At 65.9% G+C, this 195,840-nt stretch carries 177 protein-coding genes, 1 tRNA gene and 4 pseudogenes; 108 read left to right on the top strand and 74 right to left on the bottom strand.

Features of this window, described 5'->3' with window-relative positions; all coding sequences use genetic code 11:
• Positions 1-135 precede the first annotated feature (135 nt).
• From FVQ98_RS19845 to FVQ98_RS20385, 3 genes and pseudogenes are all read left to right on the top strand, one after another.
• Positions 136-864 (top strand): hypothetical protein, encoded by a 729-nt coding sequence (locus tag FVQ98_RS19845; RefSeq protein WP_222707538.1) that lies wholly within the window; start codon positions 136-138, stop codon positions 862-864.
• A gap of 4 nt (positions 865-868) precedes the next feature.
• Positions 869-1,681, top strand: a complete 813-nt coding sequence (locus FVQ98_RS02160; RefSeq protein WP_147911756.1) for a hypothetical protein — start codon at positions 869-871, stop codon at positions 1,679-1,681.
• Positions 1,682-1,952: 271 nt separating this feature from the next.
• Positions 1,953-2,393: pseudogene (locus tag FVQ98_RS20385) on the top strand (transposase); the annotation flags it as partial.
• 122 nt (positions 2,394-2,515) lie between these two features.
• Here the strand turns inward: FVQ98_RS20385 and FVQ98_RS02150 are convergent.
• Positions 2,516-3,318: pseudogene (locus FVQ98_RS02150) on the bottom strand (IS5 family transposase).
• A 77-nt stretch (positions 3,319-3,395) separates the two neighbouring features.
• On the opposite strand from FVQ98_RS02150, the gene FVQ98_RS02145 reads away from it, so the two are divergent.
• Positions 3,396-3,893: an ankyrin repeat domain-containing protein gene (locus FVQ98_RS02145; RefSeq protein ID WP_147911755.1), complete on the top strand. Its 498-nt coding sequence runs from the start codon at positions 3,396-3,398 to the stop codon at positions 3,891-3,893.
• Between the two features lie 348 nt (positions 3,894-4,241).
• Complete coding sequence (locus FVQ98_RS02140) at positions 4,242-4,685, top strand: ankyrin repeat domain-containing protein (RefSeq protein ID WP_147911754.1); 444 nt, start codon at positions 4,242-4,244, stop codon at positions 4,683-4,685.
• A 137-nt stretch (positions 4,686-4,822) separates the two neighbouring features.
• Here FVQ98_RS02140 and FVQ98_RS02135 read toward each other — a convergent pair whose 3' ends face one another.
• The 7 genes from FVQ98_RS02135 to FVQ98_RS02105 are packed head-to-tail and all read right to left on the bottom strand — an operon-like array spanning position 4,823 to position 12,680.
• Complete coding sequence (locus FVQ98_RS02135; RefSeq protein ID WP_147911753.1) at positions 4,823-5,803, bottom strand: Bug family tripartite tricarboxylate transporter substrate binding protein; 981 nt, start codon at positions 5,801-5,803, stop codon at positions 4,823-4,825.
• A 21-nt stretch (positions 5,804-5,824) separates the two neighbouring features.
• Positions 5,825-7,621 (bottom strand): acyclic terpene utilization AtuA family protein, encoded by a 1,797-nt coding sequence (locus FVQ98_RS02130; protein WP_255507577.1) that lies wholly within the window; start codon positions 7,619-7,621, stop codon positions 5,825-5,827.
• On the bottom strand, positions 7,618-8,406 hold the full coding sequence (locus tag FVQ98_RS02125; protein ID WP_147911751.1) for an enoyl-CoA hydratase/isomerase family protein: 789 nt from the start codon (positions 8,404-8,406) through the stop codon (positions 7,618-7,620). Before FVQ98_RS02125 ends, FVQ98_RS02130 begins: the two co-directional genes overlap by 4 nt.
• Positions 8,403-9,659 (bottom strand): CaiB/BaiF CoA transferase family protein, encoded by a 1,257-nt coding sequence (locus FVQ98_RS02120; RefSeq protein ID WP_255507576.1) that lies wholly within the window; start codon positions 9,657-9,659, stop codon positions 8,403-8,405. Before FVQ98_RS02120 ends, FVQ98_RS02125 begins: the two co-directional genes overlap by 4 nt.
• The gene (locus tag FVQ98_RS02115) at positions 9,656-10,516 is read right to left on the bottom strand and encodes an enoyl-CoA hydratase/isomerase family protein (RefSeq protein WP_255507575.1); all 861 of its coding nucleotides are present in this window, start codon (positions 10,514-10,516) and stop codon (positions 9,656-9,658) included. Before FVQ98_RS02115 ends, FVQ98_RS02120 begins: the two co-directional genes overlap by 4 nt.
• A gap of 14 nt (positions 10,517-10,530) precedes the next feature.
• Positions 10,531-11,502: a Bug family tripartite tricarboxylate transporter substrate binding protein gene (locus FVQ98_RS02110; RefSeq protein ID WP_147911748.1), complete on the bottom strand. Its 972-nt coding sequence runs from the start codon at positions 11,500-11,502 to the stop codon at positions 10,531-10,533.
• Positions 11,499-12,680, bottom strand: a complete 1,182-nt coding sequence (locus tag FVQ98_RS02105; RefSeq protein ID WP_255507574.1) for a CaiB/BaiF CoA transferase family protein — start codon at positions 12,678-12,680, stop codon at positions 11,499-11,501. Before FVQ98_RS02105 ends, FVQ98_RS02110 begins: the two co-directional genes overlap by 4 nt.
• 106 nt (positions 12,681-12,786) lie before the next feature.
• Between FVQ98_RS02105 and FVQ98_RS02100 the strand changes: the two genes are divergently transcribed.
• The 10 genes from FVQ98_RS02100 (at position 12,787) to FVQ98_RS02055 (ending at position 25,265) form a co-directional block, all read left to right on the top strand.
• Positions 12,787-13,698 carry a LysR family transcriptional regulator gene (locus FVQ98_RS02100; RefSeq protein WP_147911746.1) on the top strand — a complete coding sequence of 304 codons (912 nt, stop codon included), beginning with the start codon at positions 12,787-12,789 and terminating at the stop codon, positions 13,696-13,698.
• A 291-nt stretch (positions 13,699-13,989) separates the two neighbouring features.
• The gene (locus tag FVQ98_RS02095) at positions 13,990-14,592 is read left to right on the top strand and encodes an isochorismatase family protein (RefSeq protein ID WP_147911745.1); all 603 of its coding nucleotides are present in this window, start codon (positions 13,990-13,992) and stop codon (positions 14,590-14,592) included.
• A gap of 145 nt (positions 14,593-14,737) precedes the next feature.
• Positions 14,738-15,154: a polyhydroxyalkanoate granule-associated phasin gene (locus tag FVQ98_RS02090; RefSeq protein ID WP_222707537.1), complete on the top strand. Its 417-nt coding sequence runs from the start codon at positions 14,738-14,740 to the stop codon at positions 15,152-15,154.
• Positions 15,155-15,337: 183 nt separating this feature from the next.
• On the top strand, positions 15,338-17,242 hold the full coding sequence (locus FVQ98_RS02085) for a propionate--CoA ligase (RefSeq protein WP_147911744.1): 1,905 nt from the start codon (positions 15,338-15,340) through the stop codon (positions 17,240-17,242).
• A 207-nt stretch (positions 17,243-17,449) separates the two neighbouring features.
• A complete protein-coding gene (locus tag FVQ98_RS02080; protein ID WP_147911743.1) occupies positions 17,450-20,323 on the top strand; it encodes a 2-oxoglutarate dehydrogenase E1 component in 2,874 nt (957 codons plus the stop codon).
• Between the two features lie 89 nt (positions 20,324-20,412).
• Positions 20,413-21,699, top strand: a complete 1,287-nt coding sequence (gene odhB / locus FVQ98_RS02075) for a 2-oxoglutarate dehydrogenase complex dihydrolipoyllysine-residue succinyltransferase (RefSeq protein ID WP_147911742.1) — start codon at positions 20,413-20,415, stop codon at positions 21,697-21,699.
• A 15-nt stretch (positions 21,700-21,714) separates the two neighbouring features.
• Entirely contained in the window at positions 21,715-22,209 is a 495-nt protein-coding gene (locus tag FVQ98_RS02070; protein WP_147911741.1) for a DUF2867 domain-containing protein, read from the top strand.
• 14 nt (positions 22,210-22,223) lie between these two features.
• Complete coding sequence (gene lpdA / locus FVQ98_RS02065) at positions 22,224-23,651, top strand: dihydrolipoyl dehydrogenase (RefSeq protein WP_147911740.1); 1,428 nt, start codon at positions 22,224-22,226, stop codon at positions 23,649-23,651.
• Positions 23,652-23,748: 97 nt separating this feature from the next.
• Positions 23,749-24,849: a cell division protein ZapE gene (gene zapE, locus FVQ98_RS02060; RefSeq protein ID WP_147911739.1), complete on the top strand. Its 1,101-nt coding sequence runs from the start codon at positions 23,749-23,751 to the stop codon at positions 24,847-24,849.
• Positions 24,846-25,265, top strand: a complete 420-nt coding sequence (locus tag FVQ98_RS02055) for a hypothetical protein (RefSeq protein WP_147911738.1) — start codon at positions 24,846-24,848, stop codon at positions 25,263-25,265. The genes zapE and FVQ98_RS02055 overlap by 4 nt, the downstream gene beginning before the upstream one ends.
• Positions 25,266-25,324: 59 nt before the next feature.
• Here the strand turns inward: FVQ98_RS02055 and FVQ98_RS02050 are convergent, their stop codons facing one another.
• On the bottom strand, positions 25,325-26,125 hold the full coding sequence (locus FVQ98_RS02050; RefSeq protein ID WP_147911737.1) for a PP2C family protein-serine/threonine phosphatase: 801 nt from the start codon (positions 26,123-26,125) through the stop codon (positions 25,325-25,327).
• 246 nt (positions 26,126-26,371) lie between these two features.
• Here FVQ98_RS02050 and FVQ98_RS02045 point away from each other — a divergent pair, with 246 nt between their 5' ends.
• Positions 26,372-28,393 carry an ATP-dependent DNA helicase gene (locus FVQ98_RS02045; RefSeq protein WP_147911736.1) on the top strand — a complete coding sequence of 674 codons (2,022 nt, stop codon included), beginning with the start codon at positions 26,372-26,374 and terminating at the stop codon, positions 28,391-28,393.
• Positions 28,394-28,709: 316 nt separating this feature from the next.
• Here the strand turns inward: FVQ98_RS02045 and FVQ98_RS02040 are convergent, their stop codons facing one another.
• Complete coding sequence (locus FVQ98_RS02040) at positions 28,710-29,513, bottom strand: outer membrane protein assembly factor BamD (RefSeq protein WP_147911735.1); 804 nt, start codon at positions 29,511-29,513, stop codon at positions 28,710-28,712.
• 14 nt (positions 29,514-29,527) lie between these two features.
• On the opposite strand from FVQ98_RS02040, the gene FVQ98_RS02035 reads away from it, so the two are divergent.
• The 20 genes from FVQ98_RS02035 to FVQ98_RS01940 all read left to right on the top strand — a co-directional run bounded on the left by FVQ98_RS02035 (position 29,528) and on the right by FVQ98_RS01940 (position 50,143).
• The gene (locus tag FVQ98_RS02035) at positions 29,528-30,607 is read left to right on the top strand and encodes an RluA family pseudouridine synthase (protein WP_255507573.1); all 1,080 of its coding nucleotides are present in this window, start codon (positions 29,528-29,530) and stop codon (positions 30,605-30,607) included.
• A 153-nt stretch (positions 30,608-30,760) separates the two neighbouring features.
• Positions 30,761-31,756, top strand: a complete 996-nt coding sequence (gene scpB, locus FVQ98_RS02030) for an SMC-Scp complex subunit ScpB (protein WP_147911787.1) — start codon at positions 30,761-30,763, stop codon at positions 31,754-31,756.
• Entirely contained in the window at positions 31,753-33,261 is a 1,509-nt protein-coding gene (locus tag FVQ98_RS02025; protein ID WP_147911734.1) for a pseudouridine synthase, read from the top strand. Before scpB ends, FVQ98_RS02025 begins: the two co-directional genes overlap by 4 nt.
• A gap of 174 nt (positions 33,262-33,435) precedes the next feature.
• Positions 33,436-33,861, top strand: coding sequence for a nucleoside-diphosphate kinase (ndk, locus tag FVQ98_RS02020; RefSeq protein WP_147911733.1), 426 nt, complete (start codon positions 33,436-33,438; stop codon positions 33,859-33,861).
• Between the two features lie 25 nt (positions 33,862-33,886).
• Complete coding sequence (gene rlmN / locus FVQ98_RS02015; RefSeq protein ID WP_147911732.1) at positions 33,887-35,047, top strand: 23S rRNA (adenine(2503)-C(2))-methyltransferase RlmN; 1,161 nt, start codon at positions 33,887-33,889, stop codon at positions 35,045-35,047.
• Position 35,048: 1 nt separating this feature from the next.
• Positions 35,049-35,876: a type IV pilus biogenesis/stability protein PilW gene (pilW, locus tag FVQ98_RS02010; RefSeq protein ID WP_147911731.1), complete on the top strand. Its 828-nt coding sequence runs from the start codon at positions 35,049-35,051 to the stop codon at positions 35,874-35,876.
• On the top strand, positions 35,869-36,777 hold the full coding sequence (locus FVQ98_RS02005; protein WP_187265591.1) for a helix-turn-helix domain-containing protein: 909 nt from the start codon (positions 35,869-35,871) through the stop codon (positions 36,775-36,777). Before pilW ends, FVQ98_RS02005 begins: the two co-directional genes overlap by 8 nt.
• Complete coding sequence (ispG, locus tag FVQ98_RS02000) at positions 36,777-38,051, top strand: flavodoxin-dependent (E)-4-hydroxy-3-methylbut-2-enyl-diphosphate synthase (protein WP_147911729.1); 1,275 nt, start codon at positions 36,777-36,779, stop codon at positions 38,049-38,051. The genes FVQ98_RS02005 and ispG overlap by 1 nt, the downstream gene beginning before the upstream one ends.
• A gap of 74 nt (positions 38,052-38,125) precedes the next feature.
• On the top strand, positions 38,126-39,430 hold the full coding sequence (gene hisS / locus FVQ98_RS01995; RefSeq protein WP_147911728.1) for a histidine--tRNA ligase: 1,305 nt from the start codon (positions 38,126-38,128) through the stop codon (positions 39,428-39,430).
• An 18-nt stretch (positions 39,431-39,448) separates the two neighbouring features.
• Positions 39,449-40,123, top strand: a complete 675-nt coding sequence (locus tag FVQ98_RS01990) for a YfgM family protein (RefSeq protein WP_147911727.1) — start codon at positions 39,449-39,451, stop codon at positions 40,121-40,123.
• A complete protein-coding gene (gene bamB / locus FVQ98_RS01985) occupies positions 40,123-41,274 on the top strand; it encodes an outer membrane protein assembly factor BamB (protein ID WP_147911726.1) in 1,152 nt (383 codons plus the stop codon). The genes FVQ98_RS01990 and bamB overlap by 1 nt, the downstream gene beginning before the upstream one ends.
• 26 nt (positions 41,275-41,300) lie before the next feature.
• Positions 41,301-42,644 carry a ribosome biogenesis GTPase Der gene (gene der / locus FVQ98_RS01980; RefSeq protein WP_147911725.1) on the top strand — a complete coding sequence of 448 codons (1,344 nt, stop codon included), beginning with the start codon at positions 41,301-41,303 and terminating at the stop codon, positions 42,642-42,644.
• A 174-nt stretch (positions 42,645-42,818) separates the two neighbouring features.
• Complete coding sequence (gene hfq / locus FVQ98_RS01975) at positions 42,819-43,070, top strand: RNA chaperone Hfq (RefSeq protein WP_147911724.1); 252 nt, start codon at positions 42,819-42,821, stop codon at positions 43,068-43,070.
• Between the two features lie 85 nt (positions 43,071-43,155).
• Entirely contained in the window at positions 43,156-44,370 is a 1,215-nt protein-coding gene (hflX, locus tag FVQ98_RS01970; protein WP_147911723.1) for a GTPase HflX, read from the top strand.
• Positions 44,367-45,785 carry an FtsH protease activity modulator HflK gene (hflK, locus tag FVQ98_RS01965; protein ID WP_147911722.1) on the top strand — a complete coding sequence of 473 codons (1,419 nt, stop codon included), beginning with the start codon at positions 44,367-44,369 and terminating at the stop codon, positions 45,783-45,785. Before hflX ends, hflK begins: the two co-directional genes overlap by 4 nt.
• A 15-nt stretch (positions 45,786-45,800) precedes the next feature.
• Positions 45,801-46,691, top strand: coding sequence for a protease modulator HflC (hflC, locus tag FVQ98_RS01960; protein WP_147911721.1), 891 nt, complete (start codon positions 45,801-45,803; stop codon positions 46,689-46,691).
• A 23-nt stretch (positions 46,692-46,714) separates the two neighbouring features.
• Complete coding sequence (locus FVQ98_RS01955) at positions 46,715-46,906, top strand: DUF2065 domain-containing protein (protein WP_147911720.1); 192 nt, start codon at positions 46,715-46,717, stop codon at positions 46,904-46,906.
• Positions 46,907-47,001: 95 nt separating this feature from the next.
• The gene (locus FVQ98_RS01950; protein WP_147911719.1) at positions 47,002-48,171 is read left to right on the top strand and encodes an ATP phosphoribosyltransferase regulatory subunit; all 1,170 of its coding nucleotides are present in this window, start codon (positions 47,002-47,004) and stop codon (positions 48,169-48,171) included.
• 5 nt (positions 48,172-48,176) lie between these two features.
• A complete protein-coding gene (locus tag FVQ98_RS01945) occupies positions 48,177-49,550 on the top strand; it encodes an adenylosuccinate synthase (RefSeq protein WP_147911718.1) in 1,374 nt (457 codons plus the stop codon).
• Between the two features lie 68 nt (positions 49,551-49,618).
• Positions 49,619-50,143, top strand: a complete 525-nt coding sequence (locus FVQ98_RS01940) for a phosphoribosyltransferase (RefSeq protein ID WP_147911717.1) — start codon at positions 49,619-49,621, stop codon at positions 50,141-50,143.
• Between the two features lie 229 nt (positions 50,144-50,372).
• Here the strand turns inward: FVQ98_RS01940 and FVQ98_RS01935 are convergent, their stop codons facing one another.
• Together FVQ98_RS01935 and FVQ98_RS01930 are read right to left on the bottom strand one after the other, a co-directional pair.
• Complete coding sequence (locus FVQ98_RS01935) at positions 50,373-51,167, bottom strand: SAM-dependent methyltransferase (protein ID WP_147911716.1); 795 nt, start codon at positions 51,165-51,167, stop codon at positions 50,373-50,375.
• The gene (locus tag FVQ98_RS01930) at positions 51,164-51,766 is read right to left on the bottom strand and encodes a Maf family protein (RefSeq protein WP_147911715.1); all 603 of its coding nucleotides are present in this window, start codon (positions 51,764-51,766) and stop codon (positions 51,164-51,166) included. The genes FVQ98_RS01935 and FVQ98_RS01930 overlap by 4 nt, the downstream gene beginning before the upstream one ends.
• Positions 51,767-51,793: 27 nt before the next feature.
• Between FVQ98_RS01930 and FVQ98_RS01925 the strand changes: the two genes are divergently transcribed.
• The 13 genes from FVQ98_RS01925 to FVQ98_RS01865 all read left to right on the top strand — a co-directional run bounded on the left by FVQ98_RS01925 (position 51,794) and on the right by FVQ98_RS01865 (position 63,044).
• A complete protein-coding gene (locus FVQ98_RS01925) occupies positions 51,794-52,339 on the top strand; it encodes a YceD family protein (protein ID WP_147911714.1) in 546 nt (181 codons plus the stop codon).
• A gap of 245 nt (positions 52,340-52,584) precedes the next feature.
• On the top strand, positions 52,585-52,767 hold the full coding sequence (rpmF, locus tag FVQ98_RS01920; protein WP_147911713.1) for a 50S ribosomal protein L32: 183 nt from the start codon (positions 52,585-52,587) through the stop codon (positions 52,765-52,767).
• Positions 52,768-52,965: 198 nt separating this feature from the next.
• Positions 52,966-54,012: a phosphate acyltransferase PlsX gene (gene plsX, locus FVQ98_RS01915; protein WP_147911712.1), complete on the top strand. Its 1,047-nt coding sequence runs from the start codon at positions 52,966-52,968 to the stop codon at positions 54,010-54,012.
• Positions 54,013-54,063: 51 nt separating this feature from the next.
• The gene (locus FVQ98_RS01910) at positions 54,064-55,044 is read left to right on the top strand and encodes a beta-ketoacyl-ACP synthase III (protein ID WP_147911711.1); all 981 of its coding nucleotides are present in this window, start codon (positions 54,064-54,066) and stop codon (positions 55,042-55,044) included.
• 68 nt (positions 55,045-55,112) lie between these two features.
• Positions 55,113-56,072 (top strand): ACP S-malonyltransferase, encoded by a 960-nt coding sequence (fabD, locus tag FVQ98_RS01905; RefSeq protein WP_147911710.1) that lies wholly within the window; start codon positions 55,113-55,115, stop codon positions 56,070-56,072.
• Between the two features lie 38 nt (positions 56,073-56,110).
• A complete protein-coding gene (gene fabG / locus FVQ98_RS01900) occupies positions 56,111-56,860 on the top strand; it encodes a 3-oxoacyl-ACP reductase FabG (protein ID WP_147911709.1) in 750 nt (249 codons plus the stop codon).
• Between the two features lie 90 nt (positions 56,861-56,950).
• Positions 56,951-57,187, top strand: coding sequence for an acyl carrier protein (gene acpP / locus FVQ98_RS01895; RefSeq protein ID WP_106703654.1), 237 nt, complete (start codon positions 56,951-56,953; stop codon positions 57,185-57,187).
• Positions 57,188-57,193: 6 nt separating this feature from the next.
• Positions 57,194-58,438, top strand: coding sequence for a beta-ketoacyl-ACP synthase II (gene fabF, locus FVQ98_RS01890; protein WP_147911708.1), 1,245 nt, complete (start codon positions 57,194-57,196; stop codon positions 58,436-58,438).
• Positions 58,439-58,685: 247 nt separating this feature from the next.
• On the top strand, positions 58,686-59,024 hold the full coding sequence (locus FVQ98_RS01885) for a hypothetical protein (RefSeq protein ID WP_187265590.1): 339 nt from the start codon (positions 58,686-58,688) through the stop codon (positions 59,022-59,024).
• A 35-nt stretch (positions 59,025-59,059) separates the two neighbouring features.
• Positions 59,060-59,692 (top strand): RNA polymerase sigma factor RpoE, encoded by a 633-nt coding sequence (gene rpoE / locus FVQ98_RS01880; RefSeq protein WP_147911706.1) that lies wholly within the window; start codon positions 59,060-59,062, stop codon positions 59,690-59,692.
• A gap of 2 nt (positions 59,693-59,694) precedes the next feature.
• Positions 59,695-60,381, top strand: a complete 687-nt coding sequence (locus FVQ98_RS01875) for a sigma-E factor negative regulatory protein (protein WP_255507572.1) — start codon at positions 59,695-59,697, stop codon at positions 60,379-60,381.
• Positions 60,382-60,506: 125 nt separating this feature from the next.
• Positions 60,507-61,481, top strand: coding sequence for a MucB/RseB C-terminal domain-containing protein (locus FVQ98_RS01870; RefSeq protein ID WP_147911705.1), 975 nt, complete (start codon positions 60,507-60,509; stop codon positions 61,479-61,481).
• A gap of 78 nt (positions 61,482-61,559) precedes the next feature.
• Positions 61,560-63,044 (top strand): DegQ family serine endoprotease, encoded by a 1,485-nt coding sequence (locus FVQ98_RS01865; RefSeq protein ID WP_147911785.1) that lies wholly within the window; start codon positions 61,560-61,562, stop codon positions 63,042-63,044.
• 182 nt (positions 63,045-63,226) lie between these two features.
• On the opposite strand, the gene FVQ98_RS01860 is transcribed toward FVQ98_RS01865, so the two are convergent.
• Complete coding sequence (locus tag FVQ98_RS01860) at positions 63,227-63,475, bottom strand: hypothetical protein (protein WP_187265589.1); 249 nt, start codon at positions 63,473-63,475, stop codon at positions 63,227-63,229.
• 35 nt (positions 63,476-63,510) lie between these two features.
• Here FVQ98_RS01860 and lepA point away from each other — a divergent pair, with 35 nt between their 5' ends.
• The 11 genes from lepA (at position 63,511) to FVQ98_RS01805 (ending at position 74,495) form a co-directional block, all read left to right on the top strand.
• Positions 63,511-65,319, top strand: a complete 1,809-nt coding sequence (lepA, locus tag FVQ98_RS01855) for a translation elongation factor 4 (protein ID WP_147911703.1) — start codon at positions 63,511-63,513, stop codon at positions 65,317-65,319.
• Entirely contained in the window at positions 65,319-66,287 is a 969-nt protein-coding gene (gene lepB / locus FVQ98_RS01850; protein WP_147911702.1) for a signal peptidase I, read from the top strand. Before lepA ends, lepB begins: the two co-directional genes overlap by 1 nt.
• A gap of 26 nt (positions 66,288-66,313) precedes the next feature.
• A complete protein-coding gene (locus tag FVQ98_RS01845; protein WP_147911701.1) occupies positions 66,314-66,682 on the top strand; it encodes a DUF4845 domain-containing protein in 369 nt (122 codons plus the stop codon).
• A 45-nt stretch (positions 66,683-66,727) separates the two neighbouring features.
• The gene (rnc, locus tag FVQ98_RS01840) at positions 66,728-67,402 is read left to right on the top strand and encodes a ribonuclease III (RefSeq protein WP_370512904.1); all 675 of its coding nucleotides are present in this window, start codon (positions 66,728-66,730) and stop codon (positions 67,400-67,402) included.
• The gene (gene era / locus FVQ98_RS01835) at positions 67,399-68,427 is read left to right on the top strand and encodes a GTPase Era (RefSeq protein WP_147911699.1); all 1,029 of its coding nucleotides are present in this window, start codon (positions 67,399-67,401) and stop codon (positions 68,425-68,427) included. The genes rnc and era overlap by 4 nt, the downstream gene beginning before the upstream one ends.
• Positions 68,428-68,733: 306 nt before the next feature.
• On the top strand, positions 68,734-69,501 hold the full coding sequence (gene recO, locus FVQ98_RS19965; protein ID WP_255507585.1) for a DNA repair protein RecO: 768 nt from the start codon (positions 68,734-68,736) through the stop codon (positions 69,499-69,501).
• Positions 69,498-70,286, top strand: coding sequence for a pyridoxine 5'-phosphate synthase (locus FVQ98_RS19960; RefSeq protein WP_255507571.1), 789 nt, complete (start codon positions 69,498-69,500; stop codon positions 70,284-70,286). The genes recO and FVQ98_RS19960 overlap by 4 nt, the downstream gene beginning before the upstream one ends.
• Positions 70,287-70,341: 55 nt before the next feature.
• The gene (gene acpS, locus FVQ98_RS01820; RefSeq protein ID WP_147911697.1) at positions 70,342-70,770 is read left to right on the top strand and encodes a holo-ACP synthase; all 429 of its coding nucleotides are present in this window, start codon (positions 70,342-70,344) and stop codon (positions 70,768-70,770) included.
• 111 nt (positions 70,771-70,881) lie between these two features.
• Positions 70,882-72,018: a beta-N-acetylhexosaminidase gene (gene nagZ / locus FVQ98_RS01815; RefSeq protein ID WP_147911696.1), complete on the top strand. Its 1,137-nt coding sequence runs from the start codon at positions 70,882-70,884 to the stop codon at positions 72,016-72,018.
• A gap of 66 nt (positions 72,019-72,084) precedes the next feature.
• Positions 72,085-72,510, top strand: a complete 426-nt coding sequence (locus FVQ98_RS01810) for a hypothetical protein (protein ID WP_147911695.1) — start codon at positions 72,085-72,087, stop codon at positions 72,508-72,510.
• Between the two features lie 275 nt (positions 72,511-72,785).
• Positions 72,786-74,495: an AMP-binding protein gene (locus FVQ98_RS01805; RefSeq protein ID WP_147911694.1), complete on the top strand. Its 1,710-nt coding sequence runs from the start codon at positions 72,786-72,788 to the stop codon at positions 74,493-74,495.
• Between the two features lie 249 nt (positions 74,496-74,744).
• Here FVQ98_RS01805 and FVQ98_RS01800 read toward each other — a convergent pair whose 3' ends face one another.
• Complete coding sequence (locus FVQ98_RS01800) at positions 74,745-75,344, bottom strand: mechanosensitive ion channel family protein (RefSeq protein ID WP_222707536.1); 600 nt, start codon at positions 75,342-75,344, stop codon at positions 74,745-74,747.
• 178 nt (positions 75,345-75,522) lie between these two features.
• Positions 75,523-77,088, bottom strand: coding sequence for a lysine--tRNA ligase (gene lysS / locus FVQ98_RS01795; RefSeq protein ID WP_147911693.1), 1,566 nt, complete (start codon positions 77,086-77,088; stop codon positions 75,523-75,525).
• A gap of 190 nt (positions 77,089-77,278) precedes the next feature.
• Here lysS and FVQ98_RS01790 point away from each other — a divergent pair, with 190 nt between their 5' ends.
• The 8 genes from FVQ98_RS01790 (at position 77,279) to FVQ98_RS01755 (ending at position 85,490) form a co-directional block, all read left to right on the top strand.
• Positions 77,279-78,568 (top strand): lipopolysaccharide biosynthesis protein, encoded by a 1,290-nt coding sequence (locus FVQ98_RS01790; protein WP_147911692.1) that lies wholly within the window; start codon positions 77,279-77,281, stop codon positions 78,566-78,568.
• Entirely contained in the window at positions 78,565-79,173 is a 609-nt protein-coding gene (locus FVQ98_RS01785; protein WP_147911691.1) for an acyltransferase, read from the top strand. The genes FVQ98_RS01790 and FVQ98_RS01785 overlap by 4 nt, the downstream gene beginning before the upstream one ends.
• A 17-nt stretch (positions 79,174-79,190) precedes the next feature.
• Positions 79,191-80,231, top strand: coding sequence for a glycosyltransferase (locus FVQ98_RS01780; protein ID WP_255507570.1), 1,041 nt, complete (start codon positions 79,191-79,193; stop codon positions 80,229-80,231).
• Positions 80,232-80,278: 47 nt separating this feature from the next.
• Positions 80,279-81,352, top strand: coding sequence for a glycosyltransferase family 2 protein (locus FVQ98_RS01775; protein ID WP_147911783.1), 1,074 nt, complete (start codon positions 80,279-80,281; stop codon positions 81,350-81,352).
• Positions 81,353-81,368: 16 nt separating this feature from the next.
• Entirely contained in the window at positions 81,369-82,529 is a 1,161-nt protein-coding gene (locus FVQ98_RS01770; protein ID WP_147911690.1) for a DegT/DnrJ/EryC1/StrS family aminotransferase, read from the top strand.
• Between the two features lie 22 nt (positions 82,530-82,551).
• Complete coding sequence (locus FVQ98_RS01765) at positions 82,552-82,794, top strand: hypothetical protein (protein WP_147911689.1); 243 nt, start codon at positions 82,552-82,554, stop codon at positions 82,792-82,794.
• Positions 82,795-82,927: 133 nt separating this feature from the next.
• On the top strand, positions 82,928-83,518 hold the full coding sequence (locus tag FVQ98_RS01760; RefSeq protein ID WP_370512907.1) for a sugar transferase: 591 nt from the start codon (positions 82,928-82,930) through the stop codon (positions 83,516-83,518).
• A gap of 142 nt (positions 83,519-83,660) precedes the next feature.
• Positions 83,661-85,490, top strand: coding sequence for a UDP-N-acetylglucosamine 4,6-dehydratase family protein (locus tag FVQ98_RS01755; protein ID WP_147911687.1), 1,830 nt, complete (start codon positions 83,661-83,663; stop codon positions 85,488-85,490).
• A gap of 81 nt (positions 85,491-85,571) precedes the next feature.
• Here the strand turns inward: FVQ98_RS01755 and FVQ98_RS01750 are convergent, their stop codons facing one another.
• Positions 85,572-86,246, bottom strand: a complete 675-nt coding sequence (locus FVQ98_RS01750; protein WP_370512903.1) for an LON peptidase substrate-binding domain-containing protein — start codon at positions 86,244-86,246, stop codon at positions 85,572-85,574.
• Positions 86,247-86,341: 95 nt separating this feature from the next.
• On the opposite strand from FVQ98_RS01750, the gene FVQ98_RS01745 reads away from it, so the two are divergent.
• A complete protein-coding gene (locus FVQ98_RS01745) occupies positions 86,342-86,911 on the top strand; it encodes a YggT family protein (protein WP_147911686.1) in 570 nt (189 codons plus the stop codon).
• A 13-nt stretch (positions 86,912-86,924) separates the two neighbouring features.
• On the opposite strand, the gene accD is transcribed toward FVQ98_RS01745, so the two are convergent.
• The 9 genes from accD to dnaG form a co-directional block, all read right to left on the bottom strand.
• Positions 86,925-87,797 carry an acetyl-CoA carboxylase, carboxyltransferase subunit beta gene (accD, locus tag FVQ98_RS01740; protein ID WP_147911685.1) on the bottom strand — a complete coding sequence of 291 codons (873 nt, stop codon included), beginning with the start codon at positions 87,795-87,797 and terminating at the stop codon, positions 86,925-86,927.
• A gap of 27 nt (positions 87,798-87,824) precedes the next feature.
• Positions 87,825-88,646 (bottom strand): tryptophan synthase subunit alpha, encoded by an 822-nt coding sequence (gene trpA, locus FVQ98_RS01735; RefSeq protein WP_147911684.1) that lies wholly within the window; start codon positions 88,644-88,646, stop codon positions 87,825-87,827.
• Entirely contained in the window at positions 88,643-89,923 is a 1,281-nt protein-coding gene (trpB, locus tag FVQ98_RS01730; RefSeq protein ID WP_147911683.1) for a tryptophan synthase subunit beta, read from the bottom strand. Before trpB ends, trpA begins: the two co-directional genes overlap by 4 nt.
• The gene (locus FVQ98_RS01725) at positions 89,920-90,657 is read right to left on the bottom strand and encodes a phosphoribosylanthranilate isomerase (protein WP_147911682.1); all 738 of its coding nucleotides are present in this window, start codon (positions 90,655-90,657) and stop codon (positions 89,920-89,922) included. The genes trpB and FVQ98_RS01725 overlap by 4 nt, the downstream gene beginning before the upstream one ends.
• Positions 90,654-91,436, bottom strand: a complete 783-nt coding sequence (gene truA / locus FVQ98_RS01720) for a tRNA pseudouridine(38-40) synthase TruA (RefSeq protein WP_147911781.1) — start codon at positions 91,434-91,436, stop codon at positions 90,654-90,656. The genes FVQ98_RS01725 and truA overlap by 4 nt, the downstream gene beginning before the upstream one ends.
• A 130-nt stretch (positions 91,437-91,566) precedes the next feature.
• Positions 91,567-94,269, bottom strand: a complete 2,703-nt coding sequence (locus FVQ98_RS01715) for a FimV/HubP family polar landmark protein (protein ID WP_255507569.1) — start codon at positions 94,267-94,269, stop codon at positions 91,567-91,569.
• A gap of 230 nt (positions 94,270-94,499) precedes the next feature.
• Complete coding sequence (gene asd / locus FVQ98_RS01710; protein ID WP_147911680.1) at positions 94,500-95,636, bottom strand: aspartate-semialdehyde dehydrogenase; 1,137 nt, start codon at positions 95,634-95,636, stop codon at positions 94,500-94,502.
• Between the two features lie 326 nt (positions 95,637-95,962).
• A complete protein-coding gene (rpoD, locus tag FVQ98_RS01705) occupies positions 95,963-98,236 on the bottom strand; it encodes an RNA polymerase sigma factor RpoD (RefSeq protein WP_147911679.1) in 2,274 nt (757 codons plus the stop codon).
• A 299-nt stretch (positions 98,237-98,535) separates the two neighbouring features.
• Positions 98,536-100,392 carry a DNA primase gene (gene dnaG / locus FVQ98_RS01700; RefSeq protein ID WP_147911678.1) on the bottom strand — a complete coding sequence of 619 codons (1,857 nt, stop codon included), beginning with the start codon at positions 100,390-100,392 and terminating at the stop codon, positions 98,536-98,538.
• 104 nt (positions 100,393-100,496) lie between these two features.
• Here dnaG and FVQ98_RS01695 point away from each other — a divergent pair, with 104 nt between their 5' ends.
• The 8 genes from FVQ98_RS01695 to FVQ98_RS01660 all read left to right on the top strand — a co-directional run bounded on the left by FVQ98_RS01695 (position 100,497) and on the right by FVQ98_RS01660 (position 110,633).
• Positions 100,497-101,282: a cyclase family protein gene (locus FVQ98_RS01695; RefSeq protein WP_147911677.1), complete on the top strand. Its 786-nt coding sequence runs from the start codon at positions 100,497-100,499 to the stop codon at positions 101,280-101,282.
• Between the two features lie 25 nt (positions 101,283-101,307).
• Positions 101,308-103,527, top strand: coding sequence for a thiamine pyrophosphate-dependent enzyme (locus FVQ98_RS01690; RefSeq protein WP_147911676.1), 2,220 nt, complete (start codon positions 101,308-101,310; stop codon positions 103,525-103,527).
• Positions 103,524-105,071, top strand: coding sequence for an indolepyruvate oxidoreductase subunit beta family protein (locus FVQ98_RS01685; RefSeq protein ID WP_147911675.1), 1,548 nt, complete (start codon positions 103,524-103,526; stop codon positions 105,069-105,071). The genes FVQ98_RS01690 and FVQ98_RS01685 overlap by 4 nt, the downstream gene beginning before the upstream one ends.
• Before the next feature lie 45 nt (positions 105,072-105,116).
• On the top strand, positions 105,117-106,106 hold the full coding sequence (locus FVQ98_RS01680) for a Bug family tripartite tricarboxylate transporter substrate binding protein (protein ID WP_147911674.1): 990 nt from the start codon (positions 105,117-105,119) through the stop codon (positions 106,104-106,106).
• A 13-nt stretch (positions 106,107-106,119) separates the two neighbouring features.
• On the top strand, positions 106,120-106,575 hold the full coding sequence (locus FVQ98_RS01675) for an acyl-CoA thioesterase (protein ID WP_147911673.1): 456 nt from the start codon (positions 106,120-106,122) through the stop codon (positions 106,573-106,575).
• Positions 106,576-107,006: 431 nt separating this feature from the next.
• Positions 107,007-108,650 (top strand): acyl-CoA synthetase, encoded by a 1,644-nt coding sequence (locus FVQ98_RS01670; protein ID WP_147911672.1) that lies wholly within the window; start codon positions 107,007-107,009, stop codon positions 108,648-108,650.
• Between the two features lie 46 nt (positions 108,651-108,696).
• Positions 108,697-109,035 (top strand): hypothetical protein, encoded by a 339-nt coding sequence (locus tag FVQ98_RS01665; RefSeq protein WP_147911671.1) that lies wholly within the window; start codon positions 108,697-108,699, stop codon positions 109,033-109,035.
• A 308-nt stretch (positions 109,036-109,343) separates the two neighbouring features.
• Entirely contained in the window at positions 109,344-110,633 is a 1,290-nt protein-coding gene (locus FVQ98_RS01660) for a mechanosensitive ion channel family protein (protein ID WP_255507568.1), read from the top strand.
• Between the two features lie 62 nt (positions 110,634-110,695).
• Here the strand turns inward: FVQ98_RS01660 and FVQ98_RS01655 are convergent, their stop codons facing one another.
• From FVQ98_RS01655 to FVQ98_RS01635, 5 genes are all read right to left on the bottom strand, one after another.
• Positions 110,696-110,983 carry an STAS-like domain-containing protein gene (locus tag FVQ98_RS01655; RefSeq protein ID WP_147911669.1) on the bottom strand — a complete coding sequence of 96 codons (288 nt, stop codon included), beginning with the start codon at positions 110,981-110,983 and terminating at the stop codon, positions 110,696-110,698.
• The gene (locus tag FVQ98_RS01650; protein WP_147911668.1) at positions 110,977-111,891 is read right to left on the bottom strand and encodes a histidine kinase; all 915 of its coding nucleotides are present in this window, start codon (positions 111,889-111,891) and stop codon (positions 110,977-110,979) included. Before FVQ98_RS01650 ends, FVQ98_RS01655 begins: the two co-directional genes overlap by 7 nt.
• Before the next feature lie 318 nt (positions 111,892-112,209).
• Positions 112,210-112,803, bottom strand: coding sequence for a GNAT family N-acetyltransferase (locus FVQ98_RS01645; protein ID WP_147911667.1), 594 nt, complete (start codon positions 112,801-112,803; stop codon positions 112,210-112,212).
• Between the two features lie 2 nt (positions 112,804-112,805).
• Positions 112,806-113,201, bottom strand: a complete 396-nt coding sequence (locus FVQ98_RS01640; RefSeq protein WP_147911666.1) for a DsrE family protein — start codon at positions 113,199-113,201, stop codon at positions 112,806-112,808.
• The gene (locus tag FVQ98_RS01635) at positions 113,198-113,686 is read right to left on the bottom strand and encodes a glycine cleavage system protein H (RefSeq protein ID WP_147911665.1); all 489 of its coding nucleotides are present in this window, start codon (positions 113,684-113,686) and stop codon (positions 113,198-113,200) included. Before FVQ98_RS01635 ends, FVQ98_RS01640 begins: the two co-directional genes overlap by 4 nt.
• 106 nt (positions 113,687-113,792) lie before the next feature.
• Between FVQ98_RS01635 and FVQ98_RS01630 the strand changes: the two genes are divergently transcribed.
• Positions 113,793-114,272: a CreA family protein gene (locus FVQ98_RS01630; protein WP_147911664.1), complete on the top strand. Its 480-nt coding sequence runs from the start codon at positions 113,793-113,795 to the stop codon at positions 114,270-114,272.
• A 90-nt stretch (positions 114,273-114,362) separates the two neighbouring features.
• On the opposite strand, the gene FVQ98_RS01625 is transcribed toward FVQ98_RS01630, so the two are convergent.
• The 11 genes and pseudogenes from FVQ98_RS01625 to FVQ98_RS01575 form a co-directional block, all read right to left on the bottom strand.
• Positions 114,363-114,455, bottom strand: a tRNA-Sec gene (locus FVQ98_RS01625).
• Between the two features lie 159 nt (positions 114,456-114,614).
• Positions 114,615-116,605: pseudogene (selB, locus tag FVQ98_RS01620) on the bottom strand (selenocysteine-specific translation elongation factor).
• 18 nt (positions 116,606-116,623) lie between these two features.
• On the bottom strand, positions 116,624-118,018 hold the full coding sequence (locus FVQ98_RS01615; RefSeq protein ID WP_147911663.1) for an FAD-dependent oxidoreductase: 1,395 nt from the start codon (positions 118,016-118,018) through the stop codon (positions 116,624-116,626).
• Positions 118,019-118,054: 36 nt separating this feature from the next.
• Positions 118,055-119,524, bottom strand: a complete 1,470-nt coding sequence (selA, locus tag FVQ98_RS01610; protein ID WP_147911662.1) for an L-seryl-tRNA(Sec) selenium transferase — start codon at positions 119,522-119,524, stop codon at positions 118,055-118,057.
• Positions 119,524-120,531 carry a formate dehydrogenase accessory protein FdhE gene (gene fdhE / locus FVQ98_RS01605; RefSeq protein WP_187265588.1) on the bottom strand — a complete coding sequence of 336 codons (1,008 nt, stop codon included), beginning with the start codon at positions 120,529-120,531 and terminating at the stop codon, positions 119,524-119,526. The genes selA and fdhE overlap by 1 nt, the downstream gene beginning before the upstream one ends.
• Before the next feature lie 94 nt (positions 120,532-120,625).
• Entirely contained in the window at positions 120,626-121,276 is a 651-nt protein-coding gene (locus tag FVQ98_RS01600) for a formate dehydrogenase subunit gamma (protein ID WP_147911660.1), read from the bottom strand.
• An 82-nt stretch (positions 121,277-121,358) separates the two neighbouring features.
• Positions 121,359-122,321: a formate dehydrogenase subunit beta gene (gene fdxH, locus FVQ98_RS01595; RefSeq protein WP_147911659.1), complete on the bottom strand. Its 963-nt coding sequence runs from the start codon at positions 122,319-122,321 to the stop codon at positions 121,359-121,361.
• Between the two features lie 12 nt (positions 122,322-122,333).
• On the bottom strand, positions 122,334-125,405 hold the full coding sequence (gene fdnG / locus FVQ98_RS01590; protein WP_147911658.1) for a formate dehydrogenase-N subunit alpha: 3,072 nt from the start codon (positions 125,403-125,405) through the stop codon (positions 122,334-122,336).
• 440 nt (positions 125,406-125,845) lie between these two features.
• Positions 125,846-127,708 carry a gamma-glutamyltransferase family protein gene (locus FVQ98_RS01585; RefSeq protein WP_147911657.1) on the bottom strand — a complete coding sequence of 621 codons (1,863 nt, stop codon included), beginning with the start codon at positions 127,706-127,708 and terminating at the stop codon, positions 125,846-125,848.
• 203 nt (positions 127,709-127,911) lie between these two features.
• The gene (locus FVQ98_RS01580) at positions 127,912-128,364 is read right to left on the bottom strand and encodes a TfoX/Sxy family protein (protein ID WP_147911656.1); all 453 of its coding nucleotides are present in this window, start codon (positions 128,362-128,364) and stop codon (positions 127,912-127,914) included.
• A 224-nt stretch (positions 128,365-128,588) separates the two neighbouring features.
• The gene (locus FVQ98_RS01575; protein WP_147911655.1) at positions 128,589-129,347 is read right to left on the bottom strand and encodes a 3-hydroxyacyl-CoA dehydrogenase; all 759 of its coding nucleotides are present in this window, start codon (positions 129,345-129,347) and stop codon (positions 128,589-128,591) included.
• A gap of 812 nt (positions 129,348-130,159) precedes the next feature.
• On the opposite strand from FVQ98_RS01575, the gene FVQ98_RS01570 reads away from it, so the two are divergent.
• The 5 genes from FVQ98_RS01570 to FVQ98_RS01550 all read left to right on the top strand — a co-directional run bounded on the left by FVQ98_RS01570 (position 130,160) and on the right by FVQ98_RS01550 (position 132,096).
• Positions 130,160-130,459 (top strand): hypothetical protein, encoded by a 300-nt coding sequence (locus FVQ98_RS01570; protein ID WP_147911654.1) that lies wholly within the window; start codon positions 130,160-130,162, stop codon positions 130,457-130,459.
• Entirely contained in the window at positions 130,459-130,950 is a 492-nt protein-coding gene (locus tag FVQ98_RS01565; RefSeq protein WP_187265587.1) for a hypothetical protein, read from the top strand. Before FVQ98_RS01570 ends, FVQ98_RS01565 begins: the two co-directional genes overlap by 1 nt.
• 69 nt (positions 130,951-131,019) lie before the next feature.
• Positions 131,020-131,145 (top strand): AraC family transcriptional regulator, encoded by a 126-nt coding sequence (locus FVQ98_RS01560; RefSeq protein WP_147911652.1) that lies wholly within the window; start codon positions 131,020-131,022, stop codon positions 131,143-131,145.
• A gap of 158 nt (positions 131,146-131,303) precedes the next feature.
• The gene (locus FVQ98_RS01555; RefSeq protein WP_147911651.1) at positions 131,304-131,603 is read left to right on the top strand and encodes a hypothetical protein; all 300 of its coding nucleotides are present in this window, start codon (positions 131,304-131,306) and stop codon (positions 131,601-131,603) included.
• 1 nt (position 131,604) lies between these two features.
• Positions 131,605-132,096: a hypothetical protein gene (locus FVQ98_RS01550; RefSeq protein ID WP_147911650.1), complete on the top strand. Its 492-nt coding sequence runs from the start codon at positions 131,605-131,607 to the stop codon at positions 132,094-132,096.
• Between the two features lie 107 nt (positions 132,097-132,203).
• On the opposite strand, the gene FVQ98_RS01545 is transcribed toward FVQ98_RS01550, so the two are convergent.
• Together FVQ98_RS01545 and dinG are read right to left on the bottom strand one after the other, a co-directional pair.
• Positions 132,204-132,872 (bottom strand): 3'-5' exonuclease, encoded by a 669-nt coding sequence (locus FVQ98_RS01545; protein ID WP_147911649.1) that lies wholly within the window; start codon positions 132,870-132,872, stop codon positions 132,204-132,206.
• Between the two features lie 57 nt (positions 132,873-132,929).
• Complete coding sequence (gene dinG, locus FVQ98_RS01540; protein ID WP_147911648.1) at positions 132,930-135,158, bottom strand: ATP-dependent DNA helicase DinG; 2,229 nt, start codon at positions 135,156-135,158, stop codon at positions 132,930-132,932.
• A gap of 355 nt (positions 135,159-135,513) precedes the next feature.
• Here dinG and FVQ98_RS01535 point away from each other — a divergent pair, with 355 nt between their 5' ends.
• Entirely contained in the window at positions 135,514-135,891 is a 378-nt protein-coding gene (locus FVQ98_RS01535; RefSeq protein WP_147911647.1) for an antitoxin Xre-like helix-turn-helix domain-containing protein, read from the top strand.
• Complete coding sequence (locus FVQ98_RS01530) at positions 135,888-136,613, top strand: RES family NAD+ phosphorylase (RefSeq protein ID WP_147911646.1); 726 nt, start codon at positions 135,888-135,890, stop codon at positions 136,611-136,613. Before FVQ98_RS01535 ends, FVQ98_RS01530 begins: the two co-directional genes overlap by 4 nt.
• Before the next feature lie 167 nt (positions 136,614-136,780).
• Here FVQ98_RS01530 and FVQ98_RS01525 read toward each other — a convergent pair whose 3' ends face one another.
• The 8 genes from FVQ98_RS01525 to FVQ98_RS01490 form a co-directional block, all read right to left on the bottom strand.
• Positions 136,781-137,857, bottom strand: coding sequence for an NAD(P)/FAD-dependent oxidoreductase (locus tag FVQ98_RS01525; RefSeq protein WP_147911645.1), 1,077 nt, complete (start codon positions 137,855-137,857; stop codon positions 136,781-136,783).
• 112 nt (positions 137,858-137,969) lie between these two features.
• Entirely contained in the window at positions 137,970-138,299 is a 330-nt protein-coding gene (fdxA, locus tag FVQ98_RS01520; protein WP_147911644.1) for a ferredoxin FdxA, read from the bottom strand.
• Positions 138,300-138,572: 273 nt separating this feature from the next.
• Positions 138,573-139,976, bottom strand: coding sequence for a sulfate adenylyltransferase subunit 1 (locus FVQ98_RS01515; protein WP_147911643.1), 1,404 nt, complete (start codon positions 139,974-139,976; stop codon positions 138,573-138,575).
• A 164-nt stretch (positions 139,977-140,140) separates the two neighbouring features.
• Positions 140,141-141,100 (bottom strand): sulfate adenylyltransferase subunit CysD, encoded by a 960-nt coding sequence (cysD, locus tag FVQ98_RS01510; RefSeq protein ID WP_147911642.1) that lies wholly within the window; start codon positions 141,098-141,100, stop codon positions 140,141-140,143.
• Positions 141,097-141,927 (bottom strand): phosphoadenylyl-sulfate reductase, encoded by an 831-nt coding sequence (locus FVQ98_RS01505; RefSeq protein ID WP_147911641.1) that lies wholly within the window; start codon positions 141,925-141,927, stop codon positions 141,097-141,099. The genes cysD and FVQ98_RS01505 overlap by 4 nt, the downstream gene beginning before the upstream one ends.
• Positions 141,924-142,340, bottom strand: coding sequence for a DUF934 domain-containing protein (locus tag FVQ98_RS01500; RefSeq protein WP_147911640.1), 417 nt, complete (start codon positions 142,338-142,340; stop codon positions 141,924-141,926). The genes FVQ98_RS01505 and FVQ98_RS01500 overlap by 4 nt, the downstream gene beginning before the upstream one ends.
• Before the next feature lie 169 nt (positions 142,341-142,509).
• Positions 142,510-145,365, bottom strand: coding sequence for a phosphoenolpyruvate carboxylase (ppc, locus tag FVQ98_RS01495; protein ID WP_147911639.1), 2,856 nt, complete (start codon positions 145,363-145,365; stop codon positions 142,510-142,512).
• Positions 145,366-145,552: 187 nt separating this feature from the next.
• Entirely contained in the window at positions 145,553-147,358 is a 1,806-nt protein-coding gene (locus FVQ98_RS01490) for a nitrite/sulfite reductase (RefSeq protein WP_147911638.1), read from the bottom strand.
• 258 nt (positions 147,359-147,616) lie between these two features.
• On the opposite strand from FVQ98_RS01490, the gene FVQ98_RS01485 reads away from it, so the two are divergent.
• Positions 147,617-147,829, top strand: coding sequence for a dodecin family protein (locus tag FVQ98_RS01485; protein WP_147911637.1), 213 nt, complete (start codon positions 147,617-147,619; stop codon positions 147,827-147,829).
• A gap of 82 nt (positions 147,830-147,911) precedes the next feature.
• Here the strand turns inward: FVQ98_RS01485 and FVQ98_RS01480 are convergent, their stop codons facing one another.
• The 5 genes from FVQ98_RS01480 to FVQ98_RS01460 all read right to left on the bottom strand — a co-directional run bounded on the left by FVQ98_RS01480 (position 147,912) and on the right by FVQ98_RS01460 (position 154,304).
• A complete protein-coding gene (locus tag FVQ98_RS01480; RefSeq protein ID WP_147911636.1) occupies positions 147,912-149,396 on the bottom strand; it encodes a nucleobase:cation symporter-2 family protein in 1,485 nt (494 codons plus the stop codon).
• Between the two features lie 64 nt (positions 149,397-149,460).
• Positions 149,461-150,717: a M20/M25/M40 family metallo-hydrolase gene (locus FVQ98_RS01475; RefSeq protein WP_147911635.1), complete on the bottom strand. Its 1,257-nt coding sequence runs from the start codon at positions 150,715-150,717 to the stop codon at positions 149,461-149,463.
• A gap of 75 nt (positions 150,718-150,792) precedes the next feature.
• Positions 150,793-152,580: a 2-oxo-4-hydroxy-4-carboxy-5-ureidoimidazoline decarboxylase gene (gene uraD / locus FVQ98_RS01470; protein WP_147911634.1), complete on the bottom strand. Its 1,788-nt coding sequence runs from the start codon at positions 152,578-152,580 to the stop codon at positions 150,793-150,795.
• Positions 152,581-152,646: 66 nt separating this feature from the next.
• A complete protein-coding gene (puuE, locus tag FVQ98_RS01465) occupies positions 152,647-153,603 on the bottom strand; it encodes an allantoinase PuuE (protein WP_147911633.1) in 957 nt (318 codons plus the stop codon).
• Positions 153,604-153,611: 8 nt separating this feature from the next.
• Positions 153,612-154,304 carry a GntR family transcriptional regulator gene (locus tag FVQ98_RS01460; protein WP_147911632.1) on the bottom strand — a complete coding sequence of 231 codons (693 nt, stop codon included), beginning with the start codon at positions 154,302-154,304 and terminating at the stop codon, positions 153,612-153,614.
• A gap of 71 nt (positions 154,305-154,375) precedes the next feature.
• On the opposite strand from FVQ98_RS01460, the gene uraH reads away from it, so the two are divergent.
• Together uraH and xdhC are read left to right on the top strand one after the other, a co-directional pair.
• Complete coding sequence (gene uraH, locus FVQ98_RS01455) at positions 154,376-154,729, top strand: hydroxyisourate hydrolase (protein ID WP_147911631.1); 354 nt, start codon at positions 154,376-154,378, stop codon at positions 154,727-154,729.
• 71 nt (positions 154,730-154,800) lie between these two features.
• A complete protein-coding gene (gene xdhC, locus FVQ98_RS01450; protein ID WP_147911630.1) occupies positions 154,801-155,610 on the top strand; it encodes a xanthine dehydrogenase accessory protein XdhC in 810 nt (269 codons plus the stop codon).
• Between the two features lie 76 nt (positions 155,611-155,686).
• Here the strand turns inward: xdhC and FVQ98_RS19550 are convergent, their stop codons facing one another.
• A complete protein-coding gene (locus FVQ98_RS19550; RefSeq protein WP_187265586.1) occupies positions 155,687-155,845 on the bottom strand; it encodes a hypothetical protein in 159 nt (52 codons plus the stop codon).
• A 281-nt stretch (positions 155,846-156,126) separates the two neighbouring features.
• Between FVQ98_RS19550 and FVQ98_RS01445 the strand changes: the two genes are divergently transcribed.
• Positions 156,127-157,356, top strand: coding sequence for a urate hydroxylase PuuD (locus FVQ98_RS01445; RefSeq protein ID WP_147911629.1), 1,230 nt, complete (start codon positions 156,127-156,129; stop codon positions 157,354-157,356).
• Between the two features lie 329 nt (positions 157,357-157,685).
• Here FVQ98_RS01445 and FVQ98_RS01440 read toward each other — a convergent pair whose 3' ends face one another.
• The 9 genes from FVQ98_RS01440 to dapC form a co-directional block, all read right to left on the bottom strand.
• Positions 157,686-158,300 (bottom strand): hypothetical protein, encoded by a 615-nt coding sequence (locus FVQ98_RS01440; RefSeq protein ID WP_370512901.1) that lies wholly within the window; start codon positions 158,298-158,300, stop codon positions 157,686-157,688.
• A 59-nt stretch (positions 158,301-158,359) separates the two neighbouring features.
• Positions 158,360-158,605, bottom strand: a complete 246-nt coding sequence (locus tag FVQ98_RS01435) for a GlsB/YeaQ/YmgE family stress response membrane protein (RefSeq protein ID WP_147911628.1) — start codon at positions 158,603-158,605, stop codon at positions 158,360-158,362.
• Positions 158,606-158,772: 167 nt separating this feature from the next.
• The gene (locus FVQ98_RS01430) at positions 158,773-160,833 is read right to left on the bottom strand and encodes an ABC-F family ATP-binding cassette domain-containing protein (RefSeq protein ID WP_147911627.1); all 2,061 of its coding nucleotides are present in this window, start codon (positions 160,831-160,833) and stop codon (positions 158,773-158,775) included.
• 4 nt (positions 160,834-160,837) lie between these two features.
• Positions 160,838-163,360: a DUF7657 domain-containing protein gene (locus tag FVQ98_RS01425; protein ID WP_147911626.1), complete on the bottom strand. Its 2,523-nt coding sequence runs from the start codon at positions 163,358-163,360 to the stop codon at positions 160,838-160,840.
• Between the two features lie 44 nt (positions 163,361-163,404).
• On the bottom strand, positions 163,405-164,268 hold the full coding sequence (gene prmB, locus FVQ98_RS01420) for a 50S ribosomal protein L3 N(5)-glutamine methyltransferase (RefSeq protein ID WP_147911625.1): 864 nt from the start codon (positions 164,266-164,268) through the stop codon (positions 163,405-163,407).
• Positions 164,265-165,458 carry a succinyl-diaminopimelate desuccinylase gene (dapE, locus tag FVQ98_RS01415; protein WP_147911624.1) on the bottom strand — a complete coding sequence of 398 codons (1,194 nt, stop codon included), beginning with the start codon at positions 165,456-165,458 and terminating at the stop codon, positions 164,265-164,267. Before dapE ends, prmB begins: the two co-directional genes overlap by 4 nt.
• 16 nt (positions 165,459-165,474) lie before the next feature.
• On the bottom strand, positions 165,475-166,746 hold the full coding sequence (locus FVQ98_RS01410; protein ID WP_255507567.1) for a PilT/PilU family type 4a pilus ATPase: 1,272 nt from the start codon (positions 166,744-166,746) through the stop codon (positions 165,475-165,477).
• 57 nt (positions 166,747-166,803) lie between these two features.
• Positions 166,804-167,637 (bottom strand): 2,3,4,5-tetrahydropyridine-2,6-dicarboxylate N-succinyltransferase, encoded by an 834-nt coding sequence (gene dapD, locus FVQ98_RS01405; protein WP_147911623.1) that lies wholly within the window; start codon positions 167,635-167,637, stop codon positions 166,804-166,806.
• A gap of 13 nt (positions 167,638-167,650) precedes the next feature.
• Positions 167,651-168,856 carry a succinyldiaminopimelate transaminase gene (dapC, locus tag FVQ98_RS01400; RefSeq protein WP_147911622.1) on the bottom strand — a complete coding sequence of 402 codons (1,206 nt, stop codon included), beginning with the start codon at positions 168,854-168,856 and terminating at the stop codon, positions 167,651-167,653.
• 217 nt (positions 168,857-169,073) lie between these two features.
• Between dapC and FVQ98_RS01395 the strand changes: the two genes are divergently transcribed.
• The 9 genes and pseudogenes from FVQ98_RS01395 to def all read left to right on the top strand — a co-directional run bounded on the left by FVQ98_RS01395 (position 169,074) and on the right by def (position 180,264).
• Positions 169,074-169,322, top strand: a complete 249-nt coding sequence (locus tag FVQ98_RS01395) for a hypothetical protein (protein WP_147911621.1) — start codon at positions 169,074-169,076, stop codon at positions 169,320-169,322.
• A 125-nt stretch (positions 169,323-169,447) separates the two neighbouring features.
• Complete coding sequence (locus FVQ98_RS01390; protein WP_255507566.1) at positions 169,448-170,350, top strand: ferritin-like domain-containing protein; 903 nt, start codon at positions 169,448-169,450, stop codon at positions 170,348-170,350.
• A 56-nt stretch (positions 170,351-170,406) separates the two neighbouring features.
• Positions 170,407-170,571: pseudogene (locus tag FVQ98_RS01385) on the top strand (DUF3761 domain-containing protein); the annotation flags it as partial.
• Positions 170,572-170,863: 292 nt separating this feature from the next.
• The gene (smc, locus tag FVQ98_RS01380) at positions 170,864-174,379 is read left to right on the top strand and encodes a chromosome segregation protein SMC (protein ID WP_147911619.1); all 3,516 of its coding nucleotides are present in this window, start codon (positions 170,864-170,866) and stop codon (positions 174,377-174,379) included.
• 259 nt (positions 174,380-174,638) lie between these two features.
• Positions 174,639-175,784: a cell division protein ZipA C-terminal FtsZ-binding domain-containing protein gene (locus FVQ98_RS01375; protein ID WP_147911618.1), complete on the top strand. Its 1,146-nt coding sequence runs from the start codon at positions 174,639-174,641 to the stop codon at positions 175,782-175,784.
• A gap of 55 nt (positions 175,785-175,839) precedes the next feature.
• Positions 175,840-177,999, top strand: a complete 2,160-nt coding sequence (ligA, locus tag FVQ98_RS01370; protein WP_147911617.1) for an NAD-dependent DNA ligase LigA — start codon at positions 175,840-175,842, stop codon at positions 177,997-177,999.
• A 19-nt stretch (positions 178,000-178,018) separates the two neighbouring features.
• A complete protein-coding gene (locus FVQ98_RS01365) occupies positions 178,019-178,957 on the top strand; it encodes an ROK family protein (RefSeq protein ID WP_147911616.1) in 939 nt (312 codons plus the stop codon).
• A gap of 224 nt (positions 178,958-179,181) precedes the next feature.
• Positions 179,182-179,721, top strand: a complete 540-nt coding sequence (locus FVQ98_RS01360) for a hypothetical protein (RefSeq protein ID WP_147911615.1) — start codon at positions 179,182-179,184, stop codon at positions 179,719-179,721.
• A gap of 3 nt (positions 179,722-179,724) precedes the next feature.
• A complete protein-coding gene (gene def / locus FVQ98_RS01355) occupies positions 179,725-180,264 on the top strand; it encodes a peptide deformylase (protein ID WP_147911614.1) in 540 nt (179 codons plus the stop codon).
• Positions 180,265-180,337: 73 nt separating this feature from the next.
• Here the strand turns inward: def and FVQ98_RS01350 are convergent, their stop codons facing one another.
• A complete protein-coding gene (locus FVQ98_RS01350) occupies positions 180,338-181,057 on the bottom strand; it encodes a C40 family peptidase (RefSeq protein WP_147911613.1) in 720 nt (239 codons plus the stop codon).
• 176 nt (positions 181,058-181,233) lie between these two features.
• Positions 181,234-181,389: a hypothetical protein gene (locus tag FVQ98_RS19840; protein WP_222707535.1), complete on the bottom strand. Its 156-nt coding sequence runs from the start codon at positions 181,387-181,389 to the stop codon at positions 181,234-181,236.
• 156 nt (positions 181,390-181,545) lie between these two features.
• Between FVQ98_RS19840 and FVQ98_RS01345 the strand changes: the two genes are divergently transcribed.
• Positions 181,546-182,649 carry a PQQ-dependent sugar dehydrogenase gene (locus FVQ98_RS01345; RefSeq protein WP_255507565.1) on the top strand — a complete coding sequence of 368 codons (1,104 nt, stop codon included), beginning with the start codon at positions 181,546-181,548 and terminating at the stop codon, positions 182,647-182,649.
• A gap of 118 nt (positions 182,650-182,767) precedes the next feature.
• Here FVQ98_RS01345 and FVQ98_RS01340 read toward each other — a convergent pair whose 3' ends face one another.
• The 3 genes from FVQ98_RS01340 to FVQ98_RS01330 form a co-directional block, all read right to left on the bottom strand.
• Entirely contained in the window at positions 182,768-183,817 is a 1,050-nt protein-coding gene (locus FVQ98_RS01340) for an extracellular solute-binding protein (RefSeq protein WP_147911612.1), read from the bottom strand.
• A gap of 369 nt (positions 183,818-184,186) precedes the next feature.
• Positions 184,187-184,672, bottom strand: a complete 486-nt coding sequence (locus FVQ98_RS01335) for a hypothetical protein (protein ID WP_147911611.1) — start codon at positions 184,670-184,672, stop codon at positions 184,187-184,189.
• A gap of 26 nt (positions 184,673-184,698) precedes the next feature.
• Entirely contained in the window at positions 184,699-185,877 is a 1,179-nt protein-coding gene (locus tag FVQ98_RS01330) for an MFS transporter (RefSeq protein WP_187265585.1), read from the bottom strand.
• A 127-nt stretch (positions 185,878-186,004) separates the two neighbouring features.
• On the opposite strand from FVQ98_RS01330, the gene FVQ98_RS01325 reads away from it, so the two are divergent.
• Complete coding sequence (locus FVQ98_RS01325; RefSeq protein WP_187265584.1) at positions 186,005-186,676, top strand: TetR/AcrR family transcriptional regulator; 672 nt, start codon at positions 186,005-186,007, stop codon at positions 186,674-186,676.
• Positions 186,677-186,974: 298 nt separating this feature from the next.
• On the opposite strand, the gene FVQ98_RS01320 is transcribed toward FVQ98_RS01325, so the two are convergent.
• The gene (locus tag FVQ98_RS01320) at positions 186,975-187,145 is read right to left on the bottom strand and encodes a Rossmann-fold NAD(P)-binding domain-containing protein (protein ID WP_255507564.1); all 171 of its coding nucleotides are present in this window, start codon (positions 187,143-187,145) and stop codon (positions 186,975-186,977) included.
• Between FVQ98_RS01320 and FVQ98_RS19545 the strand changes: the two genes are divergently transcribed.
• The 5 genes from FVQ98_RS19545 to arsC all read left to right on the top strand — a co-directional run bounded on the left by FVQ98_RS19545 (position 187,129) and on the right by arsC (position 190,311).
• Positions 187,129-187,362, top strand: a complete 234-nt coding sequence (locus FVQ98_RS19545; RefSeq protein WP_255507563.1) for a LysR substrate-binding domain-containing protein — start codon at positions 187,129-187,131, stop codon at positions 187,360-187,362. The genes FVQ98_RS01320 and FVQ98_RS19545 overlap by 17 nt on opposite strands.
• Positions 187,363-187,731: 369 nt before the next feature.
• Positions 187,732-188,055, top strand: a complete 324-nt coding sequence (locus FVQ98_RS01310; protein ID WP_147911607.1) for an ArsR/SmtB family transcription factor — start codon at positions 187,732-187,734, stop codon at positions 188,053-188,055.
• A 26-nt stretch (positions 188,056-188,081) separates the two neighbouring features.
• Positions 188,082-188,603, top strand: a complete 522-nt coding sequence (locus FVQ98_RS01305) for an ArsI/CadI family heavy metal resistance metalloenzyme (protein ID WP_147911606.1) — start codon at positions 188,082-188,084, stop codon at positions 188,601-188,603.
• 3 nt (positions 188,604-188,606) lie between these two features.
• Positions 188,607-189,887 (top strand): arsenic transporter, encoded by a 1,281-nt coding sequence (locus FVQ98_RS01300; protein ID WP_147911605.1) that lies wholly within the window; start codon positions 188,607-188,609, stop codon positions 189,885-189,887.
• 19 nt (positions 189,888-189,906) lie between these two features.
• Complete coding sequence (gene arsC / locus FVQ98_RS01295) at positions 189,907-190,311, top strand: arsenate reductase (glutaredoxin) (protein ID WP_147911604.1); 405 nt, start codon at positions 189,907-189,909, stop codon at positions 190,309-190,311.
• A 446-nt stretch (positions 190,312-190,757) separates the two neighbouring features.
• Here arsC and FVQ98_RS01290 read toward each other — a convergent pair whose 3' ends face one another.
• A complete protein-coding gene (locus tag FVQ98_RS01290; protein WP_147911603.1) occupies positions 190,758-191,309 on the bottom strand; it encodes a phasin family protein in 552 nt (183 codons plus the stop codon).
• 223 nt (positions 191,310-191,532) lie between these two features.
• Here FVQ98_RS01290 and FVQ98_RS01285 point away from each other — a divergent pair, with 223 nt between their 5' ends.
• From FVQ98_RS01285 to FVQ98_RS01275, 3 genes are read left to right on the top strand one after another with little or no spacing between them, the layout of a single operon-like run.
• Positions 191,533-192,468: a histone deacetylase family protein gene (locus FVQ98_RS01285; RefSeq protein WP_147911602.1), complete on the top strand. Its 936-nt coding sequence runs from the start codon at positions 191,533-191,535 to the stop codon at positions 192,466-192,468.
• Positions 192,465-192,914, top strand: coding sequence for an acyl-CoA thioesterase (locus FVQ98_RS01280; protein ID WP_147911601.1), 450 nt, complete (start codon positions 192,465-192,467; stop codon positions 192,912-192,914). Before FVQ98_RS01285 ends, FVQ98_RS01280 begins: the two co-directional genes overlap by 4 nt.
• Entirely contained in the window at positions 192,902-193,621 is a 720-nt protein-coding gene (locus FVQ98_RS01275) for a nitroreductase (RefSeq protein ID WP_147911600.1), read from the top strand. Before FVQ98_RS01280 ends, FVQ98_RS01275 begins: the two co-directional genes overlap by 13 nt.
• A 139-nt stretch (positions 193,622-193,760) precedes the next feature.
• On the opposite strand, the gene FVQ98_RS01270 is transcribed toward FVQ98_RS01275, so the two are convergent.
• Positions 193,761-195,602 (bottom strand): clostripain-related cysteine peptidase, encoded by a 1,842-nt coding sequence (locus FVQ98_RS01270; RefSeq protein ID WP_147911599.1) that lies wholly within the window; start codon positions 195,600-195,602, stop codon positions 193,761-193,763.
• Between the last annotated feature and the right edge of the window lie 238 nt (positions 195,603-195,840).

Raw genomic sequence — 195,840 nt, 5'->3', positions numbered from 1 at the left:
ACTCAGCCACCGAACACCTGCCTCCCATCACGCGACTCGCATTCGACGGGAACAACGTGTTGAGAAACTACACTTAGCCCACGCGAAACGGTCACAAACGCGATCGAAAGCGTAGTGACCCGCTACAGTGCCGCCATGGCGCTGACTGACCCTTACAAGCAGAGTCGGGCGTTAGGGGAATTGTTCAATGAGGTTGGGCAATCAGCGGTAGGACTAGGCTACTCCGCAGCGAGCTTGGTCAAGCCAGCGGCTGGGGCGGTGAGGTTTGTCGGGGAGAATGCTTTCACAGGGCCGGTGCAGGGAGGTCGCCGAGCTCAGCTAGGCGCAGTTGGCGACCTGTCGCGCGTCAGTAACGGAATCCGCCTGGATCCGAGGTTGCCCGAGCCAGGTGCCGGCCTAGACTACACGCCGCAGCTAATAGACTCCTCAAATCCGCGTATTGCCAATTCGCATCGCGTTGGGTACGCGGAGGAGTTGCGATTGGCAAACGAGTTGGCTGGGCTTCCGGAAACAGCAGTGGTCATGTACGGGAATCGAGTTACATTGAACGGCGCAGACGTAATATCACTCAATACGCGTACTGGTGAGGTGACGCTGTGGGATAATAAATTTAGGAGTGCATTGACATCGATCAAGCCGTCGAATACGTTTAAACCGTCACTTGAAGGCTACTCGGATAGCTTGAGGGGGGCCTCGGAGCAGGCTCAGGAGCATATTCGAAATTCTACAACTGTTTCCGAAAGTGTGCGGCTTAACGCACTTGAGGCGCTTGAGAATGGTAATTTCAGTACAAATACAGTTGGCTCTGGTGGTTCGAGGAACTCCAATGTAATTCGATTTGTGAATGGTCTGCCGGTACAATAAAACTATGAAATTCAATCCTATTAATTTGCGTGCGCAAGGCTTTACGCCGGGAATGTTGAGTTATTATTTGGGAAAGAAATTTGATGCGACCAAACCCATGGGAAACATAGGTATGTCGCAGATTGCAACTGTAATTGCTGGTTGGCTGGTGGGGATGGAGTCAAATGTGGCGCCTATTCTTCCTGAGGCAGTGGATTGGGTTGACTATGCAATAGTCAATGGTGAAGTCTTCGGGATGGACGTTAATACCCATCTAAGGTATTTGTGCCAAGCGAGAGCGCTGGGTCGATGGATGCTAGACGGTAGGCCTCACCGAACCGATTGGCATGAAGCTTTGGAGGCAAATGAAGCGAGCTGGAAGTCGGATGGGGGTGCATGGTCAGTGACAACAGTCCTTAAGCAGGGGCTCGACGATGCAATGGCATTTGCATTGCAATCAGGTTCTGAATTTAACGGTCCTGAGCGCGCCATCGAATTATACGAACATTATGTCGGCAAAGGGGATCCTATTGCTCCAAAGAGAATTGAAAAGCCGAGGGAGTTTGCGTACGCGCTTGCATTGCATGAGGTTGGCAAGTCTCTTTATAGCAGGGAAGATCTCGTAGGTGCTGGGCGGCGTATGATTTCGGCTCGTTTGGCGGAGGATTGGTTTGGCAATGGTCAGTATATTCGAGGGGCCACTTGGCTTAAGATAGTTTATCATCTGCATGATCCCGGGTTAAGTCCGTTGGAGATTATTTTTCAGGCCTACGCCAATATGCCTGGGGTGCCTCGGCCGGAATTTTTGATTGGCTATCCAAAAGTGGGTGTTTCCTGAAGAGGTTGTTTAATTTAGCGTTTGCTGCTTATCAAGAGGATTTGATTGAATGATCCGGTGCTTTTGTTTCTGAAAATCCTGGGTGTGTGGCGTTGAATTGAATCGATGCGTAGTGAGTGCCTCATTGATTGAGGGGTGATTTTTAAAAATCATGATAATGACGATCGATTGATTAATTTGCGTCACTTTATAAGACCGCTGCATAACTGGTAGCACCCCCGATGCGCATCAGGTGAGGTTGCGCTGCAATCGGAGCAGGAGGTGATGACGGATGGACAGCTTCTTTCTGATGGGCGCCCGCCCGCTGGTCGAATCAAGCCCCAGCATAAAGCTGCACGAGTTGCTCGACTGGAGGGCGATTTCTGGTCAGCTCAAAGGGCTGTACCAGCGCGAAATCTCTGGCGCTGGCGGCCCCGAGCCATACACACCACTGGGCATGTTCAAGCTCATGCTGCTGGGCCAGTGGCATGGTCTGTCGGATGCACAGCTGGAGCAAGCCCTGCGAGTGCGCCTGGACTTCATGGTCTTCACCAGCTTTGAGCCCTCGGCGGGCGAGCTGCCTGATGCCAGCACCATCTGCCGCTTCCGCAACCGCTTGGTCAAGGCCGAACTCGATCAAAAGCTGCTGGCACTCATCAACAGCCAATTGGAGCAGCGCGGGCTGAAGGTCCAAGGCGCACGCGGGGCCATCATCGATGCCACCATAAGACCGCTGCATAACCTTGTCAACAGTGCTCGTTTCGATGTTGACCAAGCGCCGAAGCGCGTTTTGGCGAGGTTAGCTGCCAGCTGTTTTGCCGTGTGGCGCCCGCTTTCGCGCTCCGCTTTGCCCTTTCAGGGCGCACCCATGCCCGCAAGCTCCATCGCCTTGAGCTTGCGATGGGCTTTGAGCAGATTCATCCCCAGCGCTGCCCAGCACATCTGCGCCTGTACCTTGGCAGTGCCGAAGTAGCGCGCTCTGGCCAGGTGGAACCTGCGCTTCATCGTGCCGAAGGCCTGCTCTACCTTGAAGCGAATCGAGCCGATTTGCTTGTTGAACTGCTTGAGCAGCGGATGCACGGGCTTGCCCGCGCTGCCCTTGTGCTGGATCAGATCGCCAATGCCTCGATCCTTGAGCCACTGCCGGTTGGCTTTGCTGGCGTAGCCTTTGTCGGCGAGCACGGCTTCGACGCCCGGCGAGAGCTGCTCGACGATCTCACTCAGTTTGTTGATTTCCGCTTCGTTGGCCGGGTGCACCTGCACGTGTTCGACATAACCGTCTTCGCTGTCGACCGCCGTGTGGCCACGGTAGCCGAAGAAGGCCTGTTTGCCTTTTTTGACCCAGCGGGCATCTGAATCAGCGCTGTCGATGACTTGGGCTTGCTCACCTTCGCCTTCGATGTGCTGCCTCGGCCGTGCAGCGCTGGGGATGATGGTGGCGTCGATGAAGGCCCCGCGTGCGCCTTGCACTTTCAGCCCGCGCTGCTCCAATTGGCTGTTGATGAGCATCAGCAGCTTCTGATCCAACTGCGCCTTGACCAAGCGGTTGCGGAAGCGGCAGATGGTGCTGTGGCACCCCAGTCGAGCAGCTCGTGCAGTTTCATGCTGGGGCTGGATTCAACCAGCGGGCGCGCACCCATCAGAGAGAAGCAGTCCATCGCCATCACCTCCTGATTGCATTGGAGCACATGCTCTCAACGCGCGCATCGGGATCGCTACCAGTTATGCAGCGGTCTTGGATTTGCTTAATAAAATAGTAGATAAGAGATCGGATTATGAGGTTGCAATTGATTCGGGTGATTTTGATCTGAATCAGATGGGTGCGCATGGGAGGACTCCTCTAATGGCGGCTGCGGCGTTCGGCAATCTGTCGGCCGTAAAGCGATTGATTGGAAAAGGAGCTTTGTTGGAGGTGGCCGGTCGTTTGGGATTTAATCCATTGCATGAAGCGGCGGTGATGAATCAGGTTGAGGTGATTGAATTTTTGTTATCCGTTGGCGCGCACGTAAACGCACTGACTGACGATGGGTCGACCCCATTGATAATGGCGGCATCGTGGGGGAGTCTGGATGCCTTGGCAGCGCTCCTAGACAATGGCGCCGAACCTAATCTGAAGACTGTTGACGGTCTAACCGCCATCGATTGCGCTTTGGAAAAGGGTGAGGATGTCGCTGCTCAGCTGATTGCAGCAAGACTCAAGGAAAAACAGAATTATAGAAATAAAATTCAATAAAATTTGGATTAATGAATCAAAGAATAATTGGTTTCAGGAATCAGTTTTTATTGTGCGTTCGCTGCCTGCGCCAATCTCAGGAGCGTCCTGATTTCTAGCATGGTTGGATTCCTCGACAGCCCTGGTCCGAGCGCAATCGGGGTTTTTTAGAGGCTGGATCAGGAATAACTGGGGTCAGAGCACAATTATTCCAAGCACTTCAGGATAGACATTCAGGACATTTTGTAATAGCGCCCGCATATCCTATGCCGCGCGACGTTTTTCAGAATCTCTTGAGAATAATTGAACTTGGAAATTTTAATAAAATCCCATGAAAAATAATGACGCAATAGAAAATTTAATAAAAAAATTGCAAATAAAAATTCGGATTTTGTGAAGGATATTGAGCTATTTGATGCGAACCTGGATGAGGTTGGAGCGCAAGAGCGAACGCCACTTATGGCGGCAGCGGCGGTCGGAAATCTTCTTGCGGCAAAGATGTTGCTGCAAAAGGGGGCTTCGTTACACGCGTCTGGATATTTTTGTTTGACTGCGCTACACGAGGCTGCAGCCGAAAATCAGATTGCCGTGATTGAATATCTGTTGTCTGTCGGTGCAGACATAAATTCGTTGACCGATAGTGGTTCAACGCCGCTAATATTGGCTGCTGCTTGGGGAAGCTTGGATGCCGTGACAATGTTATTGAACAATGGCGCCGATCCGAGTTTGAAAACGGTTGATGGTCTAACCGCCATCGATGCGGCTCAAAAAAAGGGCGAGGAAGTTGCTGCTAATCTGATGCATCAAATTTAGCGGCTAGGTGTCGCATCCCGGATGATTGCATTGAACCAAAGCGCTATCCCCTCTTCATGGCCAAAGCGGTCTTGCACGGGTTGATAGAGTCGGCGGTCTCAATCCCGATGCGCGACTGGATAGCATGCGCTCCAAACTCAGCCGATATCTAGCTTGAGGCTGCGAATGAACGGCACCCAGCGAGCGCGTTCCTTTTGTCCGAAGGCATCCGTCTGTTCGGGCGTGGAGGGCGCAAGGCTCTCCGAGCCCAATTGGGCCAGGCGGTCGCGCATGGCGGGCAACTGCAACGCCTGGTTGAGGGCACCGTTGAGCCGTGCGATGGCATCGGATGGCGTGCGCGCTGGCGCCATGAGGCAGTTCCAGGTGTAGGCCTCATAGCGGCGCAGGCCTTGCTCGCTGAAGGTCGCCAACTGGGGCGCCGCGGGGTTGCGGCGTTCCCCCGAAATTCCCAGCAGTCGGATGCGGCCCTGCTGGGCCATCGGCGCAGAGGTGGAGAGGCCATCGAAGACCAGGTCGACGTGCCCGCCGGCCAGATCGGCCATGGCAGGACCGTTGCCTTTGTAGGGGACATGGTTGAGCTGGATGTCCGCTGCTCTGGCGAAGGCCTCGCCCACGATATGGCTGATCGAGCCGGTGCCGGCTGAGCCGTAGGTGAGCTTGCCCGGACTGGCCTTGGCTGCCGCGATCAGGGCTTGCAGCGTCTTCGGACCATCGTGTTTGCCTGCCAGCACCATGTTGGTGCGGCTGACCAGACCGATCGAGCGCAGATCGCGTTCGACGTCAAACGGCAGCGAGCGGTAGAGCCCGACGTTCATCACCATCTGCGAACTGGTGCCGAAGCCGATGGTCAGCCCGTCGGGCGCTGCGCGAGCCACGTATTCGGTGCCAATCGATCCACCAGCGCCCGGCTTGTTCTCGACGATCACCGGCTGGTTCAGCAACTCCCCCATGTAGCGCGCCAGGTCGCGCGCCGTGATGTCGTTGCCGCTGCCGGGCGCAAACGCCACAACGATGCGCAGCGGCTTGGCATGGCCTTGGGCGCGCACGCCCGAAGCCAGAACAGCCGTGGCCGCCAGGGCTGAACGGCGCGTCCACAGAAGAGGGGTTTTCGAAGACATGCTTGCTCCTTGTCGAAACGATCAGAACCAATGCGCCGGCACTCGCACCGGCATCGACAGCAGAAGCTGACCCATGCCCTTGCCCAGCGGGTCGTTGCGCAGAGACGCCATGCCGCCGCCTCCGAGCGCCTGTTCGCAGACAAAGTTGAGGGCGTGGATTCCGGGCAGGTCATACCGGCTGACCGGACCTTCGACGAGATGCGCGAGATAGCCGGCGACGCGTTCGCTGGTGACCTGGGTGCGCAGCCACGGCAGCCATTCGGGGCGGCGCGCGATCAGGCCGATGTTGGACGTGTTGCCTTTGTCACCCGAGCGGGCCCATGCAAGCTGGACCAGGAGCACTTCAGTCCAGTCAGTGCTCTCGATGGAGGCTTCGGGTGCTTGGATCGTCGGCGCCGGCACCCCGTCGGACGAGGCTGGCGCGGCCACGGCGACCGTCAGAGTTTGTCCCTCATATTCGACCATGGGCGTCAAACGCGTTTTGTCCAGCAGGAACGCGTATTGCCGGATGGAGGGCGAGACGCCCGAACGGCCGCCTGAGCCGGTGGTGCCTGGCGCCCAGGACGTTCCGGCGGGTGCGACTTCGCGCGCCAGCAACTGGAGTGCCGCTTTGTCCGGGTGACAGGCGGTGATGCGCAGCACGGCCTCACGCAGTTGATGCAGCAAAGGCAGTGCGTGCGGGCCATAGCTGCTTTCGGCGCCCAACACCTCCATCTGCGTGGCCGTCAGCGGCGGTAGGCCGCGCTGCGCCAGCAACTCGCCAACGCGCTCGAAGATGGCCTCGCCGGTGCGGCGAGCCTTGGCCACGGCGTCAAAGCCGACGATCGTTAACTGCGCCGAGGTTTTGAAGCCGTCCACATACGTCGCGCTGACTTTGTAGGTCGAGGTCGGCGCGTAGCCGCGCGCGCCTGTCACCTGCACGCGTTCCGGGTCGGTCTGTTCGATGCGCACGTCGCGCCAGTCGCAGCGCACGTCGGGCAGCAGGTACGCAGAAGGATCGTGGATCTCGTAGAGCAATTGCTCGGCCACACACTGTGGCGCGATGAGGCCGCCGGTGCCGCGCGGCTTGGTCACGTTGAAGCTGCCGTCTGCCGTGCATTCAACGATGGGGTAGCCCATGTGTGCCCAGTCGGGCACGTCCTGCCAGTCGGTATGCAGACCACCTGTGGCCTGGCAACCGCACTCGAGAATATGGCCGGCCAGGCTGCCGCCGGAGAGCCTGTCGTAGTCGGTCGCGTTCCAGTCGAAGGCATGCATGAGCGCGCCCAGCGTTACGGCCGAATCCACGCAGCGCCCGGTGATGACGATCTGCGCGCCAGCGTCCAGCGCGGCCTTGACGGGCAACGCGCCCAGGTACGCATTGGCCGTCAGCACCTTCTTGGGCAGTGGCTTGCCGCTTTGCAGCTCTTTGACGGGTGGTTCGGCGGTACGCAGTTCGGCCAGTTGCGGCATGACGTCGTCCCCGGTCACCACGGCAATCCGTACCTCCACACCCAGTTCGACGGCCAATGCACGCAGTGCGTCGGCGCAGCCTTGTGGATTGACGCCGCCTGCGTTGCTGATCACACGGATGCCCTGTGCCAGCACATCCTGAAGCACACTGCGCATGGCGACATCCACGAAATCGGTGGCGTAACCCATGGCAGGGTTCTTGAGGCGCGCACCGGCCAGGATCGACATCGTGAGTTCGGCCAGGTAGTCGAACACCAGAAAATCGATCTGGCCGCTCTTGACGAGCTGCGGCGCTCCCACGCTGGAGTCGCCCCAGAATCCCGATGCGCCGCCGATGCGCACGACCTTGTTGTTCGCTTCGCTCAATTTCCACTCCATTTCGGTTGACGTTTCTCACGGAACGCGGCTTGGCCCTCGGCGGCGTCCTCGGTCAGTGCAATCAGCCCGATCTGACTTTCGCTGAACGCCATAGATTCCTCGAACGACATGGCGCCGATGCGCTTCATGAGGTACAGCCCGCGCCGGATCGCGGCCGGGGACTTGTCGAGGAAGCGGTCGAGCAAGCTCTGCACGCCCGCATCGAGGTCGTCGCAGACCCGATTGATCAGGCCAAGGCGCAAGGCTTCCTCGGCGGAGATGGGCTCGCCGGTGATGCAGAGTTCGGTCAGCGCGCGAGGGCCGATAAGGCCATTGAGCACTGTCAGCACCTGGGCCGGAAACACGCCTACCTTCACCTCCGGCAGGCCGAACTGGGCGTGCGGTGCTGCCACAACCAGGTCGCACATGGCCATCAAGCCCATCCCGCCAGCCATGCAGGCACCATTCACGCGCGCCACCAGCGGCACCGTGAGCTGGCGTGACAGGCGCAGCAGGTTGGCGAAACTCTGCGTGGGTTCCGCGTAGTCGAAACGAAAGGATTGGCCGCTCTGCAGGTCAGCGCCAGCGCAGAACGCCTTGTTGCCTGCGCCGGTGATCACGATGGCGCGCAAGCCGCGGTTCTGGTTGGCCCGCGAGAGCGCCTCGGTCAGTCCGGCCATGACGGCAGGGCTGATGGCGTTGCGCCGGGCTTCGCGCTGGATCGTGAGGCGAAGAATGCCGTCTTGCTCCAGCACTTCCAGCTCGTCGTTCGGGGTGGGTTGGGGATTGTTCATGCTTGTTTCTGCGCAGTGGTGGCGGCGCGCACTGCGCCGTGGGCGATGAGCCTGTCGATCTCATCGGCGGAAAACCCGCTTTCGGCCAGTACCTGAGCGGTGTGCTGGCCCAGCGTGGGGACCGGGTGACGCCGCACGGGTGGCGTGCCGGACCATTCGCTGGGCACGGCGGTTTCCAGCACCTTGCCAACCACTGGGTGATCGGTGCGCTGGAAGAAGTCGATGCTCTCCAGATGTTCGTCCCCCAGCAGGCTTTCGAAGGTATGCATCGGAAAGATCGGAATCTCCGATTCGGGCAGCAGTGCGCGCCACTCGGCGGTGGTTCGTTGACTCAGCTCTGCTTCCACCAGTTGGTAGAGCGCGTCGATTGCTTGGGTGCGCGAGCGGATGTCCTTGAAACGTGGGTCGCTCTGCAACAGATCGGCCTTGCCCACCGCACGCAGGAAGATCTCCCAGTGCCGGTCGGTGTAAATCAGGCAGCAAACGTAGCCATCCTTGGTGCGGTAGGGTTTGCGGTTGGGTGACATCAGGCGCGGGTAGCCAAAGTCACCTTGTTCGGGCTCGAACGTGTGGCCATAGAGGTGGTCCCCCAGCACATACGGCACCATGGTTTCGAACATCGGGATGTCGATCGATTGACCTGCGCCGGTCCGCTCACGGGCGTACAAGGCGGCGCTGATCACGCCAAACGCGTACAGGCCTACGGACCGGTCGGCGATCGTGATGGGCAGGTAGCGTGGCTCGCCGCCAGAGCCCCGACCGACCGCGGCGGCCAAGCCGGTGGCTGCCTGGATCATGTCGTCGAAAGCGGCCTTGCCAGCGTACGGTCCGCGCTGCGAGAAACCCACCATGCTGGCGTAGATCAGGCGCCGGTTGCGTGCCGACAACTGCTCGTAGCCGACGCCCAGGCGTCGCATGGCCGCAGGGCGCACATTGGTGGCAAACACGTCGGCCGATTCCGCCAACCGAAGCAAGGTCTGTACGCCTTCAGGCTGTTTCAGGTCGATGACGATGCTGCGCTTGTTGCGGTTCAGGCCCAGGAACAGGGGTCCGAGCCCCAGTTCCCCCGATGGGCCGATGGCGCGTGTGGAGTCGCCTCCGGGCGCTTCGATCTTGATCACGTCCGCACCCAGATCGCCGAGCAACTGCGTGCACGACGGGCCCATGAACACCGTGGTCAGGTCCAACACGCGCACGCCGGCCAGCGGACCGCCGGGCGGCGGGGTGACGGATGTCGAGGTCGGGTGGGTCAACCGGGTCTCCTTGGGTTGAATTCGGCGGACGGCATGCTCGTCGGCCATTGGAACGCGGGGGGCTGCTTGGCGAGAAAGCGTTCGATCGCCGCGCGGTGGTAGGGCGTGGCGAAGGCCACGCCCTGGGCACTGGCCTCCAGCTCCGCCATGGTGCGAAAGTCGGAATGCAGGCTGCTGTTGAGTGCGGCCTTGCTGAGTGCGAGGACTGCGGGGGACGCGGTCGCCAACGCCCGCGCGATCTGCAGCGTGCGTTCGAGTGCAAGGCCTTTGAGGACGACCTCCATGGCGATGCCCCACTGCAACGCGTGCTGAGCGTCCAACTCCTGCGCGCTCCACATCAGGTACTTGGCACGCTGCACGCCCACGAGGCGTGGCAACGCGTAGAAAGCACCACTGTCAGGCACCAGGCCGACGCGGGCGAAGGACATGCAAAACCGCGCGCCGTCGGCCGCGATCACCATGTCGGCCATCAGTGCCAGCCCAAAGCCACCGCCGTAGGCGCAGCCTTCGACCGCTGCCAGCACGGGTTTGTCGCACTGGTGAAGCAGGGTGATCGCATCAAGCACCTGCCGCATGCGAGCGCGGCCCACGTCGGCACCCATGGGCACAGCGGTGTTCATCGCGCCGATGTCGCCACCCGCGCAGAAATGGCTGCCGCGTCCCGTCAGCACGATGGCTTGCACTTGATCGTCTTCCGTCGCCAGCGTCACGGCGCGTGCAAAGGCGGCGCGCATGGGCATGTCCATGGCGTTGCGCCGGTCCGGACGGTCCAGGGTGATGGTGGCAATGCCGCCATCCAGTGTGCAGGCGATGCCGTCGTCCTGGCGCGTGGTAAAGCCTGCCCCGACGTCACGCAAGGGTGCTGGCGCCGTCACTCGGCTTGCAACCCGGCTTCGCGGATGACCTTGCCCCATTTTCTCGACTCGGCCGCTTGATGCTTGGCCAGGCCGTCCGGCGACGAGAGGAACAGCTCGACGCTGGCCTTGTCCATGAACGCCTTCGAGGCTGGCAGCGCCATGACCTTGTTGATCGTCTGGTTCAGCTGCTGAACGATGGGCGCCGGCGTGCCTGCCGGTAGGTAGGCGGCGGTCCAGTAAGTCATGTCGTAGCCCTTGACGCCCGCTTCGGCCACGGTCGGCACGTCCGGCGCTGCCTTCAGGCGTGTCGATCCGCTCGCGGCCAGCGCGCGCAGCTTGCCCGGCAGCACCTGGGGCAGCGCGGTGGATGAGTCCGCGAACATGAAGTCGAGCTGGCCGCCGAGCAAGTCGGTGATCGCGAGGGGGTTGCTCTTGTACGGCACGTTCACCATGTTGATCTCGGCCATCTGCTTGAGCAGCTCGCTGGCGACCTGACTCGACGACGAGCCGCTCCCGAAGTTGAGCTTGCCCGGACTCTTTTTCGCCGCAGCGATCAGATCGGCCAGCGTCCGGTAGGGCGAATCGGGTCGCACCAGCAGCAGCATCTGCCCGCGCGAGAGCAGGCCGACAGGCGCGAAGTCCTTGACCGGGTCGTAGGGAATCTTCTTGAACAGGTGCTCGTTGGCCGCATGCGTGGTGTTGGTGGTGATCAGCACCGTGTAGCCGTCGGGCGGTGCTTTGGCGACGAACTGGGCCGCGATGAAGCCGCTGGCGCCGGCTTTGTTGTCGACGACCACAGGCACTTTCAGTTCATCCCCCAGCAACTGGGCCAGGATGCGCGCCTGCTGGTCGGTGCCGCTGCCCGGGCCGAACGGCACGATCAGGGTGATCGGCTTGGTGGGGTACGACTGCGCCATGGCTGGCGCGGACAGGCAGCTCGCAGCCGCCAGAGCCACGCTGCTCAACAGGATTGATCGGCGGTTCATGGTGTCTCCTTGGTGTTGGGGGTATCGGAAGGGGGCGCAGGCGGCAGCCCGTGGCGGGCGTTGTCAGCACCCAGCGACGGCGCCGCTCCGCCGGGTGTCGGGCGAACGCCGTCGATGGTCAGTGGCAGCGCCGTCAAGCTGAAGCCTCCGTTCGGCACGGACGCCAACATGCCCAGCGCCTGCAATTGGGGGTGGTTGAGCGCTTCGGGCAGGCTGTGCACAGGTGCGCAGGGCACCCCCGCAGCCTCGAAGCGCTTCAGCCATTCGCTGCGCGGGCGGGCCATCAACAGGGGTTCCAGTTGCGTCACCAGCGCGTCCTTGTGCAGCAGGCGCGCTCGGTTGGTCGCAAAGCGCTCGTCGCCGACCCAGTCAGGCCGGCGCAGTTCGGTGGCGAGTTTTGCGAACAGTCGATCGTTGCCGCAGCAGATCAGCAGAGGACCGTCGGCGGTGTCGAAGGCCTCGTAAGGCACAAAACCAGGGTGACCAGAGCGGTGGCGCTGAGGCAGCGCGCCCACGTTGGCGAAGGCATCGGCTTTCTGGCCGTTCCAGACCATGGCGGTTTCCAGCAAAGAGGTTTGCAGCAAGCCGCCGCGCCCGGTGCGGGCACGTTGTTGCAGCATGGCCAGCGCGCCGATCACCACCCACATGCCCGTCCCCTGGTCGCAGACCGAGGCGCCCGAACGCATGGGCGGATCGTCAGGACCGCCGTTGGTGCTGGACAGGCCGCTGAACGCCTGGATCAACGGTTCATAGCCCGGCTGCATCGCCATGGGTCCGAGATGCCCGAAGGCCGAGATCTCGCAGTAAATCAAGCGCGGGTGCCGCGCGCAGAGGCTCGCACCATCGATCCCGAGCGCCTGCGGTACGCCCGGGCGCAGATTGTGGATGAAGATGTCGGATTCGGCCGCGAGCCGCTCGAAATGTGCGCGGCCAGCTACAGATTTCATATCAACCGCGACCGACTGCTTGCCGCGGTTGAAGATCTGGAAGTTGAGCGCATCGCCATGGCGGAAGGCCGGCCCCATGCGCCGCGCGTCGTCGCCGCCTTCAACGCGTTCCAGCTTGACCACCTCTGCACCCAGGTCGGCCAGGATGGCTCCGGCGAACGGGCCGGCCAGCACCTGACCCATTTCCAGAACGCGCACGCCGTCCAGTGCGCCGCTACCGCGATGTTGCACCGCTGTTGTCTCCTTTTGTTGTATTCCAGGCCAGTCTAGGCCGCCTGCCATTGATCTGTGAATACCCGTTTGGCTATATGTGTGATAACTTTAGCGGATCAATCCCATGAAGCCCGCTCGCATCGATCTGAACCTTGCCCAACTGCAGGCCTTCGTGCACATCGTGGCGGCGGGCAGCTTTCGCGGTGCCGCGCTCCAGATGGGCGTGTCGCAGCCGGCGCTGAGCCGCGCCATTCGCCAGGCGGAAGAGGTGATTGGCAGCCGCCTCTTTGACCGCGATACGCGCAACCTGCAGATCACCGCCGTGGGCCAGGAATTGCTGCCCATCGCCCAGCGCGTGCTGCGAGAGTTCGACGCCTCGTTTGGCGAGTTGGGACAGTTTCTGCAGGGGCGCACGGGCAAGGTGGCCATTGCCACACTGCCATCCACGGGGGCAAGCCTGTTGGCCACGGCGGTGGCTTCGTTTCGGGCGCTGCATCCGCAGGTCGAGTTCACGTTGGTCGAGGCGGCGGCAGACAGCCTGCTGAACGCCGTTGACGAAGGGCGGGCCGACTTTGGCCTGAGCGTCAAGCCAGCGCCCGACCGCCGGCTGCGCTACCACCACCTGCTGGACGATCCGTTCATGCTGTTGTGCCGCCGGGACGACCCGCTGGCCGCCCGCCTGTCCGTGCCGTGGTCGATCTTCGCTGCGCGGGCTTTCATTGCCGCGCAACCGCGCAGCAGCATCCGCCAGTTGACCGACGCGGTGTTCCTGCAGCGGCGCATGAACGTGCGCGCCAGCCTGGAATGCCCCAGCGTGTCGGCCTGCAGTGCCCTGGTCATGGCGAACGTCGGCATCGCCGCCGTGCCGCGCCTGGCGTTGTCGCTGGTGGATATGCAGGGCCTGTGCGCGGTGCCGCTGGTGCGCCCGCAGATGCTGCGTTCGATCGGCATCATCACGCGCATTGGGCGCTCGCTGTCACCGGCCTCCATGGCTTTCATGGCGCACTTGACGGCGCAGATCGAGACCGGCCCGTGAAAGCCCGATGCCCCGTCGCCGCGAACGCGAGAAATGTCCGTTCTGGCCGGTAGATAACGGGTTTTACTGACACGTAGTGTCAAGGGCGTGTGATACCCTCATTTGAGCGCACCGGAGACCTGCGAACTGCTGTTCTGCACGGCGCCATCTTGTTGTGCGGCCCCGGTGCCGCGCCCACCCACGTGTTACTGCCCATCAACCCCTGCCCAGCCGCTGCACAGCGGCTTTTGTGCTTCGACGCTTCGCAATGGCCGGCGGCGCGCAGGGCCCACCGAATGCAGGAGTCTGACCATGCTGCTCGATGCCGATGACAGCCAGCTGGTGCTGATCGATTACCAGGGCCGCCTGATGCCGGCCATCCATGATCACGCCTTCGTGCTGGCCAATGCGCGCTGTCTGGCCGAGATGGCTAAGCTGGTCGGCGTGCCGGTGTGGGCGACCGAACAGAACCCTGACAAGCTGGGACCGACCGACCCTTCGCTTGCGCCACTGTGCGATGAAATCGTGTCCAAGATGGATTTCAGTGGCGCGCAAGAGCTTCAGCCCTTGCTCGCACCGCCCGCGCCCGCGCAGCGCGGCGGCAACGCGCGCAGCCTGCCGCGCCACCTGCAGAAGCCGGCCGCGCCGGCGTCTGAGCGGAGCACGGTGGTGATTGCTGGTTGCGAGGCACATGTGTGCCTGATGCAGACCGCATTGATGCTGCTGGAGGCGGAGTGGGACGTCTGCGTGGTGACCGATGCCTGTGGCTCGCGCACCGAGCGCAACCGGGACGCAGCTTACGACCGCTTGGCGGGGGCCGGCTGCGAGCTCGTGACGACCGAGATGGTGGGGTTTGAATGGCTGCGTGGCTGCGAGCACCCGGAGTTTCGGGCGCTGCAGGCGCTGGTGAAGTGAGTGCGCCGCTTGGATCCTGCTGCCTGCCTGTATTTGAAGAAATACGGCTGTAGCGCTTGCTGGAGTTGCGCGAGCAGCTATTAAGTTTGTAGTAAATGGTTTGTGGCCTGGCTGCGATCCCAACCGTCCCGAAAGGGTGAGAAAAATGGTGTCTTCCAAACAACTGCGCCTCACGCGCGACGCTGCCCAAATGGCCAACGCGGTGCCGCAGGTGGTGTTGCACCGCGTTAGCCGCATGATGACCGCGGGCGTCGTACCCAACCGACGCGACCAGGAGGAGTTCTACCGGATGGGCGCCGAAAAAGTGGCGGCTTTCGGCGAATCCTGGACAGCCATGTCGATGCAGGCCATGGCCGCGCAGCAGCAGTTCGTCGGTTGGTGGATGCAGACCTGGTGGCAAGTCGCGCTGGGTGGCTGGACCAATCCGCCGACGTTCCAGCACCTGTCCAACAGCGCGCAACGCCGCTGGATGAATTCCATGCTGGACGTGGCCGCGCGCGGCATGGCCCCGGTGCACCGACGCGCCGTTGCCAACGCGCAGCGCCTGAACGGCAAGCGCTGAGCCGGCTGTCCCCAAGGTTTGCGGGGACGCGCTGACCGGGGGCCGGGCACTTGACGCGGGTCAAGGTGGTTTTCGCGTCAGTTTTTCGCAAGCGCTGGCTCGACATAATGGTCGATTCATGTGTCGGTCGGCGGCATGCGCCCAGCGTCGAGCGACGGATTTCCCAGCGCCCAGGAGACAACCGTGGCCAGCTACGCCGACTTTTACCGCCGTTCCATTGACGACCGCGACGCCTTCTGGGCCGAGCAGGCCCAACTGATCGACTGGCAGACCCCGCCCCAGACGGTGTGTGACTACAGCAACCCTCCGTTTGCGCGCTGGTTTGCAGGCGGCACCACCAACCTGTGCCACAACGCGGTGGACCGTCACCTGGCCGAACGGGGCGACCAGCCGGCGCTGATCTTCGTCTCGACCGAGACCGACCAGGAAACCATCTACACCTTCCGCCAGCTGCACGCCGAGGTGCAGCGCATGGCCGCCGTGCTGCAGGGTCTGGGCGTGAAGAAGGGCGACCGCGTCCTGATCTACATGCCGATGATCGCGGAGGCCTGTTTTGCCATGCTGGCGTGCGCGCGCATCGGCGCCATCCACTCGGTGGTGTTCGGCGGCTTTGCGTCGGGCTCGCTCGCCACCCGCATCGACGACGCCGAACCCACCGTCATCGTCAGCGCCGACGCCGGTTCGCGCGCGGGCAAGCCGGTGCCCTACAAGCATCTGCTGGACGAAGCCATTCAGCTCGCCAAACACAAGCCGAAGGCGGTGCTGCTGGTCGACCGCGGCCTGGCGCCGATGAAGCTGGTGGAGGGGCGCGATCAACTGTGGGGCGCGCTGCGCGAGGCCAACCTGAACGCGCAAGTGCCCTGCGAGTGGGTCGACGCCACGCACCCGAGCTACACGCTCTACACCAGCGGCACCACCGGCAAGCCCAAGGGCGTGCAGCGCGACACGGGCGGCTACGCGGTGGCGTTGGCCGCGTCGATGCGTTACATCTATTGCGGCAACCCGGGCGAGACTTTCTTCAGCACCAGCGACATCGGCTGGGTGGTGGGGCACAGCTACATCATCTATGGCCCGCTGATCGGCGGCATGGCCACGATCATGTACGAGGGCACGCCGGTGCGGCCCGATGGCGGCATCTGGTGGCAACTGGTCGAGAAGTACAAGGTCACCGTGATGTTCAGCGCGCCGACGGCGGTCCGCGTGCTCAAGAAGCAGGATCCGGCGTACCTGACCAAGTACGACCTGTCTTCGCTGCGCACGCTGTTTCTCGCCGGTGAACCGCTGGACGAGCCCACCGCGAAATGGATCAGTGAAGGCCTCAAGGGCAAACCGATCGTCGACAACTATTGGCAGACAGAGACCGGCTGGCCGATTCTGGCGGTGTGCAATGGCGTCGAGCCCACGCCCACCAAGTTCGGCTCGCCGGGCAAGGCCGTCTACGGCTACAACGTCAAGCTGCTGGACGACCAGACAGGTGCCGAGCTGACCGGAGCCAACCAGAAAGGCGTGATCGCCATCGAAGGCCCGCTGCCGCCCGGATGCATGCAGACCGTGTGGCGCGACGACGCACGGTTCGTCAACACTTACTGGTCATCGGTTCCGAACAAGCTGGTCTACAGTACCTTCGACTGGGGTATTCGCGACGAGGACGGCTATTACTTCATCCTCGGGCGCACCGACGACGTGATCAACGTTGCCGGCCACCGTCTGGGCACCCGCGAGATCGAGGAGGCCATCTCCAGTCACCCGAACGTGGCCGAGGTGGCCGTGGTCGGCGTAGCCGATCAGCTCAAGGGCCAGGTGGCGATGGCGTTTGCCGTGCTCAAGGACGCCGGCCAGCTTGATGACCCCGCAGCGATGCTCAAGCTGGAAGGCGAGGTGATGAAGGTGGTCGATGGATCGCTCGGCGCTGTGGCCCGCCCCGAGCGCGTGCGCTTCGTCACGGTGCTGCCCAAGACTCGCTCGGGCAAGCTGCTGCGCCGCGCGGTACAGGCGGTGTGCGAGGGGCGCGATCCCGGCGATCTGACGACCATGGAAGACCCGGCTGCGTTGCAGCAGATCAAGGATCTGGTCGCGCCAGTGGTCTGAACCCGGTGCCCACGCGGGGCGCAGGGTCTTGTCAGGGTGCATCCACGTGCGCCGGAAAGACCCTGCGGTTCGGTGGCACAATTGATCCTGCGAAGTTTCTACGGCCCTTCCCAGCCAGTCGCGTCCGCCAACCGGTTCAGCCGTGACGCGGAAGGTTTCTCCACCAGCTCGATCCTCCTGAAGGGAGGTGAAAGGTCAGCGTACGCCATGAACGAGACGAAAACCGTCTACACCACCTATCAGGGCAACAGCTATCTCTTCGGCGGCAACGCGCCGTATGTGGAAGAGATGTATGAAAACTACCTCGCCAATCCGGGCAGCGTGCCGGATTCGTGGCGCGAGTATTTCGATGCCCTCCAGCATGTCCCCGCCGTCGACGGCAGCAGCGCGCGCGATGTGCCGCACTTGCCGGTCATTAACGCCTTTGCCGAGCGGGCCAAGCAGGGCGGCACGCAGGTGGTCGTGGCGTCTGGCGCCGACTCCGAGCTGGGCCGCAAGCGCACCGCCGTCCAGCAGCTGATTGCCGCCTACCGCAACGTGGGTGCGCGCTGGGCCGATCTGGATCCGCTCAAGCGCACTGAGCGCCAGGACATCCCCGAACTGGACCCGGCGTTCTACGGCTTCACCGACGCCGACATGGAAACGGTGTTCAACACCAGCAACACGTTCTTCGGCAAGGACACCATGTCTCTGCGCGACCTGCTGAACGCGCTGCGCGAGACTTACTGCGGCACCATCGGCGCCGAGTACATGTACATCACCGACCAGGGCCAGAAGCGCTGGTGGCAGGAAAAGCTGGAGAGCGCGCGCACCAATCCGCACCTCGACGCGGAGCAGAAAAAGCACGTGCTGGAGCGCCTGACGGCCGCCGAAGGGCTGGAGCGTTTCCTGCACACCAAGTACGTGGGCCAGAAGCGTTTCTCGCTCGAGGGTGGCGAAAGCTTCATCGTCGCCATGGACGAGCTGATCCAGAAGGCGGGCACCGAAGGCGTGCAGGAAATTGTGATCGGCATGGCCCACCGCGGCCGCCTGAACGTGCTGGTCAACACGCTGGGCAAGATGCCGTCGATGCTGTTTGCCGAGTTCGACCACACCGCACCTGAGGAACTGCCCGCCGGTGACGTGAAGTACCACCAGGGCTTTTCCAGCGACGTCAGCACGGCCGGCGGCCCGGTGCACCTGTCGCTGGCTTTCAACCCATCGCACCTCGAGATCGTGAACCCGGTGGTGGAAGGCAGCGTGCGTGCGCGTCTGGACCGCCGTGGCGACCACGAAGGCGACACCGTCCTGCCCGTGCTGGTGCACGGCGATGCGGCCTTCGCCGGCCAGGGCGTGGTCATGGAAACGCTGGCGCTGGCGCAGACCCGTGGCTACTACACCGGCGGCACGGTCCACATCGTCATCAACAACCAGATCGGCTTCACCACCAGCGACCCGCGCGACACGCGCTCCACGCTGTACTGCACCGACGTGGTCAAGATGATCGAGGCGCCGGTTCTGCACGTGAACGGCGACGACCCCGAGGCCGTGGTGCTGTGCATGCAGTTGGCGCTGCAGTACCGGCAGGAATTCAATCAGGACGTGGTGGTGGACATCGTCTGCTACCGCAAGCTGGGCCACAACGAGCAGGACACCCCCATGCTCACCCAGCCGCTGATGTACACCAAGATCGGCAAGCACCCCGGCACGCGCCGCCTCTATGGCGACAAGCTGATCGCCCAGGGCGTGTTGACCGAAGGTGGTCCCGACGAGATGGTGGCCGCCTACCGCGCCGCCATGGACGCGGGCAAGCACACGTTTGACCCGGTGCTGACCAACTTCAAGAGCAAGTACGCCGTCGACTGGCAGCCCCACCTGAACCAGAAGTGGACCGACGTGGCCGACACGTCGATTCCGCTGGCCGAGTGGAAGCGCCTGGCCGAGCGCATCACCACCGTGCCGGAAGGCTTCACGGTGCACACGCTGGTCAAGAAGGTGCTGGAAGACCGCGCTGCCATGGGCCGCGGTGAGATCAACGTCGACTGGGGCATGGGCGAAAGCATGGCTTTTGCTTCGCTGGTGGCCAGCGGCTACCCGATCCGCCTGTCGGGCGAAGACAGTGGCCGCGGCACCTTCGTGCACCGCCACGCTGTGCTGCACGATCAGAAGCGCGAGAAGTGGGACGTCGGCACCTACGTCCCGCTGCAACACGTTTCCGACGGCCAGGCGCCGTTCGTCGTGATCGACTCGATCCTGTCGGAAGAAGCCGTGCTCGGCTTCGAGTACGGTTACGCCTCGACCGACCCGCAAACCCTGGTGATCTGGGAAGCGCAGTTTGGCGACTTCGTCAACGGCGCGCAGGTGCTGATCGACCAGTTCATCGCCTCGGGTGAAGTGAAATGGGGCCGCGTCAACGGCCTGACCATGATGCTGCCGCACGGCTACGAAGGGCAGGGCCCAGAGCACTCCTCGGCGCGCCTGGAACGCTTCATGCAGTTGGCCGCCGAGACCAACATGCAGATCGTGCAGCCGACCACGGCCAGCCAGATCTTCCATGTGCTGCGCCGCCAGATGATCCGCCCGCTGCGCAAGCCGCTGATCATCATGACGCCCAAGTCGCTGCTGCGCAACAAGGACGCCACTTCGCCGGTGTCCGAGTTCACCAAGGGCGGTTTTCAGACCGTGATCGCCGACAAGGCCGATCTGAAGGCCGACAGTGTCAAGCGCGTGATCGCCTGCTCGGGCAAGGTTTACTACGACCTGGCCAAGAAGCGCGAAGAGAACGGCGTGAAAGACGTTGCCATCCTGCGTGTCGAGCAGTTGTACCCGTTCCCGCACAAGGCGTTCGCGACCGAAATCAAGAAGTACCCCAACGCGACCGAGATCGTATGGTGTCAGGACGAGCCGCAGAACCAGGGCGCCTGGTTCTTCGTGCAGCACTACATCCACGAAAACATGCTGGCCGGCCAGAAGCTGGGCTACGCGGGCCGCGCCGCCTCCGCCTCGCCGGCGGTGGGCTACGCGCACCTGCACCAGGACCAGCAGAAAGCCCTGATCGACGCCGCCTTCGGTCGTCTCAAAGGCTTTGTGCTGCAAAAGTAAGCGGGTGGGGCTGCAGCCTTGCGCCACACCGGCCGGCTGCCGCTCCCTGCATCCTGAAGAACACGCTCTGAACAAACTGGATTACGAACATGGCAATCGTTGAAGTCAAGGTACCGCAGCTGTCCGAATCCGTGGCCGAAGCCACGCTGCTGCAATGGAAGAAAAAGGCAGGTGAGGCCGTCAAGGCCGACGAGATCCTCGTCGAAGTCGAAACCGACAAGGTCGTGCTGGAAGTGCCCGCGCCGTCCGCTGGCGTGCTGGCCGAAATCGTTCAGCCGGATGGCGCCACCGTCGTGGCCGACCAGCTGATTGCTCGCATCGACACCGCTGCCGTGGCCGGTGCTGCGGCGCCGGCACCGGCTGCCGCGCCCGCAGCAGCGCCTGCTGCAACTCCGGCCCCCGCGGCGCCCGCGACGGCAGGTGGCTCCAAGTCCGACATCGCCATGCCCGCCGCCGCCAAGCTGATGGCCGACAACAACCTGGCCGCCGGCTCGGTCGCCGGCACCGGCAAGGACGGCCGCGTGACCAAGGGTGATGTGCTGGGTGCTATGCAATCGGGAGCTGCCAGCGCAGGTGGCTCTAGCGCTGCAGCCCAAAAACCTGCCAATATCCCGACCGGTGCGCCGACCAGCGCGCTGCCGCAAGTCGCTTCGCCCGCCGCCCCCAATCTGGGCGACCGCCCTGAGCAGCGCGTGCCGATGACACGCCTGCGCGCCCGCATTGCGGAGCGCCTGCTGCAGTCGCAGTCGACCAACGCCATCCTGACGACGTTCAACGAAGTGAACATGCAGCCGGTGATGGACCTGCGCAAGACCTTCCAGGACCAGTTCGTCAAGGAACACGGCGTCAAGCTCGGCTTCATGAGCTTCTTTGTCAAGGCGGCCGTCCACGCGCTGAAGAAGTTCCCGGCCGTCAACGCCTCGATCGACGGCAACGACATCATTTACCACGGCTACTTCGACATCGGCATCGCCGTCAGCTCGCCGCGCGGCCTGGTCGTGCCGATCCTGCGCAACGCCGACCAGATGAGCTTTGCCGACATCGAGAAGAAGATCGCCGAATACGGCCAGAAGGCCAAGGACGGCAAGCTGAGCATCGAAGAGATGACCGGCGGCACCTTCTCGATCTCCAACGGCGGCACCTTCGGCTCGATGATGTCCACGCCGATCATCAACCCGCCGCAGTCGGCCATCCTGGGCGTGCACGCCACCAAGGACCGCGCCGTGGTGGAAAACGGCCAGATCGTGGTGCGCCCGATGAACTACCTGGCCATGTCGTACGACCACCGCATCATTGACGGCCGCGAAGCCGTTCTGAGCCTGGTCACCATGAAGGAAGCGCTGGAAGAGCCGGCGCGCCTGCTGTTCGACATCTGAGCGGGCCACTGGTCGATGCCCCGCGCGCGCAAGGTGTCCGTGCCGCCGCACAGCCAGGTGCACGCACGCCTGCGCGGCGCCAACTTTCATGACGCCTACGAGGCCGACGACGCTCTACCGCAAGCCAGTGCGATGGACAGCTGGTTGGCGGTGGTCGGCCGCACGCCGGGGTGGGTCGATCGCGCGATGGATCTGCGCAACGCCGTCGTGGCGCGGATCGGCTTGAAGGACCTGGGACGCTTGAAGCCCGCGCAGGGCGGTAACCGAGCCTACGCCGTGGGCGACCGGGTTGGTATTTTTTCGCTGCAGCACCTGAGCGAGGACGAGGTGGTGATGACCGATGCGGATCGCCACCTTGACGTCTGGGTTTCGCTGCTCAAACTGCGCGCCGAGCGCAAGATCGTGGTCTCCACCGTGGTGCAGGTGCACAACGCGTTGGGCCGTCTGTACATGTTGCCGGTGGCGCCCGTCCATCGGCTGATCGTGCCAGCCATGCTGGCCACCTCCTAGACAGGAACTTTCCCATGAGCAAGTCATTCGACGTCGTCGTCATCGGCGCTGGCCCCGGCGGCTACATCGCCGCCATCCGCGCCGCCCAGCTGGGTATGAACGTGGCCTGCGTGGACGAGTGGAAGAACGACAAGGGCGGCCCCGCGCTCGGTGGCACCTGCACCAACGTCGGCTGCATCCCGTCCAAGGCGCTGCTGCAGAGTTCGGAGCATTACGAGCACGCCAGCAAGCACTTTGCCGAGCACGGCATCGCCGTCAGCGGCTTGAAGATGGATGTGGCCAAGATGATTGGCCGCAAGGACGCCGTGGTCAAGCAGAACAACGACGGCATCCTGTACCTGTTCAAGAAGAACAAGGTGGCGTTCTTCCACGGCCGTGGTTCGTTCGTGAAGGCGGTCGATGGCGGATATGAAATTGCCGTCACCGGCGCGCAGAGCGAAACGCTGCAGGCCAAGCAGGTCATCATCGCCACGGGCTCCAGCGCCCGCGGCCTGCCCGGCACGCCGTTCGACGAAGAGCTGGTGCTGAGCAACGACGGTGCGCTGCGCGTGGGCGCCGTGCCCAAGAAGCTGGGCTTGGTCGGTTCGGGCGTGATCGGGCTGGAAATGGGCAGCGTGTGGCGCCGCCTGGGCGCCGAAGTCACGGTGCTGGAAGCGCTGCCGACCTTTCTGGGCGCCGTGGACGAGCAGATCGCCAAGGAAGCCAAGAAGGCCTTTGACAAGCAGGGCCTGAAGATCGAGCTGGGTGTGAAGGTCGGCGAGATCAAGGCCGCCAAGAAGGGCGTCAGCGTCGCCTACACCGACGCCAAGGGCGACGCCCAGAAGCTCGACGTGGACAAGCTGATCGTCTCAATCGGCCGCGTGCCCAATACGCAAGGCCTGAACGCCGAAGCCGTGGGCCTGAAGCTGGGCGAGCGCGGTGACGTCGTGGTGGACGACGAATGCCGCACCAACCTGCCGGGCGTGTGGGCGGTGGGCGACGTCGTGCGCGGCCCCATGCTGGCGCACAAGGCCGAGGAAGAGGGCGTGGCGGTGGCAGAGCGTATCGCTGGCCAGCACGGGCACGTTGACTTCAACCTGGTGCCCTGGGTGATCTACACCAGCCCCGAAATCGCCTGGGTCGGCAAGACCGAGCAGCAACTGAAGGCCGAAGGCGTGAAGTACAAGGCCGGCACCTTCCCGTTCCTGGCCAACGGCCGCGCGCGCGCGCTGGGCGACACCACGGGCATGGTCAAGTTCTTGGCCGACGCGGCCACGGACGAGATCCTGGGCGTGCACATCGTCGGCCCGCAGGCCAGCGAGCTGATCGCCGAGGCCTGCGTGGCCATGGCCTTCCGCGCCAGCAGCGAAGACATCGCCCGCATCTGCCACGCGCACCCGTCGCTCAGCGAATCGACGAAGGAAGCCGCGCTGGCGGTGGACAAGCGCACGCTCAACTTCTGACGGCCGGTCTTTCCGGTTTGTGAGTCAAAACGGCTGCCCGCCCTACAGCGATATGCGCGGGCAGCTACCAAATTGATAGTTGAGGAGAGGGCTGCCCATGAGCAGCGTGCGTGAGATCTACGAGGCCGAGCTGAAGGCCCGGGGCTTTCAGAGCGACCCGGCCCAGTTGCGCGCTGTGGCGGCGCTGCAGCGTTGTGCCGACGACTGGGCGGCGTACAAGGGCAAGCGCGGCAACGCGTTCAAGAAGCTTTTCAACCGCCCGGACGTTCCCAAGGGCGTGTACATGTACGGCGGCGTGGGGCGCGGCAAGAGCTTCCTCATGGAGTGCTTCTACAACGCTGTGCCAATCAAGCGCAAGACGCGCCTGCACTTTCACGAATTCATGCGCGAGGTGCACCGTGAACTGGCGGGCCTCAAGGGCATCGCCGACCCGCTGGACGAGTTGGGGCGCCGCATGGCGGTCAAGTTCAAGCTGATCTGCTTTGACGAATTTCACGTGGCCGACGTCACCGACGCCATGATCCTGCACCGCCTTTTGGTGGCGTTGTTCGACAACGGCGTGGGCTTTGTCACCACCAGCAATTTCAAGCCGGATGACCTGTACCCGGGCGGTCTGCACCGCGACCGCATCCTGCCGGCCATCAAGTTGCTGAACGAGCGCATGGAAGTGGTGAACGTGGACAACGGCACCGACTACCGCCACCGCACGCTGCAGCAGGTGCAGCTGTACCACACGCCACTGGGCGCCGCGGCCGACGCGGCGATGACCGAGACCTTCAACCGCCTGGCCACGGGCCCGGACGAAGACCCGGTGCTGCACATCGAGGCGCGCGAGATTCAGGCCCGGCGCCGAGCGGGCGGCGTGGTGTGGTTCGACTTCCGCACACTGTGCGGTGGTCCGCGTTCGCAGAACGATTACCTGGAAATCGCCTCGCAGTTCAACACCGTGATGCTGTCCGACGTGCCGCACATGCCGGTGCGCATGGCGTCGGAGGCGCGCCGCTTCACCTGGCTGGTGGACGTCCTGTACGACCGCCACGTCAAGTTCATCGTGTCGGCCGCCGTGCCTCCGGAAGAGCTGTACACCGAAGGGCCGCTGGCGCATGAATTCCCGCGCACGGTGAGCCGCCTCAACGAGATGCAGTCGGCCGAGTACCTTGCGCTGGAACACCGCACCGTCGATACTCATTTGACATGAAGCGCGCCCAGATTCTGTTCATCTTCCCGGTGCTGGCCCTGGTCACGGGCTGCACGTCCACTCCGCCGGCGCCCCCGGTGCCACCAGCTGAGGTGGTGCGAAAGATTCCGCCCCAGGTGCAGGCGCCGACCGGGCTCAACGACCAAGATTTCGACGCCTGGCTGACTGCTCAACGCGCACGTGTCAGCGATGCGCGCTCCGCCGCCCATCGCCAGTACAGCGAGGCCGAGTTCGCATGCTGGCGGCGCTTTGCGGTGAACGATTGCCTGCTGGACGCCCGTAAGCAGCGTCGGGGAGCGCTCGACGGTTTGCGTGAAGAAGAACTGGCGCTCAACCTGCAGGAGCGCCAGCGCACGACGACCGCGCGCCTCAAGACACTGGAAGGCAAGCAGCGCGCTGCCGAACCCAAGCAGTAGAGTGTTGCCGAGCGCCACGGCCGCCTGTCCGGCGCGTGGCGGCCGTTGCGGCGCCGGGCTCAGCGCAGCGGCGCGAAGGCCGAGCCGATCGGCGGCTTGTTGCTTGCCAGGGGTTCGACCTTGACGATGGCCAGCGAGAGGTTGTCGCCGCCGCCCATGGCGCGTGAACGCGCTTTCTCGACCAGGAACTCGCTGGCTTCACGCGGTGGCAGTGAATTCAGTACAGAGCCAAGTTCATCGTCGGTGAAGTAGTGCCACAGGCCGTCGGAGCAGGCCAGCAGCGAATCGCCAATCTGCAACTGCGGGATGTAGTGCGATTCGATCTCAGGTTCGCCCTCGGTACCCAGGCAGCCCAGCAGCACGTTCGACTTGGGGTGCACCATGGCTTCTTCGTCGGTCAACTCGCCCTGGTCCACCAGCGCCTGCACGTAAGACTGGTCTTTGGTGCGCCGCACCAGCGTGGCGCCGCGAAAGTGGTACAGACGCGAGTCGCCGGTATGCGCCCAATGGCATTCGCCACCCGGGTTGATCAGGAAGGCCGCCATGGTGCTGTGCGGTTCCTGTTCTGCCGCGATGGCGGTCAGCTTGATGACCAAGTGAGACTCTTGACCGATCTGGCGCAGCGCGGATGCGCCGTCTTCGCTGTCGGGCGCGTAGCGCTCGAACAGCTGGCGGGAGGTCAGCAGCACTTGATCGGACGCCTTGCGGCCACCCGTGCGCCCGCCCATGCCGTCTGCGACCACACCCATCACACAGCCGGCCACGCGCGGATGAGCAAGCAGGCTGACTTGATCCTGCTGGTATTCGCGGTCCCCCTTGTGAATGCCGGTGGCTGCGCTGAGTCGATATCCCTTGTCCATATTCTTGTGCTGCCTGAGGCGGTATACGGCAAAGCCCTATTATTCATGCAATGGTCGTCAGGCCGTTAGGTGTTCGCGATGGTCGGCTCGCGCGATGACGTTTATTGGCCTCAGCGTGACTTCGGCACGCTCGCCTGCGTTGCCATCTGACTGTGCTGGTCGGTCATTTCTGCGCGGCTGCGGGCGCTTTTGCCTGGCGCCTGCGCCGTGTGCTCCCATCGATCTCCTCTTGTCGCTTCGTAATCCATGACGTCTCTGGAACAAGCCGTGGCGGCGGCATTCGCGCCGGACGGTGCGCTCGCCTGCGCTGCCGACGGCTTTCGTGAGCGTGAAGGCCAGACCCGGCTTGCACTGGCGATTGCCCGCACGGTGGAGCAGGGGGGTGAACTGGTTGCCGAAGCCGCTACTGGCGTGGGCAAGACCTTTGCCTATCTGGTGCCAGCGCTGCTGTCGGGCGAACGCGTGCTGCTCTCGACGGCCACCAAGGCGCTGCAAGACCAGTTGTTCGCGCGCGATTTGCCGCAACTGGCGGCCGCGCTGGGCGTGCCGGTGCGCATGGCGCTGCTGAAGGGACGGGCCAGCTACCTGTGCCGGCACCGGATGAACTTTGCCGAAGCTGCACTGGGCAGCCATGAACTGGGGTTGCGCGTGGCGCTTGGCAAGGTGGCTCGCTGGGCACAGGCGACGCGCACCGGCGACTTGGGCGAGATGCCGGGGCTGGACGAGCGCTCGCCGGTGATCCCCCTGGTCACCTCGACGCGTGAGAACTGCCTCGGTGCCGAGTGCCCGCAGTTTCGCCAGTGCCACGTCAACCAGGCGCGGCGCGATGCGATGGCGGCCGACGTGGTCGTCATCAACCACCATCTGTTCTTTGCCGACATGGCGGTGCGCGAATCCGGCATGGCCGAGTTGCTGCCGACGGTGCGCGTGGTGGTCTTCGACGAGGCCCACCAGCTCAACGAGACCGGCGTGCAGTTCCTTGGCCGGCACCTGGCCACGGGGCAACTCCTCGACTTCGCACGGGACCTGCTGGCGGCGGGCCTTCAGCATGCGCGCGGCCTGGCCGATTGGCTGGTGTTGGCGGGCGATGTGGAACGCGCTGCGCGCGACCTGCGCATGGCCGCCGGCCCAGCCAAGAGCACGCAGCGCCTGCGCTGGACGCTGCGCGAGCCGGATGGCGTTGATCGCGACGCCTGGGCCTTGGCCATCGCTGGTCTTGGGCGCGCGCTGGCGCTAGCGGAGCGGGCGCTTGCCGGGGTTGCCGAGACCGCGCCCGATCTGGCGCGCCTGCAGGAGCGCGCCGGCGAGCTGGGCGAGCGGACCGCCCGCTTCAGCGCGCCGGGCGCCGCCGGTTTCGTGCGCTGGCTGGACGTGGCCGCCGGACTGCGCTTGATCGAATCCCCACTTGACATCGCCGAGGCCGTGCAGACCAAGCTGCTCACCCAACCCGCGGAAGCGGTGGGACGGCGCGCATGGGTGTTCGTATCGGCCACGCTGGGCGCGGACGAGCGCCTGACCTGGTTCACCGGGCCGTGCGGGCTGGAGAACGCTGAAGTGCTGCAGATCGGCAGCCCCTTCGACTACGCACGCCAGGCCGCGCTGTATGTGCCCGAAGACATCGCCCGACCGGCCGACGCGCAGCACAGCGGCGATGTCGCCCGACTGGCCGGCGACATCGCCGAGCGCCTGGGTGGTCGCACGCTGGTGCTGACGACGACGCTGCGCGCGCTGCGCGCAATCGGCGAGGTGCTGGCACTGCGCTTTGGCGAACGGGCGGGGCCGGAGGTCCTGCTGCAGGGCACGCTGCCCAAGCGCGTGCTGATGGACCGTTTTCGGGCCGCTGCGGGCGATGCCTTGGGTCGCGGCTGCGTGCTGGTCGGCTCCGCCTCGTTCTGGGAAGGCGTGGATATGCCGGGCGACGCGCTGCAGTGCGTCGTGATCGACAAACTGCCCTTTCCGCCGCCGGGCGACCCCTTGGTTGAGGCGCGCTGCCAGCGGTTGGAAGACCAGGGGCGCAGCGCGTTTGCTGCCTATTCCGTGCCCGCGGCGGCGGTGGCGCTCAAGCAGGGCGCGGGCCGCCTGATCCGCCGCGAGACGGACGCCGGGCTGCTGGTGATTTGCGACACGCGACTGCTGAACATGGGTTACGGTCGCCGTCTGCTGGCCGCGCTGCCGCCCATGCCGCAACTGGCTGGCCCGGCCGATCTGGCAAAAATGCTAGACCGCTTGGTGGCGCAATGCCAGGGCGCGCCTGCGGTAGAGAATTGATGGCCATATCGCCCTGTAGCCCTACAACCACCTGCGCGGACAGCTGCAAAATCAGGAGCAAATGCGTGGCGCAGTCCAATCCATCTGCGGCATGAATGGCTGGCCCCGGTGGAATCGGATAGCTGCCAATCACGTAGAAGGTTGGGCCCGCGGATTGCTGAAAGCGCCAAGCACCCTCCAACGGGTTTAGTGAAAGAAATCGCCGGTGCGCCCTACAGGGACCTGCGCGACCAGCTATCAAAAACGAAGTGTCTGGTTGATCCAGTAGCGGTGCGTTAGGCGCCCCGACAGGCCGACGAGGCGCCGACCGGCGCGCTCACCAAAGCTGCCACCACGGCTTGGAATTGGCGCGGAAGCCCTTGGCCACAAACTCGCTGTTGGGGTAGTTCTTGTCCAGCACGCGTTTGGCGTCGTCGCGCAACTCGGTCATGCCCAGCTTGTCGTAGGACTGCACCAGGATGTACAGCGCCTCTTCCAGCGCTGGGGCGTCGCGGTAGTCGGTCAGCGCTTGCTGGGCGCGGTTGACGGCGGCCACGTACGCGCCACGCGTGTAGTAGTAGCGCGCAACGTGGACTTCGTACTGCGCGAGCGCGTTCACGGTGTAGCGCATGCGCGCACGCGAATCGGGTGCATAGCGCGAATCCGGGAAGCGCGTGACCACCTCGTTGAACGACTCGAACGCTTCCTTGGCAGCGCGCTGGTCGCGCTCGGACAGATCCTGACGCGACAGGAAGGACAGCAGCCCCAACTCGTCGTTGAAGTTGATGACGCCCTTCAGGTAAAGCGCGTAATCCACCGCCGGGCTGGAGGGGTGCAGGCGCATGAAGCGGTCAAGCGTGGCGATGGCCTCGGCCTTCTGGCCATCCTTGAACTGGGCGTAGGCCTTGTCCAGCTGGGCCTGCTGCGCCAGGGTGGTGCCGGCGGCACGGCCTTCCAGCGATTCGTACAGCGGAATCGCCTTGTCGTAGCTGCCGGAGCTGAGTTCGTCCTTGGCCTCGGCGTGGATGCGGTTGGGGCTCCAGCCGGCGGTCTTGTCGACGGGCTTCGACGAGCAGGCCGACAGCAGTGCGGCCAGCACCAGAACACCCGTGCCCGCGGCCGATAATCTGTGTCGACGCATCAGCGGTAATCCTCTTGAATCAAGCTTCTGCCATTATATCGGGCACCCCCCCGCCGGGCCCCGGCGCCGACCACGGCCCGGACAGCGACGACGAGCTCGCCACGGGCGAGGTCGAACGCCGCAGCTTCACCCTGGCGGCCGAACAGCACGGCGAGCGCCTGGACCGCGCCCTGGTCGCGCTGGTGCCGGAGTTTTCGCGCAGCTACCTCAGCCAGCTGATCGAGGACGGCGCCCTCACGATCGGCGGCGCGCCCGTCACCAAACCGGCGCGCAAAGTCAGGGCCGGGGAGGTGCTGGCGCTGGAGCTGCGCCCCACGCCGATGAGCCAGGCGTTCGTGCCGCAAGACATCACGCTCGACGTGGTCTATGAAGACGAGCACCTGGCCGTCATCCACAAACCGGCCGGCATGGTGGTGCATCCGGCAGCGGGCAACTGGAGCGGCACCTTGCTCAACGCCTTGCTGGGGCGCGACCCGCGCGCGGCGCAGCTGCCGCGCGCCGGGATCGTGCACCGGCTGGACAAGGACACCAGCGGCCTGCTGGTGGTGGCGCGCTCGCGCCAAGCCATGGACGCGCTGGTCGCCGCCATCGCCGCACGCGACGTCCACCGCGAATACCTGGCGCTGGCGCACCACGCCTGGGGCACGGCCGAGCGGCGCGAGGTCGACGCCGCCATCGGCCGCGATGCCCGCAACCGCCTGCGCATGGCCGTGGTCGACCCCCTGCGCCAGCCGGGGAAACCGGCCCAGACCGCCTTCGAGCTGCTGCAGAACGCCGAGGGCGGTTGCCTGCTGCGCTGCCTGCTGCGCACCGGGCGCACCCACCAGATCCGTGTGCACGCCGCCCACATCCACCACCCGCTGGTGGGCGACACGCTGTACGGCGGTGCACCGGCCGCCGGCATGCAGCGCCAGGCCTTGCACGCGCGGCGCCTGGCGTTCGGCCACCCGATCACCGGTCAGGCGCTGGATTTCCAGGCGCCGCTGCCGGCCGACTTCCGCGCGGCGCTGGGCGAGTGGGGCCTTACAATCCCCGCAGACGACAGCGCGGCCCCCGGCACGGTGGATTCGCCGCCCGGCGCCCCGGCCCGCTGACCCTTTCCTAGCCCTGTCGCCGCAGCCCCATGTCCGTGCTGCCCTTGTTTGTTGTGCGCCTTGTGGCACCCGTCGGGCTCTGCAGCTCGATTTTTGGCCGTACCGCTGGTGCGCCAGCAAGGCCTCACCCGTAGCCCTGTCGAGTACGCCACCGTGAATTCAACGGACGCCAAGCGCATTCTTGAAACCGCGCTGATCTGCGCCACCCAGCCGATGCCGGTACGCGACATGCGTGTGCTGTTCGCCGAGGAGGTGGGCGCCGACACGCTGAAATCGCTGCTGCAGGAGCTGCAGGACGATTGGACGCCGCGCGGGGTCGAACTGATCCAGGTCGCCAGCGGCTGGCGATTTCAAAGCCGGCCCGAAATGCGCGAGTACCTTGACCGCCTGCACCCCGAAAAACCGCCCAAATACACCCGCGCGACGCTGGAGACGCTGGCCATCATTGCCTACCGCCAGCCGGTCACGCGCGGCGACATGGAAGACATCCGCGGCGTGACCATCAATTCGCTGCTGCTCAAACAGCTGGAAGACCGCGGCTGGGTCGAAGTCATCGGCCACCGCGAAACCGTCGGCCGCCCGGGCCTGTACGCCACCACGCGCCAGTTTCTGGACGACCTGGGCCTGGAGTCGCTCGACCAGCTGCCGATGCTGGAAGCTCCGACCGAGGAAGTCGCCAGCATGTTCGAGGCGCTGGCTGGCAGCGAGCTGGGCGAAGGCGCACCGGCCGACCCTGCCGCACCCGCCGAGGAGCAGGGCGCAGGCGCCGCGCCCGACGCGGACAGCGAGGCGCCCGCGCCCCAGCAGGACAGCATCGATGGCTTGGCGCCAGCGCCGGTCGCGGTGGTTGAGAGGGCGTCGCCCGAAGCAGACGCTCAGGCCGTCGATGCAGCGGAGCCTGATGAGCAGCCTGATGGCACCGTTGAGTCGCCCGTGCCTGAGGACCAAGCCGCAGCCGACACACCTGCGGATTCGTCGCTGGCCGAGCCGCACGGCGCGGTGCCGGTCGAACCCGACGGCGCCGATCCCCTCACCGAGCCAGCGCTTGACACCCCCGCCGGCACCGCGGCGCACGCGGACGCCACCGCCGCACCTGCCGATCCGGACGCGCCCGTCGCGCCCCCCACGAACGATTCGACCCCATCATGAACACCGATCAGCCCGCCGATTCCACCCCCAGCGCGCCCGAGGGCGCGGCTTCCGCCGCGGCCGAAAAATCCAAGAAAAATAGGGCTGTGGCCATAGAGCCATCTGCGCGGTCAGCTACCAAAAAAGTAGCAGCCAAGACCGCTGCAAAGAAGACCGCTGCACGCCAACCCAAGGCGCCGCCGGCCGATGCGGACCTTGGCGAGGCACTGGAGGTGCCCACGCCCGTCGCTGCAGATGGCGAGGGCGCCGCGCCGGGAGAAGCCGACCAGGTCGCGCTGGAAGAAGCGCCCGTCGCGTTCGACGACGTGGTCTCAGGCCGCTTTGACGATGAGGCGGACGAGGGCGCGGCCGATGCCCCGAGCCAGCCCGCCAAACGCGTGCTGCTGCCGGACGCCGAGCAGCCCAAGCTGCACAAGGTGCTGGCGCAGGCCGGTTTGGGCTCGCGCCTGGAGATGGAGCAACTGATCCAGCAAGGCCGCATCTCGGTCAACAACCAGCCCGCCCACGTCGGTCAGCGCATCCAGTTTGGTGACAAGGTCAAGATCAACGGCCGTCCGGTCACGGTGCGCATTGCGCCGCCACCGGCGCGCGTGCTGGCCTACCACAAGCCGGTGGGCGAAGTCGTCACCCACGACGATCCGCAAAACCGCCCAACCGTGTTCCGTAAGCTGCCCTTTCTGCAGCAGGGCAAGTGGCAGTCGGTCGGCCGGCTGGACCTGAACACCGAAGGCTTGTTGCTGTTCACCAACTCGGGTGAGCTGGCCAACCGGCTGATGCACCCGCGCTTCGGGCTGGAGCGCGAATACGCCGTGCGCGTGCTCGGCGCCTTGAGCGACGAGGAAAAGCAGCGCCTGCTGGACGGCGTGCAGCTGGAAGACGGCATCGCGCAATTCGGCTCCATCAAGGAGGAGGGGCTGGGCGAGGGCGCCAACCAGTGGTACCGCGTCACCATTTCCGAAGGCCGCAACCGCGAGGTGCGGCGCATGATCGAATCGGTCGGCCACGCCGTCAGCCGCCTCATCCGCATCCGCTACGGCGCCATGATGCTGCCGCGCGGCCTGAAGCGCGGCGCCTGGATGGAGCTGCACGAGCGGGACATCCAGGCGCTGGGCGCGGCCTCGGGCACGCCCAGCCACGTGATCCAGGGCGGACGCGACCCGGTTGATGACGCCAAGGTCGCCAAGCGGCCCGGCCGGGGCGACCGCGGGCGTGGCAGCGGCCCGCGCCCCAACATGTCCAACCCTGGCGGTTCGCGCAATGTGGAAGCGCCGCGCGCCGCCTACGGCGCCAACCCCAACGCGCGGCGTCGCGCCCCCAGCGCCAACCCGGGCGAAGGCCCGCGCGGGCAGGGTGGGCAGGGCGGTCAGCCCGATCCGCTGCGCACCTCGCAGGGTTACATTGGTGCCGACAGCCTGTCGCGCCAGCGGCGCTATGAAGGCGCGGGTGGCGGGCGCAAAGGTGGCAAGCCTGCGCGCGGCGGCGGTGGTGGCGGGCGCCGCGGTTGAAGTGGATGCGTGGAGCCCAAGTAACGCGACCCGTGCAGGCCCACGAAGCGGCCTTCAAACGCCACTCGCGCGCCGTCCGCCCCTGCGCACAGCATTGACATGCACGCCGGTTAAAATCTAAGGCTTTGCCCAATTCGGCATTGAATTTTCTTTCCCTTTCAGGAACCTACCCTCATGGCCACCGAACGCACCCTGTCCATCATCAAGCCCGACGCCGTCGCCAAGAACGTCATCGGCCAGATCTACGCGCGCTTTGAAGCCGCTGGCCTGAAAGTCGTTGCCGCCCGCATGCAGCACCTGTCGCGCCTGGAGGCCGAGCAGTTCTACGCCGTGCACAAGGAGCGCCCCTTCTTCAAGGACCTGGTGGACTTCATGATCTCCGGCCCGGTGATGATCCAGGCGCTGGAAGGTGAAGGCGCCATCGCCAAGAACCGCGAACTGATGGGCGCCACCGACCCCAAGAAGGCCGACAAGGGCACCATCCGCGCCGACTTCGCCGACAGCATCGACGCCAACGCCGTGCACGGCTCGGACGCCCCTGAAACCGCTGCCGTGGAAGTGGCCTTCTTCTTCCCGGGCCTGGCGATCTACTCGCGTTGATCGACCGCGGCCTGGCCCCGCTCGCATGACCACACCCGTCAATCTGCTCGATTTCGACCTCGACGGGCTCACGTCGTTTTGCGAGGGGCTGGGCGAAAAGCGCTTTCGCGCCACGCAACTGTTCCGCTGGATCCACCAGCGCGGCGTGGCCGATTTCGGCCAGATGACCGATCTGGCCAAAGCCTTCCGCGACAAGCTCGCGGGCGTGGCCGAAGTCCGGGCGCTGCCCATCATCAGCCAGCACGACTCGCGCGACGGTACCATCAAGTGGCTGTTCGATGTGGGTGGTGGCAACGCCGTTGAGGCCGTGTTCATTCCCGAAGACGATCGGGGCACGCTGTGCGTTTCTTCCCAAGCCGGTTGCGCCGTGGGCTGCCGCTTCTGCTCGACCGGGCACCAGGGCTTTTCGCGGAATTTGACGACGGCCGAGATCACGGCGCAGCTGTGGTTTGCCGAACATTACCTGCGCCAGCACCTCAAGACCACCGAGCGCGTCATCTCCAACGTGGTGATGATGGGCATGGGCGAGCCGCTGCAGAACTACGACCGCTTGATCCCGTCGCTGCGCACCATGCTGGACGATCACGGCTACGGCCTGTCGCGCCGTCGCGTGACGGTGTCCACTTCCGGCGTGGTGCCGATGATGGAGCGCCTGGCGCGCGACTGCTCGGTGGCGCTGGCCGTGTCGCTGCACGCGCCGACCGACGAGCTGCGCGACCACCTGGTGCCGCTCAACAAGAAATACCCCATCGATGAACTGCTGCGCACCTGCACCGCCTACCTGGCCAGTGCTCCGCGCGACTTCATCACCTTTGAATACTGCATGCTCGACGGCGTCAACGACGCGCCCGAGCATGCCCAGGCGCTGATCGAGCTGATGCGCACGCACGGTCAACGGGGCCTGCGCGGCAAGTTCAACCTGATTCCGTTCAACCCCTTCCCCGCGTCGGGGCTGAAACGCTCGCCCATGCCGCGCGTGCTGGCGTTTGGCAAACTGCTGAACGACGCCGGCATCGTGACCACGGTGCGCAAGACGCGGGGCGACGATATCGACGCCGCCTGCGGCCAGCTGGCCGGGGATGTCCAGGATCGCACCCGTGTGCAGGATCGCGTGGCGCGCCAGCGCACTGTGGTGCTGCAACAGATGCCCAAGCCGAAGGTGGCGGCTCCCAGAGAAAGGCTGTGACATGAACTCTGCGCTATCGCGATCTTCTGCGGCGCATCGGCTGCTGCTGCTCGCCGGTGCGGTCTTGCTGATGGGCGGCTGGGCCGGTTGTGCGACGGCGCCGGGCGGTTCGGTGGGCGCTCCCACCGAACTCCATACGGCGTCGGACGACAGCCCGACCCGTGCCCGTGCCCGCACGCGGCTGGCGCTGGCGACGGGTTATTTCGAAAACAACCAGACCACGATCGCGCTCGATGAGCTGAAGAAGGTGCTGGCGGTCGACCCCAGCTTCGGCGATGCGTACAACCTGGGCGGGCTGATCTACATGAAGCTGGGCGAGATGGCCATGGCCGAATCGCATTTCGCGCGCGCCATCAGCGCCAATCCGCGCGATGCCAACGCCATGCACAACCTGGGCTGGCTACAGTGCCAGCAAGGGCGCTACCCTGAAGCGACGGCGTCGTTTCAGCGCGCGATTGCCGTGCCCAGCTACCAGGGCCGTGCCAGGACGTTAATGACCCAGGGCATCTGCGAAAGCCGCGCTGGCGACAACGCCCGTGCCGAAGCGACGCTGATGCATTCGTACGAACTGGATGCCGGCAACCCGGTGACCGCCTACAACCTGTCGGCGCTGCTGTACAAGCGCGGCGACTATCAGCGCGCGCAGTTCTACATTCGCCGCCTCAACAACAGCGAATTGGCCAACGCCGAATCGCTGTGGCTGGGCATCCGGGTGGAGCGCCGCATGAACAATCGACAGGCCATGGAACAACTCGCATCGCAACTACGCCGCCGTTTCCCGCAGTCGCGCGAATTGCTGGCCTATGAACGGGGGGCGTTCGATGACTGAGCGCGATTCCACCTTCACCCATAGCCAGACGGCGCCGGATACCGCGCCGACACCTGACGCGACAGGCAGCGCTGCGCCTGCTCTGCAGGGCTCTTCGCCCGGTGCCATGCTGCGCCAGCTGCGCGAGGCTGCGGGCGTCGATGCCGCTTTGGTGGCCAGCGCGATGAAGGTGTCGCTGCAGAAGCTGGATGCCCTGGAAAACGATCGCTTCGACGAACTGCCCGACTTGACGTTTGCGCGCGGCTTGGCGTCTGCGATCTGCCGCGCTTTTGGGGCCGATCCCGCGCCCGTGCTGGAACGCATGCCCCTGTCGGCACCAGGGCTGCGTGCGCAGGGCCATGTGGCCAATCCGCCGTTCCGTCGGGTGGGCGACACGCCGGCGCCGATGCTCAAGAACAGCTTTTCGAAGCCTTTGCTGATCGTGGTCGCCGCCTTGCTGCTGGGTGCGCTAGCGTTGTGGCTGTTGCCTACGCTGCCGATCCAGCTGACCTCGCCCACCAGCGAGCCGCCAGTCACTGCCGACGCCAACCAGGAGCCTGCCGCCCCCGTGGCAGAGCCCGCACCCCCCGCCGAAATGCCAGCCGGCGCGGCCTCGGCTGAACAGTCTGTGGCGTCGGCGCCAGCGCCGGCGGGATCGGGCGCGGAGGCAGCCGCTTCTTCGGGCTCCGATTTGCTGACCTTCGTGGCCAACGCCGAGACCTGGCTGACGGTGCGCGATGCCAACGGCAAGCAACTCATCAACCGGGCTTTGGCCAGTGGCGAGACCGTGAAGCTAAACGGCGAGGTGCCGCTGGCTGTGACCGTGGGCCGCAAGGATGCGGTCACCGTCACCGTGCGTGGTGAACCGTTCGATCACAAGTCGCTCAGCAAGACGACTGTCTCGCGCTTCCAGGTGAAATGATGGATCAGTCTGTCGAGCCACAGCCGATTGCCGTTGCGGCGCCTGCCGCGCGCCGCACGCGCCAGGCGCGCGTGGTGTGGGGCGATCGCGTGGTCACGCTGGGTGGCGACGCGCCGGTGCGCGTGCAGTCGATGACCAACACCGACACCGTGGACGCGATCGCCACCGCCATCCAGGTCAAGGAACTGGCGATCGCTGGCAGCGAGCTGGTGCGCATCACCGTCAACACGCCCGAAGCCGCGGCGCAGGTGCCCTACATCCGCGAACAGCTGGACCGGATGGGCATCGACGTGCCCCTGATTGGCGACTTCCACTACAACGGCCACCGGCTGCTGACCGACTTCCCGGACTGCGCCCAGGCGCTGTCCAAGTACCGCATCAACCCCGGCAACGTGGGCAAGGGCGCCAAGCGCGACGCGCAGTTCGGCTTGATGATCGACGCCGCGCTGAAGTGGGACAAGCCGGTGCGCATTGGCGTCAACTGGGGCAGCCTCGACCAGGACCTGCTGGCTGGCCTGATGGACGAGAACGCTCGCCGCGCCCGCCCGTGGGAAGCGCGCCAGGTCATGTACGAGGCGCTGATCCAGTCGGCCATCGGCTCAGCCGAACAGGCGGTCGAGCTGGGCATGGCGCCCGAGCAGGTCATTCTGAGCTGCAAGGTCAGCGGGGTGCAGGATTTGATTGCCGTGTACCGCGAGCTCGCCCGCCGCTGCGACTTCCCGCTGCACCTGGGCCTCACCGAAGCCGGCATGGGCACAAAGGGCACGGTGGCGTCGGCCGCGGCGCTGTCGATTCTGCTGCAGGAAGGCGTGGGCGACACGATCCGCGTCAGCCTCACGCCGCAGCCGGGCGAATCGCGCACGCAGGAGGTGGTGATCGCGTCCGAAATCCTGCAATCGCTCGGCCTGCGCATCTTCGTGCCCAGCGTGACCGCCTGCCCGGGTTGCGGCCGCACCACCAGCACCACGTTCCAGGAACTGGCCAAGCAGATCGACGACCACCTGCGCGCGCAGATGCCGGTGTGGCGCAGCAAGTACCCGGGCGTCGAGGCGCTGAAGGTGGCGGTGATGGGCTGTATCGTCAACGGCCCGGGCGAGAGCAAGCACGCCGACATCGGCATCAGCCTGCCGGGCACGGGCGAAGCGCCGGCGGCGCCGGTGTTCATCGATGGCCAGAAGGCCATGACGCTGCGCGGTGAGCGCATCGCCGACGAATTCCACCAGATCGTGGCCGACTACATCGAGCGGCGGTTCGGTGCTGCCGCACAGGGCTAGTTTTAGATAAAAACAGGCCGCAGCCCCTACAACCACCTGCGCGGCCAGCTATTAAAATAAGAGTAATTCGATCGATGTCAGGCAATTCCATCACGGCCGTGAAAGGCATGAACGACATCCTGCCGCCAGATTCGGCGCGCTGGGAATGGCTGGAAGACGTGGTGCGCCGCGTCATGGCCACACACGCCTACCGCAACATCCGCACGCCGATCATGGAGCACACCCAGCTCTTCACGCGCGGCTTGGGCGAGGTGACGGACGTGGTCGAGAAGGAGATGTATTCCTTCCAGGACCGTCAGGACCAGCAAGGCAACGCCGAGCACCTGAGCCTGCGCCCCGAAGCCACCGCCGGTGTGGTGCGCGCCGTGGCCGAGCACAACCTGCTGTACGACGGCGGCAAGCGCCTGTACTACATGGGCCCGATGTTCCGGCGCGAGCGGCCGCAACGCGGGCGCTACCGCCAGTTCCACCAGATCGGTGCCGAGGCGTTGGGCTTCGGCGGCCCCGAGGTCGATGCCGAGTTGATCCTGCTGGCCGTGTCGCTGTGGCGCGAACTGGGCATCACGCAGTGGCGGCTCGAACTCAACAGCCTGGGCCAGCCCGACGAGCGGCGCGAGCACCGTGCGGCGCTTATCGCCTACCTCGAAGCGCACGCCGACCAGTTGGACGAAGACGCCAAGCGCCGCTTGCACAGCAACCCGCTGCGCATCCTGGACACCAAGAACCCCGCCATGCAGGCGCTGGTCGAAGGCGCGCCCAAGCTGATGGACTACCTGGGCGAAGCGTCGAAGGCGCACTTCGCCGCCGTGCAGGCCATCCTGGACGCCAACGGGATCGCCTGGCGCGTCAACCCGCGCCTGGTGCGGGGGCTGGACTACTACAACCTGACGGTATTCGAATTCATCACCGACAGCCTGGGCGCGCAGGGAACGATCTGCGGCGGCGGGCGCTACGACTATCTGATCGAGCAGATCGGCGGCAAGGCCGCGCCGGCCGTGGGCTGGGCGCTGGGCGTCGAACGCGTGCTTGAGTTGCTCAAGGAAGAGGGCGTTCAGACCCCCGTAGCCACGCCCGACGCTTACGCCATCCTGCCCGACGCCACCGCGCTGCCGCAGGCCTTGCGTGCGCTGCACGCCTTGCGCGCCGCCGGCGTCGCCGTGCAGATGCACGCGGGCACCGGCGAAGGCATGGGCAGCATGAAGAGCCAGTTCAAGCGCGCCGACGGCTCGGGGGCGCGCTACGCCCTGATCTTTGGCGCCGACGAGCTGGCGGCGGGCGAAGTGACCGTTAAGGCGCTGCGCGATGGCGCCGGCGCCCAGACGCGCCAACCCCTTGCCGATGTGACCGCCTGGGCGGGCACCCTAAAATCCACCGCTTGACCGAACAATCTTCCGCACATGGCCAAACATCTCGACCTTGAAGAACAGGAACAGCTTGACGCGATCAAGCACTTCTGGGAGCGCTGGGGCAACCTGATCACTTGGGTGCTGATTGCAGTCCTGGGCGCCTATGCGGCCTGGACCGGCTGGCAGTACTGGGAGCGGCGTCAGGGCGCGCTGGCTTCCGTTCTGTACGAAGAAATCAGCCGCAATGTGGATGCCGGTGATGTCGCACGCGTTGAACGCACGCTGGCCGACATGAAGGACAAGTACGGCGGCACGACCTACGCTGCGCAGGGTGCGCTGCTGGCAGCCAAACTGCTGCACGAAAAATCCAAGTCGGCCGAAGCCAAGGCGGCGCTGGCCTGGGTGGCGGACAAGGCTTCCGATGAGGGTTTACAGGCCTCCGCACGACTGCGCCTCGCGGGCCTGCTGATGGCCGACAAGGCGTACGACGAAGCGCTCAAGCAACTGGCCGGCTCATTCCCGGCCAGCTTCGTGCCACTGGCGGCCGACCGCCGCGGCGATGTGCTGGTGCTGCAGGGCAAGCGCGTCGAAGCCGCTGCCGAATACGGCAAGGCGTACCAGGGCCTCACCGCCGACAGCGGTGACTACCGCAGGCTGGTCGGCATGAAATTGAACGCGCTGGGCATTGACCCTGATGCCGGCACCAAGTCAGGAGCGGTTTCGTGATGGCGCGCACCTCCTCATCAACGACGGCTCTGAGCCGCTCGCTCGCGTTGGGCGCGAGTCTGCTTGCCGCGGTCGTACTGGCCGGATGCGCCAGCGGTTCTGCCAGGCCCAAACCGGCCGAGTTGCCGCCCAACGTCGCCCTGATGGGCGTTCGCGCGGCTTGGACGGCACGCATTCCCGCCGTCAACTTCCCGCTGCAGGTGCGCGTGCTCGGCTCGCAGGTCCTGCTGGCTGGCAGCGATGGCAGTCTGGTGACGCTGGACGCCAACACGGGTGGCGAAGTCGCCCGCGCCAACGCAGGCGCCGCGCTGTCGGCCGGCGTCGGTGGCGATGGCAAGACCACCGCCGTGGTGACACGCGACAACGTGGTGATCGCGCTGCAGGGCGGCCGTGAGGTGTGGCGCTACCGCCTGCCGACACAGAGTTACACCGCTCCCCTGGTGGCGGGTGGCCGTGTCTTCGTGCTGGGGGCCGATCGCTCACTGACTGCGCTGGACGGCAGTGCCGGCACTTTGCTGTGGAACCTTCAGCGCACCGCAGAGCCGCTGGTGCTGCGTCAGGCGGGCGTGCTCACGGCTGTCGGCAACACGCTGGTCGCGGGCCTCGCCGGACGTCTCGTGGGCGTCGACCCCGATACCGGCAACGTGCGCTGGGAGGCTCCGGTGGCCTCGGCCCGTGGCACCAACGATGTCGAGCGACTGGTCGATCTGGTCGGCGGTGTGCGTCGACAGGGCAACGTGGTGTGCGCGCGCGCCTTTCAGGCCGCTGTCGGTTGTGTGGATACCTACAACGGCAACGTCGCCTGGACTCGCCCCGCCAATGGGGCTACCGGTGTCGATGGCGACGACCAGCGTGTATTCGGCGCCGAGTCCGATGGCCGCGTGTTCGCGTGGCGTGCCGACACCGGCGATCGCGCCTGGGCCAGCGACCGCCTGCAATGGCGCTACCTGACCGCGCCGCTGGTGCTGGGCCGCTCGGTCGTGGTGGGCGACGAAACTGGCCTGGTGCACTTTTTGTCGCGCGAAGACGGCTCGCCGCTGACGCGCGTGAGCACGGACAGCTCCGGCATCGCCGTGGCGCCCGTGCTGGCGGGCAACACGCTGGTGGTCGTCACGCGCAATGGCGGCGTGTACGGCTTCCGTCCGGATTGAGTTTTCGCTGAAGAGATCGCGCCCCCGTGAAACCCGTATTGGCCCTGATCGGGCGCCCCAACGTCGGCAAATCCACGCTGTTCAACCGGCTCACCAAGAGCCGGGACGCGATCGTGGCCGACTTCGCCGGGCTGACGCGTGACCGCCATTACGGCCAAGGGCGCCTGGGCAACCGCGAGTACATCGTCATCGACACCGGCGGCTTCGAGCCCGAGGCGGGCGAGGGCAGCATCTTTCGCGAGATGGCCAAGCAGTCGCGCCAGGCCATCGCCGAGGCCGACGTCGTCATCTTCGTGGTCGACGCGCGCGACGGCCTGTCGGGCCAGGACCACGACATCGCCAAGGAACTGCGCCGCCAAGGCAAGAACTGCATCCTGGTGGCCAACAAGGCCGAGGGCATGCGCGCCGGCACGCAATTGGCCGAGTTTTACGAACTGGGCCTGGGCGAAGTCATCCCGGTGTCGGCGGCGCATGGCGAGGGCGTGCGCAGCATGCTGGACGCCGCGCTGGACGCTCTGGGCATCCCGGAAGAGCCGGAAGAGGACGTGCGGGTGGACGACGGCGTTATCCGCTTGGCCGTCGCCGGCCGCCCGAACGTCGGCAAGTCCACCCTGATCAACGCCTGGCTGGGCGAAGAGCGCCTGGTTGCCTACGACCTGCCGGGTACTACGCGCGACGCCATCACCGTGCCGTTCGAGCGCGACGGCAAGCAGTTTGAGTTGATCGACACCGCTGGCCTGCGCCGCAAAGGCAAGGTGTTTGAGGCGATCGAGAAGTTCTCGGTCGTCAAGACACTGCAGGCGATCGAATCGGCCAACGTGGTCTTGCTCTTGCTCGACGCCACCCAGGGCGTGACCGACCAGGACGCGCACATCGCCGGCTTCATCCTGGAGGCCGGTCGCGCCGTGGTGCTGGCGGTCAACAAATGGGACGCGGTTGACGCCTACCAGCGCGAACTGGTGCAGCGCTCGATCGAAACGCGCCTGCCCTTTCTGAAATTTGCCGAGATCCACTTCATCTCGGCCAAAAAGCGCCAGGGCCTGGGCCCGCTGTGGAAATCCATCGCCAAGGCCTATGCCGCTGCGATGCGCAAGATGCCGACCCCGCAACTTACACGCCTGTTGCAGGAAGCGGTGCAGTTCCAGCAGCCCAAGCGCAGTGGCATGTACCGCCCCAAACTGCGCTACGCGCACCAGGGCGGCATGAACCCCCCTGTGATCGTGGTGCATGGCAATTCGCTGGAAGGCGTCACCGACACCTACAAACGTTACCTGGAAGGGCGCTTTCGCAAGGCGTTTGACCTCGTTGGCACGCCTTTGCGGGTGGAAATGAAATCGGCGCGGAACCCCTACGCCGATAAAGAATCGTAATCAGCACGGCGACGTGCGCTGAACGAGTCAATCGACCATTGGGTCGGGCAATTTCCACTGCGCCGAACCGATACGGCGGGCCTGTTGTGCGCGCCGCCTCTTGTCGCCGGCCTTGCCATCCCCATATGGTAAGTTCCAAACCCCTCAACACGTTCGTAGAACACGGAGAATATCGTGAGCAATAAAGGGCAACTTCTACAAGACCCGTTCCTCAACACCCTGCGCCGAGAGCACATTCCAGTGTCGATTTACCTCGTCAATGGCATCAAGCTGCAAGGCCAGATCGAATCGTTCGACCAGTACGTGGTGCTGCTGCGCAACACCGTGACGCAGATGGTCTACAAGCACGCCATCTCCACCATCGTGCCCGGTCGCGCCGTCAATTTCCAGACCCCTGCTGAGGGCGGCGAATCCGAAGCCAATTGAGGCTCTAACCCCCGCCCATCCTGCGCAAGCAGCTCCTGAATTGTGAGCGAAGTGCGGATGGGCTTTTTACTTTTTACAGACTCTCTTGCCCGACACCCACGCACCCGATCGCGTTGCCGCCGTGCTGGTCGGCGTTGACCTGGGCTTGCCCCATTTCGACGGCGATCTGGAAGAGCTCGGCCTGCTGGCCGAAACCGCCGGCCTGCAACCCGTGGCGCGCCTGGCCTGCAAGCGCAAGGCGCCTGATGCGGCGACCTTTGTGGGCAGCGGCAAGGTGGACGAGATCCGCGCCCTGGCCGAGGCCGAAGGCGCAGCCGAAGTTGTGTTCGATCAGGCACTGAGCCCGGTGCAGCAGCGCAACCTGGAGCGCGCGATTGGTCTGCCGGTCAACGACCGCACTCTCCTCATCCTGGAAATCTTCGCCCAGCGCGCCCGCAGCCACGAGGGCAAATTGCAGGTCGAATTGGCCCGTTTGCAATACCTCAGCACCCGTCTGGTGCGGCGCTGGAGCCACTTGGAGCGCCAGCAGGGCGGCATCGGCGGTCGCGGCGGCCCGGGTGAGACGCAGATTGAACTGGACCGCCGAATGATCGGTGAGTCCATCAAACGCACCAAAGAACGCTTGACCAAGGTCAAGCGCCAGCGCCAGACACAGCGCCGCCAGCGCGAGCGGCGCGAAACGTACACCATTTCGCTGGTCGGCTACACCAACGCTGGCAAGTCAACGCTGTTCAACGCCTTGGTCAAGGCGCGGGCTTACGCTGCCGACCAGCTGTTCGCCACGCTGGACACCACCACGCGTCAGCTTTACCTGGGCGACCAGGAAGGCGGCGGCCGTTCGGTGTCGCTGTCCGACACGGTCGGCTTTATCCGCGATCTGCCCCACGGGCTGGTGGACGCTTTCGAAGCCACCTTGCAGGAAGCGGCGGACGCCGACCTGCTGCTGCACGTGGTCGACGCCGCCAACCCGGCCTGGCACGAGCAGATGGTCGAGGTGCAGCGCGTGCTGCACGAGATCGGCGCGCAGACGGTCCCGCAGCTGGTGGTCTTCAACAAACTCGACGCGGTGGACGTGGTGAAGCGCCCGCTGGCACTGCAGGACCGGATGGAGCTGGACGGCCAGCTTTTTGACCGCGTGTTTGTGAGCGCGCGCAGCGGTGAGGGTCTGCCCCTGCTGCGCAACGAGCTGGCGCGCCGCGCCCAGGAAGCCGCACAAGCGCGTCAGGACGCGCAAAACGACGAATTGCCCTCGGCCTTTGGGCACAATGGCGGGTTGCACAGCCCGATGACCGACGAATGAAAGACCGCGACTTCACCCTGCGCCCGGCCGGCTGGCCGGGGCGCCTTCGGGGCATGTTCAACCTGAACGACCCGCAATGGGGCCGCGGCGATGGTGCCAGTGGCCAGGACGAGCCCCGCGCCGACGACCAGCGACCGGCCGATCCGCCGCGCCCCGTCGAACCGCCGCGCGCCTCGCCGCCACCCAGCGGTGGCAACGGCGGTGGCCGCGGGCCTAACCAGGGCCCGCCCGATCTGGACGAGCTGTGGCGCGACTTCAACCGCAAGCTGGGTGGCCTGTTCGGCGGCAAGGGCGGCGGTGGTGGCGGTCAGCGCCGCCCGGGCTTCAACGGTGGCAATGGCGGCAACGGCGGTTTTCAGCCCGACATGAAGAACGCCGGCATGGGCATGGGTGTGATCGCGGTCGTGGCCCTGCTGATCTGGCTGGGCACCGGCTTCTTCATCGTGCAGGAAGGCCAGCAAGCGGTCATCACGCAGTTTGGCAAATACCAGTCCACGGTCAACGCCGGCTTCAACTGGCGCCTGCCGTACCCGATTCAGCGCCATGAAATGGTGAACATGAAGCTGCAGTCGGTCGATGTGGGACGCGACAACGTCGTCAAATCTACCGGCCTGCGCGAATCGGCCATGCTGACGCAGGACGAAAACATCGTCGAGATCAAGTTCGCCGTGCAGTACCGCCTGAGCGACGCGCGCGCCTACCTGTTCGAAAGCAAGAACCCGGCGGATGCCGTGGTGCAGGCGGCCGATAGCGCGGTGCGCGAGGTCGTGGGCAAGATGACCATGGACAACGCCATGGCCGACGAGCGCGACCAGATCGCCCCGCGTGTGCGCGATCTGATGCAGAAGATCCTGGACCGCTACAAGGTCGGCATTGAAGTGGTGGCCGTCAACATGCAGCAAGGCGGCGTGCGTCCGCCCGAGCAGGTGCAGGCGGCTTTCGATGATGTGCTGAAGGCCGGCCAGGAGCGCGAACGCGTCAAGAACCAGGCCCAGGCCTACGCCAACGACGTGGTGCCGCGCGCCGTGGGTACCGCTGCCCGCCTGAAGCAAGAGGCCGAAGGCTACAAGGCGCGCATCGTGGCGCAGGCCGAGGGCGATACGCAGCGCTTCAATTCGGTGCTGGGTGAATACCAGAAGGCCCCACAGGTCACGCGCGACCGCATGTACGTCGACACCATGCAGCAAATCTACAGCGGCGTGAACAAGGTCATCATCGACAGCAAATCGGGCGGCAACCTCATGTACTTGCCGCTGGACAAGGTGATGCAGGCTTCGGGTGCCGCTGCCGGGTCCGCAGCGCCCGCAGCACCTGCCCAGGCGACGCCGGCGCCTTCACCCGCGCCGTCGACGCAGGTGCCCGCCGATGCGCGCGCACGTGAAAACGCCCGCAGCCGCGAGCGTGAAACCCGCTGATTCCCAGAGCGTGACATGAACAAAGTCGGATTCATCGGAACCACTCTTCTTATCCTGCTGGCCCTGGTCGCCTCCACGATGTTCGTGGTCGACCAACGCCAGTTCGGGGTCGTCTACCAGCTGGGCCAGATCCAGCGGGTCATCACCGAGCCGGGTCTCAGCTTCAAGCTGCCCCCGCCGGTGCAGAACGTGCGCTACATCGACAAGCGTCTGCTGACGCTGGACAGCATGGACACCGAGCCCGTGCTCACGGCCGAGAAGCAACGCGTCGTCATCGACTGGTACGTGCGCTGGCGCATCACCGACCCGCAGGCCTACATCCGCAACGTGGGCGTGGACGAGAGCGCAGGCGCGACGCAGCTGAACCGCGTGGTGCGCAACGCCTTTCAGGAGGAGATCAACCGCCGCACCGTGCGCGAGCTGATCTCCACCCGCCGTGAAACGCTGATGGCCGACGTCAAGCGCGAAGTGACCGAAGCCGTGAAGGGCGCCAAGCCCTGGGGCATCGACATCGTGGACGTGCGCCTGACCCGCGCCGACTACGTCGAGTCGATCACCGAATCGGTCTACACCCGCATGCAGACCGAGCGCCAGCGCGTCGCCAACGAGCTGCGTTCGACCGGCGCCGCCGAAGGCGAGCAGATCCGCGCCGACGCCGACCGCCAGCGCGAGGTGACGGTGGCCAACGCCTACCGCGACGCCGAGAAGGTGCGCGGTGAAGGCGATGCCGAAGCCACGCGCATCTACGGCGAATCGTTTGGCAAGGACCCGCAGTTCGCGCAGTTCTACCGCAGCCTGGACGCTTACAAGACCAGCGTCGGCAAGAAGGGCGACGTGCTGGTGATCGACCCGGCCGCGACCGAGTTCTTCAGCAACATGCGCGCGCCGCAGCCGTCGCGCCGCTGAGTCCGGGGTACAGGCGGTCAACGGTGGACGGCGCCACCCTGGTGGCCGCGATCGGCGTGGCCTTGCTGCTGGAAGGGCTGCTGCCGCTGATCGCGCCGCAGCGCTGGCGCCAGGTGGTGTCGCAGCTGATGCAGCTCAAGGACGGCCAACTGCGCTTTTACGGCGCGTTCAGTGTGGTGCTGGGCCTGATCGCGCTGCTGTTCAGCCTCGCCTGAGCGTCAGCGCGGCGCCGGCCGCGCAGCCAGCGCTGCAAAGCCTTGTCACAAGGCCGGTAGAATCACGTTTTTAACAGCCCCGCGAACTTCAGCCCATGTCCGCCTGGCTCCTGCCGGACCACATCGCCGATGTACTGCCCTCCGAGGCCCGGCACATCGAAGAACTCCGCCGTGAATTGCTCGACACCGCCCGTGCCTATGGCTACGAGCTGGTGATTCCACCCCTCATCGAGCACCTTGAATCCCTGCTCACCGGTGCCGGTGAAGCGCTCAACCTGCAGACGTTCAAGCTGGTCGACCAGTTATCTGGCCGCTCGTTGGGCGTGCGTGCCGACACCACGCCGCAGGTGGCGCGCATCGACGCCCACCTGCTCGGGCGCCAGGCCATCACCCGCCTGTGCTACTGCGGCCCCGTGCTGCACACGCGGCCCGAGCGCCCGCACGCTACGCGCGAGCCCATGCAGTTCGGCGCCGAAATCTACGGCCACGCGGGGCGCGAGGCCGATCTGGAAATCCTGTCGCTGGCGCTCGACTGCCTGGACTCAGCCCAGGTGGCCGACCTGTCCGTCGACCTGGCCGACGCCCGCCTGGTGCGCGCGCTGCTGGCCGGCGTGATCGCCGACCCGCAGGTGCTGGCCGCCGTGCACGACGCCCTGGCCGCCAAGGACGCGAGCGAGATCGCCAGCCTGAGCGCCGGCTTTCCCGCCGCGTCGCGCGAAGGCCTGCTGGCGCTGGTCACGCTCTACGGCGGCGTGGAAGTGCTGGATGAGGCTGAAAATGCCCTCCAGGCCTTTCCTGGTGTGCGCGACGTGCTATCGAATTTGCGGTGGCTGGCCTCGCGCCTGGACGATGTCAAGGTCAGCTTTGACCTGTCGGACGCGCGCGGCTATGGCTATTACACCGGCGTGCGCTTTGCCGTGTATGCGCGCCGTGCCGGCGACGCCTTGCTGCGTGGCGGCCGTTACGACGGCGTGGGCGCGGTGTTCGGCCACAAGCTCGACCGTGAGCGGCCCGCCGTCGGCTTCAGCCTGGACGTCAAGCAGCTGGTGCGCGCCGCGTCGGAGCGCCCACTGCGCGCGGCCATCCGCGCGCCCTGGAGCGACGCGCCCGATCTGCACGCCGTGGTGCGCTCGCTGCGCCAGCGCGGTGAAACTGTCGTCTGCGTGCTGCCCGGCCACGACAACGAAATCGACGAGTTCAACTGCGACCGCGAACTGATCCAGACCGCGGGCCAATGGCTCATCCAACCCATCGGAGATTCTTGACTGATATGACACGCACAGACGGACGCAACGTGGTGGTCGTCGGCACCCAGTGGGGCGACGAGGGCAAGGGCAAGCTGGTCGACTGGCTGACCGAAAGCGCCCAGGGCGTGGTGCGCTTCCAGGGCGGGCACAACGCCGGCCACACGCTGGTGATCAACGGCGTGAAGACCGCGCTGCACCTGATTCCCAGCGGCATCATGCGCCCCGGCGTCAAGTGCTACATCGGCAACGGCGTGGTGTTGTCCTGCGCCAAGCTGCTCGAAGAGATCGAAGGGCTGGAGAAGGCCGGTGTGAAGGTGCGCGACCGCTTGCGCGTCAGCGAAGCCTGTCCGCTGATCCTGCCGATGCACGCCGTGCTCGACGTGGCCCGCGAAGCCGCGCGCGAGCAGCACGGCACCGAAAAGATCGGCACCACGGGCCGTGGCATCGGCCCCGCGTACGAGGACAAGATCGCCCGCCGCGCACTGCGCGCGCAGGACCTGAAGTACTCCGAGCGCTTTGCCACCAAGCTGCGCGAACTGCTGGCCCTGTACAACCATGTGCTGACCGGTTACCTGGGTTCGGCCAAGCTGCAGTTCAGCGATGCGCTGGCGCCCTACCTGAAGAATGGCGAGCTCCAGTTCGAGCCGATCTACGAAGAAGCCATGCAGCACGCCAAGGCGGTCGGGCCCATGCTGGCCGACGTGTCGCGCGAATTGAACGAAGCCCACAAGAACGGCGCCAACCTGCTGTTTGAAGGCGCGCAGGGCACGCTGCTGGACGTGGACCACGGCACCTACCCGTACGTCACGTCCAGCAACTGCGTGGCGGGCAACGCGGCGGCAGGCGCGGGCGTGGGCCCCAGTCTGCTGCACTACGTGCTGGGCATCACCAAGGCTTACTGCACCCGCGTGGGCGGCGGCCCGTTCCCCACCGAGCTCGACTGGGAAACTCCCGGCACGCCCGGTTACCACATGAGCACCATCGGCGCCGAAAAAGGCGTGACCACCGGTCGCAGCCGCCGTTGCGGCTGGTTCGACGCGGCGTTGCTCAAGCGCAGCGCGCAGGTCAACGGCCTGTCCGGTCTGTGCATCACCAAGCTGGACGTGCTCGACGGGCTGGAAGAGCTGCAGCTGTGCGTGGGCTACGAGCTGGACGGCGAGCGCATCGACATCCTGCCGCTGGGCGCCGACGAGATCGCGCGCTGCAAGCCAATCTACGAAACGCTGGAAGGCTGGACCGAAAGCACCGTGGGCGTGACCGACTACGCCAAGCTGCCGATCAACGCGCGCCTGTACCTGCAGCGCATCGAGCACGCCACCGGCGTGCCGATCCACCTCATCTCGACCAGCCCGGACCGCGACCACACCATCATGATGCGCCATCCGTTTTTGGCTTGATTCAAGCCAAATCGCATTGCAGCCTTAGATGAATCTGCGCAGCCAGCTATAAATTCAGGAGTAGATAGATGCTGACCGAAGACGGCAAACACCTGTACGTGAGCTACGACGAGTACCACAACCTGGTCGAGAAGCTGGCCATCAAGGTGCACCAGTCCAGCTGGCAGTTCGACACCATCCTGTGTCTGGCGCGCGGTGGCATGCGCCCGGGCGACATCCTGAGCCGCATTTTCAACGTGCCGCTGGCCATCATGTCCACCAGCTCCTACCGCGCCGAAGCCGGCACGGTGCAGGGCCACCTGGACATCGCCCACTACATCACCACGCCCAAAGGCCAGATCGCCGGCAAGGTGCTGCTGGTGGACGACCTGGCCGATTCGGGCGTCACGCTGCAGCGCGTGGTCGACCGCCTGCGCACCAACTACGAGCCGATCACCGAGTTGCGCACCGCCGTGATCTGGACCAAGGGCACGTCCAGCTTCAAGGCCGACTATTCGGTCGAAGACCTGCCGACCAACCCGTGGATCCACCAGCCGTTTGAGGCGTACGACAGCCTCACGCCCGAAAAGTTATTGGCTAAGTGGAAGGTCTGAGGCGCGGCGGCCCTGTTCCGGGGCGCGTCGGCCAATGTCGAACGGGTTTTTAAGAGAAATTGGCCGCCAGCCCTGGTGGAATGTGCGCAGGCAGCTACCATTAGAATAGCAATTACATCAAAAAAGCCTCGCCGAATTGCGGGGCTTTTTTGTGGGCAACGGCCGGCCAGCGCCATGGCTGCCGTGCCCGCCGTCCGGGCGCCGCCGGGCGCCGCCGGGCGCTCGACGCTCAGGGTCCGAAGGCGAACACGGCCGGCTGGTCCCACGGGCCTGCAGCTTGGCCCGCGTCCGCCAACAGCGCGCGCCACTGCCGCACCGCCTGGCTGCGCACTTGCGGCGTGGGCAAAGTCAGCCCACTGGCCACCGCCAGCCGGGTGCCTGGTTGCAGCCCTTGGGCCAGCGCCTGGAGCAGGGCGGCGTTGCGGTACGGCGTTTCGATGAACAGCTGGGTCTGGCCGGTGCGCAGGGCCAGCTTTTCCAGCTCCTGAATGCGCTGCAGCCGCGCCGGGCCTTCGCGCGGCAGGTAGCCGACGAAGGCGAAGTGCTGGCCGTTCAGGCCGCTGGCGGCCAAAGCCAGCATCAGCGAGATCGGCCCGACCAGCGGCACCACCTGTAAGCCGAGGTCGTGCGCGGCCCGCACGACCGAGCTGCCCGGGTCGGCGATGGCCGGCATGCCGGCTTCGCTGATCAGGCCGACGTCGTGGCCTTGCAGCGCGGGCGCCAGCAGCGCGCGCGCGTCCACCCGCGCGGCGCCGGGGCCGTGGTCGCCTTTCTTGTGCGCTTCGCGCGGCAGCTCGGTGATCTGCTGGGCTTGCACCGGCGTGGCCAGCGGCGCGACGTCGCCCACGCGCTTGAGGAAGGCGCGGGTGGACTTGGCGTTCTCGCTGATCCAGTGGCCGATGTGCGCCGCGGCCTGCACGGTGGCCAGCGGCAGCACCGCCTCCAGCGGCGACTGGCCATCGCAGCCGTGGTCCAGCGGCGTCGGTACCAGCAGCAGGCGGCCGTGGGGCGGGGTGGCGTTCATGGCAGGGTCAGCCCGGCCGCGCGCAGCAGCCTTGCGGTGCGGATCAAGGGCAGCCCGATCAGCGCCGTGGGGTCGTCGCTGACGATGGCGTCCAGCAGGGCGATGCCCAGGCCCTCGCTCTTGGCCGAGCCGGCGCAGTCGTAGGGCTGCTCGGCGCGCAGGTAACGCTCGATCTCGGCGTCGCTGAGTTGACGGAAGCGCACTTCCACCGCGGTCAGGTCCGTTTGCTCGAAACCGTCCGCCTGGCACACGACGGCCAATGCGGTCTGAAAGATGACGGTCTGCCCGCGCATGCGCTGCAGCTGGGCCACGGCGCGTTCGTGCGTGCCGGGCTTGCCCAGCGGCTCGCCGTGCAGATCGGCGACCTGGTCGGAGCCGATGACGACCGCGTCCGGGTGGCGCTCCGCCACGTCGCGGGCCTTGGCCAGCGCCAGGCGCTGGGCCAGCGCGCGCGGCGCTTCGCCGGGCAGCGGCGTCTCGTCCACATGGGGGGCCACGGCGTCGAAGGGCAGACCCAGACGGGTCAGCAGCTCGCGGCGGTAACGGGAGGTAGAGCCCAGGATCAGCGGGCGGGCAGGGGGCGCGTCGGCAACGGTCATGGTGGGCGATTCTCTTACACTGGTGGCATGAGCAAGACCTTCAACCCGCGTCACCTCGACGTTGCGGCCTTCGCCCACGCCAAGGCCGAATTGTCAGGCGAAGAGTTGCTTCAAAAACATGAGCGCCTTGCGCAGGAGTTGCATGGGCCAGCGGGCGATTTGACTGTCAAATGGCAGGCGCAGGGCGAATCGCGCAGTGCGGTGGACGGCAGCGTGCGCCCGGCGATCCATCTGCGCGTTCAGGCCGAGCTGCCGCTGACCTGCCAGCGCTGCATGGACGCGGTGCTCACGCCGATCATGGTGGACCGCCATTTCGTCTTCGTGCCCGATGAGGACACGGCGGCGACGCTGGACGACGAATCAGAAGACGATGTGCTGGAGTTGTCGGCCGACTTCAACCTGCTGGGCCTGGTCGAGGACGAGGTGCTGATGGCTTTGCCCCTGGTGCCCAGCCACGACGAATGCCCGACCGGGGTCGTGCACAGCGCACAAACCGACGATTTCGACGAAGCGGCCGAAGAAAAACCGCACCCTTTTGCCGCGCTGGCCGCGCTGAAGAACAAAAAACCATAGCAAAACGGTGCCACCGGCTCGCACGGCTGGCGCAAATCGGTCGCCTCGCGCTATAATCGCAGGCTTCGCTTGGCGCGCTGTCCGTCTCATTTTGACGGGCAGATCGGTTCAAGCCCCCGGTCAGCGGCCCAAGGGCGCTGGCGCAGGAGGGCAGGGTACGGCCGGGCAAAACCCCTAAATCCCTGCAGGGCGGCGCGGTGCCACACCGCTCGTGCGCTGCCTGTGACAACCTTTAAGGAGCCACCATGGCTGTTCAACAAAACAAGAAGTCGCCTTCCAAGCGCGGCATGCACCGTTCGCACAACGCCCTGAACGCCCCCGGCATCGCCGTGGAGCCGACGACCGGCGAAACCCACCTGCGTCACCACATCAGCCCGAACGGTTTCTACCGTGGTCGCCAGGTCATCAAGCCCAAGACCGAAGCCTAAGACGGCGGTCTGATTGGCCGATCGGCCGGGCCTTGGGGCGCGGCTCGGCCAGTTGGGATGGCCGGTCGCTCACCGGTACACTCATTGGCCCGTTGCTACATCGGTGTAGCTCGGGCTTTTGTTGTTTCTGGCGCCGTTTTGACAAGATGATGGACGCCGGGTGGTGCACAGGCCGCCCGGGCATTGAATGAGGCTTGCATGATTGTTCTGGCAGTCGACTGCATGGGCGGTGACCATGGCCCCAAGGTCACCTTGCAGGCCTGTCGCCAGTTTCTGGACCGGCACCCTGACACCCGTCTGCTGCTGGTGGGCCAGCCGGACGCCCTGAGCGGTTTCTCCCACGAGCGCGCGACCATTGTCCCGGCGACCGAAGTGGTCACCATGGAAGACTCGGTCGAGGTGGCGCTGCGCCGCAAAAAGGATTCGTCGACGCGTGTTGCCGTGCAGCAGGTCAAGGATGGCGCAGCCCAGGTGGCCATCTCGGCCGGCAACACCGGCGCGCTGATGGCGATCGCGCGCTACCTGCTCAAGACGCTGGACGGGATTGAGCGCCCAGCCATCGCCACACAATTGCCCAACGTCAAGGGCGGCGCCACGACCGTGCTGGACCTGGGCGCCAACGTCGATTGCACGGCCGAGCACCTGCTGCAGTTCGCGGTGATGGGATCGGCCCTGGTGTCGGTGCTGAACGACGACCCGACGCCCACCGTGGGGTTGCTCAACATCGGCGAAGAGGTCATCAAGGGCAGTGACGAGATCAAGCGCGCCGGCGAGCTGTTGCGCGCCGCGGCCAAGGCGGGCGATCTCAACTTCGTCGGCAACGTCGAAGGCAACGACATCTTCAAGGGCACCGCGGACATCGTGGTGTGCGACGGCTTCGTCGGCAACGTCGCGCTGAAGACCACCGAAGGCCTGGCGACGATGATCATGCAGTTCCTGCGTGAAGAGTTCACCCGCAACATCGGCACCAAACTGGCTGCCATGATCGCGTATCCGGTGCTTTCTGCCCTTAAAAAGCGGCTGGATCACCGCCGTTACAACGGCGCGGCTTTGCTGGGCCTGCGCGGGCTGGTGTTCAAGAGCCACGGCTCGGCCGACGCGCTGGCTTTCGAGGCGGCGATGGTGCGCGCGTATGATGCGGCACGCCATCAGCTGCTCGAGCGGGTGCAGGCGCGCATTGCCCATGCTGCGCCCTTGCTGGCCGAAAGCGCCTCGCAGGGCGACGCGGCCGCGATCGACGGCTAGGCGCCCGGCGCGCCTGGCACGATCGTTTTTTTCATTTCACTATCGGTTTAGATGAGCAGACGCTACTCTCGCATTGCCGGCACCGGCAGCTACCTGCCGCCGCGCCGCGTCAGCAACGACGACCTGGTGCAGGAGCTGGCCGCACGGGGCATCGAGACTTCTGACCAGTGGATCGTCGAGCGCACCGGCATCCGCGCCCGCCACTTTGCCGCCCCCGACGTGCCCGCCAGCGAATTGGCTGTGCCCGCCGCCCGCGCCGCACTCGAATCGGCCGGCCTGCAGCCGGGCGATATCGACATGATCATCGTCGCCACGTCCACGCCGGACATGGTGTTTCCGTCCACCGCCGCCATCGTCCAGCACAAGTTGGGTATCGCCGGCTGCCCGGTGTTCGACGTGCAGGCTGTGTGCAGCGGCTTTGTCTACGCCCTCACGGTGGCCGACGCGATGATCGCCAACGGCACGGCCAGCAAGGTGCTGGTGATCGGTGCCGAGGTCTTCAGCCGCCTGCTCAACTGGGACGACCGCGGCACCTGCGTGCTGTTTGGCGACGGCGCCGGCGCCGTGGTGCTGGAAGCGTCCGACCAGCCGGGCATCCTGGCCACCGACCTGCACGCCGACGGCAAGTACGTCGACATCCTGTGCGTGCCCGGGCACGTGTCGGGCGGCGATGTGCTGGGCGACCCGCTGCTCAAGATGGACGGCCAGGCCGTGTTCAAGCTGGCCGTGGGCGTGCTGGACAAGGCGGCGCGCGCCGTGCTGGCCAAGGCCGGCAAGCAGGAATCGGACATCGACTGGCTGATTCCGCACCAGGCCAACATCCGCATCATGCAGGGCACGGCCAAGAAGCTGCACCTGCCGCTGGAAAAAGTCATCGTCACCGTGCACGAGCACGGCAACACCTCGGCCGCCTCGATCCCGCTGGCGCTGGACCACGGTGTGCGCAGTGGCCAGATCCAGAAAGGCCAGACCCTGCTGCTGGAAGGCGTGGGCGGCGGCTTCACCTGGGGCGCGGTGCTGCTCAATTTTTGATTTTTTCGCGCTGTGGTGGGCTTCACCGCCCGCCGGCAGCGCTGTTTGGCTTTTTTCCATTGATTGACATGAAACCCGTTGCATTCGTCTTTCCTGGCCAGGGCTCTCAAGCGGTCGGCATGCTGGACGCCTGGGGTGACCACCCGGCCGTGCGCGCCACGCTGCAGGAAGCGTCGGACGCGCTGGGCGAAGACGTGGGTGCGCTGATCCAGGCCGGCCCCAAGGAAGCGCTGGCGCTGACCACCAACACCCAGCCGGTGATGCTGGTGGCGGGCGTGGCCTGCTGGCGCGCCTGGCTGGCCGAGGGCGGTGCCCTGCCAGCGGCCGTCGCCGGCCATTCGCTGGGCGAGTATTCCGCCCTGGTCGCAGCCGAGGCGCTGAGCCTGGCCGATGCCGTGCCTCTGGTGCGCCTGCGCGCTGCTGCCATGCAGGAAGCTGTGCCCGTGGGCACCGGCGCCATGGCAGCGATCCTCGGCCTGGATGCTGCAAAAGTGATAGCTGGTTGCGCAGATGTATGTAAGGCTATGGGCGAAAACGGCACTGAGATCGTGGAAGCGGTCAATTTCAACGATCCGGTGCAAACCGTGATTGCCGGCACCAAGGCCGCGGTCGACAAGGCCTGCGAAGTGCTCAAAGGCATGGGTGCCAAGCGCGCGCTGCCACTACCGGTGTCGGCGCCCTTCCATTCCAGCCTGATGAAGCCCGCGGCCGAGAAGCTGAAGGTCGCGCTGGACGGTGTGGCGCTGGCCGAACCCAAAATCCCCGTGGTCAACAACATCGACGTGGCGATCGAATCCGACCCGCAGCGCATCCGCGACGCGCTGTATCGCCAGGCGTTTGGCCCGGTGCGCTGGGTCGAATGCATCCAGAAAATCAAGGCCATGGGCTTGCGCACGGTGGTCGAATGCGGCCCCGGCAAGGTGCTGGCGGGCATGACCAAGCGCATCGACGCGGAGCTGATGGGCGTAGCCATGTACGATCCGGCCACGTTGGCCGAGGCCAAGACGGTGGTCGAGCAGACTGCGTGAGCGGCCCAGCGCCAGCCAGATCAGGAGAGAACCAAGGTATGTCAGACAAGGGCATGGCAGGGCAAGTGGCTCTGGTGACCGGCGCGTCGCGCGGCATTGGTGCAGCGATCGCGCAAGAGCTGGCCGCGCGCGGCATGACGGTGATCGGCACCGCCACATCCGACGCCGGAGCTGAAAAGATCAGCGCTGCGCTGGCCGGCCAGGGCGCTAGCCGTGGCGCCCGGCTGGACGTGAACGACGCCGCCGCCGCCGAAGCGCTGATCGATGACATCGTCAAGACCCACGGCGCGCTGCACGTGCTGGTCAACAACGCCGGCATCACCCGCGACATGCTGGCCATGCGCCTGAAGGACGAAGACTGGGACGCGGTGCTGGACACCAACCTCAAGGCCGTCTTCCGCATGTGCCGCGCCGTGATGCGCCCGATGATGAAGCAGCGCCAAGGCCGCATCGTCAACATCACCAGCGTGGTCGGCGCCTCCGGCAACCCCGGACAGGCCAATTACGCCGCCGCCAAGGCCGGCGTGGCCGGCATGACGCGCGCGCTGGCGCGCGAGCTGGGCAGCCGCAACATCACCGTCAATTGCGTCGCACCGGGCTTCATCGCCACCGACATGACGGCGGTGCTGTCGGACGACCAACAGAAATCCCTGACGGCCCAGATTCCTCTGGGCCGGCTGGGTGAGCCAGCGGACATCGCGCATGCGGTGGCCTACCTGGCGAGCCCCCAGGCCGCCTATGTGACAGGGCAGGAACTGCACGTCAACGGTGGCATGTTCATGGCCTGAGGCCACTTAGCGCCCGTGTATGCCTTGCGGCCGAAAGCCGCTGTAAGCACGGGTAAAATCCCCGTTTTTCATCACCCTTAGAGGGAACCCATGAGCGATATCGAAGCACGTGTCAAGAAGATCATTGCCGAACAACTCGGCGTTGAAGAGTCCCAAGTGACCAACGAGAAGGCCTTCGTGGCCGACCTGGGCGCAGACTCGCTCGACACAGTGGAACTGGTGATGGCCCTGGAAGACGAGTTCGGCATTGAGATCCCGGACGAGGACGCCGAGAAGATCACCACGGTGCAGGCCGCCATCGACTACGCCAACAGCAAAAAGGCCTGATCGCGAATGACCCGACGCCGTGTTGTTGTTACTGGTTTAGGTTGCGTCAGCCCCGTGGGCAACACGGTGGCAGAGAACTGGGCCAACATCCTGGCCGGACGTTCGGGCATTGATGCCATCACGCGCTTTGACGCCAGCGCCTTCGCGTGCCGCATTGCGGGCGAAGTGCGTGGGCTAGATCTTTCGCCGTACATCTCGACGAAGGAATTGCGCACCATGGATACCTTCATCCATTACGGGATCGTGGCCGCCGCGCAGGCGGTGCAGGATGCCGGGCTGCCTTCGGGCGAGTCGCTGGATGAAGCCCTGGCCGAGAGAATCGGCTGTGTCATCGGTTCGGGCATCGGCGGCTTGCCGATGATCGAGGAGACGCACGGTGAATGGATGTCGCGCGGGCCGCGCCGCATCTCCCCCTTTTTCGTCCCTGCTTCCATCGTCAACATGGTCGCCGGGCACGTGTCGATGAAGTTTGGCTTCAAGGGGCCGAACCTGTCCATCGCCACCGCTTGCACGACCGGGCTGCACTGCATTGGTGAAGCCGGTCGCCTGATTGAATACGGCGACGCCGACGTGATGGTCGCCGGCGGCGCCGAAGCCACCGTATGCCCGCTGGGCATCGGCGGTTTTGCCGCCATGCGTGCGCTGTCCACCCGCAACGACGACCCTCAGGCCGCTTCGCGCCCCTGGGACGCCGAGCGCGACGGCTTCGTGCTGGGCGAGGGCGCTGGCGTGGTGGTGCTCGAGGAATACGAGCACGCCAAGCGGCGCGGCGCCACCATTTACGCCGAACTGGTGGGTTTCGGCATGAGTGCCGACGCTGGCCACATGACCGCGCCCAACCTGGACGGCCCGCGCCGCGCCATGCAGGGCGCGCTGCGCAACGCCGGGCTGAACCCGGACGCCATCGGCTACGTCAACGCGCACGGCACGTCCACGCCGCTGGGCGACGTGAACGAGACCAACGCCATCAAGGCCGCGCTGGGCGACCACGCCAAGTCGGTCGTTGTGAGCTCCACCAAGTCGATGACCGGCCACCTGCTGGGTGGCGCTGGCGGGGTGGAAAGCGTCTACACCATTTTGGCGCTGCGCGACCAGAAGGTGCCGCCGACCATCAACCTCGGCACGCCGGGCGAGGGCTGCGACCTGGACTACTGCGCCAATACCGCGCGCGACCTGAGCTTTGACTACGCGCTGAAGAACAACTACGGCTTCGGCGGCACCAACGGCGCCCTGGTGTTCAAGCGCGTTTGAGTCTCGCTGTCACCCGCCAGGTCTCCGTCCACGGCCGCTTTGCGGCCGTTCGTTTTAAGGCTTGCAGGGGCTTCCGGGCATGCACCACGCTCCCACAGTGACCTACCCGCTGGGCCGACGCGCTTCGCTGTCGCTGGTTCTGTGGGGGCTATGGGCTTTGAGCGCGATCCCTGTGGTTTGGATGCTTTTTTGGGCTCTGGCGCTAGATGGGCCTGCGCAGGCAGCTATTGTTTCAATAGTAATCTGCGTGTTCGCCTGGCTCGGTGCAGGTGGCGCCCTCCGACAGTTCTGGCGCATGCAGCAGGCTGCTTCCAGCCTCCGCTGGGACGGCGCCGATTGGTGGCTGGAAGAGGGCCCAGCGGCTGCTGGCACCTTCGGCACGGGGCCTGGGCGCATGGATGTCCGTCTGGACCTTCAGCGCAGCCTGCTGCTGCGATGGCGAGCCCAGGGCGCCCGCCGGGCGCAGTGGCTCTGGGTCGAACGTGCAGCCGACCCCACGCGCTGGCACCTGCTGCGCTGTGCGCTATATTCAAAACCCTCTCGCCCGGCCCCCGATCCGCTGGCCATGGTGAGTCCGCGCGCCTGAGCATCAGGCGCGTCGTCGTTTCAACGTCCTTGTTTGTGTCCGCAACATCCGCTGCCCCTCCCCAAGCTTCCGACAGTGACGCCCAGCTGGTCGAGCGTGCGGCGGCGGGCGACCACCGCGCCTACGAGTTGCTGGTGATCAAGTACCAGCGCCGGATCGAACGGCTTATCGGCCGCATGGTGCGCGACGTGGACCTGGTGCCGGACATCGCGCAGGAGACTTTCATCCGCGCCTGGAAGGCGCTGCACCAGTTCCGCGGCGACGCCCAGTTCTACACTTGGCTGTACCGGATCGCGGTGAACACGGCCAAGAAATCGCTGCTGGAATTGAAGCGCGACCCGGTGGTGGTCGAAGCGGCACTGAAGTCGAGCGATGACGACGATGAAACTTCCCGGCGCGAGAACGAACTAACCTCGGAATCCACGCCGGAATCGGAGTTGGCGGCCCGTGAAATTGCCGCCGCTGTGAACGCCGCCATGGAAGCGTTGCCCGAAGATCTGCGCCAGGCCGTCACGCTGCGCGAGATTGAAGGCATGAGCTATGAAGAGATTGCAGAAGCCATGAATTGCCCTATCGGCACCGTGCGGTCACGCATTTTCCGGGCGCGCGAAGCGATTTCCGCCCGGGTCAGGCCTCTGCTGAGCCACCAGACCGGCAAACGCTGGTGAGCATGGAACAGGATCGACAAGTCGAAGCGGTGATCGTGATGCAAACGCAGGTCAAAGTTCAATGGAGCGCAGAGCGGGTGTCCGCCCTGATGGACGGGCAGCTTCCCGGGAATGAGTTGGAGGCGGTGATCGGCTCCAGCAGCCACGATGGTGATGGAGCCGTCGGCTGCTGGCAGCTCTACCACCTGATTGGGGACGTGCTCCGATCCCCTGATTTGGCTCAGCACGGACGCGACCATCTGCTTCCAGGGCGGGTGCTCGCCGCCATCGCCAGCGAATCCATGACGCCGGTGATTGAACAGCCGGTGGAGCACAGTTCCTACGTTGAGAGACCCGCCGCGAACGATGGCGTGTTTCGCTGGAAGATGGTGGCTGGCCTGGCGTCGTTTGCCGCTGTCGCAGCAGTGGGCTGGAGCATGGTGTCTGGGGCGGGTCCTCAAAGCGGTGCCGGCCCGCATCTGGCGCAGAACGTTGCGCCCCAGCAAGGCTCGGCGCAAGTGCTGGCCGTGGCCTCGCCGGTGGCACCCGCATCGGCAGCGCACGATCCCGAGGTCGGGCAACCCGTGATGCTGCGCGACGCCCGCTTGGATGAGTTGCTGGCGGCCCACCGCCAAGCCACTGGCATCGCTACCTTGGGCGGCGCTTCGGGCTTCCTGCGCAACGCCACCTTCGAAGGGCACGGGCGTTGAATCGCGGGAGCGTGAGCGTTCGCCGCGGACCTGCGCATCTGCCGGCGGCTGCTTGGCGCGGTTGGAAAAGGCGCCTTCGCGGTGCCGCGCTCGCGTGCTGGGCTGGCGGGGTCGTCGGTATCGCCATGGCGCAAGGCGTGCCGGCGGCATCCGAACCTGAATCAACGGCTGTCCGCATGGGGCCGCCCGAGCGCAGTGTTGCGGAATGGCTGGTCCGGCTGGAACAGGCATCCCGGATTCCTTCATTCATTGGCACCTTCGTCGTGACCTCGGCCACGGGCGCCATGTCGAGCGCTCGGATCTGGCACGTCTGCGAGGGCGATGTGCAGATCGAACGGGTGGAAGCGCTTTCGGGTGTGCCGCGGACGATATTCCGCCGCAACCAATCGGTGGTGACCTTCTTTCCGCAGGCGCGCGTGGCGGTTTCCGATCGGCGGGATGCAGGTGGCGCCTTTCCGAACCTGCTGACCTCAAGCAGTTCGGCGTCGATGGCGGATCATTACGCCGCCAAGGAACTTGGCCAGAGCAGGGTGGCGGGCTTCGACGCCGATGTGGTCTACCTCAGGCCGCACGACGAATTGCGCTATGGCTACCGAATCTGGAGCGAGCGCAATACCGGCCTGGTCATCAAGACGCAAACACTGGACGGCAAGGGCCGGGTGCTGGAGCAGTCGGCGTTCTCGGAGCTCCAACTCAACGCGCCGGTGCAGGCCGTCAAGCTCACGCGCATGATGGAGCGCACCGAGGGTTACAAGGTAGAAAAACCGCATCGCACGCCGACCAGCGCCGCTGCAGAGGGTTGGACGCTGTCGGGCGAGGTGCCAGGCTTCAGTTCACAAAGCTGCTACCGGCATGGAACGGACGCCGGCGGCGGTGTCGTGCAGTGGATCTTCTCGGATGGCCTGGCGACTGTATCGCTGTTCATGGAGGCCTTCGATGCGAGGCGTCACCCCTCTGAAGGCGTGGTTGCCATGGGCGCAACCCATACCTTGACCCAGCGGCTGCCGGACGCGAGCGGCCCGTGGTGGGTGACAGCCGTGGGCGAAGTGCCGCCTGCTACGCTGAAAGCCCTGGTTTCCCGACTCCAGCGCAAGCCCTGAGCGGACGCCGCTTGGCGGCCAAATGGCATGCGTGCGGATCGATTTGATCCATCCCTTTTGTTTTCCGGATTGACCAACATGCTTATCCAGATCAAGAAAGCGGGCGTTTCCGCATTGGCCGTTCCCTTGTTTGCGGTGGGCGCTGCGCTCTTGCCTCCGGCAGCGCTGGCGCAGTCGGGCAATGCCCCGTCCGTGCGAGGCCTGCCCGACTTCACGGATCTTGTGGATCACGTGGGGCCTGCGGTGGTCAATATCCGTACCATGGAACGGGTGCGCGGCGGCAACCCGGGCGGGGCCAGCGACGAGGAAATGCAGGAATTCTTCCGACGTTTCTTCGGTATCCCTATGCCGAATGTCCCTCGCCAGGGGCCGCGCCAGAATCGGCCGGCACCTCAGCCGGACCAGGAGGTGCCGCGCGGCGTTGGCTCGGGCTTCATCATTTCCCCCGACGGCTTCGTCATGACCAACGCGCATGTGGTGGACGGGGCCGACGAGGTTCTGGTGACGCTGCCCGACAAGCGCGAATTCAAGGCCAAGATCGTTGGCGCCGACAAGCGCACCGATGTGGCGGTGGTGAAGATCGACGCCACCGGCCTGCCGTCCGTCAAGGTGGGTGACGTGAACAAGCTGCGCGTGGGTGAATGGGTGATGGCCATTGGATCTCCCTTTGGATTGGAGAACAGCGTGACGGCCGGCATCGTCAGCGCCAAGCAGCGCGACACGGGTGACTACCTGCCCTTCATTCAGACCGATGTGGCCGTGAATCCCGGCAACTCAGGCGGGCCGCTTATCAATATGCGCGGCGAAGTGGTGGGCATCAACAGCCAGATCTATTCGCGCTCCGGTGGCTTCATGGGCATATCCTTCGCGATCCCGATCGACGAGGCCATGCGCGTCAGCGAGCAACTGCGTGCCTCGGGCAGAGTGACGCGCGGACGCGTCGGTGTGCAGATCGATCAGGTCACAAAGGAAGTGGCCGAGTCCATTGGCCTGGGCAAACCGCAGGGTGCACTGGTGCGCAACGTGGAAAGCGGCTCACCGGCAGAAAAGGCAGGTGTCGAAGCGGGTGACATCATCACGCGCTTCGAAGGCAAGACCATCGACAAGGCGTCAGACCTGCCGCGGATGGTGGGCAACACCAAGCCAGGGACCAAGAGCACGATCACGGTGTTCCGTCGAGGCCAAAGCCGCGATCTGAGCATCACCATTGCTGAACTCGAGGCTGAGCAGGCGTCGGCTCGCCGACCCAGCCCGCGTGGCAGCGAGGCACCGAAGGCGCAAGGTGCCGTCCAAGCATTGGGCGTTACCGTGACCGATCTGAGCGATGCGCAAAAGCGTGAACTGAAGGTCAAGCGGGGCGTGCGTGTGGAGTCGGCGGCCGACGCGGCTGCTCGGGCGGGTCTGCGCGAAGGAGATGTCATCCTGTCCGTCGCGAACGTCGAGATTCATAACGTGCGGGAATTCGAGGCGGCCGTCGCCAAGGCCGATCGCGGCAAGCCGGTCAACATGCTGATCCAGCGAGGTGAACTGGTGCAGTTCGTGCTGGTACGTCCGGCAAGATAAGCGCTGACCCGCTAATCCCTCCCGTCTGGGAACGCTGCGGGAGGGCATTTCGGGCTCTCGTGCAGGTAACGTACTGCCGGGCCCGAGCGTTGCTCAGCTGAGGGGCACATACTTGTTTTGATAGAATTGGGCCCGAAATTGGGTGCAAATCAGTATATGAATGGCTTGCTTTCTGGCCCCATTCACGCCTTTTCCGCTGCAGAAAAAGAGTCTTGCTGCTCGATTCGTCGAAAAGAACAGGTGTCAGGAATGACCTGTTGATAACCTGTGAAGAATTTTTCGTTGTCGAGGTGCAACGCAGGTATTTGGCGACGATTCGGCCCCAAGTCGCTCCCCTTTTTGCCTACAATGGAGTTCCAACTATCGCAGTTGCCATAGATTGTTGGTTCGGGGCGCGTCACACTACTGGCGCGCCCCTTTTTCATGTGCATCGCTCAGTAACTCAATCACTTGCCGGCTCTCGTTGATGGATCACATCAGAAATTTTTCAATCATTGCGCATATCGATCACGGCAAGTCCACGTTGGCGGACCGACTGATCTCGCGTTGCGGCGGCTTGAGCGATCGAGAGATGAGCGAGCAGGTGCTCGATTCGATGGACATCGAAAAAGAGCGGGGGATAACCATCAAGGCGCAGACCGCCGCGCTGCAGTACAAGGCGCGCGACGGCAAGGTCTACAACCTCAACCTGATCGACACGCCGGGTCACGTCGACTTCAGCTACGAGGTGAGTCGTTCGCTTTCGGCATGCGAGGGTGCATTGCTGGTGGTTGATGCGTCACAAGGTGTCGAAGCGCAGACGGTGGCGAACTGCTACACCGCACTGGAGTTGGGTGTAGAGGTGCTGCCCGTCCTGAACAAGATGGATCTGCCGCAAGCCGACCCGGAGACCGCCAAGTCCGAGATCGAGGATGTGATCGGCATCGATGCCAGTGAGGCGATTGCGATCTCGGCCAAGACCGGCATGGGCATCGACGACGTGCTGGAGCAGATCGTGGCGAAGGTGCCGCCACCGCGAGGTCAACTCAACGCGCCGCTGCGCGCGATGATCATCGACAGCTGGTTCGACGCCTACGTTGGCGTCGTTATGCTGGTGCGCGTGGTCGATGGGCGCCTGCTCAAGGGCGAGCGCTTCAAGATGATGGCCACAGGCGCCGCCTACGAAGCCAACAATCTGGGCGTGTTCACGCCTGGCCAGCAGCCGCGCGACAGCCTGGAGGCGGGAGAGGTCGGCTACATCATCGCCGGCATCAAGGAGTTGAAGGCGGCGAAGGTCGGCGACACCATCACGCTCGAAAAGAAGCTGCCCAACAACCTGGGGCCAGCCGAAAAGGCGCTGCCAGGTTTCAAGGAGATCCAGCCACAGGTGTTTGCGGGCCTGTACCCCACCGAGGCCAACCAGTACGACGCGCTGCGCGATTCGCTGGAAAAGTTGCAGTTGAACGATGCCAGCCTGCACTTCGAGCCAGAGGTTTCTCAGGCCCTGGGGTTTGGCTTTCGCTGCGGCTTCCTCGGTCTGCTGCACATGGAGATCGTGCAGGAGCGCCTGGAGCGCGAGTTCGATCAGGACCTCATCACGACCGCGCCGAGCGTGGTCTACGAGGTCGAGAGGGCGGATGGCGAGGTGATCCAGGTCGAGAACCCGTCCAAGATGCCCGAACAGGGTCGAATCCAGGAAATCCGCGAGCCCATCGTCACGGTGCACCTCTACATGCCGCAGGACTACGTCGGCCCCGTGATGACGCTGGCCAACCAGAAACGTGGCGTGCAGTTGAACATGGCCTACCACGGGCGCCAGGTCATGCTGACCTACGAACTGCCGCTGGGTGAGATCGTGTTGGACTTCTTCGACAAGTTGAAATCCGTCAGCCGCGGCTACGCGTCGATGGACTATGAGTTCAAGGAATACCGCCCGTCCGACGTGGTCAAGGTCGACATCCTGCTGAACGGCGAGAAGGTGGATGCGCTGTCCATCATCGTGCACCGCACGCAAGCGCAGTACCGTGGCCGTGCGGTCGCCGCGAAGATGCGTGAAATCATCAGTCGTCAGCAGTTCGACGTGGCGATCCAGGCTGCCATCGGTGCCAACGTCATCGCGCGCGAGAACATCAAGGCCCTGCGCAAGAACGTGCTGGCAAAATGCTACGGTGGCGACATCACACGCAAGCGCAAGTTGCTGGAAAAACAGAAGGCGGGTAAGAAGCGAATGAAACAGATCGGCTCGGTCGAGGTGCCCCAGGAAGCCTTCCTGGCGATTTTGCAGGTGGAAGATTGATGCCGATACTGACCGCCATGGTGCTGGCGGGCTTCGTTGGATACGGCGCAGCCTGGTATTTCGATGCGATCGAGGGCAACTTCGCGCTGTTGCTATTTCTGGCGACGGTGGTGACCGGTGTCTACTGGCTGGCCGAGCGGTTTGTTTTCCTGCCACGCCGCCGCCGCGCTGCGCAGCAAGCGGTCGACGCTGTTCGCGTGCGCCGTGAAGAGCTGGCGCGCCAGGGCATTGATCAGGTCGACACCAGTTTTGAAGATGCGGTGCGTGAAAAGCAACTCGCGCAGCCTTGGTGGCTGGACTGGACGGCTGGCCTGTTTCCGGTCATCGCCATCGTGTTTCTTTTGCGCTCCTTCGTTTTCGAGCCGTTCAAGATCCCGTCAGGTTCGATGATTCCGACCCTGCTGGTAGGCGACCTGATCCTGGTGAATAAATTCACCTACGGCCTGAAGCTGCCTGTGATCAACACGCGCATCACCGACGGCAATCCACTGCAGCGAGGCGATGTGGTGGTGTTCCGCTATCCACCCAAACCCAGCATTGACTACATCAAGCGCGTCGTGGGCTTGCCCGGCGATGAAGTGTCCTACCTCAACAAGCGCCTGACGATCAACGGGCAGCCGGTGGCAACCACGCAGGAGTCCGACTTCTTCGACGAGTCCGTCATGGAGTATTTCCGACAGTTCAGCGAACAACTGGGTGAAAAAAATCACCGGATCATCGTGGACGAGCGTCGCCCGGCGTTTGTGGCAGGTGCCGACGAATTCAAGTACCGCGAGAATTGCCGCTACAGCGTGGAAGGCGTGACGTGCAAGGTGCCCCAGGGGCACTACTTCATGATGGGCGATAACAGGGACAACTCGCTGGACTCACGCTATTGGGGCTTCGTACCCGATGCCAATGTTGTCGGCAGGGCGTTTTTCGTCTGGATGAATTTTGGCGACCTGAAGCGCATTGGCAGCTTCAACTGAACCTATTTATATCGGGAGTGAGGGAAATGAAACTGGCACCACGTTCCAAACAGCGCGGCATCTCGTTCTTCGGCCTGTTGATTCTGGGCATCGTGCTGGCCTTGCTGGCCATTGTTGGCGCCAAGGTGGTGCCGACCGCCACGGAATACATGTCGATCGTCAAGGCGGTCAAGAAAGCCGCTGCCGATGGAGACACCGTGCCGGCGGTCCGTGCTTCATTTGACCGCACGGCGTCGGTGGACTACATCACCTCCATCGAAGGCAAGGACCTTGAAGTGACCAAGAACGGCGACAAGATCGTTGTCAGCTTCGCTTACGACAAGGAAATTGCGCTCGCCGGTCCGGCCTATCTGCTGATCAAGTACCGTGGTTCTTCGGACGGTGGCTACAACTGATCCCCGCGTCGTGGGCCTGGCCGCGGCGTGACAGCGCCCGCTGACTTGCCCCAGCTGCAGGCGCGCCTGCAGCATCGATTTGCGGACGCCGCCCTGCTGCAGCGTGCGCTGACGCACCGCAGCTTCTCCGCCGACCACAACGAGCGGCTGGAATTTTTGGGCGACTCTGTCCTCAACCTCGCGGTCGCGCACATGCTGTACGAGGCACTGGGCCAGTTGCCCGAGGGCGATCTTTCCCGCGTGCGCGCCCAATTGGTGCGGCAGGACAGCCTGCATCGGCTGGCGGTGGACCTGGGTTTGTCACCCTTGCTGCGCCTGGGCGAGGGCGAACTGCGCTCCGGTGGGCAACGCCGTCCCTCGATTCTGGCCGATGCGCTGGAAGCCGTGATCGGCGCGGTCTACCTGGATGGCGGTCACGCCGCGGCCGACGCCTTGGTGCGGCGCCTGTTTGACCGCATCCAGATCACGCCCGCGCTTTCCGCAGCCTCCAAAGATGCCAAGACGGCCTTGCAGGAGTGGCTTCAGGGGCGCAAGATGCATCTGCCGCGCTACGAAGTCGTGCGCGTGCTGGGCGAGGCGCACCGGCAAACCTTTGAAGTGGCCTGCCAAGTCGGCGAACGCGGCATGACGCAGCTGGGCCAGGGGGCCTCGCGCCGCGCCGCCGAGCAGGCCGCAGCTGCAGCGATGCTGCAGGCGCTTGATTCTTCCATGCAGACATGAATGCTACTGACTCGATAGCTGGCCGCGCAGACCCAGAGGGCGCTGGCGGCCAAAATGACCAAGAATTTCCGGATGTGCCCCAAACCGTGGATGTGGGCGTCGCAGCGGGTGACGGCGCGCAGCGCTGCGGCCTGATCGCCATTGTCGGCAAACCCAACGTCGGCAAATCGACGCTGCTGAACGCGCTGGTCGGCCAGAAGATCAGCATCACCAGCCGCAAGGCGCAGACCACGCGTCACCGCATCACCGGCATTCGCACGCTGACCGATGGGCAGGGCGGCGGCACGCAGTTTGTGTTTGTCGACACGCCCGGTTTTCAAACCAAGCACAGCGCCGCGCTGAACAAGTCGCTGAACAAGACCGTGATGGGCGCCATCGACGGGGTCGATCTGGTCCTGTTTGTGGTCGAGGCGGGCAGCTTCACGCTGGCGGACGCCAAGGTGCTGTCGCTGCTGAAACCCGGCACGCCCACGCTGTTGATCGCCAACAAGCTGGATACGGTGCACCGCCGCGCCGAAATCGCGCCCTGGCTGCGCGACATGCAGGAGCGCCACCCGTTTGCCGAGTTCGTGCCCATGTCGGCCAAGAACCCCAAGGACGTGCAACGTCTGCTGCAGATTTGCGAGCAATATCTGCCTGTGCAACCTTGGTGGTACAGCGAAGACGAGTTGACCGACCGCAGCGAGAAGTTCCTCGCCAGTGAAGTCGTGCGCGAGAAGCTGTTCCGGCTGACAGGGGACGAGCTTCCCTACACCTCGACCGTCATCATCGAAAAGTTCGAGGAAGAAAAGAGCAAGCAGCACAACCGCATGGTGCGCATCGCCGCCACCATCGTGGTCGAGCGCGACGGCCACAAGGCCATGGTGATCGGCGACAAGGGCGAACGCCTCAAGCGCATCGGCACCGAGGCGCGGCAGGAGCTGGAAAAGCTGATGGACGCCAAGGTGTTCCTGGAGCTGTGGGTCAAGGTGCGTTCCGGCTGGGCCGACGACGAAGCGCGCGTGCGCAGCTTCGGGTATGAATGAGGCCCCCCTGAGCTGCTCACGCAGCTTCCCCCCACTGGGGGGACAACGCTGGCGGCCTGGCCAAGCCAGATCCGCGGCGTCCGCTGGGATGGCCTGCTCCGCGGCCCGTTTTGGGCCTTGCTGCGCAGGCCCGTTGCATCGGCGAGTGCTGGTCGAGCGCAATCTGGGTATGCCGGGGGCGATCGATGCGTGGCAAGGCAGGCCGTTAAGACTGCCTTCACGTAGAAGTAGATTGCTGCGCGCAGCGGCGCTGCAAATCCGCTCCTGCCCCCCGCTGCAACACCTCCAATCTCCGCGGAGCCTGACCTGAAGCGCGTCTCGCACGAGCCGGCCTATGTGCTGCACCACTACGACTGGAGCGAGTCCAGCGTCATTGTGGAAGCCTTCACGCGCTCGCACGGGCGCATTGCGCTCGTGGCCAAAGGGGCCAAACGACCGTCGTCCAATTTTCGCCCGGTGCTATTGCCTTTGCAGCAGCTGGCGCTGAGCTGGGGCGGCGATGCGGAGATTCGCACGCTGAAGAGTGCGGAATGGGGCGGTGGTCAGGTGATGCCCACCGGCGACCCGCTGCTGTCGGGCTATTACGCCAACGAGCTGCTGATGCGCCTGCTGGCGCGCGACGACGCTCACCCGCGCTTATTCGACGCCTACGCCACCTTGGTCCACGTGCTGGCGGCGGACGAGGGCGAATCGCTGGTCGGTGCGGCGCTGCGCGCATTCGAGCTGTTGGTGCTGCGGGAAACCGGCCACCTGCCCGCGCTGGACGTGCAAACGTTGACGCTGGGCCGCCTGGCGCCGGACGAGCCGTACCGCTTGGTGTCCGAAGGCGGTTTGCGCGCGGCCCACGCCGACGACGCCAGCTGGCTGCCCGGTGCACAGTGGCTGGCGCTCAGCGACGCGCTGGCCGACGAGGCGCCGCTGACGGCCGCGCTGAACGTGGCCGCGCGCCTGCCTGGCGATCAGCGCGTACACCTGCGCCAGCAACTGCGCGAGCTGCTCCACTACCATTGCGGCGTTGGCACGCTGCGCACGCGCCAGCTGATGATGGACCTGCAATCGTTCCAAGTACCGTGACCACCGCCACCCAGCTTTCCGTCAACATCAACAAGGTCGCCCTGGTGCGCAACACGCGCCACCTGGGCATTCCCAGCGTCACGCGCGCGGCCGAGCTGTGCCTGCAGGCAGGCGCCAACGGCATCACCGTGCACCCGCGCCCGGACGAGCGGCACATCCGTTCGGACGACGTGTTTGCGCTGGCCGAGCTGCTGCAGCGCTGGCCGGGCCGCGAATACAACATCGAAGGCAACCCCACGCAGAACGTGCTGGGCTTTGTGCGCGAGCTGGCTGCGCGCGGCCAGGCGCCCGACCAGTGCACCTTTGTGCCCGACAGCGAAAACCAGTTCACCAGCGATCACGGCTGGCCGCTGGCCGACGCCGCCGTGCGCGCGCGCTTGCAGCCGCTGATCGCCGAAGTCACGGCACTCGGTGTGCGCGTCAGCCTGTTCATGGACCCCGACCCGGCGCTGATGCCGCTGGCACGAGACGTGGGCGCCCAGCGCGTCGAGCTGTACACCGAGCCGTACGCCGCTGCGTGGTCCGATCCGGCTGCGCGGCGCGCCCAATTGGCGCGCTATGCCGCCGCCGCGCAGGCCGCGCTGGACGCTGGCCTGCAGGTCAACGCCGGGCACGATTTGAACCGCGACAACCTGCCCAGCTTCGTGCGCGAAGTGCCTGGCGTGGCCGAGGTGTCGATCGGCCATGCGCTGATCGCCGACGCGCTGGAGCTGGGCTACGCCGCCACGGTGCGCGCCTACCTGGCTTGCTGCCGGGGTCAAGACGCAGCACCGTATGCTATCTAAAGAGTAGCTGCATGCGCAGATCCATGTAGGGCTGCAGGGCAAAAAGACTAAAAAAATGATCCAAGGTATCGGCACTGACATTTGCGACATCCGCCGCATCCGCGCGAGCTTTGACCGCCACGGCGACCGCTTCGCCGAGAAGATCTTGAGCGAGGGCGAACTCGCCGTCTGGCGGCGCCGCCGCGCGCGCTGGCCGGAGCGCGGCCTGCGGTACCTCGCCACGCGCTTTTCCGCCAAAGAGGCCTTCAGCAAGGCGATTGGCCTGGGCATGCGCCTGCCGATGCACTGGCGCCTGTGCGAGATCGCCAACCGCCCGAGCGGCGAGCCCATGATCGTGCTGCACGGCGGCCTGAAGACATGGTTCGAGGCCCAGCAACTGACCGCGCACATCACCGTGACCGACGAAAGCGAATACGCCGCCAGTTTCTGCGTGGTGGAGCGGCCGGACGCGCGACCTGCGCCCACGCCCCAGGCTGCCCCTTAGTCCACGCCTCAAGCCAAATCGGCCTGCGGCGCGCGCCGGTTGTGCGCAGCCAGCTATCAAATCGGTAGAGCTACACTGCACGCTTTGCCAACCCAGCTGCGCGCCACCGCCATGGACACCACATCCCCGCTCCTCATCGACATCGCCGGCACGGCACTCAGCATGGACGACCGCCGCCGGCTGTCGCACCCGTTGGTCGGCGGCATGATTCTGTTCACGCGCAACTGGGAGAGCAGGGCGCAGCTCACCGCGCTCACCGCGGATATCCACCGTCTGCGGCCCGACCTGCTGATCTGCGTCGACCACGAAGGCGGGCGCGTGCAGCGCTTTCGCAGCGATGGTTTCACCCACCTGCCGCCGATGCGCGCCCTGGGCGATCTGTGGATGCAGGACGCCATGCGCGCGCAGGACGCCGCCAGCGCCTGCGGCTACGTGCTGGCGGCCGAGTTGCGCGCGTGTGGCGTCGATTTCTCGTTTGCGCCGGTCCTGGACCTCGATTGGCAAGACATTGCCCCCACGCTCGCGGCTACGCGGGCTGCCCCCCAAGGGGGCTCGGCAAGCTTGGGGCGGCCCCGCGCTTCCCGCAGCGGTGTCATCGGCGACCGCGCCTTGCACGCCGACCCGCGCGTCGTTACCGTGTTGGCCAAGAGCCTCGCGCACGGCATGCTGCGTGCTGGCATGGCGCACTGCGGCAAGCACTTTCCGGGGCATGGGTTTGTCGCCGCCGACTCCCACACCGACGTGCCGATCGACCGCCGCACGCTCAGCGCCATCGTGGCCGCCGACGCCGCGCCCTACGGCTGGCAGCGCAGCACCTTGACGGCCGTCATGGCCGCGCACGTGGTCTACCCCAAGGTCGACCCGCGTCCGGCGGGCTATTCGGCGCGCTGGCTGCAGGCCGTGCTGCGCGGTCGCCTGGGCTTTGGCGGCGCGGTGTTCACCGACGACCTGTCGATGGAAGGCGCTCGCCACATCGGCGGCCAGACGCTCAGCCCGACCGAAGCGGTGTTGGCTGCCCTTCAAGCCGGCTGCGACCTGGCATTGATGTGCAACCAATCGCTACAGGGCGGCGCCGTGCTGGACGAGGTCATCGACGGCTTGGCCGAAGCGCAGATCACCGGCCGCTGGCGCCCCAGCGCGGCGGCCGAGGCGCGCCGCCAGTCCCTCCTGCCGGCCAGCCCGGCACCGGACTGGGACAGCCTGATGCGCTCCCCCGAGTATGTGCAGGCGCTTGCGCTGGTCCCATGATGTCGGCATGCGCGGTTTTCGTGACATAGCGCCGAACTTTGCGGGGCAAATCGCGTCAGAATGCGTATGAACGACATGCCGTACCGCTATCTCAACCCTCCCGCCGCCGCACCGGGCAACGTTGCGGAACGATTCTTTGGCCGCCTGATGAGCCTGATGGTCTGGGCGCTGCTCGCGACCATGGGCGTGGTGTTTGCCCTCAGCCTGCTGGTCTGGCTGGTGGTCATGGTCGTGATCAGCCTGATGGCGAGCGTCTTCACCGGCCGCCCAGCCGCCGTCACCGTGCTGTGGCGCCGCTACCGCGACCTGACCAGCAGCCTGGCGCGCCAGCGTTGGCCGCAGGGCGATCGCCGCGCCAGCACCACGCCGCGCGCAGACGCCACCAGCGCAACCGGCGCCGCCACCCCAGCCTCTGCCGTGCAGGACGTGGGTTGGCGCGAGGTGGGGCCGCGAGCCAGCGACGCGCCCAGCGCGTCGCCCTCGCATTCCTGAGCCTTGCTGCAACGCACCGGGTGATGGGGCTGCGGCCCCATTTCGTTGGAGCACACCGGGCGCGATGCCGCGCCGACCGATGGTGTGACGTGATTGTTGCTCCGTAATCTGTAGCTGCTTGCGCAGGTGCAGATTGGCTTGCAGCGCTTTTTCTTCGTATTTCCCGAGTGGACCCTGGGGGCTCCAAGCGGGTCTGCGCGCTTGCGCTACGATGCGCTGCAGGTCGCCAGCGCCACACGGGCACTGGCAGTCACAGGCGAAGTACGGAGACAAGCATGGCCGCCAATGCACTCGCAGCCTTCACGGAGGCGCGCGATTTTCTGCTCAGGCACCGGACCGATTACGATACCGCGTACCGCGACTTCCGGTGGCCGCAGCTCACTGAATTCAACTGGGCGCTCGACCATTTCGACACCCTGGCGCGCGGCAACGACCGCACCGCGCTGCACATCGTGGGCGAAGACGGCAGCGAGGTGCGCCGCAGCTTCGCCGAGCTGAGCCAGCGCTCCAGCCAGGTTGCCAACTGGCTGCGCGCCCAAGGCGTGCAGCGCGGCGACCGCGTGCTGCTGATGATGGGCAACGAGCTGCCGCTGTGGGAGTTGATGCTGGCCTGCATCAAACTGGGCGCGGTGATGATCCCTGCCACGCCGCTGCTGACGGCCGACGACCTGCAGGACCGCCTGGGCCGCGGCAACGTGCGCCACGTCGTCATCGCCAGCGAACACGCTCCCAAGTTCGCCGATCTGCCGGGGCGCTACACGCGCATCACCGTGGGCCCGGCGGTCGCAGGTTGGACCGATTTTGCCGACAGCGCCAGCGCGCCGACCGACTTCACGCCCGATGGCCAGACGCAGGCCACCGACCCGCTGCTGCTGTACTTCACCAGCGGCACCACGTCCAAGCCCAAGCTGGTGTTGCACACCCACCAGAGCTACCCGGTCGGGCACCTCAGCACCATGTACTGGATCGGCCTGGCGCCGGGCGACGTGCACCTGAACATCAGCTCGCCGGGCTGGGCGAAGCACGCCTGGAGCTGCTTTTTCGCGCCCTGGAACGCGGGCGCGACGATCTTCATCTTCAACTACACGCGGTTCTCGGCGCCCGGGCTGCTGAACGTGCTGAAAAATCACCAGGTCACCAGCCTGTGCGCCCCGCCCACGGTATGGCGGCTGCTGATCCAGGAAGACCTGAAGGCGTGGTCGGGCCAACTGGCGCTGCGCGAGATCATCGGCGCCGGTGAGCCACTCAACCCTGAAATCATCGACCAGGTGCAGGTCGCCTGGGGCATGACGCTGCGCGACGGTTTCGGCCAGACCGAAACCACGGCGCAGATTGGCAACACGCCCGGCCAGCCAGTCAAACCCGGCAGCATGGGGCGTCCGCTGCCGGGGTACGAAGTCGTGCTGCTCGACGTGGACGACAACCCGGCCGACGAGGGCGAAGTCAGCCTGAACCTGGCCGTGCGCCCGCTTGGCCTGATGGTCGGCTACGAAGACAGCGCCCAGGCCACGGCCAACGTCATGCGCCAGGGCTGCTACCACACGGGCGACACCGCCACGCGCGACGCCGACGGCTACATCACGTTTGTCGGGCGGGCGGACGACGTGTTCAAGGCCAGCGACTATCGCATCAGCCCGTTCGAGCTGGAAAGCGTGCTGATCGAGCACCCGGCCGTGACCGAAGTCGCCATCGTGCCCAGCCCCGACCCGGTGCGTCTGGCCGTGCCCAAGGCTTTTGTCACGCTGGCGGCGGGCCAGCAGCCCGACGCGCAGCTGGCCGAAGACATCCTCAGTTTTGCCCGCACGCGCCTGGCGCCCTACAAGCGCGTGCGGCGCCTGCAGTTCGTGAACGAGCTGCCCAAGACCATCAGCGGCAAGATTCGCCGCGTGCAGATGCGCCGCACCGAATCCGAGCGCGGTGCGCCAGATGCCGCGCGCGCCGAGATGGAGTACTTCGAGGAAGACTTTCCTGCGCTGAAGGGCTGAAGGGGTGTGCGGCTGAGGCCGGCGCGACGCTTAAGAACGAATGAAGAATACGGCTCTCGCGCAGGCCGGATCTGCGCGAGCAGCTCACTTTTCTGTAGTTGTCAGGAGCTGATGAACCGATGGGCACGTCGCCTGCGGTGCGCCTTTCGCGCGCTGGAGCCGGTCGTCTGCACAGCGCCACGCCTCATTGGCTCATCAAAAAACATAGCTGCCTGCGCAGGTTGCACTAAGGCTGGTGGGCGATTTCTCTTAAATTTCCCAGGTGGGCGCGCTCTGGCTGGGTGGGGGCTCCACGCCAACTCGCCAGCGCCGCAGGGACTTCTGGAAAAACAGCGTGTTGGGCACCTGCAGCAGCGCGCCGGGGTGCGCCGGGTCGCGGTCTTCCAGCACGGTGTAGATCAGCCGGATGTCAACCACGCGCCCTTGGATGCCCGGTTTGTCGCCGCTGTCGATCAGTTCGATGGTGTCGCCCTCCCGGAAGGGGCGCGTGGTGAAGATGAGCACCGCGCAGAACAGGTTGGACAGCACGCTCCACGCCGCGAAGAACGCCACCGCGCCCACCGCCACAAAGCTGGTGATGCCCGCCCACAACACTTCGGACGACACGCCCAGCCGCTCCAGCACCCACAGCCCGGCGATGCCGTAGATCAGCCAGCGCAGCAGGTTGCGCGCCGGCGTGATGGCGGCCGACGGCAGTTGGTAGCGACGGCTGAGGCGCGTCAGCACGCGGCGCACCAGCCGCTGCAGCACCCAGGCCAGCAGGACGATGCCCGCGACCTGCGCCAGCGGCAGGACCACGTCCAGCCAGTCGATCAGCCAGGGCGGGAGCAGGGCGCGCAGGTGGTTCAAGCCCGGACCTTCAGGGGCGTGGCGCTGCAGCGGCTATCAAGGCCAGGGCCTCGCCAAATCGCGGGTACAAGCCAGGCCGAGTCGGTGTGCGTTGGACACACCGCCGCATCGCGTACAGGCGCGAGCACCTGCAGCCATGGCACAACGGGGCAGGTCGCCGTCTGCGGGGCGCTGTGCCTCACGCCTCGTGCCGCAGGGCCGGGAACAGGATCACGTCGCGGATGCTGGGGCTGTCGGTCAGCAGCATCATGAAGCGGTCGATGCCCACGCCGCAGCCGCCGGTGGGCGGCATGCCGTACTCCAGCGCGCGCACGAAATCGGCGTCGTAGAACATCGCTTCGTCGTCGCCCGAATCCTTGGCGCTGGCCTGCGCCTGAAAGCGCGCGGCCTGGTCTTCGGCGTCGTTCAATTCGCTGAAGCCGTTGGCCATCTCGCGACCGGTGATGTAGAGCTCGAAACGCTCGGTCACCTCGGGGCGCGCGTCGTTGGCGCGGGCCAGCGGGCTGATCTCGGTCGGGTGCTCCATGATGAAGGTCGGCGCCCACAGCTGGGATTCGACCGCCTCCTCGAAGTACATCACCTGCAGCGACGGCAGGCTGCGCTGCGAGAGCTTATCCTTGTCTTCGCTCATGCCCAGCTTCTTCAGGCGCTGGATCAATTCGGCCTTGTCGTCCACCTGCGTGCCAATATCGGTGTGCGCGTCGATGGCTTCGCGGATCGTGAGGCGCTGGAAGGGATGGCTCAAGTCCACCTCGCGGCCCTGGTACGTGAGCTGCAGCGTGCCCGCGGCCTGCATGGCGGTGGCGCGCAGCAGGTCCTCGGTGTAGGTCATCAGGTCCTGGTAGTTCCAGTACGCAGCGTAGAACTCCATCATCGTGAACTCGGGGTTGTGCCGCACGCTGATGCCTTCGTTGCGGAAACTCCGGTTGATCTCGAACACGCGTTCAAACCCGCCCACGATCAGGCGCTTGAGGTACAGCTCGGGCGCGATGCGCAGAAACATCTGCTGGTCGAGCGCGTTGTGGTGGGTGACGAACGGCTTGGCGTTGGCGCCGCCCGGGATGGGGTGGAGCATCGGCGTTTCGACTTCCATGAACGCGTTGTCGGTCATGAAGTGGCGCATGGCCGCCAGCGTGCGGCTGCGGGCGGCGAAGCGATCGCGTGCCGCCTCGTCCATGATCAGGTCGACGTAGCGCTGACGGTACTTCAGTTCCTGATCCTGCATGCCGTGGAACTTGTCGGGTAGCGGACGCAGGCTCTTGGTCAGCAGGCGCAGCGTGGTGGCATGGACCGACAGCTCGCCCTTGCCCGTGCGAAACAGGTAGCCCTCCACGCCGACGATGTCGCCCAGGTCCCAGTGCTTGAAAGCGTCGTAGACGGCTTCGCCCACGTCTTCCTTGGTGATGTAGGCCTGGATCCGGCCTGTGGCGTCCTGCAGCGTGGCAAAGCTCGCCTTGCCCATCACGCGCTTGAGCATCATGCGGCCGGCGATGCTGACTTCCACCTTCTTGCCAGCGGCCAGATCGGCCTCGAAAGCTGCTTTTTCCGTAGCGCCGTGCGCTTGATGGATCTGCGCTGCGCGGTCTTTTGGCTTGAAATCGTTGGGAAAGGCCACGCCTTCGCCCGCCGCCTGCGCCGCACGCAGGCCTTTCAGCTTCTCGCGGCGTTCGGCGATCAGCTTGTTTTCGTCTTGTTCGGGGGCAGCGGTGGCCTGTGCGGGAGCGGGCGCGGCAGCAGAGTTCATGGGAGGCGTGGAATGGCCGCGAGGCAGGCGGCGGATAATCGCGCCACACCAGCAGCATAGAGAAGGGTAAAACGCGCCATTTTAGGCTCGCGTGACCATGGCCGATGGGCAGCTTCGAGCGACGTTTCCCGCCACCGCACCGCGACCAGTTTTCGCGGCGCCGGGCCGTCGGCGCCGCGAGGAACTTGGAATGAGCGGCGCACGGTCGGCTTCTTCGTTCACGCGCTCGGCACTGACGCTGCTGGCGGGCGGCGCGCTGGCCCAGCTTATTCCGCTGCTCCTGGGCCCGGTGGTCGCGCGTCTGTTTACGCCCGCCGCCATGGGGGTGTTCACCCAGTTCAGTACGGTTGCCGCCACCCTGGCAGTGGCGGCGAGCCTGCGCTATGAGCAGGCCTTGCCCCTGGAGCGCGACGAGGCAGACGCCCAGGCGCTGCTCGCGTTGGCGCTGCGCCTGGTGTCGCTGGCCGTGCTGATCAGCGTGCCGGTGGCCTGGGGGCTCCACGCTTTGGGGTGGCTGCCGCTGCCGGTCTTGCTGCCGCTGGCCATGCTCTGCGCTGGGCTGTTGCAAGTGCTGATGCTGTGGGCGAACCGCGCGCACCGATTTCGGGCGCTCGCCGTGTCCCGCATCGTTCAGTACGGCGGTGCGGCTGTTGCGCAAGTGGCCCTGGGGTGGTGGCTTTGGCAGGGAACGGCTTCCGGCCGCGAAGGTGCATGGGCATTGGTATTGGCGCCGATGCTGGCCCAACTGGCCGCGTTGGTGTGGTTGCTGCGTCCGTCCCCCGCCGCGGGTTGGCGGTCGGTACTGGCGCGGGCGCAACCCGATGCGCGGCAACGCATGCGCGCGCTGGCGCACCGCCACCGGGACTTTGCGCTGGTCAATACCCCCCATGCATTCCTCGGCACGCTGCAGGATGCCCTGGCCGTGGCGCTGCTGATCGCGTGGTCGGGTGATGCGGCTGCCGGCCTCTGGGGCTTGGCCCTGCGTTATCTGAAGGCGCCGGCGACCTTGGTCGGAAGCGCCGTGTCGCAGGTGCTTTATCCGCGGCTCGCCGCAGCCAGCCCGGGCGAAGGACAGCGGATGGTGCGTCAGGTGATGGTTTTGCTGGGTGGTTTGGCCGTCGTCTTCATGTCGATCCTGCTGCTTTGGGGGCCGGCGCTGTTTGCGCTGGCGTTTGGCGATGCCTGGCGCGACGCGGGGAGGCTCGCGCGTGCGCTGTCGCCTTACATCGCGGCCCATTTCGTGGCCGCGCCGCTCGCCGTGGTGACGATGGCATGGCACGCGCAGCGCTGGGCATTCCGCTACGCGCTGATCGGGCAGGTCGCGTTCGTGCTGGCGCTGGGCCTGGGGCTGTGGCAAGGCGGCTTGACGGCCGGTGCCTGGGCCGTATCGCTGGTCATGGTGCCTTACTTCGGCTGGTACTTCTGGCGCTTGGCGCGGTGGCCGCTTGCAGTACCGGGATCGGAAAAGGGTCTGGCATGACCGGGCTTCGCGCGTGGGTGAACCGGGTGCGTCGCCGCTGGTGGCGAGCCGTATTTTTCAGGGTGCTGTTCGGGGAACGCAGTGCGGGCCGCTTGCTGCCCGGCACGCGGATCTCGCCCAGCACCTGCATCGAACACGAAGACGCTCTGGTGCTGGGTGATCACGTGTTCATCGGCCACTTCAACTTCATCGAGGCCAGCGCAGGCGTGCGCATCGGCGCAGGTACCCAGGTGACCAACTTCGTGAGCATCGTCAGCCACAGCACGCACCGCGCGGTGCGGGTGGCTGCGCAGCTGTCGGGTGCGACGGAGCCGGGCGATGCTGCGTTGATCCGGGCGCCCATCGACATGGGTGAGCGGTGCTTCATCGGCCCGCACAGCACCATCGAAGCGGGCACCGTGCTCGGCCACGGCACTCTGGTGGCGTCGCACAGCCGGGTGCGTGGCCGGTATCCGGACTTTGCGGTATTGGCAGGCCAGCCGGCACAGATCGTTGGGGATGTGAGGGACGGTGACGAACGCTGGCTGGCTGCGCACCCCGAACTGCGCTTGCCCTACCGGCAATGGCAGGAACGTGTTGAAACACACGCAGGGGCGGTGCGTTGAGCCAACCGCACCTGACCTTGCTGGGCGACGCCACCAGCGTCCATGTACAGCGCTGGGCCCGCGAAATGCTGGCACGCAACTGGCGCGTGTCGCTGGTGACGGCGCGCCCGGCGCCCGTGGATGGCGTGGAGCAACATGTGCTGAAGCCGGTGGCCCGCAGCCGCGACTGGTTGGCGCGCGTGGGGGAGGCCAAGGCGCGCGTGGCGGCGCTGCGGCCCGACATCGTCCACGCGCACTACGTGACGTCGTACGGCTATTTGGCGGCGCACGTGCCGGGCGTTCCGCGCGTGATGACGGCTTGGGGCAGCGACCTGCTGGTCACGCCGCAGCGCAATTTGGCTCTGCGGTGGCTCACTGGCTGGATTTTGCGCCGCGCGACGCTGATCACGGGCGATTCGGCGGACTTGCTGGCACTCGCGCATCGCTGGGCGCCGGCGGTGCCCACCGAGCTGATTCACTGGGGCGTTGATCTGGCGCGTTTCCGGCCGACGCCTTGGGCTACGAAACCTGGCGCAGAAGCCGTCAGCCTGCGCAGCTGGGAGCCCAACTACCAGATTGATACGGTGCTTCGCGCGCTGGCCCTGGTGCGCAAGGAACGGCCCGACGTGCGTCTGCACCTGCTCGGCGGCGGATCGCAGGAAACCGAGTTGCGTGCACTCGCCGCATCGCTCGGCTTGGGGGAATCGGTGGATTTTCACGGCCGCGTGGACGACGCGGGCATGGCCGCCGCGCTGGCGCGCAGCAAGCTGTCGATCAGCGTGCCGGTCAGTGACGCGACCTCTGTTTCCGTGCTGGAAAGCATGGCAAGCGGCGTGGCGGTGCTCGCAACCGATCTGCCGGCCAACCGCGCTTGGCTTCCGGCAGAAGCGCTCGTCCCCGCCGGTGACGCGCAGGTTCTTGCAACGCGCTGGCTGGCCCTGCTGGTGGACGATGCGTTAACCCGTCGATTGGCAGCTGCGAACGCCGAGCGGATGGCCCGAGATGGCGATCGACGCGCACAGATGGATGAGATGGATCGCTTGTACCGAATGCTGCTCAGTTCGTGGCCGCCACAATGAAGGAGCCGTTACGACCTCCCGCGCGAGCGAACCCCAGCATTGTGGAGTTGACTCGAGCTGGCGAACCGCAGTTCGTCAGCGTCATCGTGCCGTGTCGCAACGAGCTCACGCACGTGGATGCATTTCTGGACGGCGCGTTGTCTCAAGTGCTTCCCGTCGGCTGGCGGATCGAATTGTTGGTGGCAGATGGCCAAAGCGACGACGGCACGGCAGACCGGCTGCGCGTGCGCGCCGATCAGGACGAGCGCATCAGGGTCTTCTCCAATCCGGGGCGGATCGTGTCGACTGGTTTGAACGTGTGTCTCGCCCGAGCGCGTGGCGAGATCATTGTGCGCATGGACGTGCACACAAAGTTTTCCAGCGCCTATGTGGCGGAGTGCATTGCCGCGCTGGAGCGCACCGGCGCGGACAATGTGGGAGGGCCGTGGGTAGCACGAGGCGTGGGTGCGTTCGGGGTGGCCATTGCGGTCGCATTTCAGAACCGCTGGGTTGTCGGCGGTGCACGCTCGCGCGACAGAACCTACGAGGGCGAGGTCGACACGGTCTACCTGGGATGCTGGCCTCGCCGCACGTTGGCGCGCGCAGGCGGTTTCGATGAGACCCTTGTACGCAATCAAGATGATGAGCACAACCTTCGGCTGCGGCTCTCCGGAGGTCGTGTCTGGCAAAGCTCACGCATCCGTTCGTCATACCAAGCACGTGGCACGCTGACGCAACTGTTTCGTCAGCAATACCAATACGGCTACTGGCGGCCATTCGTCATGCACAAACATGGAAAACCCGGCTCCTTCAGACAGCTTGTGCCTGCGGTCTTTGTTGCGTCGCTGCTCGTGACAGCCTTGCTGACTGTGCGCTGGCCAGTGCTGTTGTGGGCTTTGCTGGCCGCGTACGGCGGATACATTGTTCTGGTCTGCTTGGTCGTCGCATTGGGCGAAGCGAAGTTTTGCAAAACGCCGTCTTCATGGGTTGGACGAATCCTTTTGATAGGATCGTTGGCTGGGCGCCTTGGGCTCGTCGTGCCCACTTACCATCTGGGCTACGGCTTGGGCACTTGGCGCGGTCTGCTGGACTTGGCCTTGGGTCGTCGTGTGTCAGGTGATAAAGCGAAAATGACCCGTTAACTGATTTCGCCATACCATGCAGACTTCTCAAGCCTTCATTCCCTTTGCTCGTCCTGACACTGGCGAGGACGAGATCGAGGCGGTGGCGCGCGTGCTGCGCTCGGGATGGCTGTCAACTGGGCCGGAAACGCGTGCATTCGAGACTGAGTTCGCGGAGTTTCTGGGTGGCGACCTGCACGCCATAGCGGTTAATTCGGCGACAGCAGCGCTCCATTTGGCGCTCGAGGCCATTGGGATCGGCCCTGGGGACGAGGTCATTGCACCCACCTTGACGTTTACTGCGACGGTCGAAGTGGCCCGATATCTCGGCGCGGACGCCGTGCTGGTGGACGTTGATCCCGTCACTCTCAATATGGATCCCGCCAGGATTGAAGCAGCCATCACGCCGCGAACCAAGGCGATCCTGCCGGTGCATTACAGCGGACTGGCATGCGATATGGACGCCATCTTCGCCATCGCGAAGCGCCACGACATTCAAGTTATCGAAGATGCTGCCCATGCGTTGCCATCGACGTACAAGGGGCGGACCATCGGTCAACTCGGCAGCGCAGCTTCGGCTTTCAGTTTTTACGCCAACAAGACGATGACGACGGCCGAGGGCGGCATGATCGTCACGCGTGACGCCGACTTGGCCGCGCGCATGCGGGTGATGCGACTGCACGGGATCAGTCGCGACGTTTTTGACCGTTTCCACAGCACGACACCGGGCTGGTACTACGAAATTATTGCTCCGGGCTTCAAGTACAACATGCCCGACATCTCGGGTGCGCTCGGCCGGGTGCAATTGCGGCGATTGCCGGGTTTTCTTGCGAGACGTCAGCAGATGGCGGCGCGCTACCTGAAAGAGTTGAGCGGTCTGCCCCTGATATTGCCGGCCGATGCGCCAGCTGGTGAAAAGCATGCTTGGCACATGTTTGTGCTGCGCCTCAGCGATGCCGCGAAACGGTCGCGCGACGAGGTCATTCAGGCCTTGAGCGATGCGGGGATTGGGACCAGCGTCCACTACCTGCCGCTGCATCGCCAGCCGTACTGGCGTGATCGTTACGGGTTGCGCCCGGAACAATTCCCCGTGGCCGATCTGGCGTATCAGCGGATGCTGAGCATCCCGTTGTACACAGCGATGAGCGACGACGATCAGGCGCGCGTCATTGCGGCGTTGCACCAGATCCTGGGATGAAGCGCTGCGGGCGGACGCAGCGGTGCCGAACGAACTGAACGAGCTTGCCTTTTTGGGTTGGAGCTGGCGCGCCTGGGTGCGGCCTTGGTCGGCCTGGCGCGAAACGCAAGCCGTTCAGCGCGTGCCAAAGGCCGAGGAGGTTGGCGCAGGTGCCCAGTCACGGCTCACGCTACTGATCCTGCGTAGCGCGGACGAGGTCGATTTCGCCCCTATTTCGATCCTGCGCAGTGGGTTTCCGTCCAAGCTCGGCATCAACGCATGCTAAGTGCCAAAGACTTGACTTGTGTCGTCTACCGACTTTGCACGTTGAACTGTGTGCTGACACTTTGGGTTCGCCACCGCGCCGTGCTGTTGCGTGCGTATCAGCGCCCCGCTGCATGAGCAAGAGCGGGTCAGAGTTGGCCAAGCGCGCACTAGACTTGGGTCTCACACTGCTGGTGTTGCCCTTGGTGCTGCCCGTGCTGGCTGTGGTGGCCACGTGGGTTCGGCTGGATTCGCCTGGGCCCGTATTGTTTCGACAGGAACGCGTCGGGCGTGGCGGCAGGCCTTTTCGCATTCACAAGTTCAGGACCATGCGGATGGATGGCGGCCGAGGGCTGCAGGTGACCGCTGCGGGCGATGCGCGCGTGACGCGGGCAGGGCGTTGGCTCAGGCGCACCAAGCTCGACGAGCTACCGCAACTCATTGATGTGTTGAAGGGTGACATGAGCCTCGTCGGCCCACGGCCCGAGGTGCCCCGGTTCATGGCGCTTTATCCGGCCGACGTACGGCGGCAGATTCTTTCGGTGCGGCCAGGCATTACCGACCGCGCGGCGATCGAGTTCAGGGATGAGGAGCAGGTGCTGGCCCAGACGGCCGACCCGGAGGCCACCTATGTCTCCCATATCATGCCGGTCAAGCAGCGCTATTACCTGGATTACGTGGCGAAGCACAGCGTCGCAGGCGATCTGCGCATCCTGCTGGACACTATTGCAGCGCTGATGCGTTGACTATGTATTTCATGCAAAACAGTCGTTCAGCCATTGATAGGATTGCGCGAGCAGCTATCAGTTTAATAGTGTTTGATGGCCAGATGTCGGCCGAACCCGCGCAGGTTGCCGCCGCGGTCAAGGTGACTCGATGCTGACTGGCATGCGCCAACTGCTGGTCAGCCGCAGCTGGCTGGTCGACTTGCCGCTCATCGTGCTGGCCTGGTGGTCGGCGTTCTGGCTGCGCTTCAATCTCGGCATTCCGCATCCTTATGTGGACCACGCGGTGGTGACGACGCTGCCCGCGGTGCTTTGCATGGCCGTGGGCTTGCTGCTGGCGCGGGTGCCGCGCCAGTCGTGGCGCTACGTCAGCCTGGCTGACCTGCGGCATCTGGCCTGGGGCGTGGCGCTTGGCGCGCTCCTGACCATGGCGGTGGTGATGGGGTTGCGCGTGCAGGGTTTTCCGCGCTCGGTGTTCTTCATCAGTGCGGTGCTGACACTGGTTTTGCTGGCCGGCGCGCGTGCCACATGGCGCACCACGGTCGAGCGGACCCTGAGCCAGGCTCAGGCGATCACAGGTGCGCAGCCGCTGCTGATCGCGGGCCAGTTGCAGGATGTTGACCAGGCACTGCGCACGCTCAAGGGCGTGGCGGGGTGGCAGGTGGTGGGCGTGGTCTCGTCGTCGCCATCCGATACGGGGCGTACGCTTCAGGGCGTGGCCGTGGTCGGCAGCGTCGCGCAGATGGCGGAGATCGCCAGCCAACGCACAGTCTCGACCGTGCTGCTGGCCGGGGCACCCGGCGCAGAGTTGCGGCGTGAACTCCTGCTGCGCTGGTCAGGCTCCGGCCTGAACCTGCTCACGCTGCCCAGCGCGGACGAGATGCTCGGCTCGGACGCGGCCCTGAGGCCACGTCAGGTGCAACTCGAGGACCTGCTGGGCCGTGCTCCAGTTCAACTGGATGCTCAGGGGTTGTCGCTGCTGCTCACGGGTCAAACGGTGATGGTCACTGGAGCAGGAGGATCGATCGGCTCGGAACTGTGCCGGCAGGTCGCGCGCTTTGGGGTAGCGCGACTGGTGTGCGTGGATGTGTCGGAATTTGCGGTCTATCAACTGGAGCAGCAGTTGCGCCAGTCGCACCCGGCCATGCCCGCGAGCTATTACACCGCGAACGTGCGCGAGATCGACCGCTTGCGGTCCATCGCTGAGCGGCATCGGCCGAACGTGGTGCTGCATGCGGCCGCCTACAAGCACGTGCCCTTGATGGAGACCGACAACGAAATCGAGGCATTGCGCACCAACGTCCTGGGCACGCTTCATGCGGCCCGCATCGCGGGAGAGATCGGGGCCGCGCGATTCGTGCTGATCTCGACGGACAAGGCGGTCAATCCCACCAATGTCATGGGGGCCAGCAAGCGGGTAGCCGAGCAGGTTGTGCAGGCGGTGGCCACCGACTATCCGGCAACACGATTTGTCGCCGTGCGCTTCGGCAATGTGCTGGGCTCCAGTGGCTCGGTCGTGCCCTTGTTCGAGGAGCAACTGGCCCGTGGTGGCCCACTTACCGTCACGCACCCGGACATCGTGCGTTACTTCATGACGATTCCGGAGGCAGCGCAACTGGTGCTGCAAGCAGGGCTGATGGGCCAGTCTGGCCAGATCTTCGTGCTCGACATGGGCGAACCCGTGAAAATCGTCGAACTTGCCCGGATGATGATACGTCTGTCAGGCAAAACCGAGGCCGAGGTGCCAATCGCGTTCACGGGCTTGCGTCCGGGTGAGAAGCTCTATGAGGAGCTTCTGGCCGACGACGAAACCACCGCAGCTACGCCCCACCCGAAGCTGCGGGTGGCGCAGGTGGCCGCGGCGGCACCGGATACATTGCGGGCGATCGAGGCGTGGCTGGCCAGCGCGGGTCCTTCTCCAGCGCCCGAACAACTGCGCGCCTGGCTGCAGGCCAGGGTGCCCGAATACCGTGCGCAATCCGTGCTTTTTTGAAACAAATCGAGCTGAAGCGCTTGCCAGAAAAGCGCTGGCAGCTAGCAAAAGCGGAGCAAATGAGGGGCCGCGTGGTCTGTTTCAGGCGCCGGCTCGCCCAATCCCGGCCTTGGCCAGCAGATCGGCAACCAGTTCCAGGCGCAACAGAGGATTCTCCAGGCTCATCAGGCGCTGGCGCGTTCCCGTCGGCAAGGGCAGCAATTCGCACCACCGGTTGGAGACCCAGGCGCAGTCGTCGTAGCGTGCGTCCTCGTCGCTGAAGGTAGCATCGCCGTCGACCCGGGCGTGGAGGTTGGCACGCACCTGACGCAGGGCGTCGGCCACTGGCGCCAGATCACCTGGGAGGGCGACGCTGGCATCGTCGGCAAGCAAAGTGACATCGGCAATCCACAGGCCGTGCTTCAGGCGGCTGTGGCGATCGACGCGAAAGCGCTGGGCGCCGTGGCATTCGATCGACAACAGTCCTGGCTGGTCTTGATGAAATGACGTGATATGTGCCAGCGTACCTACTGCTTCAAGCTGTTCTTCGGGTGCGCCAGCCACCTGCACTTCACTGCCCTGGCGCAGCGCCACCACCCCGAAGGGCGCGCCAGCCTCATGGCAGCGGCGAACCATGTCAAGGTAGCGCACTTCAAACACGCGCAACGGCAGTCTCCCTTCGGGGAACAGCACGGTGCCGAGCGGAAAAAGCGGAAGCTGGGTGAGGGTCAGAAGAATTTCAGTCATCGCGCGCAGCCGAGTTGGCGCGCCGGCCATCGAAAGGAGCCTAGCGCGAATGGGAACGCTATCATCGCACGCACTCCGATGGCGCACCATGCGCACCGATTCCCTGTTTGCCTTTGTCGTAGCCCATGCTCTTTCAAGTGATCAAGTTCCTGCTGGAGGTCGCCAGCACACTGGTCGGTGGCGCTTGCCTGCTGCGCATGTTCATGCGCTGGCGCGCGATGTCGATGGCCAACCCGGTCGGGCGCTTCCTGCATGCGCTGACCGACTGGCTGGTGCTGCCGCTGCAGCGCATTCTGCCGCCGTCCAATCGCATGGACGCCGCCGGGCTGCTGGGTGCATGGCTGCTCAAGATGGTGGAGTACGCGGTGGTGATGGCCATGCTGGGCCTCGCGCGCTGGGCACTTCTGCCCGTGTTGGCTCTGCTGGGCGTGGTCAAGCTGGCAGCGTCGGTGGCCACGGCCGTCATCGTGGTCGCGGCCATCCTGTCGTGGATGCAGCACCGCACGCCCGTGTCCGACGTGTTTGATCGACTGAGCGCCCCGCTGCTCGCGCCCGTGAGGCGGGTGCTGCCCCTGGTTGGCGGCGTCGACCTCAGTCCGGTGATCGTGGTCGTGCTGCTGCAGGTTGTCTCGATCATGCTGGGAGCGGCGCAAGCCCAGTTGCTCGGCTCCGCAGCCCTGGTGGCCGCAGGCTGATCGACGGCGCCAGTTACTGCACGGCGTCGGCGGGCTGGCGCAGGAGCATCGCCAGCACGTTGGCAATCCGGTCGCGCAATTCGCGGCGGTCGCAGATGAAATCGATCGCCCCCTTGGCTTCAAGGAACTCGGCGCGCTGGAAGCCTTCAGGCAGGGTGACGCGCACGGTGTTCTCGATCACGCGCGGGCCGGCAAACCCGATCAGCGCCTTGGGCTCGGCAATGACCACATCGCCCACAAAGGCAAAGCCGGCCGACACACCGCCCATTGTTGGGTCCGTCAGCACGCTGATGTAGGGCAAACCTTTCTTGGCCAGGCGGGTGAGGGCGGCGTTGGTCTTGGCCATCTGCATCAGCGACAGCAGCCCTTCCTGCATGCGCGCGCCGCCAGTGGCCGTGAAGCAGATGAAAGGCACCTTTTGCTCAATGGCCGTTTCGACGCCACGCACGAAGCGCTCACCCACCACGCTGCCCATGGAGCCGCCCATGAAGCCGAACTCGAACGCAGCCGCCACGATGTTGATGGAGCGCACGGAACCGCCCATGACCACCAGTGCATCGGTTTCACCCGTGGCTTCCATAGCCTCCTTGAGGCGCTCGGGGTACTTGCGGCTGTCCTTGAACTTGAGGGCATCCACTGGCACGACTTCCTGGCCAATTTCGTAGCGACCTTCGTTGTCAAGGAACACATTCAAGCGGTCGCGCGCACCAATGCGGTGGTGGTGGTCGCAGTTCGGGCATACGTTCTGGTTCTGTTCCAGATCCGTCTTGTACAGCACCGTCTCGCAGGCGGGACACTTGATCCAGAGGCCTTCGGGCATCTGGCGCCGCTCTGCGGCGTCGGATTTCTGGATCTTCGGAGGAAGCAACTTTTCGAGCCAGCTCATGGCGGAACTCCTTGTTTGATAGCGCGATTATGCGTCCAGCGCAGCGCGAACCGGTCGCAGGAAGTCGATCGCTGAGGCGACGACGCGCTCATGCGGCTGGTTTTCGATCAGCTGGATGAGGCGGCTGCCGATCACCACCGCATCGGCCACGCGGCCGATGGCGGCGGCAGTGGCGGCGTCACGGATACCGAACCCTACGCCTACGGGCACGCTGACGTGCTCGCGAATGCGCGGAAGCATCGCCTCTACTTCGCTGGTATTGAGTGCCCCGGAGCCGGTCACGCCCTTGAGCGAGACGTAGTAGACGTAGCCGCTGGCAACCCTCGCCACTTCCTGCATGCGTTCGGATGTCGAGGTCGGGGCCAGCAGGAAGATCAAGTCCATGCCGTTCGCGCGCAGTTGCGCCGCGAATTCCGCACACTCCTCGGGCGGATAGTCGACGATCAGCAGACCGTCCACGCCGGCAGCCGCCGCATCTCGGATGAAGGCGGATTCGCTGCCGCTCTTGCCGTGCAACTGGTCGTAGCGCTCCACAGGATTGGCGTAGCCCATCAAAACGACGGGTGTGGTGTCGTCTTTCTCACGAAAGGTTTTGACCATCGCCAGGACTTGGACAAGGCCGATGCCGAGCGCCAGGGCACGGTCACCGGCCTTCTGGATGACGGCGCCATCGGCACTGGGGTCAGAGAAGGGCACGCCCAGCTCGATCACGTCGGCGCCGGCGGTCACCATGCCGTGCATCAGAGCGGGCGTGATGTCGGCATAGGGGAATCCGGCCGTGACGTACGGAATGAGGGCTTTGCGCCCGTTCTTGCGCAAGGCATCGAAGGTGGCTGCAATGCGGCTCATGCACGTTCTCCCTTGGCCGACGCGCCCTTGACCACGTGACCGCGCATCGAGGGGCGGTCATAGAAGTCCGCGCCGTCGAGGTCCGCGACCGTGCCGATATCCTTGTCGCCGCGCCCGGAGAGGCACACGAGGATCGACTGGTCGGGCCGCATGGTGGGTGCGAGCTTGAGCGCGTGTGCGAAGGCATGGCTGGACTCCAGCGCCGGGATGATGCCTTCTGTCCGGCAGAGGTGATGAAAGGCGGCCAGAGCTTCTGCGTCGGTGGCGCCGACGTACTCGGCTCGACCGATGTCCTTGAGCCAGGCGTGCTCGGGCCCGACGCCCGGGTAGTCCAGGCCCGCCGAGATACTGTGGGTTTCGGTGATCTGGCCGTTGTCGTCCTGCAGCACGTAGGTGCGGTTGCCGTGCAGCACGCCCGCGCTGCCGCGCTGAAGGCTGGCCGAGTGCTTGCCCGTGTTCAGACCCTCGCCAGCGGCTTCCACGCCGATCAGGCGCGTCCTCTCGTGCGGGATGTAGGGATAGAAGATACCCATGGCGTTGCTGCCACCGCCCACGCAGGCGAGGACGGCGTCAGGTTGGCTGGCGGCGATGCCCTGCGCCTGGAGCATCTCGGGCATCTGCTTGAGGCATTCTTCGCCGATGACGCTCTGGAAGTCGCGCACCATCATGGGATAGGGGTGGGGCCCCGCCACCGTGCCGATGATGTAGAAGGTGTTGTCCACGTTGGCCACCCAGTCGCGCATGGCTTCGTTCAGCGCGTCCTTCAGGGTACGGCTGCCCGATTCAACGGGCACCACAGTGGCACCGAGCAGCTTCATGCGGTAGACATTGGGCGACTGACGCTTGACGTCCTCGCTGCCCATGTAGACCACGCATTCCAGCCCGTAGCGTGCGCAGATGGTGGCGGTGGCCACGCCGTGCTGGCCTGCACCGGTCTCAGCAATGATGCGTGGCTTGCCCATGCGCTTGGCCAGCATGGCCTGGCCGATCACGTTGTTGATCTTGTGCGCGCCGGTGTGGTTGAGGTCTTCGCGCTTCAGGTAGATCTGCGCGCCGCCGAGTTCGCGGCTGGTGCGCGCAGCGTGGTAGACGGGCGAGGGGCGGCCTACGTAGTGCGCCAGTTCGTAGCGAAACTCGGCCAGGAAGGCCGGGTCGTTCTGATACTGCGCATAGGCTTCACGCAATTCATTGATGGCGTAGGTGAGCGTCTCGCTGACGAAGCTGCCGCCATAGTGGCCAAAGTGCCCGCTCGCGTCGGGCTGGTGATAGTCGATCATGGATGGAATTCAATGGCTGCGTCAGCCGCACGCACGGCGGCCACGAAGCGGTGGATCTTGTCGGCGTCCTTGATGCCCTTCAGTGGTTTGCCGTCAGGGCCATGGGCTTCGACGCCGGAGGAAACGTCAACCGCGAGCGAGCGTCCTCGCCCGCGCAGCGCGGCGATTCCATCGCTCACGTTTGCAGGTGTCAACCCACCAGACAAGACGAGGTGAGCGGGTACGTTTGGTGGTAGGCGTGACCAATCGAAGCACTTTCCGCTGCCGCCATAGCCCTCGACCAGGGTGTCGAGCAGGATGCCTTGGGCGCCAGCGTGATCGTGGGCAAATTTTACCAAGTCAAAGTCTCTCTCAGAATCGACTGGAATGCGCGCGGCGCGCATCCACGGACGCTGCGCCGCGCGTGCAGCGTCTGCGCATTGAATGGCTGATTCATCACCATGAAATTGAATCGTAGCGCCCGGCAGCATTGCGCAGTCAGCTATGATTTCTGTAGTATCTGCATTGACGTACAGCAGCACCGGGGTCACGAACGGCGGCACGCGCGCCAACAGCTGTGCTGCCCGTGCAGCGCTCACATGGCGTGGGCTGTGCGGATACCGCACAAAACCCACGGCATCCGCGCCTGCGGCTACGGCCGCGTCGACGTCTGCCTCACGCGTCAGGCCACAGATTTTGATGCGAGTGCGGTGGGCAAAGGTTGGTGGCGAACGGTGGGGGTCGGGCGCAGTCATGGCAGCCAATCATAGGCGGCCGTTCGATTGGGCAAGCCCCAGGCGGGGTCGTAGACCGGCCCGAGGAAATAGAGGCCATCCGGGGAGAACGTGGGCGCAGCAGCATCGCGGTCGCGGGCAGCAAGCACGTCGCGCACCCATTCCGGTGACTGCAGCCCCTGGCCGACCTGGACAAGGCAGCCCATCAGGTTGCGAATCATGTGGTGCAAAAATGCGTTCGCCTGAAAATCGAAACGCCAGTACGCCCCGCGGCGGGCAATGTCCAGTACCGTGAGGTGCTTGATGGGTGACAGCGCCTGGCAGGCTGAGGCGCGAAACGAGGTGAAATCGTGCTCGCCCAACAGGAGTTGCGCTGCCTGCTCCATGGCGCGACCGTCCAGTGGGCGAAAAGTCCAACCAACCCTTCCGGCATCCACGCTGGGGCGCACGGCCGACTCGCGCAGCACATAGACATAGCGGCGTGCGACGGCACTGGCGCGGGCGTGAAAACCGTCTGACACCGGCTGCGCCCATTCGACCGCAATATCGTGAGGGAGGTAGCGGTTCGTGCCACGCACCCAGGAGAAAGGTTCCCGATCCAGCGCCGTGTCGAAATGCACGACCTGCATGAGGCCATGCACGCCTGAGTCGGTGCGGCCTGCGCACAGCGTGGCGATGGGTTGAGTGGCAAATTCACCCAGCGCCCGCTCCAGATGATCTTGTACTGTTTGCCCCGACGGCTGGCTTTGCCAGCCTTGGTAGGCGTTGCCGAGATAGCTGAGTCCGAGAGCGATGCGCACGGTCAGATTGTCGCCGATGGGTGATGGCCTTTCGGCTGCGCGCTCGCCACGGAACTCGTCCACCAATGAAAACGGCGCCCGCTGGGCGCCGTTTTCCAGGCTCAGATGCGGTCGAAGCCAGCCCTTGCGATCAGCTCAGTTCGGCGAGGAAGCGTTCTGCGCGCGCACGCAGTGAGCCGGAGGACTCGGCAATCACTTCCTTGACCAGGGCGCGGGCACCTTCCGTGTCGCCAATGGCGTGAAATTCCTGAGCCAAAGCCAGCTTGGTGCCCAGTGGATCCTCATCAGCGTCGTCTGGCTGTTCGGTCCGCAACTCGCCGCCTGAACGGGAATCCGGGTTGATCGACAGTGCGTCCATGTCGAAGTCGATCATGCCAGCGTCGCGTACCGTGGAAGAAGCGACCGGGGGCTGGGTCGGGGTGCTTGCGGAAGCGCTGTGCGGATTCAGCTCGCTGGGGGGTGCGAAGTCCAGATCCAGATCGAAATCGACTGGCGCATTGGCTGCCGGCGGGGGAGCAGATGCAGGCTCACGAGCAGCAAGCGAAGCGGCTGCGGCGGTGCCCGCGGCCGCAGCAGCGGAAGCGGAAGCGACTGTCGCCGTTCCGGCCGACACGGTCGGGGCACGCACCGGCGCGTCGTCCAGATCCAGGTCGAGATCCAATGGCATCCCCGAACTGGTTGGCCCCTTTTTTTCGATCAGTTGCGCGGTCTGTGGCTCGGTGTCTGCGCCGAACGAGGGACGGGTAGGCACTGGGGAAGTGCGCACTGCCGGCGCGCCGCCTGGTTTGTAAAGCGGATTGTTGGGATCGAGTTCTGCCCCGAGGTTGGTGATGGCCAGCCAATCCGGGCCCTCACCACCCGTCAATGCGTAGGCTTCGGTAGCGATGGCTTCCAGCGCACGCGCATCGCGGCGCTTGGCGTAAATGCCTGCCAGATTCTTGTGGATCGCCACACGGCCAGGCTGGGTGCGCAAAGCTTCCTTGAGAATTTCCTCAGCCTGCATGTCCCGGCCGTAGGCGAGGTACACGTCGGCTTCGGCGACAGGATCGACGTCACCAGCGGCATCCAACTGGCTGGGCGAATAGGCCATTGACGAGGCGCCGCCGCTGACCGGACCTGCATCCTTGGTATTGACGCGCTGGCCGCCGCTGGCGCCAAAGAAGGAGTCAGGCTGCAGGCGACTTTCGATGAAGGCGCTGTCCAAGGGCGCAGCGTTCTTCTTCGACTTGCGTGAGCGGTAAAGCCCATAGCCCAGCAGACCCAGCACGCCCAAGCCTGCAATGGGCAGCAGCGGGTTCTCCATCAGCGAGTCGAGGAACGAGGGTTCTGCTACCGGGGTAGGGGCGGGCGCGGGAGCCGGCCGGACTGGCTTCGCGGCCGCTGACGCCTCGGCCGAAGCGGCACTGGCGGCTTCGACTGCGGACGCAGCAGCCATGGTGGCAGATGCTGCCTCGGATGCGGCGGCATCTATTGCTGGCATGGGTTCGGACGCCGAGGTGACCGCGGCACTGGCCGAAGCTTGGGCGGTACTCGCAGCCCCAAGAGCGGCCGAGGCAGCCAGCGCGGCAGAGTCTGCCGCCGTCGATGTCACTGGAGCAGAAGCTGCCGAAAGCGGCGGGGAGACCGGGACGGTGACGCCGGGGGGCGCAGCACTTGCGGGGGTGGTGCTTGGTGCAGCGCCCGAAGCGGCCTGCAGGCGCGCCAGGTCGCTGATGTTCTTGTTCAACTCGGCAACGCGGTCGGCTTGCTCCTGCGCCTGCCGGGACTGTGCAACCTGGCTTTCCTTGCCGGTCGGCGTGCCACCCTTGGACAGGGTCAGCCGGTCCTGGCTGGGCGCTGGTGCGCGGTTGTCTTGCACTTGGGCCTGCACACCACCTGACGCGCTGCGAGATGCGGTCGATGTAGGGGTCGATTGCACTCTCGATGCCAAGCCCCGGCGGAAATTGTTGAAATCGCGTGTCTGTGCGACGACTGCACGGCGTGCATCACGTCGGGAAACGGATGCAGCCTGTTCAGCGGTCGGCATATTCAGCACCGCGCCGGCACGCATGCGGTTGACGTTGCCGCCAATGAAGGCGTTCGGGTTCGCGCGCAGCATCGCAACCAGCATCTGATCCAGCGACACACCCTGCGCCCCGGCCGCCGAAGCAATCCCGTAGGCGGTATCGCCTCGCTGGACGGTGACCTGACCACCGCCGCCCGAGGCTTCGACTGCGCTGGGAGCCGGCGCTGGCGCGGCGCGGCGCGGCGCGGGTGTGGCGCGTTGGCGTTCTGGCCGTTCCTGGGGTGCGGTATTGGACGGCGTTGTTTGCTGGGCAACGGGGGGAGCAACAGCCACGGGCGGTGCAGGCGGTGCCACAGGCGGCGCTGTTCGCGATTCGGTCACCGTCACCGGCGGCGGCGCTGCCCGGCCCGGAGGATCGACCAGCATGGTGTAGTCGCGCACCACTCGGCCGTTGGCCCAATTGGCTTCGATCACGATGCCAAGGAAGGGCTCGTTGATCGGCTTGTCCCCGACAACGCGCAGGTATGCCTGACCATTGGGCCGACGATGCAACGTGACCCGTGCGCCGCTCAGTGACGGGCTGTATTCGACCCCGGCAGCACGAAAAGCCTGTGGCGTGGCCATCGTCGCTTGCAGCGTGGAAGCCTCTTCCGAAGAGATCTGCGGAACCTCGATCTCGGCCCGGAGCGGCTCGCCCAAGGAGGAGCGCACGGTAACCGCACCCAGGGCGAATGCTTGGGCGTCGACACTGACACCTACCAAGGCAAGGCTGGCGGCTGTAGCCAGCAGGCCCTTTTTCCAGAACGGAGCGGAGGATCCCTGGTGCAACGGCGATCCCTTCTGGATCGGGGCAAACTTATTCTGCATAGCGGATGAGGGCAGGCTCAGCCTGGCCGGGACGAAGTGAAAATCGACATTAACATCAACAAATTAGGCTGACAAGCTGAGACACTGGTTAAGTCTTCTCACATGTTCAGCCCGCGTCGAAACCGTTGCCCGTATGTTGTGGGCAGGCAACGCGGCGGGCGGTTATGTTCGCCCGTCGCCTCTCCCTCACATCAGGCTTCAAGCAGGATGCGCAGCATGCGGCGCAAGGGCTCGGCAGCGCCCCAAAGCAACTGGTCGCCGACCGTGAAGGCCCCCAAGTACTCTGGGCCCATGGCCAGTTTGCGCAGGCGACCTACGGGAATGTTCATGGTGCCGGTGACCGACACGGGGGTCAGGTCGGCCAAGGTGGCCTCCTTGGTGTTCGGGACAACCTTAACCCAGGCGTTGTCTGCCGCGATCATCGATTCGACGTCCGCGAGCGGAACATCCTTGCGGAGCTTGAAAGTCAGAGCCTGACTATGGCATCGCATGGCGCCCACGCGCACGCAGAAGCCGTCCACCGGGATCGCGGGAGTCTCGAAACCTTCACCCAAACCCAGAATCTTGTTGGTTTCGACCATGCCTTTCCATTCTTCACGGCTTGTGCCGTTGCCAAGATCCTTGTCGATCCAGGGAATGAGTGACCCGCCCAGCGGAACGCCGAAGTTAGCCACCTCTTCGCCGCCCAGGGCGCGCTGCTTGGCGATCACCTTGCGGTCGATTTCCAGGATCGCACTCCTCGGATCCTGCAACAGATCCTTGACTTCGGCGTTCAGCGTGCCGAACTGCGTCAGCAGTTCGCGCATATGCTGCGCGCCGCCTCCGCTGGCCGCCTGATAGGTCTGCGTGCTCATCCATTCGACGAGACCTGCCTTATACAGCGCGCCGACCCCCATCAGCATGCAGCTGACCGTGCAGTTGCCGCCGATCCAGTTGTTGCCACCCTTGGCCAGTGCCGATTGAATCACTGGCAGGTTGACCGGGTCCAGGACGATGACGGCGTCATCATTCATGCGCAGCGTGCTGGCTGCGTCGATCCAATGGCCTTTCCAACCCGCAGCCCGCAACTTGGGGAACACCTCAGAGGTGTAGTCGCCTCCTTGACAGGTCAGGATGACATCACACTTCCTGAGCGCCTCGATGTCGTGCGCGTCCTTCAGTTGCTTTTCGTTCTTGGCCATGGCCGGCGCGGTGCCGCCGGCGTTGCTGGTAGAAAAGAAGACCGGCTCGATCAGGTCGAAGTCCTTCTCGGCCTGCATGCGGTCCATGAGCACCGAACCCACCATGCCGCGCCAGCCCACGAGGCCTACGAGGTTGCCAACTTTCATTTTCTTTCGCGCCTTTCAAACAAAGTGAATCTGTCTGATCCTGCCCGGCTCGTCTGAAGCTCCGGGAGGCGGGCGCACGACGAACCAGACTGGGATCAGCCTTTTTTGGTGGTCGTGGTAATGGGAAAAAGCACGGCGCGCGTCACCCCCGACTGACAAGTCAGGGGCATGCTGTCGACGCGGGCGGCTGAATTCATAGCCCGCCATTGTAGCGGCGATGCGCCGCCTTTTGCGGGACGCGCCGAAGTTGGGCCTGGAGAAGCGCATCGCCCCCCACGAGCCGGGAAAGGCCGCAGGGGCGATGCAGGATAGGCCAGCGGGTTTTCTTACTGGGGGTCGATAAAGCTGCGCAGTTTGTCCGAGCGGCTCGGGTGCTTCAGCTTGCGCAGTGCTTTGGCCTCAATCTGGCGAATGCGCTCACGCGTCACGTCAAACTGCTTGCCCACTTCCTCCAGCGTGTGGTCGGTGGACATCTCGATACCGAAACGCATGCGCAGCACCTTGGCTTCGCGCGGGGTCAGGCTGTCCAGAATGTCCTTGACCACGTCGCGCAGACCGGCCTGCATGGCCGCGTCCACAGGCGCGGTGTTGTTCTGGTCCTCGATGAAGTCGCCCAGGTGCGAATCGTCGTCGTCGCCGATGGGCGTCTCCATGGAGATCGGCTCCTTGGCGATCTTCATGATCTTGCGGATCTTGTCCTCGGGCATCTCCATTTTCTCGGCCAGGATGCCAGCGTCGGGCTCGAAACCGAATTCCTGCAGGTGCTGGCGCGAGATGCGATTCATCTTGTTGATGGTCTCGATCATGTGCACCGGGATGCGGATCGTGCGCGCCTGGTCGGCGATCGAGCGGGTAATCGCCTGGCGGATCCACCAGGTGGCGTAGGTCGAGAACTTGTAGCCGCGGCGGTATTCGAACTTGTCCACCGCCTTCATCAAGCCGATGTTGCCTTCCTGGATCAGGTCGAGGAACTGCAAGCCGCGGTTGGTGTATTTCTTGGCGATCGAGATCACGAGGCGCAGGTTGGCCTCGATCATTTCTTTCTTGGCATCGCGCGAGGCGGCTTCACCTTCGTTCATCCGCTTATTGATGCCTTTGAGTTCGTCCAGCGGCACCACTACCTGCGCTTGCAGGTCGAGCAGCTTTTGCTGCAGGTCCTGAACCGGTGGAATATTCCGTTCCATGATCGCGCTCCAGGGCTTGCCTGCGGCAGCCTGGCCCTCGACCCATTTCAGGTCGAGCAGGTGTGAGCGCACTTTGTTGCCCGCCTTGTCGCGCCCCGAAAAATCGGCGATGAATTGCTCCTGAGGGAAGCCGCACTTGTCCACCACGATGCGGCGCAGTTCGCGCTCGTACTTGCGCACGTCGTCCACGCGGCTGCGCAGCAGATCGCACAGCTTTTCGATGGTCTTGGCGGTGAATCGGATGGTCATCAGGCGGCCCGACAGTGCGGCCTGCGCCTTGACGTAGTTGGGCGAGCCCCAGCCTTCCTTGTCGTAGGCCCTATGCACCTTTTCGAACAGGCCCGCGATTTCGTCGAAGCGGTCGAGCGCCTGATTCTTCAGCGCCTCGAGCAGCTTGGTCATGGCCTTGGAGCCGCCCTTGCCGTCGTCGTCGTCCTCTTCGTCGTACTCGTCGAAGTCTTCCTCGGCCACGTAGTCGTCGTTCTCATCGGCGTCGGCAAAGCCGTCAACGATGGTGTTGATGACGACCTTGCCTTCGCGGATTTCCTCGGCCATGCGCAGGATTTCGGCGATCGTGGACGGGCTCGCGCTGATGGCTTCCATCATGGCCATCAGGCCGCCTTCGATGCGCTTGGCGATCTCGATCTCGCCCTCGCGCGTCAGCAGCTCGACGGTGCCCATCTCGCGCATGTACATGCGCACCGGGTCGGTCGTGCGGCCGAATTCGGAATCGACGGTGGACAGCGCGGCTTCGGCCTCTTCCTCGGCCTCTTCCTCGGTGGCGGTGTTGGAGCCGGTGTTGGTCAGCAGCAGAGTCTCAGCGTCAGGCGTCTGTTCATAGACGGCCACACCCAGATCGTTCAGCATGGAGACCACGGCCTCCAGCGTTTCCGCGTCGACCAGCTTGTCGGGCAGGTGGTCGTTGATTTCGCCATGCGTGAGGTAGCCGCGTGTCTTGCCCAGCTTGAGCAGCGCCTTCAGGTTGGCGCGGCGGGTGGTCATCTCTTCTTCAGAGAGAACACCTTCGTCTAGGCCGAATTCCTTCATCAAGGCGCGCTCCTTCGCCTTGCTGATCTTCATGCGCAGGGGTTTGGGCTTTTCGGCGCCGACCTCGGGGACGGCAGGCGCTTCCGGCTCACCCTGCAGATCGTCCTCAATGTCCGACATGTCGGCATCATCTTCAGCCCCAGCCTTGCCTGAACGGCCGCGCTTGGCGGGTGTCGACTTTTCGGCAGCAGCTGCGCCTTTGGCAGGGCGGCCGGCTTTCTTGGCAGGCACGCTCGCCCCGGCGGTGGTCTTCTTGGCGGCAGCTTTTGCAGCCGGCTTTTTCTTCACCTCTTCGGTGTCGCTGACAGCGGCAGGTGACTTGGCCGCGGTTTTGGCGGCTGGCTTGACGGTTTTCTGACTGATGGGCATGAATCAACCTTGCAATGGGTGTGCCAAAGCACAACGACGCTCGATGGGGAGTCGGCGGTGGGCGGCGGCAACCAACAACGGAACTACGTTATGCGGGCAGACGGGTCATGAACAGGCCTGCTGCCGGCAATCCGTCAGGGCAAGGTGAGGGCGAACATTTGGGGTGCAGTCCTTGCGGTATGTTGGCCATCCCTGGGGTAAGGTGGGGCGCGCTTGACGTAGGCGCGCTGGCCGGGCCGGAGGTGCTGCTGTCGCTCTTGCCGGTGACAAGCCTTTAATTATAACTTTCCTGCCGATTTTCAAGGGCCGCCATGCACCGTCTGGCGCGATTCGCGGTCGATTTCTGTCAATTCAAGCATCAGACGCTGGTAGGTCTCAACGTCGTGGTCGGTTGCGGCTCGGGCCATGCGCCGCTGCAAACCTTCTCGCCGCTCGGTGCGCAGAATGTCCTTCAATTCGGCCGGCTCCGAGAGGATGTCCGGAGGCAGACGATCCACAAGCTCGACCGTGAAAGCCTCCTGAGGGTGTTCGCGCAGTGCTTCGCGCAACGCGCTCCAAGGCTGAGGGCCGTGGTCAAGCCATTGTCCGGCCAGCCAAGTGAAGACTGGCCCGTGCGGCGCGGGCAGTTCACACAGCAGCAGGTGTTCATTCTGGCTCAGCGTGTCCCAGGCGCTGGGCTCGGTGAGCAGGATTTGCAGGGCCCGGCTGGCGCGCGAGCCGGGCTGAGCGCGCACCGGGCGGGGCAGAACGCGTGAGCCCGAGATTTCACGCGTTTTCGGCCTCTGGCCCTTGTCAGCATTGCGCGGCCAGCTCCTGTTTTGAGAGTATTCTGTGCGCAGTGGGGACGCGCCGGCATGGCGTACACCCCACAGTTGCTCCAGCTCATGCGTGCCCAGTTGCACCTGGGTGGCGATCTCACCCAGCAGTTGCTGGGCCAGCGCGCCCTTGGGCATCAGCTGCCACAGCGGCTGCGCGTTGGCGGCAAACAGCGACCGGCCCTCGGCCGTGCCCATGTCGCAGTCCTGCGCCGCTGCCTCAAGCAGAAAGCGCGACAACGGTGTGGCCTGGCGCACGGCGTCACCAAAGGCCTCGCTCCCTTCGGCACGGATGAAGCTGTCCGGGTCGTGTTCGGCCGGCAGGAACAGGAACTTGACGCTGCGCGTATCGGTCGCAAGGGGCAGGGCGGCTTCCAGCGCCTTGCGGGCGGCGCGACGGCCCGCCGCGTCGCCGTCAAAACTGAACACCACGCTGTCGGTAAAGCGAAACAGCTTGTGCACATGCTCGGGGGTGCAGGCCGTGCCGAGGGTGGCCACCGCATTGGCAAAGCCCAACTGGGCCAGCGCGACCACGTCCATGTAGCCTTCGGTGACCAAAGCGAAGCCGTGTTCGCGCAGCGCGGACCGGGCTTCAAACAGGCCGTACAGCTCGCGCCCCTTGTGGAACACGGGCGTTTCGGGCGAGTTGAGGTACTTGGGCTTTTCGTCCCCCAGCACGCGACCGCCAAAGCCGATCACCTCGCCCTTCACGCTGCGGATCGGAAACATCACCCGGTCGCGAAAGCGGTCGTAGCGCTTGCCGTCATCGCCTTCCCCGGCGATGACCAGGCCGCTCTCGTCCAGCAGCGGGTCGGCGTAGTCGGGGAACACGCTGGCCAGCGCGCGCCAGCCTTCGGGCGCGTAGCCCAGCCCGAACTGCTTGGCTATTTGGCCGGAAAGGCCACGTTGCTTGAAATACGCGATCGCCTTGGGCGAATGGCGCAGGTGCTCACGGTACGCATCGGCCGCGCGCTCGAGCACGCCGCTCAAGGTGGCGCGCTGCGCCGACTCCTGAGCAGCCCGTTCGCGCTCGGCCGGGCTGCGCTCATCTTCCGGCACCTGCAAGCCGTACTGCTGTGCGAGATCGTGAACCACTTCGACAAAGCCGGCGCCGGTATGGTCCATCAGAAAACCGATGGCGTTGCCGTTCTTGCCGCAGCCAAAGCAGTGGTAGAACTGCTTGGACGGGCTCACCGTGAACGAGGGCGACTTCTCCGAATGGAACGGACACAGGCCCGACAGGTTGGCGCCGGTTTTCTTTAGCTGGACATAGCGCCCGACGATCTCCACGACGTCGGCGCGCGCCAAAAGCTCCTGGATGAAATGCTGGGGAATCGCCACGCCGCCCATTGTCGCAGGCGTTTCTCAGGGTTTCCCGCCATCAGGATTTCTTTGACGGGCCATGGCAGATTGTTTAAGCTTAAACAAAATACCAGGAGACAAGCATGACCGTTTCGCTCGCTGACTTCGCCGGCGACATCGCCAGTGGCGCCCTGCGCATCGTGGACCTGACCCAGACGCTTTCGCCCGACTTCCCTCCGTTGGTGCTGCCGCCCGAGTTCGGTCAGGTCTGGGCGTTCAAGCAGGAAACCATCTCCCGCTACGACGAGAAAGGCCCGGGCTGGTACTGGAACAACTTCTCCTGCGGTGAGCACACGGGTACTCACTTTGACGCGCCGGCCCACTGGATTACCGGGAAGGGCCACGCCAACAACACGGTTGATACCATTGACCCGAAGGTTTTCATTGGCCCAGCCTGCGTTGTGGACGCGAGCGCCGAGGTCGCCGCCAACGACGACTGGTTGCTGGATGTGCCGTTTCTCGAGGCCTGGGAAGCCCAGCACGGCCGCATACCGGCGGGCGCCTGGGTCGTCTTTCGCACCGACTGGAGCCGTCGCATCCAGGACCCGGCAAGCTTCGTCAACCTGAAGGACGACGGCGCTCACACGCCAGGCCCGACGCAGGCCGCGGTCGAATGGATGATCGGCCGCGACGTGCGCGGCTTTGCCGTCGAGACCATCAACACCGACGCCGGCCAGAGCTACGCGTGGCCCATCGGCTACCCGTGCCACACGCTGATGCACGGGGCCAACAAATACGGCCTGCAGTGCTTGACCAACGTCGACCAGCTGCCGCCCACGGGCGCGGTGATCCTCGCGGCGCCGCTGAAGATCCAGGGTGGCTCGGGCTCGCCCCTGCGCGTGCTGGCGCTGGTGCCGCAAGCCGCCTGAATTCCCTTTCCCGGAGAGTGACCGTATGGCTGAGCGTTCCTTCGCGAAGGAAGTAGAGCAGTTGCGCGTGCCTGCAGGCACCGAGTTTCGCGGCGAAGGCATTCTGGCCGTGACCAAGGCACTGCTGGAGTGCGGCGTCGGCTACGTGACCGGCTACCAGGGCTCGCCGATCTCGCACCTGATGGATGTGCTCTCCGATGCGCAGCCGATCCTGCGCGAGCTGGGGGTGTATTTCGAGCCGGCCGCGAGCGAGGCGGCAGCCGCGGCCGCGCTGTCGGCCTCGGTCAACTACCCGGTGCGCGGCGCCGTCACCTGGAAATCCACGGTCGGCACCAATGTGGCGTCCGACGCACTGGCCAACCTGGCGTCGGGCGGGGTGACCGGCGGCGCGCTCATCATCGTGGGCGAGGACTACGGCGAAGGCTCCTCGATCATGCAGGAGCGAACCCACGCGTTTGCCATGAAGTCACAGATGTGGCTGCTCGATCCCAAGCCGCATCTGCCGTCCATCGTGAAGGCCGTGCACGATGGCTTTGCGCTGTCCGAGGCCAGCCAAACCCCGGTGATGCTGGAGTTGCGCATCCGCTCCTGCCACCTGCACGGAAAGTTCATCACGCAGGAAAACCGCCGGCCCGAGTTCAGCCTGAAGCAGGCGCTGGAGCAGCCCCGGCGCGACGTCAACCGCATCGTGTTGCCGCCAGCCTCGTTCCTGCACGAGCGCGAAAAAATCGAGCAGCGCTGGCCGGCCGCGGTGCGCTACATCGCAGAACATCAACTCAACGAGTTCGTGCCGGGTGACCTTGATCACATCGGCATCGTGCTGCTGGGTGGCATGAGCAACAACGTGCAGCGTGCGCTGCACCTGCTCGATATGGCTGATCTGTTTGGCACCAGCCGTGTTCCGCAGTACATCCTGAACGTGGCCTACCCGCTGGTTGAAGAAGAGGTGCTGCGCTTTTGCGGCGGCAAAAGCGCTGTGCTGGTGGTCGAAGAAGGCCAGCCCGATTACCACGAGCAACATCTCAACACCATCTTGCGTCGCCATGGTGTCAACACCGTCGTGCATGGCAAGGACATGCTGCCGATGGGGGGCGACTACACGGTCAACGTCCTGCGCCAGGGGCTCAAGGCCTTTTTTCAGCAACACCATCCGGCAGCCCTGGCGGCGCCCGTGGCCATCAGTTTGCCGACGCCCACCGCGCCCGCTGCAGTGGCTGCGCCTGCGGCAGCGGCAGCGGCCGTGTCAGGCCTGCTGCCACCCCGCCCGCCCGGGCTGTGCGTGGGATGCCCGGAGCGACCGATCTTCTCGTCGCTGAAACTGGTCGAGCAGGAGTTGGGGCAGCACCACGTCTCGGCCGACATCGGCTGCCACCTGTTTTCGATCATGCCGCCGTTCAACATCGGCGCCACCACGATGGGCTACGGCCTGGGCGCCAGCAGCGCATCGGCCTTCAATGCGGGCGGGCAACTGGGCGCGGGCAAGAAGGCGATTGCCTTCATGGGCGATGGCGGCTTCTGGCACAACGGGCTGACCTCGGGCATCGGCAATGCGGTGTTCAACCAGCACGACAACGTGTTCGTGATCGTTGACAACAACTACTCAGCTGCCACGGGCGGCCAGGACATACCCTCGTCGCGCAACACCAACCCCAACCGCAGCACGATGCACCCGATCGAGCGCGCCGTGCGCGGCGTGGGCGTGCAATGGGCGCGTACGCTGCCGCGCACCTACGACGTGACAGCCATGCGCGACATGATGCGCGAGGCGCTGACCAGCACCGCGCCCGGGCCGAAGGTCATCATCGCGCAGAGCGAATGCATGCTCAATCGGCAGCGACGCGAGAAACCACGCGCGGCGGCAGCTATCAAAAAAGGAGATCGCGTCGTCAAGGAGCGCTTCGGCGTCGACGCTGCGGTGTGTTCCGGCGACCATGCGTGCATGCGGGTTTCCGGCTGCCCCAGCCTCACGCTCGCCCCCAGCGGCGACGCGCTCAAGCCAGACCCCGTCGCGCACGTGGACGAGCATTGCGTGGCGTGCGGCCATTGCGGCGAAGTGGCCGACGCGGCCGTGCTGTGCCCGTCGTTCTACAAGGCCCAGAAGGTGCACAACCCGACCGCGCGCGATCGGTGGGTGGCTTCGTGGCGCCGCTCCGTCATCGGGTGGTTGCGGCGCGGCAGCGAACGCGAGCAGGCCACGCGGCAGCTTCACCCCACTGGGCAGTCCACGGCCGAGGCTGCGCGATGAAGCCGCGCCTGATCACCATCGCCGTGCTGGCGCTCGGCGGGCAGGGCGGCGGCGTGCTGGTGGACTGGATCGTCGACCTGGCCGAGCACGCAGGCTGGACGGCGCAGGCCACCTCCGTCGCGGGCGTCGCTCAGCGCACGGGCGCCACCATCTACTACATCGAGCTGGCTGAGCCCACGCCGGGCCGCGAACCCGTGCTGGCGCTGATGCCCGTGCCAGGCGAGGTGGACATCCTGATCGCGGCCGAGCTGATGGAGGCGGGCCGCTCGGTCGAGCGCGGCTTTGTCACGCCCAACCGCACCACGGTCATCACCAGCAGCCACCGGACCTATGCGGTTCAGGAGAAGATGGCGCCCGGCAACGGTACGGCCGACAGCAGTGCCGTGCTTTCTGTCGTGCAGACCGCGGCGCAGCGGGTGGTGGCCGACGACATGCAGGCGCTGGCCGTGCGCCACGGCAGCGTGATCTCGGCCTGCCTGTTTGGCGCGCTGGCTGGCAGCGGCGTGCTGCCCTTCGACGCGGCCGATTTCGAGGCGGTGGTCGAGCGCGGCGGGGTGGGTGTGAAGCCGAGCCTGGCGGCCATGCGGGCCGCCGCGCTGCTCGCGCGCGAACAGCAGGCCCTGCCGACGCTCGACAACCCCGCCGACGCCATGCAGACCGCGCCGCGCGCGCTGCCGGAACGCGTTGCCCATGCCCCCCTGGAAGCTCTGGTGGAGCAGGTTCGCCGAGAGTTTCCTGCGGCCGCATGGAACTGGCTTGGCGAAGGCCTGGCTCGCGTGACCGAATGGCAGGACGTGGACTACGGCCACGAATATCTGAGCCGCGTGCGGCCCTTTGCCGATTCGGATGCGGCTGCGGGCGACGCGAGCGCAATGCTCACCATCGCTGCTGCGCGCTGGATCGCGGTGGCCATGGCCTACGACGACGTGATCCGGGTGGCCGACCTCAAGACCCGCGCCACGCGCGATGAACGGGTGCGCGGCGAAGTGGGCGCGGGCGCCGATGACGTGCTCGGCCTGGAAGAGTTCTTCCACCCGCGCCTGGAAGAAGTGCTGGGCCTGCTGCCCGAGCGCTGGGCCAAGCGCATTGAATCGAGCCCATGGCTCAGCGAATCCTTGCAGCGCCGATTGGCGCACGGGCGGCGGATTCAGACGCACACCATCGGCGGATTCCTGCAACTGCGCATGGCGGCGGGTTTGCGCCGGTGGCGCCGTGGCAGCCGAAGGCATGCGGCCGAGGTTTTGCACCTGGAGCAGTGGCTGGCCGAGGCGCGGCGCGCCGTGAACACGGGTGACCGTGCGCTGGCCGCCGAGATATTGCATTGCCGTCGGCTCGTCAAAGGCTACAGCGACACCCATGCGCGTGGCCAGAGCCGCTTCGACCGGCTGATGCACGCTGCGCGCCGCCTGGAGGGCCGTCCGGAAGCGGCCGCACGTTTGCGCGAGCTGCGCGAGGCTGCGCTGAAGGACGCCGAGGGCCGTGCGCTCGATGTGGCCGAGCGCGCCCTGTTCGCGGCCGATGCGCTGGCTGTGCCGCCGCGCTGACCTGAGCCGTCCTGTTCTTTTTTTGAGCCGAAGTCTGGAGCCTGCATGAGTCTGCCCAACCGCCGTCGCGCCACCGCACACCTGTCTGCCCTGGCGGCCCTGATCGCCGCGCCCAGTCTGGCCGCGCGCGCGCAGGCCCGCACCTGGCCGACGCGCCCGGTCCGCTTCGTTGTCGCCTTTCCGCCGGGCGGCCTGGCCGATGTGATGATGCGGGCGATCCAGCCCGCCCTGACGCAGGCGTTGGGCCAACCGGTGGTGATCGACAACCGGGGCGGCGCCGGTGGCAACGTGGCCGGCGTCGAAATGCTGCGCGCCAAGGACGACCACACCTTTCTGGTGACCGTGAGCACCACCGAGTCGGTCAACCCGTCGATGTTCAGCGCCATGCCGTTCGATCCGGCCAAGCAGTTGCAGCACATCGCCTTGCTGGCCAATAGCCAGCTATTCCTGGTCACCCGCCCCACGTTGCCGCCGAACGACCTGAAGGCCTTCGTGGCCTACGCCAAGGCGCACCCGGGCAAGATGAGCTACGGCTCGGCCGGCACGGGCACCACGCCGCACATCGGCGGCGAGCTGTTCAAGCAGGGCGCGGGCATCTTCGCCACGCACATCCCTTACCGCGGCGCGGCGCCGGCGATCCAGGACGTGATGGCCGGGCAGATCGACTTTGCGTTTGCACCGGGGACGGTGTTCCCGATGGTCAAGACCGGCAAGCTCAAGCTGCTGGCGGTGGCCAGCAAAGCGCGCACGCCCAACTACCCGAGCGCACCGACGTTCACCGAAAACGGCATTCCGGACGTGTTCGCCGACACCTTGTTCGGTGTGTACGGGCCCGCGGGTATGCCGGCCGAGGTGGTGACGCTGCTCAACCGCGAGATCAATCGCCAGCTGGCCGAACCGGCCATTCGCGCCAAGTTCGCCGAGATGGGGGCCGACGCCATGCCGATCTCGCCGGACCAATTCAAATCCCAGGTTCGCGCCGAGACCGAGCTGTTCAGCCGCATCGTCAAGGCGCGGTCGATCAAGGCCGAATGAGGGCCGTGCGCTGATGGCTGGCGACTGGACCCCCGATTTCGAGCTCGCCCGGCGGATCCGCTTTTCGGACTGCGATCCGGCCGGCATCGTCTTCTATCCGCAGTATTTCGTGATGTTCAACGGCCTGGTCGAAGACTGGTTCACGCAGGGCCTGTGCATCCCGTTCGAGCAGCTGATCACTACGCGCCGCATCGGCGTGCCCACAGCGCACCTCAGCGTCGATTTCCGCGCACCCAGCAGCTTTGGCGAGACCGTGACGCTCAGCCTGGGCGTCATGCGGCTGGGCAGCAAGTCGATCGAGTTGCAGGTGCGTTGTGTTGGGTCGGATGGCGCCCAGCGCATCACGATGCGCCAGGTGCTGGTCACCACCTCGCTGGCCACGCACCAGTCGGTCGCGGTGCCGGACGACATCCGCGCGGCGATCACCGCCCAAGCGCGCCAACAGGGGCTGATGGCGCCGCGCCAGTGAACAAGTACCCACCTGTTGAGACGCCGCCAGGTGGGCCAGAGCAGGGCTTGGTCAGCGCGCTGGCTTGACGCAACGGGTGAGAGGGCGCGCGCTGCACGGTTGCCAGAACAGCCGTTTGCTCTTTAAAGAGTAGCTGTTAGCGAAGATCTACAGGGGGCTGTAGGCTGTTTTGATGCCTGAATGTGCGAGGTCTGCCGTCCTCCGGCCTCGATGGCTGCCACCAGGGCAAAGCGACGGCCGCCACCGTGCGCATGGCGTTCGGGCACCGGCAACGCCCCTGCGGCTGGCCGGTGGATGCGGGTTTGTCCCGATGTGCTGGCTGTCAGACCAAGGCCAGCTTGGCTGGCTATCATGAAATTGACCGATTCGCACGCGCGCTACGGTGCGTCCGCACCGCGCCCAAGCCACCGCCCGCCCCACAGGAGACACCCATGGCCAGCATCTTTGACACCGACTTGCCGCGCACCGAGGCCAACTTCGCGCCGCTCACGCCGCTGGCCTTCATTCAGCGCACGGCCGAGGTCTACCCCGACCGCCTGGCCATCGTGCACGGTGATCTGCGACGCAACTGGGGTGAGACCTACGCGCGCTGCCGACAACTGGCCAGCGCGCTGCAAAAGGTGGGCATCGGCAAGAACGACACCGTGGCGGTGATGCTGCCCAACACGCCGCCGATGGTGGAGGCGCACTTCGGCGTGCCCATGGCCGGCGCCGTGCTCAACACCCTGAACACGCGTCTCGACCCCGAGGCGGTCGCCTTCATGCTCGATCACGGCGAGGCCAAGGCCCTGATCATCGACCCAGAATTCGCCAGCATCGTGAAGAAGGCACTCACGCTGCGCCAGTCCAAGACGCCCCTGCTGGTGATCGATGTGGAAGACCCACTCTTCGGCGAAGGCCAGAAGCTGGGCACGACGACCTACGACGCCTTTGTTGCCACGGGCGACCCCACGTTCGAATGGCACTACCCCGGCGACGAGTGGGATGCCATCGCGCTCAACTACACCAGCGGCACCACGGGCAACCCGAAAGGCGTGGTCTACCACCACCGCGGCGCGGCCACCAATGCGGTGTCCAACATCCTGGAATGGGACCTGCCCAAGCACGCCGTGTACCTGTGGACGCTGCCCATGTTCCACTGCAACGGCTGGTGCTTCCCCTGGACGGTGGCGGCGCGCGCGGCCGTCAACGTGTGCCTGCGCCGCGTGGACGCCAAGGCGATCTTTGACGCCATTCGCGACCACGGGGTCACGCACTACTGCGGCGCGCCCATCGTGCACGGCCTGCTGGTGAATGCGTCCGCCGAACTGAAGCAGGGTGTGCCGCGCGGCGTGAAGGCCATGGTGGCGGGCGCTGCGCCCCCGGCGTCGATGATCGAGGGCATGGAGGAAATGGGGTTCGACCTGACCCACGTTTACGGCCTGACCGAGGTGTATGGCCCCGCCACCGTGTGCGCCAAGCACGCGAGCTGGGACAGCCTGGACATCGGCGAGCGCGCGCGCCTGAACGCGCGCCAGGGCGTGCGCTACCACCTGCAGCGCGATGCGCGCGTGATCAACCCCGAAACCATGCAGCCTGTTCCGCTGGACGGTGAAACCATGGGCGAGATCATGTTCCGCGGCAACATCGCCATGAAGGGCTACCTGAAGAACCCCAAGGCCACCGCAGAGGCTTTTGCCGGCGGCTGGTTCCATTCGGGCGACCTTGCCGTGCAGTACCCCGACGGCTACATCAAGATCAAGGACCGCAGCAAGGACATCATCATCTCAGGCGGCGAGAACATCTCGTCGATCGAGGTCGAAGACGTGCTCTACCGCCACCCCGCTGTGCTGGCTGCCGCCGTGGTGGCCAAGCCCGACCCGAAATGGGGCGAGACGCCGTGCGCCTTCCTGGAGCTGAAGCCCGGCGCCGAAGTGACCGGGGCCGACATCGTCGCGCACTGCAAGCAGCACCTGGCCGGCTTCAAGGTGCCGCGCGCCATCGTGTTCGGCGAGCTGCCCAAGACCAGCACCGGCAAGATCCAGAAGTTCGAGCTGCGCAAACAGGCCGGGTCGGCCGCGGCGATCGACGTGTGATGCGCGTGCCCGCGGGTGCGCCGCACGGGGTGGCCACGGCGGCTGAATGAGCGCGCCTGACGCGTCGGAGGCCGACGAATCCGGCTACCTGCTCAGCGCCGTGTTGATCGGCGTGCTGGCCGCCCTGCTGTGGGCCGTGCTGGCGGCCGAGCAGCGCACCGGATATCTCGACCAGGGCGATGCCGCGGTGTGGCCGGGCGCCTACGTCATGGCCTGGGGCGCGATGTTCGGGCTGAGCTATTGGTGGTTCTTCTTGCGCGGGCTGATGTGGCTGTGCGAGCACGGCTCACGCCCGAGCGGGCGCAAGATGGCTTGGTTCTACGCAGCGCTGGGCGGTTTTCTCGGCCTGATGGGCGCCTTCAAAGGTCTGGGCTGGTTGGGTTGAGCGCGGAACATTCCGCGGGTTGGGTGTTTTTTGCTAGCTTATCTGTAGCTGCCAGCGCAGATGGGACTAGCGCCGGGAACCTTTTCGGCTGGTGGAGAATCGAAGCAAGATTCGCGCGCGCCTGGACCACTTCGGCTGACCGTCACGCGCTCCAAGTCACCGCGCCCGTGCCATCGGGCAACCGGGTCACCGCGCCATTCGCCACCACGTCGGCGCGCCGGTTGGCTCGGGTGCGCCGCTGAGCGCTGCCTGTCATGTGACAGGCTTAGGCTTTAGCCACGGCGCCCCATATTCAGGAGGAACCCACCTTGAACTGGCAGGAAATGTCTTTATCGCAACCCGCGGTGCAGGCCGCCATCGGCGTGCTGGGCCTGCTGCTCGTGTCCTGGGTGGCGCAGTGGCTGGCGCGGCATGTGCTGGCGCGCGGCCTGGCGCGCCTGGGCACGGCCAGCCGGCCGGGCCTCGCCGCCGTGCTGCTGAACCCGCAGGTGCTGAACCGCGCGGCGCAGATCGTGCCGACGCTGATCATCCAGGTGGGCATCGGCTTCATCGAGCATCTGCCTGCCGCCGTCGTCACCGTGGTGCAGAACGTCGCCGCCGCGCTGACCGTGCTCTGCGTGGCGCGCACGCTGTTCAAGGTGCTGGACGTCACGCTGGAGGTGCACCAGCAGCGCGCCCTGGCGCACGACGACGGGCGCAGCCGCTCGATCAAGTCGTACATCCAGCTGGGCCAGCTGGTGGTCGGCGCGGCAGCGGTGGTCGTGATGATCGCGGCGCTGGCCGACAAGTCGCCGCTGATCGTGCTGTCGGGGTTTGGCGCCATGTCGGCGGTGCTGATGCTGGTGTTCCAGGACACCATCAAGTCGTTTGCCGCCGGCCTGCAGATCGAGGGCAACGACATGCTGCGCGTGGGCGACTGGATCGAGGTGCCGCAGGCCGGTGCCGACGGCGACGTGATCGACATCGCGCTCAACACCGTCAAGGTGCAGAACTTCGACAAGACCATCGTCACCATCCCGACCTGGAAGCTGATGAGCGAGAGCTTCAAGAACTGGCGCGGCATGAGTGAATCGGGCGGCCGGCGCATCAAGCGCACGCTGATGATCGACGCGGGCAGCATCCGTTTCCTGACCGACGAAGAAATCGAGCGCCTCGGGCAGATCACGCTGATCGCCGACTACGTGCACGAGAAAGCCAGCGCGGTGAAGATCTCGCGCAGCATGAAGGCCAGCGAGCTGGGCGAAGCGCTGGCGCGCGTGCCCGCCAACCAGCGCCGCCTGACCAACATCGGCACCTTCCGCGCTTATGTGCACGCTTACCTCAAGGCCAACAGTGGCATCCACGAAGACATGACGCTGATGGTGCGCATGCTGCAGCCCACGGCCGAGGGCGTGCCGCTCGAGCTGTACTGCTTCACCAACACCACGCGCTGGGCCGACTACGAGGCGATTCAGGGCGACATCTTCGACCACCTGCTGGCTGTGCTGCCCGAGTTTGGCCTGCGCAGCTTCCAGGCGCCGGGTGGGGCGGATTTGCTAGGGTTGATAGGCATTCTAGACAGCGCCGCCAAGTCCGCATCGATTTCTGTTTCGGAATAGTTCCTAAAAGCTGGGTCTAAGGTGAGATCAATAGAAATATCGCAATCTAAAATCTCATGGTACTAATTGGGTGCCGAGAGATGATCGATTCGCTTTCGAACCAATTCGTTAATCTGCCGCGTAGAGTTAACTAGCATCAAATGTTGTCGGATTTCCGTGAGCGATACGACTTCGACAAGTCGAACGATTGCGGCATTGACGAAGGAGGATGAGATTGCGGGGATTCCCTCGAAGGATAGTGCGACGTCTTCACCGCTATTGATTCTTGGTGCGATTAATTCAAATATGACATTTCCGTCATCATACGTTGAATAGTTTTCTACATAATCCAAAATGCGAAATATTACCATTTGAAAACCTCCGGCTCGACTTCATCGATCCAACCCTGTAGTCTATCAGTCTTTAGGGCGACCCGAACCAATGTTCCCGGATATACGAATGGCTTGGTTCTGGCGGTCCGCTTCGCAATGCCTCCGACGTTCAGTGCCGATATATTTGCTCTTCCTGAGATGATTGAAATATGGCCGCGATCCTTCGTTGTAATCGTGGAAATCAGGACATCGAGGCCAGCACCGCGGTTCCGCACGTTTGATTGAGTGGTGAACCCCTGGGTGCATGCCAGTTTTAGTGCCTCGGCATCAGAAATCTGAGGTACTCTTGTTCGCACGACATTGGGTATTCCCGTTCCGAAATCGGAGATTGCGATATGCAGTTCACCATCATTAGGAAAGAATTGAGCGTGGATGCAACCTACTCCGACCCCGGAATGATCGTTAATGTTGTGAAGGATTTCCTCTAAACAAACGCGAAGACTCGCAAGTGCTTCGTCAGGGACGCCCAACTGCGTTGCTGCCCAAGGAATTAAGGTCATATAGAGAAATCCCATTGCCTGTTCATTCGAAATGAGGGTCAATGGGAACATTGTTGGACGTCTTTGCGCATGTTGGCTTAGAGGTTGTCCGTGGTATCTCGCGAAAAAACCGCAGTCATCGAGGTATTGAACCGCTGGATAGGTTTTCCAGATATTGGTCAAATTTCCATTAACTTTGCATCGGCGTAGATATTCTATAAAATTACTTAATACTACAACGCCGATCGGTTCGATAAACTGAATGCTTCCGAAGTCAATGTCGATATTTGAAGCGCGTGCGTCCCCTTGGTCTGTAATTCCTCTTCGAATTACGCCATACATCGTGTCTTGTCCAAATCGAACGGGCAAGACGATCTTAAGGTTTGTATTGCTCAAAATGCCTAGCATTTAAAATTCAATTGAGCGCAGAGAGCTCTCGCGTGTTGGGTAGAAAGAATGAGTGCTGTTCTCACTGTTCCGATGGCTAAGCGCAATGATCAAATATGCTCGGATCGGATGCGGAAACAGAGAGTAGAAGCCAATGATGACAGATCAATCCGATTTCCATTTTGCGATCACCTGAAGCTGTTGGAGGCTTGGCCGCCGGTCTCGAGGGTCCGTCGGGTACATCTCTTAGAAAAGAGGCGTCCTTTCCAGCGCGCTCGACGAGGTCAGATCGTGCACATCGCGTCGCGCGGGTCGGGTCTGGGTGATCGCCGCCAAGGGTCAAGACGTCGAACGGTGATTGGCCAGGTCGCCTGAGAGGACTCGGCACAGCACATGCTCGCGCAGCGGGTGGCCGACGGGCAGGGCCGGGTGCTCGAACGTGGCCACATCGCGTTGCATGCCCAGGCGCTGCATCACGGCTTGCGACGGCGTGTTGGTCACGGTGGTGAACGACACGATCTCGTCCAGGCCCAGCCGGTCAAAGCCAAACGCCAACGCGGCGCGAGCGCCCTCGGTCGCCAGGCCCTGGCCCCAGTGCTCGCGCGCCAGCCGCCAGCCGACTTCGACGCAGGGCGAGAACGGCAGGTCAGGCGCCGGCACGTGCAGGCCGAGCATGCCGATGAAGGCGCCGTTGTCCTGTCGCTCGACCGCCCAGAAGCCCCAACCGCGCATGGCGATCAGCGCCTGGCAGCGGTCGGCCAGCGCGTCGCTTTCGGCGCGCGTCAGCGGTTCGGGGAAGAAGCGCATGGTCTCGGCATCGGCGTTCAGCGCGGCAAAGGGCGCGCGGTCGCTGTCGCACCAGGGACGCAGGACCAACCGTTCGGTGCGCAGCGTGGCGGGCGTGTCCAGGTGCGGGGGCGCCCTGTGGGCCATGCTTAGAACACCAGGGTGCGCCAGCGCAGGTCCAGCGCGCGGGCCATGAACTGCACGGCGCCGCCGCGGCCGGCGACTTCGGCAATCAGGGGCGTGTCGGTCAGGCCGTGCGCGGCCAGTGCGTCGCTGCAGGCGAAGAGGCGCGCCCCGTGGGCGGCCGCGTCCTGGATGTGGGCCAGCACGGTTTTATGGACGCGCGGGCTGGCGCGCAGGGCCGCGGCCATGCCGGGCACCAGCAGGTGCACGCTGGCGGCGGTGAAGTAGATCTCCACCGGCGCGTCCATCGCGGCAGCGGCGGCGGCTTGGAAGAACGGCGTGGCCAGGCGCTCGGGCGTGCTCGGGTCGGTGGCCCAGAGCAGGATGGCCACGCCGTCGGGGCTGTGTTCGGTGAAGCTCATGGCGCGCCGCCTTCCGGCTTGCCGGTGGCAGGCAGGCCGGGCGTGGTGGCCGGTTGCATCTCCAGCCGGTGCAGCCAGGCGTGGTGCGCCATGGCGGGCGCGACGGCGTCGCCGGTCAGCAGCGCGGGGGCGTCGGCGGCCCAGTCGCTCAGCTGCACGCGCGCGATCCAGCCGGCGCCGTACGGGTCGCGGTGGACCAGCTCGGGCCGGTCGTCCAGCGCCTCGTTCACCTCAACCACCGTGCCGCTGACGGGCGACTTGACGGCAACGACCGACTTCGACAGCTCGACCACCGCCACCGTGTTGCCCTGCGCCAGCTCGGTGCCCACGCGCTTGGCGCGGCACATGTAGACCTCGCCCGACAGACGGATGCCCAACTGCGTGATGCCCACGGTGGCTGTGCCGTCAGCGGTCAAGCGCGCCCAGACCTGTTCGGCCATCAGGTAGTGCAGATCGTCCGGGTGGACCAGGGGTGGGGCGCTCATGTCGCTGAAATGGGTTCAAGCATATCGAAGATGTGCTTCTGTAATGATAGCTGCCTGCGCAGAATACACTGGCGTCACAGACCGATTTGACTCCAATGCTTCAGAGATGAAAAAAAGCCTTCCTGCCCTTGCCTTGGCGTGCCTGCTGGGCGCGCCGCTGTGGGCGACCGCCCAGAAGATCGGCGATGTCAGCACCGCCTTTCAGTGGATCGGTCCCAACCACAAGATCGTGGTCGAGGCGTACGACGACCCGCAGGTCGAGGGCGTGACCTGCTATGTGTCGCGTGCCCGCACCGGCGGCGTCAAGGGCGGCTTGGGGCTGGCGGAGGACAAGGCCGAAGCGTCGATCGCCTGCCGCCAGGTCGGGCCGGTGCGCTTCAAGGCGCCGCTGCCCAAGGAGGACGAAGTCTTCAGCGAACGCATGTCGGTGCTCTTCAAACGCCTGCGTGTGGTGCGCATGGTCGACACGCAGCGCAACACGCTGCTGTACTTGACGTACTCCGACAAGCTGGTCGAAGGCTCCCCGCAGAACAGCCTGACGGCCGTGCCGATCGACCGCGCGACGCCGATCCCGATCAAGGGTTGAGCGCTGGGCTGACATCCGTACGGTCATGCGCTTGCTACGAATTGAATAGCTGTCCGCGCAGGTCCCACTTAGGTCAGCGCATGAAATGGGCGGAAGGGCATGGGAGTCGAACCCACCCGGCGACGCATGGCGCCACCCACCGGGTTTGAAGCCCGGCCCACCCACCAGGGTGGTTGCCCTTCCGTAGAGAAATCTCCGCCCTGTGGCGCCGCAGGCGCCTTCCCCCCTCTCTCTTCGCGCTGCGCGCTTCGGGAGGGGGACAACGCCAATGCCCGGTGCCAGCCCGGGCAGGGCGTTCGCTGGCAGGGGCACGCGCGACGGTCTTGGGATTTGTCGCCGTATTCATTCGGTGAACAGCGTGCATTCTGCCCGCAGTTTGTGCAGGTCGCCGACGCGGCGGGTGAGGCCGATGCGGTCGAAGTGTTCGAGGATCTGGATGGCGCGTTTGCGGCCGAGGCCGGTGGCGTCGCGGAACTGGGCGGCGAGCACGTTGCCGTCGTGCGCGGCACCGATGGCGCGGGCGATGGCGGCCAGGCGCGCCATGGTGGCGGGCGGGTAGTACAAGTCCTTGACGGTCTGGTGCAGCTCGCCCTGGCGGGCCAGGCGCGCCAGGGTGATGCGCATCAGCGCTTCACTGTCGCCCGTGCCTTTGGCCAGGTCGCGCACCCAGGCGCCTTCGTAGCCGGCGGCGGACAGCGCGGGCGCGACTTTTTGCGCGATGCGCGTTTCCTGCGCCGTGAGTTGCGCGCCATGGCTAGGCAGATGGGCGACGGCGCCGCGCAGAGCGATCTGGCCGGCGGCAGCCAGCCGTGCCAGCAGCGCTTGCCACAGCGGGGCTGACAGGCGCGGTGCGGTCAGGCGGCGCAGGCGGGCGGTGTCGGGGCCCAACTCGTCGGGCTGCTTGTCGTGAAAGGCTTGCAGCGCGGCCAGCACGGCGGCTTCCAATGCTGCGGTTTGCGTAGCGCCCAGCGCTTGCCCTGCTTGGGCCAGCGCGCCGTCGGGCATCGCATCTGGCGGCAGGGTAAGCAGGCCTTGCGCGGTCGTGAAGCGCTGCAGATCGACGCCGAAAGGCGCTGCGGCCAGCAGGCCCGCCAGGCGCTCGGCGGCGCTGGGCAGGGTCAGCGCCTGCAGCTCGGCCAGGCGCTGCGGTGTGCGGCGGTAGCGCGTGGGCGGGAAGGGGTCGAGCACGCTGCCGCCGGCCAAGGTGCGGCTGGCCGCAGCGTCGCGCAACAGCACGCGCTCGCCATGCCAGGCGCCCACCGGGGCGTGCAGCACCAGTTGCACAAAGGCGCCGGCGCCGGGCGCCAGGGTGTCGGCGTCCAGCACGGCCACGGTGGCGGCGACCTGCGCGGCGCCCAGGTGCGCCAGCACGCGCGCGCCACTGCGCAAGGGTTTGGCTTCGCCGTGCCACAGCGTCAGGCGCACGTCGACGCGCTGGGTCTGCAAGGCGACGGTCGGGGCGGTGAGCCACTGGCCGCGCGCGACCTGGTCCTTGGCGATACCGGGCAGGGCAACGGCGCAGCGCTGGCCGGCGTGGGCACGGGCGACTTCGCGGCTTTGTGCGTGCAGGCTGCGCGCGCGTGCGGGTAGGGGCTGGGCCGATGAAGTGGGGAGCAAGGCCAGCTCGCCGCCGACGGCGACCTCGCCCGCGTGCACCGTGCCTGTGACCACCGTGCCGGTGCCGGGCAGGGTGAAGGCGCGGTCGATCGCCAATCGGAAGGCTTTCAGGTCAAAATCGACTTCCGCCCTAGAGCCATCTGCGCGGGCAGCTTCCAAAAGCATAGCTTTCAGCGCATCGATACCCTCGCCCGTCTGTGCTGACACGGCGACGATGGGCGCGCCGGCGAGCGGCGTCGGTGCCAGCAGCGCGGCCACTTCGGCCCGGACGGCGGCGACGCGCGCGGCGTCCGCGCGGTCGGTCTTGGTCAGCACGGCGATGGCGCGCGATACGCCGAGCAGACTGAGCACGGCCAAGTGTTCCAACGTCTGCGGCATCGGCCCGTCGTCGGCGGCGACCAGCAGCAGCGCCATGTCGATGCCGCTGGCACCGGCCACCATGGTGTGCACCAGCCGTTCGTGCCCGGGCACGTCGATGAAACCATGCGTTCGGCGGCCGGCCGCCGGGCCGCCCCAAGGCCGGGGCTCCCCCCTGGGGGGACGACGCCGGAGGCGTCTAGGGGGCAGTCATCCGGCACGTCGAGAAAGGCGTAGCCCAGCTCGATGCTGATGCCGCGCTGCTTTTCTTCGGGCAGGCGGTCGGTGTCGACGCCCGTCAATGCGCGCACCAGCGTGCTCTTGCCGTGGTCGATGTGGCCTGCGGTGCCGATGATCATGGTGGTAGCGGTGGCGAATCAGACGCGGTAGGCGGCCTGCGGAAGCACCGGGGGCGCGGCGCCACCGAACATCTCGGCGAACATGAAGTCGGCCCAGCGGAAGTCTTCCTGGAACAGATGGGCTGTGCGTTCGTTGTAGTCGCGCTGAACCTGGCGCACGCGGCCTTCAGCGTCGAAGTCGTAGTCGAACTGCACGTTCAGCGCCTGCCCCGGCGTGCCGTTGACGACCATGTAGCAGAGGTTGTCGGGCAAGCGCTTCTCGGGTGCGCGGCCGGCCAGTTTTTCGCTGATCTGGTAGGCCACGATGCGGCCCAGGCGGTTGGCGATGTGCGCGCTCTTGGGGTAATAGCGGAAGGGCAGGGGCGACACGGCCTGGATCGCGTCGCCGATGACGAAGGCGCGTTCATCGCCCTTGACCTGCATGGTCAGCACGTCGACATCGGCCCAGCCGTCGCTGGTGGCACTGACGGTGCCCGCCAGCCAGGCCAGATCGCCCGCCTTGTGCGGCGCCATCAGGATGGCGTGGTCAAAGCGCTGGTCGCCCGCGGCGGTGCGGATGCGTTGGTTGAACGGGTCGACCTCCTGCACATGCGCGTTGGGCACGTAGGTGATGAAGTCCTTGTACAGCTCGTCAAACGCGGCCTTGTAGCCGCCACCGATGGGGGCGATGCCGGGCTTGTGGTCGAGGATGGTGATGTGGCCCTTGATCTTGTGCGTCTTGAAGTACCAGGCGATCAGGCAGGCGCGTTCGTACGGGCTGGGCGGGCAGCGCTGCGGTGGCGGAGGTAGGTTCATGACCAGTTCGCCGCCCTTAAAGCCGTGCAGCGCGCGCTTGATGGTCAGGAATTCGCTGTTGCTGGCGTAGGCGCTGGGAAAGCGCTGGCGCGTGGCGTCGGCCGCGCGGCGGTCATCGCCGAACCAGGCTTCGTACTGGTAGCGGATGCCGGGTGCCAGCACCAGCCAGTCGTAGTCGAGTGTGCCCTGGCTCGTGGTGACGCGGCGCTGGGCGCGGTCAATGCCTTCCACCTCCGCCTGCACGAACTGCCAGCCCAGGTGCTGCGACACGCGAAGGTAATCCTGCGTCAGCAGCTCGCCGTCCACCATGTCGACCAGCCACATGTTGGACAGTGGGCTGGAGAAAAAGCTGGGGTTGCGGTCGATCAGCACGACCTCGGCCTGCGGCGCCAGTTTGCGCAGGTTGGCCGCCGTGGTCAGGCCACCCCAACCGCCGCCGCAGACGACGACGCGGGGCGCTTTCCCCTTGGGCAGCAAGGTCTGGCTGGGACGGCCGAGGAAGGCGGGCAGCGGCGCCGGTTGCAGTCCGCCCACGCTGTTGGAGGTCGTTGTGGCGCAGCCGGCCAGGGCGGCAGTACCGGCCACACCGGCGATGAAATGGCGACGATCAAGGGTCATGAAAAGCTCCTTTTCCAATAGCTGACCAGCTAATCTTTACAAGGACAAGAAAGGTATTTGATTCGTCAGGGCGGTAGCGTCCTCCAGGCAGCGGCAATCCAGCAGCAGACGGCCATCGGCAATGCGGCCGATGACGGGTTGGGGCAGTTGGCGCAGCGCGGCGGCCAGCGCGTCCAGCACGCGGCCACTGCGTTGGCCGTCGACCGGCGCGATGGCCACGCCAGCAGAGGGCAGGCGTTCGACCGGCAGCGAGCCGGAGCCGATCTGTCCCTGCAGCGCGACCGGCTCCACCGCGTAGCGCGGCGCCAGTGCGGCCCCCAGCACCGGCAACACCAGAGCGGCGGTGGCTTCAATGTCGGCCAAGGGACGCGTCAGCAGGCGCAGCGTGGGCAGCGCTTGGGCCAGATGCTCGGGCTGCTGGTAGAGCATCAGCGTGGCTTCCAGCGCGGCCAGGGGCAGCTTGCTCATGCGCAGAGCGCGCTTCATCGGGAACTTGCGGATGCGGCCCACGCATTCCTTGCTGCCCACGATCAACCCGGCCTGCGGGCCGCCCAGAAGCTTGTCACCGCTGAAGGTAACCACGTCGCAACCGGCGCGCAGCATCTCTTGCGGCGTGGGTTCGCGCGGCAGGCCGTAGGCGGCCATGTCGATCAGCGCACCGGCGCCCAGGTCGGTGGCCACGGGCAGGCCGCGTGCGTGGGCGATGGCGGCCAGCGTCGCCTCATCCACCGCACTGGTGAAGCCTTGCACGGCGTAGTTGCTGGTGTGTACCTTCATCAACAGGGCGGTGCGCTCGGTGATGGCACGCTCGTAATCGGCAGGGTGGGTGCGGTTGGTGGTGCCGACTTCGACCAGCTTGGCGCCCGCGCTTTCCATCACGTCGGGCATGCGGAAGGCGCCGCCGATTTCGACCAACTCGCCGCGCGAGACGATCACTTCCTTGCCGCGTGCCAGCGCCGCCAGCGTCAGCAGCACGGCGGCGGCGTTGTTGTTGACCACGGTGGCGGCTTCGGCGCCGGTCAGCTCGCAGAGCAGGCCTTCGACGATGCTGTCGCGGTCGCCGCGCTGGCCGCTGGCCAGGTCATATTCGAGGTTGTTGGGGCCGGCCATCATGGCCTGCACATGGCGCAGCGCGCTGGGCGCCAGCAGGGCGCGGCCCAGGTTGGTGTGGATGACGGTGCCCGTGAGGTTGAGCACCGGCTTCATGCGCGGGGCCAGGCGATCGGCCACGCGCCGGTGCAGCGCGTCGGCGATGACTTGCGTGTCGACCGCGCCGGCCGCCAGGGTGCCGGCGACAGCCTGGGCGCGCAGATCGGCCAGCAGCGTGCGCGCCGTGTCCGCCACCACGGTGTGGCCGTGCGCGCCGACGAGGTGGGCCACGGCGGGCACGCGCAGCAGTTTGTCCAGCGCCGGCAGTTGCTGCGGGCGGGCGAGGTCGGTCGTAGGGGTTGAGGCTGACTTTGGGGCCTGCGAACCGTGGACCACGGATTCTGGGGGCCGGGCCATCAGTGTGGCCCTCGAGGCGCGGGGGGCGGTTCGCCTGTGTCGTCGGCGCTGTCGGTGTCTGCTTCGCCGAACAGCAGCAGCAGGTTGGTGCCGTGGCGTGCGTAGCCAGCGTCGGACACCAGCAGATCGAGCGTCAAGGTGGCCAGGTCGTCGGCCACGGGTTCGACCTGCACGTCCTGCGTCATGTGCACGATCTTGAGATAGTGGCCGCAATCGTCGCAGGTTTCGGCCTGGATGCTGGGGCGTTTGGCGGCCGCAGCGTCATCGGGCGCGGCCACGGCTTCGAGCGAGCGAAAGCGCACGGCCCCGGTGCCGCGGCAGTGTGTGCACTTGACGCGCACCATGTGCCATTCGGCGTTGCACAGCGTGCAGTGCAGGTAGCGGTGGCCTTCGGTTTCGCCGCCCACGCGGGTGACGCTGGCCAACGGTAGGCTGGCGCAGCAGGGGCAGCGCCCTTCGTCGTCGGTGTAGCCAAAGGCGCCGGGCAGGGCGGCCTGCGTGGCCATGACCAGGCGGGTGAAGAACAACTGCAGCCCGGCAGCGACCAGCGGCGCCAGCGCCATGTCGAGGCCCAGCGACACGCCGGTCAGCAGGCGGCCGGCCTGCGTTTCCAGGGCCTCGTCGGTCAGCGACAGCGCGGCTTCGACACTGGGGCGGGCCGGGCTGTCCGGCGGCAGGTGCTCCAACGCGTGGCGGATCAGCGCGCGCCATTCGTCGCGCCAGACGGCGTCGCGCGGCCACACGCTGGCGTCCAGCAGGGCTTCGCCGCGCTGCGAGGCGGCGTCGGCCTGCGCGGCCGTGGGCAGTGTGACGGCGGGGTAGCCGGCCAGGCGCGCGTGTTGCGCCTCGGCCAACACGGCCATCAGCAGCAGGTAGTCGCGCATCGGGTGGCCGGCGGCCAACTGGCGCAGGCGCAGCGCGCGCTCGGCAAACACGCCGGGCTGCGGCAATACCAGGCGGGGCAGGTCGCCCCCCGCGTTCAGCGCGATCTCTTCAGGGGTGCGCAAATGACCAGTGACAGACATAGACATCCAACGGGCTGCCCGCCCTAGAGGAATCTGCGCGGGCAGCTATACAACATGTAGCAAATGACCGGTCGGCTTACTGTCCGCCGGGCGCACGGTCGATCGACTGCTGCACCTTCTCGCGGTACCACAAGCTGTGGTGGCGCTTGGCCCAACCCGATGTCACGGTGCCTTGCGTCATGGCGCGCAGCGTGCCCTTGACCCAGATCGCGGCGTAGATGTGCACCACGGCCGTCAGCGACATGATGAACGCCGCCAGCGAATGCAGAAGCACCGCCACGCGCTGCACCGGGATCGGCACATCGGTGGCAAACCAGGCCTGCCAGAACAGCAGGCCGGTTCCCAGCAGCACCAGCAGGCACAGGGTCATCGACCAGAACACCAGCTTCTGACCGGCGTTGTACTTGCCCACAGGTGGCATTTGCGATTCGTCGTTGTCCAGCACCAGCTTGGGCGCGTCCTTGACCCACTGGGTATCGGATTTGCGCCAGAGGTTGGCGCCGACGAACATGAAGAACATGAACAGGAACAGCACGAACACGCCGATACCGAAGTAGGGGTGCACGATGCGTGTCCACTGCGGGCCGCCGAAGAACTGCGTCAGAAAGAACAGGTTGGGGTGGAACAGCGCCAGGCCGGAGAATCCGGCCAAGCCGAACAGCACGACCACCAGCCAATGGTTGATGCGCTGGTTGTCGGTGTAGCGCTGGAGGTAGAGCTTTTTCATCGCCGTACCGCTCCCAAAAGGAAAAAGCTCCCCCTCGGGGGGCAGCGGACCACGCGAAGTGGGGAAGCGTGGGGGTGATGTTTCATCGCACTTCTCCTTCAGACGGGGCAGTGCCGTGCTCGTACACGCGCTGGCCGTCCAGTTCGATCACGTTGGGCTGACCGTCGGGCACGTAGTCCTCGTCGTCTTCCGGCACTTCCAGCGGGCCCTGCTTCATGTGGTGGAAGAAGCCGACCAGCGCAGCGCCCACCATGGTGGCCAGTGCGACCGGCTTGGCGAGGCCCTTCCACAGCGCCACCATGGGGCTGATGGTCGGGTCCTTGGGCAGGTCGGAATACAGCTCGGGCTTGTCGCCGTGCTGCAGCACGTACATGACGTGCGTGCCGCCGACGCCAGCCGGGTTGTAGACGCTGGCCTGCTCGTAGCCGCGCGATTTGAGTTCGGTCACGCGGCCGTCGCCGTACGCCAGCATGTCTTCCTTGCTGCCGAAGCGGATGGCGCCCGTGGGGCAGGCCTTGGCGCAGGCCGGCTCCTGGCTGACGGCGACGCGGTCGGCGCACAGCGAGCACTTGTAGGCCTTGTTGTCCTTCTCGCTGATGCGGGGCACGTCGAAGGGGCAACCCTTGACGCAGTAGCCGCAGCCAATGCAGTTTTCACTGATGAAGTCGACGATGCCATTGGCGTACTTGACGATGGCGCCCGGCGACGGGCAGGCCTTCAGGCAGCCCGGGTCTTCGCAGTGCATACAGCCGTCCTTGCGGATCAGCCATTCCAGGCGGCCGGGGGTGACCTCGACCTCCGAGAACTTCATCACCGTCCAGGACTGCGGCGTCAGATCGACCGGGTTGTCGTACGTGCCGTGGCAGGTGCCGACCTCGTCGCGCAGATCGTTCCATTCCATGCACGCGACCTGGCAGGCCTTGCAGCCAATGCAGCTGGACACGTCGATCAGCTTGGCCACCGCCGGAATGCGGTGGCGCACGTCCGGCGACGGCGTGGTCGTAGCCGAGCGCTTGGCGATGTCGAGGGATTGAAGAGATGACATAAACCGGACTCCTCAAGCCTTCTCAATGTTCACGGTGAACGACTTGTACTCGGGCGTCTGCGTGTTCGCGTCGCCCACGAAGGGGGTCAGCGTGTTCACCAGATAACCCTGCTTGGTCTGGCCGACAAAGCCCCAGTGGTTGGGCAGGCCGACCGTGTGCACCGTCTGGCCGCCGCAGTCCAGCACCGGAATGCGCTTGGTGACGACCGCCACCGCCTTGATGAAGCCGCGGTTGGACGACACCTTGACCATGCTGCCGTGCGCGATGCCTTTTTCCTTGGCCAGCACTTCGCTGATTTCAACGAACTGCTGGGGCTGGATGATGGCGTTCAGCGTGGCGTGCTTGGTCCAGTAGTGGAAGTGCTCCGTCAGGCGGTAGCTGGTGGCCGCGTACGGGAACTCCTTCGGCTTGCCAAAGGCTTCCATGTCGCCCTTGAAGACGCGCGCGGCCGGGTTGGACTTGGCGCGCGGGTCCTTGTAGAGCGGATTGGTTTCCAGCGGCGTTTCAAACGGCTCGTAGTGCGTTGGCAGCGGGCCTTCGGCCATGCCGGTGGGCGCAAACAACCGCGCCACGCCTTCGCCCGTCATGATGAACGGGCGCACCGCATCGGGCACTGTCGGGCCGGCCGTCAGGCCGATGTCGGGCACGTCGGAGCCACCCCAGGTCTTGCCGTTCCAGACCACCAGCGGCTTGTCGGCGCGCCAGGGCTTGCCGGTCTGCGGGTTGACGGACGCGCCGTTGTACAGGATCCGGCGATTGGCCGGCCACGACCAGGCCCAGTTCAGCGTCTGGCCGATGTGCCACGGGTCGCTGTTGTCGCGCCGGGCCATCTGGTTGCCCGCCTGCGTCCACGCGCCGCAGTAGATCCAGCAGCCGCTGGCGGTGCTCCCGTCGTCGCGCAACTGGGCGAACCCGCTCAGTTGGTCGCCCGCCTTGACCAGCACCTTGGTGGCGTCGGCCGGGTCGGTCAGGTCGGTCAGGGCCTTGCCGTTGTATTCCTTGGCCAGCTCGTCGGGGCCCGGCATGTGCGGCACCTTGTAGGGCCAGCTGAGCTTGACGATCGGGTCGGGGAAGGCGCCGGCATCCTTGCGGTACAGCGCGCGCATGCGCACGAACAGCTCCGCCACGATGTCGATGTCGGTCTTGGCTTCGCCCGGCGGCGGCGCCGCCTTCCAGTGCCACTGCAGCCATCGGCCAGAGTTGGTGATCGAGCCTTCGTCCTCGGCAAAGCAGGTCGAGGGCAGGCGGAACACCGTGGTCTGGATGTCTTCGGACTTGACGTCGTTGTACTCGCCGTGGTTCTTCCAGAACTCGGCCGTTTCGGTGTTCAGCGGGTCGATGGTGACCAGGAACTTCAGCTTGGACAGGCCGGCGATGATCTTCTTCTTGTTGGGGAAGGAGGCCACCGGGTTGAAGCCCTGGCAGATGTAGCCGTTCATCTTGCCCTGGTTCATCATCTCGAACGCGCGCAGGATGTCGTAGAGCATGTCCCACTTGGGCAGGTAGTGGAAGGCCCAGTTGTTGTCGGCCGTCGCGGCATCGCCCCACCAGGCCTTTTGCTGGCTGACGAAGAACTTGGGGTAGTTCTGCCAGTAGCTGGTCTGGTTGGGCCGCAGCGGCTTGGTCGCCCTGGATTCCAGGTACGGCTTCAGTTCCTGTTCGGCGTCGCGCGCCAGCGTCATGTAGCCGGGCAGCGTGTTGGACAGCAGCCCCAGGTCGGTCAGGCCCTGGATGTTGCTGTGCCCGCGCAGCGCGTTCATGCCGCCGCCCGGCACGCCGATGTTGCCGAGCAGCAGCTGCATCAGCGCGCCGCAGCGCAGCATCTCAGAGCCGGTGCTGTGCTGCGTCCACCCCAGCGCGTACATGATGGTCATGGTGCGGTCGGGCGTGGCGGTGCTGGCGATGTACTCGCACACCTTCAGGAAGTCGGCTTCCTTGGTGCCGCAGACCTTGCTGACCATGGCCGGCGTGTAGCTGGCGTAGTGCTTCTTGAGGATCTGGAAGACGCAACGCGGGTGTTCCAGCGTCATGTCGACCTTGGCAAAGCCGTCGTCGCCATTTTTGTACGCCCAGCTGGCCGGGTCGTAGCTGCGCTTGGCTTCGTCGTAGCCGCTGAAGATGCCGTCGTTGAACTGGTACGCCTCGCCCACGATGAAGGGGGCGTTGGTGTAGTGGCGCACGTACTCCGTCTGGATCTTGTTTTGCGTCAGCAGGTAGTTGATGACCCCGCCCAGGAAGGCGATGTCTGACCCCGCGCGCACCGGCGCGTAGAAGTCGCTCATGGCGGCCGAGCGCGTGAAGCGCGGGTCGACCACGACCAGCTTCGCCTTGTTGACGTTGCGCGCTTCGATCGCCCACTTAAAACCCACGGGGTGCGCTTCGGCAGCGTTACCCCCCATCACGAGAACCAAGTCGGCGTTCTTGATGTCCTCCCAGTGGTTGGTCATCGCGCCTCGGCCAAACGTCGGAGCCAGACCGGCTACCGTCGGGCCGTGTCAAACACGTGCCTGGTTATCGAATACCAGTATCCCCATGCTGCGCATCACCTTGTGGGTGATGTAGCCCGCTTCATTCGACGATGCCGAAGCCGCCAGCATACCGGTGGTCAACCAGCGGTTGACGGTTTGGCCGGCGGCGTTGGTGGTCTGAAAGTTGGCGTCGCGGTCGGCCTTCATCAGGCCGGTGATGCGGTTCAGCGCCTCATCCCAGCCGATGCGCTTCCATTCCTTGGTGCCGGGTTCGCGCACTTCGGGGTACTTCAGGCGTCCCGGGCTGTGCACGAAGTCGAGCAGGCCGGCGCCCTTGGGGCACAGACTGCCGCGGCTGACCGGGTGGTCCGGGTCGCCTTCCACGTGGATCACATCGCCCAGCGCGTTCTTCGATCCGTCGCCCAGGCTGTACATCAGCAGGCCGCAGCCCACCGAGCAATAGGTGCAGTTGTTGCGTGTTTCGGTGGCGGCTGCGAGCTTGTACTGGCGCGTTTCGGCCAGCGCCGCGGTGGGCGAAAAGCCCAGCGCGACCAGGCTGGACGCCGCCAGTCCCGCTCCGCTGACGCGGAAGAACTGCCGTCGGTTCATGTCCATCGTGGTGACTCCTTGTGATGCGCAACGCGAACGCAGGAACTCCCCCTGGGTACGCGCACGGATGAAATGAGTCTACGGCGATAGCACAGCGCCAGCCGATGCAAAAACCCTTATGAAGCCAGATGCATAGCTCCGCGAGAGTCGGCATCGCGACGTGCGAGCAGCGCGCAAGGGGCGCGCCATGCAACGGACGCTGTCGCCTCGGTACGCGGGCCCGCGTGCTGGCACCGCGTCATTCTTGTCGGCGCTGACCGCAGCCCCTGTCAGCCGTTGCGCCTCAAGCGCGTCGCACCTGTTTTGATAGCTGCCCGCGCAGATTCATCTAGGGCTGAAGCGCGATTTGTCTTGAAGCAAAGGGCTAAGTCGCCCCGCTTGATCGCACGCCGATTGCGCCGTCGCCGACCGCCGCCACACCGGCCCGGCGCGTCTGCGGCCTGGCGTCACTCGCCCATCACCACGCCTTCACGCCGCGGATCGGCGCCGCCCAGCCACAGCTTCTTGCCGTGGATTTCGGTGCGTGTCAGCGCCTGCAGGCCGCTGGTCATGTTCATCTCTTTCACCTCGGCGCCGCGCGTGCGCAGGGCTTCGACGGTGGCCGGCGGGAATTTCTTCTCTTCCAGCATGGTTGGGCCGTTGGTGTTGCCGAAATTGGGCAGGTTGATGGCCTGCTGCGGCGTCAGGCCCCAGTTCAGCACGCCGTTCAGCGTCTTGGCGGTGTAGTGGATGATCAGCGCACCGCCCGGGCTGCCAGCGCTCATGACCAGTGGGCCGCGTCGGCCGTCGGGCGTCTTTTCAAACACCAGCGTGGGCGCCATGGACGAGCGCGGGCGCTTGCCGGGTTGCACGCGGTTGGCGATGGGTTGGCCCTTGGCGTCGGCTGGCGCAAAGCTGAAGTCGGTCAACTCGTTGTTGAGCAAAAAGCCCTTGACCATCTGGCGCGAGCCGAACTGGTCTTCGATCGTCGTCGTCATCGCCAGCGCTTTGCCGTGCACGTCGACGATGCTGATGTGGCTGGTGCCGTACTCGGGCTGGTCGGGCATGGGCGCGTAGCCGGTCTTCACCGCGCCGGGCTGGCCGGGTTGTGCGAGCTTCATGCTTTGCGCGCCGATCAGCTTGGCGCGTTCGGCCAGGTAGCCGGGCGCCAGCAGGCTCATCCAGCTGCCGCCGGGCGGCTGCACGAAGTCGGGGTCGGCCACGTACTGGCCGCGGTCGGCAAAGGCCAGGCGCGCCGCCTCGTTGTAGAAGTACAGCCAGTCGGCGGTGGGCAGGCCGGCGGCATCGGGCTTGGCTTGCGCGGCGGGCGTCTGGCCCAGGATGCCCAGGATCTGGCCGATGGCGATGGCGCCCGACGACGGCGGCGGGAAGCCGCACACCTCGTAGGTCTGCTGGTTGGCGGCCGAGCGCAGGTCGTGGCACAGCGGCGTGCGCTTCTTGGCCTGGTAACCGGCCAGGTCGGCCATGCTCAGTTTGCCGGGGTTGGTGGGGTGCCCAGTGACCTTGGCGACGATGGCCTGCGCCACCGGGCCTTCCAGCAGCGCCTTGGAGCCCTGCGCCGCGATGCCGCGCAGCACGGCGGCGTATTCGGGGTTCTTCAGCACATGGCCGACCGGCCAGGGCTGGCCGGCGGGGTTGTAGAAGTACTGCGCGGCGACTGGGTCGTTCTTCAGGAATTTTTCGGACTGCAGCAGCGTGTTCAGGCGCGGGCTGACCTGAAAGCCGCGCTCGGCCAGGTCGATCGCGGGCTTGAACAGGTCGGCCCAGGCCAGACGGCCGTGCGCCTTGTGCGCCGCTTCCAGCATGCGCACGGCGCCCGGCACGCCGGTGGAGCGGCCCCCAACCACCGCGTCGTGAAACGCCATTGGCTTGCCGTCGGGCTGCAGGAACAGCTTGTCGTCGGCCGCGGCGGGGGCGGTTTCGCGGCCGTCCCACGCCTCGACGTCGCGGCCGTTGGTGTACATCAGGAAGGCGCCGCCGGCGATGCCGCTGGACTGCGGCTCGACCAGGCCCAGCACCATCTGCACGGCGATGGCCGCGTCGATGGCGCTGCCCCCGGCCTTCAGCACCTGGTAGCCCGCGTCGGTCGCCAGCGGGTTGGCGGCGGCGACGGCGAATTTTTCGTCCGCCCAACCGGGCTTGTCGGTCCAGCCGGAGGCGGCTTCGGGCTGTGCCGGCAGGCTGGGCACCGTGTAGTCGAAGCGGCCTCCGCCGCCGCTGCCACTGGCGCAACCGGCAATGAGCGCGGCCGCGGCCACGCTGCCAAGGGCGAACAAACGGGAGCGGTGGGTTGGGCGAATATGGGGCATGGCTCCTCCTTCGGTATGGGTGGCGGCCATGTTAGCGCGCACAGATCGGTGTGGCGTGAATTTCAAGCCAAATGGGGCTCTGGTCCTACAACCACCTGCGCGGGCAGCTAGAAAAAACATAGCGACGTGCTGGCTGCACGCTGCTGTGTGGTTGGGGGGACCGTCCACGCGGCGGCGCGTGGTGCGCTGCCAGCGCGTTCCTCTCAAGACGGCTTGCGCGCCCGCCTCTTCCTGGCCGCTGCAGGGGCCTTGGCTGGCACGCTGGCCGCCTTGGTCACTGCGGCCCGGGTCTTACCCGGCGCGGTGGCCGCGCTGCCCGCGGCGCGCGGCTGGCGCGGTTTCTTGGGTCGCGGCGCGGGCAGGGCGTCGGCCGTGGCCAGCAGCAGCGCGCGCAGCAGGTCGCGCTCGTCCCAGCGGTCGGGCGTCAGCAGCAGGTGTGGCTTGGCCTGCTCGTAGAACTTGCCCCACACCGGCTCGTCCAGCAGCGCCTCGCCCGCCGGCGTCGGCTTGACGTACAGCTGGTCGTCGCACACAAAACCGACCGGCTTGTCGCCCACGTACACGCAGTACTCGCCAAACATCCGCCGCGTGCGCAAACCGGGCAGATCGCCCAGCTGGTCCAGCAGAAAGTCCATGGTTTCAGGGCGGGTCGACATGGCGACGGTTGACGGAGTGAGGACAGCGTCAGCTTAGCGCAGCGGCGCCCTCTGGATGCGAGTTGCCGAAGCGCCAGGGAGGCCCCGGCAAGCTGTGTGCACGTTGCCCTGCGGTCTGCACGGCGAACCCCAGACGGCCGTCGCTGGACCCGCGCCGGCACCAGCGGTGCCCCCGGAAGGGGGGTGGCGCAACCAGCCGAAGGCTGTGGAGCCTGGGGGAGAGCTTATTTCGGTGCCAGGCGAATCGCGCCGTCCAGCCGGATCACCTCGCCGTTCAGCATGTCGTTCTCGATGATCTGCTTGACCAGCTTGGCGTAGTCCTCGGGCGTGCCCAGGCGGCTGGGGAAGGGCACACCGGCGGCCAGCGCGTCCTGCACTTCCTGCGGCATGGTGAACAGCATCGGCGTGCCGAAGATGCCGGGGGCGATCGTCATGTTGCGGATGCCGTTGCGCGCCAGATCGCGCGCGATCGGCAGCGTCATGCCGACCACGCCACCCTTGCTGGCGGAATACGCGGCCTGGCCAATCTGGCCGTCATAGGCCGCCACGCTGGCAGTGCTGATCAGCACGCCGCGCTCGCCCGTGCTTTCGGGCTCGTTCTTGGTCATGGCGTCGGACGCCAGGCGGATCATGTTGAAGCTGCCCACCAGGTTGACCATGATGGTCTTGGTGAACACGTCCAGCTTGTGCGCGCCGCTTTTGCCCACCGTCTTCTCGGCCGGGGCAATGCCCGCGCAGTTGACCAGGCCCATCAGCTTGCCCATCGACACTGCCTTGGCCACCACGGCCTGGCCGTCCGCTTCACTGCTGACGTCGCACTTCACGAAGGCGCCACCAATCTCTTTGGCCACGGCCTCGCCTTTTTCCGCCTGCATGTCGGCGATGACGACCTTGGCGCCTTCCTTGGCCAGCATGCGCGCCGTGCCTTCGCCCAGGCCCGATGCGCCGCCGGTGATGATGAAAACTTTGTCCTTGATCTGCATTTGCGGTCTCCTGATCGCTTGATTTGTAGGGGGTTGAGTGGCTCAAGCGATTATGGACGAGCCCTTTGCGCCCCTTGCGTGGGTGCCACGGCGGCTGCTTGGGCGGACGGCCGGTCAGAAGCGGAACCAAACGATCACCGCGGCCGTCGCGCCGCACGGGACGGCGTTGGCCAGGCTCACGCCGCTCGCCTTGTCCATCTGGTCGCCATTGTTTCGTACATCCACAAGGGCATGGTCGGTTGGCGCCCACCCAGATCAGCCAGGTCCACAGCGAATGCTGGCGCGATTCGCGCGTTCGCAGGATCGCCAGCACCGTAGGCATGTAAGCCAGCAAGCGCGCCGTGGTCAGCACCATGAACGTCCAGGTCAACCCGCGCAGGCCAGGCGCGCCAACGGGGCGCCGCCGTGGGTGTGGCACTGCGGGGGGAAGGCGGGCCGTGGAGGTATTCATGGCGGGCTCTTTTTGGATACGGGCGCGGTGGTTTGCTGGTTTGCTTTTTTTGGTGAAAAGGGGTGGATGGCCATACAACCACCTGCGCAGCCAGCTGCGAAAGTTATAGCAGTTGCGCTGCACGCTGCCCACCCCCCAAGGCCACCGCCAACAAGCCCGGCGGGTATTGGTGTGCATTTGGTTTGGGTGCGGCCGACCTTTCTTCTGCGAATTGGGGGATCGCATGAACGAGAGATATCGCACTGCCTGAATGTGTTGGACTCAAGCGAACTGAACTTGGACACAAGAGAAATGGACTGGATTAGGAGGCGTTTTTCGCCGATGTGAACTTTTTTAAAAGAGAGCCGGGAGTGGCGCCACCATGCAGGAAAACCTAGGAGTTAAGGCTGACTTCGCCAGCACAACCGCGTGGTTGCGCAGTCCCCTCATTCGCACGAGCGAGCAGTTGCGTTCATTTCAGGACGACTTTGCGCAATTCCTGAACGGGATTCCGATCGAGCCTTTGCGTGACGGGCCGATCCAGGTCGCCGGCAGCGTGACTGTGATCGACCAGATGGTGTTGTGCCTGGGCGAGACTTCGCCGACGCGGTGCATGCATGTCACGCGGGACGACATGCACGAGCAGATCGTTCTGGCAATGACCCCAGCGGCACCAGCCTGATGCAATCCGAGGGTCAGGAATGGCGCATGGATGCGGGCGCTTCGGTGTTCATGCGCTCGGGGCAAATGCGTTCGATGGTGGCGTTCGGTCCAGCCCAGCGTTTTTCGGTGGTGCTGGACCGCCACACGCTGTCGCGTGTGGTGCCGGACGTAGACGCGCGTTTGATGCAACCTCTGCGCGGTCACCCGGTGTTGCAACTGATCGAGCAGTACGGCCGGCTGTTGTGCGACACGGCCTTGCCGCTGGCCACCGCTGCGCGCCAGGCGGTCGTGCAGCACATGCACAATCTAGCGGCCCTGGCCCTGGCCCTGGCCCTGGCCCTGGCCCTGGTCCTGGGTGCCGCAGGGGACGCGCGTGAGGTAGCGCAGGCCTGGGGCGCAGGCGGTGCGCCAGGACGTTGCGGCGCATCTCGCCTAGTCGGGGTTCTCGGTGTCGGAGGTGGCGCGCCGTCAGGGCGTGTCGACACGCTATCTGCAGATGCTGCTGGCTGAAGCGGGTCAGAGCTTTAGCCAGCTGGCGCAGAAAGCCCGGCTGGATCTGGCTCGGCAGCTGCTTACGAAGTGGCGCTGACGTCGGGCTTTGGCGATCTGTCGCACTTCAACCGCAGCCTCCGTCGGCGATTCGGCATGACGCCGCGAGAAGCGCGTGCCGAAAGCGCCGTCTGTCCGCACTTGCGCAACGTCTGATGGCGTGCAGGGCGCCTGGCCTACTGCGCGTAGGTTTGCTCTGTAATCAGAAACAACTCAGCGACCGATTTGAATGTCAAATGCGAATCATTCGCATATACTGACAAGCATCAGTGGCTGGGCGATGGCGCCTAAGCCGCGGAACAGCGGAGACGACCATGTCAACTAAGCACGCCCCTGATGCCCACACCGAGGAATACCTGTTGCCCCGCACCGAAGCGCTTCTGGCCGGCACGCTGGCGCTGATGACCGGTCTGGCGCACACCCCGCTGTGCGCCAGCCACCGTGAACTGATGGCCACGAAGGTGCGCGCGAACCTGGCCGAACTGGCGGCTCAGCCGCATGTGTCCGAAGCTTTGCGCACGGTCTTGTGCCGCCTGTCCGGTCAGTGGGGCGACGACCCGGCCGCCGCGCCCGCCGTCTCGGCCTGGCCCACCGGCCCGGTACAGGTGCACTGACATGCGCGCCACCGACGCCCACGAGCACCTGTGCCTGCTGCGCCAGCTGGGCGGCCTGCAGACGCGTGTCAGCGCCCAGATGCAGGCTCTGGCCTGTGCCGAGGCTGAGGCCCGCGCCCGTGCCGAGGCCGCCGAACGCCGCTGCGCCGCTTTGCAATCGGCCCTGGTGCGCGAACGCGCCCGGTGGGTGCTGGCCTGCACGCGTTGGAGTTGGGGCCTGGGCGGCCCGCCGACAGTGCGGCCTCTCGATGCCAACCCGGCAGCCGCCATCAGCGCACCGAAGTACCGCGCCGCCATGCCAGCCGAGCCGGGCGCGGTTGAAGTCGGCGCGCCGTACACCGCGACCGATGTGCTGTGTCAGACCGGCTGCCAGGGGCATGCCCATCCGTGGCTGAGCGCCGACGGCGGCTGCCGGCTGACGGGGGCGGACTGTACGCGGGTGCACAGCGCCACCGCAGACCTGGCGGAAAGCGGCGAACGCGAACCGCGCTGATGCCGTGCAGGGCAGGTCGCCCGCATCGGCGTGCAGCCCAAAAGATAAGAAAAAAAGGAGCTGAACCTACAGCCATCTGGGCAGGCAGCTGCGAAATCGATAGCGATCTACGGCGAGATCGGATCGTCCAAAGGCTGGGCGGCCAGCGCAGCAAAGCGCCCCGCCTTCGCCAAATACTTCCCCATCAACCGGTCCATCGACGGCCGGGCCCAGCGTTGCAGCTCCATCAGCAGCGCGTGGTCGGGCCAATCCATGGCGTAGCGGGTGCCCAGATCGCGCTGCAGGCGCGCCAGCAGCTCGGCGGCCATTTCGGCGTCGGCCAGGGCGCGGTGGGCGCGGCCGGTGCGGGGCAGGCCGAGGTGGTCGACGAGGCGGCCCAGGCTGTGGCTGGGCGCGTCGGGGTAGACGCGGCGCGACAGCAGCACGGTGCAGGCAAAGGGCTGGGGTGCGTCCAGGCCGGCCAGGGCCAGTTCGGTCTGCCAGAACTTGCGGTCAAACGACGCGTTGTGCGCGACCATGGGCGCGTCGCCGACGAAGCGGGCGGCTTCGTGCATGACCTCTTCGGCCGGGGGCGCGGCCGCGACCATGGCGTTGGTGATGCCGGTCAGCTGGGTGATGAAGGGCGGGATCCAGGCGCCGGTGCGCATCAGGCTTTGGTAGCGCCCGACGATGCGCTCGCCTTCCAGCAGGACGATGGCCACTTCGGTGGCGCGCGCGCCTTGCAGCGGGCCCATGCCGGTGGTTTCAAAGTCGATGACGGCGATCGGTGCGGGCATCTGTAAATTTTGAATGAAGCAGGCCTCTGGCCTAGCGCAATCTGCGCGGCCAGCTACTTAAACTGTAGCGATTGTGGTGGCGCTGCGCCGCTCCAGCGTGAACGGCGGCAGGCCTTGCAGCAGGCGCGTGCCGTAGCTGGTGCGCACCAGGCGCTTGTCGTAGCAGTAGACGTGGGCGCGGTCTTCTTCGGTGCGGATGGCGCGGCCGACCCACTGCGCCAGGCGGATGGCGGTGGCGGGCACGACCAGTTCGCTGAAAGGGTCGCGCCCGGCGGCGCGCAGCCATTCGGCGCGCGCTTCGCCCACCGGGTCGTCGGGCGGGGCGAAGGGTAGCTTGGTGATGAACAGCGATTCGCACAGCGGGCCGGGCAAGTCCAACCCTTCGCCAAACGACTGCATGCCGAAGATGATGGACGGCAGGCTGGCCGCCACGCGTTCGCGGTGCTGGCGCAACAGCATCTGGCGCGGCAGGCTGTTTTGCACCAGCACGTGGGCGCGCAGCGCGGGTGTCAGGCGCTCGGTGGCCTGGCGCATCTGCTCGCGTGAGGTGAACAGCACCAGCGCACCGGCCTCGACGCGCGCCAGGTCGGCCAGCAGCGCGCTGACCATGTCGGCGGTGAAGGCGAGCACGTCGCGCGGCTCGGCCGCGGTCTCGGTGGCGATGAAGATGCCCTGGCGCGCGTAGTCGAACGGGCTGGGCACGGCCAGGGTGCGCACGGCGTCGTCGCCCGACAGGCCCGCTTCGCGCAGGAAGAAATCGAACTGGCCGCAGCTGGTCAGCGTGGCCGAGGTCAGCACCGCGCCGCGCACGGCCGACCACAGGTGGTGGCGCAGCGTGTTGCCGGGCTGGATGGGGCTGGCGTGCGCCTTGACGACGATGAAGTCGCCGTCCATCGCCAGGGTGAACCACTTGGCCGCGGGCGGCGTGCCTTCCACCGCGTCCTGCAGCAGCAGCTGCGCTGTGGCGTGCACGGCTTCCAGCCGCGGTGCCAGCGTGCCCAACTGGGCGTAGAGCGTGGACAGGCGCTTGGCTTCTTCGGGCCGCTCGCGCATGGCGCTGCGCAGGGCTTTGGCGATGCTGCGCAGCACGGTCAGCAGACCGCCGGCATGGTGCGCGGCCTGCGCAAAGGGCTCGGTCAGCGCGGCGGGCAAGGCGCCTCCAGGGACGCGCGCGCGGCTGCTGGTCGCGGCCGGCGCAAAGCGCGCCAGCGTGCTGGCGCCGTACGCCTGGCGCGGCGCGCGCAGGGTGTCGCCGTACACGTCCATGGTCAGGCGCGCGGCGTCTTGCAAGGCGGTGCGCAGCTGGGTGGCGTGCGGGGCGATGTCGCCCAGCTCGTCGATCTCCATCAGCTGGCCGATGCGCAGCGCGCGGCTCGCCAGCTTGCCGATCCAGTTCAGGCGCGACAAGTCGGCCTCGCAGGCGAAGCGGTCGAGCGCGGTGGCGGGCAGGTGGTGCGCCTCGTCGACGACCAGCAGGCAGTTGTCCAGCTCGGGCAGCAGCCGCGCGCCCAGCGAGGTCAGCAGCAAATCGTGGTTGGCGACGATGACGTGCGCGCCGACCAGCTCCTTGCGCTTGTCGTAATACGTGCACTGGCTGAACACCGGGCAGTGCTTGCCGGTGCACGAGCTGGCTTCGGCCGCCACAGGCTGCCAGACTTCCGACTCGGGCGGTGTTTCCAGCGAGTCGCGGTCGCCGTCCCAGCCGCCAGTCGTCAGCACGTCGGCCATGCGGGTATAGAGCTGGACGCGCGCCTCGGTCTCGGCACGCGGACGCGGGGCGCGTTGCTCGGCGGCCTGATCGGCAAACAGGTCGTCGTCGGGCGCGTCGTCGTCCTCGTGTTGGCCGCCGCTGGCCAGGCGCTCCAGCTTCAGCTTGCAAACGTAGCGCCCGCGGCCCTTGGCCAGGGCGAATTTGAAGGGTTGGTCCAGCTGCGCGGCCAGCGCCGGCAGGTCCTTGTGGACCAGCTGTTCCTGCAGCGCGACGGTGGCGGTGGAAATCAGCACGCGCGTGCCGCGCGCCAGCGCCAGCTGGATCGCGGGCACGCTGTAGGCCAGCGATTTGCCCACGCCGGTGCCGGCCTGCAGCACGGCGATGGCGCGTTGTGGCGCGTCGCCTGCACCGCCGCCACTTTCGCCTTCGACCTTGCCCAACTCTGCTTCGCTGAAGGCCTGCGCCACCGCCTCGGCCATGCGGCGCTGGCCTTCGCGCACGCGAAAGCCGCTGGTGGCCTGCACCACGGCGTCGAAGGACTGCAGGGCCTCGTCGGCCCAGACTTTGGGGTTCATGGAAATCGGTGGAGGCGCCGCGTCGCGCCCCATGGGCCGGGCGGTGGGTGCTACTGTACTTGTATCCAGCGGTCTATGTTAGCCGACGGGGCGCTGCGCGGTCGACAAAAGGACAACTCGGCGGCCTGACGGGGCTGCGGGGCTGGCCACCAGGAGCGCGGTTTTGGGCCAACGTCAATGAGCCGCCCACGTTCGACGCAGATCCCATTGGGCGTTGCTGAGAATTTGCATAGGCAAGATTTCATTCAATATCTTTCATCTGATGCAATGTGCCCTCAATTCCTGTACCATGTGCTCATGTATCCCTAGCGCCTACCGATCCGCAGGAGCCATCCCCAGCTATCAGGAGCCCACCATGCCCGCCGCCCAAACCGTTCAGGTCCCCAGCCCCGACCGCGTTCTGACCCAGGCCACGCTGCGCGCCGCCGATTTGCTGGCACTGCCAGGGTCCGACCTGGCCAAGGTCATCGGCGTCAGCGACTCCACCGTCAGCCGCTACCGCAGCGGGGCTGCGGAGATTTCGCCCAGCTCCAAGCCGGGCGAGCTGGCGCTCTTGCTGGTGCGGGTGTTCCGGTCGCTCGACCCGCTGGTCGGCTCGGACACGCAGTTGCGCAAGGAGTGGATGCATTCGCTGAACAAGGCGCTGGGCGGCGTGCCCGCGCAGTTGGTCCTCAAGCCCGACGGACTGACGCGCACGCTGTCGTACCTGGATGGCATGCGCGCGGCGGCATGACGGCGGCCGCGGCGCCCTGGCCGGCCGAGTGGCTGCAGGACACCGTCCACGCGCTGTCCGAGCCCGAGGTCTGGCGCGGTGTGGAGACGCAGTACGCCAGCTCCAGTCTGCAACTGGTCGATTCGCACGCCGAGCACGACGTGCTCGAACAATTGCTGGAAGCCAGTAAGCCGCCGCTGCCCGATGATGCACCGCGCGGCCAGCATTTCCTTCTTTCCACGCCGTTTCGCTACACGCCGGGGCAGGGCAGCCGCTTCCGCGCGGCGGGCAGCCTGGGCATTTGGTACGGCGCGCGCGAGCTGAAGGCAGCCTGCGCCGAAGTCGCCTACTGGCGCATGCGTTTCATCCTGGACAGCGTGGGCCTGCTGCAGCGCCGCATCACGACGCACCACACCTTCTTCATGGCGGTGGTGCGGGGCAGCGCAATCGATCTGACCGCGCCGCCTTGGGACGCCTTCGCCAGCGCCTGGACCAGCGGCAGCGACTACACCGAAACCCAGCGCCTGGCCGCTGCCGTTCAAGCCGCGGGCATAGAAGTGATCCAGTACGCGTCGGTGCGTGAGCCCGGCTGCACCTGCTTTGCCGTCTTCACCCCCGCCGCGCTGCGCCAACCGCGCGGAGGTATCGACCGCACGCGTCAGAAATGGACCTGCACCGCCACGCGCGAACGCGTGCTGATGGCGCAGGACGGTGGGCCGGGGCGCTGGGAGTGGGATGGGTGAAGCGCCGCGCTTCGTCTCCGCGGTGGGCCTTGGCGGACATTCTTTGTGCTATTCATTGGATAGCTTTCTGCGCTGATGGTTGTAGGGCTAAAGCCTGATTTGTCTTGAAACAGGTTTGCCATTCCCCGGCCGAACGACGCAGCGGCCGCCGGGGTCAACCGACGCGCTTACTTCGCCGCGGCGCCATCCGCCGACACGCCTAGCGCCTTGTGCAGCTTGGTGCTGGTGGTCGTGTACTGGAACGGCACTTCCTTGCCCGGGAAGACGAAGGGCAGGGCGCCGTAGGCCGCCAGCGTGGCTTCGTGAAAGCCGCACAGGATCAGCTTCTTCTTGCCGGGGTAGGTGTTGATGTCGCCCACGGCGAAGATGCCGGGCTCGTTGGTGCCGTAGGTCTCGGTGTTGACGACGAGCTGCTTGCGCTCGATGTCCAGCGACCAGTCGGCGATGGGGCCGAGCTTGGGGCTCATGCCCAGGAAGGCGAGCAGCGCGTCCAGCGGCACGCGGCGCGTCACGCCATCGGGGCCCATGACCTCGATGGCGGCCAGGCGGTCGCCGGAGGCGTCGAAGCCGACGACCTGGCCGACCATGAACTGCATCTGCTGCGCCTCGCACAGCGCCCGCATCTGCGCCACCGATGCGGGCGTGGCCTGAAAGCCGTCGCGCCGGTGCAGCAGCAGCACGCTGGCGGGCCGGTGATCGGCTTCTTGCGTGGCGAAGCGAATGGCCCAGTCGAGCGCGGAATTGCCGCCACCGGCGATGACCACGTGTTTGCCGGCAAAGTCGGCGGGGCGCTGCACGCGGTAGAACAGCTGGCGGTTCTCGAACGCCTCGATGCCAGGCACCGTCAGCCGCCGCGGCTGGAAGGCGCCGACACCCGCGGCGATGAACACGGCCTTTGCCAGCAGGCGCAGACCCTGGGCCGATTCCAGCAGAAAGCGGCCATCGGCTTGCTTTTGCAGCGTGCTGACCTCGTGGCCGAGGTGAAAGGTGGGCGCGAAGGGGGCGATCTGCTTGTGCAGCGCGTCGGTCAGTTCCTGACCGCTGCACACCGGGATTGCGGGGATGTCGTAGATCGGCTTGTCGGGGTACAGCTCGGACGGCTGGCCACCGATCTGCGGCAGCGCGTCGATGACGTGGGCCCGGATCTCCAGCAGCCCCAGCTCGAACACCTGGAACAGGCCCACCGGCCCGGCGCCGATGATGGCGGCATCGGTTTCGATCAGCGGCGTGGTGGTGTCGGTCATCCGGCGTGCTTCACATTCGATAGCTGGTTGCGCAATTTGGGCGCGGGCTGGGGCTTGATTTCATTCAAACCCGTGTCAGAGCACCATCGTAGCGGCACGCCGCCGCCAGCGTTCAGCGCTTGAGGAAGGGCAGCTTGTCGGTGCGGTCTTTCCACTCTTCCGCGTCCGGCAGCGCGTCCTTGCGCTTGGTGATGGTGCGGTAGGCCGGGTCGCGCGCCAACTGGGCGTTGATCTCGGTCATGTGCACCTGGTCCTTGGGCACGTCTTCTTCAGCGTAGATGGCGTTGACCGGACATTCGGGGATGCACACCGCGCAGTCGATGCATTCGTCGGGGTCGATGGTCAGGAAGTTCGGGCCTTCCTTGAAGCAGTCGACCGGACACACATCCACGCAGTCGGTGTACTTGCAGTTGATACAGGATTCGGTGACGACGTGGGTCATGTTCTTGGGGCTGAGAGCAAACGAAAAATGCGTGGACGGTGGCACCGCCCTGGCGGCGCGGCGGGTCGGGCCCAGCCGCAACGGCCAGGAGGACCGTGGCCAATAGGGGATTTTACCGGCTGGGCCACCTCATGCGGGGGGAAGTCCCAGTGGGAAAAGGGTTGCCTTGAGCGGGGTCATTTCGCGACCACGGCGCGCACAGGCGGGGTGTCGGGCGACGCTGGCGCCACGCGCAGCCGCTGTGGGCAATGACCAGCGTACGGGTTGCCCGGCTCAGCGCACCAGCACGGCGCCGGCGGTGCGCTGGCTGGCGGTGTCGACCAGGATCAGCGCACCCAGCGTGCGGCTGCGGGCAAACGGCGTGGCGGGCACCGCTTCCTGAAGCGCCAGCTCGACATGGCCGATGGCGTTGGCTTCCAACTGGTCGGCCGGCTGGCGCGCCAGGGTGTGGATGTCCAGCCGCTCGGCGATGCGCTGCACTTTGGCCTTGACCCAGCGGTGGCCGTGCAAGGCCCAGTACACGCGCCCGGGCCGCAGCGGCTCGTCGTCCAGCCAGGCGATGGTGGCGGACACGGTGCGCGTGATCGGCCAGGTGGCCACGGGCGCGGGCGTGTCGTCGAAATCGTCGGCCGCAGCAGCGGGGGCTTCAGCCGGCGCAGCCACGATCCAGTCGCCGCGCGACACGTCCAGTTCGCGGTCCAGCACGATGCCGGCGCTGTGGCCCGCGGCCACCTCATCCGGGTGCCGTGCGTGGTCCAGCACCTGCGCGACCACGGCTTGCTGGCCGCCCGGCAGCAGTTGCACGCGCGCGCCGGGCGCGACCTGGCCAGTGGCGACGCGGCCCCAGAAGACGCGGCGGCCGATGCTTGTATCCACGGAGGCGGAGGCGCTGCCGCTGGCAGCCTGGGTGGGCTTCTCTACCCATTGGACAGGGAACGCGAATGGCAGGTCCGTCTCGCGCGGTGTCACCGGCAAGCGCTCCAGCAGCTCCAGCAGCGTCGGGCCGACGTAGCCGCACCACCCGGGATTCTGGTGCCCGGTGTCGACCACGTTCCAGCCCTTCAGTGCGGAGATCGGCACGATCGCTGTGGTGGGCAAGCCGGCGCCCTTCGCAAATGCTTCGAGCGCGGCGCGGATGTGCTGGTAGGCCAGCGTCGGGTCGCTCACCGCGTCGAGCTTGTTGATGGCGAACAGCACCGACGGCACGCGCAGCAGCTGCAGCAGCAGGCCGTGCCGGCGCGTTTGCGGCAGCAGCTTGAGGCCCGCGTCGGCCCAGTCCAGCTTGGTCGCGTCGACCAGCACCACGGCAGCATCGGCCTGGGACGCGGCCGTAACCATGTTGCGCGTGTACTGCTCATGCCCCGGCGCGTCGCCGATGATGAATTTGCGCGCTTCGGTGCTGAAGTAGCGGTAGGCCACGTCGATGGTGATGCCTTGCTCGCGCTCGGCCTGCAGTCCGTCGGTCAGCTGCGCCAGGTCCGCCTCACCCCCGCGCGTCACCCCCGCCAGGTGGTCCTGCAGCACGGCCTTGCTGTCGACCAGCAGGCGACCGATCAACGTGCTCTTGCCATCGTCCACGCTGCCGCAGGTGATGAAACGCAGCGCGGTTTCAGTATCTTTTGTGGCTGCAGCCTTAGAGGCATCTGCGCGGCCAGCTATCAATTCGGTAGTCGTCATGGTGTGACTTTGTTCGGTTCAAAACTTCCACAAGGCTTGAGCGTGCAAGACCCAGCCGGCGGAGCGCGCAGCGCGACCGCCCCCAGTGCACCCAGGCGCCGGCTTTGCCAAGCCTGGGGTGCGTCCCCCGTCGGGGAAGGCGCCTGCGGCGCCTCAGGGGGGCCTCAGAAATACCCGTCTTTTTTGCGCTTTTCCATCGATGCTTCGCTCGTCTTGTCGTCCATGCGCGTGGCGCCGCGCTCGCTCACGTCGGCGGCCAGGGTTTCGATGACGATTTCGCCCGGCGTGGCGGCGAGGCTCTCCACCGGGCAGGTGCAGGTGATGTCGCCCACAGTGCGAAAGCGCACGGTGCGCGTTTCCACCGTTTCGCCGTCTTTCGGTGGTGTCAGTGGCGTCACCGGCACCAGCAGGCCGCGGCGCTCGACCACCTCGCGCTCGTGTGCGTAGTAGAGGCTGGGCAACGCGATGTTTTCGCGCGCGATGTACTGCCACACGTCCAGCTCGGTCCAGTTGCTGATGGGGAAAACGCGGAAGTGCTCGCCCTGCGCCAGTCGCGTGTTGAACAGCGTCCACAGCTCGGGCCGCTGCGCCTTGGGCTGCCACTGGCCGAAGCTGTCGCGGTGCGAAAAGATGCGCTCCTTGGCGCGCGCCTTTTCCTCGTCGCGGCGGGCGCCGCCGATCAGCGCGTCAAAGCGGAATTCCTCTATGGCTTCGAGCAGCGTGACCGACTGGTGCACGTTGCGCGATTCGCCCGGGTGGGCCAGCCGCACGGTGCCGCGCGCCATGCTGTCTTCGACGCTGCGCACGATCAGCTCGGCGCCCAATTCGGCCGCGCGCTGGTCGCGGAAATCGGTCACTTCCGGGAAGTTGTGGCCGGTGTCGACCATCAGCAGCGGGTAGGGGATGCGCCCCACGCCAAAAGCCTTTTCGGCGCAACGCAGCATCACCAGCGAATCCTTGCCGCCGGAGAACAGCAGCGCGGGGCGCTCGAACGCGGCCACTTCGCGCAGGATGAAGATGGTTTCTTCTTCCAGCGCGTCCAGGTGCGCATTGCTCAGCGTGTGGGCGGCGGCATCGGCATCAGCGGCGCGCAGCAGTTCGTTCGACTCGGTGCGCGCGTTCATGCGGCGATCCCTTCGTTCTGGGGTTGTTTGACGTGGAGGCCGCACTCCTTGGCGCTTTCACTCTCCCACCACCACCGCCCGGAACGGAAGTCCTCGCCCAGCGTGACCGCCCGGGTGCAGGGCGCGCAGCCGATGCTGGGGTAGAACTGGTCGTGCAGCGGGTTGTAGTCGACCTGGTTCTCGGCGATGTAGTGCCACACGTCGCCCCAGGTCCAGTCGGCCAGGGGGTTGTATTTGGTCAGCGACTTGCTCTGTTCTTCGGAGCGGTCGATCAAGTGCACATCGGCGCGGGCGCCGGATTGCTCGCGGCGCAGGCCGGTCACCCAGGCGGCCTGGTCGGCCAGCGCGCGGGCCAGCGGCGCCATCTTGCGGATGTTGCAGCAGGCCTTGCGCAGCTCAATGCTTTTGTACATCGCGTCGCGACCTTCGCGGGCGACGAACTGCACCACGGCCTCTGGCTCGGGGCGGTACACCGTCAGCGGCGCATGCATCAACGCGGCCTGCTGCGTCTGCAGGCGGTCCAGCAGGGCCAGCGTTTCGGCGTGCAGCGCGCCGGTGTCCAGCACGAAGATGCCGATCGGCAGGCGGTGGCGGTTGATCAGGTCGGTGATGACCATGTCCTCGGCGCCCAGGCTGCTGGCCTGGCGCACCGGTCCGGTGGCCGCGGCCTTGAGCAGCGTGACCACGGTTTCGTGCAGCTTGGCTTCGAACGAGGGCGAGGCGTGCGCATGCCGCTCGACCGCTGCGCCTGCGGCCTCAGCCGACACGCCGGGCCAAGCGCTGACGCCGCCGACGCTGTCCGTGGCAGGCACTGGCAGGGCGCTCATGCCGCAGCCCTGGCCGTGTCGCGGGCAAAGCGCGGCAGCGGCTGCAGCGCGTCGCCCTGGTAGAAGGCCGCGTAGCGCTGGAACTGGCGCTCGGCGGCCGCCGCGTCCACGCCTTCGGCCAGCACGGCGCTGGAAAAGCCGCTGCGCGCCATCTGCACCAGCTGGTCGATCAGCACGTCGCCGGTGGCACGCAGATCGCCCGTGAAGCCGTGGCGGCGGCGCAGGGCCACGGCCTGGCTGAAGGCGCGGCCGTCGGTGAACTTGGGAAATTCCAGCTCGATTCGGTCCACGCCTTGCAGCGCGCCGTCGGCAGCCAGCGCCGCCAGATCGGCGTCGTTGGCGATGTGCAGGGTTTTCAGGCCATTCAGGTCGCTGGCACTGGTGCTATCTGCGCGGGCAGCTATTATTTTCATAGAACTTGTCGTTGCGTTTTGCGACAGCTTGGGCCGTGCAGGCGCCATGCCGTGGGTGCCCAGCCACTGTAGGTGCCAGGTTGCCAAAAACCAACGACAAAGTTCTTTGAGGCATATGCGGGGTCGGCATAAGCAGGCGCTGCGCCGCCTTGTGCACCCCTGGAGCGCGTCAGCCGGTGTTGCGCAGCGCCGCCGCGATGCCGTTGATCGACATGTGGATGCCCAGCTTGACGCGCTCGTCTCCCGCGCCGTCGCGCCAGCGGCGCAGCAGCTCGACCTGCAGGTGGTGCAGCGGGTCGATGTACGGAAAGCGGTGCTGGATGGACCGGGCCAGTGCCGGGTTGCCGGCCAGGCGATCGCTTTCGCCGGTGATCAGCGCCAGCGCTTCGGCGGTGCGGCGCCATTCGGCCCGAATGTTGGCAAAGATGCGCTGGCGCAGCTTGGCGTCGGGCACCAGGTCGCTGTAGCGCTTGGCCAGGGCCAGATCGCTCTTGGCCAGCACCATGTCCATGTTGGACAGCAGGGTGCGGAAGAACGGCCACTGCTTGACCATGCGGCGCAGCAGGGCGGTTTGCTTGGCCGGGTCGGCGCCGGGCGCGTGGATGAACTGGTCCACGGCCGATCCGAAGCCGTACCAGCCGGGCAGCGTCAGCCGGCACTGGCCCCAGCTGAAGCCCCAGGGGATGGCGCGCAGGTCCTCGATGCGCTGCGTGGCCTTGCGCGACGCCGGACGCGAGCCGATGTTGAGCTCGGCGATCTCGCGGATCGGCGTGGCGGTGAAGAAGTAGTCGGTGAAACCCGGCGTGTCGTACACCAGCGCGCGGTAGGCGGCCATGCTGGCGCGCGACAAGGTTTCGGCGGCTTGCAGAAAGGCCGGGCTGGCGCCTTGCGTAGGTTGCAGCAGCGTGGCTTCCAGCGTGGCGGCGACCAGGGTCTCCAGGTTGCGGCGGCCGATCTCGGGATTGGCGTACTTGGACGCGATGATCTCGCCCTGCTCGGTCAGCCGGATCTGCCCGCGCACCGTGCCCGGCGGCTGCGCGAGGATGGCCTGGTAGCTGGGGCCGCCGCCGCGCCCCACGGTGCCGCCCCGGCCATGGAACATGCGCAGGCGAATGCCGTGGCTGTCTGCCAGGTCGTCAAACACCTCCACCAAAGCCAGCTCGGCGCGGTACAGCTCCCAGTTGCTGGTGAAGATGCCGCCGTCCTTGTTGCTGTCGCTGTAGCCCAGCATGATGTCCTGTTCGCCGCCCGAGCGTTGCCACAGCGCGGCGATGCCGGGCAGCGCGTAGTAGGCGCGCATGATGGGCGCGGCCTGGCGCAGGTCTTCGATGGTCTCGAACAGCGGCACCACCACGAGGTCGGCCACGGCGCTGTCGCTGTCCAGCGTGCCGCGCATCAGGCCGACTTCCTTCATCAGCAGCAGCACCTCCAACAGGTCGCTGACGGTTTCGGTGTGGCTGATGATGGCGTGGCGCAAGGCCTCGCGGCCGTAGTCGCGCAGGGCTCGCAGCGCAGTTTCCAGAATCGCCAACTCGGACACCGTGTGGGCCGAGTAGCTGGCGCCCATCACGCGCAGCGCGCGCGCGTCGTTCAACAGGCGCAGCAGCAGCTGCTGGCGCGCGGGTTCATGGAGCGCGCCGTAGTCGGCCTCCAGCTGGGCGGTGGCCAGCAGTTCCTGCAGCACGGCTTCGTGCTGGTCCGAGCTTTGGCGCAGGTCCACGGTGGCCAGGTGAAAGCCGAACACCTCCACCGCCCGGATCAGCGGCGCCAGGCGCTGGGCGATCAGCGCTGCGCCGTGGTGCTGGCGCAGCGAATCCTCGATGGTGCGCAGATCGGCCAGAAAGGCCGCCGGGTCGGCGTAGGCGTTCTGCGGCATGACGGCATGGCGTGCCGCTTCGCCGCCCGCCAGGTGGCGCAGCGTGGCAGCCAGACGCGCGTACACGCCGGTCAGCGCGCGGCGGTAGGGCTCGTCGACGCGGTGCGGGTTGGCGTCGGGCGAGGCCTCGGCCAACGCCTGCATCGCGGGGCTCACATGGGCCAGCCGCTGCGCCATGGACAGCTCGCCGCCCAGCAGGTGCACCTCGGTCAGGTAGTGGCGCAGCACCACTTCGGATTGCCGGCGCAGGGCGGTGGCCAGCGTGTCGGCGTTGACGAAGGGGTTGCCGTCGCGGTCGCCGCCGATCCACTGGCCCATGCGCAAGAAGGGGTGCAGGTGCGTGCCGCCCAGCTGCGCCTCCAGCTCGGCGTAGAGGCGCGGGATCTCGCGCAGGAAGGTGGTTTCGTAGTAGCGCAGCGCGTTCTCGATCTCGTCCGTCACCGTCAGCTTGGTCAGGCGCAGCAGGCGCGTTTGCCACAGCTGCACCACGCGGGCTTTCAGCTGTGCCTCGTTCTCGGCCAGCGCGCGCGGGGTCAGCGCGTCAGGGCCTTTGGCATACAGGAGGGCTTGCGTTGTGAGGTGGTCGCGCTCGGCGAGGAGCTCGGCAATGCCTTGTTCGGCGGCCAGGATGCTTTGGCGCTGCACCTCGGTCGGATGCGCGGTGAGCACCGGCGCGACGTACGACTGCGCCAGCGTCTGCACCACAGTTTCGGGCGCGATGCCTTTGTCCTGCAGGCGTACAAGCGCGGCGTCCAGGCGGCCGTCCTGGCTGCGGCCTGCGCGTTCGTGCACGGCGCGCCGGCGGATGTGGTGCTGGTCTTCGGCCAGGTTGGCCAGGTGCGAAAAGTAGGTGAAGGCGCGGATGACGCTGACGGCCTGGTCGCCCGACAGGCCTTCCAGCAGCTTCTTCAGCGCCTTGTCCGCCTTGGGGTCGTCGTCGCGCCGGAAGGCGACGGACAGCTGCCGGATCTGTTCGACCAGCTCAAAAGCCGAGTCGCCTTCCTGCTCGCGGATCACGTCGCCCAGCAGGCGGCCGAGCAGGCGGATGTCCTCGATCAGCGGCTGGTCCTTGGCGGGGCCGCTGTCGGTGCGGGCGCGGGGCGCAGAGGTGGCGGACGTGGATTTCCGGCGGGCGACAGCTTGTTTCATGCGCGCATGCTATCGGCTCATGTGACCACGCTTGCGGGGGGCGGGCGCCTGCCGCACAGCGGGCAGCGGTCAGGCGCGGTCGAAGATTTCAAGGGTTTCTGGCCGCTGGCCCTAGAACCACTTGCGCAAGCAGCTTCCGAATGTATAGCAAGCAGGATGTGCGCTGGTGTTGCGCACGCCTCACGCCTCACGCCTCGGCGTGTTCCGCCTGCCGCGTGCGGTGGCCAGCGTCCAGCCGCGCGCCGTTGGCGGCGGCCTTGAACGGGTCGTGGCCGACCCGGCGCAGCGTGTCGATGAAATGCTCGGCCGCGCTGCTGCGCAGGTCGCGGTAGGTGGTCAGCACGGCTTCGACCACGCCCGGCACCTCGGCCGCGCTGAAGGATGGGCCGACCACTTTGCCCGGGTGCGCCGGGCCGGACAAGGCCGAGCCGTCGCTGCCGCCCAGGGTGACCTGGTACCACTCCTTGCCGTCCTTGTCGACGCCCAGAATGCCGATGTGGCCGCTGTGGTGGTGGCCGCAGCTGTTGATGCAGCCGCTGATGTGCAGGTCGATCGGGCCCAGGTCGGTGACTTCGTCGATGTCCTGGTACAGCTCGGTCAGCGCGGCGGCGACGGGAATGGCGCGGGCGTTGGCCAACGAGCAGAAATCGCCGCCAGGGCAGGCGATCAGGTCGGTCAGCAGGCCGATGTTGGCCTGCGCCAGGCCCAGCGCCTTGGCCTGCTCGTACAGCGCGGGCAGGTCGGTCTGGTGCACCCAGGGCAGCAGCAGGTTCTGTTCGTGCGTCAGGCGCGCTTCGCCGGCGCTGAAAGTGTCGGCCAGCGTGGCCAACGCGTCCAGCGTGTCGGCGTCGGCATCGCCGGGGGCCCAGCCCAGGCGCTTGAAGGACAGGGTGACGATGGCCAGGTCGGCCTGGCGGTGCGCGCGCACGTTTTGCGCCAGCCAGCGCTGGTAGGGCTTGGCCGTGGTGTCGACATGGCTGGGCAGCTTGGCGGCGCGCAGCGGCGGCTCGACAAAGCTGGCCTGCACGCGCGCCAACTCGTCGGCGCTGATGGTGTGCGGGGCGCCGTCCTGTTCGACGATGGCGCGGTATTCCGCTTCAACTTCGTCGATGAATTTCTGGCCTTCGGACTTGACCAGGATCTTGATGCGCGCCTTCCACTTGTTGTCGCGCCGGCCATAGCGGTTGTACACACGCACCACGGCTTCAACGAAGTTCAGCAGCTCGGCCCAGGGCAGGAAGTCGCGCACCACGGTGCCGATGACCGGCGTGCGGCCCATGCCCCCGCCCACCTTGACGGTGAAGCCCACTTCGCCTGCGTCGTTCTTCTGCGCCTGCAGGCCGATGTCGTACCAGCCGGTGGCCGCGCGGTCTTCGGCGGCGCCGTTGAAGGCGATCTTGAACTTGCGCGGCAAGAAGGCGAATTCGGGGTGCAGCGTGCTCCACTGGCGCAGGATCTCGGCAAACGGGCGCGTGTCGACGATGCCGTCCGGCGCAATGCCTTCCAGCGCTTCGCAGGTGATGTTGCGGATGGTGTTGCCACTGGTCTGGATGCCGTGCATGTGCACGCTGGCCAGCAGATCCATCACGTCCGGCGCCTTGGCCAGCGGGATCCAGTTGAACTGCACGTTGGTGCGCGTGGTGAAGTGACCGTAGCCGTACTGCAGGGGCGGTGCGGCCAGCGTCAGCCCGGGTTGTGAAGCCTGCAACTCGTCCTGTGTCGCTTGCGCGCTGGCCAGCAGGGCGGCGTCAGGCCGGTCGTACTCGCGCGCGATGCGCGCCAGCGTGCGCAGCTGCAGGCTGCTGATCTCGCCGTAGGGCACGGCAATGCGGGCCATGGGCGCATAGCGCTGCACGTACCAGCCGTTTTGCAGGCGCAGCGGCAGGAACTGCTCTTCGCTCAGCTCGCCGCGCTGCCAGCGCTCCAACTGGTCGCGGAACTGCTGGGCGCGCAGCTTGACAAAGGCCTGGTCGAATGCGGTGTATTGGTACATCGGGTGGGTCGGAAGCTGGCAACGCGGCAACGCGCGTCGCTGGGAAGGGCCGACTTTAGGTTTGGCATATGCCAAAACCAACCAATACTTTGTTGTTGATATAGATGGATATGGAATAAAGGGTGGTCACCCGGGCGCACGGCGGCGGCCGACGGCGTTGTCAGACAAGTGCCCACACGGCGCCTGGTTGGGCGTGGGTAAGGTGCGGCTTTGTGACCACCGGCCTCGTCCCGAGGCCTCAACCGAAGGAGTCCGCCCATGAGCGTTGCCAAAGTCATCGAAATCTCCGCGTCCAGCACCAAGAGCTTTGAGGACGCGATCCTCACCGGCGTCGGCCGTGCCGCCGACACCATCGATCAGGTTCGCGGTGCCTGGATCAAGGAGCAGAAGGTCGTCATCGAAGGCGGCAAGATCAAGGAATACCGCGTCAACATGTCTGTGACCTTCGTCGTCGGCCAAGTCGACAAGTAGTCTGCGTCTGCCGCTCATTGCGGCAGAAAGCCCAAGAAATGCCCGCAGTACGTGGGCATTTTTGTGTTCGGGTCGCGCGCGTTTAGTGCGCCTCAGCCTGCTTGGCCGCGCGGATGGCGGCCTGCGTGTCGCCCTTGGCCCCGTTGAAGAACAGGTTCAGCAGCACCGCCGACATCGACGCCAGCAGGATGCCCGATTCGATCAGCGGGTGGATGGCGTGCGGCATCCACTGCAGGTAGCGCGGCGCGACCAGCGGGATCATGCCCATGCCGATGGAAATGGCGACGATCAGCGCGTTGTTGCGCTGGTGCGTGTAGTCCACCCCGCCCAGGATGCGGATGCCCGTGGTGGCGACCATGCCGAACATCACCAGACCCGCGCCGCCCAGCACCACGGCCGGCAGCGATTCGACCAGCGCGGCCATCTTGGGCAGCAGGCCCAGCACGATCAGGATGACGCCCGCCGCCACGCAGACAAAGCGGCTCTTCACGCCCGTGACCGCCACCAGGCCCACGTTCTGTGAAAAGCTGGTGTAGGGGAAGGTGTTGAAGATGCCGCCGATCAGCGTGCCCAGGCCGTCGGTGCGCAGACCGCGGGCGAGGGCGGGCTGGTCGATCTTGCGGTCGGTCATCTCGCCGAGGGCGAGAAACATGCCGGTCGATTCGATCATCACGACGATCATCACCAGCACCATGGTCAGGATCAGCACCGGGTCGAAGATCGGCATGCCGAAGTGAAAGGGAAGCACCACGTCCACCCAGTGCGCCTTGGCGACCTTGTCGAAGTTCATCATGCCCGTGGCGGCTGCGACCACGGCGCCGACGACGATGCCGACCAGCACCGAGATGTTGGCCAGAAAGCCGCGCGCGAACCGCGCCACCAGCAGGATGGTGGCCAGCACGATGGCCGACACCGCCACGCCGGACAGCGCGGCGTAGCGCGGGTTGGGCTCGGTCGGCGCCAGCGTCAGGCCCTGCGGTACAGGCGGCATGCCGGCCTGGCCCACGGCGGCCGAGCTGCGCAGCGTGCTCAGCCATTCCGAATGCTCAGGCGACACCGTCATCGGCGCCGTGGGGCCGACCGGGTTGCCGAAAATCCAGTTGATGCCCACGCGCATCAGGTTGATGCCGATCACCGCGATGATGGTGCCGGTGACGACCGGCGGGAAGAAGCGCAGCATGCGGCTGATCAGGGGTGCGATCAGGATCGAGACGATGCCCGCGCCGATGATGGCGCCAAAGATCATGCGCGCGCCGTCGGGCCCGGGGTTGGCATTGGCCATGGCCACCATGGGCCCGACCGAGGCGAAGGTCACGCCCATCATCACCGGTAGCTTGATGCCGAACCACTGCGTGGCGCCCAGCGCCTGGATCAGCGTGACCAGGCCGCAGCAGAACAGGTCGGCCGAGATCAGCAGCGCCACCTCGTCCGGGCTGAGCTTGAGGGCGCGCCCGACGATCAGCGGCACCGCGACCGCGCCGGCGTACATCACCAGCACGTGTTGCAGGCCCAGGGCCGTCAGCTTGCCGGTGGGCAGTCGTTCGTCGACCGGGTGGGTGCTGCTCATGCTTGTCTCCTGAAATTTATAGGTTTTCGGGCTGTAGCCCTAGGCATATCTGCGCAGGCAGCTATTATTTTGAAAGCAGATCGGCCAAGGTGCGGGCCACCACCTTGGTCGCGCGGCGCAGGTCTTCCAGGGCCACGCGCTCGTCGGCGCGTTTGGCGTGGCTTTCCAGCACGGTGCGCGGGCCGGCGCCGTAGATCACGCCGGGCACGCCGCGCTCCACGTACAGGCGCACGTCGGTGTACAGGGGCGTGCCCACGGCTTCGGGCGTTTCGCCGAAGACCGCCGCGCCGTGCTTTTGCAGCGCGTCGACCAGCGGCGCGTTGCCGGCCAGCGGCGTCATGGCGTTGGCCAGCAGCAGGCGGCGCACGCTGACGCGAAGGTCGCTGCGCCCGCGCGGCGGTGTGTAGCTGGCGGCGGCCTGCGCAATCGTTTCGCGCAGCGCCGCTTCGACCTCGGCGGCGTTTTCTTCGGGGATCATGCGGCGGTCGAGCTTGAACACCGCCTTGCCGGGCACGACGTTGGTGTTGGTGCCGCCTTCGATCTGGCCAATGTTGAGGTACGGGTGCGTGATGCCTTCGACCTTCGACGTGATCTGCTTGTAACCCGCGTTCAGCGCGTACAGCGCCTGCAGGATGTGCACCGCGCCCTGGATCGCGTCGCAGCCGCTGTCGGGGATGGCGGCGTGGCTCATCTCGCCTTCCACCGTCACTTCCATCTGCAGGCAGCCGTTGTGCGCCACGACCACCTGGTAGCTGAAGCCAGCGGCGATCATCAAGTCGGGCTTGGTCAGCCCGTTTTTCAGCAGCCAGCCGGGGCCCAGTTCGCCGCCGAATTCTTCGTCGTAGGTGAAGTGCAATTCGACTGCGCCGTGTTTCGGCTTGGCCACGGCTTCGAGCGCGCGCAGGGCGAAGGTGAAAGTGCCGAAGTCGCTCTTGCTGACGGCGGCGGCGCGGCCGAACAGCTGGCCGTCCACGATCTCGGCGCCGTAGGGGTCGTGCGACCAGCCGTCGCCCGGCGGCACCACGTCGCCATGCGCGTTCAGCGCGATGGTCGGGCCGCCTTCGCCAAAGGGGCGGCGCACGATCAGGTTGGTGATGCTTTGCATGCCGTAGGCCTGAACGTCGCTGGCCGGCACGGGGTGCTTTTCAGCGGTGTAACCCAGGTCTTGTAGCAGCTCGGCCGCGCGGTCGGCGTGCGGGGCGTTGTTGCCGGGCGGCGTGTCGGTGGGCACGCGCACCAGCGCCTGCACGAAGCGCACTTCCTCGTCAAAGTGCTGGTCGATCCAGGCGTCCAGGGCGGCGTAGGTGTCGGAAGAGGTCATTTTTGAATCAAATCAGGCCGTAGCCCTGGATGGATCTGCGCGAGAAGCTATGAAAGAAATAGCGTTGTGGCTGGCTCAAGCGGCTTGCAGGTCGCGCGCCAGATCGTCCAGCAGGCGCTGCATGGCGCGCACCGACAGCTCGATGTCCTCGGCGTTGCTGGACTCCAGCGGGTTGTGGCTGATGCCGCTGTTTTCGCCGCGCACGAACAGCATGGCCTGCGGCATGACCTTGTGCATCGTCATGGCGTCGTGGCCGGCGCCGCTGGGCAGCCGGAAGACCGGCAGACCGAGCGATTCGACGGCGCGCTCCCAGCGCTGCTGCCAGGCCGGATCGGACGGCGCGGCACTGACGCGCATGGTTTCTTCCAGCGCCAGGCCGACGCCGCGGCGCTCGGCGATCTGCTGGGCGCGCGCCAGCACATCGGCGGTGAGGCGGTCGCGCTGTGGGTCGTTGGGCGCGCGCAGGTCGAGCGTGAAAGCGCAGCGGCCGGGCACCACGTTGGTCGAGCCGCGCGGCACCTGCAGGATGCCCATGGTGGCGACCGAATCGGCGTCCTGCGCGGCGCGCTCCTCCAGGTACAGCGCCAGCTCGGCCGCGGCGCAGGCGGCGTCGTGGCGGCGGTTCATGGGCGTGGTGCCGGCGTGGCTGGCCTGGCCGATGAATTCGCCCGCGTAGCGCACGCTGCCGTTGATCGAGGTGACCACGCCCAGCGGCAGGTTCAGCTCGTTGAGCACCGGGCCTTGTTCGATGTGGACTTCGATGAAGCCGAGGTAGTCCGCCGGGTTGCGCTGCAACGACGCGATGTCTTCCACCCGCAGGCCGGCGTGGGCCATGGCCTGGCGCATGGTCACGCCGTCGGCGTCAGATTGATCCAGCCACGCGCTTTGGAATTCACCGATGAGCGCTTCCGAGCCGAGGAAAGACGTCTTGTAGCGCTGGCCTTCTTCTTCGGCGAAGCCGATCACCTCGAAATGGAAGGGCAGACGGCGACCGGCGCGCGCCAGCTCGCGCACGCACGCGATGGGCACGAAGATGCCCAGCCGCCCGTCGTAGCGGCCGGCGTTGCGCACGGTGTCGAAGTGGCTGCCGGTCATCAGCGTCTTCGCGCCTTGGGCGGCCCGGTCGGCGTGGTAGCGGCCCACTACGTTGCCCACCGCGTCGATGTGTACGTCGTCAAAACCCGCGCCCTGCATGGTCTGCACCAGGCTGGCGGCGCAGGCGCGGTGCGCATCGGTGAGGTAGGTGACGGCCAGCTGCCCTTGTTCGGCAAAGCCGGGGTCGCTGTGTTGCGCCAGGTCGGCATGCCAGTCCCACACGTCGTTGCCGAGCGCGGGCGCCACGCCGAACTTGTCTGCCAGGCGGATTTCAACGATGCGGTGGATGTTGCGCAGCGCCTCGGCGCGCTCAAAAGCCGGCTGGTGCGCCAGTCGGCGCGCAAAGGTGTCGATGATCTCGGCCTTGCTGAGACCCGTGCCGCGCGGGCCGCGCACCGCCAGGATGAAGGGAAAGCCAAACTTGGCGTTGTAGTCGGCGTTGAGCTGCAGGATGCGGGCGAATTCGTCGGGCGTGCATTCGGTCAGGCCCGCCTTGCCTTGTTCGTGGGTCGATTCGGCCGTCAGCGTGTTGGCCACCATCGCCTTGCCGGCCAACTCCGGGTGGGCGCGGATCAGCGCCAGCTGCCGGTCCACATCCGCTTTGGCCAGCACCTCGGTCATGACGTGCTTCAGGTGCGCCAGCGATCGGAACGGGCGCTGTGCCAGCGCCTCGTTGGCGATCCAGGGCGTGTGCTCGAACAGGCCGTCGAGCATCTGCTCGGCTTCGGCGGGCGGGGCGGCGTTGAGCTGGTCCAGGGTCAGGGGCATGGGGTTTGTCTCTCGGGTAGGTGCGCGTGCCGGCGCCAGGCGGCATGGCCTGACGCCGTGGTCTGTTCAGCGGGGGGAGGGGTGGGTGTTGACCCAGTGCTGGGCGATGTCGATGCGCTTGCACACCCACACGTCCTTGTGGCGCGCCACGTGGTCCATGAAGCGCTGTAGCGCGGTGATGCGGCCCGGGCGGCCGAGCAGGCGGCAGTGCATGCCGATGCTCAGCATCTTGGGGCGGTCCAGCCCTTGCGGATCGCCTTCGGCGTACAGCGCGTCAAAGCTGTCCTTCATGTACTGGTAGAACGGATCGGCGTGGCTGTAGCCCTGCGGCAGGGCGAAGCGCATGTCGTTGCAGTCCAGCGTGTAGGGCACGACCAGGTGCGGCACGACCTGGCCGTCGGTCTTGCGCACCTGCATCCAGAAGGGCAGGTCGTCGCCGTAGTAATCGCTGTCGTACAGCAGGCGGCCGTCGTCCACCACCAGGCGGCGGGTGTTCGGGCTGTCGCGGCCGGTGTACCAGCCCAGCGGACGGGTGCCGGTCTGCGCTTCGATCATGGCCAGCGCTTCTTCCATGTGGGCGCGTTCGGTGGCGTCGTCCACGTTCTGGTAGTGGATCCACTTCAGGCCGTGGCAGGCGATCTCGTCACCGCGCGCTTGAAAGGCTTGCGTGACTTCCGGGTGGCGCGCCAGGGCGGTGGCCACACCGAACACCGTCAGCGGCCAGCCGCGCGCGTCGAATTCGCGCAGGATGCGCCACACGCCGGCGCGCGCGCCGTATTCGTAGATGCCTTCCATGCTCATGTGCCGGGCCGGGTAGGCGGCCGGGTTGAACATCTCGGACAAGAACTGTTCGCTGGCCGCATCGCCGTGCAGCACGGCGTTTTCTCCGCCTTCTTCGTAGTTCAAAACGAACTGCAGCGCGATGCGCGCGCCACCGGGCCAACGCGCGTGCGGCACGTCGGCGCCGTAGCCCACCAGGTCGCGCGGGTAGGGCGCGGTGCTGTCGTAAATGCCGTGTTTCATGCTATTGATTAAGTAGCTGTTCGCGCAGATTCTGCTTGGGCCAGCGCCTGCTTTACGTCGTGTGTGGGGGCTGGTCGATCGAGGTTGAGGCCTTCTTCCACATGGTCCAGGTGTTCGCGCATCAGTTGGATGGCCTGGGCCACGTCGCCGGTGGCAAAGCATTCGATCAGCGCCTGGTGCTCGGCCGCCGAATCGTGCGCGGCGCTGCTGCTTTGGTACATCAGCGTGGCGATGGCGCAGCGCGCCAGCAGATCGCGCAGCACTTCGGCCAGGACGGCGTTGCCGATCAGCTCGGCCATCAGCACGTGGAAGTCGCCCAGCAGCTCGGTGCGGTCGGCGATGTCTTCGCGCGCGACGGCGGCTTGCTCTTTGGCGACGTGCTCGCGCAGGGTGGCCAGCTTGGCGGGTGTGGCGGACTGGACGAAGGCGCGCGTCAGCTCCATCTCCAGCATGCGGCGCACCTGGAAGACCTGGCGCGCTTCCTCGGTCGACGGGCTGGCGACGAAGGCGCCGCGCGCGGGCTCCAGCGTGACCAGGCGCTTTTGCGACAGCTGGAACAGCGCCTGCCGCACCAATGTGCGCGACACGCTGAAGTGGTCCGCCAGCGCCTGTTCGGCCAGCTTGCTGCCGGGGCGCAGACGGTGCTCAACAATGGCGCGGGTGAGCGCGTGGACGATGGTCTCGGTGTTCGAGGCTTCCATGGAGCGCGATGATAGGCGGGATCGAGAAAAGTGTATACACTTTTGTGAACAATGCGGAAAAGGAGTCTCACATGGGCCTGAGCACCCACGTACTCGACACGATGCACGGCACGCCCGCCGCCGGCATGGCGGTCACCCTCTACACCTTGGCGGGCGATACCCCGACCCTGGTCAAACGCTTCACGCTGAACGACGACGGCCGCAACCCCGACGGGCCGCTGTACGACAACGCCAGCCTGAAGGCGGGCACCTACCGCCTCAGCTTCGACGTCGCCGACTACTTCCGCGCCAAGGGGGTGGACCTGCCCGAGCCGCCGTTTCTGAACATCGTGCACCTCGACTTCGGCATCGCCCACACGGACCAGCACTACCACGTGCCGCTGCTGTGCAGCCCGTGGAGCTATTCGACGTACCGGGGGTCGTGAGGAACGCAGGGCGCGGGTGATCGATACTTCAGGCGCTGCCGCGGTGGACGCGGTAGGACCGTGAAATCCCTGTGACCCAACTGACAGAACTGTTTGACCGCTTGGAGCGCGCCACCGCTGTGCTCGTCACGGTTGCCTCAACCCAAGGCTCTGCTCCGCGTGAAGCGGGGGCCTGGATGGCGGTCTGGCAGGAGGGGCAGGTGGGCAGCATCGGCGGTGGCCAGTTGGAATGGCAGGCGCTGGCCCATGCGCGGCAGGTGCTGGCCGGCAATGCGCCAGCGGGCGAGACGCTGCGCTACGCGCTGGGCCCCAGCCTGGCGCAGTGCTGCGGCGGCGTGGTGCAGCTGCGCTTTGAGCGGGTCGACGCCACGCAGGGCGAAGCCTTGCGCCAGCGCTTGGCGTCAGCGCAGCCACCGGTCGCGCTGTTCGGCGGCGGCCATGTGGGGCGCGCCATCGTCAAGTTGTTGTCCGACCTGCCGTTCGACGTGCTGTGGGTGGACAGCCGCGACGAGGTGTTTCCGCCTGATACCCCGCAGCACGTGCGCTGCGACCATTCCGACCCGGTGCAGGCCGCGGTGACCGACATGGCGCCGGGCAGCCGGGTGGTGATCATGAGCTTCAGCCACGCCGAGGATTTCGACATCCTGGTGGCTTGCCTGCTGCGCCAGCGCGGGCAGGGCGACTTGCCCTACATCGGCCTGATCGGCTCCAAGACCAAATGGGCCAGTTTTCGAAGGCGCCTGCGTGAGCGCGGCTTCAGCGACGCTGAACTGGCGCACGTCACCTGCCCGATCGGCGTGCCGGGCATCACCGGCAAAGCGCCTGCCGTGGTGGCCGTGGCGACGGTGGCGCAGCTGCTGCAGACCGTGCCGGTCGCCTGAATTTGGACAAAAAATGGCGCCCAGAGGGCGCCAGTTGTGCGCAGGCAGCTCCTGAAAAAGGAGCGCCTTACGGCCATCAACCCTGGTGCGGACGCTTGCCGGGATTTTTCTTGCTGCGCGTGTGCGCGCCGCGCTCCAGGCTGCGCAGCTGGCCGGTGGCCTGCTTGCGCACGGGGGCGCCGGGCAGCGGTGGGGTGGCCTTGCGCATGGCTTCGGTAACGATCTTGTTGCCCATGATGAATCCTTTGTGTGGTGGGTGGGTGCCGAACGGTTAACCGCGCATTTTCGCCGATTTTTGAGCGTTTGGGTGTGCTTTGTAGGCAAATTGTGGTTTGGCGTCGGCGCGACAGCATCCAGTTGGAGTTTGCACACAGTTTTGTATACACTTTCGGCCAGACCGCAGCGGTGCCCCGCGGCGCGCGACCGGCCAGCAGGCCGGGCTTGCGCCGGATGCGCGGTCGTTCGACTTTTACCGGCTTGCAGCGCCCGCGGTGGCGAGCCGATCTGGGGCACGTTATGGAAGCGTATTTACTGGATTGGGCCAACCTGCTGCTGCGTTGGCTGCACGTGATCGTGGCGATCGCCTGGATCGGCTCGTCGTTCTATTTCGTCTTTCTGGACAACAACCTGCTGGCGCCGACGGCCGACGACCTGAAGAAAAAGGGCGTGGACGGCGCGATGTGGGCGGTGCACGGCGGCGGCTTCTACAACCCGCAGAAGTACATGGTGGCGCCGCAGGGCGGCATCATCGACAGCAAGCTGCACTGGTTCTATTGGGAAAGCTATTCGACCTGGCTATCTGGCTTTGCGCTGTTCTGCGTGCTCTACCTCTGGAACGCCAGCGCCTTCCTGATCGACAAGCAGGTGTTCGACTGGTCGCCCGTGGCCGCGGGCTTCACCGCCGTGGGCTTTCTGGTGGCGTTCTGGTTCGTCTACGACGCCATCTGCCGCGTGTTCGGCTTCCGCCAGAACGGCGAGCGCACGGTGGCGCTGCTGCTGATCGTGGTGGTGGCGGCGGCGACCTGGCTGGCCTGCCACTTGTTCTCGGGCCGCGCGGCCTTCCTGATCATCGGCGCCATGCTGGCCACAACGATGAGCGCCAACGTCTTTTTCTGGATCATCCCCGGCCAGCGCAAGGTGGTGGCGGCCATGACCGGCGGCGGTGCCTACGACGCCAGCAGCCTGGCCATCCACGGCAAGCGCGGGAAGCAGCGCAGCGTGCACAACACCTACTTCACGCTGCCCGTGCTGATCGCCATGCTCAGCAACCACTACAGCTTTTTGTACAGCCATTCGCACAAGTGGATCGTGCTGTTCGTGCTGATGATGGCCGGCGCGCTGATCCGCCAGTTCTTCGTGCAGCGCCACGGTTGGCACCTGGGCCGCGCCAAGAACCCTTGGCCGTTTGCGGCGATGGGCGTGGTGCTGCTGATCGGCCTGATCGCCTGGATGCGCCCGGCGCCCAGGGCCGCCAGTGCCGCCACAGGTGCACCGGCCGCCGCGCCCGTGGGCTACGCGCAACTGCGCCCGGTGCTGGAACAGCGCTGCTACAGCTGCCACGGGGAAGCGGTGCAGATGAAGAACCTGCGCCTGGATTCTGAAGAGCAGGTGGCGCTGCACGCCCAGCAGATCTACCAGCAGGCGGTGGTCACCAAGATCATGCCGCTGTCCAACGCCACGCAGATGACCGACGACGAGCGGGCGCTGGTGGCGCGCTGGTTCGAGGGGCGCGGGGCCGGCAAGTAAGCCGCGCGCGGGCGCTGGCTACCTTCGGCACTTCGGTGCACGGTGGCCCAACGAGGACTGTGACGACGCGGCGCGCGCGGTGGGGCGTTGGATAGGCGCCAGAGGCGCTAGGAATTACGTAGCTGTCTGCGCAGGTGGTTGTAGGGCTGGCAGCAGAAATTGTTTAGAAATTGCGAACTGCCGCGAAGGATGAGCCCGCCGACGGCCCTTTTGTCAACCTGTCACGATCGCGTTGAAGCCGCGGCCACAGGCTGCAGGCGCACCAAGGAACCATAGGCGGACAGGCCGCCCATCGGCAAGCGGCATCGCCGCGTGGCCAAGGACCGCGTTCAGGCGCGGCCAGTGGACGATGACGACGCAGGCGGCACGATGATGGCTTCGCTGGTCGCGCGCACGCGGCGCGTCGTGCGAGCCGAGCTGCCGAGCGATCGGCCCGTCGGTGGCGGCAGCGCCAGCGGCGCGGCCAGGGCGACTTTCACGCAATCGCGGATGTGCTGCTCGCCCAGGTAACGCAGGGCCGCGTAACCCAGCGCGCCGGACACCAGCTGGCCGGCCAGCGGCACGTATTTGGCGGCCTGCGCAGCGGTGAGGCGCATGCCGACCATGCGGGCAAAACGGACCACCAGCGTCTTGGTGACCACGCGGCCGATCAGCACCGAGCCGATCATGGCGATGGCTTTTTGCACGCGCTCTTTTTCGCGGGCGTCCAGTCTTTCGATCTGCGCCGGCGCCAGGCCGAATTCGCTGTTGATGCGCGGCAGAAGGCGCGTCAGCATGGCGGCGTCAACGGCCCAGTCGAGGCCGGGGAAGGGCACGGCACCGGCCACGCCAGCGACCATCGCGCGTTTGCGCAGCAACTGGCGGCTGCGCTGAACGGCTTGTTCCAGGCCGAAGTGACCTTGGGCGAGTTGCAGTGCGTCGGGTTCAGAGGAGCGAAGAGCCATGGCGTGGGGCGGGCCGGCCACCGGCGGCGGGAAAGCGTCTGGTGGCGGCCCGGGGGAAGTTACTTCTTGGTGACGAGGCCGTAGATGAACAGCACGATGATGGCGCCGATGATCGATGCGATCCAGCCCATCGGCGAGCCCGCCGGGTACAGGCCCAGCGCGGCGCCGCCGTAGCTGGCGACCAGCGAACCGACGATGCCCAGGATGGTCGTCATGATGAGGCCCATGCTCTGGTTGCCCGGCATGATGGCGCGGGCGATCAGGCCCACGATGAAGCCGACGACGATGGTGATGATGATGCCCATGTGGTGTTCCTTTCTTCCTCAGTCCAAAGGTGGTTAGACAGCGCAAACTGTAACCCTGCCTTACGACACCAAGGCCGCCCTGGGGCTAATTCGCGGCATTGGCCTACATGGGACTCGCGCCGCGCACCAAGGGCCCATCTGGCACGGGCGCGGCTGTCATCGGCGCGTCACACGGCGGCCGATTGTTCCAGCGTTTGCAGGCTGTCGGACAGTTCCAGCCAGCGCGCTTCCAGCTGCTCCAGCTCGTCGCCCAGCACCTTCAGGCGGCGGCCGGCCTGGGCAATCTCGTCGGGCGGCAGCGGCTGGCTGAGCTGCGCCTCCAGCGCGTTGCGCTCGCCGCCGATGGCGTCCATGCGCGCTTCCGCCTGGGCCAGCTCGCGCTTGAGCGGGCGCGTCTGATCGGCCAGTTGCTGGCGCCGCTGCGCGTCCTGGCGGCGCTGGTCGGCGGCGCTCAGCGCGGGGGCTGCGGGTGCCGCAGTGGTCACGGGCGCGGCAGCGGGTTGAGGGTCTTTTAAGGCTTCAGCCCTAGATCCATCTGCGCTGGCAGCTAGCGATTCGATAGCATTGCGCTTGGCGTTGGCTTCGCGCTGGCGTTTGGCTTCGTCCAGCAGGTAGCGCTGGTAGTCGTCCAGGTCGCCATTGAAATCGGTCACCTTGCCGCGCCCGACCAGCCAGAACTCGTCGCACACCGAACGCAGCAGCGCGCGGTCGTGGCTGACCAGCATCAGCGTGCCTTCGAATTCGTTCAGCGCCACCGCCAGCGCCTCGCGCGTGGCCAAGTCCAGGTGGTTGGTCGGCTCGTCCAGCAGCAGCAGGTTGGGGCGCTGCCACACCATCATGGCCAGCACCAGACGGGCTTTTTCACCGCCGCTCATGGTGCCCACGGGCTGCTTGACCATCTCGCCGCTGAAGTTGAAGCTGCCCAGAAAGCCGCGCAGATCCTGCTCGGTGCTGCGCTCGGGCGCGGCCGCGCCCAGCTCGCGCGCCAGGCGCACCATGTGCTCCAGCGGGTTGCTGCCGGGGTGCAGCACGTCCAGCTCCTGCTGCGCGAAGTAGCCGATGTTCAGGCCCTTGCCTTCGGTCACCGTGCCGGCCAGCGCACCCATTTCGCGCGCGATGGTCTTCACGAAGGTCGATTTGCCCTGGCCGTTGGCGCCCAGAATGCCGATGCGCTGGCCCGCCAGGACGGAGCGGTTGACGCCCGCCAGGATCACCTTGGGCGGTGCATCGTCCTGCACGTAGCCGAAGCTGGCATCGCTCACGCTCAGCATCGGGTTGGGCAGGTTGGCGGGTTCCTTGAATTCGAAGCTGAAGTCGGCCTCGGCCAAGAGCGGCGCCACCTTTTCCATGCGCTCCAGCGCCTTGACGCGGCTTTGCGCCTGCTTGGCCTTGCTCGCCTTGGCCTTGAAGCGGTCGATGAACTTCTGCAGGTGCGCAATCTTTTCCTGCTGCTTGGTGAAGGCCTGCTGCTGCTGCTCCATCTGCAGCGCGCGCATGTCCTCGAACTTGCTGTAGTTGCCGCCGTAGCGCGTGAGGCGCGCGTTTTCGATGTGCAGGGTGACGTCGGTCACGGCGTCGAGGAATTCGCGGTCGTGGCTGATCACGATCATGGTGCCGGCGTAGCGCTGCAGCCAGCTTTCCAGCCAGACCAGGGCGTCCAAATCCAGGTGGTTGGTCGGCTCGTCCAGCAGCAGCAGGTCGCTTGGGCACATCAGCGCGCGCGCCAGCTGCAGGCGCATGCGCCAGCCGCCAGAGAAGCTGTTGACCGGCTGATCCAGCTCGGGCACCTGAAAGCCCAGGCCGAGGATCAGCGCCTGCGCGCGCGGCACGGCGTCGTGCTCGCCCGCGTCGGCCAGGTCGGTATGGGCCTGGCCCAGCGCCATGCCCGCGTCCACGTCGTCCGGGTTGGCTTCGTGCGCCGCTTCGGCCTGCGCCAGGCGCTCGCGCACCTCCATCAGGCGGGTGTCACCGGCCACCACGAAATCGGTGGCCGACTCCTCGGTTTCGGGCATGTGCTGCGCCACCTGCGCCAGCCGCCACTGTTTGGGCACCGAAAAATCGCCGCCATCTTCGTGCAGCGTGCCGTTGAGCAGCGCGAACAGCGTGGACTTGCCCGCGCCATTGCGCCCCACCAGCCCGACTTTCTCGCCAGGGTTGAGGGTGACGGAGACGCTGTCGAGCAGCACTTTGGCGCTGCGGCGGAGGATGATATTTTTGAGGGTGATCAAGCTCTTACTGCTTTACTTCGAACCAGACCAGGCCCCCGGATTGACCGAGAGCGGTCAGAAACGGGTTGGTCGAAAGCGCCCGTCCGTCGTCGTCCGCTGGTGCGAGCACGCGTTCCGCGCCGGTGAGGGAAAAATCGAACCGACCGGGATCGATGGAAACGGTCACGACATCCGCTTGGGGTGACGTGACCTGGTAGGTAGCGTCACCCGCCATGGCGGAGAGCCGAAAATCCAGATGCTGATAGCGATTCACCGTCGGCCACAGCGACGCCGGTAGCGCCAAATCTCGCCAGAGCGTGCGATGCGGGTAGTAGAACACGCCATTGACGGTGGGTACGCCCAGCGCCGCCAGTTCCAAGGCTTGCATCCCGCTGCCCAAAAACAGCGTCCGCAGTGGGCGTGGCGGCGTTGCTGTCAGGTCGTACGCAAAGGGCTTGGTCGCGTCGGCCACGCTGACCGATTTGGGTGCGAGCGAGAGAGGGTTGAATCCCAGCGCCGTGATGAGGCCCAGTGTCAGGGCCATGCCGACGGCTGCGCCGAGACGGCCCCGCATCATCCACCATGCTATGGCGGCGCCGGCGCTGCCCATGGCGATTTCATAGACCAGGCTGTTGCGCGAGAAATGCGTGGTCGGCAGACTGTGCAGTGCGTACATCACCATGACGCCGCTGCCAAGCGCAATCAGCGATGCGCTCACAGCGACGGCGGGTGTTCGTGATCGTGGGTGAGTGCCCTGTGCCCGATGCACGCCGTGTATCAGTGCCAGCAGCGCGGTACCCGCCAGGGCAAACGCCAATTCGGTTCGATCGGTGCGTGCGCGGCCCCACTGGCTCAGCTGGGCCAACCATTCGGGCAAGCCGATGAAGGCGTACCAAAGCGTGAGCGCGAGAAATGCGGTACAGGCGCGGATCGACCACTTGTGGTGTGATTCCCGCCACCCATGCCAGAGACCCAGGCCCAGCAACATCCAGGGCAACAGGTAGTAGGCGCTGATCTCGCTCTGGTTGGAGCCCGGGCCGGTACCGTACATGGTGGTTTCGGCGTTGGAAAATCCGCGCAGAAACTGGCTCATGTTGGCATCGCCGCCCAGGGCTGTCGTGCGTTGCCCCGGGTACACGGTGGCGCTCAACTGGGCTATGGCGTCATGTGTGTCCAGCCACCAACTGAAAAGCAGACCGCCAGCGATGCAAAGGCTGACGACGCTACCGGCCCACTGGGCGGTGGTCCAACGGCACTGCGCGCGGTAATCCAGCACATGGCCCAGCAGCAGAAAAGCCATGAGCGTGCCCACGGTGACTTGCCACGGGGGATAGAGCAGGAGGACCCAGGCGGCCACCAGCCAGCCCGCCAATGCGCCCCACGCAAGTCCGAGGATCACGGTTCGCGCCCGCAACAGCGCCAGTGCGACGCCCAGCAGACCTACCGGGAACAGCACCGCATAAAGTGGCCAGTTCGACCATGCCGTGGCGTACGGCGCCATGGCAAAGCTGGCGGTGGCGGCCAGGTTGAAACCACGTCCCAGCGGATTGAGCCGGTTCAGCAGCAACCAGACGACGGTCAAGCAGGCAAAGAACGGCAGCTGCCACTGCCAGCTCAGCGCTTGGCGAAGGGGTAGCAAAAAGTGGCCCCAGGTGGCTGGTCGAGCAAGCGCCGCGAACTGGGCGATGGGCGCTCCCGTCATGCCGATGACGCCCATGTTTTGGCCTTCAATGCCGATGTGGGAATTGACCACCGGGAAACGCGGGCTGTGCTGATGCTGGGCGAGCACATTGGGCGTCAGCACGGCCCATTCATCGGTGCGAATGTTGCGCAGTGGCAGCACTCGCAGCATTGACCCCTCGAAGCTGGCGGCACCCACGCCGACTGGGCTTCTGGTCAGCAGCTGCCAGGAGCTTCCCGTCACGCCGAGCGCAACCAGGACCGCGAAGCTGACGGCGATCCAGGCCACGACCCGCCGCGTGGACCCCGCCACCCAGGTGCTTGCGCGCTCCGCGGCTCGCCGAGCCGCAGGCCAATACGCGACCCCGATGCCCAGAGCCACTACCAACAGCACGACCGCATGGCGACCAGGCATGCCCCTAACGTGCACGCGTGTTGGCTCGCCATCAACGCTCGGCAGGGCCAACAAGGTTCCGTCTGGAAATTCAGCAACGACGTCCACGCGTGGCATACCTGCGGACAGGCGCGTATTGGGGCGAACCGTCAGTACGAAGCCGACCCCGGTGGACGCGGCGTCACCCAGTTGCGTACCCAAGTCGGGCCGGTTCACGGTGTTGACCGACACCGTTTCGGTGGACGCGTCGCGGACGCGGACCATGAAGCGTCGCGGCACGGCCTGATGGTCGCCGGACCAGGCCCAACCGCGAATTTCAAGCAGGCCGTGTTCCCCGTCGTAACTCAGCGCATCAATAGCACCCTGAGCAGTCGCCGATGCGTTTGCTGAAGCCGTTGTGCTACAGGCCAGCCAGAGCCCGAGCAGGACCAGGCGCAAAGCTGCGAACAGCAAACGTAGCGGAGCGAACGGCACGGATAGCAACCAGCAGGGTGAAAGAGGGAGGGCAAGTACCCTCGTCAGACGAAGGGCGCGGGCAGCAACAGAACTTGGTCGTCACCGGCGCTGGTGTCCAGCCAGATCGGGTTCAGGTGCGGAAACGCGGCTTCGAAATGCGCGCGTTCGTGACCGATTTCCAGCACCAGCACGGCGTGTTCCGTCATGCGGCTGGGCGCGTCTTTGAGCAGCTGGCGCACGAAATCCATGCCGTCGATGCCGCCGGCCAGGGCCAGTTCGGGCTCGGCGCGGTATTCGGCGGGCAGCGCGGCCATGCTTTGCGCGTTGACGTAGGGCGGGTTGCAGAGGATGAGATCGTACGGGCCGTCGCAGTGCGCCAGGCCGTCGGATTCGATCAGCCGGATGCGGTTGTGCAGCGCGTGGCGTTGCACGTTGAGCTTGGCCACGGCCAGGGCGTCGGTGCTCAGGTCGGCCGCGTCCACCTGTACGTCGGGCCAGGCCATGGCGGCCAGTACGGCCAGGCTGCCATTGCCGGTGCACAGGTCGAGCACGCGGCGGGTGCGATCGCTCAGCCACGGGTCGATCCTGCCGTCGGCAATGGTTTCGGCGATCAGGCTGCGCGGCACGATGACGCGCTCGTCCACCGTGAAGGGCACGCCCTGCAGCCAGGCTTCGCCAATCAGGTAGGCCAGCGGCTTGCGCGTGTCAATGCGCGCTTTCAAAAGCGTAGCTGCTTGCGCTTGGCTGGCGGGCGCTACAGGCTGATTTGATGCTGAATCGGTGAAGTCCGTATCCAGCGGCAGGCCCAGCGCGTGCAGCACCAGCCAGGCGGCTTCGTCACGCGCGTTGGTGGTGCCGTGGCCGAAGCCGACACCGGCTTCGGAGAGGGCGCGCTCAGTGTCGGCGACGAGTTCGGCGAGCGTCATGCGCCGTCGCCAGAGGCGAGCGCGGCCAGGTTTTCCAGCACGCGGCGGTAGATGGCAGTCAGCGGCTCGATGTCGGCCAGGGCGATGTGCTCGTCGATCTTGTGGATGCTGACGTTGGGCGGGCCGAGTTCGATCACCTGCGGACAGATCTGGGCGATGAAGCGCCCGTCGCTGGTGCCGCCGGTGGTGGACAGCTCGGTCTCGATGCCCGTCTCGGCGCGGATCGCGGCCTGCACGGCCTGCACCAGGGTGCCGGGCGTGGTCAGGAAGGGGCGGCCGCCCAGCGTCCACTTCAGGTCGTGGTCCAACCCGTGCTTTTGTAGAACGGCTTCGACGCGCTGCTGCAGCGATTCGGGCGTGGATTCGGTGCAGAAGCGGAAGTTGAAGTCCACCACCACCTGGCCGGGGATGATGTTGCTGGCGCCGGTGCCGCCGTGGATGTTGCTGACCTGCCAGCTGGTGGGCGGGAAGAACTCGTTGCCGCGGTCCCATTCGATGGCGACCAGCTCGGCCAGCGCGGGTGCGAGCTGGTGGATGGGGTTGCGCGCCAGGTGCGGGTAGGCGATGTGACCCTGGATGCCTTTGACCGTGAGGCGGCCCGACAGCGTGCCGCGGCGGCCGTTCTTGATCATGTCGCCGGTGCGGTCGACGCTGGTGGGTTCGCCGACGATGCAGTAATCCAGCACTTCGCCGCGCGCCTTCAGGGCTTCGCAAACGACGACGGTGCCGTCCAAGGCTGGGCCTTCCTCGTCGCTGGTCAGCAGCAGGGCGATGTTGAGCGGTGCGTTGGGGTGCGCGGCCAGGAACTGCTCGGTCGCCACGACAAAGGCGGCGATGGACGTCTTCATGTCGCTGGCGCCGCGGCCATAGAGCTTGCCGTCGCGCTCGGTCGGCACGAACGGGTCGCTGGTCCACTGCTCCAGCGGGCCGGTGGGCACAACGTCGGTGTGGCCGGCAAAGACTATGGTTTTAGGAGCTGCCCGCGCAGATGGTTGTATGGCTGCAGGCCGTTTTGACCACAAATTGCGGACGCGGAAGTTGTCCGGCCCGCTGTCGATGATTTCGTTGACGAAGCCCAGCGGCGCCAGCCGTGCGGCCAGCAGGTCGATGCAGCCCGCGTCCTGCGGTGTGACGGAGGGGCGGGCGATCAGGTCTTCGGCGAGGGCGCGGGTGGCGGACGTGTTGGCCATGAAGTTGCTTGGTGCCTCAGCCCAGGCGCGAGTCGGCGAAGCTGCCCAGCTTGGAATCCTGGAAGCCCGAGTTGTTGAAGCCGCTGTTGCCAAAGCCGGTGCGCGGGAAGCCGCTCTTGCCCGGCGCCGGCACGTCCAGCGTGATTTCGGTGAAGGACGGCTCGTCGCTGGCCGCCTCGTCGTCTGCCTGCGGCTGGTTGGCGGAATAGCGCGTGGTGTCGTTCTGCAGGCGCCACATCAGGTTGGTCGGCGAATCGGCGTTGGCCAGGCCTTCCTTGCGGTCGATGATGCCGGCGTTGATCAGGCGCGCCAGGTCTTGTTCAAAAGTCTGCGAGCCTTCGGCGATGGAGTTGTCCATGGCTTCCTTGACGCCGGAGAAGTCGCTCTTTTCGATCAGGTCGGCCACCAGCTTGGTGTTCAGCATCACTTCGACGGCGGGCGTGCGGCCGCCGTCCAGCGTGCGGATCAGGCGCTGCGACACGATGGACTTCAGCGCCGCGGCCAAATCGCCCAGCAGGGTGGGGCGCACTTCGACTGGGTAGAAGCTCAACACCCGGTTCAGCGCCTGGTAGCTGTTGTTGGCGTGCAGCGTGGCCAGGCACAGGTGGCCCGACTGCGCGTAGGCGATGGCGGCGGACATGGTTTCGCGGTCGCGGATCTCGCCAATCAGGATCACGTCAGGCGCCTGGCGCAGCGCGTTCTTCAGGCCGATCTGCAGCGCGCCGGTGTCGGAGCCGACTTCGCGCTGGTTCACCAGCGATTTCTTGTTGGTGAAGATGTATTCGATCGGGTCTTCAATCGTCAGGATGTGGCCAGGCACCAGGCCGTTGCGGTGGTCCAGCATGGCGGCCAGCGAGGTCGATTTGCCGGCGCCGGTGGCGCCCACCATCAGGATCAGGCCGCGCTTTTCCATCACCAGCATTTTCAGGATACCGGGGAGATTGAGCGTGTCCAATGCTGGAATATTGGGGCTGATGAAGCGAACCACCGCGGCATAGGTGCCGCGTTGGCGCATGGCCGACAGACGGAAGTTGCCCAGGCCATGGATCGGGATGGCCATGTTCAGCTCGCCCGTCTCACGCAGCTCTTCGATGCGGTTGGGCGGCACCACATCGATCAGCAGGTTCATCACCGCGTCGGGCGGCAAGAGCTGGCTGTTGATGGGGTGGCATTCGCCGTTGATCTTGATCGTCGCCGGCGCATGCGCCGACAGGTACACGTCCGAGGCCTGCTTTTCGGCCATCAGGTGCAGGATGCGTTCCATCATGGATTGCGGCGCTGCGGGCATGGACTTCCTCCGGACGCGAACGTTTTTTTAAGGGTGCAGGGCGGGCGACGACGGCGATCAGGGACGCAGCAGGTCGTTGATGCTGGTCTTGGAGCGGGTTTGTGCGTCCACCGTCTTGACGATGATGGCGGCGTACATGCTGTAGTCCTGACCGGCGGCGGTCTTTTTGGGCAGGTTGCCGCTGACGATCACGCTGCCGCTCGGCACGCGGCCATAGCTGATCTCGCCGGTTTCGCGGTTGAAGATCGGGGTGCTCTGGCCGATGTACACGCCCATGCCGAGCACCGAGTTTTCTTCGACGATCACACCTTCAACGACTTCCGAGCGCGCGCCGATGAAGCAGTTGTCTTCAATGATGGTCGGGTTGGCTTGCAGGGGCTCCAGCACGCCACCCAGCCCGATGCCGCCCGACAGGTGCACGTTCTTGCCGACCTGGGCGCAGCTGCCCACGGTGGCCCAGGTGTCTACCATCGTGCCTTCGTCCACGTAGGCGCCGATGTTCACGTAGCTGGGCATCAGCACGGCGCCCTTGCCGATGAAGCTGCCGCGACGCGCCACGGCGGGCGGCACCACGCGCACGCCCGACTCGCGCATGGCGGCTTCGTCGAGGTGGGCGAACTTGGTCTGCACCTTGTCGAAGAAGCCCAGGTCACCTGCGCGGATGAATTCGTTGTCCTTCAGGCGGAACGACAGCAGCACGGCTTTCTTGATCCACTGGTGCACCGTCCACTGGCCCACGCCTTCGCGCGTGGCCACGCGCACGCGACCAGCGTTCAGGTCGCTGATGACGTGCTCGACGGCGTCGGCCACTTCTTTCGGGGCGGCCTTGGGCGAAATGTTGGCGCGGTCTTCCCACGCGGTGTCGATGATCTGCTGCAGTTGCTGGGTCATGTGATGAAAAAGCTCAGGACTTGGATTGGATGAACTGGACGATGCGCTCGGCCGCTTCGACGCACTCGGCGGTGTCGGCCACCAAGGCCATGCGCACGCGGCCCCGGCCGGGGTTGACCCCATCCGCCTCGCGGGCCAGGTAGCTGCCGGGCAAGACGGTCACATTGTATTGAGCGAGCAAGGCACGGGCGAAGTCGGTGTCGGAACCTTTCCACACTTCCGGCACCCCGGCCCACAGGTAGAAGGCGGCGTCGGGCAAGCGCACGTCCATGACGGGCGCCAGCAAGGGCGTGACGCGCGCGAATTTCTCACGGTACTGGCGGCGATTGTCCTCCACGTGCGCCTCGTCGCCCCAGGCGGCGATGCTGGCGGTGGCCACGGCCGGGCTCATCGCGCTGCCGTGGTAGGTGCGGTACAGCAGGTAGGGTCGGATGACGTCGGCGTCGCCCGCGACGAAGCCCGAGCGCATGCCCGGCACGTTGCTGCGCTTGGACAGGCTGGTCAGCATGACCAGGCGCCTGAAATCGGTGCGGCCCAGCTTCGTGGCGGCTTCCAGGCCGCCCAGCGGCGCGTCGCCCTGGAAGTAGATCTCGCTGTAGCACTCGTCTGAGGCGATCACGAAGCCGTAGCGGTCGCTCAGATCGAACAGCAGCTTCCACTCGTCCAGCGGCATCACGGCGCCCGTGGGATTGCCTGGCGAGCAAACGTAGACCAGCTTCGTGCGTGCCCACACGTCTTGCGGCACATGGTCCCAGCGCGGCGCAAAGTTGCGCGCCGGGTCGCTGGCCACGTAGTGCGGCTGAGCGCCGGCCAGCAGAGCGGCGCCTTCGTAGATTTGGTAGAACGGATTGGGGCAGACGACGGTGGCCCCCTCTTGGGTCGGGTCGATCGCCGTCTGGGCCAGCGAGAACAGCGCCTCGCGTGAGCCCAGCACCGGAATCACCTGGCTTGCCGAATCGACCGACACCCCATAGCGGCGTTGCAGCCAGCCGGCGCAGGCGGCGCGCAGGCCGGGGGTGCCCGCCGTGGGCGGGTAGCCCGACAGGCCGGTGGCCAGATCACCCGCCAGCGCGTCCTGGATGAACTGCGGTGTGGCATGCTTGGGCTCGCCGATGCCCAGGCTGATCGGGCGGTAGTCGGCGTTTGGCGTGACGTCCGCGAAGAGTTGGCGCAACCGCTCGAAAGGGTAGGGCTGCAGCCGGGAAAGCAGGGGGTTCATGCAGCCGATTATCGCGGCGGGATGTGCGACGGGGTGCTGGTGCAGCTCGCGAACGGCCGTCCCGAGCTGGCCCTGGGCGAAAGGAGCGCCCCGGTTTGCTCGTTCTGCCCTACGCCGTTGCCGTGGCGGGCCGATGCCGGGCTTGTCCTACCCGGCTACGCCTGTTGCGCGCCTAAGGTGGAGTGGTGCGGGCATGTGGTCCCGCAAGGAGCCAACCATGCCGAACGCCTCCCAAGCCTGCGCCACCTGCGGCAATGTGTACGACAAAGCCTTTCAGGTCACCGCCAACGGCCAGAGCTACACCTTCGACAGCTTCGAATGCGCCGCCCAGAAACTGGCGCCGACCTGTGAGCACTGCAAGGTCCGCATCCTGGGCCATGGGCTGGAGGCCGAGGGCGGGCGCTTCTTCTGTTGCGACCATTGCGCCGAGCGCGCGGGCGTGAAGGGTTTGCGGGACCGCGTATGAAAGCCGTTGCGCGGTCGGCCCCTTGCGAGGTGGACGGGCGGTAGACGCTCGACGCCACCCGTCGGTAGGCATTTTGTAGCTGGCTGCGCAGGCCCTTGGCGCTCAGGCCGGTCATACTGCCCGGGATGAATCGGCTTTCCACCACCTCATGGGCGGCTGCTCCCCGTGCTCGCGCCGCCCGCAGCGCAGACGGCTCTTCGACGACGCAGGACCTGCCGCCCAGCATCCGCTGGCGTCTGGAAGACATCGACCTCAGTGCCATCGACCATGCGCGCATCGCGGACAACGAGGCGCTGTTCTATCTGCTGGTCAGCGCGTCCTTCATTGAGTCGGGCTCGGACCTGTACACCCGCAACCTGGTCGACCACTACGCCGATCACCCCCCCATCGCCGTTTGGTTGCGCGACCACTGGGAGCACGAAGAGCTGCAGCACGGTCGGGCCTTCGCCGCCTACGTGCAGGCGGCGTGGCCCGAGTTTCCCTGGCAGACCGCGTTCAACAGTTTCATCGCCGAGTACGGCGCCCTGTGCACCACCGAGGCGTTGGAGGACGACCGCACGCTGGAGCTGGCCGCGCGCTGCGTCGTCGAAACCGGCACCACCAGCTACTACCAGACGCTGCGGACTTTCAGCGACGAGCCCGTCCTGCAAACCCTGCTCGGCCACATCCGCGCCGACGAGGTCAGTCACTACAAGCACTTCCTGGCCTATTTCAAGCAACTGCGGGCCGCGCGCCCTGTGGCCCGCTGGCGCGTGGCGCGGGTGCTGGCGCGGCGCCTGCAGGAAATCCGCGAATCCGACTCCGACATCGCCCTGCGCCACGTCTGGGCGCACAAGGGCCGACTGTTCCCGCACCACGCCGCGCGCGTCGAAGACGTCGCCGCGCGCCTGTACCCCTTGGTCAGCGACCGCCTCCCCGCCCAGCAGGCCGTGCGGATGCTGCTCAAACCGATGGCGCTGCCGCACTGGCTGGAAGCGCGGCTGGAGCGGCCCCTGGCGGCACTGGCGAGGCGGGTGCTGGACGCGTAGGGCGCGCGGCGCCTTCTCATGTGAATTACGTGAATTGGGGTCAGATCACTATTTTTCCCGGTGGCGCGGCCGGTCAGGTCTGGGCCAACGACGCGCCCAAGGTCTACCACTGCGCGAACGACAAGTTCTACGGCAAGACCAAGAAGGGCGAGTACATGAGCGAAGCCGACGCCAAGGCCAAGGGCTTTCACGCCTCGCACGGCAAGGTCTGCGCGGGCTGATCGGGCGGCGCAAGCCCTGGCGCCCGCTGCTGGGCCGGCTCCGCCGGTGCGCGGCGCCCCCGTTGGCCGGACGGCGTCATCGCTGCCCGGCCAACGTGCTCTTGCGCGGGTTTTGAATGAAATTGGCCTCTGGCCCTACAACCGCCTGCGCAGCAAGCTACGAATTCAGGAGTAATTTTGGGCCCGAAACAGGGTGTGAAGCCCTCGTTGGCCGCCTGGGGCGCGGGCTGCCGCACGGTATCATCGGTGGTTTGCCCCGTTTCTTTTTGCGCCCCGTGCGGGCTGCGCGCCAGTGCGACTCAACTCGATCAAGCTTTCGGGCTTCAAGTCCTTCGCCGAACCCACCAATTTCATGCTGCCGGGGCAGCTGGTCGGCGTGGTCGGGCCCAATGGCTGCGGCAAGTCCAACATCATGGACGCGGTGCGCTGGGTGCTGGGCGAATCCAAAGCGTCCGAACTGCGCGGCGAGTCCATGCAGGACGTCATCTTCAACGGCACCACCAGCCGCAAGCCCGCCAGCCGTTCGTCGGTCGAACTGGTGTTCGACAACGCCGACCACCGCGCCGGCGGCCAATGGAGCCAGTTCACCGAGATCGCCGTCAAGCGCGTGCTGACGCGCGAGGGCGGCAGCAGCTACTACATCAACAACCAGCCGGTACGCCGCCGCGACGTGCAGGACGTGTTCCTGGGCACCGGCCTCGGCCCGCGCGCCTACGCCATCATCGGCCAGGGCACGATCAGCCGCATCATTGAAAGCCGCCCGGAAGAGCTGCGCCTGTTCCTGGAAGAAGCGGCCGGCGTGTCCAAGTACAAGGAACGCCGCCGCGAGACCGAAAACCGCCTGTCCGACACGCGCGAGAACCTCACCCGCGTCGAAGACATCCTGCGCGAGCTGAACACCAACCTGGACAAGCTCGAGCGCCAGGCCGCCGTCGCCCAGCAGTACCAAAGCCTGCAGGCGGGCGCGGCCCTCAAGCAGAACCAGCTCTGGTTCTTGAAGCGCGCCGAGGCGGAAGAGGGCCAGGTCAAGCTCAAGGCCGACGCCGAGAAGGCCGTCACCGACCTCGAAGCCCGACTGGCCGACCTGCGCCACGTCGAAGCCGACCTCGAAGCCGTGCGCCAGGCCCACTACGCCGCCGGCGACCAGGTCAACCAGGCGCAAGGCCTGCTGTACGAAGCCAGCGCCGAAGTCGGCCGGCTCGAAGCCGAAATCCGCTTCGTCGTCGAAGGCCGCCAGCGCGCCGAAGCGCGGCTGGTGCAGTTGAAGGAGCAACTCGCCCATTGGGCCGACCGCAAGGCCGAGGCCGAGCTAGAAATCGAAACCCTGGCCGGACAGGCCGCCGAGGCCGAGGACCGCCACATCACCCTGGCAGCGCAGCTGGAAGACCAACAGCAGTCGCTGCCCGACATGGAAGACGCGCTGCGCGCTGCGCAAGGCAAGGCGACCGAGCAGCGCACCGCCGTGGCGCAGGTGCAGCAGCAGATCCAGGTGCTGGCGGCCGAGCAGCGCGGCATCGAAGAACAGTCGCGCCAGCTGAACCAGCGCCGCGAACGCCTGGCGACCGACAAGAACGCCCTGGCCGCGCCGGACGAGCAGCGGCTGCTCAATGTGCAGGAGCAACTGGCCGCCGCCGAAGAAACCCACGAGGTGGCCGACGCGCGCTTGCAAGAGCTGCAGGACAGCGTGCCCCAACTGGACGAGGCACGCCGCGCCGCGCAGCAGGCGGTCAACACTGAATCGGCGCGGCAAAGCGATTTGTCGGCGCGGCTGGACGCGCTGAAGGCGCTGCAGGACAAGGTCAAGACCGACGGCAAGCTGCAACCCTGGTTGAAAAAGCACGGGCTGGACGGCTTGCAAGGCCTGTGGAGCCGCATCCACGTCGAAGCCGGGTGGGAAAACGCCCTGGAAGCCGCCTTGCGCGAACGCATGGCCGCGCTGGAGGTCAGCCGCATCGACATGGTGAAAGCCTTCGCCAGCGACGCGCCGCCGGCCAAGCTGGCCTTCTACAGCCCTCCCGCCGGCGCGGTTTCGGCTGCGGGCGGCGCGCTGCCCGCGTTGGCCGATCTGCTGCGCCTGCACGACGCCAGTCAGAAGGCCTTGCTGGCCGACTGGCTGGCTGGCTGCTACACCGCGCCCACGCTGGACGACGCACTGGCGCAACGCAGTCAGCTGAAGACCGGCGAGGCGATCTACGTGCCGACTGGCCACGCCGTCAGCGCACACAGCGTGACGTTCTACGCGCCCGATTCCGAACAAGCCGGCCTGCTGGCGCGCGCGCAGGAGATTGAAAATCTGGACAAGCAGCTGCGCGCGCAGCAGCTGATCAACGAAGAAGCGCGCAGCGGCCTGGTGCGTGCCGAAGCGGCGTACAGCGATGCGTCGCAGCGCCTGGTCACGTCGCGCCGCGAAGCGGCCGAGGCCCAGCAGCGCGCACACGAATTGCAGGTCGAAACCCTGCGCCTGACCCAGTTGGCCGAGCAGACCCGCGCGCGCAGCGAGCAGATCGCCGGCGACCTGGCCGAGGTCGACGCCGGCCTGGAAGCGCTGCAGGAGCGCCGCGTGACAGCCGAGGCGCGCTTTGAAGAGCTGGACATGCAGCTGGCCGACACGCAGGAACGCCATGCGCAACTGGACGAACGCGTGATCGAGGCCGAGCGCAAGCTGGCCGAAGCGCGCGAGCAGCAGCGCACGCTGGAGCGCCAGGCGCAGGAAGCCACCTTCGCGCAGCGCAGCCTGGAGGCGCGCCGCGGCGAACTGGCCCGCACCATCGACACCGCCGCGCAGCAAAGCGGCGCCATCGACACCGAACAGCAGCGCGCCGCCGAAGAGTTGGGCCGCCTGACCGACGCCGCCGCGCAGGCCGGTCTGCAGTCGGCCCTGGCGCTGAAGCTGGAGCGCGAACAAGCCCTGGGCGCGCAGCGCAGCACCTACGACGATTTGACCGCCAAGCTGCGCGCGTCGGACGAGCGGCGCATGAAACTGGAGCGCGAACTTGACCCGCTGCGCCAGCGCATCACCGAATTCCAGCTCAAGGAGCAGGCCGCGCGCCTGGGCACCGAGCAGTACACGCAACTGCTGGCCGACGCCGAGGCCGACTTGGCCGCCGTCAGCCAGTCGATCGCCGAAGGCAATGTGCGCCTGACGGGCTTGCAGGGCGAGATTGAGCGCCTGCACCGCGAGATCCAGGCGCTGGGCGCCGTCAACCTGGCCGCGCTGGACGAGTTGACCAGTGCGCGCGAGCGCAAGACCTTCCTCGACGCGCAGTCGGCCGATCTGACCGAGGCCATGACCACGCTGGAAGACGCGATCAAGAAGATCGACGGCGAAACGCGCGAACTGCTGGGCAGCACCTTCAACACCGTCAACGAGCACTTCGGCCGCATGTTCCCCGAGCTGTTCGGCGGCGGCAACGCCAAGCTGGTGATGACGGGCGAAGAAATCCTCGACTCGGGCGTGCAGGTCATGGCCCAGCCGCCGGGCAAGAAGAACCAGACCATCCACCTGCTGTCGGGCGGCGAAAAGGCGCTGACGGCGATTGCGCTGGTGTTCGCCATCTTCCAGCTGAACCCCGCGCCTTTCTGCCTGCTGGACGAGGTCGACGCGCCGCTGGACGACGCCAACACCGAGCGTTACAGCAAGCTGGTCACCAAGATGAGCGGGCAGGGCACGCAGTTCTTGTTCATCAGCCACAACAAGATCGCCATGGAAATGGCCGAGCAGCTGATCGGCGTGACCATGCAGGAGCAGGGTGTGTCGCGGATCGTGGCGGTGGATATGGAATCTGCGGTCGGGATGGCAGAAATATGAGGCACCCCCCTGAGTCGCCTCGCGGCGCCTTCCCCCCTCACTCTCCGCGCTGCGCGCTGCGGGAGGGGGGACAACGCCAGTGCTCGGTGCAAGCCCGAGCACGGCGTTCGCTGGGGCGGCGGGCTTCGCCGCCGCGGGCGCGCGGTTGTGCTGAGGGTGGCTGGGCTTTTGCCGTCGGCGTGATCAGCTGCACCGGCACGGAACCGGCACGACAGAACGCAATCCCAGCGAGGGGCGTTGCCCTGGGAGTCACAAGAAGATGAGTGCTTTGCAAGTGGGCCTGGCGGTGGCGGGTGGGTTGATTCTGGGTGGGGTGATCGCCTACAACACCTGGAATGCGCGGCGCAATGAGCCGCGGCAGGCGCAGCCGGACGAGCCGGCGGGGCCGCGCGTGGAACAGGTGGAGCGCGCCGAGCCGGGCATGGATGGCGCGCCGCTGTCGGCCGAGCGCATGGAGCCGGTGCTGGACGGCGAGTTGCGCGACCCGGCGCCAGCGCGGGCCGATTTCACGTCTGCCGCCGACGCCCCGGCCGATTTCGCCAGCACCACCACGCTGGCCATGCTGCCGCTGCCGGACCGTTCGCCGCACCTTGACGCGCTGATCGACGTGATCGCGCCGATCGCGCTGGACGGGCGGGTGGTGTCGGGCGACGCGGTGCTGGCCGCCTTGCCGGCGACGCGGCGCGTGGGCAGCAAGCGCTTTCTGGTGGAAGGGCAGAGCGAGGCCACCGGCGACTGGGAGCCCCCGGCCGCCGGCAAGCGCTATTCCGCGCTGCAGGCCGGCGTGCAGTTGGCCAACCGCACCGGCGCACTGAACGAGATCGAATACTCCGAATTCGTCGTCAAGACCGAACGCTTTGCCGAAACGGTGGGCGGCGCGGCCGAGCTGCCCGACATGCTGCACGAAGTGGCCCGCGCGCGCGAACTCGACCAGTTCGCCAGCCAGCACGACGCGCAGTTGGGCTTCACCCTGCGCGCGCGCGGCGCGGCCTGGAGCCCCGGCTTCGTGCAGCAGCAGGCGGCGCGCATCGGCTTTGTTGCCGGCTCGATCCCCGGGCGCATGGTGCTGGCCTCCAGTGTGACCGGCCTGCCGCCCGTGCTGGACCTGAGCTACGACGCCCAGGCCGCCCTGGCCGAAGACCCGGCGCACACCGCCATCACTGAAGTCACGCTGAACCTGGACGTGCCGCAGGTGCACCGCGAAGAGCGCCCCTTCGAGCGCCTGCGCGACGCCGCCTTCGCGCTGGCCGAGGCGATGGACGGCGTCATCACCGACGACGCGCGCCAGCCGCTGCGCCCCGAGATGATCGACACCATCGGCGCCGACTTGACGCGCCTGTACGACACGCTGGACGCGCACGACCTGGCCGCCGGATCGGCCCAGGCGCGGCGTCTGTTCAGCTGAGCCGTTTTTTGAATCATTTGTGCCGCTGGCCCTACGGGGACCTGCGCAGGCAGCTATGAAATCAGAAGCACATGTCGCCGCCCAGGCGTCACAGTTGCGCGCCGCCCTGAACCGCGCGGCGCACCAGTACTACACGCTGGACGCGCCCGAGCTGCCGGACGCTGAATACGACAAGCTGTTCCAGCAGCTGCAGGCGCTGGAGGCCGCGCACCCCGAGCTGCGCACGCCCGATTCGCCCACCCAGCGCGTGGGCGGCACGGTGCTGGACGGCTTCACGCCGGTGCGGCATGCCGTGCCCATGCTCAGCATCCGCACCGAAACCGACACCACGCCCGCCGGGGCCGAGAAGTTCGACCAGCAGGTGCGCAACTACCTGGCGGCGGAGCAGCGCCGCACCGAGCTGAAAACGACCGATCCGCGCCACCGCGCCACGCCGCTCGGTCCCGACGCCACGGCCGTGCTGGCAGGCGCGCCGGTCGGCTACGTGGCCGAGCCCAAGTTCGACGGCCTGGCCATCAGCCTGCGCTATGAAAACGGTGTGCTGGTGCAGGCCGCCACGCGCGGCGACGGCGAAACGGGCGAAGACGTCACGCAGAACATCCGCACCATCCGGCAGATCCCGCTGACGCTGCACGCCGGCAAAGCGGCCGAATTTGCGGTGCCACCGCTGCTGGAAGTGCGCGGCGAGGTCTACATGCGCCGAGACGATTTTGAAGCGCTGAACGAACGCATGCGCGAACGCCTGGCCGCGGGCGACAAGGGTGCCAAGACCTTCGTCAACCCGCGCAACGCGGCGGCGGGCGCGGTGCGCCAGCTCGACCCGGCCATCGCGGCGCAGCGGCCGCTCAGCTTCTTCGCCTACGGCCTGGGCGAGGTGACGCCAGCGGCCGACGGTGGGCCCGATTTCACGTCGCACTGGCAGGTCATGCAGACGCTGAAATCATGGGGTTTTCCAGTCTCAGAGCTTATCAGGCAAGCGCAGGCAGCTTCTGATTTGATAGCGTACCACGCCGACATCGCAGCCCAGCGCGACGCGCTGCCGTTCGACATCGACGGCGTGGTTTACAAGGTCGACAGCCTGGCGCTGCAGCGCGAGCTGGGGTTCGTGTCGCGCGAGCCGCGCTGGGCGGTGGCGCACAAGTACCCGGCGCAGGAACAGTTGACCACCGTGCAGGCGATCGACATCCAGGTCGGCCGCACCGGCAAGCTGACGCCGGTCGCCAAGCTGGCCCCGGTGTTCGTCGGCGGCGTGACGGTGACCAACGCCACGCTGCACAACGAGCTGGAAGCGCGCCGCAAGGACGTGCGCGTGGGCGACACGGTGATCGTGCGCCGCGCGGGCGACGTGATCCCCGAAGTGGTCAGCGTGCTGCCCGACAAGCGCGCGCCTGGCGCGCCCGAATTCACCATGCCCACGCACTGCCCGGTGTGCGGCAGCGACGTGGTGCGCGAAGAGGGCGAGGCCGACCACCGCTGCACCGGCGGCCTGTTCTGCGGCGCGCAGCGCAAGCAGGCGCTGCTGCACTTCGCCAGCCGCCGCGCGCTGGACATCGAAGGCCTGGGCGACAAGCTGGTCGAACAGCTGGTTGACGGCGGTGTGGTCAAGGTCTTGCCGGACGTCTACAAGCTGGGCCTGACCAGCCTCGCCGCACTCGACCGCATGGCCGACAAGTCGGCGCAGAACCTGCTGGACGCGCTGCAAAAATCGAAGCAGACCACGCTGGCGCGTTTTCTGTACGCGCTCGGTATCCGCCACGTCGGCGAGACCACGGCCAAGGACGTGGCGCGCCACTTCGGCCAGCTGGACGCGATCATGGGCGCCAGCGTCGACCAACTGCTGCAAGTGCCCGACGTCGGCCCGGTGGTGGCCGAAAGCATCCACACCTTCTTCGCCCAGCCGCACAACCGCGAGGTGGTCGAACAGCTGCGCGCCGCCGGTGTGACCTGGAACGAGGGCGAGCCCGTCGCCAACGCCGTGCTGCCGCTGACCGGCAAGACCTTTGTGCTCACCGGCACGCTGCCTACGCTCAGCCGCGACGACGCCAAGGCGCTGCTGGAAGCGCAAGGCGCCAAGGTGGCCGGCAGCGTCAGCAAGAAGACCAGCTACGTCGTCGCTGGCGAAGAGGCCGGCAGCAAGCTGGACAAGGCGCGCGAGCTGGGCGTGCCGGTGCTGGACGAAGCCGGCATGCAGGCGCTGCTGGCTGGGCTGGGCTGAGGCCTTGCAGCAGCGCGCCATGCGCAGCGGCCCGCACAACGATCTGCGCCTGGGCATCGACCTGGGCGGCACCAAGATCGAGATCGCTGCGCTGGATGCGGCCGGCGCCTTTGTCCTGCGCGAGCGTGTGGACACGCCGCAAGGCGGCTACCACGCCACGCTGGTGGCGATCGCCGAGCTGGTGCACGCCGCCGAAGCGCGGTTGGGCGGAACTGGGTTGCCGCTGGGCGTTGGCATTCCCGGCAGCCTCTCGCCCGTCACCGGGCGGGTGCGCAACGCCAATTCCACGGCGCTGAACGGCCAGGCGCTGCAGCAGGACCTGAACGCCTTGCTGCAGCGGCCGGTGCGGCTGGAGAACGACGCCAACTGCCTGGCGCTGTCCGAAGCGACCGATGGCGCCGGGGCGGGGCAGGGCGTGGTGTTCGCTGCCATCCTGGGCACCGGCGTCGGTGCGGGTGTGTCGGTACACGGACACATCCTGCGCGGACGCAACGGCATCGCCGGCGAATGGGGCCACAACCCGTTCGCTCGTGGCGCAGGCGACGGGCCAGCCCTGCGCTGCTGGTGCGGGCGCGCCGATTGCGTCGAAACCTGGCTGTCCGGGCCAGCGCTGGCGACGGACCATCTGCGCCACACCGGCCAGGCGCTCGCGGCGCCGGCCATCGTGACGGCAGCGGGGGCGGGCGATGCCGGCGCGCAAGCTTCGTGGGGGCGGTACGCCGACCGCTTGGCCCGCGCGCTGGCGCAGGTGGTCAACGTGCTGGATCCGAACGTCATCGTGCTGGGCGGCGGGATGAGCAATGTCGCCGCGCTCTACACCGATGTGCCGCGCCTTTGGGGCGAGCACATCTTCAGCGACCAGGTCGCCACGCGCCTGCTGCCGGCCCGGCACGGTGATTCCTCGGGGGTACGAGGGGCGGCGTGGCTGTCCGCGCCGCCGCGCGCCGCGCTGGATTGACCGGAACGCTGGCATCCCAGGCCAGCGGGGTCAACGGATCGCCGCTGCCGGGCGTTCAGGGACCGGGTTCGTTCCGGCGCGGGCACAGAGAGAAACCGACGCGCCGGCCTTGTAGGTCTTTGCCGAAACCTCGCACCGTGTTTGCCTAAGCTTTACACGACAGGACTACAGTGAAGCCATTCTGGGCGTGGAGTGTCCCGCCCTTTCCTTCAGGAGATCCGGACATGGCAGTTCAACCGTCCTCTTCCTTCGCGCGCCGTGCGGCGCTGGGCGTTGCCGCGGGCGCGCTGGCCCTGTTGGGCGGCTGTGTGGTCGCGCCGGTCGACGGGTATGGCTACGGGTACGACACCGGGTCCACGGTGGTTTATCCCGGCACGACGTACTACGAGACGCCCAACTATTACTACGGTGGCGCGCCCTACTATTACGGCCCGTCGTTCTCGCTGGGCGTCTACGGCCATTCGTACAACGGCCACCGTTGGCACGGCAACAACTGGAACCGTCCCGGCGGTTGGCACGGCAACAACGGCCATCGCCCGGGTTGGCAGGGCAACCATGGCAACCGTCCCGGTGGCTGGCAGGGCAACAACGGCAACCGCCCGGGTTGGCAAGGCAACAACGGCAACCGCCCGCCGCCGAGTGTGCAACCGCGCCCGCCTCGGCCGCCGATGCCCAACAACGGCCTGCACCCGCGGCCGGGCCGCAGCTTCGGTGAAAGCGGCATGGGCATCGACCGCCGCGGGGGCACGCCCGGCAACCCCTGAGCGATGGCGGTTCACGAGATCCTGAAAATGGGCGACTCGCGCCTGCTGCGCGTTGCCCAGCCCGTGCAGGGCTTTGACACGGACGAGCTGCACCTGCTGGTGCGCGACATGTTCGAGACCATGCGCGACGCCCATGGCGCTGGCCTGGCTGCGCCGCAGATCGGGGTGGATCTGCAGCTCGTCATCTTCGGCACCGACGCCGTCAACCCGCGCTACCCGGACGCACCGCCGGTGCCTCGCACCGTGCTGTGCAACCCGGTCATCACCCCGCTGGGCGACGAGGAAGACGAAGATTGGGAAGGCTGCCTGTCGGTGCCGGGCTTTCGCGGCGTGGTGCCACGCTGGCGCCGCATCCACTACCGCGGCTTCGACCCCTACGGTGACCCGATCGAGCGCGAAGCCGAAGGCTTTCACGCGCGCGTGGTGCAGCACGAGTGCGACCACCTGATCGGCAAGCTGTACCCGATGCGGGTGCGCGACTTCACGCGCTTTGGCTTCACCGACGTGCTGTTTCCGGGCGTGTCTGTGATCGAGGACGATTGACGCTGCGCTTCGGCGGAAAGCAAAAAGGGCCCTGCAGGGCCCTTTTTCATGGCTTGGCCGAATCGGCCAGGGTTCAGATGCTGTCGCCCGCGCTCGGCGACGGTGCGGTTTCGGCCGGTGTCGTCGGGCCGCTGCCGGACGACTTGCCGAAGGTGCCCCCCAGGCGGATGGTGCGCGGCGCGGGTGAAGCGCGGTCGATCACGCTGGAGCCGCTGCCGACGGTGGTGGTCTTGCTGGTGTCGGCGGTGGCGGTCGTGGTCGATTTGTCCGTTTCCTGCAGCACGCGGCGCGCGCCGTCGAAGCGCGCTTGCCAGTAGCTGATGTTCATGCTTTCCACGCGCACGTGGGCCCCGGTGCGCGGCGAGTGGATGAACTTGCCGTCGCCCACGTAGATGCCGACGTGGCTGTTGGTGCGGCGCAGGGTGTTGAAGAAGACCAGATCACCCGGCTTCAGGTCGGCCTTGTCGATGCGGCTGGTGGCGGCGGCCTGTTCGGCGGCGGTGCGCGGCAGCATCAGACCCACGGTCTGCTGGTACATGGCGCGCACGAAACCGCTGCAGTCAAAACCACCTTCGGCCGACGTGCCGCCCATGCGGTAGGGCACGCCCAGCGACTGCATTGCGTGCGACACCAGTTGACCGGCGCGGTCGGTGGCTTGCTGGATGGTGTCGCCCAGACGGGACATCAGGCCCTTCTGGACCAGAAACTTGTCCAGATCGTCTTGGGGGGCGGCGTGGGCTGCCGGCAGACAGGCAGCGCAAAGAATCAGGGTGGCAACAAACGACTTGGACATGGATCCGATGCGGCGGGCGGGTATCAGGTGGACCGGGTATCTGCCTGGGGGTACGGATGCAACCCGTGACAAGGGTTGCAATCGAAATCTTTAGTGTTACTGGCGTTCCAAAACGACAGCGGATGTTAGTGTAGGACAACTTCTTACGTGCCCGTCCCTAAAACCCCCCAAATCTTTCAGGGTTTGCCCGAGGGCGGTGTCCAATATTTCTCACTCTGATAAGCCTTTACGCCCGCTTGTTGACGCAACGCAGTGCGCACTGACCATGGCGACCATTCGTTGCGGTGTGTTTCATGGTGTTGCAGGCCCGCGAGGGCGGCGATGAGCAGCATGAGTGCCTTGGACCGCCTGGCCGAACCCGGCGTCTGCGTGCAAGATAGCTCTTGGCAGGCCCGCGAAGGGCCGTCCGTTCCGATAAGGAGAGAAATTTGTCATCGAACCTTGCCCCTTCTGCGCGAACAGCTACTGTAGCGATAGCAAAAGCCGCGTTGGCCGCCATCGTCCTGAGCGCCGCGCTGCCGGGCCTCGCCCAGCCCACGGTCCAAGCAAAGACCGTGGCCAGCGGCCTGCAGCACCCCTGGGCCGTCGCCTTTTTGCCCGAAGGCCGATTTCTGGTGACCGAGCGCCCCGGTCGGCTGCGCGTGGTGGAGCCGGATGGCAAGCTGGGCGCCCCCGTTGAGGGCCTGCCCGAAGTGGCCGCTCGCGGGCAGGGCGGCTTGCTGGACGTCATCACCGACAGCGATTTCGCGCGCAACCGCACGATTTACTTCTGTTACAGCGAGCCCGGCAAAGGCACCACCAACAGCACCGCGCTGGCGCGAGCCCGCCTGTCCGCTGACCGCCAGAAGCTGGAGGACGTGAAAGTGCTGTTCAGCCAGCGGCCCAAGATCAGCAGCACGCTGCATTTCGGCTGTCGCATCGTCGAGCGCCGGATGGACGGAAAGCCTGACGGCACACTGTTCTTGACCCTCGGCGACCGCTTCTCGCAGCGCGATCAGGCGCAAAAGCTGGACAGCCACATCGGCAAGATCGTGCGCGTGGGCAAGGACGGCAGCGTGCCCAAGGACAACCCCTTCGTCGGCCAGGCCAACGCGCTGCCCGAGATCTGGAGCATCGGCCACCGCAACAGCCAGGGCGCGACGCTCGGCCCGGACGGGCGCTTCTGGCAGCACGAGCACGGCGCGCAGGGCGGTGACGAAATCAACCTGCCGGAGGCCGGCAAGAACTACGGCTGGCCGCTGGTCAGCTTCGGCGTCAACTACGACGGCAGCAAGATCGGCGATGGCGCCAGCGCCAGGGCGGGCCTGGAGCCGCCGCTGCACCACTGGACGCCTTCCATCGCGCCGTCGGGCATGGCGTTTCTCACCAGCGACCGGTACGGCGTGGCCTGGAAGGGCAACCTGTTCGTCGGATCGCTCAAGTTCCAGTATCTGAACCGCATCGAGCTGAAAGACGGGAAGGTCGTGGCCGAGCACAAGCTGCTGCAGGACCTGGGCCGCCTGCGCGATGTGCGCCAGGGGCCGGACGGCCTGTTGTATGTGCTGACGGACAGCCCCATGGGCAAGCTGGCGCGGGTGCAGCCACCGGGTTGAAAGACTGCAAAAACAATAGCTGGTTGCGCAGGTCCTTCAAGGGCTAGAGGCCGATAAGACACAAAAAAGCGCCGCAAGGGCGGCGCTTTTTTGGTGCGGGCAGGGTGCCCAGGCCGGCTTACTTGAAGCCCACGCGGTCCAGCATCTGCTGCACCTTGACCTGGTTGCCGCCGACGGCGCTGATCGGGATGGTTTCGTACTTGAACTGGCCGCCGCCGGTCATGGACTTGAGCGCGGCGTTGTTCGTGGTTACCCCCTTGGCCACGGGCCATTCGTTGTTGCCGTTGGCAAAGTACTGCTGGGCCGACGGGCTGGCCAGGTATTCCATGAACTTGATGGCCACGTCCGGGTGCTTGGTGTGCTTGGCCACCGCAGCGCCGGCGATGTTGACGTGCGTGCCCCAACTGGCCTGGTTGGGGAAGACCACGCCCACGCGCTCGGTCACGGCCTTGTCTTCGGGCGTGCCCGAACGCATCATGCGCGCGAGGTAATAGCTGTTGGTCACGGCGATCTGGCATTCGCCCGACGCCACGGCCTTGATCTGGTCGGTGTCGCCGCCCTTGGGCGCGCGCGCCATGTTGTCGACCATGCCCTTCATCCACTGCTCGGCCTTCTCGGGGCCCAGGTGCTCGGTCACGGCGCCGAACAGGCTCAGGTTGTAGGGGTGCGAGCCGCTGCGGATGCACAGCTTGCCCTTGTTCTTGGGGTCGGCCAGCTCTTCGTAAGTGTCGACGTCGTCGCGCTTGACCTTGATCTTGTCGTACACGATCACGCGCGCGCGGGTCGAAAAACCGAACCACGGGATGCCACCGTCGGCCGCGGGCGTGGCGCGCAGGCTGGCGGGGATGGCGTCTTCCAGCGCCTTGGACTTGATCGGCAGGAACAGGCCGTCCTGCTCACCACGCCACAGGCGGGCGGCGTCGACCAGCAGGATCACGTCGGCGGGCGAGGCGGCGCCCTCGGCCTTCAGGCGGGCGATGATGCCGGCGTCGTCCGCATCCACCCGGTTGATCTTGATGCCGGTGGCCTTGGTGAAGTCGTTGTACAGCGCCTCGTCGGTGCTGTAGTGGCGGGCCGAATACAGGTTCAGCACCTGTTCTTGCGCGTGCGCGGCGCCGCCACTCAAAGTGGCCGCCACCAGGGCCGCCAGGGCCACGTGCTTGCTCATGGGTTTGTCCTTCCAGGGAGGTGGTTGAGCGAGAGAAAAGTCGTCACGCCAGCGCGGGGCCGGCACGGGGAACGATGATAGCGCAAACGAGAATCGTTCTCAGTGACGGGGCTTGATCTGGCGCAAGGCCCATCCACAGGCACGGGCGCGGCCACTGAGGCAGCGCCCCGGGCCGTGGGTCGCACTAATGCAAGCGCGTCGATTGCTGCACAATTCATAGCTGCCTGCACAAGTAGCAGTAAGGCGAAAGCCGAAAATTCCGATGAGTCCATCACCTGAGCCCGGTTGACACCGGCCAGCGATGCTCAAGCGCGTGGCGCTGCCGTTCAGAGCTTGCGTGTTCGGCAGACCAGGTGGGAGCGGTGCCGCCTAACCTCTGCAGGCGGCGTCGATCCACGCCTGAAATTGACGCGTGTGGGCCGGCAGATGCGTCGAAGCCCGCAGCGCGATCAACGCGTGCCAGGGCATTTGCTGATCGGCGACCAGCTTCAGGTCGCGGTCATGGACCAGCAGCCGCACGGGGTGTGCCCACAGGGCAGAGTCCAGCCCTGCTACTCGCGCCACCAGGGCGTGGCCACGTCGGCGCAGTTGTTCGATTCGCTGGGCTGCGGTGGACGCTTTGACCACGGCCGCGATGGCTGCGGTGTCTTGCGCGGGCCGGTTGTCGACAAGGGCGGGTTGGCCGTTCTCGGTGGCCTCCAGAGCTTGCTCGATGAGGGCGTCGCTCAAGGCGATGTGCACCAGCCTCCAGTCTGCCTCGGGCCGTGTCGCATGGGCGGCGGGGACGGTGGCGTCGTAACGCTGAACGGTTTCCAGCAGATCGCGGTAAGCGGGGGTCAGAGCGTTGGCGTTCATCGGTTTCTCCGTAGGGCAATGCGCCTTCAGCGGCGCCGAGCGCTGGGGTGCAGAACGAGCGCCATGCAGCAGCAGACCAGGATGACGGCGTAGCCGAAGACCTGTACCGCATGCAGCAGACTGGTCCGCGCCGCCAGAAAACCGATGAAAACCACCGGCAGGCTCAACCCCAGGTACACCACAACGTAGTAGGTTGACACCACCTCGGCGTGCTGCGCCGCGGGGGCTTGCAGGTTGATTTCACTGATGCTGCCCAGGAAGGTCAGGCCGTGGCCGGCACCTATGCAGAGCGAGGCCAGCAGCAACAGGGGCAGCGAAGTGCGGTCCGCCGCCACCAGCACCAGCGCCAAGCCAAGGGCGAGCGTGACCAGGCCGTTGCGCTGCAGTAGCGCGGTGGGGCGGCCAAAACCTGCCCACTGCGCGGTCATTGAGCTCAGCAAAAGCAGCGTGACGGCACCCCCCGCCAGCAACAGGTTGCCCGTGTGTGTCAGCTCCGCCGTCATCGAGGGCGCCAGTGCCAGGAACAGGCCCAGGACCGAAAAGGCAACAAAGCTGGCGACGCTGTTCAGCGCGAAGGGGCGAAGCATCGCGCGCGGGATCGTCGGCCAGCGGGGCTGCCAAGGTTGGCGTGTGCCGCTGTCGGGAAATCGCAGCATGAACACCACCATGGGCGCGAGAAGGGTCAGGCCTGCAACATAGGGCAACACCAGGCGCGCCGGACCGTACTGGGCCAGGCCGCCCGCGATCAGCGGCCCGGCGGCCAAGCCACCCAGGGACGCGACCGTCGTGGCCAAGGCCGCGCGGTCCCGGTTCTGCTGTGGTTCGAACTCCGACAAGGCGGCCGTCAAGGCGCCGGAGGCGGCACCTACGGCGACGCCTTGCAGCCCACGCGCCAGCAAGAGCCAAGGGGTTGATGTCGCCAGCATGAACACCAGCATCGCCGCCACGGCGGCGGCGGTGGCCCCGACCAGCACCGGACGCCGGCCGATGGCGTCCGACAACGGCCCGAAGACCAGGAGCGACGGCACCATCGCGCATACGTAAACGGCAAAGACCAGGGTGAGCGTCAGAGGCGAAAAGTGGAACGCCTGTGCGTACAGCCGGTACAGCGGCGTTGGCAGATTGCTGCACGCCAGCAACGAGAACAGAGCGAATGCGCTGACCGCGTAGAACCGCTGGTGTCCGCGGCGCGGCCCAGAGCGCATGGACGAAGCTGCTGCTCCACAAGGGGGTGGAAACTTGGTTGCCATGGTGCCTGTAAAATTTGAATGACCGTCAGTCATATGCTATTGAGTGACCGTCAGTCATTCAATGTGCGATCGGATTAACCCCATGCCAGACAGTGACAAGCTCCCTGCCCAACCGCCGGCGGCGTCGGACGCCTCAGCGCCGGCCCGGCGACGCCGTGAGGTCAAAGCGCCGGAGGTGCGGCGCAGCGAATTGCTTCAAGCCGCTGCGGCGTTGTTCGAGGAAAAAGGTGTGGCCGCCACGGCGATTGGCGACATCACCGAGCGCGCACAGGTTGCTAAGGGGACGTTCTACATTTACTTCGCGTCCAAGGATGCGCTGATCGCCGAGATCTGGAAGGACTACGTCGCGGGCTTTATGACGGTCGCCGACGAGGCCGAAGCCGCAGACCGCTCGCAGGGGCCGCAGCCTCAGAAGCTTCTCCAGTTGATCGAACGGCTGACCCACCACGCGCTGGACAACACTGAATTGCACCGCCTCATCTACAGCTCAGCGGACGCTGCGGCCCTGGTGCTGTGTAAGCAGTCGGACGAGCGCATCCTGGCGCGCTTGCTGGCGTCGATGGGTGAAAACCTGGTCGGGCATGCCAGCAGGACGTCAGGGCACGAGCTGCAAGCCTCGCTCATTTTTCATGCCCTGGACGGTGCGCTTCACCGAGCCATCATGGCGGGGGAGCGGATCGACCGGGCGGCCTTCGTCGATGCGATCAGGCAGTTCGCGTCGAATGCGTTGGGGTTGGAAAAAGCGTCGCCGTGACGCCGCGCTGCGCCCCTGTTGGATGTGCGGACAGAAATTCAGGGTGCGCCGTTTGCAGGTGTGAACCTATGACAAGCAGCGGCTTACCACAGGCAGGTCAGGGCAGGCCGGTGGATCCTGATTCGCTATACAGTTAATAGCTTGTTGCGCAGTTGGTTGTAGGGGCAGAGCCGAAAATCATTTGAAATTAGATGGCGGTGGGCGGTGGGGTACCACCGTCAACGCCATCGTGTTTCACCGCGGCAGATCGGGCTGGGCGCGCCAAGGCGGCCGTTGGAGCGGGCCGCCATCGGCGCTGTCAGGCGAAGGCCGGCTTGTCCCCGTCCGTGCCGGGCTTGCTCACCCCGACGTTGACGCGCACCAGCTCATCGGGGTGCAGGATCGTGTCCACAGCCAAGGCAGCGACGCTTTTGCGCGAGACTTCGGTGCCTTTGAACGGCTCGTGCCGGCCAGTGGTTTCGTGGTGCACGGCGGTAGGGTGGCAGGTAGCTGCCGCCCTACCGCCGTTCGGGCTGGTCCAACACCTGGATCTGGCGGTACAGCGCTACATCGCTGAAGGCAGCCTGGTGCGCGTGCTGGACAAGTGGTGCCCACCGACGGCCGGCTTTTACCTCTACATCCCGACCCGCGAGCAAATGCCGCGCAAGCTGCGTGCGCTGATGGATTTTTTGGTCGCCAAGCGCTGAGGGGAGGGCGACTGGGACTGGGCCGACTCGCCGGGCGGGTGATGCCGGGTCGCCCTGTGCGTCAGCCGGTCGTTAAAGGCGACCGGATAGCGCCAGTTCGGTAGCGTGGTGAAGCAGCGTTAACCAAAAGGTGCTATCAATAGAGTAGCTGGTTGCGCAGATGGTTGTATGGCTGAAGGGCAATTTTTCTTAAAAATCCTCTGGCCGAGCCTCGTGCGGCCGGTGCAAGGTGGGTTGCGTGCACGGACGACGGCCTGCCCCGTGTGCATCTGCCATCCAGCGCGGCCATTTCAGCAGCGCGCCGCACAGCCCTGTGGACTTCTGAAGCAGGCCTTGATTTGATTTCTATATTTCGATTAATATAGAAACATGGAAACCAAGAACGCCGTTGCCGCTTTGGCCGCCCTGGCCCAGGAATCTCGCCTGGCCGTGTTTCGCCTGCTGGTGCAGGCCGGCCCCGACGGCATGCCCGCCGGCAAGGTCAGCGAAGCGCTGGGCATTCCGCCGTCGTCGCTGTCCTTTCACCTGAAGGAGCTGGCGCACGCGGGGCTGGTGACGTCGCGCCCGGACGGGCGTTTCGTCATCTACCAGGCCGACTACGCGGCGGCGACGGCGTTGATTGCTTTCCTCACCGAGAACTGTTGCGAGGGTTCTGGTGCCGCGTGTATGCCGCCCCCGGCGTGCGACTGCTGATGGGCCGACCGTTTCGAGACCACCCCATGAAGCGCTTTCACATCCACACCACCGTGGCCGATCTGCCCAAGAGCACCGCCTTTTATTCGCAGCTGTTCGCCGCCGAACCCACACGCGTCAAGGCGCACTACGCCAAGTGGCTGCTGGACGACCCGCGCGTGAACTTCGCCATCTCCACGCGCGGCAGCCGGGTCGGCGTGGACCACCTGGGTATCCAGACCGAAACCGAAGAAGAGCTGAGCGAGTTGCGCGCCCGTGCCGTGGCCGCCGGCATGGCCCTGCTTGACGAGGGCGAAACGAACTGCTGCTACGCCCGCAGTGACACGTACTGGTTGCAAGACCCGCAGGGTCTGGCGTGGGAGGGCTTTCGCACGCTGGGCGATGTGCCGATGTACGGCGCGCCGCGCTCGGCCGACGCCGTGGCCCAGGCGGATGGCCAGGGCGTGCAGGGCGCTGGCGCCGGTTCGGCCGAAGGCAGCCGGCCTGCGGGCGCATGCTGCGTGGGCGGCCAGCGTGCCGGGCAGGACAGCACCCAGGCCTGCTGCTGAGCCATGGCGATCGCGGCGCTGGTTTTCGCGCTCACGCTGGGGCTGGTCATCTGGCAGCCCCGGGGCCTGGGCATCGGTTGGGGCGCGCTGCTGGGCGCGGCGCTGGCGCTGGTGCTGGGCGTGGTGCAGCTGGCCGACGTCGCGGTGGTCTGGGGCATCGTCTGGAACGCCACCGCCAGCTTCATCGCCATCATCGTCATCAGCCTGCTGCTGGACGAGGCCGGCTTCTTTGAATGGGCGGCGCTGCATGTGGCGCGCTGGGGCCGCGGCAACGGGCACGCGCTGTTCGTGCTGATCGTGCTGCTGGGCGCGGCGGTGGCCAGCGTGTTCGCCAACGACGGCGCCGCGCTGATCCTGACGCCCATCGTCATGGCCATGTTGCTGGCGCTGGGCTTTTCGGCCGCCACCACGCTGGCCTTTGTGATGGCGGCGGGCTTCATTGCCGATACGGCCAGCCTGCCGCTGGTGGTGTCCAACCTGGTCAATATTGTGTCGGCCGATTTCTTCGGCATCGGCTTTGGCGAGTACGCCAGCGTGATGGCGCCCGTCAACCTGGTGGCCGTGGCGGCCAGTCTGGCGGTGCTCTACCTGTTCTACCGGCGCGACCTGCCCACCCACTACGCGCTGGCGCAACTGAAAGCGCCGGCCCAGGCCATTCGAGACCTGCGCACCTTCCGCGCTGGCTGGGTGGTGCTGCCGTTGCTGCTGGTGGGGTTCTTCGTGCTGGAGCCGCTGGGTGTGCCGGTCAGCGCGGTGGCCGCGGTGGCCGCCATCGCCTTGCTGGGGGTCGCCGGCAGCGCGGGCGTCATCCCCACCCGCCAGGTATTGCGCGGCGCGCCATGGCAGATCGTGCTGTTTTCGCTGGGCATGTACCTGGTGGTGTACGGCTTGCGCAACGCGGGCCTGACGGCCTTTCTGGCCGGTGGATTGCACGCGCTGAGCCAACACGGCCTGTGGGCCGCCACCCTGGGCACGGGCTTTTTGAGCGCCGCCTTGTCGTCGGTGATGAACAACATGCCCACCGTGCTGGTGACGGCCTTGTCGATTGAGCAAAGCCAGGTCAGCGGCACCCTGCGCGAAGCCATGGTGTACGCCAACGTCATCGGCAGCGATTTGGGCCCCAAGTTCACCCCCATCGGCAGCCTGGCCACCTTGCTGTGGCTGCACGTGCTGGCGCGCAAGGGCACGGTGGTCACCTGGGGCCATTACATGCGCGTGGGCCTGGTGCTGACCTTGCCGGTCCTCACCGTCACCCTGCTGGCGCTGGCCTGGCGCCTGAGCTGAACCTTTCTGGAGAGCCCCCATGGACGCCACGATCTACCACAACCCCGCCTGCGGGACCTCGCGCAACACGCTGGCCATGCTGCGGCACGCCGGTGTCGAGCCCGCGGTCATCCTCTACCTGGAGACGCCGCCGGACCGCGTCACGCTCCAGCGCCTGATCGCCGACGCGGGCCTGCCTGTGCGAGGCGCCTTGCGCACCCAGGGCACGCCGTACCTGGCGTTGGGCCTGGACCAGCCCGGGCTGAGCGACGACGAACTGCTGGACGCCATGCTCGCGCACCCCATCCTCATCAACCGGCCTTTTGTCGTCACGCCCCTGGGCACGCGGCTGTGCCGGCCGTCCGAAGTGGTGCTGGACGTGCTGCCGAAGCCGTTCCCGGGCGGCTTCCGCAAGGAAGACGGGGAGCCGGTGCCACCACGGTAGCGGCGGGCGGGCGCCAGCCGGCCTGCGCTCGTGCGGGTGGGTCAACGCCGGATGACGCCATGGGTCGACGCGGCAGGGGTGATCGCGTTGCGTGAAAGGCGGCGCAATGTGCTATATAAAAAGTAGCTATCTGCGCAGGTGGTTGTAGGGCTAGAAGCCTATTTTTAACCTAAAACTGCTTGACCGCGCGCCCCCTGCGCGGACAAAAAAAGGCCGATCAAACGATCGGCCCTTGAAGGGATCCCTGAACCCTGTGGTTTCCAACGGACCCGAGGAGACAAGCGGTTGGCGGAACCTGAGGTCCCACCACAGCCAAACCGACTGACGACGCAGTGCCCAGCTTGGCTGTGGTGACTTGACCAGCGCGCTGCGCTGGCCAAGCACCCGTGTTTCTTGAAGCTGCACGCCGCCTGATCGCGTCAGGCGGCAAGCTGCTTCAGCGGAGATCAGCGCTTCTTGGCAGCGGCCGAGGCGCTCTTGGCAACGTTCGTGGCGTTGGTGGCCACGGCGTTGAAGTTGGCTTCAGCGACGTCGGAAGCTTGCTTGACGGCTTTTTGCACCGACTCAAAAGCGTTGTTGGCAGCGGCCACGGCGCTCTTCATCATGGCGACAGCGGTCTCGGAGCCAGCGGGGGCGTTCTTGGCGGCGTTGTCCACCAGAGCGGCGAACTGGGCCTGGCCTTCAGCGACCTTGCCTTCGAAGGCCTTGCCAAATTCGGCGCTGGTGCCCGAAGCGATGTCGTACAGGTGACGGCTGTAGGCAGCGGCTTTCTCGGCCAGGGGCTGGAACAGGCCAGCTTGCAGGGCCAGCAGCTCTTGTGCGTCCTTTACCGACAGCAGGGCTTGCGTGTGGGCGGCGGTCTCGTTCAGAGCGGCCTTGGTGGCTTGCAGGTTCAGCTCAACCAGCTTTTCCACGCCTTCGAAGGCTTTGGTGGTCAGGCCGTGCAGGGTTTCCATGTTGGCTTTCTGGGAAGCGACGAGTTGTTCGGGGGTCAGCATTTTTCAATCTCCTGGACAATGGTGGAACGAATGGATTTTCTTTAAGCTGCCCCTGCCTCGTTGGCTTTGTTGCGGTGCAGCATGGGATGAATTTTAGGCGACTCACAACGGATTGCAAGGCGAATTGGTGCGATGCAGCATCTTTTAGGTGCGGCTTTCTAATTCCCGGCGCTGCGCACGGCCGACGCCCCCCGTCGGCCTCACCGTACTACCTTCTGTCAGCATGCAGGCGTTCTATTCAACCCGTGTGACATTGCCGCTGCCGCCGGGGCACCGGTTTCCGATCGAGAAGTACGAGCGCCTGCGCGCGCGCCTGGCGGCGGAATTGCCAGCCCTGCACCTGCAGCCGGGTGACGCGGCGACCGACGCGCAGTTGGCGTTGGCCCACGATGCCGTTTATATTGATGCGGTGCAGCACGGCACGCTTCCGGCAGTGGCGCAACGCGAGATCGGCTTTCCCTGGAGCGAGGCGATGGTCGACCGTTCGCGCCGCTCGGTCGGCGCCACCATCGCGGCCGTGCGCCAGGCGTGGCTGGACGGCGTGGCCGCCAACCTGGCGGGGGGCACGCACCACGCCAGCATGGGTCAGGGCGGGGGTTTTTGTGTGTTCAACGACGTCGCGGTCGCCGCGCGCGTGTTCCAGGAAGACACGCTGCAGGCCGACCCTTGGGCCGATCCGCCTCGCGTGGCGGTGATCGATTTGGATGTGCACCAGGGCAACGGCACGGCCAGCATCTTTGCCAGCGACCCCACGGTATTCACGCTGTCGCTGCACGGTGACAAGAACTTTCCCTTCCGCAAGGTGGCGAGCGATCTGGATGTCGGCCTGCCCGACGGCACGGGCGACGCAGACTATCTTCTGGCGCTGGACTGCGCCCTGGCGCAACTGGCTCGGCGCTTTGACCCGCAGCTGGTGATCTACCTGGCCGGCGCCGACGCGCACGAGGGCGACCGCCTGGGCCGCCTGAAGCTGAGCTACGAAGGCATGCGCGAGCGCGACGCCCGCGTCTTCGCCTGGGCGGGCCAGCGCCGCCTGCCGCTGGCGCTGTGCATGGGCGGTGGTTACGGGCACGACATCGCCACCACGGTACAGGTGCAGATGCATACCTTTGCCGAGGCGCTGGCCGCGTGGCAGCGCTGGCAGAATGACCCGCGATGAACACGTCCGCCCGACCCCAACCCGAGCCGCGCGAGAATTACCGCGCCTTCCGCCGCATCACCACCCGCTGGATGGACAACGACCAGTACGGCCACGTCAACAACGTCATCTACTACAGCTGGTTCGACACCGCGGTGAACGCCTATTTGATCGAGCAGGGCGCGCTGGACACCGCCAACGGCCAGACCATCGGCTTCGTGGTTGAAACGCAGTGCCTCTACTTTGCGCCGCTGGCCTTCCCACAGAACGTGGACGCGGGCATCCGCGTGGCGCACATGGGCAGCTCCAGCGTGCGCTATGAAGTGGGGCTGTTTGCCGAGGGCGCAGCCACCACGGCGGCGCGCGGGCACTTTGTCCACGTGTACGTCGACCGCGCCACCCAGCGCCCGATGCCCTTGCCCGATGCGCTGAAGGCCGCGCTGGAGCCGCTGCTGTGCCGCAGCTGAGCGCGCCCATCGCCGACCCGGCCAGCGTGGACGCGGCGATCGAAAACCGCTACAGCGTTCGCGCCTTCAAACCCGATGCGGTGCCGCGCGAGACGCTGACCGACATCCTGCGCGTGGCCAGCCGCGCGCCCAGCGGCACCAACGCCCAGCCGTGGAAGGTGTACGTGCTGGAAGGGGCCCAGCGCGACGAGCTGGTGCGCATCGTCAGCGCCGCGCACAAGGACGTGCACCAGCACCCCGAGCGCGCCGAGCTGTACCGCGAGCCCTACGACTACTACCCGCGCCAGTGGGTCGAGCCATACCTCAGTCGCCGCCGCCAGAACGGCTGGTCGCTCTACGGCTTGCTGGGCATTACCAAGGGCGACAAGGAGCGCATGCACGAGCAGCACCACCTGAACTACCAGCTGTTCGGTGCGCCGGTCGCCATGATGTTCACCCTGGACCGCGTGATGGGGCAGGGCAGCCTGGTCGACTACGGCATGTTCCTGCAAAGCCTGATGGTGGCGGCCCGCGCGCGCGGCCTGCACACCTGCGCGCAAGGCGCGTGGAACCCGTTTTCCAGCCTGATCCTGCCCTTGATCGGCGCGGGCGAGGGCGAGATGCTGGTCTGCGGCATGGCACTGGGTTGGGCCGATGAATCGGCGCTCATCAACACCTACGAAACCCCGCGCGAGCCGGTGGAGAGCTTTACGCGCTGGGTGGTGTGATCGATAGCGTACGCTGCGCGCACGCTATCAAGGCTTGATGAGAAAAGGGCCTTTGACCCTAGAGCTGCCTGCGCAGACAGCTACTCTTTTAAGAGCTTGAGCGATGCCATGACCACCGGCCGGTGCCGGTGGTGCAGGTTCAAGGCAGCGCGGCGCCGACGTTCGAGGCCTGAAGCCGTCCCTTGAGGTCCGCAGCTGCCATGTACACGCTGTACTGCGCGCCGGTGACACGCCCGGTGTCCACCGTCCACTCGCCCGTTGCCGGTACGGTGATCGGTGTCGCGGCAGGCACCAGTTCGCCGCTGGCAAGGTCGAGCTGGGTCGGGAAATACGGAGTGCCAGGCGTCAGCGCAATGGCGGCGGCCGGCGTGCCGGCGGCCGCACTGGCCGATACGAACCAGCGGATCACCACGCGGCCGTCCGCCGTGCGGGTCGCCCAGAGCATGCCGTCTTCATACTCCGTCGGGTCCGACTCCTTGGGCACCTGCACCGGGATGACCAACAGGCTGCTGTCTTCCCCTGGCAACACGGTCACCAACTGGCCGGTCACCATCGGCCACACGCTGGCATCGGCCAGGCGCAGAGCCGTGCCTGCGGCCGACGCGGTCTGCATCGACACGGCGACACCGTCTTCCACCAAGGCGGCGAACGCCTCGTCGTACAGCGGCGCGCCGTTCAAGGCCTGGACTTCAGCGCTGGCTGCATCGGCCACGATCTGGGTCGGGCCCACGGCAATCTGCGGCATCTGCCCGCTTTGCGCAAAGTCGGCGTAGGCACCCACCAGCGCCTGGTAGGTGGGAGAAAAATCCACCGCAGCGTACCGGTCCAGCAGCGAGGTGATGTCGGTGGAGTAACGGGGAAAGTAGATCATCAGGCCGGTGACATCGTCGGTGCGGCCGTCAACCGACACCACGGCGTCGCGGTAGGCCGCGTCGAAGCTGGCCAGCGTCGGCGCATCCACCAGCCCCTGCTGGGCAAGCTCGCCGACCCATGAGCGCACGTCCACCAGGTCGAACTGGGAGAAGATGTTGGTCTGGAACTCCTGCGCTTCCCGGCGCGCCGCGGCGATGGCCAGCCAAGTGACCAGTCCGTCGCGCTGCAAGCCGGCTTGCAAGCGCTGGGCGATTTGCTCCATGGCTTTCACCACTGGCCCGACGCGCGTCAGATCGGTGACGGCGTAGGCGCTGAAGCCACCGGTTACTGGGCCGACAGGGCCATCATAGTGCTGCACGATGTTTTTGCCGATCTGATCGCCGCTGGCGCTGGGTTGATCGGCCAGGAAGTTCATCAGCGAGGTCCAGTTCCAGCCGGTGGTGACGTCTTCGGAGGCCACCAGGTAGTTGCCGTAGGGCGCGAGCATGGAGGCGACCTCCAGGCTGGACATCAGGCAGGCGTCGAAGCCAATCAGCTCAAAATGCACGCCGGAGTCGCGCAGGGCATTGCGCACCTCGTTCACGCTCATTCCCTTGCCGCCACCCAGTGCGTAGTCGGAGCCAAAACCGCCGATCGGGCCGCCGCCGTGGTCCCACATCGAGACAACGAATTGATCGGCTGGGAACGCCTCGGCCCCCCACTTCAGAAAGTCGCGCAAGGTGCCGGGCTCGCTCATCGACGCCTGCGCAGGCTGCTGGGCCTGTGGCAAGGGCTCCAGGTCCCAGGTCTTGCCCTGGTTGTCGGGGTCGGGGACCAGGCGGTAGCGTCGCAGTTCCCGAAGGTCCAGTTCATCGTCAAGCAAGCCGTCTTCGTTGGCGCCACCGATCTGCAGGATCACGTTGACGTCTTTGCTCACCCGTGCCTCGTACAGCCCGCGCAGGGTGTGCTGCGCGTTGCCGATCAAGTTGGACGCCACCATATAGACCAGCACCGTGGTCTTGGCCTTCGTCGCCACGGGCGGGCTGTCCCCGTCGTCGCCTCCTCCGCATGCCGCCAGCAGTGTCGTAACCCAAATGGCCAGCAGCCACCGAAAGAGCTTGTTGCGCATGTCGTTCCCTCCGTTGTCAGACGCAAGCGCGCCAGAAGCGGCGCTGCGGTGATTGCAACGGCGTGTGACAGTTTGTGCAATCCCTGAAACTGGGTATTTTGGGCTTCGTGGCGGCTTTTTTTAACAGCGCCACGCTGCGGTGTACGGCCAAGGAGGACGTTGAGGCCGCGCGATACAGCGTCGCCGAATATGCAAGAAAACAGGCTTCCGCCCTACAGCTGATTGCGCAGGCAGCTAC

Source organism: Ottowia flava (genome assembly GCF_008017535.1).
GTDB classification, from domain to species: domain Bacteria; phylum Pseudomonadota; class Gammaproteobacteria; order Burkholderiales; family Burkholderiaceae_C; genus Ottowia; species Ottowia flava.
This window is presented reverse-complemented; position numbering and strand designations above follow the sequence as displayed.

Bases quoted from the DNA above. Each gene is read 5' to 3' on its own strand.
- FVQ98_RS02090 (WP_222707537.1), top strand. From the start codon at position 14,738: ATGGTGTCTTCCAAACAACTGCGCCTCACGCGCGACGCTGCCCAAATG.
- FVQ98_RS01280 (WP_147911601.1), top strand. From the start codon at position 192,465: ATGAACACGTCCGCCCGACCCCAACCCGAGCCGCGCGAGAATTACCGC.
- FVQ98_RS01485 (WP_147911637.1), top strand. From the start codon at position 147,617: ATGAGCGTTGCCAAAGTCATCGAAATCTCCGCGTCCAGCACCAAGAGC.
- bamB (WP_147911726.1), top strand. From the start codon at position 40,123: ATGGCGCGCACCTCCTCATCAACGACGGCTCTGAGCCGCTCGCTCGCG.
- FVQ98_RS01770 (WP_147911690.1), top strand. From the start codon at position 81,369: ATGCAGACTTCTCAAGCCTTCATTCCCTTTGCTCGTCCTGACACTGGC.
- FVQ98_RS01685 (WP_147911675.1), top strand. From the start codon at position 103,524: ATGAAGCCGCGCCTGATCACCATCGCCGTGCTGGCGCTCGGCGGGCAG.
- FVQ98_RS02110 (WP_147911748.1), bottom strand. From the start codon at position 11,502: ATGAACCGCCGATCAATCCTGTTGAGCAGCGTGGCTCTGGCGGCTGCG.
- FVQ98_RS01930 (WP_147911715.1), bottom strand. From the start codon at position 51,766: ATGACCGTTGCCGACGCGCCCCCTGCCCGCCCGCTGATCCTGGGCTCT.
- FVQ98_RS01665 (WP_147911671.1), top strand. From the start codon at position 108,697: ATGAGCGCGCCTGACGCGTCGGAGGCCGACGAATCCGGCTACCTGCTC.
- FVQ98_RS01925 (WP_147911714.1), top strand. From the start codon at position 51,794: ATGAGCAAGACCTTCAACCCGCGTCACCTCGACGTTGCGGCCTTCGCC.
- FVQ98_RS01655 (WP_147911669.1), bottom strand. From the start codon at position 110,983: ATGGTAATATTTCGCATTTTGGATTATGTAGAAAACTATTCAACGTAT.
- plsX (WP_147911712.1), top strand. From the start codon at position 52,966: ATGATTGTTCTGGCAGTCGACTGCATGGGCGGTGACCATGGCCCCAAG.
- FVQ98_RS01475 (WP_147911635.1), bottom strand. From the start codon at position 150,717: ATGACCTCTTCCGACACCTACGCCGCCCTGGACGCCTGGATCGACCAG.
- FVQ98_RS01515 (WP_147911643.1), bottom strand. From the start codon at position 139,976: ATGACGACTACCGAATTGATAGCTGGCCGCGCAGATGCCTCTAAGGCT.
- hisS (WP_147911728.1), top strand. From the start codon at position 38,126: ATGTCAGGCAATTCCATCACGGCCGTGAAAGGCATGAACGACATCCTG.
- FVQ98_RS01805 (WP_147911694.1), top strand. From the start codon at position 72,786: ATGGCCGCCAATGCACTCGCAGCCTTCACGGAGGCGCGCGATTTTCTG.
- fdxH (WP_147911659.1), bottom strand. From the start codon at position 122,321: ATGTCATCTCTTCAATCCCTCGACATCGCCAAGCGCTCGGCTACGACC.
- FVQ98_RS01410 (WP_255507567.1), bottom strand. From the start codon at position 166,746: ATGCCCGCAGCGCCGCAATCCATGATGGAACGCATCCTGCACCTGATG.
- FVQ98_RS01865 (WP_147911785.1), top strand. From the start codon at position 61,560: ATGCTTATCCAGATCAAGAAAGCGGGCGTTTCCGCATTGGCCGTTCCC.
- fabD (WP_147911710.1), top strand. From the start codon at position 55,113: ATGAAACCCGTTGCATTCGTCTTTCCTGGCCAGGGCTCTCAAGCGGTC.
- FVQ98_RS01550 (WP_147911650.1), top strand. From the start codon at position 131,605: ATGCGCGCCACCGACGCCCACGAGCACCTGTGCCTGCTGCGCCAGCTG.
- rpmF (WP_147911713.1), top strand. From the start codon at position 52,585: ATGGCTGTTCAACAAAACAAGAAGTCGCCTTCCAAGCGCGGCATGCAC.
- FVQ98_RS02070 (WP_147911741.1), top strand. From the start codon at position 21,715: ATGCCCCGCGCGCGCAAGGTGTCCGTGCCGCCGCACAGCCAGGTGCAC.
- lpdA (WP_147911740.1), top strand. From the start codon at position 22,224: ATGAGCAAGTCATTCGACGTCGTCGTCATCGGCGCTGGCCCCGGCGGC.
- FVQ98_RS01910 (WP_147911711.1), top strand. From the start codon at position 54,064: ATGAGCAGACGCTACTCTCGCATTGCCGGCACCGGCAGCTACCTGCCG.
- FVQ98_RS01790 (WP_147911692.1), top strand. From the start codon at position 77,279: ATGAGCGGCGCACGGTCGGCTTCTTCGTTCACGCGCTCGGCACTGACG.
- FVQ98_RS01945 (WP_147911718.1), top strand. From the start codon at position 48,177: ATGACACGCACAGACGGACGCAACGTGGTGGTCGTCGGCACCCAGTGG.
- FVQ98_RS01340 (WP_147911612.1), bottom strand. From the start codon at position 183,817: ATGAGCAAGCACGTGGCCCTGGCGGCCCTGGTGGCGGCCACTTTGAGT.
- dapD (WP_147911623.1), bottom strand. From the start codon at position 167,637: ATGACCCAGCAACTGCAGCAGATCATCGACACCGCGTGGGAAGACCGC.
- FVQ98_RS02095 (WP_147911745.1), top strand. From the start codon at position 13,990: ATGCTGCTCGATGCCGATGACAGCCAGCTGGTGCTGATCGATTACCAG.
- lepA (WP_147911703.1), top strand. From the start codon at position 63,511: ATGGATCACATCAGAAATTTTTCAATCATTGCGCATATCGATCACGGC.
- FVQ98_RS01360 (WP_147911615.1), top strand. From the start codon at position 179,182: ATGGCAGTTCAACCGTCCTCTTCCTTCGCGCGCCGTGCGGCGCTGGGC.
- FVQ98_RS01530 (WP_147911646.1), top strand. From the start codon at position 135,888: ATGACGGCGGCCGCGGCGCCCTGGCCGGCCGAGTGGCTGCAGGACACC.
- fdxA (WP_147911644.1), bottom strand. From the start codon at position 138,299: ATGACCCACGTCGTCACCGAATCCTGTATCAACTGCAAGTACACCGAC.
- FVQ98_RS01330 (WP_187265585.1), bottom strand. From the start codon at position 185,877: ATGCGCTCTGGGCCGCGCCGCGGACACCAGCGGTTCTACGCGGTCAGC.
- FVQ98_RS01310 (WP_147911607.1), top strand. From the start codon at position 187,732: ATGGAAACCAAGAACGCCGTTGCCGCTTTGGCCGCCCTGGCCCAGGAA.
- rpoD (WP_147911679.1), bottom strand. From the start codon at position 98,236: ATGCCCATCAGTCAGAAAACCGTCAAGCCAGCCGCCAAAACCGCGGCC.
- def (WP_147911614.1), top strand. From the start codon at position 179,725: ATGGCGGTTCACGAGATCCTGAAAATGGGCGACTCGCGCCTGCTGCGC.
- FVQ98_RS01875 (WP_255507572.1), top strand. From the start codon at position 59,695: ATGGAACAGGATCGACAAGTCGAAGCGGTGATCGTGATGCAAACGCAG.
- prmB (WP_147911625.1), bottom strand. From the start codon at position 164,268: ATGACGCTCGCCGAACTCGTCGCCGACACTGAGCGCGCCCTCTCCGAA.
- FVQ98_RS19845 (WP_222707538.1), top strand. From the start codon at position 136: ATGGCGCTGACTGACCCTTACAAGCAGAGTCGGGCGTTAGGGGAATTG.
- accD (WP_147911685.1), bottom strand. From the start codon at position 87,797: ATGAGCTGGCTCGAAAAGTTGCTTCCTCCGAAGATCCAGAAATCCGAC.
- FVQ98_RS01670 (WP_147911672.1), top strand. From the start codon at position 107,007: ATGGCCAGCATCTTTGACACCGACTTGCCGCGCACCGAGGCCAACTTC.
- arsC (WP_147911604.1), top strand. From the start codon at position 189,907: ATGGACGCCACGATCTACCACAACCCCGCCTGCGGGACCTCGCGCAAC.
- hflK (WP_147911722.1), top strand. From the start codon at position 44,367: ATGAAAGACCGCGACTTCACCCTGCGCCCGGCCGGCTGGCCGGGGCGC.
- FVQ98_RS01535 (WP_147911647.1), top strand. From the start codon at position 135,514: ATGCCCGCCGCCCAAACCGTTCAGGTCCCCAGCCCCGACCGCGTTCTG.
- dinG (WP_147911648.1), bottom strand. From the start codon at position 135,158: ATGAACCCCAAAGTCTGGGCCGACGAGGCCCTGCAGTCCTTCGACGCC.
- uraD (WP_147911634.1), bottom strand. From the start codon at position 152,580: ATGCCCCTGACCCTGGACCAGCTCAACGCCGCCCCGCCCGCCGAAGCC.
- FVQ98_RS01440 (WP_370512901.1), bottom strand. From the start codon at position 158,300: ATGGCTCTTCGCTCCTCTGAACCCGACGCACTGCAACTCGCCCAAGGT.
- FVQ98_RS01810 (WP_147911695.1), top strand. From the start codon at position 72,085: ATGAACGACATGCCGTACCGCTATCTCAACCCTCCCGCCGCCGCACCG.
- FVQ98_RS01645 (WP_147911667.1), bottom strand. From the start codon at position 112,803: ATGGCCCACAGGGCGCCCCCGCACCTGGACACGCCCGCCACGCTGCGC.
- hflC (WP_147911721.1), top strand. From the start codon at position 45,801: ATGAACAAAGTCGGATTCATCGGAACCACTCTTCTTATCCTGCTGGCC.
- dapE (WP_147911624.1), bottom strand. From the start codon at position 165,458: ATGGCCAACACGTCCGCCACCCGCGCCCTCGCCGAAGACCTGATCGCC.
- FVQ98_RS02080 (WP_147911743.1), top strand. From the start codon at position 17,450: ATGAACGAGACGAAAACCGTCTACACCACCTATCAGGGCAACAGCTAT.
- FVQ98_RS01640 (WP_147911666.1), bottom strand. From the start codon at position 113,201: ATGAGCTTCACCGAACACAGCCCCGACGGCGTGGCCATCCTGCTCTGG.
- ligA (WP_147911617.1), top strand. From the start codon at position 175,840: ATGAAATCAGAAGCACATGTCGCCGCCCAGGCGTCACAGTTGCGCGCC.
- fabG (WP_147911709.1), top strand. From the start codon at position 56,111: ATGTCAGACAAGGGCATGGCAGGGCAAGTGGCTCTGGTGACCGGCGCG.
- FVQ98_RS01390 (WP_255507566.1), top strand. From the start codon at position 169,448: ATGAATCGGCTTTCCACCACCTCATGGGCGGCTGCTCCCCGTGCTCGC.
- FVQ98_RS01350 (WP_147911613.1), bottom strand. From the start codon at position 181,057: ATGTCCAAGTCGTTTGTTGCCACCCTGATTCTTTGCGCTGCCTGTCTG.
- cysD (WP_147911642.1), bottom strand. From the start codon at position 141,100: ATGAACGCGCGCACCGAGTCGAACGAACTGCTGCGCGCCGCTGATGCC.
- FVQ98_RS02050 (WP_147911737.1), bottom strand. From the start codon at position 26,125: ATGGACAAGGGATATCGACTCAGCGCAGCCACCGGCATTCACAAGGGG.
- FVQ98_RS19550 (WP_187265586.1), bottom strand. From the start codon at position 155,845: ATGGGCAACAAGATCGTTACCGAAGCCATGCGCAAGGCCACCCCACCG.
- FVQ98_RS01575 (WP_147911655.1), bottom strand. From the start codon at position 129,347: ATGCAGATCAAGGACAAAGTTTTCATCATCACCGGCGGCGCATCGGGC.
- FVQ98_RS01745 (WP_147911686.1), top strand. From the start codon at position 86,342: ATGCTCTTTCAAGTGATCAAGTTCCTGCTGGAGGTCGCCAGCACACTG.
- FVQ98_RS02045 (WP_147911736.1), top strand. From the start codon at position 26,372: ATGACGTCTCTGGAACAAGCCGTGGCGGCGGCATTCGCGCCGGACGGT.
- ispG (WP_147911729.1), top strand. From the start codon at position 36,777: ATGGATCAGTCTGTCGAGCCACAGCCGATTGCCGTTGCGGCGCCTGCC.
- FVQ98_RS01755 (WP_147911687.1), top strand. From the start codon at position 83,661: ATGCGCCAACTGCTGGTCAGCCGCAGCTGGCTGGTCGACTTGCCGCTC.
- FVQ98_RS01690 (WP_147911676.1), top strand. From the start codon at position 101,308: ATGGCTGAGCGTTCCTTCGCGAAGGAAGTAGAGCAGTTGCGCGTGCCT.
- ndk (WP_147911733.1), top strand. From the start codon at position 33,436: ATGGCCACCGAACGCACCCTGTCCATCATCAAGCCCGACGCCGTCGCC.
- FVQ98_RS02025 (WP_147911734.1), top strand. From the start codon at position 31,753: ATGAACACCGATCAGCCCGCCGATTCCACCCCCAGCGCGCCCGAGGGC.
- ppc (WP_147911639.1), bottom strand. From the start codon at position 145,365: ATGAAACAAGCTGTCGCCCGCCGGAAATCCACGTCCGCCACCTCTGCG.
- FVQ98_RS01695 (WP_147911677.1), top strand. From the start codon at position 100,497: ATGACCGTTTCGCTCGCTGACTTCGCCGGCGACATCGCCAGTGGCGCC.
- FVQ98_RS01300 (WP_147911605.1), top strand. From the start codon at position 188,607: ATGGCGATCGCGGCGCTGGTTTTCGCGCTCACGCTGGGGCTGGTCATC.
- puuE (WP_147911633.1), bottom strand. From the start codon at position 153,603: ATGAAACACGGCATTTACGACAGCACCGCGCCCTACCCGCGCGACCTG.
- FVQ98_RS01335 (WP_147911611.1), bottom strand. From the start codon at position 184,672: ATGAACGCCAACGCTCTGACCCCCGCTTACCGCGATCTGCTGGAAACC.
- FVQ98_RS01615 (WP_147911663.1), bottom strand. From the start codon at position 118,018: ATGACCCTTGATCGTCGCCATTTCATCGCCGGTGTGGCCGGTACTGCC.
- zapE (WP_147911739.1), top strand. From the start codon at position 23,749: ATGAGCAGCGTGCGTGAGATCTACGAGGCCGAGCTGAAGGCCCGGGGC.
- FVQ98_RS01500 (WP_147911640.1), bottom strand. From the start codon at position 142,340: ATGAAAATAATAGCTGCCCGCGCAGATAGCACCAGTGCCAGCGACCTG.
- FVQ98_RS01570 (WP_147911654.1), top strand. From the start codon at position 130,160: ATGCAGGAAAACCTAGGAGTTAAGGCTGACTTCGCCAGCACAACCGCG.
- dapC (WP_147911622.1), bottom strand. From the start codon at position 168,856: ATGAACCCCCTGCTTTCCCGGCTGCAGCCCTACCCTTTCGAGCGGTTG.
- FVQ98_RS01365 (WP_147911616.1), top strand. From the start codon at position 178,019: ATGCGCAGCGGCCCGCACAACGATCTGCGCCTGGGCATCGACCTGGGC.
- FVQ98_RS01650 (WP_147911668.1), bottom strand. From the start codon at position 111,891: ATGCTAGGCATTTTGAGCAATACAAACCTTAAGATCGTCTTGCCCGTT.
- FVQ98_RS01445 (WP_147911629.1), top strand. From the start codon at position 156,127: ATGGAAGCGTATTTACTGGATTGGGCCAACCTGCTGCTGCGTTGGCTG.
- FVQ98_RS01680 (WP_147911674.1), top strand. From the start codon at position 105,117: ATGAGTCTGCCCAACCGCCGTCGCGCCACCGCACACCTGTCTGCCCTG.
- FVQ98_RS01490 (WP_147911638.1), bottom strand. From the start codon at position 147,358: ATGTACCAATACACCGCATTCGACCAGGCCTTTGTCAAGCTGCGCGCC.
- FVQ98_RS01630 (WP_147911664.1), top strand. From the start codon at position 113,793: ATGAAAAAAAGCCTTCCTGCCCTTGCCTTGGCGTGCCTGCTGGGCGCG.
- FVQ98_RS02005 (WP_187265591.1), top strand. From the start codon at position 35,869: ATGACTGAGCGCGATTCCACCTTCACCCATAGCCAGACGGCGCCGGAT.
- FVQ98_RS01635 (WP_147911665.1), bottom strand. From the start codon at position 113,686: ATGAGCGCCCCACCCCTGGTCCACCCGGACGATCTGCACTACCTGATG.
- pilW (WP_147911731.1), top strand. From the start codon at position 35,049: ATGAACTCTGCGCTATCGCGATCTTCTGCGGCGCATCGGCTGCTGCTG.
- FVQ98_RS19840 (WP_222707535.1), bottom strand. From the start codon at position 181,389: ATGCTGCTCATCGCCGCCCTCGCGGGCCTGCAACACCATGAAACACAC.
- FVQ98_RS01675 (WP_147911673.1), top strand. From the start codon at position 106,120: ATGGCTGGCGACTGGACCCCCGATTTCGAGCTCGCCCGGCGGATCCGC.
- FVQ98_RS01750 (WP_370512903.1), bottom strand. From the start codon at position 86,246: ATGGCCGGCGCGCCAACTCGGCTGCGCGCGATGACTGAAATTCTTCTG.
- FVQ98_RS01870 (WP_147911705.1), top strand. From the start codon at position 60,507: ATGGCGCAAGGCGTGCCGGCGGCATCCGAACCTGAATCAACGGCTGTC.
- acpP (WP_106703654.1), top strand. From the start codon at position 56,951: ATGAGCGATATCGAAGCACGTGTCAAGAAGATCATTGCCGAACAACTC.
- FVQ98_RS01325 (WP_187265584.1), top strand. From the start codon at position 186,005: ATGCCAGACAGTGACAAGCTCCCTGCCCAACCGCCGGCGGCGTCGGAC.
- FVQ98_RS01950 (WP_147911719.1), top strand. From the start codon at position 47,002: ATGTCCGCCTGGCTCCTGCCGGACCACATCGCCGATGTACTGCCCTCC.
- FVQ98_RS01395 (WP_147911621.1), top strand. From the start codon at position 169,074: ATGCCGAACGCCTCCCAAGCCTGCGCCACCTGCGGCAATGTGTACGAC.
- uraH (WP_147911631.1), top strand. From the start codon at position 154,376: ATGGGCCTGAGCACCCACGTACTCGACACGATGCACGGCACGCCCGCC.
- FVQ98_RS02040 (WP_147911735.1), bottom strand. From the start codon at position 29,513: ATGCGTCGACACAGATTATCGGCCGCGGGCACGGGTGTTCTGGTGCTG.
- selA (WP_147911662.1), bottom strand. From the start codon at position 119,524: ATGGCCCGGCCCCCAGAATCCGTGGTCCACGGTTCGCAGGCCCCAAAG.
- FVQ98_RS01585 (WP_147911657.1), bottom strand. From the start codon at position 127,708: ATGCCCCATATTCGCCCAACCCACCGCTCCCGTTTGTTCGCCCTTGGC.
- FVQ98_RS01545 (WP_147911649.1), bottom strand. From the start codon at position 132,872: ATGCCCGCACCGATCGCCGTCATCGACTTTGAAACCACCGGCATGGGC.
- FVQ98_RS01725 (WP_147911682.1), bottom strand. From the start codon at position 90,657: ATGACTGCGCCCGACCCCCACCGTTCGCCACCAACCTTTGCCCACCGC.
- lysS (WP_147911693.1), bottom strand. From the start codon at position 77,088: ATGAACTCTGCTGCCGCGCCCGCTCCCGCACAGGCCACCGCTGCCCCC.
- FVQ98_RS01990 (WP_147911727.1), top strand. From the start codon at position 39,449: ATGGCCAAACATCTCGACCTTGAAGAACAGGAACAGCTTGACGCGATC.
- FVQ98_RS01480 (WP_147911636.1), bottom strand. From the start codon at position 149,396: ATGAGCAGCACCCACCCGGTCGACGAACGACTGCCCACCGGCAAGCTG.
- FVQ98_RS01375 (WP_147911618.1), top strand. From the start codon at position 174,639: ATGAGTGCTTTGCAAGTGGGCCTGGCGGTGGCGGGTGGGTTGATTCTG.
- FVQ98_RS02055 (WP_147911738.1), top strand. From the start codon at position 24,846: ATGAAGCGCGCCCAGATTCTGTTCATCTTCCCGGTGCTGGCCCTGGTC.
- FVQ98_RS01580 (WP_147911656.1), bottom strand. From the start codon at position 128,364: ATGTCGACCCGCCCTGAAACCATGGACTTTCTGCTGGACCAGCTGGGC.
- FVQ98_RS01860 (WP_187265589.1), bottom strand. From the start codon at position 63,475: ATGCACATGAAAAAGGGGCGCGCCAGTAGTGTGACGCGCCCCGAACCA.
- FVQ98_RS02100 (WP_147911746.1), top strand. From the start codon at position 12,787: ATGAAGCCCGCTCGCATCGATCTGAACCTTGCCCAACTGCAGGCCTTC.
- rlmN (WP_147911732.1), top strand. From the start codon at position 33,887: ATGACCACACCCGTCAATCTGCTCGATTTCGACCTCGACGGGCTCACG.
- FVQ98_RS01290 (WP_147911603.1), bottom strand. From the start codon at position 191,309: ATGCTGACCCCCGAACAACTCGTCGCTTCCCAGAAAGCCAACATGGAA.
- FVQ98_RS01600 (WP_147911660.1), bottom strand. From the start codon at position 121,276: ATGAAAAAGCTCTACCTCCAGCGCTACACCGACAACCAGCGCATCAAC.
- fabF (WP_147911708.1), top strand. From the start codon at position 57,194: ATGACCCGACGCCGTGTTGTTGTTACTGGTTTAGGTTGCGTCAGCCCC.
- FVQ98_RS01555 (WP_147911651.1), top strand. From the start codon at position 131,304: ATGTCAACTAAGCACGCCCCTGATGCCCACACCGAGGAATACCTGTTG.
- asd (WP_147911680.1), bottom strand. From the start codon at position 95,636: ATGAAAGTTGGCAACCTCGTAGGCCTCGTGGGCTGGCGCGGCATGGTG.
- era (WP_147911699.1), top strand. From the start codon at position 67,399: ATGAATGCTACTGACTCGATAGCTGGCCGCGCAGACCCAGAGGGCGCT.
- FVQ98_RS01285 (WP_147911602.1), top strand. From the start codon at position 191,533: ATGCAGGCGTTCTATTCAACCCGTGTGACATTGCCGCTGCCGCCGGGG.
- odhB (WP_147911742.1), top strand. From the start codon at position 20,413: ATGGCAATCGTTGAAGTCAAGGTACCGCAGCTGTCCGAATCCGTGGCC.
- FVQ98_RS01785 (WP_147911691.1), top strand. From the start codon at position 78,565: ATGACCGGGCTTCGCGCGTGGGTGAACCGGGTGCGTCGCCGCTGGTGG.
- nagZ (WP_147911696.1), top strand. From the start codon at position 70,882: ATGGACACCACATCCCCGCTCCTCATCGACATCGCCGGCACGGCACTC.
- lepB (WP_147911702.1), top strand. From the start codon at position 65,319: ATGCCGATACTGACCGCCATGGTGCTGGCGGGCTTCGTTGGATACGGC.
- FVQ98_RS01935 (WP_147911716.1), bottom strand. From the start codon at position 51,167: ATGAACGCCACCCCGCCCCACGGCCGCCTGCTGCTGGTACCGACGCCG.
- FVQ98_RS02135 (WP_147911753.1), bottom strand. From the start codon at position 5,803: ATGTCTTCGAAAACCCCTCTTCTGTGGACGCGCCGTTCAGCCCTGGCG.
- FVQ98_RS02160 (WP_147911756.1), top strand. From the start codon at position 869: ATGAAATTCAATCCTATTAATTTGCGTGCGCAAGGCTTTACGCCGGGA.
- FVQ98_RS02125 (WP_147911751.1), bottom strand. From the start codon at position 8,406: ATGAACAATCCCCAACCCACCCCGAACGACGAGCTGGAAGTGCTGGAG.
- FVQ98_RS01525 (WP_147911645.1), bottom strand. From the start codon at position 137,857: ATGACCGACACCACCACGCCGCTGATCGAAACCGATGCCGCCATCATC.
- FVQ98_RS01565 (WP_187265587.1), top strand. From the start codon at position 130,459: ATGCAATCCGAGGGTCAGGAATGGCGCATGGATGCGGGCGCTTCGGTG.
- FVQ98_RS01940 (WP_147911717.1), top strand. From the start codon at position 49,619: ATGCTGACCGAAGACGGCAAACACCTGTACGTGAGCTACGACGAGTAC.
- FVQ98_RS01460 (WP_147911632.1), bottom strand. From the start codon at position 154,304: ATGGAAGCCTCGAACACCGAGACCATCGTCCACGCGCTCACCCGCGCC.
- FVQ98_RS01270 (WP_147911599.1), bottom strand. From the start codon at position 195,602: ATGCGCAACAAGCTCTTTCGGTGGCTGCTGGCCATTTGGGTTACGACA.
- FVQ98_RS01305 (WP_147911606.1), top strand. From the start codon at position 188,082: ATGAAGCGCTTTCACATCCACACCACCGTGGCCGATCTGCCCAAGAGC.
- trpA (WP_147911684.1), bottom strand. From the start codon at position 88,646: ATGAGCCGCATTGCAGCCACCTTCGATGCCTTGCGCAAGAACGGGCGC.
- acpS (WP_147911697.1), top strand. From the start codon at position 70,342: ATGATCCAAGGTATCGGCACTGACATTTGCGACATCCGCCGCATCCGC.
- FVQ98_RS01845 (WP_147911701.1), top strand. From the start codon at position 66,314: ATGAAACTGGCACCACGTTCCAAACAGCGCGGCATCTCGTTCTTCGGC.
- trpB (WP_147911683.1), bottom strand. From the start codon at position 89,923: ATGATCGACTATCACCAGCCCGACGCGAGCGGGCACTTTGGCCACTAT.
- FVQ98_RS01435 (WP_147911628.1), bottom strand. From the start codon at position 158,605: ATGGGCATCATCATCACCATCGTCGTCGGCTTCATCGTGGGCCTGATC.
- FVQ98_RS01505 (WP_147911641.1), bottom strand. From the start codon at position 141,927: ATGAGCGCCCTGCCAGTGCCTGCCACGGACAGCGTCGGCGGCGTCAGC.